A 226383-nucleotide genomic window follows, 5' to 3' on the forward strand; every position below is an offset into this window, starting at 1 on the left:
GCGCGAGAGTATCGAGAAAGGCTTCGTTGACGTCCATCACCACTTGATCGTCGGCGCTGCACACCAGGATCGGCACCGGGGTGAGGCGAAAGGCTTTGGCGAACCGTTCCTCGCTATGGCGCAGGGCGATTTCGGCCTTGTGCCGCAGCTCCATGTCGACGAAGGAAAACAGCATGCAATCTTCGTCGTTGAGCTCAAGCGGTTGCCCGGCAACGATCACCTGTTTGCTGCCACCGTCGGGCAATTGCAGTTCGGCCTGCATCTGCGGAATGGTTGCGCCGTCACGTAAACGCTGCTTGGCCAGGTCCTTGTTTTCCGCGTGCTCCAGCACATCCAGCTCATAGGTCGAAACGCCGATTACCTGATCACGGGCATAGCCGGTCATTTCCAGGAAGCCCTGATTGACTTTGATGTAGCGCAAATCACTGAGACGACAGATCACCGCCGGGGCCGGGTTGGCATTGAAGGTCTTTTCGAAACGCTGCTCGGCGCTGGCCCATTCGGTGACGTCGCTCATGATCAGCACCAACGACTCCGGCTCACCCGCGTGGTCGGCCAACACCATGCTGCGCACGCTGTGAACCCAGGTGCGCTCGTCGTTTTCGACTGGCGTCAATTCAACCAGAACATCACTGAACATCTCGCCACGGGCAACGCGGCTGATTGGATAATTATCCGTCGCTACCGGATGATTGTTGCGATAGCGCAAGGCAAACCGCTTCGCATATTCCTTGGCATTGGCCCCCAGCTCACCGATCCGGTTGACACCGTGCATGGTCAGCGCGGCGTCATTGGCCCACAGGATCGTCTGGTCGAGCTCAAGCAGAATCACCCCGTCGGACAGCCCGGCGATGATCTGCTGCAACTGGCGGCGATTGGTTTCGGTGGTCAGGACGTCCTGGCTCATTGGATCTCCACGGTTGCGGCGGCGCCGTTACGCGCTGCCCTGTGAAGATTACGACCGCGGGGGTTTGCGATAGTGCGTACATCCACGCGATCACGGGTGTACTTGGTCGGTGTAGGAGCTGCCGAAGGCTGCGATCTTTTGATCTTCAGTGGTCCCCAAGAGATCAAGATCAAAGATCGCAGGCTTCGCCAGCTCCTACGGGGGTAGCGTACATCCGTGTGGTCTCCGGTGTACGCCGTCTTCGGGTGCATTCGACATATCCCGAAAACGCTTTCATCCACGCCGCTCGTACTAACGACTAACGTTCATCTGACAACCCACATCAAGGAGGCAAAGGAATGCCTGTCGCTGCAAATGGATGTCGCCTGCGCAAGACTCGATTTTCCGAAGCGGGTCGTATTTATCTGTTGACCGTCGTCGCTCATCAACGAGAGCCGGTGTTCGCAGATTGGCGGATGGGACGGCTTCTGGTCGACCAACTGCGCAGTGCTGATCAAATCTCGACGGTCAACTCCATGGCTTGGGTAGTGATGCCTGATCACCTGCACTGGTTGTTGGAATTGAAACACGGCACGTTGGCCGAGCTGATGTGCCGCATCAAATCCAGGAGCAGCCGTTCGATTAATCTTGTGCGTCGCAGCCAAGGCCGATTATGGCAACGAGGATATTACGATCGGGCTTTGCGGCGCGATGAAGACATCAAGGACGCAGCGCGTTACATCGTCATGAATCCGTTGCGTGCGGGATTGGTGAAACGGGTGGGTGATTATCCGTTGTGGGATGCTATTTGGATTTGAACAATCAAGATCAAAAGATCGCAGGCTTCGCCAGCTCCTACAGGGATTGCGTGCATCCGCATGATCACAGGTGTACTCGGTCAATGTAGGAGCTGCCGAAGGCTGCGATCTTTTCGCCTGACAAATCGGAAGATCAAAAGATCGCAGGCTTCGCCAGCTCCTACGGGGGTAGCGTGTATCTGCCTGATCGCGGGTGTACTCGGTCAATGTAGGAGCTGCCGAAGGCTGCGATCTTTTCGCCTGACAAATCGGAAGATCAAAAGATCGCAGGCTTCGCCAGCTCCTACGGGGGTAGCGTGCATCCGCATGATCACAGGTGTACTCGGTCAATGTAGGAGCTGCCGAAGGCTGCGATCTTTTCGCCTGACAAATCGGAAGATCAAAAGATCGCAGGCTTCGCCAGCTCCTACGGGGGTAGCGTGTATCTGCCTGATCGCGGGTGTACTCGGTCAATGTAGGAGCTGCCGAAGGCTGCGATCTTTTCGGGTCGATGCATTACCGCACGTCCAACCCCGTCTCCAACCCCGCCAACTTGTCCGGATTACGCATGATGAAAATCCGGTTCACCCGCCCTGCCTTGTCAAAGTCGAAGGTCATCGATGCGGTGATGACGCCATCGGCCTTGATGATCACGCCTTGACCGCCGTTGATTTGCGTGGGTAACCATTCGTACGTCTGCCAGTAGGCATGAAGCGACTGACCGATGAAATCCAGCACGCTGTTGATGCCGAACAGGGTTTCGCGGATGGCCGAGGCCTTGCCGCCGCCGTCGGCGCAGAGCTCGACGTCTTCGGCCAGCAGCGCAGTCAGGGACGCGGTTGAGCCGCTGGCGATGGCGCTGTGGAACGCGTTCAGCAACTGGTCCTGACGCGCGGGTTCCGGCTGATAGCGGATTTGCCCGCTACCCAGGCCGGCCTTGGCCCGGGATACCAATTTGCGGCAAGCCGCTTCCTGGACTCCGATCGCCTCGGCCACTTGCGCGTAATCCATGTCGAAGATTTCGTAGAGCAGGTACGCGGCGCGTTCCTTGGGGGTCAGCCGTTCCAGCAAGAGCAGGAACGCGGTGGACAATGACGAGGCCAGTTCATGCATGTGTTCGGGTGAATGCTGATGGGTGGTGTGAATCGGCTCCGGCAGCCAGGTGCCGATATAGTCGACCCGTGACGTGTGCGCCGAACGCAACAGGTCGATGCAGTGCCGGGTGCAGGCCGTGGTGAGCCAGGCGGCTGGCGTGGTGATGGAGGCCCGGTCGGCCTCCAGCCATTTGATGAACAGCTCTTGCACCACATCCTCGGCTTCGGTGCGCGAGCTGAGAATGCGATACGCCAGACCGAGCAAAAAGGGCCGGCGCTGTTCGAACACAGCGGCGGCGTTTTCAGCGGAGTTCATCGATCAGTGCCTCGACACCTGCAAACGGTTCCACAGGTTGATCATGCCGATCTCGGCCGTCAAGGCACCGATCTGAGCATCGTTGAAATGCTCGCGCAAGTCGCCGCGCAGGCTGGCGTAATCGGTCTTTTCGTCGAGGATGGTCAGGGCTTCGGTCCAGGCCAGGGCGGCGCGTTCCGAGGCACTGAAATCGCTGACATGGCGCCAGACGATCAGGCGGTCCAGGCGCTCGTTGGTTTCATTGGCTTCGCGCGCCTCGCGGGTGTGCATCTTCACGCAGAAACCGCATTGGTTGATCTGCGAGGCACGCAGGTGCAGCAGGTGTTTGAGGGTCGGGTCCAGGTCATGACTGTCGAGGGTGACATGGACTTGGGTCAAGCTCTCGAAAACCTGAGGGATGGATTGCAGCAGGTTGACCGGTTGGGTGTTGGACGACATCGTGTTGCTCCGCTAATTGAGGGGTTCAACAGGATGACGATTGAGGATTCCGGTTTGTGACGTGGGGACGTTTTTAATAGGTAAAAAGCGAAAGATCGCAGCCTTCGGCGGCGCCCACAGGCGCGTAGGAGCTGCCGAAGGCTGCGATCTTTTGATCTTCAGGCCGCAAGTTCTCCGCTGGCAATCGAATCCGAAGCCGCCAGCATCGCCCGCAACAACACCGCACACCCTGCGGCCAGGTCATCCGGCGCGGCGTTTTCGATTTCGTTGTGGCTGATGCCGCCTTCGCAAGGCACGAAGATCATCCCGGCCGGGCCGAGTTCGGCGAGGAAGATCGCGTCGTGCCCTGCCCCGCTGACGATGTCCATGTGCGACAAACCCAACCCTTGGGCGGCGCCGCGTACCGCTTCGACGCAGCCCTTGTCGAAGTACAGCGGCGGGAAGTCGGCGGTGGGTGTCAGTTCGAACGTCAGGCCGTGTTCCTCGCAGGTGGTTTCGATGACTTCGCGAACTTCGGCGATCATCGAGTCCAGACGAGCCGGCTCCAGATGACGGAAATCCAGGGTCATGCGCACTTCGCCGGGAATCACGTTGCGCGAGCCGGGGTAGGCTTGCAGGCAGCCGACGGTGCCGCAGGCGTGGGGTTGATGGCCGAGGGCGGCGCGATTGACCGCGCCGACGATTACCGAAGCGCCGACCAGAGCATCCTTGCGCAGGTGCATCGGTGTCGGGCCGGCGTGGGCTTCGACGCCACGCAGTTTCAGGTCGAACCATTTCTGCCCGAGGGCGCCCATCACCACGCCGATGGTTTTGCGCTCGTCCTCAAGAATCGGGCCCTGCTCGATGTGGGCTTCGAAATAGGCGCCAACGGCATGGCCACTGACCTTGCGCGGGCCAGCGTAGCCAATGGCGTTCAAAGCTTCGCCGACGGTCACGCCTTCGGCATCGACTTTGGCCAAGGTTTCTTCGAGGGTGAATTTTTCCGCGAACACGCCGGAACCCATCATGCAGGGGGCAAAGCGCGAGCCTTCTTCGTTGGTCCAGACCACCACTTCCAGCGGCGCTTCGGTTTCCACGCCCAAGTCATTGAGGGTGCGCAAGACTTCGACCCCGGCCAGCACGCCGAAGCAGCCGTCGAACTTGCCGCCGGTGGGTTGAGTATCGATGTGGCTGCCGGTCATCACCGGGGGCAGGTTCGGGTTGCGCCCCGGACGGCGAGCGAAGATGTTGCCGACAGCGTCGATGCTGACGGTGCAGCCGGCTTCCTCGCACCAGTTCACGAAGATGTCCCGGGCCTGGCGGTCGAGGTCGGTCAGGGCCAGCCGGCAGACGCCGCCCTTGACCGTGGCACCGAGTTTGGCCAGGTCCATGAGCGACTGCCACAGACGGTCGCGATTGATGTGCTGATGGGTGGACTGCAGAACGTCTATGGCAGCGTTCATGGTGATCTCCTCAGTTTTTCTTCTGATAGTTCCCACGCTCCGCGTGGGAATTCATCCATGGACGCTCTGCGTCCGCTTCTGGGACGCGGAGCGTCCCGGACTACATTCCCACGCAGTGCGTGGGAACGATCAATTGCTCACACCGCAGTTTTCACGGCAGTAGGACTCGGCCGCATCGCACTCAACCCGTAATAAATCAGCCCACCAAGGACTGAGCCGGTGAACCAGCCGTAGCTGTAGAACCAGCTGAACGCATCGCTGCCCAGCGACAGCAGCGTCAACGCCACCGGCACGCCGAACGCGATAAAGCCAAACCAGTTCCACGCCGGGTAAACGTCATCGCGGTAAAGTCCGGCCAGATCCAGTTGCTGTTTCTTGATCAGGAAATAGTCCACGACCATGATCCCGGCAATCGGCCCCAACAGGCTCGAATAGCCCAGCAACCAGTTGGAATACACCGTCTCCAGGCTCAGATCCGAAACGATCAGCCCCAGCTTCTTCAACAGTTCATGGGCCATCAGCGCCAACCCGACCAGCCCCGTGAGGATTACCGCTTTGGTGCGGTTGATGATCTTGGGCGCGACGTTCTGGAAGTCGTTGGTCGGCGAAACAATGTTGGCCGCGGTGTTGGTCGACAATGTGGCGATGATGATCAGTGCCATGGCCAGGGCGACCCAGACCGGGCTCTGGATATGACCAATCAACGTGACCGGATCGGAAACAGTGACGCCCACCAGTTTTACCGAAGCGGCCGTCATCACCACACCGAGGGAGGCGAACAGGAACATGGTCAGAGGCAAGCCGATAATCTGCCCGATGATCTGGTCCTTCTGGCTTTTCGCGTAGCGGCTGAAGTCCGGAATGTTCAGCGACAACGTGGCCCAAAAGCCGACCATGGCGGTCAGTCCGGCGGCAAAGTAACTGACCACACTGGCCCCTTCCGGACGCTTGGCCGGGATCGCCATCAATTCGCTCATCGATACGTTCGGCATCGCCCATACCAGCAGCCCCACGCCCACCAGTACCAGCAACGGTGCCGAGAGGGTTTCCAGCCATTTGATCGAGTCCGCGCCGCGAATCACCACCCACAGGTTCAAGGCCCAGAACACCATGAAGCCGATCACTTCACCGGTGCCGCCGAGGGCTTTCCAGTCATCGAACACCGACCCGAGAAACAGGTGAATCGCCAACCCGCCGAACATGGTCTGGATGCCGAACCAGCCACACGCCACCAGGGCACGGATCAGGCACGGAATGTTCGAACCGAGGATGCCAAAGGATGAGCGCAGTAACACCGGAAATGGAATGCCGTACTTGGTGCCGGGAAAGGCGTTCAGGGTCAGCGGGATCAGTACGATGATGTTGGCGAACAGAATCGCCAGCAGCGCTTCGCCGACGCTCAGGCCGAAATAAGCGGTGAGCACGCCGCCGAGGGTGTAGGTCGGTACGCAGATCGCCATGCCGACCCACAGCGCGGTGATGTGCCATTTGTTCCAGGTTCGTTCGTGCACCTTGGTCGGTGCCATGTCGTGGTTGTAACGGGGGCTGTCGAGGACGTCGCTGCCGGCTTCTAGCTCAAACAAGCCGTCGCGCTCGGTCACTTGCGATCTGATCTGTTGCATGGCCGCTCCACTGTTCTTTTGATTATTTTTGCTCATCGGGGGCTGGCGCGAGTGCGCTAGCCGGACGATGGCCGGAGAAACTGACAACTTTTACGGACCGGCCAAGGTGTCAGCGGCGGCATCAATAAACGTGCCGGGTGCCCCGCTTACGCATCGGGCAGTGCCATAAAGTTTCGCTAACCAACTGATGTTAATCAGCTTTATTTATCCAACTATTGAATCCGCGGTGAGTTGCCATGCCACTCAGGCCGAATGTCAGGCAAGTTGTCCGAACAGTCAGGACTCAATCTGGTGCGTCGATCTTTTTTGAAAGATTGCGCATCAACCATAGACCATCCACAAGCGGCTGATTTCACATAGAAAATCTCGTCTATTTTTGGAACCTGTCAAGTGCGTCAAAATGGTGAGAGGCCTCACCATTTTGGTGATTTTCGTATTTAATCGTTATTTATCAATCAGTTAAATCAGTAATAAGCTTATAGAAAATATTCTTGCTCAATCGACAAACTGCAGCTAGCGTCTATTCTTGACAGCGCTGACAGGAATACACCGATTGGCGTCTGCTTCATATAAAACATTTAGAACCGGCATCAGTCGGTCAATGCCTGCGAGGAACTCGGAATGTCTCTGTTGATCCGTGGCGCCACCGTTATTACCCATGATGAAAGTTATCGCGCCGACGTCTATTGCGCCGACGGCGTGATCAAAGCCATCGGTGAAAACCTCGATGTTCCCGCCGACGCCGAAGTGCTCGACGGCAGCGGCCAATACCTGATGCCCGGCGGCATCGATCCCCACACTCACATGCAACTGCCCTTTATGGGCACGGTGGCCAGCGAAGACTTCTTCAGCGGCACCGCAGCGGGGCTTGCCGGCGGCACCACCTCGATCATCGACTTCGTGATTCCCAACCCCCAGCAATCGTTGATGGAGGCATTTCATCAATGGCGCGGCTGGGCCGAGAAGTCGGCGTCGGACTACGGTTTCCACGTCGCCATCACTTGGTGGAGCGAGCAGGTCCGCGAAGAAATGGCCGAGCTGGTCAGCCATCACGGCGTCAACAGCTTCAAGCATTTCATGGCCTACAAGAACGCGATCATGGCCGCCGACGATACGCTGGTGGCAAGTTTCGAACGTTGCCTGGAATTGGGCGCAGTGCCAACCGTGCATGCGGAAAACGGCGAGCTGGTCTATCACCTGCAACGCAAGTTAATGGCCCAGGGCATGACCGGGCCGGAAGCGCACCCGCTGTCACGGCCTTCGCAGGTGGAAGGTGAGGCCGCGAGCCGGGCGATCCGCATTGCTGAAACCTTGGGCACGCCGCTGTACCTGGTCCACGTCTCGACCAAGGAAGCCCTCGACGAAATCACCTATGCCCGCAGCAAGGGCCAACAGGTCTACGGCGAAGTGCTGGCCGGGCATCTGCTGCTGGACGACAGCGTTTACCAACACCCGGACTGGCAAACCGCCGCCGGTTACGTGATGAGCCCGCCCTTCCGTCCTCGCGGCCATCAGGAAGCCCTTTGGCACGGCCTGCAATCAGGCAACCTGCACACCACCGCCACCGACCACTGCTGCTTCTGCGCCGAACAAAAAGCTGCCGGTCGTGACGACTTCAGCAAGATCCCCAACGGCACCGCCGGTATCGAAGACCGCATGGCAGTGCTTTGGGATGAAGGGGTGAACACCGGACGCTTGTCGATGCAGCACTTCGTTGCCCTCACCTCCACCAACACCGCGAAGATTTTCAACCTCTACCCGCGCAAGGGTGCGATCCGTGTGGGTGCCGATGCCGATCTGGTGCTGTGGGACCCGGAAGGCACGCGGACGATTTCAGCCAAGACCCATCACCAGCAAGTCGACTTCAACATCTTTGAAGGCAAGACCGTGCGCGGCGTGCCGAGCCATACCGTCAGCCAGGGCCGAGTGGTGTGGGCCGATGGTGATTTGCGGGCCGAGCGTGGTGCCGGTCGGTATGTCGAACGGCCGGCGTATCCGGCGGTGTTTGATTTGCTGAGCAAGCGGGCTGAGCTGCATAGGCCGGTTGCTGTGAAACGCTGAAATCGAGGCCTTCGGCCTTCGCGAGCAAGCCCGCTCCCACAAGGGAACGCATTCCAAATGTGGGAGCGGGCTTGCTCGCGAAGGCGGCAGTCCTGACAACACAAAAACCAATGCCCACCAGAGGCAATACCTCAAATAACCGTGAGGCCAACACCGTGATCAAGACCCTGAACCACCTCCCGCATCCCCATGAGGACGCGGCCGCCCTCGCCGGCCATTTCACCGATCTGGCGCCACCACTCAACGATCGTCAGGCGCATCTGGAAGCCTCGCGCTGCCTGTATTGCTACGACGCGCCGTGCGTGAATGCCTGTCCGAGCGACATCGATATTCCGTCGTTCATCCGCAATATCCATCAGGAAAACGTTCAGGGAGCGGCACAGAAAATCCTTTCGGCGAACATCCTCGGCGGCAGTTGCGCCCGGGTCTGCCCGACGGAGATTCTTTGCCAGCAAGCCTGCGTGCGCAACAACGCCCAGGAATGCGCGCCGGTGCTGATCGGCCTGTTGCAACGCTACGCCGTGGACAACGCACACTTCAGCGAACACCCGTTCCAACGCGCCGCCGCAACCGGCAAGCGCATCGCCGTGGTGGGTGCCGGCCCGGCCGGTTTGTCCTGCGCGCACCGTAGCGCCATGCACGGCCATGACGTGGTGATTTTCGAGGCGCGGGAAAAGGCTGGCGGCCTCAACGAATACGGGATCGCCAAGTACAAACTGGTGGACGATTACGCGCAGAAGGAGCTTGAATTCCTGATGGGGATTGGCGGGATCGAGATTCGCCACGGGCAGAAGCTCGGCGACAACCTGACCCTCAGCGAACTGCATCAGCAATTCGACGCGGTGTTCCTCGGTCTTGGCCTGGCCGCCAGCAAACAGTTGGGACTGGCCCACGAGGATGCCCCCGGCCTGCTCGCCGCCACCGACTACATCCGCGAACTGCGCCAGGCCGATGACCTGACGCAACTACCACTGGCCGAGCACTGCATTGTGCTCGGTGCCGGCAACACTGCCATCGACATGGCCGTGCAAATGGCCCGCCTCGGTGCCCGCGACGTGAATCTGGTGTACCGCCGCGGCGTCGAGGACATGGGCGCCACCGGTCACGAACAGGATATCGCCAAGGCCAATCAGGTGCGCCTGCTGACCTGGGCTCAACCGCAAAAAGTGCTGCTCGACGATCAGGGCAAGGTGCGCGGCATGCGCTTCGCCCGCACCCGGTTGGCGGAAGGTCGCCTGCAAACCACTGGCGAAACCTTTGAATTGGCCGCCGACGCGATCTTCAAAGCCATCGGCCAGGCTTTCGACGGCAGCGCCCTCGCCGATCCGCTGGCCCGTGAACTCAAGCGTCAGGGCGACCGCATCCTCGTCGATGAACAGCTGCGCACCAGCATTCCGGGCGTGTATGCCGGCGGCGACTGCACCAGCCTCGATCAGGACCTCACCGTGCAGGCCGTGCAGCACGGCAAGCTGGCCGCCGAGGCCATCAACGCTCAACTCATGCTCAACGTGGAGGCTGCGTAAATGGCCGATCTCTCGATTGTTTTCGCCGGCATCAAGGCCCCCAATCCGTTCTGGCTGGCTTCCGCGCCGCCGACCGACAAAGCCTACAACGTGGTTCGCGCATTCGAGGCTGGCTGGGGCGGCGTGGTCTGGAAAACCCTGGGTGAGGACCCGGCGGCGGTCAACGTATCGTCGCGTTACTCGGCGCACTTCGGGGCTAATCGGGAGGTGCTTGGTTTTAACAACATTGAACTGATCACCGACCGTTCGCTGGAAATCAACCTGCGGGAAATCACTCAGGTCAAAAAGGACTGGCCAGACCGCGCGCTGATCGTGTCGCTGATGGTGCCCTGCGTCGAAGAGTCGTGGAAAAACATCCTGCCGCTGGTGGAAGCCACCGGGGCCGATGGCATCGAACTGAATTTCGGCTGCCCCCACGGCATGCCGGAACGGGGCATGGGCGCGGCGGTCGGCCAGGTGCCGGAATACGTCGAGCAGGTCACCCGCTGGTGCAAGACTTATTGCTCGCTGCCGGTGATCGTCAAACTCACGCCAAACATCACCGACATCCGCGTCGCCGCCCGTGCCGCTTACCGGGGCGGGGCTGATGCGGTGTCGCTGATCAACACCATCAACTCGATCACCAGCGTCAATCTGGAGCGCATGGTCGCCAATCCCGCCGTCGGCAGCCAAAGCACCCATGGTGGTTATTGCGGTTCGGCGGTGAAGCCGATTGCGCTGAACATGGTCGCCGAAATCGCCCGCGATCCGCAGACCCAAGGCTTGCCGATCTGTGGCATTGGCGGCATCGGCAGCTGGCGCGATGCGGCGGAATTCATTGCCTTGGGCAGCGGCTCGGTGCAGGTGTGCACGGCGGCGATGCTGCATGGTTTCCGGATTGTCGAGGAGATGAAGGACGGTTTGTCACGCTGGATGGACAGTCAGGGCTACGCCAGTGTCTCGGAGTTTTCCGGACGTGCGGTGGGCAATACCACGGACTGGAAGTACCTGGACATCAACTATCAGGTGATTGCGAAGATTGATCAGGAGGCGTGCATCGGTTGCGGTCGTTGTCACATCGCTTGCGAAGATACCTCGCACCAGGCGATTGCGAGCCTCAAGCAGGCGGACGGGACGCATAAATATGAAGTGATCGATGATGAGTGCGTGGGGTGCAATCTGTGTCAGATCACGTGTCCGGTGCAGGATTGCATCGAGATGGTGCCGATGGATACGGGCAAGCCGTTTCTGGATTGGAACCATGATCCGAGGAATCCGTACCATGTCGCGGTCTGAACACAGCGGCGCCTGAACTGACGCCTTCGCGAGCAAGCCCGCTCCCACAGTGGATCACCTTCGCACACAAATCCTGTGTTCGCTAAAGATCTAATGTGGGAGCGGGCTTGCTCGCGAAGAGGCCAGCTGCAGCGCCGCAAACCTCAAGGCTCCAACCCGATCCCACGCAATATCACACTCGTCACCGTCTGCACCGCCCGCTCGAACTGCATGTCCGACAGCGGCTGGTGATCATTAAGAATATTCACCTGGTGATCAAAGTCGGCGTAATGCTGGGTCGAGGCCCAGATCATGTACAGCAGGCTGGAAGGCTCCACCGGCAGGATGCGTTTGTCCTCCACCCACTGGCGAATTTTCGCTTCTTTCATCTTGGCCCAGTCGTACAGGCTCGCATCCAGTTTCTCACCCAGTGTCGGCGCACCGTGGATGATTTCGTTGGCCCAGACTTTCGAACCGTACGGCCGGCTGCGGGAATGGTTCATCTTGGCGCGAATGTAGCTGCTGAGCACCACTCGCGGGTCGTCGAACATCTCGAAGCACAGGGCGTCCTGCTTCCAGACCTCCAGCAAACCCAGCAGCACCGCGCTGTACAGTTCACTTTTGGTGCTGAAGTAATAATGCAGGTTGGAACGCGGCAGTTGCACTTCGGCGGCGATGTCGGCCATGGCGGTGCTGCCGAAACCTTTTTCGGCGAAGACTTTTTCGGCCCCCAGCAGAATTTTTTCGACGTTACTGCGACGAATCTCGATCTTGTGATTGCCCATGAGGGCTCCCTGACAACAGCGTTGGTCAAGACTAGCATCCGCTCTGGATCGGGGCGACAAGGGAAAATACCGCCAACAATTTTCGCCCGAACACAAACCCCCTGTAGGAGCGAGGCTTGCCCGCGAAAGCGGTCTGTCATTCAACATTGATGTCGGCTGACAGTCCCTCTTCGCGGGCAAGCCTCGCTCCTACAGGGGATGAGGTGCTCGACAAGTCATCGTATAACTTGTGATTGACATTCCTGCAAAGCCTCGCAAATAATCGCCGCCAATGTTGTACGACGACGTATAACAAAAATAACAATAACAAAAACCAGGGAGCGTTACTGTGAGCAGACTCGCCCGCAATTCCTTCGCCAGCACCCCTCGCCCCACCTTCACCCGTCGCCATACCCTCAGCCTGATCGGTTGCAGCAGCCTGGCCCTCGCCCTGCCCATGACCAGCCAGGCCGAAGGTTTCGTCGATGACGCCAAGGCCACGCTGAACCTGCGTAACGCCTACATCAATCGCAACTTCACCAACCCGAACAACGCCCAGGGCAAGGCTGAAGAGTGGACGCAAAACTTCATCCTCGACGCTAAATCCGGCTTCACCCAAGGCCCCGTCGGTTTCGGCGTGGATGTGCTTGGTATGTACTCGCAGAAGCTCGACGGCGGTAAGGGCACGGGCGGCACGCAGTTGCTGCCGATCCATGATGACGGTCGCCCCGCGGACAATTTCGGTCGTCTGGGTGTGGCGCTGAAAGCCAAAGTGTCGAAAACCGAATTGAAGGTCGGGGAATGGATGCCGGTGCTGCCGATCCTGCGCTCCGATGATGGTCGCTCGCTGCCGCAAACCTTCCGCGGCGGCCAGGTCACCTCCACCGAACTCAGCGGCCTGACGCTCTACGGCGGGCAGTTCCGCGGCAACAGCCCGCGCAATGACGCGAGCATGGAAGACATGTCGATGAACGGCAGAGGCGCGTTCACCTCCGACCGCTTCAACTTCGGCGGCGGCGAGTATGCGTTCAATGAAAAGCGCACGCAGGTCGGCGTCTGGTACGCGGAACTCAGCGACATTTATCAGCAGCAGTATTTCAACCTGAGCCACAGCCAGCCCATGGGTGACTGGACCCTGGGTGCCAACCTCGGCTACTTCATCGGCAAGGAAGACGGCAGCGCGCTGGCCGGCGACCTCGACAACAAAACCGCGTTCGCCTTGCTCTCGGCGAAATACGGCGGCAACACCTTCTATGTCGGCCTGCAAAAACTCACAGGCGACAGCGCCTGGATGCGCGTCAACGGCACCAGCGGCGGCACGCTGGCCAACGACAGTTACAACGCCAGTTATGACAACGCCAAGGAACGCTCCTGGCAGGTGCGTCACGACTACAACTTCGTCGCCCTCGGCATCCCCGGCCTGACGCTGATGAACCGCTACATCAGCGGCGATAACGTGCACACCGGAGCGATCACCGACGGCAAGGAATGGGGCCGCGAATCGGAACTGGCCTACACCGTGCAAAGCGGCGCGCTGAAGAGCCTCAACGTCAAATGGCGCAATGCGACCATCCGCCGCGATTTCAGCACCAACGAATTTGATGAGAACAGGATCTTTATCAGTTACCCGATTTCGTTGTTGTAAGGCAGGACACCTTTTCAGGTTGGCATAAATCCCATGTGGGAGCGGGCTTGCTCGCGAAGACGGCGGCACAGTCATTATTGATATCGCCTGGCACACCGCCTTCGCGAGCAAGCCCGCTCCCACAGGTTCAGCGCACTCACGGGGGATGAACATGACCCTCCGTCAATTTCAACCAAAGTCGCGTTGACAAGCACCAGAAAGCCTAACAATACTTCGACCAAGTCATACGACAACCTACAACAAACCCAATAACTACAATTTTCTGTTCAGGGATTTACATGACGACCACATCCCCATTCAATCGCCTGCTCCTGACCGGCGCCGCCGGTGGCCTCGGTAAAGTCCTGCGCGAACGCCTGCGACCTTACGCCAACGTACTCCGTCTGTCGGACATCGCCGACATGGCACCGCCCATTGATGATCGCGAAGAAGTCGTGCCGTGCGACCTCTCCGACAAGCAAGCAGTACATCAACTGGTCGAAGGCGTGGATGCAATCCTGCATTTCGGCGGCGTGTCGGTGGAGCGTCCGTTCGAAGAGATTCTCGGCGCCAACATCTGCGGCGTATTTCATATCTACGAAGCGGCCCGTCGCCATGGCGTGAAACGGGTAATTTTCGCCAGTTCCAACCACGTCATCGGCTTTTACAAGCAGGACGAAACCCTCGACGCCCACTCCCCTCGCCGCCCGGACAGCTATTACGGCTTGTCCAAGTCCTACGGCGAAGACATGGCCAGTTTCTACTTCGATCGCTATGGCATCGAAACCGTCAGCATCCGCATTGGCTCCTCGTTCCCGGAACCACAGAACCGCCGAATGATGAGCACCTGGCTAAGCTTCGACGACATGACCCAACTGCTCGAACGAGCGTTGTACACCCCGAATGTCGGCCACACCGTGGTGTACGGCATGTCCGACAACAAGAGCATCTGGTGGGACAACCGATTCGCGGCGCACTTGGGTTATGCGCCACAGGACACGTCCGAGGTCTTCCGCGAAAAAGTCGAAGCCCAACCAATGCCCGCCGAAGATGATCCGGCCCGGATTTATCAGGGTGGTGCCTTTGTCGCGGCCGGGCCGTTCGGCGACTGAACCCTCGCCAATCCCCACATAACAAAGCCAAGGGAATGCGTTGCCATGCAAGTCGAATTGATTGTCGATGCCCGCAATGCGGTCGGTGAAAGCCCGGTGTGGGTCCCCGAGGAAAACGCCCTGTACTGGGTCGATATTCCGACCGGTGGATTACAGCGTTGGAATGCCGACAGCGGGCACGTTCACGCCTGGAAAGCCCCGCAAATGCTCGCCTGCATCGCTCGTCACAGCGCGGGTGGCTGGGTCGCCGGCATGGAAAGCGGATTCTTTCACCTGCACGCGCACAACGATGGCAGCCTCGACAGCGAACTGCTGGCCCACGTCGATCACGCCCGTCCCGACATGCGCCTGAACGATGGCCGCTGTGATCGTCAGGGCCGTTTCTGGGCCGGCAGCATGGTGCTGAACATGGGCGCCAACGCCGCCGACGGCACGCTCTATCGCTACAGCGCCGGACAACCCGGGCCGCTCGACGCCCGGCTCAGCGGTTTCATCGTGCCCAACGGCCTGGGCTTCAGCCCGGACGGCAAGACGATGTACCTCTCGGATTCGCACCCGAACGTGCAGCAGATCTGGGCCTTCGATTACGACATCGACAGCGGCACGCCATCCAACCGTCGACTGTTCGTCGACATGCATCACTTCCTTGGCCGCCCCGATGGCGCGGCAGTGGATGCCGAAGGTTGTTATTGGATCTGCGCCAACGACGCCGGGTTGATTCACCGTTTCACCCCCGATGGCCGACTGGATCGTTCGCTCCCCGTGCCGGTGAAGAAACCGACCATGTGCGCCTTCGGTGGCAGCCAGCTCGACACGTTGTTTGTGACCTCGATCCGCCCCGCTGATGACCATGACGAACAGTCGCTGGCCGGCGGCGTGTTCGCCCTCAACCCCGGCGTCAAAGGCTTGCCGGAACCGGTGTTCAACGAATTGCTTTAACCCCTCTGCTGCATCGCTGTGCCTTGAATAAAAAAAACAACAAGACTGGAGACACAACCCATGGACTTCAAACGCACCTTGCTCGCCGCCGCACTTCCCATCACTGCAGCACTCACCTTCACCCTCAGCAGCGCCGCCCAGGCGCTGGAAATCAAATTCGCCGACATCCACCCCGCCGGTTACCCGACCGTGGTCGCCGAGGAACAACTGGGTAAAACCCTGGTGACCGACAGCAACGGCAAGCTGACTTTCAAGATGTTTGCCGGCGGTGTGCTCGGTTCGGAAAAAGAAGTCATCGAACAGGCCCAGGTCGGCGCTATTCAGATGGCTCGGGTCAGCCTCGGCATCGTCGGGCCGGTGGTACCGGACGTGAACGTGTTCAACATGCCATTCGTGTTCCGCGACCAGGCGCACATGCGCAAAGTCATCGACGGTGAAGTCGGCGATGAGATCCTCGACAAGATCACCAACTCCGAATTCAATCTGGTCGCCCTGGCCTGGATGGACGGCGGCACGCGCAATATCTACACCAAAAAACCGGTACGCAGCCTCGCCGACCTCAAAGGCATGAAGATCCGCGTGCAAGGCAACCCGATGTTCATCGACACCATCAACGCCATGGGCGGCAACGGCATTGCCATGGACACTGGCGAGATCTTCAGTGCGTTGCAGACCGGGGTGATCGACGGCGCGGAAAACAACCCGCCAACCCTGCTCGAACACAACCACTACCAGAACGCCAAGTTCTACAGCCTGACCGGGCACCTGATCCTGCCCGAGCCGATCGTGATGTCGAAAATCACCTGGGAAAAACTCAGCCCCGACCAGCAAGCGCTGGTGAAAAAAGCCGCCAAAGCCGCACAGGCCCAGGAGCGCACGCTGTGGGATGCGAAGTCGGCCAGCAGTGAAGAAAAACTCAAGGCTGCCGGCGTCGAGTTCATCACCGTCGACAAAAAACCTTTCTATGAAGCCACGGCGTCGGTCCGGGAAAAATACGGCGCGCCTTACGCCGACCTGATCAAGCGCATCGAAGCCGTTCAGTAACCCTCCCTGCATTCATGAAAGGCCCGGCACCGTTGACGAGTGGATCGTCAGCGGCGCCCGGTTACGGTGAAACCCGATGAAGAATCTGCTGCTGCGCATCAACGACAGGATTTACATGACCTGCATCTGGGTCGCCGGCCTGTCGGTCCTGACTATTTCCCTGATCATTCCCTGGGGCGTCTTCGCCCGATACGTCCTCGGTACCGGTTCCAGTTGGCCGGAGCCCACTGCGATTTTGCTGATGATGGTCTTCACCTTCATCGGCGCCGCCGCCAGTTATCGCGCCGGTGCGCACATGGCCGTGGCCATGCTCACCGACCGCATGCCCCCCGAACTGCGCAAGACCATGAGCATCGTTTCGCAGCTGCTGATGGCGACCATTTGCCTGTTCATGGCCATCTGGGGCACCAAGCTCTGTATGTCCACCTGGAACCAGTTCATGAGCGCCCTGCCCACCCTGCGTGTGGGCATCACTTACATGCCGATCCCTGTGGGCGGTGTGCTTACGCTGATTTTCGTGCTGGAAAAACTCTTGCTCGGTGACCAGAGCAACCGTCGGGTCGTGCGTTTCGATCTGGTTGAAGAAAGCGAAGGGGCGGCATGAATGGACGCATTGATCCTGTTGGGCAGTTTTATCGCGTTGATCCTGATCGGCATGCCGGTCGCCTACGCCCTGGGGCTTTCTGCCCTGATCGGTGCGTGGTGGATCGACATCCCGTTCCAGGCGCTGATGATTCAGGTCGCGGGCGGCGTGAACAAATTCTCGTTGCTGGCGATTCCGTTCTTCGTACTCGCTGGCGCGATCATGGCCGAGGGCGGCATGTCCCGGCGCCTGGTGGCTTTTGCCGGGGTGCTGGTGGGGTTCGTGCGCGGCGGGTTGTCGCTGGTGAACATCATGGCCTCGACTTTCTTCGGCGCGATTTCCGGCTCTTCGGTGGCGGACACGGCGTCGGTCGGTTCGGTGTTGATTCCGGAAATGGAGCGTCGCGGCTACCCGCGGGATTTCTCCACCGCAGTCACGGTCAGCGGTTCGGTGCAAGCCCTGCTGACGCCACCCAGCCATAACTCCGTGCTCTATTCGCTGGCCGCTGGCGGTACCGTTTCGATCGCTTCGCTGTTCATGGCCGGCGTGGTGCCGGGCCTGCTGATGAGCGCGTGCCTGATGGTGCTGTGCCTGATCTTCGCCAGAAAGCGCAACTACCCCAAGGGCGAAGTCATCCCCATGCGGCAAGCGCTGAAAATCTGCGGTGAAGCGATGTGGGGCCTGATGGCGATGGTCATCATTCTCGGCGGCATTCTCTCGGGCATCTTCACTGCCACGGAATCGGCGGCGATCGCGGTGCTGTGGTCGTTCTTCGTCACCATGTTCATCTACCGCGACTACAAGTGGCGTGAGCTGCCCAAGTTGATGCACCGCACGGTGCGCACCATCTCGATCGTGATGATCCTGATCGGCTTCGCCGCCAGCTTCGGCTACATCATGACGCTGATGCAGATCCCGGCCAAAATCACCACGATGTTCCTGACCCTGTCAGACAACCGTTACGTGATCCTGATGTGCATCAACGTGATGCTGCTGTTGCTCGGCACGGTGATGGACATGGCGCCGCTGATCCTGATCCTCACGCCGATTCTGATGCCGGTGATTCTGGGCATTGGGGTGGACCCGGTGCAGTTCGGCATGATCATGCTGGTGAACCTGGGGATCGGCTTGATCACACCGCCGGTGGGCGCGGTGCTGTTTGTCGGCTCCGCGGTGGGCAAGGTCAGCATCGAAAGCACCGTGAAAGCGCTGCTGCCGTTCTATGGCGTGCTGTTTCTGGTGCTGATGGCTGTGACTTACATTCCGGCACTGTCGCTGTGGTTGCCGCATTTGGTGTTGTGACCTCAAAAGATCGCAGCCTTCGGCAGCTCCTACAGGATTTGTGTTCGTCCGATATTTCACGGGTGTGCGCGATTCCAATGTAGGAGCTGCCGCAGGCTGCGATCTTTTCAACCATTCAACGCAGGGCGAAAATCATGACCCTCAACACCCTCGAACTCGAAGACGAACTCACCCGCCTCACCCTCGCCCCGGAACTCGGGGCGAGCATCGTCAACTGGACGGTACGCAGCACCGGCCAACCGCTGTTGCGCCACAGCGACCAACACACCTTGAACACCGGCCTGCCCGGCAAACTCGCCTGCTATCCCTTGGCGCCGTGGTCGAACCGCATCTCGGAGGGTGGTTTCGATTGCCCGGTTGGCTGGCTCGCGCTGGCGCCCAACAGTCTCACCGACCCGCTGCCGATTCATGGCAGTGCCTGGCAACAGCCGTGGCAGATCGTCTCGCACACCCGCGATGAAATCGTCCTGCAACTCGACAGCTCCACGCCCTTCGCTTATCGCGCAAGGCAACGTTTCCGTCTGAGCGAGGGCAAGCTGAGCATCGATTTGCAGGTCACCCATCTGGCCGAACACGCCGCCTGGCATGGGGTCGGTTTACACCCTTATTTCCCGCGCACTGCAGGCACTCGGTTGCAGGCGCAGGCGCGACAGGTCTGGTTGTGCGACAGCACAAAACTGCCAACACAACTCACTTCGATACCCAAGGATTGGGACTTCAGCCAGCCCCGGGCATTACCCGAAACGCTGGTGGACAACGGCTTTTGCGAATGGGATGGCCACTGCCTGATCCAGCAACCCGAGCTGGGTTATGAACTGGAATGCCAAGCCACCGGCAGCGACTACTACCTGCTCTACTGCCCCGTAGGCCTGGAATTTTTCTGCATCGAACCGGTGAGCCACCCGGTCAATGCCCATCACTTGCCGGGTCGGCCAGGCTTGCGTTTGCTGGAGCAAGGTCAATCCGCCGAGCTCGGTTTCAGTCTGCGCTATCGCTACGCCAACAGCTGAGTCAGCACCGCGCGCAACTTGCCGGGCTTCACGGGCTTGTTCAGCAGCGGCGCGTCGAGGCGCTGCAATGAGCGACGACACTGGTCGGTGCGGTCGGCGGTGATGATCACCGCCGGAATCGCCCGGCTGAAATGCTCGCGCAAATGCCGAACCACCTCACAACCCACCACCCCGTGATCCAAGTGATAGTCCGCCAGAATCAGTTCCGGCGCCTGTCCCTGCAAAGCCACCAGCGCGGTGGCCTCGTCGGTGGCGGTGACCACCTCACAACCCCACTGCCCGAGCAGCGCGCTCATGCTTTCAAGAATGCTGACTTCGTTGTCCAGCACCAACAGACGCCGGCCCGGCAATGGATTGCCGGTACTCGGTTGCGGCGCGACCTGACTGATCGGCAGTGGAATCTCATGGGAAATCGGTACTTCGATGCTGAACATCGAACCGCACCCCGGCTGCGAATGAACCTGAATCCTGTAGTCGAGGATCTTGGCGATGCGTTCGACAATCGCCAGTCCCAGGCCCACGCCCTTGCGATCGGCGGCGCGCCCGACGTCCAGTTGGTTGAATTCAAGGAAGATCGAGTCAAGACGATCCGTAGGAATCCCGCGCCCGGTGTCCCAGACTTCGATACGCAGCGCATCGCCCCGGCGTCTTGCCCCCAGCAGAATGCAGCCCTCGTCGGTGTAGCGGCAGGCATTGCTGAGGAAGTTGCGCAGGATTCGGGTCATCAGGCGCAAGTCGGTGTGAATGGCGTAATCACCCATGTGCACCCGCAGGTTCAACCCGGCTGCCGCAGCCACCGACTGAAATTCCGAAACCAGTGGCGCGAACAATTCGTCGAGGCGGTACAGGGCAATGTCCGGCTTCACCGCGGCCTGATCGAGCCGGGAAATATCCAGCAGATCGGTGAGCAAGTCTTCGGCCCCCTCCAGCGCCTGATGCGTGCGCTCCACCAGCACCTGCTCGACGTCGGGCAGTTTGCGTTCGCGCAAGGTCGAGATCAGCAAACGCGCGGCGTTGAGCGGTTGCAGCAAGTCGTGACTGGCGGCGGCAAGGTATTTGTCCTTGCTGCGATTGGCGGCTTCGGCAGCATCACGGGCATCGCGCAAGGCTTCTGCGATCTGTTTGCGCTGGGTGATCTGCTGTTGCAGATTGCGGTTGGCGTCCAGTAACTCGTTGGTGCGCGTGGTGACCCGCTGCTCCAGTTCGTCATTGAGTTGTTGCAGGCGCTGCTGAGCGAGTTTTCGTTCGGTGATATCGGCGACAAAGCCCTCCACCAAACCTGCCTGATCCGGTTTGAGCAGCAGGTTCATCAACACGTCGAGGACGCTGCCGTCCTTGCGCCGCAGCTGAGTTTCATAGCCCAGCAGGCTGCGCTCGCGCTGGAGGATTTCACCGATGCTTTCCAGCTCTTGCGCCCCGCCGACGAACAACGTGCCCGCCAGGTCCGTCAGGGAAAACAGCACCTCCTGCGGGCTTTGATAACCGAGCATCCGCGCCAGCGCCGGGTTGGCGGCGCGCATGCCTTCCAGCAGGCTGGCTTGGAAGATCCCGTGTACCGCGTTTTCGAACAGCCATTTGTAGCGGTTGCGTTCGGTTTCCAGTTCATCCAGGCGCGCGGCCAGTTCCGGGTAATGACTCTTGCGCGCCGAGTGGTTGCCTAAGCCGAGTAACCCGGCCAGCGCCCGTTGTTGCTCGTCAGAGGGCTTCGCCATAGACGACCTCGACGTCGCGCTGACTGGATTCGCGCGGGTTGGTAAGGATGCACGGGTCGTGCATGGCGTGTTGCGACAGGAACGGAATGTCCGCCGTACTCACCCCGTGCAGCCCCAGGGTTTCGTGGAAGCCGATGGCGTGTTTGAGGGCGATCAGGTGTTCGACCAGCCGCCCGCAAATCTGCCGGTGATTAAGACCACGGCAATCAATACCGAACGTCTCGGCAATCACCTTGAAGCGCTCCGGCGCCGAGCTGTAGTTGAACGCCACCACGTGTTCCACTAGCACCGCATTACAGAGGCCATGGGGCAGATCGAGGAAGCCGCCGAGGCTGTGGGACATGGCATGCACCGCGCCAAGGATCGCGTTGGAGAACGCCAGCCCGGCCTGCATGCTGCCGAGCATGATTTTTTCCCGCAGGGCGATGTCGCTGGGGTTGGCGATCATTTGCACCAGATTGCCGTTGATCAGCCGCATCGCTTCCAACGCATGGGGGTCGGTGAGCGGCCCGTGACCGGTGGAGACAAAGGCTTCGATGGCATGCACCAACGCGTCGATGCCGGTACAGGCCGACAGGAACGGGTCCATGCTCAGGGTGGTTTCCGGGTCGATCAGCGACACGTCCGGCACTGCGGCCTTGCTGACGATGGAGAATTTCATGCGTTCTTGCTGATTGGAGATGATCACGAACTGCGACACGTCGGCCGACGTGCCGGCGGTGGTCGGGATCAGGATCAGCGGCGGGCTGGGCATGCGCAACATGTCCACACCCTCGAATTCGAGGATGTTGCGCCCGTGGGCGACGACAATGCCGATGCCCTTGCCACAATCCATCGGGCTGCCGCCGCCGATCGCCACGATCACATCGCAGTGATTCTCCCGGTACAGCTCGGCGCCGAGCATGACCTCTTCGATCCGCGGGTTGGGCGAAACGTCGCTATATAGAAAGTAATCGATGCCCTGGGCTTGCAGGCTGACCTCGACATCGGCGACCCAACCGGCGGCAATCACACCGGGGTCGCTGACCACCAGCACCTTGCGGGCGCCGAAGGTCTTGGCGTAATTACCGACGTTGTGCCGACAGCCGGCACCGAAGATGATTTCAGGCGAAACGAATTTACGCAGCTGGCTGAGATTCTGGCTCATTGGAAAGCCTGTTTTTATTGTTTTGGAAGGTAAAGTCCACACTAAAGCATCCGGCTGCGAATGCAATCAGACCAATGGATAGCGAGCTGGGGTGTACTCAGATTTTGTATCCACTGAAGATCAACTGTGGGAGCGGGCTTGCTCGCGAAAGCGGCATTACATTCAACACATCTATTGACTGACACACCGCTTTCGCGAGCAAGCCCGCTCCCACAGGGTTCTGTGTTCACAACTCATCCGCGATAAATCAGTCGCGAAGCCTTTTCATTGCGCAAGGTCAGGTGTTCCATGCCCTGCCCCGGCACATCGGCTTCGTCCCGGGCCTTGAGAATAACGTCGTGGTGCGGCGACTTGCTGCACACCGGGTCGGCGTTGCTGGCATCACCGGTGAGCATGAACGCCTGGCAGCGGCAGCCGCCGAGGTCCTTGTGCTTTTCATCGCAGGAACGGCACGGCTCTTTCATCCAGTCATCGCCACGAAAACGGTTGAAGCCGAACGAGTCGTTCCAGATGTGGTCGATGCTGTGCTCACGCACATTGGGAAACTGCACCGGCAACTGGCGAGCGCTATGACAAGGCAACGCCGTGCCGTCCGGAGTGATGTCGAGAAACAGGTTGGCCCAGCCATTCATGCAGGTCTTGGGGCGTTCTTCGTAGTAATCCGGGGTCACGAAAATCAGCTTGCACGGATGGCCCTCGGCCTCAAGCCTCTGGCGGTATTCATGGGTAATGCGCTCAGCGCGCTGCAACTGTTCGCGGGTCGGCAACAGGCCGACGCGGTTGAGTTCGGCCCAACCGTAGAACTGGCACGTCGCCAACTCGACGAAATCCGCCTCCAGCTCCAGGCACAGTTCGATGATCTGCGCGATCTGGTCGATGTTGTGCCGATGGGTGACGAAGTTCAGCACCATCGGGTAGCCCTGGGCTTTCACCGCCCGGGCCATGGCCAGTTTCTGGGCGAAGGCCTTGCGCGAGCCGGCGAGCAGATTGTTCACCTGTTCATCGGCGGCCTGAAAACTGATCTGGATATGGTCCAGCCCGGCGATCTTAAAATCGCGGACCTTCTGTTCGGTCAGGCCGATACCCGAGGTGATCAGGTTGGTGTAGTAACCCATGTCCCGCGCCGCCTTGATCAGCTCGGCCAGGTCCTGGCGCACCAACGGCTCGCCACCGGAAAAACCCAGTTGCGCAGCGCCCATCTCCCGGGCCTCGCGGAACACCCGAATCCACTCTTCTGTGCTCAATTCCTCGCCCTGTTGGGCGAAGTCCAGCGGGTTGGAGCAATACGGGCATTGCAGCGGGCAGCGATAGGTCAGTTCCGCCAGCAACCACAGCGGTGGGCCGGGTTGCTGTTCGATCAGGCTCACAAGATGATCCCCCGGTGCCAGACCTGCTCGGTGGTGACGGTGTGATACGGCGGGCGATCCAGCTCGTAGGCCATGCTCATCGCGTCGAGCATGCTCCACAGCACATCGAGCTTGAACTGCAGAATCTCCAGCATGCGTTGCTGGCCTTCGACCGTGACGTAGTGCGCCAGGGTGATGCGCAAACCATGCTCGACATCGCGCCGGGCCTGGCTCAGACGCGTACGGAAATAGTCGTAACCGGCCGGGTCTATCCATGGGTAATGGGTGGGCCAGGCGTCGAGCCGAGACTGGTGGATTTGTGGCGCGAACAATTCGGTCAGGGAACTGCTGGCCGCTTCTTGCCAGCAAGCGCGATGGGCGAAATTGACGTAGGCGTCCACGGCAAAACGTACGCCCGGCAGCACTAGCTCTTGCGAGAGGATTTGTTCGCGATCCAGCCCCACTGCTTCGCCCAATCGTAGCCACGCTTCGATGCCGCCTTCACTGCCGGGGACGCCGTCATGGTCGAGGATCCGTTGCAGCCATTCCCGGCGCACGTCGCGGTCCGGGCAATTGGCGAGGATGGCGGCATCCTTGAGCGGGATGTTCACCTGGTAATAGAAGCGATTGGCGACCCAGCCCTGGATCTGCTCGCGGGTGGCGCGCCCGGCGTACATGGCTTGGTGGAACGGGTGGTGGATGTGGTAATAGGCGCCTTTGGCGCGCAGGGCTGCTTCGAATTGGGCGGGGGTCATGGGGGTGTCAGTCATTGCGGTTCTCCGGATTTCGCGGTGTTTGGTCTGACGCCTTCGCGGGCAAGCCCGCTCCCACAGTTGATCGGTGTGAACATAGATTTTGTGTACACCAACAATCCAATGTGGGAGCGGCGGTGCGGCGATCCGACTTGCCCGCGAGGAGGCCATCCGCTACAGCTCAATACTCATGCCGTCATAAGCCACTTCAATCCCGCGCCGCTCCAGCAAGGCGCGCTCGGCCGAGTCTTCATCGAGGATCGGGTTGGTGTTGTTGATGTGGATCAGCACCTTGCGCTGGCGATTGAAGCCCTCAAGCACATCGAGCATGCCGCCGGGGCCGCTTTGCGGCAGGTGGCCCATTTCGCTGCCCAGGTGCTGGCCGACTTCGCACACGCGCATTTCATCGTCGCGCCACAGCGTGCCGTCCAGCAGCAGGCAGTCGGCGCGCAGCATCCAGCTCAATACCTCGGCGTCGACTTGCCCCAGCCCCGGTGCATAGAAAACCGATGCACCGCTGCGCAGGTCTTCGATGAACAGGCCGATGGTGTCGCCTGGCTGCGGATTGCCGCGATTGGGCGAGTACGGCGGTGCATTGCTGACCAACGGAATCGCGCGAAATTGCAGGTGTGGGCAGGCAGCGATACTGAACGGCTCGCGATCCAGTTCGATGGGTTGCCACTGCAAGCCACCATTCCAGTGTTTGAGCATGGTGAACAAGGGAAAGCCGCGGCTCAGGTCTTCGTGAACCCGCTCAGTGCACCAGACCGAATGCGGACAGCCTTCGCGCAGGCTCAACAGCCCGGTGCAATGGTCGATCTGACTGTCCAGCAGGACGACACCGGCAATCGCCGTGTCACGCAAACGTCGGGCCGGTTGCATCGCCGGGAAGCTTTCGAGTTGCGCGCGAATATCCGGTGAAGCATTGCAAAGCACCCACTCCACACCGTCGTCGCTCAGGGCAATGGACGACTGCGTGCGGCGTTGTGCACGCAGGTTGCCGTTGCGCATAGCGGCGCATTGACGGCAGTTGCAGTTCCATTGCGGAAAACCGCCGCCAGCGGCGGAACCGAGAACACGGATGTGCATGGGATGGCTCCAAAAGGCAGGCCCGGCCAACGCGACGGCTGACCGGGCGATCAATCAACGGTTGGCGAAATACATCGTCACTTCGAAGCCAATGCGCAGATCGGTAAACGCGGGTTTATTCCACATGGGTCAATCCTCTTCTTGTTCCGGGCAATTCCGGTAAAGCCATTAATGCACGGGGGATGAGATGACCGAATGCTACTTTCGAAGGAGGTTGTGGGGTGCGTTGGTAGGGGGTGTGGCGTAGATCTTCAAATACACACAAGACCAATGTGGGAGCGGGCTTGCTCGCGAAAGCGGACTATCAGTCAACATATTTGTTGAATATCAAGCCGCCTTCGCGAGCAAGCCCGCTCCCACATTTTGTGGTTGTGGTGTTCTTGCGGGTTAGAAGAACCCCAGCGGATTGATGTCGTAGCTCACCAGCAAATTTTTGGTCTGCTGATAATGGTCGAGCATCATCTTGTGGTTCTCACGGCCGACACCGGACTTCTTGTAGCCACCAAACGCGGCATGGGCCGGGTACAGGTGGTAGCAGTTAGTCCAGACGCGCCCGGCCTTGATCGCCCGGCCCATGCGGTAGGCGCGGTTGATGTCGCGGGTCCACAGGCCGGCGCCGAGGCCGAACTCGCTGTCGTTGGCAATCGCCAGGGCTTCGGCTTCGTCCTTGAAGGTGGTGATACCCACCACCGGGCCGAAGATTTCTTCCTGGAACACACGCATTTTGTTGTGGCCTTTGAGCAGGGTCGGCTGGATGTAATAGCCGGTCGACAAATCGCCTTCAAGGCGCTCGGCCGCGCCGCCGGTGAGCAGTTCGGCGCCCTCCTCCTGAGCGATTTTCAGGTACGAGAGGATCTTGTCGTATTGCTGCTCGGACGCTTGGGCACCGACCATGGTTTCGGTGTCCAGCGGGTTGCCGCGCTTGATCTTGACGATCTTCTTCATCACCACTTTCATGAAGTCGTCATAGATCGACTCCTGCACCAGCGCCCGGGACGGACAAGTGCAGACTTCGCCCTGGTTGAAGAACGCCAGCACCAAACCTTCGGCGGCCTTCTCGATGAACTGCGGCTCGGCGTTCATGATGTCTTCGAAGAAAATGTTCGGCGACTTGCCGCCCAGTTCAACGGTGCTTGGAATGATGTTCTCGGCGGCGCAATGCATGATGTGTGCGCCAACCGGCGTGGAACCGGTGAAGGCGATTTTGGCGATACGCTTGCTGGTGGCCAGCGCCTCACCGGCTTCGCGACCGAAGCCCTGGACGATGTTCAGCACGCCGGCCGGCAGCAAGTCGGCGATCAGCTCGGCGAACACCATGATCGACAGCGGCGTTTGTTCGGCGGGTTTGAGCACGATGCAGTTGCCGGCAGCCAGGGCCGGGGCGAGTTTCCAGGCGGCCATCAGCAGCGGGAAGTTCCACGGGATGATCTGCCCGACCACGCCCAGCGGTTCGTGGAAGTGATAGGCGGTGGTCAGTTCGTTGATCTCGGCGGCGCCGCCTTCCTGAGCGCGGATGCAACCGGCGAAATAACGGAAGTGGTCGGCAGCCAAAGGCACGTCGGCGTTGAGGGTTTCGCGCACGGCCTTGCCGTTGTCCCAGGTTTCGGTGACGGCGAGGATTTCCAGGTTCTGCTCAATGCGGTCGGCGATTTTCAGCAGCACCAGCGAGCGATCCTGCGCCGAGGTTTTGCCCCAGGCATCGGCGGCGGCATGGGCGGCGTCGAGGGCTTTTTCGATGTCGGCGGCGCTGGAGCGCGGGAACTCGGCGATCACTTCACCGGTAACCGGTGAGGTGTTGGTGAAGTACTCGCCGTTGATTGGGGCAACGAACTCGCCGCCGATGAAATTGCCGTAGCGCGGTTTGAAGGAAACGACGGCGCCGGGTGTTCCGGGTTGTGCGTAGATCATGGTGGGCCTCTGTCTGGGTCGATGCCTGTCGAGCCAACAGGCGATGAACCGATAGTAGAGAGCCCCGCCTGCCAGACGAATGCGCCGTTGGCAGGGGGATTCTCGTTATTTGGTAGTAGGTTTGCCCATACGGAACAGGTGATCCTTGTGGCGAGGGGGCTTGCCCCCGTTCGGCTGCGCAGCAGTCGTAAATCCGACCAACGCAGTGAGACAGGAGAAATATCGGGGCCGCTTCGCGACCCAACGGGGGCAAGCCCCCTCGCCACAAAAGCCCGCTCCCACAGGGTTATGCGGTGGAATCAGGTTGATCAGTGTTTGGCAACGAGATCTTTAGGCAGCTTGAACGTCCAGAGCATGCCGCCCTGGTTGAAGTCCTTGACGCGCTTGGCCACTTCGCCGCCCCACAGCGGTACCGCGCCGCCCCAGCCGGAGAGCACGGAGACGTATTGTTCGCCGTCCATTTCCCAGGTGATGGGCGAGCCGAGCACACCGGAACCGGTCTGGAACTCCCAGACTTTCTCGCCAGTCTTGGCATTGAACGCTTGCAGGAAACCTTCCGGCGTACCGGTGAACACCAGGTTGCCCTTGGTGGTCAGCACCCCGCCCCACAGCGGCGCGAAGTTCTTGTGGCGCCAGACTTCCTTGCCGGTTTTCGGGTCGATGGCGCGCAGCACGCCGATGTAGTCTTCGTTCAACGGTTTGATGGTGAAACCGGCGCCGAGGAACGCCGCGCCTTTCTTGTAGGCGATGCCTTCGTTCCAGATGTCCATGCCCCACTCGTTGGACGGCACATAGAACAGGCCGGTGTCACGGTTGTAGGCCATCGGCATCCAGTTTTTCGCCCCGAGGAACGCTGGCGCGACGAACACCGAACTGCCTTTGGCCTCGGAGCCCGGCGCACCCGGACGGCTGGTTTCGTTGTAGATCGGCCGGCCGTTCTTATCCAGGCCGCTGGCCCAGGTGATCTTGTCCACGAACGGGAAGCCACGGATGAATTTGCCGTTGGTGCGATCGAGCACGTAGAAGAAACCGTTACGGTCAGCCGTGGCTGCGGCTTTGATTTCTTTGCCGCCTTCGTTGTAGTTGAACGACACCAGTTCGTTCACGCCGTCATAGTCCCAACCGTCGTGGGGCGTGCTCTGGAAGTGCCATTTGATGGTGCCGTCATCCGGGTTCAGCGCCAGGCGCGACGACGAGTAAAGGTTGTCGCCAGGACGCAGGTGCGAGTTCCACGGCGCCGGGTTGCCGGTGCCGAACAGCAGCAGATTGGTTTCCGGGTCGTAGTAGCCGCCCAGCCAAGGCGCAGCGCCGCCGGTTTTCCACAGATCGCCCGGCCAGGTCTTGCCCGCTTCGCCGCCGGAGATGCCGTTCTCCACAGCCTTGCCGTCCTTGTAGACATAACCCATGTGGCCTTCAACGGTCGGCCGGCTCCACAGCAGGCTGCCGTTTTTCGGGTCGTAGGCTTCGATCTTGCCCACCACCCCGAACTCGCCACCGGCCACACCGGTGATCAGTTTGCCGTTGATGACCAACGGCGCGGCGCTGATGGAATAGCCTTCCTTGTGGTCGGCGACTTTCTTGCTCCAGACGACTTTACCGGTGTCCTTGTTCAGGGCCACGAGTTTGGCGTCGAGGGTGCCGAAAATCACCAGATCGCCGTACAGCGCTACACCACGGTTGATCACGTCGCAGCACGGACGGATGTCATCGGGCAGGCGCGCGTCGTATTGCCAGAGCTTGCGACCGGTGCGCGCATCCACCGCGAACACCCGCGAGTAGGAGCCGGTCATGTACATCACGCCGTCCTTGATCATCGGCTGTGCCTGCTGACCGCGCTGCTTTTCCCCGCCGAACGAAAAGGCCCAGACCGGGCGCAGATCCTTCACGTTGTCGACATTGAGGGTGTCCAGCGGGCTGTAGCGCTGACCCTGGACGCCCAAGCCGTTGGTGACGACCTGCTCCGGGTTCTTCGGGTCCTGGAGAATATCTTGATCGGAGACTGCGGCCAATGCCTGGCCAGACAACAGCATGGCACTGAGCAGCACGCTCAAGGCGAAGGGTTGGCGACGTGCGGGTTGGGTCATGACGGCTACCTCTGCGGTTTTTGTTATACCCGGGAAATTTTCCCGGTCTGGTGCAGATTCTTGGGCGCCGCCGCCCTTGCAACAATTGCCCGCAGTGCGGAGATTGCTAGTTCCTTAGTACCGGGTCGGAGGAGATGGACACCTGTTTTGTGATCGACACCGGTCCCTGTGGGAGCGGGCTTGCTCGCGAAGGCAGTGTGTCAGGCAACATCAATACTGAATGTGAATGCCTCTTCGCGAGCAAGCCCGCTCCCACAGGGGATCTTCGGTGTACACAACATCTGCGTTCACACCGCTCAAATGTGGGAGCGGGCTTGCTCGCGAAGGCGGTGTGTCAGGCAATATCAGTGCTGGCCGGAATCCACCCGCCTCATCTGCCCCCGTTCGTAACGCGGGTACAAATGGCTGACGCTGCGAATCAGTTCATAGCGGCTCAAGCTGATCCCGGTGAAACGCTCGGGGATGGGGCTGCGGATCATCTCGGCCATGTCGCTGCCATGGGCCGCGCCATCGCGCATCAGCTGGTCCAGCCAAGTGAGGTAATCGCGCATCTGCTCGAACGGTTTTGTATCCGTGGCCACCGGCCCATGGCCGGGGACGATCAGCGTCCATGGCAAACCCTGCAGGGTCGCGATGTCCGCCAGCCACACCGGCAGCCCCGGGCTGTTGGGCGTGGACAGGGCGCGTTGATAAAACACCAGGTCCCCGGCAAACAACACGCCGGTTTTCTGGTCGAGAATAGCCAGATCCGCGCCGGTGTGCCCACCCAGACTCAGTAGACGCAAATCGTGATTCCCAAAACTTTTCACGCCTGGCATCAGCGTCTGCGTCGGCAACACCACCTCGGTGCCGCGCATCCAGTCGCCCACCAGCCGATACATGTTCTCGGCCATGGCATCACCCTGTTGATGCAACAACTCGGTGGTACCGGCCAAAGCGCCGATCGGCACGTCGGTGAAAGCCTGGTTACCCAACACATGGTCGGGATGGTGATGGGTCAGCAACACCTGAATCACCGGTTTATCGGTGGTCGCCGCAATCGCTTTGCGCAGGGCTTCGCCATAGCGTTTCGACGGCCCGGTGTCGATGACCACCACGCCCTGCTCGGTGACGATGAAGGCGGTGTTGACGATGTTGCCGCCGTTGCTCTTGGCGAAGTTGTCGGTGCTGCCTTCCAGCAACCAGGTGTTTTCGGCAATCTGCCGGGGCTTGAGTGCGTAATCGGGATCGGCCAGGGCCGGCAGGCTCAGACTGATGAACAACAGCAGCATCCAGCGCATCACTCGCTCCTTGGGTCAGGGAATGGCCGCATCGAATTGATTGCCGCTGTTGTCGCGCAGCACCAGACGCGTCTGCCCTGCTCCTTCGATATCGAAGGCCAAATTGGGGTTTTCGCTGACCGCCGGGAACAACTCCAGACGCGCCAGCAGTTGATCGTTTTGATCGCGCAGCTCTGCGTGATTGATGAAGAATTCCGGGATACCGCTGACCATGCCGTTGTCCATCGGATGCGCCACCTGCAAACGCACGCGACTGAACTCACCACGGGGATAGCGACCACCGAACACCTCGCCGATGCGTTCCTCCCAACCCGGCTGGGTGCGCACCACACTCGGCGCCGTGCAACCGCCGCCCGCCGCATCGATCAGGGTCGAGCCGACATGCCACAGCCCATCGCGGGTCAATACCGCCGCACGTAATGGCGTGGCCTGTTCAACGCGGATGCGGATCGACAGCCACGGCAGCACTCCGGTCAAGGGTTCGAAGTCGACGATTTTCGGCAGAGGATTGAGTTCGGCCCAGGCGAGGATTCGCACCACTTCACCCTTGAACGCCCGGGCGTCAATTTCCAGCGGTACTTGTCGGGCGTCTTCGGCAAATGGCGGCGCGAGTAACTTGACCCGCTCGTCGAACACGAACGGTGCATCGCCCAACATCTGCTTGTGATAGAACGCCCACATCACCGACGGCACCGGATCGACATCCGCCGCGTTCGCGACCAGGGGCAACCAGCAGGCCAACAGACAACTCGCTCGCCAGTTCACTATTGATACATCTCGGGTACGTCATACCGCAGGCCGTAATGGGCATAAATGGCTTTCACCGAGCCCTCGCGAATCAAGGTCTCCAACGCCTCTTCCACGGCGTAAGCCAGTTGCCGGTTGCTTTCATGCACCGCCATGCCGATCTCCCAGAGCTGCTTGCCCATGTTCGGGTAGGCGTTTTCCGCCAGGGCCACTTGCGGGTCGGCGGCCTGGTGGACTTGCCAGTCGATCTCGCCGCGCATGGCCATCACCGCGTCGACTTCACCGGCCTTCATTGCGGCAAACGCCTGGGGTACGCCCGGGTAATGGTGGGTCTTGGCGGCGAGCATGCCGTTGAACACCGAGGTCAGGTAAAACGACGGCACGCTGTCGACTTCGACGCCGATCGGGTGTTGCTGGAACACTGCGACGCTGGCCACCGAGTCCAGCCGACGACGGTCGTAAGCGACTTGCCATTGTTCGGTCTGGTACGGCCCGAACATCACCACATGGCCGTTTTCCAGCTCACCCAGTTCATTGCGTTTCTGTGAGTAATCGCGATCGTACGGCACGCGCATCATCAGGTCGGCCAGTTGCTGATTGTGCAGCTGACTGGCCCGCCAGATGTAATCGCGCAGGTCGTCGTCGAGCTTTTCCCCGGCGGGTGCCCAAATCAGTTTCAGGCGTACTCCCATGGCCTTGGCCAAGGCCTGGGCGAGTTCGACATCGACCCCGCGAGCCTCGCCAGCGTCTTCAAAGCTGTAGGGCGCGAAGTCCTTGTACACCGCGACTTTCAGCTCGGCGGCGGCGATCATTTCGTCATAGGTACGGACCTGCGCCTGCGCTGTCTGGCAACACAGCCACACAGCGCCGATCAACACCGCGAGCAAACGCATGGGTCACTCCTCGACGTGCACGCTGTCCAGGTAGGTGCGCACCGCCCACAAGGCTTCCTGGCTCAGGTAGTCGGCCATTTTCGGCATGTACACCCGGCCGTCACGCACGGCGCCATGGCGCACGCGTTCGACGAACCACTCATCACCGGCCTCGCCGACGTCGAGCATGCGCAAGTCGGGCGCGATGCCGCCGGACTTGGCTTCCAGGCCATGACAGGCCGCGCAGTTCTGGTTGTAGGCCGAAGAGCCGATTTGCACGGCTTTATCGCGTTCCGGAGAGGAACGGTATGGGTTCGCCGCCGCCCAACCATCGGCATCGACCTGCACACCGGCATCCTTGATCGGGGTCAGTCCCTGGGTTTCGACGGCTTGGGGTACCACGTTGCCATGGGCCCAGACGGAACCTGCGTTGATGAAACCGGCCAGCAGTCCGGCAACGAGCAAGGCGTTGCGTTTTGTTGTCATTGTTCTGCCCTCAAGATTGCACGCAAAACCTCTTTGAAGAGGCTATGGCACCCATCTTAGGAACGGCTTTGCGCCAACCCCATGCTGCTTTGGTGGCCGCGGCCTACTCCCTTGGTAGTAGGGCTTGTGGCGCAGGCCCGACCAATACGGGTCGGGCGCCGTGAAGCTTGTCGACGCCGATCAGGGTCAGGATCAGCAAAAACGGCAGGAGCAGTGCTTTGAGAATTCGCATGGTCAATCTCCCCCCTTGAGTGATGGCCGTTGTAACCCATGCTAAAACCGCGCCGTCCGGGGTGAGTTACTACCTTGGTACTGGCCCATCGGTACTTTCTGCATATTTCCCCGCCCGCCCAGGGTTCCTATGCTGACGCTACCTGTGATGGAGTGCCTTTATGCGCCAGCTCGCCCCTTATGCCTTGGTCTACTTGCTGGCGATTGCCTGCGCCGCCGGGGTGGCGACCCAGGTTCAGGCGGCCGATGCGCCGCTGCAGGTGCAGATCGGCTACCTCGGTTATCGCCCCGATCCTGGGCCATTGCTGTCGAATGTTATTCCCGAACCGACCGATGCCGGCCTGCGCGGCGCCGAACTGGCGATCACCGACAGCAACAGTACCGGGCGCTTTCTCAATCACAGCTACAGCCTGGTCAGCGCCAGCGTCGACAATCCGGATGCGCTGATTGAAGCGGCCAAAACCCAACATGAACAGGGCCTGCGCCTGTTTGTGGTGAATGCACCGGTGGAAACCCTGCGCCGACTCAGCGCCGTGCTACCCGACAGCCTGCTGTTCAATGCCGGCAGCCCCGATGACAGCCTGCGCAGCACCGATTGCTTGCCGAACGTGCTGCACAGCCTGCCAAGCCGCGCGATGCTGGCCGATGCGTTGGCGCAATTTCTGGTGCTGCGTAAATGGCAACGGGCACTGCTGATCGTCGGCCCGACCGCCGACGATCAAGCCTATGCCGCCGCCCTGCGTCGCGCGGCCAAGCGCTTCGGCCTGCAACTGGTGGCGGAGAAAGCCTGGAGTTTTGATAACGACCAGCGCCGCAGCGCCCAGGCCGACATGCCGCTGTTCACCCAGACCGCCGAGTACGACGTGGTGCTGGTGGGCGATGAACGCGGTGACTTCGGCGAGTACGTGCCCTACCAGACCTGGTATCCACGGCCGGTCGCCGGCACCCAGGGCCTGACGCCGGTGGGTTGGCACAAGACCGTGGAAACCTACGGCGCCGCGCAGTTGCAGAAACGCTTTGAAGCCCTGGCCGGGCGCTGGATGAACGACCGGGATTTTGCCGCCTGGATGGCCGTACGCAGCATCGCCAGTGCGGTGGGCAAACTGCGTCAGGCCGATGCCATGGCGATTCGTACGCTTGCAATCAGCGATCAATTGCCGCTGGACGGCTTCAAGGGTCGCAAGCTCAGTTATCGGCCGTGGAACGGTCAGTTGCGCCAGCCGATCCCCATCGTGCAACCCCGGGCGCTGGTCAGCACCTCGCCGCAAGACGGCTTCCTGCACCCCGTCACCGAAATGGACAGCCTGGGTTACGACAAAGCCGAGGTCAGCTGCCGCTTTCTCTGATCCTTTTTTTCACGACAACAACAACAATAAGGAATCTGCCATGCGCCGCACCCTGCTTTCCTGCGCCCTGCTGCTCGCCGCCGGGCACGCCGCTGCCAGCACCGCCTGGGTCTCCAACGAAAAGGACAACAGCCTGAGCCTGATCGACATGCAGACCCTGAAAGTCACCGACACCCTGCCCGTCGGCCAGCGCCCGCGCGGCCTGTTGCTGTCCCACGACAATAAGCTGCTGTACATCTGCGCCAGTGATTCGGACCGGGTCCAGGTGATGGACGTCGCCACGCGCAAGATCATCAAGGAACTGCCGTCGGGCAAAGACCCTGAGCAATTCGCCCTGCACCCGAATAATCGCTGGCTGTACGTCTCCAACGAGGACGATGCACTGGTGACGGTGATCGACACCGAAACCTCCAAGGTGCTGGGGCAAATCAGCGTCGGCGTCGAACCCGAAGGCATGGCCGTCAGCCCCGACGGCAAGTGGGCGGTGAACACCAGTGAAACCACCAACATGCTGCACTGGATCGATACCAGCACCCAGACCCTGGCCGACAACACCCTGGTCGATCAGCGGCCGCGTTTCGTCGAATTCAATCCCGATGGCTCGCAGCTCTGGGCCTCGGCGGAAATCGGCGGCACGGTGACGATTCTCGACGTCGCCAGCCGCAAGACCCTCAAGACCCTGACCTTCCAGATCAAAGGCGTGCACCCGGACAAAGTCCAGCCGGTGGGGATCAAACTCAGCGCCGACGGCAAGTACGGTTTCGTCGCGCTCGGCCCGGCCAATCATGTGGCGGTGATCGACGCCAAGACCTTCGAGATTGTTGATTACCTGCTGGTGGGCCGGCGCGTCTGGCAGATGTCGTTCACCCCGGATCAACGGCAATTACTGGCCACTAATGGCGTCAGTGGCGATGTGTCGGTAATCGATGTCGACAGCCTCAAGGTCACTAAATCGGTGAAGGTCGGGCGCTATCCGTGGGGCGTGGTGGTAACGCCATGAACGCCCTTGAAGTCAGCGACCTGAGTTTCGCTTACGGCCAGCGGGAGGCCTTGCGTCAGGTGAGTTTCAGCCTGGCACCGGGACGTTTTGCGGCGCTGCTGGGACCGAACGGCGCGGGCAAGTCGACGCTGATCGCCCTGCTCACCCGCCTTTATGATGTGCAGCGCGGTGATATTCGGGTCGGTGGCTGTTCGTTGCGCAACGCGGCACGCCCGGCGTTGAAGCAGTTGGGTGTGGTGTTTCAGCAAAGCACTTTGGATCTGGACCTTAGCGTCGAGCAAAACCTGCGTTATCACGCCGCGCTGCATGGCTTGTCTCGACGCCAGACCGGGCTGCGGGTCGACGCCGAACTGGCGCGTCAGGCGCTGACCGAACGCCGTCGCGAACGGGTGCGCGAACTCAATGGCGGGCATCGTCGGCGGGTGGAAATCGCCCGTGCGTTGTTGCACGAGCCAAGCTTGCTGCTGCTTGACGAGGCGAGTGTCGGCCTTGATCCGGCCAGTCGCCTGGCGCTCAACCAACACATCCGCAGCCTGTGCCGCGAGCACACCATCAGCGTGCTCTGGACCACTCATTTGCTGGATGAAGTGCAACCCAGCGACGACTTGCTGATCCTGCATCAAGGCCGTTTGGTGGCCAGTGGACAGGCAGACGCGTTGAGCCTGGAACATGGCGGTGACCTCGGTTCGGCCTTCGCTCGCCTGACCACTTCGGTCTCTTCAGGGGCAGTCGTCCAATGAACGCTTACTGGCAATGTTTTAGCGGTATCGTGCTGCGCGAATGGCTGCGCTTTGTGTTGCAGCGCACGCGGTTTCTCAGCGCGCTGGTGCGGCCGTTGTTGTGGCTGCTGGTGTTCGCCGCCGGTTTTCGCGCGGCACTCGGCATCGCCATCATCGAACCCTACGACACCTACATTCCCTATGAGGTTTACATCATCCCGGGCCTGGCCTGCATGATCCTGTTGTTCAACGGCATGCAAGGTTCGCTGTCGATGGTCTACGACCGGGAGATGGGCAGCATGCGCGTGCTACTGACCAGCCCCCTGCCCCGGACCTTTCTGCTGTGCAGCAAATTGCTGGCGACGTCGCTGATTTCGCTGTTGCAGGTGTATGCCTTTTTGGCGATTGCCTGGCTGTACGGCGTGCAACCGCCGGCCATGGGTTTGTTGCTGGCACTACCGGCGTTGCTGCTGGTGGCGTTGATGCTCAGCGCGCTGGGGCTGTTGCTGTCCAACGCCATCCGCCAGTTGGAGAACTTTGCCGGGGTGATGAACTTCGTGATCTTCCCGCTGTTTTTCCTGTCGTCAGCGCTGTATCCGCTGTGGAAAATGCGCGACTCCAGCGAGTGGTTGTATTGGCTGTGCGCCTTGAACCCGTTCACCCATGCGGTGGAACTGGTGCGGTTTGCGCTGTATGAACGTTTCAACCCGGTCGCGCTGGTGGTGTGTGTGGGGCTGACGCTGGTATTCGCCCTGCTGGCGGTACTCACCTTCAACCCGCAGCATGCGGCCCTGCGCAAAACCAACTGACAACACATTCCCCCTGTGGGAGCGGGCTTGCTCGCGAAGAGGCCAGTACATTCAACAACTTTGTCGACTGACACACCGCTTTCGCGAGCAAGCCCGCTCCCACATTGGATCTTCATTGAGCACAGCATTGGCGTACGACGCAGGTCCCATAAAACAGCACAAATTACTACTTTAGTACTGGTTTACCTGTCTATCGTCGCATTCACAACGCACCGCTACTGGCATGTAATGGGTTCATAACTATAAGGACTGAACCCCCATGCCGCGTGCACGACGTGTTCTGCTGTGCCCTTCTCTCGCCGCGCTGTTGCTGAGCCTGTTGCTGGGCGCCGCGCAGGCTGAAACGGCGCTGTTCTCCGCCGAAGGTTATCGCATCGGCCAGTACCGCAGTCCGACCCCGACTCAGCTCCAGGGGGCGAGTATCATCGACACGCCCGCCCTGCAAAACCTGCTCAAGCACACACCGCAGCCGCTGCTGATCGATGTCTACCGCCGGCAATGGCTGCAAGGCCGTTTCATCGAAGACGAGGCCCACGAAAACCTGCCCGGCAGCCATTGGCTGGCCAATACCGGTGACGGCGACCTGCCGCCCCCGTGGCAGGATTATTTCGCGCGCCACCTGCAGCAATTGACGGCGGGCGACCTGACGCGACCGCTGGTCTTTTACTGCCGCTCCGATTGCTGGTTGAGCTGGAACGCGGTAAAACGCGCCGCTTCCATGGGCTATAAGACACTGTATTGGTACCGCGACGGACTGGATGCGTGGCAAGCGGCAAATCTGCCCCTGACGCCGGCACGGCCCGAGCCCTTTCCCTGACTTGAGCGCTTGCGAGTTGTTGCCACACCCTGATCAAAAAAATAATGAGGTGAAAGGCCATGTACAAAATTCTGATTGCCGACGATCACCCGCTGTTTCGCGAAGCCATTCATAACGTCATCAGCGACGGTTTCCCCGGCAGTGAGGTCATGGAAACCGCCGACCTCGACAGCGCCCTGGCCCTGACCCAGGAACACGACGACCTGGACCTGATCCTGCTCGACCTGAACATGCCCGGCATGCACGGCCTGAATGGCCTGATCAACCTGCGCAACGAGGCGCCGACCATTCCGGTGGTGATCGTCTCGGCCGAGCAGGACAAGCAAATCGTGCTGCAAGCCATCACCTATGGCGCGGTGGGGTTCATCACCAAGTCCTCGCCTCGGGTGCAGATGACCGAGGCGATCCAGCAGATTCTCAATGGCAATGTGTACCTGCCGCCGGACATCATCCGCACGCAAAAAAGCGGCACTCACCGCCGGATGAATGACACCCCAAGCTTCCCGCCCGAATTGCTCCAGGCATTGACCCGCAAGCAGTTGCTGGTGCTTGAGCGTATGACCAAAGGCGAGTCGAACAAACAGATCGCCTACACCCTGGAAATCGCCGAAACCACGGTCAAGGCTCACGTCTCGGCGATATTGCGCAAACTCAATGTGCACAATCGGGTGCAGGCGATTTTGAGTGCCGGGGATATTGATTTCGGGTCGTATTTGCGGCGCTGAATTCGCAGGCAACCAGAAGACCGAGTCGCCCCCTTCGCGAGCAAGCCCGCTCCCACATTGACCGAGTCGACTCAGATCTAATGTGGGAGCGGGCTTGCTCGCGAAGGGGCCCTAAAAATCACCCAACTCTCTCAGGCCCACCTCAAGGCCGACCAAGCAAATGACTCATCGCCGTCTTGAGCTTCATCGGCCGCACCGGTTTGTGCATCAGGGTGTGGCCCAGTTCGCGGATTTGCTGTTTGAGTTCGTTGCTGTAGTTGGCGGTGATCATCATCGCCGGGATCGCTGAAGCGCGACGGGCGTTGATGCGGGCCACGGCGTCGACCCCATTCTTCTCATCATCCAGGTGATAGTCGGCGATCAGCAGATCGGCCTCGTCGTGATAATTATCCACTTGCCGCGCCAGGTCCTCCTCCGACAGCGCCGTGACCACCCGGCAGCCCCACCCCTCGAGCAAGGTGCGCATCCCCGCGCAAATGGCCGCGTCGTTGTCCAGCACCCACACCCGTGCACCGCGCAGGCGTTCGAGCATCGGTTCGCTCATCAGCAGGTTCGGCAATGCCTTGGGCGCCGTGGCACTCAAAGGCACTTCGACGGAAAACATCGAGCCTTTGCCCGGCCATGAACGCACGTGAATCCGATGGCCGAGAATGCGGGCGATTTTCTCGACGATCGCCAGGCCCAGCCCCAAGCCGCGATCCTGATCGGGACGCTGTACGTCACCGCGTTTGAACTCCTGAAAAATCTCCTCCAGACGGTTTTCAGCAATGCCCATACCGCTGTCCCAGACTTCGATGGTCAGCCGCTGATGATGACGCCGGCAGCCGAGCACCACACGCCCGCTGTAGGTGTAGCGAATGGCATTGCTCAGCAGATTACGCAGGATCCGCGCGAGCAACTGGATGTCGCTGCGCACCAGCGCCGAACACGGGATGAAATGCAGTTCAAGCCCTTCACTGCGGGCCACTTGGGTGTATTCGGCGGCGAGGTTTTCCAGCAATTCGCTCAGGGCAAATGGCGCAATGTCGGCCTTGATCACCCCGGCATCGAGTTTGGAAATGTCCACCAGGGTGCCCAGCAGGTTCTCCACGTCTTCCAGAGAATTGCTGACGTTGCGCACCAGAATTTCGTTAGCCACCGGCTCCCGGCGTTCCAGCAAGGCGCTGGTAAACAACCGCGCGGCATTCAGCGGTTGCAGCAGGTCGTGACTGACCGCCGCGAGAAATTTGGTCTTCGACAGGTTGGCCTGCTCGGCCTCGAGCTTGGCCTCGCGCAAGCGTGACTCCACCCGGCGGCGCTCGTCGATTTCGCGCAGCAATTGGTCATTGAGGGTGGTCAGTTCGGTGGTGCGTTCACGCACTCGCAACTCAAGGTTCTGATAGGCCTGATGCAGTGCCTCGGCGGTGCGGCGGCGCTCGGTGATGTCGCGGATCAACACGAAAATCCCCACCACTTCCCCGGTGGCCAAGCGATTGGGCACGTAGGAGCGCAGCATGTAGCGCTCCTGATTGTTGATGTTGGTTTCGGCAAACTCGAACGTCACGCTCTCGCCGGCAAGGGCCCGGGCCACGTAGGCTTCCAGGCGTTGATAATGCTGTTCACTGTGAACTTCGCGCAGGCTCTGCCCGAGCATCACGCCCCGGGGCCAGCAGTACCATTCTTCGTAGACTTTGTTGGTGAATTCATAGACCAGATCGGCATTCAGGTAGGCGATCAGCGCCGGCACATGGTCCGTGATCAGACGAATCCAGCGCTCACTCTCGCTGAGCGCTTCGGCGTGCTGGTAGCGTTCGGTGATGTCGGTGAAGGTGTTGACGAAACCGCCGGTGGGCAACGGATGGGTGCGGATTTCCAGCACCCGGCCATCGTAGAGGCGCTGCTCGCATTCTTGCACGTGCCGCCCGTTCGGGTCGCGACTGGCCGGGGTCAGCAGGTTCAGTTCGCTGTCGGCAATCACTTCGGCGAATGGCCGATGGGCCGCCACCGGGGCCAGGCCGCTGAGTTCCAGGAAGCGTCGGTTCCACAGTTCCAGAATGCCCTCGGCGTTGACCATCGCCACCCCTTGGGACAGGTTGTCGACCGCCCGTTGCAACAAGTGCGACTTCTGCGCCACGGCCTGCTCGCGGCGCAGGGTTTCGCTGAGTTTGACGTCGGTAATATCAGTGAACAGGATCACCCGCCCACCTTCCTGAGTCGGCCGTTCGCTGACTTGCAGCCAGCGCCCGTTGTGCAGGCGATAGAGCAGGTTTTCGTCGGCATGCCCGCGGGGTTCTTCACTGAACAGTCCGGTCGAGGTCATCAACCGTTTGACCTCGCGCAGGCGCATGCCGGCGGTAATCCGCACTCGACTGTTACCCCAAAACGCCTTGAAGCGGCTGTTGAACAGCACGATCCGCTGCTCGGCATCGAACAATACAAAGGCGTCGGAAATGCTTTCGATGGCGTCGATCAAGTGTTGATGGGCGGTTTCGGCCCGCAGCCGTGCCTCGCTGAGCAAATGATTGCCGGCCTTGAGTTCGGCCATGGCCTGGTTCAGGGCATCGGTGCGTTCACGCACCTGCTCGGCCAGCACCACCGAATGCTGGAACGCCGCATACGGGTCATTGCCGCGGGTGATGCCGGATTCGATGCGCTCGATCAACGCGCCATTGATGCGCTGCAGTTTGTGGTTTTCGTGGCGCAGGCTGGCGATCTGCGCCTGAAGGTCAGCGCTGTCCAGGGGAGCGGCCTCGGGCAATGGCAACCCCGGTGAAGGTCTGGTTGATGTGCATGCCATTGAACTGTTCTCCGTAGGTGTTGAAACCCATCACCCGCTGGTACCGCAGAAACGCGCCGATCTGCTCGAGATTGCCGCCGTCTTCCAGTTCCAGACGCCTGAGAAAACAGTCGCAGCCGATGGTCAGCAACAGGTCCCCAAGACGCTCCTGCAAACCGTCGAACAGGTTTTGCAGATTCGGCAGCATGGGGCCCGGGGTCATGACGGTGAGGACGATGCCGTTTTCCACCGCACAGTAGAAACTCAGGCTCAGGTCCGGATGAACCTGCTGGATCGCCCGCACGTAGTACTGGTCGTTGATCCGCACCGCCAACGGGTGCGCGGCAAAGATCCGATAATCGAGGTCAGCCACCGCCACGCCGATGTGCCGGGCGTACTCCTCGGCGGCTGGTTCGGCGTTGAGCTCGAATACCCGGCGCGAGGCGCTGTCGGCAGCGGTGACCACCAGTTTCTCGGCCCTGGGCAGGATGTGGTGGGTGGTGAAGACTTCGAAGTCCAGCCAGGTATTGACCAGCACCACCACCGCCGCGCCGCTGTGAAACTCGCCGCCGAAATACACATGGGTGTGGGTCAGGTAGTTGTCGTCTCCGGCCGAACCGCCAAAATGCGGAATGTCGCCCAAGGCCGCGCTCAGGGCCGCGAGAACCATCTCTTCACGGCTGGACAAGCCGTCGAGCAGGGTCAGGGCAAAGCTGTTGCCCTTGATCGGCGCCAAGGTGTTGCTGCGACAGCCACTGACCAGTCGCTCGACCATTTGCTGGGCATCGATCAGGCTGAAATGTTCCATTTCATCGATCAGTTCGGTGGAGATGGAAAAGTGCCGATGATCGAAGCCCACCGCGGTCACGCAACTGCGGCCATAACCTTGGGAGGTGATTTCCCCGGCGCTGGTGCAACCCACCAGACGAATGCCGCCGAAGCTCTGTTGTAACGCCTGCCCCAGCGCCTGCAAGTCGTACTCGGCGGAGCAGAAGAACAGCACAAAGCCCAAATGCGGGTGCAAGAGTTGTCGCGCCAGATCCTGGGCCGCTTGCTGGGCATCGGTGGCTTGGGACATGGCGCTGACCACACCGTCGTTCTGAACCTGCTGCATCCTCGCCCCTCGCCGGTGCGCCTGTATGAGGCACGAGTGTACGAAGCCTGCGGGCGGCGGCGAATGCTACTTGGGTAGTGGGTGGGTGGTTCGATGGGATGAGAGCCGGACGGCATCCTCAAACCACCGAATGTCCCTGTAGGAGCGAGGCTTGCCCGCGAAGAGGCCGTCACATTCAACATTAATGTCGACTGACACACCGCTTTCGCGGGCAAGCCTCGCTCCTACAGGGGATCTGCGTTACCAGGTCAACACCGCCCCCACCGCAAACGTATCGGTGTCTTCATTCTGGGCGCTGGTGTCGTGGCCGTTGATTTCGAACTGGTTGTACTCGGCCACCAACTTCAGGTTGTCGTTGACGTCATGGAACAGTGCAATGCCGCGGGTCTCGTAATCGGCGCCGCTGCCGACCACGCCGTTACCGTCATCCTCGGTCTTGCCGTAAGACAGGGCCAGGCGGTTCTTGCCGAGTTTGTAGGAGCCCTGCAACAGGTAACCGTCGCTGTCGACATTGCGCAGGGTCGGTTCGCCGGCGTTGTTGGTGAAGAACGGATTGATGCCCTTGGCCTGGAAACCGGAGCCGGTCAGCGACAGCCCGCCCATCTTCGCCTGCACGCCGTAGCCGACGCCTTTGGAGGTGACGGACTCGACGCTGGAGTCGGTGTTGTCCGAAGTCTGGTAGCTGCCGTTGAGCCAGCTGTAAATCTTCGCTCCGCCGACGTCGAACTGATAGGTGATCTCGCTCTCGGTGCGCGGGTTCTCCTGATACGCCTTGCCCGTCGCGCTGCTGTCGTTGGTGTCGACCGGGTCCATGATCCCGACCGCCACCCGCAAACCGTCCATCACCGGGGTGCGATAGGTAATCTGTGACGTCGGGAACGGGTATGGGTAGCCGCTGCCGATGTTGCCGAACGACACCCCGCCGCCGTCCACCAGGCCCAACGTATCGCTGACCTGACCATAACCGGCGAGCAATTCGTCGAGCAGGATGTTGGAGCGGGCAAACAGGCCGAAGTCCTTGCCGATCAACACCTCACCCCACTCTGGATTGGCCACCGTGCCGTAGAACTGCCGCACGTCGATGGCGGTATCGGTGCCGTTGGTTTCGCTGTCGTTGATGGTCACCCAGAACGAGGCGCGGGCGCCGAGCTTGAGGTCATCGACCTGCTTGCCCATGTTGAAGCCCAGATAGTTGGGCAGAAACCCCATCTTCACCCGCGCCTGGCGCCGGTCGTACTGCTCGCCGGCCCGGTCCACGTCGCTGTTCACGTAGAAGGCGTTGATGTAGCCATCCGTGGAGAACGTGGTCTGGTCCTTGTCGTACAGCATGATCTCGGCCTCGGCCATTGAGCTCAGGCCAAGGGACGACAGGCTGGCGATGAAGGCCGGCAAGAAACGATGCTTGAAGTTCTTATTGTTGTGCATGACGCGCTCCGCAACGGGGGACTTGATGTCGGAGGCGATTATCGAAAGTGGACCGGCGGCGTCATACGCTGCCTTGGGTGCGGTTGTCAGCTGCTTTGGATTGGCGGGTAGCGCGCGGCAAATTCGGTGTAAGACCGCCCGCAGGACAGGCCCGGAACTTAGGGTGTAAGCCTGTGGACCGGACTGGCGTCCACAGGAACTGGTATCCGCTAGACGAGCGCTCTAAACAGCATGTAAACGGCGATCACCACGCAGACGCTGGCGAAGCCGATCTGCAGCCCTCGGGCCGGCACCCGCGCGCAGAGTTTTCGGCCGAGGATCATCCCGACGATGCTGGCGACAATGAACGACACGCCCAAAGCATCGATCCGCACCCCGGCATGAAACGCGCCGATTACGCCGATTACCGAGATCAGACTGATCACCATCAACGAAGTAGCGACGATGCCGCGCATCTGCACATCGGTCAGCTGCTTGAACGCCGGCACAATCAGAAAGCCGCCGCCAACACCGAGCAGCCCCGAAACCACACCAGTCACCGCGCCGAGTGCCGCCAGAGTTGCGGTGCATTTGGCGGTCCAGGAAAAACGCCCGGTCTGCTGATCGAGCATGCAATTCTTCTGGCCCCAGTTGGCATGCCCGTGATCGCTCGGACCATCGTCGTGCTTTTCCCGGCGCAACATCCGCCAGGCCACCATGACCATCAGCAGACTGAACAGGACCATCAGGATCTTTTCCGGCAACTGATGGGCGAAATAGATACCTACCGGCGAAAACACCGCGCCGAGCAGTGCAATCAACAACGCCGCGCGATAGCGCACCAGGCCATGGCGCAAACCGTCAATTGCACCGATCGCCGCCGCACTGCCCACCGCGAACAAGGCGACGGGCGCCGCTTGGGTCATGGTCAAACCCAGCCCCAGCACCAGGGCCGGCACCGCAAGAATACCGCCACCGGCACCGGTCAAACCGAGCACCAGGCCCATGACCACACCGAAAAAACTGGCCAGCAACATAGGGTTCTCTCAGTCAACCTTGGACAGATGGGTCAGCCATTCACGGCCCTTGAGCAGGCCATTCCAGTAGAACCACGGCAGCAAGGTCGCCTTGAGAAACCAGGCCGAACGGCGCGGCACCGTCGGGTCGAGGGGAAAGGTCGGCAGCAACTTACCGGCGTAACCGAACTCGGCGAGAATCACCTTGCCCTTCTCCACCGTCAGCGGGCAGGAACCGTAGCCGTCGTACTTGAGTGGCAACGGTAGTTGCTTGCGCAGGGCCAGCAGGTTTTGCGCCACCACCACGATTTGCTTGCGCGCGGCGGCGGCAGTTTTCGCGTTGCTGGTGGAGCAGACATCGCCCAAGGCAAAGACGTTGGTATAGCGCACGTGTTGCAGGCTGTGCGGGTTCACTTCGCACCAGCCAGCAGCGTCGGACAACGGGCTTTGGCGGATGAAATCCGGCGAGACCTGAGGCGGTACGACGTGCAGCAGATCGAAGGTTTTTTCTTCTACGGTCACGACACCTGCTGCGTCCTTGACCTCGAACCACGCAGTTTTCGACGGTCCGTCAACCTTGACCAGATTGGAATTGAAGACCAGCCGGGCGTTGTACTTTTCGATGTACTTCATGAGCGGCGGCACGAATGTCGCCACGCCGAATAACGCAGCGCCGGCCAGATTGAACTCGACGTCGAATTTGGTCAGAACGCCAGTTTTACGCCAGTGATCGCAGGACAAGTACAAGGCTTTCTGCGGCGCACCAGCGCATTTGATCGGTATCGCTGGCTGGGTGAAGATCGCTTTGCCGCCGCGCAATCCCTGGACCAGTTCCCAGGTGTAGGCCGCGTGCCGATAGCTGTAATTGGAGGTCACGCCATTCTGGCCGAGGGTGTCCTGCAAGCCTTCGATTTTCTCCCAGGCCAGGCGCAAACCGGGGCAGACAACGAGGTTCTGGTAACTGACGGTGCGGCCATCGTCGAGGGTCAGTTGTTTGCTGTCGGGGGCGATGTCAGTCACGGACGCCTGCAACCAGGTGGCCTGACGCGGCATCACCGAAGACATCGGGCGCGCGGTGTTTTTCACCGCGTAAGCACCGCCGCCCACCAGTGTCCACGCCGGTTGGTAGTAATGCTGGCTGTCGGGTTCGATGACGGTAATTTTTAAACCCGGATCGCGTTTCAGCAGGCTGGCAACCAAACCAATGCCGGCGGTCCCGCCGCCTATTACCACGATGTCGGCACTGATGGATGGGCCCCAGTGTTGATCGTTCATCATTCATTCCTTGTTATTGCACGCATGGCTCAGGGTTCAGTCTTTAGCCAGACAGTTAAGCGCAATCCATGTGGGAGCGGGCTTGCTCGCGAAGAGGGCGGCACAGTCAACATTGATGTCGCCTGACACACCGCTTTCGCGAGCAAGCCCGCTCCCACATGAGGTTGCACTTGGCATTAAGTTCAGCCCCAGCTTTTCAGCACCGCTCCGCAATACAGGCCGGACAGCGTCTTCATCACCTGAATCACTTCGTGACTGGCTAAACCATAGAATATGTACTTGCCTTCACGACGGGTGACTACCAATCCCTCGTCGCGCAGAATGCCCAGCTGTTGGGACAGGGTGGGCTGGCGCACGCCGGTCATTTTTTCCAGTTCGCCGACGTTGCGCTCGCCCTGAGTCAATTGACAGAGGATCAGCAAGCGGTCCTCGTTGGCCAAAGCCTTGAGCAGCGCGCAAGCTTTTGAGGCCGAGGCCCGGAGCTGGGCGACTTCACATTCGGTCAGACTGGATTGCATTTGCAGGATGCCTTCGACGTCACTTAAGCTGCGGACATTATGTTTAAACATAAAGTGTTGCAACCGGTTATTGCCCTCCCGCCCCTTTCCACAGGTTCGTACTCATGTCTGCGTTGATTGAAGCCTTCCTCGACCCCGCCTCGTCGACCTACAGCTACGTGATATACGAACACGATGGCGGGCACTGCGCGATTGTCGACCCCGTGCTGGATTACGACCCCGCCGCCGGGCGCACCGCGACCGTCCAGGCAGACAAAATCATCGCCTTCGTGCGCGAACATCAGTTGCAGGTGCAATGGCTGCTGGAAACCCACGCCCATGCCGATCACCTGTCGGCCGCGCCTTATCTGCGTCGGGAACTGGGCGGCAAGATTGCGATTGGTCAGTCGATCAGCAAGGTTCAGGGGGTATTCAAGACGCTGTTCAATCTCGAACCGGGATTTAGCGTCGATGGTTCACAGTTCGATCACCTGTTCGCGCCGGACGAGTCATTCCGGATCGGTAACCTCAAGGCCACGGCCCTGCATGTGCCCGGGCATACCCCGGCGGACATGGCGTATTTGATCGACGGCGATGTGATTCTGGTGGGCGATACGTTGTTTATGCCGGACGTCGGCACCGCGCGTTGCGATTTCCCCGGCGGCAACGCCAATCAGATGTTTGCCTCGATCCAGAAACTGTTGGCCTTCCCCGCCAGCGTGCGGCTTTACGTCTGCCACGATTACCCGCCCACCGGCCGCGCTCCGCAATGCCAGAGCACGGTTGGCGAGCAGCGCAAAAGCAACATTCATATTCACGACGGCGTTGATGAGGCCGCTTTCGTCGCCATGCGCACCCAGCGCGATGCCGGATTGTGCATGCCGACGTTGTTGTTGCCAGCGATTCAAGTGAATGTGCGGGCGGGGAATTTGCCGCCGGCGGAAGAGAATGGCGTCACCTATTTAAAGATCCCCCTGAATCAACTCTAGTCCTGTCGATCGTTCCCACGCTCCGCGTGGGAATGCATCCCGTGACGCTCTGCGTCACATCCGGAAGCGGAACGCGGAGCGTCCCCGGCGGCATTCCCACGCGGAGCGTGGGAACGATCATCTTCAGTTGGCCAGGGTCAACCCATTCGCCGGCAACGGCAGCGCCGTCTTATACCTCACCTGTTTGAGCGCAAAGCTGGAACGGATGTTCGCCACCCCCGGCACTTTGGTCAGAAAATCCATCATGAAGCGCTCCAGCGACTGAATGGTCGGCACCAGCACGCGGATCAGATAGTCAGGGTCGCCGGCCATCAAATAGCACTCCATCACTTCCGGGCGATCCGAGATCGCCTCTTCGAAATGCTGCAACGCCTCCTCCACCTGTTTCTCCAGGCTGACGTGAATGAACACATTCACATGCAGCCCCAACAGGTCGGCATCCAGCAGGGTCACTTGCTCACGAATCAGCCCTAATTCCTCCATCGCCTTGACCCGGTTGAAGCACGGCGTCGGTGACAGGTTCACCGAGCGCGCGAGGTCGGCGTTGGTGATGCGCGCGTTCTCCTGAAGGCTGTTGAGAATGCCGATATCGGTACGGTCCAGTTTGCGCATGAGACAAAACCACCTGTTTTTTATGTTTATGCAGATTTTTTATCCTCAAATGACCTCAAGCGCAACGAAACAGAGAGAAATATTCTTCTTGGGCCGGCCTATGATTGTTGTAGGACAAGAATTCTTTTACCGAAGAATGACTGCCAGCTCACTACAAGAAATTCACAAGATCGAGCGTAGAAGCCATGAACCAAGCGTACGAACCGCTGCGCCTGCACGTTCCCGAACCTTCGGGCCGCCCCGGCTGCAAAACCGACTTCTCCTACCTGCATCTGACTGACGCAGGCTTGGTGCGCAAACCCCCAATCGACGTTGAACCGGCCGACACGGCTGATCTGGCCAAAGGCCTGATTCGCGTGCTCGACGACCAGGGCAATGCCCTCGGTCCATGGGCCGAAGGCGTGCCAGTCGAGATCCTGCGTAAAGGCATGCGCGCCATGCTCAAGACGCGGATTTTCGACAACCGCATGGTGGTCGCCCAGCGTCAGAAAAAAATGTCGTTCTACATGCAAAGCCTTGGCGAAGAAGCCATCGGCAGCGCCCAGGCCCTGGCCTTGAACATCGACGACATGTGCTTCCCCACCTACCGTCAACAAAGCATCCTCATGGCCCGTGAAGTGCCATTGGTGGGCCTGATCTGCCAACTGTTGTCCAACGAGCGCGATCCGCTCAAAGGCCGTCAGCTGCCGATCATGTACTCGGTCAAAGACGCCGGCTTCTTCACCATTTCCGGCAACCTCGCCACTCAATTCGTTCAGGGCGTGGGCTGGGGCATGGCCTCGGCGATCAAGGGCGACACCAAAATCGCCTCGGCCTGGATCGGCGACGGCGCCACCGCTGAATCGGACTTCCACACCGCCCTCACCTTCGCCCACGTCTACCGTGCGCCGGTGATCCTCAACGTGGTCAACAACCAGTGGGCGATCTCGACGTTCCAGGCGATTGCCGGTGGTGAAGCCACCACCTTCGCCGGTCGTGGTGTCGGTTGCGGCATCGCCTCCCTGCGGGTCGATGGCAACGATTTTGTCGCGGTCTACGCCGCCTCTGCCTGGGCCGCCGAACGCGCGCGCCGTAATCTCGGCCCGACCATGATCGAATGGGTCACCTACCGTGCCGGCCCACACTCGACGTCCGATGACCCTTCCAAATACCGTCCTGCCGACGACTGGAGCCACTTCCCGTTGGGCGACCCGATTGCCCGCCTGAAGCAGCACCTGATCAAAATCGGTCAGTGGTCCGAAGAGGAACACGTCGCCGTCAGCGCCGAACTGGAAGCCGAAGTGATCGCCGCGCAGAAAGAAGCCGAGCAATACGGCACCCTCGCCGGCGGCCAGATTCCGAGCGCCGCGACCATGTTCGAAGACGTCTACAAAGAGATGCCGGAGCACTTGAAGCGCCAGCGTCAAGAGTTGGGGATCTGACATGAACGATCACAACAATAAAATCGAGTTGGAAACCGCCATGACCACGACCACCATGACCATGATCCAGGCCCTGCGCTCGGCCATGGATGTGATGCTTGAGCGTGACGACAACGTCGTGGTGTTCGGCCAGGACGTCGGCTACTTCGGCGGCGTGTTCCGTTGCACCGAAGGCCTGCAGAACAAGTACGGCACCTCCCGCGTATTCGACGCACCGATCTCCGAAAGCGGCATCGTCGGCGTCGCTGTGGGCATGGGCGCTTACGGTTTGCGGCCGGTGGCCGAGATCCAGTTCGCCGATTATGTTTACCCGGCGTCGGACCAGATCATTTCCGAAGCCGCCCGCCTGCGTTATCGCTCGGCCGGCGAGTTCACCGCACCGATGACCCTGCGCATGCCATGCGGCGGCGGCATCTACGGTGGCCAGACCCACAGCCAGAGCATCGAGGCGATGTTCACCCAGGTTTGCGGTTTACGCACGGTCATGCCGTCCAACCCTTACGACGCCAAAGGCCTGCTGATCGCCTCCATCGAAAACGATGACCCGGTGATCTTCCTCGAGCCAAAGCGCCTGTACAACGGCCCGTTCGATGGTCACCACGACCGTCCGGTAACCCCGTGGTCGAAACACCCTGCCGCGCAAGTGCCGGACGGTTACTACACCGTGCCGCTCGATGTCGCCGCCATCGCTCGTCCGGGCAAAGACGTGACCATCCTGACCTACGGCACCACGGTTTATGTGTCGCAAGTGGCGGCTGAAGAAACCGGCATCGACGCCGAGGTCATCGACCTGCGCAGCCTGTGGCCGCTAGACCTGGAAACCATCGTCAAGTCGGTGAAGAAAACCGGCCGTTGCGTGATCGTTCACGAAGCGACCCGCACCTGCGGTTTCGGCGCCGAACTGGTCGCCCTGGTGCAAGAGCACTGCTTCCACTACCTGGAAGCGCCGATCGAGCGCGTCACCGGTTGGGACACCCCCTACCCGCACGCGCAAGAGTGGGCGTATTTCCCTGGTCCGTCCCGTGTGGGCGCGGCTTTGCATCGGGTTATGGAGGTCTGAATGGGCACGCACGTTATTAAAATGCCGGACATTGGCGAAGGCATTGCAGAAGTTGAATTGTCGGTGTGGCACGTCAAGGTCGGCGACATGGTCGTCGAAGATCAGGTGCTGGCCGATGTCATGACCGACAAGGCGATGGTCGATATTCCATCCCCGGTGCATGGCAAGGTGATTGCGCTGGGCGGACAGCCTGGCGAAGTCATGGCGGTTGGCAGTGTGCTGATCAGCATTGAAGTTGAAGGCGCGGGCAACGTTAAAGAGTCGGCTCAGCCAGTAGCGGTTAAAGAAGCACCCGTTGCAGCGCCTAAAGTTGAAGCTGTTGTTGAAAGCAAACCGGTTGCGGTGCCTCGCCCGGCCGCTGTCTGCCAAGGCCCGATGGTTGCCCGCGAGGCCGATGAGCGTCCGCTGGCCTCCCCGGCCGTGCGCAAGCATGCGCTGGACCTCGGCATTCAATTGCGTCTGGTGCGTGGCAGCGGCCCTGCCGGTCGGGTGCTGCACGAAGACCTCGAAGCCTGGCTGGCTCAGGGTCAGTCGAATGCATCGACCGCCACCGCCGCTTACGCCCAGCGCAACGACGAAGAGCAGATCCCGGTGATCGGCATGCGCCGCAAGATCGCCCAGCGCATGCAAGACGCCACCCAGCGTGCTGCCCACTTCAGTTACGTCGAAGAAATCGACGTCACTGCCGTGGAAGAACTGCGCGCACACCTGAACGAAAAACACGGCGCGACTCGCGGCAAGCTGACCTTGCTGCCGTTCCTGGTCCGCGCGTTGGTCGTGGCTCTGCGAGACTTCCCGCAGATCAACGCCCGCTACGACGACGAAGCACAAGTCATCACCCGCCTCGGCGCGGTGCATGTCGGCGTCGCCACCCAAGCCGACATCGGCTTGATGGTGCCGGTTGTGCGTCATGCCGAAACCCGCAGCCTGTGGGACAGCGCCGCGGAAATCTCCCGTTTGGCCAACGCCGCGCGCACTGGCAAGGTCGGCCGTGACGAGCTATCCGGCTCGACCATCACCCTGACCAGCCTCGGCGCTTTGGGCGGCATCGTCAGCACCCCGGTGTTGAACCTGCCGGAAGTGGCGATCGTCGGCGTGAACAAAATCGTCGAACGGCCGATGGTCGTCAAAGGCCAGATCGTGATTCGCAAGATGATGAACCTCTCCAGCTCCTTCGATCACCGCGTGGTCGATGGCATGGACGCGGCGCAATTCATCCAGGCCGTTCGTGGTCTGCTCGAACAACCCGCAACCTTGTTTGTGGACTGATTATTAATGGAGCAGACATGCAGATTTTGAACACCACGCTGCTGATCATCGGCGGCGGCCCCGGCGGTTATGTGACGGCGATCCGTGCTGGTCAGCTGGGCATTTCAACCATTCTGGTGGAAGGCGAATCGTTGGGCGGCACCTGCCTGAACATCGGCTGCATTCCGTCGAAGGCGTTGATTCACGTCGCCGAACAGTTCCATCAGACGCAACACCACAGCCAACACTCGGCGCTGGGCATCAGCGTGTCGGCGCCCACCCTGGACATCGGCAAGAGTGTCGAGTGGAAGGACGGTATCGTTGATCGCCTGACCACCGGCGTCTCGGCGCTGTTGAAGAAACACAAGGTCCAGGTCATTCAAGGCTGGGCCAAAGTGATTGACGGCAAAACCGTCGAAGTCGGCGACACGCGCATTCAATGCGAGCACCTGGTGCTGGCCACCGGTTCGAAAAGCGTGAACCTGCCGATGCTGCCGATTGGCGGGCCGATCATCTCCTCCACCGAAGCGCTGGCGCCGAAAAGCGTGCCTGAACGGCTGGTCGTGGTCGGTGGCGGTTACATCGGTCTGGAGCTGGGGATTGCCTATCGCAAGCTCGGCGCCGAGGTCAGTGTGGTCGAGGCGCAGGATCGCATCCTGCCGGCCTACGACGCCGAACTGACCCACCCGGTGCATGAGGCACTCAAGCAACTCGGCGTGAAGCTTTACTTGAAGCACAGCGTCGAAGGCTTTGATTCACAAGGCAATACGCTGCAAGTTCGTGACCCGAATGGCGACACCTTGAACCTGGAAACCGATCAGGTACTGGTGGCCGTCGGTCGCAAACCCAACACTCAAGGCTGGAACCTCGAAGCCTTGAACCTGGACATGAACGGTTCGGCGATCAAGATCGACAACCGTTGCCAGACCAGCATGCGCAACGTCTACGCCATCGGCGACTTGAGCGGCGAACCGATGCTCGCTCACCGGGCCATGGCTCAAGGCGAGATGGTTGCCGAGCTGATCAGCGGTAAACACCGCGAATTCAACCCGACCGCCATCGCCGCCGTGTGCTTCACCGACCCGGAACTGGTGGTGGTCGGCAAGACCCCGGACGAGGCCAAGGCTGCGGGACTGGATTGCATCGTTTCCAGCTTCCCGTTCGCCGCCAATGGCCGGGCGATGACGCTGGAGTCGAAAAGCGGCTTCGTGCGGGTTGTGGCGCGCCGTGACAACCATGTGATTGTGGGTTGGCAGGCGGTGGGTGTGGGCGTGTCGGAGTTGTCGACGGCGTTCGGGCAAAGCCTGGAAATGGGCGCTCGTCTGGAAGACATCGCCGGCACCATCCACGCGCATCCGACGCTCGGTGAGGCGGTACAGGAAGCGGCGTTGCGTGCCCTTGGTCACGCGCTGCATCTGTAACCCAGGGAGATTGATGGCGTAGGTGATGGCCTCTTCGCGAGCAAGCCCGCTCCCACATTGGAATTTGTGGTGTTTGTAGGTGCTGTGGCAACCACAGATCGAATGTGGGAGCGGGCTTGCTCGCGAATTCTCGAGGTCGACATCATTTATATGCCAATCACCCGATAGTCCGGGCTGCGAAATGGGCCCGGAATGAAGTATTGTTGTCCCCATCCAGAAAAATGTCAGAAGCCTTGAACCGTTTCGGCGGTTGTTAAGTGATAGAGGGTGTCATGGGTAACGAAAGCATCAATTGGGACAAGCTGGGTTTTGACTACATCAAGACAGACAAGCGCTATCTGTCGCACTGGCGTAATGGCGAGTGGGACAAAGGCACCCTGACCGAAGACAACGTGCTGCACATCAGCGAAGGCTCCACTGCCCTTCACTATGGCCAGCAGTGCTTCGAAGGCCTGAAGGCCTACCGCTGCAAGGACGGTTCGATCAACCTGTTCCGCCCGGACCAGAACGCCGCACGCATGCAACGCAGCTGCGGTCGCCTGCTGATGCCGCAGGTGTCCACCGAGCAGTTCGTCGAAGCGTGCAAGGAAGTGGTCCGCGCCAACGAGCGTTTCATTCCGCCTTACGGCACTGGCGGCGCGCTGTACCTGCGCCCGTTCGTGATCGGCGTGGGTGACAACATCGGCGTGCGTACCGCGCCCGAGTTCATCTTCTCGATCTTCTGCATCCCGGTCGGCGCCTACTTCAAAGGCGGTTTGACCCCGCACAACTTCCTGATCTCCAGCTACGACCGTGCAGCCCCACAAGGCACCGGCGCGGCCAAGGTCGGTGGTAACTACGCCGCCAGCCTGATGCCGGGCTCCCAGGCCAAGAAGGCGCATTTCGCAGACTGCATCTACCTGGATCCGCTGACCCACACCAAAATCGAAGAAGTCGGCTCGGCCAACTTCTTCGGGATCACCCACGACAACAAGTTCGTCACCCCGAATTCCCCTTCGGTGTTGCCGGGTATCACTCGTCTGTCGTTGATCGAGCTGGCCAAAACCCGTCTGGGCCTGGAAGTGGTCGAAGGTGACGTGTTCATCGACAAGCTGTCCGATTTCAAGGAAGCCGGTGCCTGCGGTACCGCTGCGGTGATCACGCCGATCGGCGGCATCAGCTACAACGACAAACTGCACGTGTTCCACAGCGAAACCGAAGTCGGCCCGGTCACCCAGAAGCTCTACAAAGAGCTGACCGGTGTACAGACCGGCGACGTCGAAGCTCCAGCCGGCTGGATCGTCAAGGTTTGATCTGACGGGGCCTGACCCCAAGCGGCACATAACCCATCCATCGCTTTGGCGTTGGGTGGGTTTTTTATTGCGTTAATTGCAGCTGCTGGAACCTTGCAGTTCTCGTATGCGTTTAAGCATGGTCTCTGGGCAATGTTTTTTCAGGGCTTCCACGTCAATCGGCTTTGAGGGTGAAGCTAAAAATCGAGAAATAGCCTCCTTGTCAAACTCTTCAAAAATATAGAAGCGACTAGGATCATAAAAATACACATCCTTGACGGCTTTGTTAGTAGTAATTAGTTTTTTGTCAAAAAATGCAGCTTCCAAGGTTCGAAGAGTCAGGCCTGATTGCCCTGGCTGGTTGATCTCTATTAGCACGTCAGCATCAATGACTTGCTGGAGGTTTTCCTCATACGACAATACTGAATCAGTATGATATTTCGTTAGAGGAATGGATGACTCATCCTTCACGATTTGAAATTTAATATTACAACCCAAGCTTTCAAGATCATTAGCCATATTTTCTATCAGGTGAGCGCGACCTTTATCCCTGCCAAGAAAAAAACAAGTGATACGGCGGGTAGGCTCCAGCCTTTTTGTATTCAGCTTGCTTGCTGCTTCTGCACTGAAAGGAAAGAACTGCTCGAGGTAGTCGATACCAAATAAACGGCATTGCTCCGGGTCGAAACTGTAGATTCTGTCGAAAATCTTTCTCATTTCATCTACAAAGGGCGCATCAACCAGATCTCTGATCAGAAGGACCTTGACACCTCTGAAGGTGCTAATAACACTAGGGTTCAATCCGCGTTTAACTTGCCCCTCATTACAAACCAATATGTCTTTAGCACTTATAGATTTCCCCGCATTGACCAACTTCCCAAGCCAGGACGTAGAAATATTTAGCGGGATTCTCTTTTGAAGTGTTCTTATAGTACGGTTGATTCTTTTGGCGTAAGCCGGGATGTGGAGTTTATGAACATCATGCTTTTCAGCAAGACCATCGATCATAATTTGCTCGTACCGAGCTTTCCAGCCTAAAAAAAACACTCTCATATCATATTTCCCAGGTGTTAAATTGCTGGTCATCTAACGAAGTCAGGATGTTTAAAAAATCAAACACGTAATGACCTACATAGAAAACCACAACCAAAAATAATCGCACCCAGAACAAAATAGTTAATTCCCGTTCGTTTTCACGAACGCGAAAATAGCATCATTCTACTGGCCGTCGCTATAAGAAAGCTGATCCCTGAGCTCCTGAAATTGGCTCACCGAGCCTGCATGGCACATGGCCACGCAGCAAGGAGTTTGACACAGCACCCTCCAATTGTTGAAGTCAGCCTTGCGAATTTGACAGTATATTCTGACACTGCACGCCAGTATTTCCCAAACCTTCAGCCTTCAAGGTAAGCGTTGGGGGCAAATAGTTGCATCGGATCAAATCAGCGTCCTGCTCGATTCGTCACTAAACTTGCCGCGTGCAACAGCCTCAACAGGTGCCTCAAAAGCATGAACAGACTCTGGCGAAAGTATCTGGCCTTACTCGACACCGACTTCACCACGCAAGTGTTCGACAACATCAAAAACCTGCTGGTGTGCGCCCTGCTGTTCGCGGCGGGCACCAACGTACTGGATCGCGAGCATCACCTGTTCATGGGGTTACTTGCTTCGAATCTGGCGGGTTGGGGGCTGATTCTGGTGTCAGCGGTGCTGATGTTGCTGAGTGTCAGTGACGGCCTGCGCCGGCTGTCCAAGTTGCCGTATCACACGGCGTTTCAGATTATTTTGTTTCTGATTTACCTGGTTTTGGCAGTGCGCGTGGTGGAGATTGTCTGGGTTTTCAGGGCGTAGCAGTCACAGCACGAGGTGTTTGCCAAAGTAGCTCATCCTGAGCAATGCGGGCAAACAACCACTCCACAAACACCCGTGTTTGCACCGTCGCGTCCGGCGCAATCCCGTAGTAATAACGCGGCAATGGCACGCGCAACTCGGGCAACGGGCAGATCAGCTGCCCACTCAAAAGATGAGTGCCCAGCAAAGAGGTCGGGCACAAGGCAATGCCCTGCCCCTCCACGGCGGCCTGAAGCACCAGGTGCATGTGATCGAACTGCCGGGTGACCTGAGTGGCTGACAAACTTTGACCAAAGTGCATGGCCCAATGGTGCCAGTCTTCGCGACGTGCCTTGGCGGTCAGTAGCGCGTGGTTGCTCAGCGAAGTGAGGTCTTCAAGTGGCAAGCGTTCGATCAGCGATGGCGCCGCGACCAGCAAGAGTTCGTCTTCGAACAGCGCTCGCGCCTCAATCGCCGGCGCCCAGTCGTCACGACCACGACGAATGACGATGTCGAACCCGTCGCGTGCCTGATCGGGTGCCTGGGTTTGCGTGATCACCTGCGGCTTGATGTCCGGGTGCAGCGCGATGAAATCCCCCAGCCTGGGCGTCAGCCAAAGCACGGCAAAGGACGGACGTACATTGATCTTCACGGTAGGCAGCGCGGCATGTTGCTTGAGCGCAGCGGCAGCGTTGGCGATCTGCGACAGCCCCACACTGACCTGCTCATAAAAGCGCTGACCTGCCGGCGTCAACACCGATTGACGGATGCGCCGCTCGAATAGCAGTACGCCCAGGTACTCCTCCAGCAATTTGATGTGCCGGCTGACGGCACTGTGGCTGACATGCAGCTCTTCGGCCGCCAGCCTGAAGCTCTGATGACGAGCAGCAACGGCGAAGGCGCGAACAGCATTAAGAGGCGGTAGTTGATTTTTCATGCGTCTAATTTAGTCACCTATGCGCTTTAATTAAAGCGTTTGTCACGCCCCCGTCGTCACGCCAATCTGCCAGCACGCAGCCAGCGGCACTTGACGGAGCAAGACATGAACAACTACGGACTCTTTATACTTTTCGCCACCCTGACCATTTTGAGCCCGGGGCCTGGCGTGGTCCTGACCCTGTCCAACGCGGTGCGTCACGGCTGGACGGGAGCGGTGCCGGGCATTCTGGGGATTGCGTCGGGGGCGTTCGTCGTCGCCGCCATCAGCGCCACCAGTGTGGGCCTGATACTCAGCACCTCCGCGAACGCCTTTACCGCGCTGAAATACGCCGGGGCCGCCTATTTGTTGTACCTGGGCTACAAAAGCTGGCGCTCGGATCGTTTCAGTACGCTGCTTGAAACGCGCCCTTCAAGCCCTGGTTATCGCTTCCTCGAAGCGGCTTCGCTGCAGCTTTTGAACCCCAAGGCAGTGTTTTTCTTTCTGGCGGTGTTCCCGCAATTCATCGACACCTCGGCGCACTTCTACGCCCAGTTCTTCAAACTGGTCGCCTCCTATGCCGTACTGGTGATTCTGGTGCATGGCAGCTATGCCTTGCTCGCCAATGCCGCCAAAGGCTGGTTGTCGAGCCCGAAGGGTTCCTGGGTGGCGGCGAAAGTCTCGGGCGTGACCTTCGCCGGCTTTGGCGTGCTCATGGCCTCGGCCAGTCGCTAAGCCACAGGCCTTGCGATCGCGCGGCGCCTGTTCTCGGTGGACGCGGGTTGTGCTGTCGTCACCTGAACCGGCAGCTCAACGGCGAACCGGCTACTGAGTTCCCTGCGCCCCACCGCCTTCAACGCCAATGCCCGGCTGTCCAGGTCCTGCGTCACCCATTTGCGTTTGATCGCCGTTTGCAGCAACGCCGCGCCCAAGGCACCGCCCAAGTGTGGCCGACGCATGCTCCAGTCCAGGCATGGGCAGGCGAAGCGGCGGCGCAAGGTGCTCAAGTCTTTGACGTCGACGCCCAACCCTTCGAACAACGCTTCACCGCTGTCGCTCAGTCGATAAGCCTGTTCATCGGTTTCCAGCAACCACCCCGCTTCGATCATCCGGTCATGCAGCAACACCGCCAACGTGCCGGCCATATGGTCGTAGCAGGTGCGGGCGAATTGCAGGCGATCCGGAGTGCGCGGATTGAACATTGGCGCGGCGTTCTGGCCGATCACCATCAATGCTTCCAGGGCCTGGGCCACGCGCTTGTCCGCGAGGCTGTAATAGCGGTGGCGGCCTTGAACGTGCAAACGCACCAGCGCCAGTTCCTTGAGCTTGGCCAGGTGAGCACTGGCGGTGGAGGCGCTGACTTCGGCAATCGCCGCCAGTTCGGTGCTGGTGCGGGCGTGGCCGTCCATCAACGAACAGAGAATTTTCGTCCGGGCAGGTTCCGCGATTGCGGCAGCTACTTGAGAGACGCCGATGTCGTGTTGTTCTGCGTTCATATTTCGCTCCCGGACGAATCGTCGTCTTTTCGAGTTGGAGATAGTAGCAACACTTTCCAACCACCGATAAGGCTGCGACCCATGGACCCGATCATCGCTGCGACTCATGCCGATCCCTACCCCTACTACGCACAACTGCGCGCCGAGGGCGGACTGGTTTTTCATCAAGGACTGAAACTGTGGATGGCCAGTAGCGCCCGAGCCGTTGCCGCCGTGCTGGCGCATCCGGATTGCCATGTCCGGCCGTCCCATGAGCCGGTGCCCAAAGCGATTGCTCAAGGCACGGCCGGCAAGGTGTTTGGTCAGCTGATGCGGATGAACGAGGGCGAACGGCAGCGTTGCCCGAGGGCGGCGATTGAGCCGGGGCTGGCGTTGATTGACGTGAACGAGGTCAATGCGTTGGTCGGCGCCCGGTTGATTACCCCGGGCGCCGATGGGTTGTACGCGGCGATGTTTCGCGGGCCGGTCTGCGTGGTGGCGGCATTGCTGGGGTTTTCCCCGGCTCAGGGCCGGGCCATCAGCGAACTGACCGCCGACTTCGTTGCCTGTTTGTCGCCGCTCAGCGATCAGGCGCAGCTGGAGGGCGCCCATGCCGCGGCGGAACAGCTGAAGGGTTATGTCATCGAGCTTCTGGACGATCCGAGCAATCGAAGCGCCCTGCTCGCCGGTATCCGGCAGCGTTTCGCGGCGACATCGACCGATTCTGAAATCTTGATCGCCAACCTGATTGGATTGTTCTCCCAGACCCATGAAGCCACTGCCGGGCTGATCGGCAATGCGCTATTGGCGTTGATCCGAAACCCACAGTTGGATTCGACTCATATTGATGACCTGATCGCTGAAGTCCAGCGTTTCGACCCGTCGGTGCAGAACACCCGCCGCTTCGTCGCCGCGCCGTGTGAAATCGACGGCGTGAGCCTGAACCCCGGCGACGTTATCCTGGTGCTGCTGGCCTCGGCCAATCGCGATCCGCAGCTTAATGATGATCCCGACACATTTCAGCTCGACCGCCCGAACCGTCGCAGCTTCACTTTCGGCGGCGGCCGTCATCAATGTCCGGGGCAGGTTCTGGCCATGAGCATTGCCAGTGCCACGCTGACTGAGATCCTGGCGATGAAACCTGCTTTGGACTGTTTGACCTGGCACTACCGCCCTTCCCTGAATGGGCGCATTCCGCTCTTTGCTTAAGGCACCTCAAGCGTTGCGATATTCGACCGTCAGGTGAGACAACTCATGAACCAGCGCCAGACGCTCGCGAATGGCATCGGCACTGACACCCGCCGCGGCCACGACGCTGACAATCGCTGCCCGCGCCTGAGGGCCAACCTGCCAGACGTGAAGGTCACTGATGCGAATATCGTCCGTTGATTCGAGCAGCTCACGAATTTCGGCGGCGACGTGTTCGTCGGTGGTATCCAGCAACACCGCGGCGCTGTCGCGCATCAAGCCATAAGCCCATCTCGCGATCACGATGGCGCCGACGATCCCCATCACCGGGTCCAGCCAGACCCAGCCCAGGTAGCGCCCGGCCAACAATGCCACGATAGCCAGCACCGAGGTCAACGCATCGGCCAGTACATGCAAATATGCCGAACGCAGGTTGTTGTCGTGATGATGAGCGTGGGCATGACTGTGATCGTGATGATCATGGCCGTGATGCCCGTGGTTGCCCGCCAGTAGAAACGCACTGACGATGTTCACCCCCAGCCCCACCACCGCAATCACCGTCGCTTCGGTGAAGGCCACGGTGGTCGGTTGAAACAGCCGCACGATGGATTCGCCAGCGATGCCGATCGACACCAGGCCCAGCACTATGGCTGAAGCAAAACCCGCCAGGTCCCCGACTTTGCCGGTACCGAAACTGAAGCGTGAATTGTTGGCATGCCGCCGGGCAAAACCATAGGCCGCCGCAGCAATGCCCAAGGCCCCGGCGTGGGTCGCCATATGAAAACCGTCCGCCAGCAGTGCCATGGAACCGGTGATGTAACCGGCGGCAATTTCGCCAATCATCATAACGAAGGTCAGCGCCACCACCCACAACGTGCGGCGGGCATTGGCATCGTGGGCAGCGCCCAAAAACAGGTGGTCGTGGGTAAAACGCGAAGCTTGAGGTTGTAGTGTCATGAGTCTGACCTCTATTTCGAATAACGGCGGATGGCTTGCAGCAAGTCTTCAACGCCTTCGGCGCGTGCTTCATCGCTGAGTCCGGGACGCGCCACATGTTCACGGGCGTGGGCGTCGATGAACTGGTCCATCAGACCATTGACCGCACCGCGGATCGCCGCGACCAGGTGTAGGGTTTTGGCGCATTCGGCGTCAGACTCCAGTGCCCGTTCTACCGCCTGAACCTGTCCGGCAATGCGCCGGACACGGTTGAGCAAGTCTTCTTTGTGTTCGTGGATGTGTGACATACGTATACCCCCTACCCCTATATAGTGCATGGTTACCGATATAGCCGGGGTTAGCAAGTCAGGTTGACCCGCGTCATCGTTCTTCGCGAGCAAGCCCGCTCCCACACTTGATCATCGATGTTCACAAAATTTGTGACCGGCACAATCCCCTGTGGGAGCGGGCTTGCTCGCGAAGGCGGCATGACAAACGATGCATCATTTGCGGCATGCGCAACAGGCTACATCGCCTTGCGTCATTGCCTACAACTACGCCAGAATCCGCCGGCTTGTGCGCCTTGGGGCCCGTCGGTAACTTGAATCCCGTCACTGATCGTCAGTGATCGGGTTTAGTCGCTCGGTAGTTCTCAAAGCAGCACGCACTCCGTTCAGTCAGGTATTCACATGCCTGCGCTCAATGGCAGCTGTGCGCAGGGCACCTTCGGGTGCGCCGGTAAAGCTTTGGTACCCGGTCGACTAACCTGCCTACAGCTGCCACCCCCTTCGTTTAGTCGCGAGGAGGTTGCAGCATCAATTAAGGTACCTAAGCGATGTTCAAACACACTCCAAATCCCCCTGATTCAGAAGCCGAATCGGTTTCACCCAAGACCCCACGCAAACCCAGCACAATGTTCGTCGTCGCCCCCGACATGGATACCGAAAGCTTGCTGGCCAATGCCTGCGAATCACTGGCATCAGCCAGTGTCATGGTCAGTGACTTTGCAAACCTCCTGGAAGGCCCGAATCGGAACACAATGCTGGGGATTCAGCAGGTCATCATGCTGGGCGAACTGGCCGTGAACCGGGCGCTGGACAATATCGATCCGCGGGAATAGCCAATCTAGCCTTCAGCAAAAAAATGGTGTTGGAATGGGCATTTGTGGCAAGGGGGCTTGCCCCCTTTCGGCTGCGCAGCAGTCGAAAAAAATCGGCATGCGGTCAGTCTGAGAACCGCGATGATTGGATTTGGGGTCGCTGCGCAACCCAACGGGGGCAAGCCCCCTCGCCACGGATAACCAAAACCCCGCCATCTCTGCGTACATAGATGGCGGGTTTTTCCGTTTCAGTTCAGCACATAGCGACAAGCGCCATTTGTAACAACGGCCAGAGTTTCAGACCAGTCCTACATCTATCAAATGCCCTTTGATATAGCGTCCGCATCGTTTTCAAAAGATGAAACAAGGACGCTCATGGCTCGCAAAACAGACATACCTCGGGTTCAAAACCCACCATCGGGCGACGGGCACCACATCACCAGCCGCTACATGACCGCCACCGAACTGACAGAGCGCGACGCCAGACAAAAATCCTATGACGACATATTGGCCCGACAGCAGGCATATGAAGATCGTTTTGTCAGGCAGCCTCAACAGCTGGGTCAATCCAGCTCCGTGGGTTGCGTGTTCGCCAAAAGCTGCAACCTCTCCGAAGGCGTAATCAACCACGGCAGCCCAGCCGGGTTCGTCCCTGTCGAGAAACTGACCGACTACGGAAAATTCTCCCTGCTGGGTGGCCGCGAAAGGGATGTGGCGGGAAACATCCCACTCAAAAAAATCAGTGGCAGCGCGTTACCTGCTGCACTGGGAACGCTTCTTCTGGGCGGGGTTGGTGCTGCTGGTACTGGGACGGGTGCTGCTGGCGCAGGCATAGTGACGGCTGGTATTGCAGCTGGAGCCTTGGCCGGAATGGTTGCATTGCTGTGGCCGTCGAGCTTGGGCGACAGCGCCCTGTACACAGAAGAACAGCTCAAATCGCTCAAGGAAGGCCGTACACGGGTTCGACTGCATGTCGAGCAACAAGCTGATGGCACCTTGAAGGGTTATGGGTACAACACCCAGAAGCGCCGTGACTGGGAAATAATTCCTGTAGTCCGGTTCAAGAGTCAGGGTTCTCAGCAGGTGGCTGACTTTGGTAATGGGATAACCCTGATATGGACGCCAGCGGTTGACCCATCCAGCACCTCAGGGACTCCCCCGCTAGAGGCCGCCCCACAAGCACCTCAGATCTGGATTTATCCGCCCACCGAACAGGCAGATAACATCATCGTCAACCCGATCTACCCGCCTGAGTACAAGGATTTCATTCTTGTATTTCCGGCTGATTCCGGTGTGCAGCCGCTGTATGTTGTGGTTTCAAGATCTGCTGGCGGCGGTGATATAAAGTACCACCGGCCGCCGTTGACATTGTCTGCATTTCCAGATGCCCTTCCTGTTAAATCAAAAAGCAGTGTTCAAGGCGGGGGGAGTAAGCGCAGCCGATGGAAAGACCGAAAGGGGCGAATATATGAATGGGACAGTAAGACAGGCGCAATAGAGAAGTATGACAGTCAAGGTAAGCATCTTGGCGAGTTCAACCACGAAACAGGTGAACAGATAGATCCCGCCAAACCAGGCAGAACCACCCCGAAATAAATTAAGAGGCTATTTATGTTTTTATGGATTAGTGGGTTTTTAAAAGGTGATGACGAAGATGATTCCTTAAAATACGACCTCACAGTTCGACCTGAGTTTGAAGTCGCGGTAATGGGTGTTCTTGGGTGGAAAAATCTTGATGAAAGCGCGGATGGAGAATGGTTACTAACCGGCGAGCAAATCCAACAAATCGCCATAGCTCTCAATGAGCAGTTACCGACTGAACTGGACCTCTTCATAGGGGTGCGGGAGTAGGTGCAACTGAGATGGGAGTTAAAAAGTGAGCTTTCTCTACCAAGATCCATCAATGAGCCAGGAGGAAGCGACGAGGCTTCTAGCATGCGGCCAGTCTGGAAAACCGCAATGGCTGGATTTGGGTCGCTGAGCAACCCAACGGGGGCAAGCCCCCTCGCCACAGCAAGCTCCCTCGCCACAGATAGCAAAAAACCCGCTGTCTCCTCACAGAGACAGCGGGTTTCGTCATTTCAGCCCACACGCCAATCAATCATCCCGCGTCAGCACTTCCAGCAATTCGATCTCGAAAATCAAATTCGAATTCGGCGTGATCGCGCCCATCGTCCGCTCGCCATAAGCCAGATGCGCCGGCACCAGCAGCTTGCGTTTGCCACCAACCTGCATGCCCATGATTCCCTGATCCCAGCCCTTGATCACCCGCCCCGTGCCAATCACGCACTGAAAAGGTTTACCCCGACTGTAGGAAGAATCGAATTCAGTGCCGTCTTCCAGCCACCCGCGATATTGGGTAGTGATCAGCGCGCCTTTGACAGCGGCTTTGCCGTCACCCACTTCAAGGTCGATGACCTGCAACTCATCATTCATCACATTCACTCTTTTGCGCGCTTGCCCGAACAGGGCTTCATGGGCGTCGTTTTCCCAGAAATACGGGCGATTGGCAACTTATTCAGTTAGACCCCGCTCGGCGCCCTTACCAGAGGGCAATATCGTAGGTGAAATAGATCCGGTTGCTGTCACGTCCGCGGGCGAAGTCCGAACGGTAGACGTAGTTGCGCAGCTTCACGCCAACGCCCTTGAACGTGCCACTCTGGACCACGTAGGCCAGTTCCATGTCGCGTTCGGATTCTTTGATGCTGGTGTCGGACTTGCCATCGTTGCCTTTGAGATAGCGGGTCATGAATGTCAGCCCGGGCACGCCCATCGGCGCAAAGTCGTAAGCGTAACTGAGCATCCAGGTCTTCTCGTCCTCCTCGATGAACTTGCCGATGCCTGCGTTGCTGAACGAGTACACCGTCGCACCGCTGATGTACGGCAGCCCGGCGTCACCGCTGAGTTGTTGGTAACCGCCACCCAAGGTGTGCCCCGCCACCGCGTAGGACAACTGGCCGCTGAGCATGTCGTTATCGATTTTCGAGGCGTAGGCACGGCCCGCATCCTTGCTGTTGAAGTAGCGCAGGTCGCCGGTCAACACCCCGGGACCCAACGGCAGATCGTACTGGATGCCGGCAAGATTCTGCCGATAGAAGTTTTCCAGCTCGCCGTAGAAGTAACTCAGACGCGTGTGCTTGCCGAGTTTGTAGTCACCACCGGCGTAGGTGAAATCGCCACCTTTGTCGCCTGAATAACCGTCAGGAACGATCGACACGCTGTCGGTGGAATCGCGCAGTTTGAATCGGTCCAGATGGCCGCCGGTCAGGGTCAGGTTCTCGATGTCGGTACTGGTGACTTGCCCCCCCTCGTAGGTTTGCGGCAGCAAGCGCGCATCGTTGTAGATCAGTACCGGATTTTTGGGCAGCAAAGTGCCGTACTTGAGGGTGGTCTTGGCCAGTTTGACCTTGGCCGCCGCCCCGGCACTGGCAAACTCATCGGCGGCACGGCCGTCATCGTGCACCGGCAGCAGACCGGTGCCACTGCGGCCACGACCGGAATCCAGTTTGACCCCCAGCAAGCCCAGTGCATCGACCCCGAAACCCACTGTGCCAGGGGTGAAGCCTGACTGAAAATCCAGCAGGAAACCCTGGGCCCACTCGGTGCGCTCACTTTTGGCGGTTCTGGCCGCACGCGCACTCAAGCCATGCTCATCGCGAAAGTTTTCGTTGATATAGACGTTACGCAGTTGCAACTTCAACTTGCTGTCGTCGATGAAATCACTCGCACCGGCAGTGGCCATCGGCAACACACCCAGAAGAGGAAGAAGAGCCCCGCGAGTCAGAAAGTGGGTCATGTCGAACTACTCATATTATTGTTTTATGGATGCACGTGACCGCGCGTCCGTCATCGGGCGCGTGGAGTTCTATCAAGGCGAGTCGGGGGTGAATCAGGCGAACAGCGTCAAGGCCCCGGTCAGCAGGGCTAAAGCTGTGACCACCAGGGAAGTGAGCACCGCCCATTTGAAGGTGGCGCGCTGGAAGTCGCCAAGGTCGCGATCGACCATCCCCACCAGCAACAGGGTCGAGGCCACCAGCGGGCTCATCAAGTGCACCGGCTGGCCAAGAATCGACGCCCGGGCGATTTCCACCGGATCGATCCCGTAGGCCGCCGCCGCGTTGGCGAGGATCGGTACCACACCGAAGTAATAGGCATCGTTGGACAGTACGAAGGTCAACGGCATGCTGGTGATCGCCACCACCAGCGGGAACAGGTGCCCCCAGGACGGTGGAATCCAGTCCACCAGAGTTTGCGCCAGGGCGTCGACCATTTTGGTTCCGGAGAAAATCCCGGCGAAGATACCCGCCGCAAACACCAGCAGGACTACCGTCATGGCGTTGCCGGAGTGCGCGAGGATGCGCTCTTTTTGAATGTTCAGTTGCGGGTAGTTGATCATCAGCGCCAGCACGAAGCCAATCAGAAACAGGATTGCCGAGTGCATGAGTCCCATCACCAGCGCGACCATCACCGCCGTCACCAGCAACAGGTTGACGTAGGCCAGTTTCGGGCGTTTGTGCGGCGTGTCCTCAAGAATCGCCTTGATATAGCAATCACTCCCGCCGCTTTGCAGCTGGACGTTGCCAATGCGTTTACGCTCGGCGCGGCCCAGCAGGAACGCAGTGAATACCACCCACGCAGCGCCGCCGATCATGGTCGGCAACAACGGCACAAAGTACGCCCCGGCATCCAGCCCCAACGCGGCAATCGCCCGGGTCGCCGGGCCGCCCCAAGGGGTCATGCCGCTCATGATGCTCAACGACAGCATGGAAACGGTCGCCAAAATCATCGGGTTCATCCCAATGCGCTTGTACAACGGCAACATTGCCGCGCAGGTGATCATGTAAGTGGTAGTGCCGTCACCGTCCAGGGCGACAGTCAACGACAGCAGCGCGGTGCCGACCGCGATTTTCATCGGGTCGCCGTTGACCCGTTTGAGAATCTTGCGGATCAGTGGATCGAACAACCCCGAGTCGATCATCAAACCGAAAAACAGAATCGCGAACAGCAGCAGTGCCGCCGACGGTGCGACCATCTTCAGGCCGTCGAGCATCATTTTTCCGGTGGTCCCACCAAAGCCACCGATCACCGCAAAGACAATCGGAACAACGGTCAACGCAACGATGGGTGACAGACGCTTGGTCATGATCAGGAACGTGAACACAACCACCATGGCCAAGCCGAGTAAGGCGAGCATAGGGCAACTCTCTTGTTGTTATGGAATGCGTGGCCGACGCGCAGGCGAACGACCCCGAGCTTTCTGATGCAAAACTGCGGTGACTACGCGAGAAAACTACCCGGCGAACCGTTGGGAAACCGGGGCATACACAAAGCCGGAAAACAGCCTTCGAGCGGTACGAACAACAGAGGCGCGGATAGTCTTACCGTTCTTACCGGTGTAGGACAATACGACATCGATGCCGCCGCTCGGATGCTCGATTCGCACCTGTTGCAGACGCGGCCCGCCGGTATTGCCGAGCATCTGCGCGACCACACTGCCTTCGCTGACACACGCCGTGGCAATACCGATGGAACCGGTGATGGCCAACGCACGGTGGCAGTTGTGTGGCATGAAATAGCGAACCTGCAACGTGCCACCGGCCACCGCCTTGGATACCAGCACAGGCTTGGGGATGACTTTGTCGCTGACGTCGCCCAGGCCCATGGCCATGCCGGCCTGCAGCCGCAGGGCTTCGAGGCGCTGCAGAAAGTCTTTGTCGGCGTCCAGCTCGGTTGGCGTTTCGTCGCCACGTTTGCCCAGGTGACGCGCCTCGATGATCATCATCGGCATGGCCATGTCGATGCAGGTCACTGGAATGTCATCGAACCAGTCCTGGACGCTGCCTGTTGGAAACAGCTTGCCGGTCTTGCTGCCAGCGGCGTCGAGGAATGTCAGTTGAACCGGTGCCGCGCTGCCAGGCACGCCATCGATGGCGGTGTCGCCTTCATAGCTGACCTTACCGTCTGGCGTCTGTACGTCAGAGGTGACGAAGGTGCCGGTGTTGAGGTTGCGAATCCGCACGCGGGTCAGCTCGCCGGCCGCCTTGACCAGGCCTTGCTCGATGGCAAACGGTCCGACCGCGCAAAGCATATTGCCGCAATTGGGGGCGGTATCCACCCGACGCTGGGACACCATGACCTGGACGAACAAGTAATCAACATCGGCATCGGGATGCAACGAAGGGCTGACGATGGCGACCTTGCTGGTTTGCGGGCTGCCACCGCCGATGCCGTCGATCTCCAGTTCGTGACCGGAGCCCATCACCGAGAGCAACAGCTCATCGCGTTCTTGAATCGATACCGGCAGATCCCAAGCAAGAAATACCGGCCCCTTTGAGGTACCACCGCGCATCAGCACACAAGGAATTCGTTGCATGACTACTAACTCTTGTTAATCAATCGAGGTAATTGATGTCTTGGAAACAAGAGTGACAGGGAAATAATTGTGTTTCCAATGCAAAGATCAGAGCAATTATTGCGTTTCACAAAAGAAAGTTTTACCGTGATTCAGCGCCCTCCTCGACGAGATAGAACATGGAATATGAACTTCAGGACATCCGATCTTTCGTGAAAATCGCCGAACTGGGGAGTTTTCATGAGGCTGCCGATGCCCTGCATCTGTCACAACCGGCGTTGAGTCGGCGGATAAAAAAACTTGAGGAGGGTTTGGGGACCATGTTGCTCGACCGAACCACGCGCAAGGTCAGCCTGACCAGTGTCGGCCGCGACTTCCTGCCCAAGGCTCGCCGATTGCTGGATGACTTCGACGATTCGATCCTGAACATCCGTGAATTGGCCGAGCGGCAAATCGGTCAGGTGACCCTGGCCTGCATTCCAACCGCTGCGTTTTACTTCCTGCCGTCGGTGATTCGTCTCTATAACGAACGCTACCCGAAAATCCGCATCCGTTTGCTCGACCTCAGCGCCAATGAAGGGCTCGAAGCGGTGTTGCGGGGGGAAGCCGATTTCGGCATCAACATGATGAGCGGCCAGCACCCGGACATCGAATTCGTTTCACTGGTCAACGAGCCCTTTGTCCTTGCCTGCCGCCGTGACCATGAACTGGCCGGGCGGACGTCTGTGACCTGGTCAGAATTGAGCGATTACCGGTTGATCGGGGTCGGGCGCCTGAGCGGCAACCGCATGATCCTGGACCACGCCTTGTCGGGCCTGAGTTGGCGTCCGCAGTGGTTCTATGAGGTGCAGCATTTGTCCACCTCGCTGGGCATGGTCGAAGCCGGTCTGGGAGTTTCCGCGATGCCGAGCCTCGCCATGCCAACGGCGGATCACCCGACGCTGGTGAGCATTCCGCTCACCGATCCTGTAGTGAACCGGACACTCGGCCTGGTGTACCGTCGGGGCGCATCGTTATCGCCGGCGGCGGAGAAGTTCGTTTCGATCCTGCTCGAACAATGGCCCCACTAAACGGTAAATTCTCAGCAACCTCCTTGCTGACTGAAAGGGCGCCAGCCTTTATCCTGACGCCCCGCTGAAAATCGGGCGAGCGCCGCTCTCGCCTGCCACACCCTGGAGTTTCGCCATGCCCCACGAAGGCAACCTGTTGCAAGCCGCTGTCGTCTTTTTATTCGCGGCGGTGCTCACCGTCCCCTTGGCCAAGCGCCTGCAACTGGGGGCTGTATTGGGTTATCTGTTTGCCGGGGTGATCATCGGGCCGTCGGTGTTGGGCTTGATCGGTAATCCGCAAAGCGTCAGCCACATATCCGAGCTCGGGGTGGTGTTGTTGCTGTTCATCATCGGCCTTGAGCTGTCGCCGCGACGTTTGTGGGTGATGCGCAAATCGGTGTTTGGCGTTGGCCTGGCGCAAGTGCTGTTGACCGGTTCGGTGATTGGTGTGCTGGCGTTGTTCGTGTTCGGCCAATCCCTGAATAGCGCCATCGTGTTGGGCCTGGGCCTGGCGTTGTCGTCCACTGCATTTGGTTTGCAAAGCCTGGCCGAGCGCAAAGAACTGACCAGCCCTCACGGACGGTTGGCGTTCGCGATTTTGCTGTTCCAGGACATCGCCGCGATCCCGCTGATCGCGATGGTGCCGCTGCTGGCCGGCGGCGACCACACCAGCAGTGCCGCCGAAGATCTGAACCATGGCTTGCGGGTGCTAGGCAGTATTGCGGTGGTGGTGATTGGCGGGCGGTATTTGCTGCGACCGGTTTTTCGCGTGGTGGCCAAGACCGGCTTGCCGGAGGTGTCCACCGCCACTGCGTTGCTGGTGGTGATTGGTACGGCGTGGTTGATGGACCTGGTCGGCGTGTCCATGGCACTCGGCGCATTTCTCGCTGGTTTGCTGCTGGCGGATTCCGAATACCGTCACGAACTGGAAGCGCAGATCGAGCCGTTCAAGGGGCTGCTGCTGGGGCTGTTTTTCATCAGCGTCGGCATGGGCGCCAACTTGAGTTTGCTGCTCAGCGCGCCGATTGCGGTGCTGGGGCTGACCGTGCTGTTGATCGCGATCAAGCTGCCGCTGCTGTTTGTGGTCGGTCGACTGGCCGGGGGCTTGGGCAAGGTCAATGCGATTCGTTTGGGGATTGTGCTGGCGGCCGGTGGTGAGTTTGCCTTTGTGGTGTTCAAGATCGGCCGGGATCAGGGCTTGTTCGACCCGCGCCTCTACGACTTGCTAGTGCTGACCATCACCCTCTCGATGGCGCTGACACCGCTGTTGTTGCTGGCCTGCGCACGACTGGTCAAACCCAAGGTTCAACCGGTAGAGGTGCCGCAGAAGTTTCGCGAAATCGACACCGACACACCACGCGTGGTCATTGCCGGCATGGGCCGGATGGGGCAGATCGTGGCGCGGATTCTACGGGCCCAGAACATCAAGTTCGTCGCCCTCGACACGTCGGTGGAAACCATCGAACTGTCCCGCAGCTTCGGCGGTGTGCCGGTGTTCTACGGCGACCCGATGCGCCCGGAAATCCTCAGCGCCGCCAAGGTCGAGCAAGCGGAGTTCTTTGTGATTGCCACCGATGATCCGGAGACCAATATCAAGACGGCCGAGGTGGTACACAAGCTCTATCCGCACATCAAAATCATCGCCCGCGCCCGAAACCGTCAGCATGTGCACCGGTTGGTGGATGTCGGGGCTCAGGCGGTGCGGGAAACCTATTACTCCAGCCTGGAAATGACCCGGCGGACCCTGGTTGGACTGGGTCTGACGCAGACCCAGGCGGATGCGCGGATCAAGCGCTTTACCCATCACGATGAACAGGTGCTGGAAGCTCAACATGCGGTGTATGACGATGCGGCCAAGGTGATGCAGACCGCGCAGGAATCGCGGGCGGAATTGGCAAAATTGTTTGAGTCGGATCAGTTGGAAGAGCAAGCGGGTAAGGTTTGAACCGGTTCGTTCCCACGCTCTGCGTGGGAATGCCGCCATGGACGCTCTGCGTCCGCTCTTGAAATGTGACGCAGAGCGTCACGGGATGCATTCCCACGCAGAGCGTGGGAACGATCATTTGGCAAGGAACCCACAATGGCAGACCAAACCTCCCCCGCCCTGAAGGAAATCTTCAACGCCGAACGCCTCGCGCACATCGCCACCGAGATGACGGCGGTCTATCCCGGGTTCGACGCGAAGGCCTTCCTGAAGCTGGCCAAAACCGGCCTGGCGAAGTTGTCAGTCATGCAACGCATGGCCCGCGTCAGCGAATGCCTGCACGCGGTATTGCCACTTGGTTATGAAGAATCCCTCGACGTCTTGCGCGCCCTCGCCCCGCGCCTCAACAGCGCCTTCGTCAGTATGTTTTTACCGCATTACGTCGCGACCTACGGCGCTCATACGTTCGACCTGTCGATGAATGCGCTCAAATATTTCACAGCCTTCGGCTCATCTGAATTCGCGATTCGGCACTTCCTGCGCAGCGATATCGAACGCTCGTTGGCGCTGATGCACGATTGGTCGCTGGATGAAAACGAACACGTCCGGCGCCTGGCCAGCGAAGGCAGCCGACCGCGCCTGCCCTGGTCGTTCCGCCTGGAACCGGTCCAGGCCAACCCGACACTGGCGGCTGCGATCCTCGACAACCTCAAGGCCGACGACAGCCTCTACGTGCGCAAATCCGTGGCCAACCACCTCAATGACATCACCAAGGATCATCCCGAGTGGGTGCTGGCGCTGATCGAGGGCTGGTCGCTGGAAAACAAGCACACAGCGTGGATCGCCAGACACGCTCTGCGCAGTTTGATCAAACAAGGTAACCAGCGGGCGCTGGCAATCATTGGCGCGGGCGGCAAGCCCGAGGTTGAAATCATTGATGTGAAGATCGAACCAGCGGTGATTCGTCTGGGGGAGAAAATCACCCTGTCCTTCACGGTGAAATCCACGGTCCCGGAGAGTCAGCGACTGGTGATCGATTACGCCATTGATTACGTCAAAGCCAATGGCAGCACGTCGGCGAAGGTGTTCAAGCTCAAGGCGACGACGCTGCCCGGCAAAGCCACCGAATCCATTGCACGTAGCCAGCACATCAAAGAACTCACCACCCGAAAGCATTACCTGGGCTTGCACGCCGTGCACGTTCTGGTCAACGGCGAACGGCTGGCCAGCACGGCATTCGAAATCCTCGCCTGAGCGCCACAGCCTTCGCTTGAAATACGGTCCCTGTAGGAGCGAGGCTTGCCCGCGAAGGCGTCAGGTCTGGCATACCGCGTTATCGTTCTTCGCGGGCAAGCCTCGCTCCTACAATGGGAATGCAGCCCACACCTACTCAGGCGTATCAATGTTATCCAACACCCGGTTCGCAGTGATCTCCGCCATCATGATGCTGTTTGAAATGCCCAGCAGCGCGTGCCGCGACTCACCTTCCAGATGATCCACCAACTGATGGACCATCACATCAACCGAGGCCAGCGTCTCGACCAAAAAAACCGCCAGGGTTTCGGTAGTCGCCTCTGGGTCCACGGCAAATAGCTTGCTGGGTTTACGCGCGGCGGCTTTGATGTCGGCATTCGACGGGAAGTGGAAGTCGAGGGCGCGTTTGGCGGCCTCATTGGGTTCTTTTGAATCGGGTTCATACGGGGATATCGGATCGGTGTCCGGCGGATTTGGCGTAGGTTTGATCATGAAGAAACTCCTGATTGTTCATTAGGAGCTACCCGCATCACTTGCAGATGATGGGTGGCAGCTATGTGCGGGTCTGCAAGACCGGGAAACCAGGAACCCGGCAGATCCGAAGATCTCCCGCACAAAGCCGCCATTTCGCGGACATAAACGAGCGTCCTTTGGCAGGGCTATGCGACTGGTATTCCGGCGGGCTTGCAGACCCGATCACTGATGAGCAGTGACAGGAATCAAGTTACCGAGCGACCCCTAGACGCACAAGCCGGCGGATTCTGTCTTACGTGTAGGGGGTGGCGCAAGGCGTTGTAGCCCTTAGGTGGTAACTGCAAGCTTCATTTAAACGATCGCGATTTTTCTTGTTTAAATGGGCTGTAGGCTAGGTTGGTCAACTCGCCAAATAATACGCAACCAAAGCACTGGCATGGCCATGTCCCATACCGTGTTCAGCCTTCAGCCAGGCCACCATTTCCATATGTTTCTTTCCGCTCACTGTTCCAAGCAGATCCAGCCAGTGGCTGATGGGCTGGCCATATTTTTTCTCGATTGACGGGAAGTACGACGCCGGGCCTTTCACTTTTGTGTCGTCGGTCATGCGGCAAGCTCCCTTGTTCGCGGCGGAGTATCGGTGGACGCTCCTTGTCTTCATCCCACGAATTGAAGGCCAGGACGGCTGCGCTGTCCAGCGGGAACCATTTTGGAAATGAATCCGACACTCTCCCAAGATCAAAAGATCGCAGCCTTCGGCAGCTCCTACACCTATCCCTGTAGGAGCTGCCGAAGGCTGCGATCTTTTGATCTTTGTTATCCCAGCAACAAGCCCTGCTCGCGCTCACACAACTCCACCACGTAATCCCACAACACCCGCAGCCGCACGGACTTGTGCAGCTCGCGCCGCGTACTGATCCAGTAACTGCGCTGGATGCTTTCATCCGGCAGCAACGGCACCAAGTCCGGATCGGCGCTGGCCATGTAGCACGGCAGCACGGCGATCCCCAGGCCCGAGCGCGCGGCCTGTTGCTGGGCGATGACGCTGGTGCTGCGGAAGACCACCTGAGGGTTGCGGCAGAAGCTGTTGAGGAACATCAGTTCCTGGCTGAACAGCAAGTCGTCGACGTAGCCGATCCACGCATGACGGCCGAGGTCTTCGCGGCTGCGCAGTGGTGGCGAGCGGTCCAGATAAGCCTGGTTGGCATAGAGCGCCAGTCGGTAATCGGTGAGTTTGCGGGTGACCAGCATGTCGGCGGCCGGGCGTTCCAGGTGAATGCTGATCTCGGCTTCACGGTTGAGGATGCTGACGAAACGCGGCACCGCCACCAGTTCCACTTCCAGCCCCGGATAGCGTTCGAACAACCCGTTAATGCGACTGGCGAGGAACATGATGCCTAGCCCTTCCGTCACCCCGACGCGGATCTTGCCCAGCGGCGCGGATGATTGGGTGATTTCTTCCTGAGCCAGCAGCGCGACGTTTTCCATGGCTTCGGCGTGTTTGAGCAGCGCTTCGCCGGCCGGGGTCAATTCGTAGCCTTGGGCATGCTGGACGAACAGCGCGGTGCCGAGGCTTTTTTCGATGGCTTCGATATGCCGGGCCACGGTGGCGTGGGTGGTGTTCAAACGGCGAGCGGCGGTCAGCAAGCGGCCGCTGCGCTGCAATTCGAGAAAAAACCGCAGGTCATTCCAGTCGAACATGAACCCTCCTTGCCGTTATGCCGTGTGAATGACGCTGTTTGAAAACGCACAGCAGCTGCGTAAAAACTAACATTCTTTTAACGAAAGCTAACAACTAGGATGACCGACAACAAGAACAACAATACGAGGTCAGGGATGCAGACTTCCCTTGATGAATACGACTACATCGTGGTCGGTGCCGGGCCGGCCGGTTGTTTGCTGGCCAATCGATTGTCGGCCAACCCGCAACACCGGGTGTTGCTGCTCGAAGCCGGCGGCCGCGATAACTACCCGTGGATTCACATCCCGGTGGGTTACCTGTTCTGCATCGGCAATCCGCGCACCGACTGGTGCTTCAAGACCGAAACGCAACCGGGCCTGCAAGGCCGCGCCCTGAGCTATCCGCGCGGCAAGGTGCTCGGCGGCTGTTCCTCGATCAACGGCATGATCTACATGCGCGGCCAGGCTGGCGATTACGACGGTTGGGCGGCCGAGGGCAATACCGGTTGGGGCTGGCAAGACGTGCTGCCCCTGTTCAAACAAAGCGAAAACCATTTTGCCGGCGACTCGGAGTTTCATGGCGCTGCCGGCGAATGGCGGATCGAACGGCAGCGGCTGTCATGGCCGATCCTCGACGCCTTCCGCACGGCGGCCGAGCAAAGCGGCATCGCCAGCATCGATGACTTCAATCAGGGCGACAACGAAGGCTGCGGCTATTTCCAGGTCAACCAGAAAGCCGGGATCCGCTGGAACGCGGCCAAGGCGTTTCTCAAACCAATCCGCCACCGTGCCAATCTGACGGTGCTGACCGACGTCGAAGTCGACCGCGTGCTGCTGGAAAACGGCCGTGCCTCAGCGGTCAGCGCACGTTGGCAAGACCAGGCGAAAACCTTCAAGGCGCGTAAGGAAATCGTCCTGTGTGCCGGCTCCGTCGGCTCACCGGGCATTCTCCAGCGTTCCGGCATCGGCCCTCGCCCGCTCCTGCAAAAGCTGGGCATCGGCGTTGCCCATGAACTGCCTGGCGTGGGCGGCAACCTGCAGGACCATCTGCAACTGCGGCTGATCTACAAACTGGAAAAAGCCCGCACCCTGAACCAGATTGCCGGCACGCTGTGGGGCAAGATGGGCATGGGCCTGCGTTATCTGTATGACCGCAGCGGCCCGCTGTCCATGGCGCCGAGCCAACTCGGCGCCTTCGCTCGTTCGGGACCGGAACAAACCTCGGCGAACCTCGAATACCACGTGCAACCGTTGTCGCTGGAGCGTTTCGGCGAGCCGCTGCACGCCTTCCCCGCGTTCACTGCATCGGTCTGCGATCTGCGCCCGCAAAGCCGTGGCCGGATAGACATTCGCTCCGCCGATCCGCGGGAAGCGCCGCTGATTCAGCCCAACTACCTGAGCCATCCCGAAGACTTGCGAGTGGCAGCCGATGCCATCCGACTCACCCGCCGCATCGTCTCCGCGCCCGCCTTGCAAGCGTTCAAACCGGTCGAGTACCTGCCCGGCGACAGTTTGCAGAGTGAAGAGCAATTGCACGAAGCCGCCGCCCGGATCGGCACGACGATTTTCCACCCGGTGGGCACCTGCCGGATGGGCAATGATGCGGACGCGGTGGTCGACGCCGAGCTGCGTGTCCACGGCATTCCCGGCCTGCGCATCGCCGACGCCTCGATCATGCCGCGCATCACCTCGGGCAATACCTGTTCGCCGACGTTGATGATCGCCGAGAAAGCCGCGCAGCTGATCCTCAGCCCCAACACAAGGAGCGTGCCCCCCGAAAAACAACAGACCACACCGGCCTGAAGCAACGCGCAATCCATGTAGGAGCTGGCGAAGCCTGCGATCTCTTGGCGTCCTTGAAGGCGCTGAAAGATCAAGATCAAAAGATCGCAGCCTTCGGCAGCTCCTACAGGGAAGGAGTACACCCGATACATCGACAGTAGCGGCACCTGCCCACAAGGTTGGCGCCGACAGTGGAACAACAAAAACAATCACTGTGAGGGATACCGATATGTCAGAACATGTTCAGCCCCTGGAAGCCGTCCGCAGCGCCGGCACCAGTCAGGAAACCCAAAAAGTCATCTTCGCTTCGTCACTCGGGACGGTGTTCGAGTGGTACGACTTTTTCCTCTACGGCGCCCTCGCGGCGGTCATCAGCAAACAGTTTTTCGCCGGGGTCAACGACACCACGGCGTTCATCTTCGCGCTGATGGCCTTCGCCGCCGGCTTCATCGTGCGGCCGTTCGGTGCGTTGGTGTTCGGCCGCTTGGGGGACATGATCGGGCGCAAATACACGTTCCTCGCCACTATTGTCCTCATGGGCGTGGCGACCTTCTGCGTCGGCTTGCTGCCGACTTACGCCAGTATCGGCATCGCCGCGCCGATCATCCTCGTGGTGCTGCGCATGCTCCAGGGTCTGGCGCTGGGCGGTGAGTATGGCGGCGCTGCCACTTACGTCGCCGAACACGCACCGATGGGCAAACGCGGTTTCCACACCAGCTGGATTCAGTCCACCGCCACCCTCGGTTTGCTGCTGTCGCTGCTGGTGGTGCTCGGCTGCCGCTACTTCACCGGTGACCAGTTCGAAGTCTGGGGCTGGCGCATTCCGTTTCTGTTTTCAATCGTGCTGCTGGGCATCTCGACCTGGATTCGCTTGAGCCTGCATGAGTCGCCTGCGTTCGTGAAAATGAAAGAAGAAGGCAAACTCTGCAAGTCGCCGCTGCGCGACTCCTTCGGCAAATGGGACAACCTCAAAGTGGTGCTGATTGCGCTGTTCAGCATCAACGCCGGGCAAGCGGTGACCTTCTACGCGGCGCAGTTCTATGTGCTGTTCTTCCTCACCCAGTTCCTGAAAATGGACCCGGCCCTGGCCAACAGTCTGCTGATCGTCAGCGTGATCATCGGCGCACCGTTCTTCATCTTTTTTGGCTGGCTGTCGGACAAGGTCGGGCGCAAACCGGTGCTGATGATCGGCCTGTTGCTGGCCACCGCCCTGTACTTCCCGATCTTCAAGACCCTGGCCCATTACGCCAACCCGGCCATCGACCAAGCCAGCCGCCAGGCACCGATCACCGTGCTGGCCGACCCGGCCACCTGCACCTTCCAGTTCGACCCGGTGGGCAAGGCTAAATTTGATAGCCCGTGCGACAAGGTCAAAACCTTCCTGGTCAAACAAGGCCTGCCCTACAACAGCGAAGCGGCCCCGGCGGGCAGCGCCGTGCAGATCAGCATCGGCGAGGTGAAAATCGATGGTTACGATGAAGCAGCCCTGCGCGGCGCGGTGACTCTGGCCGGGTATCCGTCACAAGCCGACACCCAGCAGATCAACAAACCAATGATCGTGGCGCTGATCGTCGCGCTGATCATCATCTCCGCCATGTGCTACGGCCCGCTGGCGGCGCTGATGGTCGAACTGTTCCCGACCCGTATCCGCTACACGTCCATGTCCCTGCCCTACCACATTGGTAACGGTTGGTTCGGTGGTTTTCTGCCGACGGTGTCGTTTGCCCTGGTGGTGTATACCGGGGATATTTTCTACGGGCTGTGGTACCCGGTGGTGATTACCGGGGTGAGTCTGGTGGTGGGGATGATCTGTTTGCGTGAGACCAAGAATGTGGATCTGGACAAGAACTGACGGCACGAACCTCTAGCCCAGGCTTACCTGTGGGAGCGGGCTTGCTCGCGAAAAGGGAGTGTCAGTCGACATTAATGTTGCCTGGCACACCGCCTTCGCGAGCAAGCCCGCTCCCACATGGATTGCGTTCAGGCAACAAGCCTTCTGGCCACAATGCTTTCTGCACCTCAGGTATCAAGTACCTCAAACGTCACTTCTTCAGGATAAAACGCCACATACCCGCCAATCTGCGCGACTGACACCTTCGGGTGCTCATAACTCCATACCGCATTGGCACCTTCATGCCCGGGGATTTGCAGGCTGAAATAACTGGCATCGCCCTTGTACGGGCAATAGCTGGTGTGGTCGGTGCGGGCGAAATATTGTTCGGCGATGTCCTCGCGGGGGATGTAGTACACCGGAGGATAATTGGCCTCATGCATGACCAGCGCCCGAGTGGATGACGCCACTTGAATGCCATGGAACTTCACCACCACGCAGCCGGGTTGAGGGCTGATGGCGATGGGATTACCGGGTCCGGGGGCTTTCATAGAACAGGATCCTCTGTCGCTGCTGCGCTGTATCGCGATCCGACAGGTATACCTCATGTTTCGGCATCGCGACTGCTTCACAGCCGAACGGAGCTTGCTTGGGCTACAGTGAGGTCCCCAAAACAGCATGCCCCAACCTGCTGTCATCAACCGCAACAGCTTAAGCTGTACATCCATACAGATAAAGATTGCTCCATCGCTCATCAAACGCCATTCTGTCAGCCTCTGAACACTGATCGACGATGGTGGTTATGCAGCTGTACCTCTGTGAAAAACCTTCCCAGGCCAAAGACATCGCAGCCGTGCTCGGCGCCAAGCGTCGGGGCGACGGCTGCTGGCTGGGAACGAACGTCACGGTGACCTGGTGCATCGGCCATCTGCTGGAAACCGCACCGCCTGATGCCTATGACGCGCGTTACAAGCGTTGGGTGCTGGCGGATCTGCCGATCATTCCCGAAAAATGGAAGATGACCGTCAAACCGCGCACGGCCAGCCAGTACAAGGCGGTCAAACGCTTGCTCGGCGAGGCCAGTGAACTGGTGATTGCCACCGACGCCGACCGTGAGGGCGAGATGATCGCCCAAGAACTGGTGGAGCATTGCCGTTATCGCGGGCCGATCCGGCGGCTGTGGCTGTCGGCGCTGGACGATGCATCGATCCGCAAGGCCCTGGCGGCGCTCAAGCCCGGTGCCGAGACGTTCAGCCTTTATCATTCGGCGTTGGGGCGCTCCCGGGCCGACTGGTTGATCGGGATGAACATGAGTCGGCTGTTCACCCTGCTGGGGCGTCAGTCCGGCTATCAGGGTGTATTGCCGGTCGGTCGGGTGCAGACGCCGACCTTGCGCCTGGTGGTGGATCGCGACCGCAGCATTGCCGATTTCGTCCCGGTGGCTTACTGGGCCATCGATGTGCAACTGCTGCATGACGGCACCGCGTTCACCGCCCAGTGGCGTGCGGCCTCCGACGCTTGCGACGATCAGGACCGCTGCCTGAATCAGGGGCTGGCTCAGAAAGCCGCTACGGCCATTAACGGTGCGGCGAGCGCTCGGGTGATCAAACTGCGCACCGAGCGCATGCGCGAAGTCGCGCCTTTGCCGTTCGATCTGGGCACGCTGCAGGAAGTCTGCTCGAAGAAGCTCGGGCTCGGCGCTCAGGAAACCCTCGATATCGCCCAGGCGCTGTACGAAACCCACAAAGTCATTACCTACCCGCGTAGCGATTGCGGTTACCTGCCGCTGAGTCAGCACAGCGAAGCCCCAAGTATTCTTGCTGCGCTGAAGCAGGCCGATCCGGCATTGAACGCCTTGCACGATCACCTGGAGCCCCAGCGCCGCTCACGGGCCTGGAACGATGCCAAGGTCAGCGCTCACCACGGCATCATTCCCACTGCTGCGGCGAAAAACCTCGACCGACTGGTAGGCAAACAACGGGCGGTCTACACCCTGATTCGTGCGCGTTACCTGGCGCAGTTTCTGCCCAACCATGAGTACGACCGGACCCAGGCCGACTTCGACTGTGCCGGTGAAGCCTTGCGCGCCGTGGGCAAGCAGATTGTCGAGCCCGGCTGGAAACGCGCCTTGCCCGAGGCTCTCGCGCCAGCCAAGGGCCGCGAAGCACCGGCGCCGCAAACACTCCCGGCATTGGCCGAAGGGCGTGACTGCGCGGTGGCCGACGTGAAGCTCAAGGACCTCTGGACCCAGCCGCCCAAGCCGTTTACCGAAGGCGATCTGATCAAGGCGATGAAGAACGTCGCCAAACTGGTGGAAGATCCACTGCTCAAGCAGAAGCTCAAGGACACCACCGGCATCGGCACCGAAGCCACCCGCGCCTCGATCATCCAGGGCCTGCTGGACCGCGGCTACCTGATCAAGAACGGCAAGGCCCTGGCCGCGACGCCGGCAGCGTTCAGCCTGATCGACGCCGTGCCGCGCGCCATTGCGGATCCCGGCACCACGGCAATCTGGGAACAGGCCCTGGACATGGTGCAGAGCGGTGAAATGAGCCTGGAAGAATTCGTCACCAAACAGGCTGCGTGGATGAGCAAGCAGGTGGCACGTTGCGCCGGCCTGAACCTGACCATCAGCGGGCCGGCAAGCCCGGCCGGGGGTGGTGCCACACCGTGGAAAAACAAACGCAAACCCGCCAAACGCAAACCCTCGACCGGCACCAAGCGCACGGCGAAACCGGTAAGCAAGGCTTGAGAGCACTTGCAACGAATCGAAATGGTCTAGTGTTCTTCAACGTCAGGTGCAGAACCTGTGGGAGCGTGGCTTGCCCGCGAAGAACGATGACGCGTAATACCTGAAAACCGCGGTGCATTCTTCGCGGGCAAGCCACGCTCCCACAGGTTCTGCGTCTTGACTTACCGGCATTAGGGTAAGCCCGCTCTCACATGGATCGCGCATCAGGCAACAGCCCTGCTTTCTGAAAGGTACAACCATGACGACAATCAGAAGCCAGCCCTCAATAGAACTGCACGCCGCTCAGCGCGACGAACTGGAAACCATCGAAAACCTGATGCAGTTCTACGTGTATGACTTCAGCGAATGGCTGCCGCTGAAACTCGGGGAGCATGGCCTCTTCAACATCCAGCCCAAGCTGGATTACTGGCGCAACCCGGCAACCAGGCCGTTTCTGATCAAGGTCGACGACGAGCTTGCCGGTTTCGTGACCGTGGATAACGAAACCCATATCGTCGGCGCGGAGCACAACATCGGCTACTTTTTTGTTAGTCGACGCTTTCGTGGCCAAGGTGTCGCGAAGTTTGTCGCCTCTGCCCTCTTGAGTCGGTTCCCCGGTCAATGGCAGATTTTCCACATCGATGCCAACCAGCCTGCGCGGCTGTTCTGGGCCAAGGTGATGCCTGATCTCACGGGTGGCGAATTCACCCTGCATCACCTGCCGATCGACGGTTATCCATGCACCGTTTACCGCTTTAAAAGATCGCAGCCCTCGGCAACTCCTACCCCGCCCCCGTAGGAGCGAGGCTTGCCCGCGAAAAACGATGACGCGGTCCAGCAGTTTGTCCGCGTGATGGCCTTCGCGGGCAAGCCTCGCTCCTACGAAAAGCTGCGATCTTGACGATGCCACAGCCAGCCACGCCTGACTTTCTAATTCCAAAACCACTTTGTCCGACAATATGTAGTGAACAAAAATAATCACTACAAAACCGTTGACGCCTCCGATTTGCCCTTGCATGATGCAGACATCTCCCCGATCGGGAGTACAGGCAACACGTTTGAGCAAGCTCGTCTGACCGCCGAGCTGTTTTCCCCGGATACACGCTGCCCACAAGGCAGATTGAAGAAACTGACCTGGCCTGAACGTCCAGTACAAAGGACGAGAAGCGCTGGCGATCAATCCTCATGAAGCTTGTGGCCGACCCTGAAAATGTCGGCAGTGGCCTCCAGGTTTTCGCTGCTTCTCTTCGTTGTGACGCTATTGCGTAGCAGTTATTCAACACGACTACATGCAGCAGACGCGGGCCCCCGTCATATTGACGGCCGACCGCTGACGTCCTGGTTTCGGTGCCAGGGATCAACTAACCGATGGGCTACTTGTATTAGCGAATCAACTTTGAAAGATCACCAAATGGTCAAGGGGCTTACAATGAATCTGAACAATCAACCTACTATCGATGAACTGGCTCGCTTGTTCGCTGCGCAAAAAGACAGCCAGGACAGCCATATTCTGTGGATCAGCAAATCGGGCCAGGTTCATATCGACTGCCTGTCGCCCCATGCCCACGAAGAAGCGTTCGACCAGAACAACCAGAACCTGCTCGCCCGACTGAAAATGTACCGTCGCGGCCAGGGTTATGTCGGCAAGAAAGCCGCGGCCGACAAGGACTTCATCGGTAATGTGCTGCAAACGCTGAAACAGGCGTGGGCATCGATGCAGAACCAGAACGAAGTTCGGGTGATTGATCGGTTGTATTGATATCCCCCCTCAGTAATGAAAGAAGGCCCCGCTCGGAATATCGAGCGGGGCCTTTTCGTTTGTCTCGTGCGCACCAAACAAAGCTATGGTTAACCGTATGCCCTGCTGGATCTCTGGAGGCTTGCGATGAACAAAATCCTGATATTCATAGTGTTGGCGATGGCGAATGTTGCCCATGCGAACACCCTCCCTGGCATTCCCTCATTCGATGTGGACTGCCCCGGTAAAGTTGTCGTCCATGCGGATCAGGACGGCCCGGTATTGATCAATAGTAAAGAAGCGGTAACCAAAGCCATCAACGATCGTCGCTTCGAAGCCAGGGGTTCGGGCATTACGATTACGATCATCCTCGCCGATGACGATTCGGTGACCGTGTCCTCCACCGGCAAGGCTCCCAATGGGCTGTGTCAATCAGTGGATGACTGACTTCGCCGACTCGACCGCAGTCGCGTCCAATACCAGCTCCATAAAGGCCTCCGACGCCGCACTGTGATAGTTATTTTTGCGCCGAAGCAGCGCGGCCCCTCGGTTGGGCGCCTCCCCCAGCAGCGGAATTTTGCGCAATGCCCGTTCCGCAGTGGCGATGGGTTCCGGAAGGATGGTGGCCATCGGCGCGTGGCGAATGACCTCCAGCAGCGTACTCACCGAGTTCACCTCGATCGCCACTTTGGGCGTGATGTTCTGTTGCCGAAAATACCCGTCGATGGAGGATCGGGTGATGAAGTCCGGCGTCAGCAACGCGAAATCCAGTTGCGCCACCTCCTTTGGCGATAGCGGGTTCTGGCGCTCGTACAACGGATGACTACGCCCGACCATCACGCCCAAGGTCTCGACAAATGCCGGCACGCACTCGATGTCGGGGCTCCTCACCGGGGTAAAGGCAATGGCAATGTCCAGCGAGTCATCGAGCAACCCGGCCTCGATGTGATCCATCGATAACTCGAAAATCTGCAGATGGATGTTCGGAAACTTCGTCACGTAGTCGCGCACCAATGGCCCCACCAGATACGCCATGAACGTTGGCGTCATGGCCAATCGCAAAGTGCCGCGAGACAAGTCCTTCACGTCATGCAGCGCGCGTTTTCCTGCTTCAAGTTCCACCAGTACCCGACGGGCACTTTCGATATAGGCCAGTCCCGCATCGGTCGGTTTGACTGTGCGCGAGGTGCGGTCGAACAAGCTCACGCCCAACGTTTCCTCCAGTTGCCGGATCTGCTGGGACAGCGTCGGCTGGGAGACATGCAACGCCTCGGCGGCGCGGGTGAAACCGCCGTGGTCGGCGACTGCCAGCAAGTAGCGCAAATGTCGGAGCAGCATGGGGCACACCATCTATAGGCAGGACTTATGCGACGCATTGTATATCGATCTTGGACGCTATGGATCAATCAACCGAAGATGGCTCCACTTTCCAGCCACAACCGATAGGAGTCACACCATGCAACAGTCCCACGCTTACCAGGACCCAAGTCTGGCCCTGACCACTTCGATCCTCGATGCCAAGGCGCGCAAGAATCTGTCCTGGCAGGATTTGACCGACGGCACCGGCCTGGGCCTGGCCTATGTCACCGCCGCCCTGCTCGGCCAGCATCCGTTGCCGGAAGCCGCCGCCAAGGTGATTGGCGAGAAACTCGAACTGGACGCCGAGGCCGTGGCTCGCCTGCAGATCATTCCGCTGCGCGGCAGCCTTTCGGGTGTCCCTACCGACCCGACCATCTACCGCTTCTACGAAATGATCCAGATCTACGGCACCACGCTTAAAGCCCTGGTTCACGAGCAATTCGGCGACGGCATCATCAGCGCGATCAACTTCAAGCTGGACATGAAGAAAGTTGAAGACCCGGAAGGCGGTTCTCGCGCAGTGATTACTCTGGACGGCAAGTTCCTGCCATTGCGTCCTTTCTAAAACAACCCAGTCAATTAAGACGCGGAACCTGTGGGAGCGTGGCTTGCCCGCGAAGAATGCGCCGCGGTTTTTCAGGTATTACGCGTCATCGTTCTTCGCGGGCAAGCCACGCTCCTACAGGTTATGCAGGCATTCCCCCCTCATTCATTGCAAGGAAATCAGCCATGAAAGCGCTCATCGAAGGTTTATTGAAGTTCCAGAACGAAGCCTTCATCCAACGTACCGACCTGTTCAAACACCTGGCCACCACCCAGCATCCCGGCACCTTGTTCATCACCTGTTCAGACAGCCGCGTAGTGCCGGAATTGCTGACCCAGCAAGAGCCCGGCGAACTGTTTGTGGTGCGCAATGCCGGCAATATCGTGCCCTCCTACAGTCCGCATCCCGGCGGTGTGTCGGCCACGGTCGAATATGCAGTCGCGGTATTGGGCGTGACGGACATCGTGATCTGCGGGCATTCGGACTGCGGCGCCATGACCGCCATCGCCCAGTGCAAATGCATGGATCACCTGCCCGCCGTCAGTGGCTGGTTGCAGCACGCCGAGTCGGCCAAGGTAATCAATGACTCCCGCCCTCACGCCAGCGACGCCGCCAAGGTGAGTTCGATGGTCCGGGAAAATGTCATCGCCCAACTGGCGAATATCCAGACTCACCCGAGCGTGCGCCTGGCCCAGGAAAAAGGCCTGCTGAATCTGCATGGTTGGGTTTATGACATCGAGACCGGCTCAGTCGATGCTCTGGATGCCAGCCGTCGCAACTTCGTGTCGCTGGCCGAGCACCCGGACACCTGTGCGGTGTATGGTCAAGTGGTCGAAGCCGCCTGAAAGCTTCACCCGCTCGAGCTGCGTCGGGCTTGGCGCAGCGTTACAACGTGGACACACGCACTACTTCCCAACCGGGAATGTGACACTCACAAGATCGCCCCTGTCATTTATCGTCAATCTTTGTAGACGATTTTGACCGACGCTCAGAGGACTCTTCGGCATTGGGCGCATCTGGAAAACTGCCCGGCGTGAACACATGAGTGAGCAACTCGCTGGCATCGATGTCGACGACACCCTGAACCGAACGGGCCAGAGCAACAGCCTGCTCACACTGCCTGTGAGTGTTGACGCGGCCGCTCAATGCCACCCTGCCCGCATGGGTTTTGACATGGACATGCAGGCCAAGGGTTGAGTCGGCCAATGCCAGGGCCGACTTCACTCTGGTGGTAATCCACGCGTCGTGAACGACCGTTTCCAGATCATGAGAGTAATGTTGAAAGGAATGAAGTTTCATGGCGCAAACCTCCCTCACGTAATCAGATGCGCCGCCCGCCCCACCGCAGACACGGACACACATTAAGTATAGTGCGTGCCGTTGCCTGCGGGCGGGGGGCTGTCCCTGATGCCGATAAGGTATAAGAACGACGAATATCCTGTGGGAGCGGGCTTGCTCGCGAAGACGGCGGCACAGTCAACATTGATGTCGCCTGACACACCGCTTTCGCGAGCAAGCCCGCTCCCACAGGTTTGCGTGGCTGTTCTGGAGCGCCGCCTCAGCGTTTGACCGACAGATCCGTCTGGGTCATGCGGCTACGGATGGTAAACACGCCATCCCCCGAGAGAATCGCGCTGCGCGCAAACAGGCGCCCACTCTCCCAGTTCGAAAGCCCCAGTTCCGGCTTGTTCAGCGCGTACTGCCCGTCGACCCAGCGGGTAATCCCGTTGCCGACAAAAGGTGCGTTGACCGCGTTGTAGAAACGCTCCTGCGCCGGGGCATCTTCACTGATCAGCGACACGGTGAATTGCGGGCTGTAGCGGTTGAACAAGGCGATGGCCTGGTCCAGGTCGTCAACGATCTTCAAGCTGACTTCCGGGGTCTCTTCCCATTCCCACTCGCGACCCAGTTGATCCTCGGGCAGCGGTTCGGCCAACGCTTCGGTCTGATAGCCTCCGGCGCGGTACACCTCGACGCTCGCGGTCTGCCAATCGGTTGGCAAATGCTGCTCGCTACCTTCGACGATATGTAACTTGCAGCCCTGGCCCCGAGCGGTGCCGGCCTGTTGCAGTGCGTCGAGAAACAACGGCACCAGTTCGGCGGCGCGGTCGCGGTGGATCAGGCAAACGTTGAGGGTGTTGCAGACTTTGCGGTCCAGCGAGTTGCGCACCACGGCGGCAAAGCGCCGGGCATCGGCGTCCTTGTCGGCGATCAGCCACGCGCCACCGGTGCCGTGCAAGCTGACCGCGGTACCGGCCTGTTGCGCGATGCTGCCCAACTGGCTGACCGCACGTCCCGACCCACGGGCCACAGCCAGCGACAAGCGCCGGTCGGCGAACATCGCCCAACCGGCGGCGTGATTGACGCTTTCCACCAGCGAAACTGCTCCGGTCGGCAATCCGGCGTCAGCCAATGCTGGATTCAATGCATGGGTGACAATGGCCTGGGCGGTGCCCAATGCATCGCTGCCAATGCGCAACACCGCGGTGTTACCGGTGCGCAAGACACCGGCGGCATCGGCGAAAACATTCGGCCGGCCTTCGAACACGAACGCGACGATGCCCAGCGGCGACACTACTTGCTCGACTTTCCAGCCATCATGCTCGACGCAGCTCACGACCTTGCCGCGCGTAGCCGGTGCATCGCGCCAAGCCCTGAGGCCGGCGATCATGTCGCGGCGCATGCGCTCATCGGCGAGCAACCGCGTGGTGGAACGCCCGCGCGCCTTGGCCCGCTCGATGTCGGCCAGGTTGGCAGCCGCAATCAAGGCCCAGCATTCAGGCGTTTCCAGGCGTTGGGCAAAGTGATCGAAGAACTCGCTGATGGCGTGATCCGAGACGCTGGACATCGCGGTGAACGCCGCTTCGGCGCGCTCGATGGCGACTGCCGCCGCTTGCTGGTCCGCTACCGGGATCAGCAGCAATTCGCCGCTGACCTGCTCCACCAGCAGATGGTCGCCGGGCTGAAAGCGCGCCGCCAGTTCGGAGCTGACGACAGTGACACGATTACCAGCAAAAGGGATCGGCGTGCCAGCGACTAGACGTTCGAGCGCAAGAGACATGAAACGGTTTCACCATGCAGGGGGGCGGTCGGAAAATGTATAGGAAAATCCGTGGAGCGTCATTCACCGGGGCGCGGTGGCGGTTACTTTTTCATAAGTCGAAATACATCCTGCTCCAGGCGATTGCCCCCCTGTTTGCGCCACCCGGCGTTCGCGTCATAGACCACCAGCAGCAACGGTTCCTCTACGCCCGCAGTGCTGACAAAGGTCATTCCTTCGGCATGATCGCGGCCTTTATCCTCTCCTTGCCCGTAAGGAACCTCCAGGACCGGCGTCAATTGTTCCCTGAAGATAAAACTTTCGTCTGTGGGCCTGGCGCCGTCGTGCCATCGAAATAAGCTGACAGGCCCATCAAGGTTCATCGTCGGCCCGGCCAGGATCAACATGTCGTCACCATCGATGCATAAGTCCCTGACGCCGAGTCCATCCAGCTGGAGAAAATGCTTACGATATTTGCGCCCCTTGGGCCCGATCTTTTTCAGTATCAGTGTGTGAGCGGCCTTGGGATGGTCCTCGGGTTCAATCTCCAGAACAATCGTCCAGCCCCGCAACACAGGCCCTCGCAACCCGATAAAAACACGTTTGCCGTTGATCTCAAGACCTTCGGTATCGAACCCGTTGTCCTTGCCGGGAATGTGCAGGAATGCCCCTACATGCTCGTCGTCCTTGAGCTCATCGAGCAATTCGTTACCCAGTTGATTACCGGCCAATTGGGCGGCGACTCGATCATCGCTGGCGGTGCTCTTCACCAAAGTGAACGTCCCGTTTTCTTCGACCACCGGAATCCGGGCCAGGAGAAAACGATTGCCATCGCTGCTGACAGTTGCCAGACGCTCGGCGTTTTTCTTCAGGGATTTGGTGCTATCAGGTTTTTTCCGTTTCAGGCTGTGAGACCCCACAATCCAGAGATACCCCGTGTCGCGGTCGTAGCTCATGCCTTCCAGGTCTGCTTCAACGAATTCTTCGCCAATCGTCGGGATGACCGGCAGCGTCAACAGGGACGCCAACGGGAATTGTTGGTGCTGATCAAACAGAAACTCGCCCGCACCGACGCGCTCACGCAAGGTGAAGCGCTCCAGGCTCAAGGATTCATCATTGGCGACCCACAGGGTGTCGCCTATCTGGACCACGGCAGACAACCCTTTGCGCATATGAGTGTCCGGGTCATTGAAGACTAGAAGCGCGGAACCGAAATTCACCATGAAGTCACCCGCCCCGTCACCCGTTCGGGTGAGTCAAAGAATGCCTGCTTCACGGTAGCGGTCATCGAGCGCTAGTCAAGAAATGCCATCAGAACACCGACCAGCCGATCCGCTGACTCAACAATTCCAGCGCGGCCATGCCAGCGAGGGAGTTGCCGGCAGTGTTCAATTCCGGGGACCACACGCACACCGTGAATTGCCCCGGCACCACCGCGACGATGCCCCCGCCCACGCCGCTCTTGCCCGGCAAACCGACGCGATAGGCAAAGTTGCCGGCTTCGTCGTACAACCCGCTGGTGGCCATGATCGAGTTGACTTGTTGGGTCTGACGGGCGCTGAGGATCTGGGCGCCGCTGTGTTTGCAGAAACCGTCGTTGGCCAGAAAGCAGAACGTGCGGGCCAGATCCACGCAACTCATGCGCAACGCGCAGTGGCTGAAGTAGCTGCGCAGCACGGCTTCGACGTCGTTATGAAAGTTGCCGAACGACTGCATCAGATAAGCCATGGCTGCGTTGCGCGCGCGGTGCTGGTATTCCGACTCGGCGACTTTGCCATCCACCATGACATTCGGGTTGCCGGACAAACGCCGGACAAAATCGCGCATCGATAACGCCGGCGCGGCAAAACGTGACTGGTTGATGTCGCAGATCACCAGCGCACCGGCGTTGATGAAAGGATTGCGCGGGCGCCCGCGCTCGAACTCCAGCTGCACCAGCGAGTTGAACGGCTGGCCGGACGGCTCGTGACCCAGGCGCTCCCAAATCGCTTCGCCGGAATGGTCGATGGCCTGCACCAGGCTGAATACCTTGGAGATACTCTGCACCGAGAACGGCGTGTCGGCGTCTCCCGCGCAAAACAACTCGCCGTCATTGCCATACACGGCAATGCCCAACTGATTGGACGGCACGGTGCCGAGGGCGGGAATGTAGTCAGCCACTTTGCCCTGACCGATCAACGGTCGGACTGCGTCAAGGATCTCGTTCAACAGCGCTTGCATGCCGGGTTCCGAAGTCTCGCCCCATGGGATTGCGGGGACACTGTCGCTAGACGCTGCTGGTCGGTGCTGAATCACAGTTTTGTATGGGAATGTATCTGTCGCGGCCCGGGATACATGAACTTGCACCGGGCGACCTTTCGGACATACCGCCCACACACCGGGTTGAAAAACTCCTGCTGTCCGCTGACCACCGGCAAAACCGGGTCGGCCCTTGCTCAGGAGTGTTGCCATGCTGACCCAAGTTCCCCGTTACCACGGCTGGTCGCTGTTTGGCCTGCTGTCCCTGCTGGTGTTGTTGATGACCGGCCTGATTCTGTTGCTGAACCCGGATCTGGTGGAAGCCACGCGCAGCGCCATTCGCGCCACTGCACGCACTTCGTTTGCACTGTTTCTCGCTGCGTTCACTGCGTCCGCTTTGGCTGTGCTGGTGCCCTCGCCATTCACCCGATCGCTGGTGCGCGAGCGACGCTTCATCGGCCTGGCCTTTGCGTTTTCCCACCTGGTACACGCCATCCTGATCTACAGCTATGGCCAACTGAACCCTGAGTTCTGGCCCGGCCGCACTACGGTCGGCAATATCCCGGGCTCGGTTGGTTACCTGTTCATTCTGTTGATGGCGCTGACCTCGTTCAAAACCACGGCGCGGCTGATCGGCCCCAAACCCTGGAAAGCCCTGCACGTCAGCGGCATGTGGGTGCTCGCAGCGGTGTTTACCTATTCCAACTTCAAACGCATCCCCATGAGCGCCTGGTACGTCCTGCCGTTCGGCCTGATGTTTTCGGCAATCGTCATTCGGCTGCTGGGCAAGATTGCGTTGAAGTACAAACGGTCGGTCAGGAATGCGCTGCTGACTGAATGACATCCCTGGAACACCACAATCCCCTGTGGGAGCGGGCTTGCTCGCGAAAGCGGTGTGTCAGGCGACATCAATGTTGAATGTGCCGCCGTCTTCGCGAGCAAGCCCGCTCCCACAATGAATCCCCGGAGCTCAAGCCCATGAACACCTCTCTCTCATCAGCCATCAAAGGCCTGCACCTGAACCTCGACCGTGCCGGCAACTGGATCGCGCCCCTGACCTTGCGGGTGTTTCTGGCCTGGGAGTTTTTCGAATCAGGCCTGGAAAAATGGAACGGTCAGAACTGGTTCGCTGACATCCAGAACAGCTTCCCATTCCCCTTCAACCACGTGCCGGCCACGCTGAACTGGGAACTGGCGATGTGGGCCGAATTGATCTGTGCCCTCGCCCTGCTGGTGGGCCTGGGGACGCGGGTCTCGGCGATTATCCTGATCGTGGTCACGATCGTTGCGACCGCTGCCGTTCACTGGCCGGCCGATTGGTCTACATTGAGTGAACTTGCCCAGGGTTATGCCATCAGCAATAAAGGCCACGGCAACTTCAAACTGCCGCTGATCTACCTCGCAGCCCTCATGCCGTTATTGCTCTCGGGGGCCGGCAAACTCAGCATGGACGCGTTGTTGGCTCGACTCTTCTGGCGGCGCAGTCACCGCTGATACGCCAGCGTCTCGATAACCCACCCAACTTATGTAAAGGAGCCATCATGAGCGTAACCACCCAATGGATCGAGATCACCAGCGCCGACGGCACATTCGGCGCTTACCTGGCCATCCCCCACACCCGTAAAGGTCCGGGGATTGTGCTGATTCAGGAAATCTTCGGCGTCAACGAACACATCCGCTCGGTCGCCGAGCAGTACGCAGCCGACGGCTACCTGGTCATAACGCCGGATCTGTTCTGGCGCAACGGCCACCGTATCGAACTGGGCTACGACGAAGCTGGCTGGAAACGCGCCGTCGAATTGATGAATGCCACCGACACCACCAAGGCCCAGGCCGACATCAAACTGGCCATCGACGCCCTGAAGGCTCATCCGGGGCTGGACGGCAGAATCGCTTCCATCGGTTTCTGCTTCGGCGGCATGCTGTCGTACAACACCGCGGCCAACGGTTTCGTCGACGTGGCGATTGCCTACTACGGCGGCGGCATTCAGAACCAACTGGATCGGGCCGGTGAACTCAAGGTGCCGATGCTGATGCATTTCGGCGAACAGGACAGCCACATCCCCATCGACGCCGTGAAGCAAATCGCCGAGCGTTTCGAGTTCAACGACGACGTCGATATCGAGGTGTATCCGGGGGCCGAACATGGCTTCAACTGCTCACACCGTGACAGCTACAACCAGCGGGCGGCGGTGGAGGCGCACGGCAATACGTTGCTCTTTTTGAGTCAGAATCTTTAAGGCCTGATCGCCGGGGTTGGCGACATAAACAATCGGTGAGCATTCAATCCCGGAAACCCGCATGGACAACCTCTCAAAACCCAGACCGGCTTCAGTGCGTATCCCCTCCACGGTCTGGGCCTTGGGTTTTGTCAGCTTGTTCATGGACCTGTCTTCAGAACTGGTGCACAGCCTGTTGCCAATATTTCTGGTCACGACCCTGGGCGCGAGCGCGTTGACCGTCGGGGTGATCGAGGGCATCGCCGAAGCGACCGCGATGCTGACCAAAATCTTCTCCGGCGCCATCAGCGACTTTATCGGCCGGCGCAAAGGCCTGCTGTTGATGGGCTACGGTCTGGCCGCCTTGTCAAAACCGCTCTTTCCTCTCGCGCAATCGGTGGAGGTGGTGTTCACCGCGCGTTTTCTGGATCGCATCGGCAAAGGTATTCGTGGCGCGCCGCGAGATGCATTGGTCGCCGATGTCGCACCCGCCGAAATCCGTGGTGCTTGTTTTGGCATGCGCCAGTCGATGGACACCGTGGGCGCCATTCTGGGTCCGATCCTGGCTATCGTGCTGATGCTCTGGCTCGGGCAGATCCATCTGGTGTTGTGGTTTGCGGTGATCCCGGCGGTGATATCGGTGGCGCTGATTGTCGGCGGGGTAAAAGAACCGACCGCTGCCGCTGGCGAACGCACCTTTCGCTCACCTATCCACTGGAAGGTCCTGCGGGATTTTTCCCGTGGTTACTGGTGGGTGGTGATCGTCGGCGGGCTCTTCACGCTGGCCCGCTTCAGTGAAGCCTTTCTGGTGTTGAAGGCGCAACAAACAGGCCTGACAGCAACCTGGGTGCCGATGGTGATGGTGGTCATGTCGTTGCTTTATGCAGTGTCTGCCTACCCGGCCGGCTGGTTGTCCGACCGGATCAGCCGCACCAAAGTGCTGTGTGTCGGCATAGTCCTGCTGATCCTGGCGGACCTGTTATTGGCGCAAGCGGATTCGATCATGACCATGCTGGCGGGCGTAGCCCTGTGGGGCCTGCACATGGGTTTCAGCCAAGGGATTCTCGCAGCGCTGATCGCCGACACCGCGCCCGAACATCTCAGGGGCACGGCATTCGGCCTGTTCAATCTGATCAGCGGCGTGTGCCTGTTGATCGCCAGTGTGCTCGCCGGCGCGCTGTGGGAGACCTCGGGCTCGGCCAGCACCTTCATCGTCGGGGCGCTGCTGGCGGCTGCGGCGCTGCTGTTGCTTCTGCTGCGCAAGCCCTAAATTCCGGTCAGTTAAGCCGCGACGCACGCTTTATAGCAGACCCGCTCAGCTGCCCTCGCTACCGTGTGCTTCTTCAAAGAAGTAATCCTTCCAGCTGGCAGCCTTGTTTTTCAGCACACCGAGCTCCTGGAGTTTCTCGGCGTAGATGAAGGTGCGCTGGGGCACGACGGTGAAGTCGATTTCAGGGTCGGCGACGATTTTCTCAACCAGTGGCAGCGCCAGCTTCGATTGTTCCACCCGGAGATAGGTCTGGGCGGCTGCGGGCTTATCGGCCTTGATTATTTTCTCGGCCTCGGCGAGTGCCGCGTAAAACGCCTTGTAGGTTTTCGGGTTTTCGTCGTGGAATTTCTCGGTGGTGTACAGCACGTTAAACGTGGCCTGGCCACCCAATACGTCGTAGGAACTCAGCACCTTGTGCACGTTGGGACTCTGCAGTTCCTGGTACTGGAACGGCGGACTGGAGAAATGTGAGTTGATCTCCGAACCGTCGGCAATCAGCGCCGACGTCGCATCCGGGTGGGCCAGGCTGATCGAGATGTCGTCAAATTTCTTGAAGTTTTGCGCGCCAAACTGTTTCGCCGTTTCGATTTGTAAAGTGCGTGACTGGAAACCTACCCCTGCCGCCGGCACCGCGATGCGGTCCTTTTCGGTGAAATCCTTGAGGCTTTTTACGTTCGGGTTATTGGTCAGCAGGTAATTGGGCATAGACCCCAGCGAGGCGATGGCCTTGACGTTTTGTTTGCCCTTGGTCCGGTCCCAGATCGTCAGCATTGGCGGCACGCCTGCCGACACCACATCCAGCGCACCGGCCAAGAGCGCCTCGTTCATCGCCGTGGCACCCGAGATGCTGCTCCAGTCGACCTTGATGTCGAGGCCCTGCTCCTTGCCATGTTTCTCGATGAGCTGCTGATCGCGCACCACATCCAGGATCAGGTAACCGATACCAAATTGCTGGGCAATGCTGATTTTGCCTTCGGCCTGAGCGCCGGGGCTGAGTAATGCACTCACCGCCGCCACGGAGGCTGCCAACAGCGTCAATGCGGAGCGCTTGAAAGGAATCGCCATGAAAACCTCAACGTTATGGAAAGTGAGCACAATGCCGGCAAGTCAAGACGTAGAACCTGTGGGAGCGTGGCTTGCCCGCGAAGAACGATGACGCGTAATACCTGAAAAACCGCGGTGCATTCTTCGCGGGCAAGCCACGCTCCCACAGGATTTTCGTCGCTCAAATTTCAATTTCAGAGCTTGGCGATCGACACCTCGGTGGATTTGACGAAGGCAATCACCTCGCTCCCCACTTTCAATTCAAGGTCGCGCACCGAACGGGTGGTAATCACCGAGGTGACGATTCCGGAAGCCGTTTGCACGTCGATTTCGGACACCACTTCGCCCTCTACTATTTCCTTGATGACACCCTTGAACTGATTTCGGACGTTGATCGCTTTGATGGTCATGATGAGGCTTCCTGTCTGGTGTCGGGCGCATCCGCATGGATGTGCAGGCCCTCAAAGTGCATCACCCGAACCAGCAACAAAAGGAATATATAATTATCTACTTATTCCTTTATAGAATATTAATTAAATAACCAAAACGAATTAACAAATACAAAATAAGTATTTATCGTTATAAAAATATCCACGTACTCTCAGCTCATCCCGTCATTCATCACCACAGTGAAGTGCCCCATGAATCCGACTGACAACCTCATCGACTTCGCCAGTTACCGCAAACGCAAACAGGCTCAGCAACGGGCACGGGCCATGTGGGAGATGTATGCACGTAACGCCGGTTTACAGGCTTATCAATGGGGCCAGGCCGCCCACTCGACCGAGACCCGTCACGCATGAACGCGCAGCAACCCTCGCGATTTCTGGCGAGCGCAGACGAGCCCGTGACGGACTTGAATAATCTGGAGCCACTGGAAGAAGAGCCGATCTGCGAGCGGGTCGCACAGAACCTGCAACGGCTGCGGGGCAAGCGTCACTTGTCCCTCGATGCGCTGGCCCGGCAATGCGGTGTGAGCCGGGCGATGCTGGCGCAGATCGAGTCCGGACGCAGCGTGCCGTCCATCAAAGTGCTGTGCAAAATTGCCAAAGGCCTGAAGGTCTCGGTGGCCGCCTTTCTTGAGCATCGGGCCTTCGAAGGTGTGGCCGTGCTGTCGGCACGTGAGAGCAAACGGCTGGTCAGCGCCAGCGGAGCCTTCGTCAGCCGCGCCCTGTTCCCGTTTGATGTGGCACGCCAATCGGAATTTTACGAACTGCGCCTGAGCCCTTTGGGCGAAGATCACAGCGAGGGGCATGGCCCCGGTGTTCAGGAGAACCTGGTGGTGTCGCAGGGCGTGCTGGAAATCAGCGTCAACGATGAACGTTACCTGCTGTCTACCGGCGACTCGATCCTGTTCTACGCCGACCAGCCCCACCGCTACCGCAACCCCGCCGACAGTGAGGCAGTGGCGTATCTGGTGGTGACTTACCCGGAACGCCTGGATTAAACACCTGAAAGAACAATGAACATCCAATGTGGGAGCGGGCTTGCTCGCGAAGAGGCCAGCACATTCAATATCAATGTCGCCTGACACACCGCCTTCGCGAGCAAGCCCGCTCCCACAGTTTTATTACCGCTACCCACGAATACCGCGCTCAACCCAAATCCCTGTGGGAGCGGGCTTGCCCGCGATGAGGCCAGCACATTCAACATTGATATTGGCTGACACTCCGCCTTCGCGGGCAAGCCTCGCTCCTACGGGGGGATGTGGTGTCTGCCGGAATGAAAAAGCCCCCGTAACCGTAAGGTCGCGGGGGCTTTTTTGTGCTGCCAGGGGATCAGCAGGTGCAGCACATCAGCGGCATGCCATTGCAGCTCATCATCATCGGCATGCTGCAATCGTTCATCATTTTCATCATCAAGTCGCAGCAGCTTTTCATCATGTCCATGTTCATGCCGGCCATCGGCATGATTTTGCACATCATGCCGTCGGCCATCATGGTGCATTCCATCACGCACTTCATCGACGGCATCGGCATGCCCATCATCGGCATTGGCATCATCATGTTCATCATCGGCATGGCCATGCTCGCCTGGGACATGCACATCATGCTCATGTTGCCGCAGTGCATCATCATCGGCATGCCGCAGTTCATCATCATCTGCATCATTTCGGCGCTGTTCTTGAACATGGTCATGTCCATGCCAGCAGCCGGCATCATTTTGCACATCATGCCGTCGTCCATCATTTCGCAGCTCATGGTCGCCATCATCATCGGCATGCCCATCATTGGCATCATCGGCATGTTGGCGTTCATCATCGGCATTGGCATCTGCATGGCGTTCATCATGGTGTAACTCCCTAAGCGATTCGATAGTTGGACGAAGCTGATGGAGGCGGATTCTAAGGACTGGCGAAGGGACGACAAGATGATGGCCGAGCAGCAGGATTTGATGTAGAAACCGATTTAGTGGCGCGGTCGGGACGTCGCCGTCTGTTATAGCGGCGACAGCGTCTTCATCACAGACAGAATCAAAACGAAGACGTGGTTTTAGAAGTTACGGATATTCGACCCAGCGCTATATAAAGAACCGAAAGAAATAATCGATCTAAACAGTGCCGAATTTTTCATCCGGTAGCTCTGGAATCAATCAGTTAGCCGTATAGAACCATTTACGTCGACGTATTGAGCACCACCGCCGCACGAATCAGCGTCTTCAACGCCTCTTCATCAATCCTGTCGCCCTCATGCAAATCAATCGCACGTCGGGTGTTGCCGTCGAGGCTGGCGTTGAACAGACCGGAAGGGTCCTCCAGCGAGGCCCCCTTGGCGAAGGTCATCTTCACGGCATTCTTGTACGTCTCGCCGGTGCAGATGATGCCGGCGTGCGACCACACCGGCACCCCTCTCCACTTCAACTCCTCGACCACGTCGGGGTCAGCCTGCTTGATAAGAGCCCGAACCCGAGCGAGCGTCTCACCCCGCCAGTCACTCAGCGCCTGGATTTTTGCCTCTATCAGTTCAGAGGCAGAACCTCCCTCCTCGTCTGCCTTTGCGTCGATCTTCTTCATGATGGTTGTCACTCCTCAGGGCGGTCATCAAGTTGCGTCGCTGGATAAAATCCAGCGACATAAACCATAGCAGGCACCCGCGATGATCAATGCAATCGAAACTGTGCTTTAGATCCATGGGCGCTTTTATACACGCTGGGCCATAAGCAATCCTTCGGCTTACAGTTACTGCTGAGCATTCACGGCTTTGCTCGAACGAAAAACCAGGCAGCTCGCCGCCACTAGCACCCATGCCGCAACACCGCCATACAGCATCACCCAGCCAAACCCATGGGCCAAAGCTGCGTTGGCGACATCGAGCGGAATCGTAGAGCCCTGGCCAGTCTGTGCCAGCACGGCGTTGTTGCCGGCTGAAATATTCTCCGCCAGCAACCTCAGTTGAACATCATCGGAGGAGCCAGATAACTGCTCGCGCAGGGAAGACAGGATGCCTTCCACCAAGATGAATCCCATCAGCGCGATATTGATTGCAAGGCTGATCATACGAGCGCTGATATCGATGCCCGATGCCATGCCTGCACGCTCACTGGGCACCGATCCGGTGGTGGTATTGGTGACAGGCGTATTGGTCAACCCCAGTCCAATCCCGGCGATCAGGCAGCCAGGAAGCATCGTCAGCCAGCTGGCATGCGTAACACTGCTGCCCCATTTCATCAGCAGGAACCCCAGACCTATGGTGAACAAGCCTGCGGGAATCACAGCCTCAGGTCGATAGCGCAGCGCCAGCCGTTCGCCCAATGGAGGGATAACCAGCGTCGGCAGTGTATAGGCCAGCAGTGCCAAACCGGTGCCGACACTGGCATAGCCCAGGCCATTTTGAAAGTACAGAGGCAGATAGATCATGAAGGGCCAGAAGCTGAAGTTCATGCCTGCCGACCCTAGCAAGGCACCCGAGAAGCGGCGGATGCGAAATACAGAGAAGTCGAACATGGGATCGACATAGCGTCGCTGCGCGACGACAAAGACGATGAAACTGACCATTGCCACAACCAGGCTGGCGATGGCCGAACCACTGGAGAAACCCACCCCCGCTCCCTGAGTGATGAACCAGGAAAGACCCAACACTGCCAGCGACAGCGAAATAATACCCAACACATCCAGCCTGCGACGCTGCGGGTCGCGTGACTCATCGACACCGGCGATCACCAGCACCAGCGCGAGCACTGCAATTGGCGCATGCACCAGAAACACCCATTCCCAACTCGACAACGCCACGATAACTGCGCCGATAATCGGACCGAACCCCAGACCGATGCCGAACACGATCCCCCAGGCACTGAACGCTTTGCCGCGCGCAGCTCCCGACTGGAATCGGTGAGACAACACTGCCACCTGACAAATCAGCATGGCACCACCGGACATACCTTGCAGGAATCGGTTTGCAATCAACACGCTGGCACTTTGCGCCCATCCACAGCCCAGAGAGGTAATGCCGAAAAGTACCAGGCTAATGACAAACACTCGCTTGCGCCCATACCGATCCGCCAGTGTGCCGGTGGCCATCAGTACCGTGGTGCAGGCGATGGTGTAGGCATTCATGATCCACTGCATATCGTTGAAATCGCTGTGCAGAACCGATTCAAGCGTGGGCAGGATTGCCGGCACGCTCGAGATTTCCAGGCCGAACATCAGCGAGGCCAAGCAAACGGCGGCTATTGTGAAAACATCTTTTTGCGAAGAAGAGAACGGCATCGTGATCTTCCAGATCAAGTTGATGGGCACTGGCAAGGCCGCCCCAAGGGGAGTTGGTGCGATCGCCTGACCAGCGTCACCAGACATAACTCCAAGTGACCGGCCGCATTCTGGAAGTAATTAAAAAATGACAGAAATGATTAAATTTCGTAAGTTTTATTAATATTCATCATGAGTGGACTAAATGGACTTCGACCCAGCTCTGTTACGTGCTTTTGTCGCGATCAAGGAGACCGATAGTTTCACTCGTGCCGCAGAACGGCTGCACTTAAGCCAGTCAGCGATCAGTCATCAGATCCGGCGCCTGGAAGAACAGGCCGGCACCACCCTACTGGTGCGTACCACCCGACGTTTGACGCTGACAGAAGATGGCGAAGATTTTCTGCGTCATGCCGAACATGTCCTCAGAGCGCAAGACGCCCTCTCCCGGCGTTTCGAAACGTCATCGGTATCCGGGACCGTGCGCTTCGGTGTGCCAGAAAACTTTATCGGCGACGGCTTGCCGCCGTTACTGACTCGGTTCGCCAGACAATTTCCCGCAGTACGTCTGGATGTAACCGTTGGCACCTACCTCGATCTGCGCGCGCAGGTCGATGCCGATGGGCTCGATCTGGCCGTGGTCATGACATTGCCGGGCAGTCAGGCCGGCGGTACCGTGCTGCGCGAAACCCGGTTTGTCTGGGCTGCGGCGCAGAGTTTCGACTTTACCGGCGAGGCCCCTTTACCGCTGGCGTTTGCACCAGCGCCCTGCATGCACCGGCAAGTGGCCGTAGAGGCATTAGCGAGTTCCACCGTGGATTGGCGGGTCGCCTTTACCTCTCCAAGTCAACAAGGACTGCGGGCGGCGGTATTGGCAGGGCTTGCCGTCACCGCGCTACCGTTGGGAGATCTAGAGCCCGGCATGGTGGTGATTGACGGGCAATATGGCCTGCCACCGCTGCTGGATGCTGATTTCAGACTGATATGGAGCATCACAGGAAAGACGCCTGCGGCCAATACATTTGGGCAACTGCTGGTGGAGATGTCTGAGTCGTCATCGATCTAGAACAAGCTGACTGCCATTGGCATTCCAGGGTAAGCGTCCTGTTGATTGCGAATGGCTGTTTGGGTTGTGGACGTTGGACACGGGATGGGCCCGCGCTCTTCGTTAGTAATTGGCTAAACGGCACGCGAGGCGGGTTGAAGTCATTAGCTCTCAATCACCCAATCACGCTCGCATACACCGACCGGTCAACATTCCCGCCGGACAGAATCACAGCCACCTTTTTACCCAGCATCATTTCACGCTCCTGAATCAGCGCTGCCAGCGCAGCCGCACCTGCCCCTTCAGCAAGGTTGTGGGTATCGGTGTAATACACGCGCATGGCCTCGGCAATCTCGCCCTCGCTGACAGAGACGATTCGCGCCGAAGCGGCCCCGTAAATGGCGAACGCATCGGGAACTGGCTTACGCACGGCCAAGCCATCCGCAAAGGTATTTGCCGAGGCGGTCTCGCAGATTGCCCCAGCTTCAAACGATAACTTCGCCGCCGCAGCCTCTTTGGAAACCACGCCCACCACTTGGGTCTTCATGCCGAGCGCATCGCGGGCGGCGATCACCCCGCAGATCCCCGATCCACAGCCAATCGGCACGTAGACGGTATCCAGATCCGGCGCAGCGATGAACAGCTCCAGCGCATACGTGGCCACACCTTTGACCAACTCGGTGTGGAACGGCGGCACCAGGTAGAGGTCATGCACCTGCGCCAGACGTGCGGCCTCTTCACGGGCCTCGTCGAAATCGCGACCACACTCAACCACTTCGCCGCCAAAGCCGCGCATGGCATTGTTCTTCTCTAGCGAATTACCTTCCGGCACGACAATCAAAGCCCTCAAACCCAGCGTGCTGGCCGCCAGCGCCAGGCTCTGACCATGGTTGCCGCGCGTAGCGGAGACAATGCCCTTCACGCCCGGATGTTCGCGCCGCAGCCAGTGCAAGAAGGTAATGCCACCCCGCACTTTGAAAGCGCCTGTAGGTGTGTGGTTTTCGTGTTTGACCCAGACAGTGCAACCTAACCGCTCAGCCAGCAATGGCCAAGGGTATTGGGCGGTGGCAGGCATGACTTGGTATACGTGGCGGGCAGCTTGTTCGAGATCGTCGCGAGTCAGTTTGTGCATGAGTTGTCTTCCTGAGGCTTTTCCCAGTCTAGGCATGGGAACGTCACGCCGGCTTTCAAAAAACTGACCTGACTTTTACGCCCCCTCTTCACTACTATGGTGTTCATGAGCCTTCGAAACCGTCTGCAGCCCTCGCTCGCACCTGAACCGATTCGTCGTGTCGAGGCAGGGCCGTGGGCGATCGAATTGCTACCCGGCGCCGGCTACGCGACCCGATATGTTGCGACCCAGGCAGCGATCGGCTTTGCCTTCGACAGCCAACGAGGTTTGCACGCCATCGGCAGCGACCGAGTGCGCCCCTTCGATGCCATGCCCAATGGGTTGGCGTTCGTCCCCGCAGGCTGTGATGTGTTGTCCGAGTCACCCAACGGCGGTGAATACCTGCGGGTCATGCGCACCGACGGTATTTCATTGCTGAGTGACCGGGCATTCAACAATCGCATTGATCAGCCAGCCGTTAACCTCGCCCTGCGAATGCGCCGCGCGCTGTTGCAGAACTCCGTGGAGGACGACTGTGAAGCCTGGGCACTCGCATTGGCTGAACGGGCGGAGGGCATCGACGCGTCGCCGACGCCGCCCCAAGACTCTATAACCGGCAGCCGGATGCGCCTGCTTGATGAATTCATAGATGCTGGCCTCGACGGCCCACTGGGTATACAGGCAATGGCGGGGTTGCTTGAATTGTCCGAAGGTTATTTCATGCGCGCATTCAAGAACGCGACGGGCAAGAGCCCCCATAGCTATCTAATCGACCGACGCCTGGCCAAAGCCCGAGCATCGATGCGCGATTCGACCGCCAGCCTGTCGGAGATCGCACTCACCTGCGGCTTTAACTCCCAAGCGCACATGACAACCGCTTTCAAGCAACGCCTTGGAGTCAGTCCAGCGCAATTGCGAAGGCGTTCGACGTAAGGGATTGCGTCTCGCTGCGCGTCGGCGTTCATCGCCAAGAAGGTAAGTCCCGCAATTGCCTCGCACACTGCAAGAACTCGCTTGTACTCATCCGGCCCATACCACACCCAAAGCGTAGTGGAAAATTCCACCAATTTCTGGATAATGGCCATATGCCGCCACTCTGCACAGCCCACTGATAAGGACATCACGTTCGATGAAGTTGCCGTCCCCTGCTCTGATCCTCGCTTGCGCTCTGCTCCTGCCCACCGTCGCCCAAGCCAGCGATGCCGCGTTGACCGAAACGCTCAAGGCTTTTACCCGCTGCGATGCCAGTTTCTTCGCCAGCCTGAACACCCACCGCGATGCCTGGGGGGCGTTTGCGCCGCTTAAGCAGGAAAAAGATGCGGCGTGGATAACCGTCAAAAACCGCGGCAACAGCCCGGAAAATTCGGTGCCTCTGCGCGGTACGCCGATCGTTGCCGGTATGAAACTGTTGTCCTATGTCGACGAGAGCAGCGACCTCGGCCAACTGGGTCACTACTATTTCTGGGGCTTCATTGTTGAAGGCGGCATAGACGAAGTGGCTAAGCGCCTCGCGCCGCTGATGGAGCAACCCGGGCAACTGCAGAATGTAGGCTCGTCCTATGTGCGCAGTGAACTCAAGATCGGTGACCAATGGCGAGTCATCCGGCCGCAGCCAGGCACGGCGCCGGGTAGCAAACGTGCGGAACGCATCTTGATCGTCGAGGCGGAAGGCAAACAGGGCACTCAGTCGCGGGTCAGTTGTTCCGTGCAAGGCGCCGTTGACGGTGCGATGCTCGCCCAACTGCGCCCGGACATCGCGCCGGCTGATTATCCTCAGCCACAACCAGAGACGAGCTTTGCTGATATCGCCGTACCGCAAGACGTGCTCAAGCGCCTCGACTCGCCTCTGCTCAAACCGAAATTCAAAACGTTGAGCTACACCTACGCCACCAGGACCGGCAATGCCATCAAGGATCGTCCGGTAACGGTTGAGTACACCGCAGACGGCGGTTTGCTGAAGAAGAATGAGATCTACAGCAAAGCCTTCCACGTCGAGCGTCTCACCCAGGCGGGCCTGATTCAGTTGAAGTCGAAAATGAACGGCGTAGGCGATGGACGCGTGTTGCTCACCCGCGAACTTGAGGTTAAGGCCCCGACGAGCTGGGGCCCCGGCCAGACGTTGAGCGCTCGCCTGGTCATGGAAGAAGTACCTGCCCGGCCAACCGACAAACCCATGAAGCTGTCGACGACTTGCACCGTGGGTCAGCGCTTCCCTGCCCGGCAAGTATTCGCCTCGCTGACCGGTGATGCCATCGCGCTTGAGTGCGAACAGGGCACCAGTAAAACCTCCAATGCCTTTATCGAGGACTTGGGGGTTTCCCTGACGCTGGAGTCGACGTGGGACAAATCGAATAGCGTGTACACGTTCACTGCAGTGGATGTTGTGCGTTAAGCAGTCATCGAGACTGAGGCCAAGACACGCTTCTAGATGCAGCGACTACATGGGTGGCCACCAGCACCAAGAGTGCGGTATCGAGCGCTTCTGAATCAAATGTATGGCAGCGCTGTGCGGCTATTTTGCAGATGCGCGTCGTCCCGGGTTTAGCCGGGTGGGCAATCACGTCTGAACGGTCTGCCAAACCCGAACACGACAAATGCCGTTAACTTTTTTGGATGATAATAGGTTCTATTAATGAGAAAGATCTTCCTGCCGTTTGTCATCGCACTGTTGTGCCTGCACGGTTGTGCGGAAATGCCCGCGTACTCCAACATCGACCCCGTCACGGTGGGTGACGAGTCGCGTTATACCGTGGTCGAAACCGATACTTATGCGGGCAGGGTCCAGCGTCACTATGCCGATCTCCAGCCGGACTTGAACATCATAAAGATCAACGACAAAAAAGTCGGCAACATCCCGTTCTCCACGTACTACTACAAGAACGACTCCCCGCAGCGAGCGGTGCTGAAGCCGGGCACCTACACCATCCAACTGGAATACCGTCTACCCCGTCACTTCCTGTTCGTGGACCTGAAGTTCGACGGCAAACCCGGCCAGAAAATAATGGCACGCTCAAGGTACGTGGGCCTCAATCGGCTGGAAGTATGGCTGGAGGATGCAGCCACCGGTAAGGTAGTGAGCACCCGGGCGTACTAACACAACGTTAAATCAGCCCCCATCATTTGACCGTGCCCGGCAGTCATCCCAAACCTCACGCATCACATCCTTAAGCATCAGCGCCTCGGCCCAACGATCGGTGATATCGCGTCCGTCGGCACCCGTAATGGCATAAGGCGGTGGGCCGAGTTCACAAGTGAATGACAAGCTGTCAGGTGTGTTCGGCCGGGCCAGCCAATCCTCGATCCCATAGCGCCACCAGCCCAGGAAACGTTCTAGCCAGGGTCGATGCTGGGCAAAGCTCAGGGGCACCTGGACCTGTTCGCCGTTAGCGACACGACCATGAAAACCCCAACTGTGGCGCAGGATGGTGTGGATCTGTTCGTCGTCCTCGGCAGTGGCCAACTCTGGCAGTTCGCGGCCCACGACATAGTGGGACAAGTCGGCCAACAGTTTGAGATCGGGCATTTCAGCGAGAATATCGAGGGTGAACAACAGGTCATTGGTGAGGCGATAACGGTGGGTTTCCAGCAGAACGGGAAAGTCCACCTGTTCGGCCAGACGCTGCCAGCCTTCGATCAGTTCGATAGCTTGCTTCAGCGTGCGCGGCCTCACGTCTGCTTGCAGCGTGAGGTGGTGGCAGCCGTAGCGGGACGCGACATCGATCGCTGCCGCCAGATCATCCACGGTGCGGGGAAACACCTGCCCTTCGATTCGCAGGCCCTGCGCCTTGGCGGCGGCATGCAGGCGAGCGGCATGTGGCGCGACCCAGAAATGGTCGGTGATCCCGTCGAAGCCGGCGGCGGCGATTTTCTCCACTTGCGCTTCCAGGGGAAGGTCGCATTGGCCGCGGTGATCTTGCATGGCCCACTGGGACTGAAAGACCAGGAATTCACGCATGTCAGTTCCTCAGCAGTTGTTTGAGCGGTACATCGGCGTCGGCCAGAGCGTCAACCGAGAGAGGGTTATGGTGAGCGATCAGCCGTTCGCAAAGCTTGATGTCCTTGGCGATGCTATTCCCCTGCCCCCAGCCGCAAGCGCCTTGCAAACGTTGCTCGGAATCAAGGTAGAACAGCAGGAAACCGCCACCGGGGGTTGGCCGGCTCGCGGTGGGTTGCGTGTTTGCGATCACGCCCACGGTCTGCAATCCCCAGTCGTATTGATCGGACCAAAAACCGGGAATGACCTCGAAGGGCAGCTCGCCGCCCAACAGATTCAGAGCGGCGTGACGGCCCTGAGTCTCGGCGTTGCGCCAGGTTTCCTGACGCTGGAAAACGCCTTGCGGGTGCAGCCGAAACTCACAGACATCGCCCGCGGCAAAGATGTCTGGCGCACTGGTGCGCAGTTGGGCATCGACGCGGATGCCCTGGCCGACCTCGAGTCCTGCGGCCGCGGCCAGTTCAGTGTTGGGTTGCATGCCGATGCCCACCACCACCAAGTCGCAGGGCAGCAACTCGCCGTCGACCAGTTGCACGGACTGAACATGAGTAGCGCCCTGCACCGCCTCAATGGCCACATTCAGCCGGACATCCACGCCCTGACTGCGATGCAGGTCCAGCAGGACACTGGACAGTTGCTCCGGCAATACTCGCCCCGCGAGACGCGGTCCGGCCTCGAGCAAGGTCACCGTGCAACCCAAGGCACGGGCGGTGGCGGCGACTTCGAGCCCGATAAAGCCGCCGCCGATGATCACCACCCGGGCCTCAGGCTGCAACGACGCGCGCAGTGCCAGGGCTTCGTCATGAGTACGCAAATAAAGCACATTGAGCAAATGCTCGGGCACCGAGGCGAGTCTGCGCGACCGCCCTCCCGTCGCCAATAACAGCCGGGCGTAATGTAGCCAGCTGCCGTCGGCCAACTGCAGACGATGCTGCTGCGGATCCAGGCATTTCACCGGGTTGCCGGCCAGGTGTTCGATGTCCAGATCGGCTAGCTGAGCGGTGTCGCACAGGCTGTAACCCGCCAGATCGACCGTGCCCTGCAACAGCCCCTTGGACAGCGGCGGACGTTCATAGGGCGGGTGGGACTCGTCGCCTATCAGAATCAGGCGACCGCTATAACCTTCGCCGCGCAAGGTCAGGGCTGCGCGGCCACCCGCATGCCCGGCGCCGACGATAACCAGTGGAGCATTGGCAGGATTCATGGCAAAGACTCCGCGCAGTTAAACCGTGATGGCGAGCAGCACACGCCCCGCCTCGACCCGGACTTCATAGGTCTTGAGGTTGACGCACACCGGGGCGCCAAGGGCTTTGCCGGAGCGGTAATCGAAACGCCCGTTGTGTTTGGGGCACTCGATGACATGCTCCATCACCAGGCCATCGGCCAAGTGGATGGACTCATGGGTGCACAGGCCCGCGGTGGCGAAAAACTCGCTGTCGGCGGAGCGGTAGACGGCATAGGTGTGCTGGCCATGGTCGAAACGAATGACATCTTCATCGTCGATATCGTCCACGGCACATACATCGATCCATTGATCGGTCATGGCGTTTTCTCTTGTAGTGGTACACACAGGAAGGTGTCATGTGGGAGCGGGCTTGCTCGCGAAAGCGGTGTATCAGGCGACATCGATGTTGACTGTGACGCCGTCTTCGCGAGCAAGCCCGCTCCCACAGGGGTTGTGCCTATTGGATGTCAGGCCGGCGTTACTTCAGGTTCTGCCTGGACGTTGGCGGCCGGCGCTGCGCGTTGTGGCAAAGGACGAGAGACGAAATAAGTCGGGTCTTTGCGCTGCTTCCAGATGGTCGGGAGGATCTCCTTGAAGGCCTCGAACAGACTGGTGTAAGGCGGCGGGCAGTCGTTGCGAATCTCCTCGTGAAGCTGCGCCAGCGCGTGAAAAGGCACCATTGGATACATGTGGTGCTCAAGGTGATAGTTCATGTTGAGGTACATGAAGCGCAGCACCGGGCCCATGTAAATCGTGCGGCAGTTGCTGCGGTGATCGAGTACGTCCTCAGCCAGGCCAACATGCTGCGACAGGCCGAACAGGTAGGACAGCCAACCGCCATAGAGCGTCGGCAGACCAATAAACATCAGCGGCAACCAGCTCTGCATGTACAGCGCAGCGCCTACGGTAAGCCCATAAATCACCAGCCAGACGCGTGCGTCCCTCACCACCTTGGGCCACTCGGACTCAGGGATGAACGTCTGTTCTTCTTCACCCATCCGCCCTACCGCATGCTTGCAGACTGACCCCATCGTCTTCAACGCGTAAGGCATTCTGAACAGGCTCAGCACCATATTTATCAGGCTTGGCGGACGCGGTTCGACGATCTCCGGATCGCGGCCGACGATAACGGTGTCGGTGTGGTGTCGTGCATGGCTCCAGCGCCAGACTTGGGGTTCGAACATGAACATGAAGCTCGACAGCTGATAGACCGCATCATTCATCCAGCGGGTTTTGAACGCTGTACCGTGACCCGCTTCGTGCCAACGGGCATTGGATGCCGTGCCGTAGAGCATCCCGTAGACGAAGAAGAACGGAACGCAGGCCCAGGAGCCCCAAAACCAGTAACCGCCGAACCCGGTGACGACCATCGCCGACAGCCAGATCGCGGTATCAAGCAAGGCCGGGCCATCGCGGCGCTGCATCAGTTCCTTCATGCGTTTACGAGAAATGGGGGATTGGTACCAGCTTGCCGATACCAGGCCTTTTTGCGCCGCTCGGGCGGCTTCGGGGCCGGTCAATCGATAATCCCGAGGCACGGGTTTACCGGTGTTTTCAAAGGCTGCGTTTTGTTCAGGCATTTTATTGTTCTCCGCAAGCTTGATTGTTTCAGGCACTTTTCGACGCGGGATCACATCGCTGGAGAAAATATAGAGAGCGCAGAAATCACCCTCAAGCCCTTGAATACATTCCCTATCAAGCTATCATCCAGGCCCATTGAAGCTTGATAGTTTTCTATCAAAGCGTTTGCGGGACCTGCCATGAACAACACTAAACGCCCCACCATCGCCACGGTCGCCGAGCACGCTGGCTTGAGTGTCGCTACCGTGGACCGGGTGCTCAACGCCCGGGCTCCGGTCAACCCGGACACCGCCGAGCAGGTATTCCAGGCCGCCGAAGCGGTCGGTTATTTCGCCGCCAGGCTGATCGGTCAGCGGATCCGCGAACGTCGTCCCACCTATCGTTTCGGCATCCTCTTGCTCGGCACCGCCCAGGCGTTTTATGGCAACGTTGCCGCCGCCATCACCGAGGCGGCGCAGCGTCAGGCTGGCGCCAACCTGAGCATTCAATTCGAGTACGTTTTCGATCGCACGCCCAGCTCGATCATTGCCCAGATCGAGCAACTGGCGGTGCAGTGCGATGGTCTGGCGGTGGTCAGTTTCGCGCATCCGCTGATCAATGCCGCCATCGCGCAGATCAGAGAGGCCGGCGTGCCGGTGATCGCAATGCTGTCGGACATTCATGAGGCGGCGGATGAGCCTTACGTCGGCCAGGATAATCACGAGGTCGGACGTACCATGGGCTGGCTGATGGCTCACACCTGTGGCGCCCGCAAAGGCAGTGTCGGGGTGTTGCTCGGTGGTCACCGTTTTCTTGGCCATCAGGCGCGGGTCGAGGGGCTGCGCAGCTACCTGGCGGAGCGCGCTCCGGGGTTGCGGCTGCTGGAAGCGGTGATCAATCTGGACAATTGCGACATCACTGAAGAGGCGACGCTGGACCTGCTGGCACGGCATGACGACTTGCGCGGTTTGTGCGTGGTCGGCGGTGGCGGCGACGGGGTCATCAATGCCCTGTCGCAACTGCCGAAGCAGCCGTCGCTGTGCTGCATTCTGCAGGAGTCGACCGAGCTGTCGCGACAAGCGCTGGATCAGGGATTGATCAGCCTGGTGATCGACTCCCAGCCACGATTATTGGCAACCGCGCTGGTCGATTTGCTGGTCGAGCTGCAGACCACGCCGGACTTCGATCCGATACGGCATCGAATCCATATTCCGTTGCAGATCATCACCTCAGAAAACGCCCGAGCGTGATCGTCCTCAGAGGTTGGGTTCCGAACGAAAAGCATCGGCACTCAGCCCGAACCGATTCATCTTGTTGTACAACCCACCACGAGAAACATTCAGCTGCCTCGCGGCCAGGCGGATGTTGCCGCGGGTATCCCTGAGGGCCGCGATGATCGCATTCATTTCATGGGTGCCAAGGTCCAGGGCAGCCAGGGGTTCGGGCACACTTCCCGGCACCGGCGGACGCAGCTTTTGCTTGATTTCAAGCGGTAGATCAGCTGGCTGGATCAGTTCGGTCATCGCCAGATTGGTCGCGCGTTCGATGGTGTTTTCCAACTCGCGAACATTACCCGGCCAGCTGTAGGCCGAAAGAATATCCAGCGCCTCTGGCGAGATGCCCTGCACCGATTTGCGCAGCGACCGGGTGCAACGATTGAGAAAATGTCGCGCCAGCAATGGAACATCTTCCCGACGCATCCGCAGCGGCGGAACCGTCAGGTTCAGCACGTTGAGCCGGTAGTAAAGATCCTCGCGGAAGGCGCCATCGGCAACCGCCTGGCTCAGGTTGCGGTGGGTGGCGGCGATGATGCGTACATCCACTTGCTGCGATTTTTTCGCGCCCACGCGAGTCACCTCACCTTCTTGCAAAACGCGCAGCAGGCTGACCTGGGCATCAAAAGACATGTCACCGATTTCGTCGAGGAAGATCGTTCCGCCATCGGCCAATTCGAACTTCCCGGCAGAGCCTCCACGGGCCGACCCGGTGAAGGCGCCCTCGACATGACCAAACAGTTCGCTCTGCACCAGATCTCGCGGAATGGCCCCGCAATTGACCGCCACAAAAGGACCGCTGCAACGGTCGCTGGCGTTATGGATTGCCTGGGCAAACAGCTCCTTGCCGGTACCGCTTTCACCCAGGATCAGCGTGGTCGAGTCACTGCGACTGGCAATCCGTCCCAGGTGCAACGCGTCTTGTATGGCTCGCGAATTGCCTTGAATGGTCTCGAAGGTGTAGCTGGCTTGAGTGCCGATAATCCGCCGGGTAATTTCCCGGATGCGCCTGTTCTCGCGCAACGAAACAATGCGCCCACCCTGCTCCAGGGGGCACACCGACACCAGACACGCCAAGAGGCTGCGATCATGCAACTCAAACGTGCAATCCAGATCTCTTATCCCTTCTAACTGCTGCCCTTCCCCGCCGCGCAGCAGAATCTCATCGGTCAGTTCGCTCTGACCCAGACGCTGGAACGGGCTGCCCAACAGGTCCCGGCCGACGCGGAACAATTGCCGGGCATAGCGGTTGAGCGCCTTGATGCAGCCCCGCTCATCCAGCACCACAAGGCCCTCGTTCAGCACTTCGAGGACGGTTTGTTGTTCTTCCAGCAGCGCTTGCAGCGCCATCTGCCGCGAGACCGCTTCGGCCGCCGCCTGGACGGTGCCCAGCGTATGGAAATGAAACCACCCCGGCTCGGCGGTCAAGGTCAGCATGGCCAGCGTCCTGCCCTGCGCATCCCTGATCGGCGCGGCAGCACAATGCATGCGCCGCCGACGCAGGCCGATCCCGAAGTTTTCCTCGGCCAGCACATACACCAAGCGATCTTCGGCAATCGCCAGCCCGGTGCAGTTGGTGCCCTGCACTGACTCCAGCAGCCGACTGCCCACAGGCGTGAGGTCCAGACCGCAGAAATACAGGGTCGTGCCTGCGGCATCAGTCAGATTGATATGGCCCCTGGGGTTGTAAGCCAGCAATCCCTTCATGACCTCCGCCGCCGCCGAGATCAAGGCACGATTGGCCGCCAGCGTTGCAGCCAGAACGGTGGGGGCGACAAACCGGTATTCGCCATCCTCAGGATCGAGGCCAGTACTGACGCTGCGCAGCCAGGAATCCCAAATAACCTGCCGGACCCCGACAGGTCGATCGATGCGCCCTTTCAGGCAAGACAGCCATGCCTGGTCGAGCTCGGCGATCGGTCCTTCGTTCAACGATGCAGGCCCGAGCGCGGTGATGTAATCGAGGTCTTGCGCGCTGAAGGCTGTTAGCTGTGGGCTCATCATCATCGATCCGCTTATATGTTCACGTTTTAGACATGTCAGTGTAGACATGTCATGCGAATGAACACATTTTTCAATGATTATTAATTAATCCCTTAAATATCAATGACTTAAATATTGGCACAGCCCTTGCTCCTTTGATTAACGCCAGCGAGAACATTCCTGCTGCGAGTCATTGAACAACAATAAAAGGGAGTCATTTCATGAGTACGTCCAAGATCATCCGCCTGGGTCTCATCGGTGCTGGCCGCATGGGCAGCTTTCACGGCCTGACTGCCGCCAGACACATTCCTGACGCCTGCCTGGCCGCCATCGCCGACCCTACACCCGGTCAAGCCGCGCGCCTGGCCGCAGAGTTGGGTGTACAACGGGTCTATACCGATCCACAGCAACTGCTCGATGACCCGGAAATCGACGCTGTCTTGATCGCCGCCCCCGCCCGCAGCCATGCAGAACTGGTGATCAGTGCAGCCCGCGCCGGCAAAGGCGTGTTTTGTGAAAAACCCATGGCCATCACCCTCGACGAGGCCGACCGCGCCATCGCCGCAGCCGCCGACGCACGCGTGCCGCTGCAGGTCGGCTTCAACCGCCGCTTTGCCAAAAGCTTCCGGGCTGCCCATCTGGACGTGGTCGCCGGTCGCATCGGTACCCCGCAACTGCTGCGCTCGCTGACCCGCGACCCAGCGTTGAATAATCCGGCTGCCTCGCCGCAGTGGGTGATTTTCCTCGAAACCCTGATCCATGACTTCGATACCCTGCGCTACCTCAATCCCGGTGCCGAAGCGGTTGAGGTTTTTGTCATGGCCGATGCCCTGATTGCACCGGACTACAAGGCCAAGGGCTTCCTCGACACCGCCGTGGTCACTATCCGTTTCGACAACGGCGCCATCGCGACGGCCGAGGCCAATTTCCAGGCCGTGTATGGCTACGATGTTCGAGGGGAAGTCTTCGGCAGCGCTGGCATGCTGACCATGGGCGGCCTCAATGATTCTGACCTTGTGCGCTATCTGGCCAATGGCATCCAGGCCGACACCCAGCGCATGGACACCGACCTGCTGCGTGATGCCTACGTGGCCGAGCTCAATCACTTTGTCGATTGCCTGCGCACCGGCGAAAAACCACTCGCCAGCGGTGAAGATGCCCGGGCTGCACTGGCCATTGCCCGCGCGTGTATCGAGTCCTTCCAACAGGGCAAACCTGTGCGCGTGCAAGGAGCCCATTCATGAGTTTCATACCGTTCAAACTGGCGATCAGTGCCGAGATGGTCTTCCTCGATCTGCCATTCACAGAGCGCGTCAAACGCATTCACGCGCTGGGTTTCAGCGCCGAACTCTGGGACTGGACGAAGAAAGACATTGCGGCCCTTGTCGCCACGGGCGCTGACTTCACCTCCATGACCGGCTACATCTCGGGCAACCTGACCGACCCCGAAGACATCCAGCACCTGCTCGACAGCGCACGAGAATCGCTCGCCGTCGCCGCACAACTGAATTGCCCGAGTCTCAATCTGCATGGTACCGGTTTGGGCGACAAAGGCATGCCGGTCAAACCCGTGGCCCACACCACCGGACGCATGTGGCTGAGCGCCTGCAAGACCCTGGAAAAAATCGCTCGCCTGGGCGAAGACGCTGGTCGGGTATTCTTGCTGGAAAACCTCAATACCGAGGTTGACCACCCCGGCACTCCCTTCGCTCGCGCCGACGATACTCTGGCGCTGATCGAGGCCGTGGGCAGCCCTCATTTGAAGATGAACCTGGACCTTTACCATGCCCAGATCGGCGAAGGAAACCTGATCGAACTGATCCAGCGCGCCGGCAGCGCCATCGGGGAAATTCAGGTCGCCGATGTCCCCGGCCGCATGGAACCCGGCACCGGTGAAATCCATTATCCGGCCATTGCCAAAGCCTTGTTCCGCATGGGATACACCGGTGTCGTCGGGCTTGAGGGCTGGGCCAGCGGCGACAGCGAAGCGGCACTTGAACGCTTTCGGCAAGCCTTCACGCTAGATTGAGGACGCTGGCGCTCTCGGCGGGTTTGATTCAGAGAGCGCCAGAAACCCTCACGTTTGATCTTGATGAATTTCAACTCATAACAAAAAAGGAAAAACCATCATGCGTCGCTGCACTCTTCTATTTGCCACGCTGCTATTCCTCTTCAGCCAATGGGCCGCCGCCAACTATCGCATCGGCGTCAGCATTGCCAGGGTTGACGACAACTTCATGACCTATGTGCGCAGCGGCCTGGAAGATGCCGCCAGGAAGGAGAACGTCCAGATCCAGTTCGAGGATGCCCAGGGCGATGTGGTTCGCCAGCTCAATCAGATTCAGGGCTTTCTCGGCCAGAAGGTGGATGCGGTCATCGTCCTGCCCGTGGACACTGCCGCCACCGCCAACATGACGCGCGCCGCCGTCGAAGCAAAAATACCGCTGGTCTACGTCAACCGCCATCCAGACGAACGCGTCCTGCCCAAAGGCGTGGTGACGGTGGCGTCCAACGACGTTGAGGCCGGGCAACTGCAAATGCGCTACCTGGCTGACAAGATGGCGGGCAAAGGCAACATCGCGATCATCATGGGCGACCTCGCGCAAAACTCCACGCATGACCGTACCGAAGGCGTCAAACAGGTGCTCAAGGACTATCCCGGGATCAAGATCGTCGAACAACAAAGTGCCGAATGGCAGCGCAACAAAGGGATGGACCTGACCAGCAACTGGCTGCTGGCCGGCACCGGCTTCGATGCCATCGTGGCCAACAACGACGAGATGGCCATCGGTGCCGCCATGGCCCTGCAGCAAGCCGGCAAAGCCAAGGGCGAGATTGCAATTGTCGGCATCGATGGCCTGCCTGACGGCTTGGCGGCCATCAAGCGCGGGATGCTCGTAGCCTCCGTGTTTCAAGACCCCAAAGCGCAAGCGACCAGCGCGCTGCAAGCGGCCATCAAAATGATCAAAGGAGAGCCGGTCGAGACGGATGTCTGGGTGCCCTTTCAGCTGATCACGCCGGAGCAGGTAGCGGTGTTTGAGCAGCATTATAAATAGCGTCAAACAACAGCGTGGTTAGTCGAGCTTGTTCATTGAGTCATGTCGCGACACAGACGTTCAAGCAGTTGATGGCTGCCCTTGGTGACTGTGAGCCCACCGCTGTGCCAAGTATGAATATGGAGCGCTCACCGTTATCCTTTGACTAGATCAGGTCAGGTTCTCCAGTAGCTCCAGGGCCTGGTCGAAATCGAAGCGTTCTGCATGCTGGACGACCCGACGCAGCTGCTCGGCCACCCGAGGGTCTGACGCCAGCCCCTGCAATTCGTGCAGGGCAGTGAGCACCTCGGTGTCACTCTCGGCCAGCAGGTCCCTGACTTGGGCCAACCGCGTCTGTAACTCAGCGCCGGAATGTGGCGCAGGCACCGGCTCGGTGGCTGACTCCGACTCGGCTAGCCCCGCCAGCCCTTCCAGCACCGGATCCAGGCAGCGCTCGACCGCCACCAGGCGATCAGCCAAGACCTCTTCCGTCGCACCGGTCAGGCAAGCCTGCTCCAGGGCGGTGGCAGCATTCGCGACGACCTTGGCACCGATGTTGCCCGCAGTTCCGCGCAGGGTATGGGCCAGGCGTGTCGCCGCCGAAGGATCTCCATCACCACGGGCGACCAGGAACTCGGCTCGGAAAGCACTCTGGCTGGAGCGGAACTTGCGCAGTAAGCGCAGGTAGAGCTCGACCTTGCCCATGCAAGTGGCCAGGCCAGCCGCCAGATCAATACCGGGAAGGTCAGAGGGCAGGCCCACGGGGGCAACCGTGGCGAGCGGCGAGACTTCGGTCACATGGACGGTACGACCGGGTCTGGGATGTATCCATTTGGCCAGGGTGACGAACATACCCTCGACATTTAGCGGTTTGGAGATGTGGTCGTTCATGCCGCAGGCCAGGGCCCGCTCGCGATCCCCCGCCATGGCGTCGGCAGTCATGGCGATCACCGGCAGTTCAGCCCAACGCGGCTGCTCGCGAATTCTGCGGGTGGCGGTATAGCCGTCCATCACCGGCATCTGGCAGTCCATCAACACACCGTCGATATCTGCGTCGCGCTCCAGCTGGTCGAGCGCCTCTTCGCCGTGGGTGGCTATGCGCAGCTCGATGCCGGCGCTCTCCAGCAGCTCGCAGGCCAGCTCGCGGTTCAGCTCATTATCTTCCACGAGCAGCAGGCGCGCTCCGCGCAAGCTAGTCATGGCGCTGACGCTCTGTCCAGATCGCTCGCTGGCCCGGGTGTCGGCCTGGGGGATCTTTCCGAGCACCGTGCCAATAGCCTCCAGCAGAGTGGACGGAGTCACCGGCTTGGTCAGCACCACCGGCAGCTGGACGCCGTGCCGGCTGGCCTCCTCCCGCACCTCCTCGCGACCGAAAGCGGTGACCATGATCACCGACGGCGTTTGCGCCAGATTGACGGCGTGCATCTGCCGCACCGTCTCCACGCCGTCCATGCCGGGCATGCGCCAGTCCATCAGCACCAGGTCATAGGGCAGCGCCTTGCGTTCGGCCTCCACTAGCATGCCCAGCGCGGCGCGACCACTCTGCGCCACGTCCACCTCCACACCAAAACTGCGAGCCATGCTGGAGAGAATCTCGCGCGCGCTGGCGTTGTCGTCGACCACCAGCACACGGATGCCCAACAGCTCGTCGGCGGTAAACATACGCCGCGGCTGGGCGTCACGCTGCACACCGAGGCTCACCTCGAAATGGAAGGTGGAACTGCGGCCGAGTTCACTCTCCACCCAGATGCGTCCGCCCATCAGCTCGACCAGGTGCTTGGAGATGGCCAGGCCCAAGCCAGTGCCACCATACTTGCGAGTGGTGGAGCTGTCGGCCTGACTGAAGGGTTGAAAGAGCCGCCTGCACTGCTCGGCGCTCATGCCGATGCCGCTGTCGCGCACCTGGAAATGCAACAGCGCCTGCTCCTCGCCACCGCCCAGTTGCTCCACGCCGACCACTATCTCGCCCTGCTCGGTGAACTTCGCCGCATTGTTGCCGAGGTTGATCAGCACCTGACCCAGGCGCAGCGGATCGCCGATCAACGCGGTCGGTAGCTCGGCTGGGGTGCTGAACAGCAGCTCCAGGCCTTTGTCCTCGGCCTTCAGGCCAATCATGCTGACGAAGCCGTCGAGTACGTCCTCCAGGTGGAAAGGAATGTATTCGAGGTGCATCTTGCCGGCCTCGATCTTGGAGAAGTCGAGGATGTCGTTGATGATCCCCAGCAGATTTTCCGCCGAGCGGTGCACCTTCTCGATGTAGTTGCGCTGCCGGTGGTCCAGCGCGGTCCGTAAGGCCAGGTGGCTCATTCCGATGATGGCGTTCATCGGCGTGCGGATCTCGTGGCTCATGTTGGCCAGGAAATCGCTCTTGGCCCGAGTCGCCTCCTCGGCAATCTCCCGCGCGAGCTGCACCTCGGCCTCGGCGGCTTTGCGATCGGTGATATCGAAGTACCAGTTGGCGCAGATGATCCGTTCACCCAGCTCCAGCGTCACCGCCGAAACAAGCACCTCGAAGCGCTCACCCTCGGTACGCTGCAAGGTCGCCTCGAAGTTCAGCACTTCGCCTTCCGCCGCCGCCGCGACGAAGCATCGGTGTGCCTGCTGATCGACCCAGAAACGCCCCGAATCCACCCCATCGAGTTGAGCGAGACGGGTGCCGAACAGGCTTTCGAACTGCGGGTTACAGTAGGTCGGGCTGCCGTCGACATCCCTGATCAGCATGGCCACCGGGCTGCTGTCGAGTACCGCGCGCAGCTGCGCCTCGCTGACCTTGAGCGCCGCCTGCAACTGGCGACGTTCACTGACGTCGCGCACCGAAGCGCACACGCATATCCCGCGCCCCTCCAGACTCGGCAGGCGCGACAGGCCGATCTCTACCGAGAACATGCTGCCGTCTTTGCGCACACCCTGCAGGTCGTCCAGATTGGCGCCCATCTGTCGAGTGTTGCCATGCGCCATGAAGCCGTTGCGCAGCTCCACATGACGCCCCCGACTCGCCACTGGAACCAAACGCTCGATGGCCTCGCCGACCAGTTCGCCGGCGGTATAGCCGAACAACTGGTCCAACTGCCGGTTGGTCCGCAGGATGTGCCCGTCAGCGTCTATCACCAGCATGCCGTCCGGTGCCGCCTCGATGATCCCACGGTACCAGGTCTCGGTAGAGCGCAGTGCGGATTGCTGGGCTTCGAGCTCCTGCGCCTGTCGCTCCAGCAACTGTGCCTGCCCCGCCATTTCATCGGCCTGACGACGGGTTTCCGCTAGTAGGGCCTGGACCGCCTGACTGCGCTCCAGGATGGCCATGGCCGCAGCCAAGCGAGGAGTGGCTTCCTGTAACAGCAGCGACTCGCGCTCCCCCAACGGCTGCAAACTGGCAAGCTCGAGCACGCCCAGCAGCCGCTCGCCACGCAGAATAGGCTGCAACAGCAGACAAGTGGCCGCAACCTCGCCGAGCTGCGAGCGCAGATGCCAGAACCGTTCCGGCAGTTCCTGCAGCTGGCGCGCATGACGATCGACGGCGCACTGCCCCAACAGGCCATCGCCGAACATGACCTGCTCCTCCGGTGGTCGCTCGGAATCGGTGGCATAGCTGCCCATCAGCAGCAGTCTGGTGGAGCCCTCCTGTACGCTATAAAGAACCCCTTGGCAGATGCCGAGCTGGTTCGCCATGTGATGCAGAAACACCCGCGCCAGTTCGGTGGGTGTCTCCGCCTGCTGCAGATCGACTTGCAACTGGGCTGTCTGTGCCTTGATCCAGCGCTGGCGCTCCAACTGCTGAGACTCGATCTGCAGTTTGGCAATCGCCCGCGCCAGGTCACCGGTCTCGTTGTGCAGGTCGGTATGCGGAATCGGTTGGTCGAGCCTTCCTGCGGCCAGTTGGTCCACGGCGACTCGCACCCGGTTGAGCGGGTTGCGGATCGATTGGCTGACCAGCCAGGACAGCAGCAGCGTCAGCGACAATCCACCGAGGAGCAGGATGTATGTGAGCGTGGTGCTGCGATCGGCAAAGTCGGCAATCTCCTTGGCTGTGTCGCGAATCGAGCCCTCCTTGATCTGGGCGACTGCGTACAACAGAGCATCTGCCTGCTGATCGAGGCGCTGGAACTCGCTGCTGTTGAGCAGCAGCAACGCCTGGCCCTGGCGGCCCTGGTCGATCAGTTGAAAGGCTCGCTCGCTATCGCTCTGCAGTTGTTGCAAAAGCACGTCGAACTCGGCGAGGCGCTCCAGATTCTCCTGGAGCCTGAGGGTTGGTTTGGCTTGGGCGAGAGCCTGCTGCAGACGGTGCTGAGTGTCACGCAGTTGCTGCAGTGATTCGATACGGATGTCGGCGCTGTTCGTACCCACGGCACGTTGCAGCGCCTGCACCAGATGTGGTAGCTGCACCCGCGCCTCGTGCAGGTGCTCCATGCCGACCAACTCCTGGAGATAGAGATTCTGCATGTCCTGCTTCAGTGATTGCTGGGTGCGCAAGCTCTGCACGCCGAGTACCAGCACCAGCACCAGTAAAGCGGCAAAGCCGAGGATCAGCTTGTGGCGAAGTGCAAGACGCTCAAGCAGGGTACGCAATCTGACCATGGCATATCCCCAGTGACCACAATGAAGAAGTTAGCGAAGACCGCCTGCAGCACTTTGCTCAAGGGTCTTGGGCGATACGCTCCAAGGCAGCCAATTGCCTGGCCATGTCCTGATCGCTGTCGGCGAAGCGTTCGGCAATGGCCTGGAACTGTCCGACATTGGCCAGGAAGGCATCGCAGACGTCCGGATCGAAGTGCGAGCCTCGCCCCTGGCGGATGATCTCGACGGCCTCCTCGTGGGGCATGCCCTGCTTGTACACCCGTCGACTGATCAGCGCGTCGTAGACATCCGCCACCGCCATCAGCCGGGCGCTGATGGGAATGTCGTCAGCGGCCAGCCCCTGCGGATACCCGCTGCCGTCCCATTTTTCCTGGTGGCTGTAGGCGATCTCCTTGGCCAGGCAGAGGAAGTCCACTCGAATGCCCAGTTGATCCTCGGCATGCTGGATGGCATCACGCCCTAGCGTGGTGTGGGTCTTCATGATCTCGAACTCCTCCTCGGTAAAGCGTCCCGGCTTGAGGAGGATGTGGTCAGGAATGCCGATCTTGCCGATGTCATGCAACGGTGCCGACTTGAACAACAGGCGAATCGTCTCGTCGTTGAGAAAGTGCCTGAAACGAGGATGGTCACGCAGCTGTTCGGCCAGCACCTTCACGTAATGCTGAGTGCGCCGGATATGGTTGCCAGTCTCGTTGTCGCGCGTTTCCGCCAGTGAGGCCATGGCCTGGATGGTTACGTCCTGGATGGCCATCACCTCGCGGGTACGGCGCTCCACCTCCTGTTCCAGGTAGTCGTTCTGATCGCGCAGGAAGTCCGCCGCGGCTTTGATCTTGATCTGAGTATCCACCCGTGCCAGAACCAACGGCGGGCTGATCGGCTTGGTGATGTAGTCGACGGCGCCCAATTCCAGGCCATGGATCTCGTCCTCGATCGCCGCCAGGGCGGTGAGGAAGATGATTGGAATGTCGCAGGTGCGCGGATCATGCTTGAGCAGGCTCGCCACCTCGTGACCGGACAGCCCCGGCATCATGACATCAAGCAGGATCAGGTCTGGTAGCGAGTCGCCCTGCAGCACTCGCAGGGCCTTCTCACCACTGTTGGCGGCTTTGATCCGGTAGCGATCCTTGAGCAGGTCAGTCATCAGCATCAAATTATCAGGCGTGTCGTCGACCACCAGGATGGTGGCCCGGTGGTAGTGACTCTGTTCGGCACTCATGGCGAGCGGCTCCCTTGCCAGATGTTGGCATCCCTAGGGTGACGTTTTCTCTGTCACCACATTGCAGGAGAGCTTAGCTGTACTTCTCTGGGGCTGCCGCACCGGTCTCAGCTGCCTCTACGACTTGAAGCGCCCCACCAGCCCGTTCAGTTTGGTGAGACCGAGCGCCGTGCATGCGACCTACTCCTCAAAGCGACCCGTGGCGTCACGATCGCGCTCGTATCGTCGCGTGAGCGGAAACGGCGGCAACCAGGATTCGCGGCGGATGATCCAGCTTTCGTAGGTTGGCTTCAGTTGGTCAGGGGCATCCAGGGATCCCAGGTTCACTTCGATTTCGTCGCCGGTGCGGGCGAAAACGGACGAGCCGCAGCGGGGACAGAAAAACCGCCCGGCGTAGTCGCGTGTTTCGCCATCGATCGTCACCGCATCCTGAGGGAACACCGCGGAGGCATGAAAAAGGGCCCCATGATGCTTGCGGCAGTCAAGACAATGACAAAGGCCGACCCGGTATGGGAGTCCCGACGCCTCAATTCGAACGTTGCCGCACAGGCAACCACCGGTGAATCGGTCCATGCTGCACCTCCTCTAAAATCAAGCGGCACGAAGGCGCCATTGCGCGACGCTTGAGCATTTCGTTGATGACACCCGTTTTGTTTACGGTTGCCTGCTGCGGCTTTTGGTTGTTTGACCGAGTTCCTCAGTAAAACAGTGGTCTTCCCCATTACTTGCGACATTCCACAGAACTAACAGTATCTGTTCTCTGCCATCGCAGTTTCTGACGACGAACCCGGCTGATACACAGAGGTCAAAGCAGGTGATGACGTCGCCAATGATCAAAGGCCTCTGGCCTGCTTCACTCAAGGGCGAAGCCAGGAGTTCACACACTTTAGGGTGCGCGGGATAATTTCAGCAGGCTCGGATTTCTGCCGAGGGCAGGTGCTGGCTGCTGCTCACATCCAATGCTCCCGTATCGGAGTACTAAAATGACTCAGTCAATGCGGTTCTTCCTATCGATCGTCCTTGCGACAGCTTCACTGGCATCGGCGAGCTTCTTGAACACTGCTGGTGCGGCAACCGCCGAGGATCTGGATGTCGACTCTCGGCAAGCGTTGCAAACGCTCTACAAGTCCACGCCATTTGCTGAAAGCATTTCGCACAACGCCAAAGCGATTCTTGTCTTCCCGAAAATCATCAAGGCGGGCCTTGTGTTTGGCGGCAGCTATGGCGAAGGCGTGTTGTTGGAGGGCAAGAAAGTAGAGAATTATTACAACTCCGTAACCGGGTCCTGGGGGCTGCAGGCAGGTGCCCAGTCGTATGGCTATGCGGTTTTCCTGATGACCGACAAAGCCGTGGACTACATACGTAAATCCAAGGGTTGGGAAATCGGCGTAGGCCCCACTGTTGTAATGGTTGATGAAGGGGTGGCGAAAAATCTGTCCAGCACGACTGTGAAGGACGATGCCTACGCGTTCATTTTCGACCAGCAGGGGTTAATGGCCGGGATCAGCATCGAAGGAACCAAGATTTCCTTGATCAAGCGCTAAGACTTGTCGTTTGGCGCATGGATGCGCCCTCTTGCCAACCAGGTACCGGGCAGATACTGTCAGCTCTATGAATCAGCCACGCATTGCCTCGACCACCACTACCACGACCGCCCGAGGCGGGTCGTGAGAGGTGTCGTGAGCCAATAACGCACGAACTTCAAAAGGCCCGCCAGTGATGGATAGGGCCTTTTCTTTTGCCCTTGTGTCGCTGGTCCAAACGCAAGGAAAAGCACGATGTATGCACTGTTGATTCTCGATATGCAGGTTGGATTGTTTCATGGCCCGGATAAACCCTGGGCGGGCGAAGCGTTGCTAAACACTTTGAATAGCCTGCTGAGCAAAGCCCGGAAAGCAGGCGCGCCAGTTTTTCTTGCTCGCCACGTAGGTCCGCCGGGCTCGCCTATCGAACCTGGAAGCCCGTTCACGCAACTGGTGCAGGAACTCCTGCTACAAGGCGACGATGTGGTCTTCGAAAAAAGCCGCCCCAACGCTTTCGCCATGACTGACCTGGCCGATCGGCTAAAAGCTTGTGGATCTCAAGGCGTGGTTATTGCTGGAATGAAGACCCAGTACTGTGTCGACAGCACCTGCCGCGCCGCACGAGATCTTGGGTTCGATGCAGTGCTGATCGCCGATGGTCATACCTGCACCGACACCCCTGCGTTGAAAGCCGAAAATATCGTCGCTCATCACAATGCAACCCTGGCGGGCCCATTCTGTCGTGTCGTTCACGCTGAGAACTGGCACTTCTAACCGGCATTGATAGATCGGCTCAAGACTGGGTCGATCTGTCCTTCTGTCGGCGTCGTTTCCGGGTGAGCCGCGTGTCAGGCCCGACCGTGCGTCACGTGTATCACAGTGTGTCTGGCTAGCAGCTTGATACACATTCGATAACGCCACTTTCGACCGCAGCGCCAAGGCTCTGGAAAACCCGTTTTCTAATTTTTGCACTCCGCCAACACCACTTCGCAGGTATCCGGCGTGCCACCGGATCGGCCGGCATAGCGTATGCAGTTAGCCAGGGATTTTGCGCGAGCCATGTTCAAGGTGGAGCCCCAAGCCAGGCCACCCTCGCCAGCAGTGGGTAGCGCTTTTGCATAGCAGTTTGAGCCTATGTTTGAGGCCGAATAGCGGGCCGTGGCAGCTTTGCCTGAACATCCACTCAGCACCAGGTTGATGGCTAGCAGGGAGAGTAGGACCCATGACGAGCATTGGCACGCTGTTGTTCCGGTCATCCCGTTTCCCCTGTAGCAAGAGGCGTGAGGCATGTTTGTGCTCGCGTACTACTCAGATTAGACGGTGCTGCGCCTGCCCTTGGCTCCGTTTAGCGGACTGATTCGGGCTGACCGGATGCCCGTTAGTTTTCGGCCATTAGCGGGCCCCCGGGAACGTCCGCTTCGTGTTGCAACCGAACTCAAGAGAACCAGCATTGATTTCATTCAATGCGTGCAGTCAGGGAATAAATCAGATTGGTCGCTGGGCTGGCGCATGTACTCACCCATGCGCCTGCGTGATGGTGGGAATGTCAGGTAGATAGGTCACTTCTTCCTTGGGTCATCCGCGGGATTGAGAAAATTGATACCCCACGGGCCGGTCCCATGGATCTGCACGACAGTTTCTTCTTGGGTGAATACATACATCGGCATACCAACAGGCATGATCGTGATGCCGCCCGGCGTGTAGGCCCTGGCTTTGGCGGGGTCAAATTTGTCGCCGACTCCCAGGTGAAAAGTGCCGGAAATTACGGTGACACGTTCCACTACCGGGTGAGTGTGGACACCTATTTTAGAGTTTGCAGGTAGCTTGAGCCGAAAGGTAAACGGATCTGCAGTTTTCAGGTCGCCTTCAATGACTACGATTTGGGCGCCAGGCGCGACCGATGGCGCATCAGACCATTTGAGATCGGAGGGTAGAACTGATATGTGGCCCGCCATCGGTTGCTCAGCGCCCGACACAGGTAACGTCATGAATGCAGCGAGTGTGAACGCGCTTGACGCCACAAAGACTCTTAATTTGTACATTTTCTGCTCCTTTCGAACGGAACAAATGTTGCTAAGGGCGATCACCATTTATTAAAGCTACCCTGGGGCCATAAGCAAGGTGGCCTGTTGTTAAAGCCGCTGCCGTTAGTGACGTCGGCGTACGCATCCGGTCATCTAAGTGCGCGCCCTCCTCAAGGTACGCAAGTTGCCAAAATTGTCCGGTTACCTACGCTACTAGAACGCACGCATCAGTCCCCATTTTGGAGAACCAAGATGATCAGCAAAAACACGATTTGTCTCTGGTACGACGGCACCGCGCTGGACGCTGCGAAGTTCTATGCCGAGACGTTTCCGGACAGCACTGTGGGCGCTGTCCTTCGCGCGCCTGGCGACTATCCGGCGGGCAAACAGGGCGATGTCTTGACGGTCGAGTTCACGGTGATGGGCATCCCTTGTCTCGGGCTGAACGGGGGTTCGGCGTTCAAGCACAACGAGGCTTTCTCGTTCCAGGTTGCGACCGACGACCAAGCCGAAACGGACCGCTTGTGGAACGCGATTGTCGGAAATGGCGGCCAGGAAAGTGCCTGCGGCTGGTGCAAGGACAAGTGGGGACTGTCGTGGCAGATCACACCACGCGTTCTGACAGCTGCGATAACCGATCCTGATCGAGCGGCGGCCAAGCGCGCGTTCGACGCCATGATGGGGATGAGAAAGATCGACATCGCGGCGATCGAAGCGGCTCTGAAGCGTTAACCAGCGCTGAGACCCGTCGAATGTGGCCAGTGCTGAAGCCAGGCGCTGGACTAGAAAACTCATGAGCGGCCGTTTTTGCCGGGAACGGATGACTAGTCAGTTGCTTTCATTCGCGGCTTCAAAGGACGAAGTGCCTGGAGGACTAATCCAAATCCTGTTTCGCTCGACATTTGGGGTAGGCGCTGCAGCCCCAGAATCGCTCGCCTGCTCTATCGCCTGTCTTACGGATACGAATTTCGAAAGCGCTTCCACAACGCGGGCAACTGCGTTTCGCGAAAGGGTCGTTTCGCTGTTTCAGGCGTTGTACATGCTCGTAGTGGGTAGTGAACGTACTGTCCCTCTTCCCGCTCTCCAGCGCCTTCACCATTACACTCACCTGCGCGTCGTTAAATACAGGCTGCTGAAAGGACTTGATATAGCGGATGCAGCTGACGCCTTGGGTGACATTGTCCGGCATGACGGTCTTGAAGCTGCTGCCGCCGACGAAGGCGATTACAGAATGGATGTGCTCGGGCGGAACGCTGAGCAGCGCTTCTAGTGCCTTCAAGTGTTTGTAATTCTGCCGCAGCGGGTTCTGGAACCTGAAGCGATGCCGGAAGATCTGCTGTGTCCACTGGGCCTGGCGCTCACCTCCAAAGATCCAGCCGCCCATGTTTTTGGTCTCCAGCACGAAAATGCCAAAAGGCGACAAAAACACATGATCGATCTGGGTAGTGCCATCGGGCGTATCCAGTGTGACGTTGTGCAACCGGCGGTAGACCTGGCCATCCAGCCCATAGTGGGCAAATGCCCGCACCAGCAACTCACCGAACCAGCCCTTGAACCAGGGCGTCTTGATGATGATGGCCAGGACCAACAATGGCAGCAGCCACATCAGCATGTCGAACAGCGGCTGGAGCATCACAAAAATATTCATCGCTTCCTTTGCGTGGCGAACGTGTGTCAGTAAGCCGGATGTGGCTACGCCTTCACCCTTTTGTTCCTTCCTAGCGTAGGCGAGGTAACGGGCGTCTGCTTTCGGCCCTGGCTGTGTAAAAACGCTTTAAAGCAGGTTTGACAGGCAAAACCGGAACGAAAATCGCACTTCTACACAATTTTGCGTCTGCTGAATTAACCAAGCGCTGTCAGATTTTTGGAAATAATCGCATTGGCCAACCCAAAACGTGCCTTGAGCAAACGCGGCTAGGCGCGTTCACGCCGCTATAGTCGACTCTATTGACGACCGTACTTCCAGGAGCCTTTTCCCAGTGTCTGACATGCCGACCCACTTCGCTTACACAAAACGCTTCAACGCCGTACTCGCCTACATTGATGCCCATCTCGAAGGTGATCTGTCGGTGAAGACGTTGAGCCATGTGGCGAACTTTTCGGCGTTTCACTTCCATCGACAATTCACCGCGTTCGTAGGAGTGCCTGTCTCACGTTATGTGCAACTGATGCGGCTACGACGCGCGGCACATCGCCTGACCGCCCTCGCTGATCACTCGGTACTGAACGCCGCACTCGGTGCCGGCTTTGAAAGTCCCGAGGCATTTTGCAGGGCGTTCAGGCGGGCGTTCGGTATGACGCCGAGTGCATTCAGGAAGGAACCGAACTGGCAGGTCTGGAATGCGGTATTCGCAATCCCTCATTTTTCCAGGACTATCATCATGCAAGTACGAATCGTGGAATTCCCTGAAGTCAGGGTAGCAACGCTTGAGCACTGCGGACCCGCCGGGCTCGTCAATGAGAGCGTGCGCAAGTTCATCGAGTGGCGTATGCAGAGCGGACAGTCGCCGGTGGGATCGAGTCGCACCTTTGGCATTCCCTATGGCAACCCCGATACGACACCTCCACACGCATTGCGCTTCGCCATTTGCGGCGAGATTCACGAGGCCGTGGCGCCGAATGAGTTCGGCGTGCACGAGATCGTCATTCCTGGCGGTCGCTGCGTCGTGGTGCGACACGCAGGGTCACCGGATCACATCGGCGAATCGATCTATCCGATTTACCGCGATTGGCTTCCTGCCAGTGGAGAGGAACTTCGTGACCAGCCACTGTTCTTTCATTACCTGAGCGTCTATCCCGAAACACCGCAGGATCAATGGCAAACTGATGTGTATGTTCCGCTGCGATAGTGGAGCAAGCAGCTTTTGACCCTGAGCGGACACTCATGCATGTCGTCCAACGACGAAATGAAAGCGCGTCAGCACGCTTTGTGCGACATCCATCTATCCCCTCTACGACTGAATCTACGATTGAATAGATAAAGATGCGGTCATTTGCGCGTGACACACCGCCAGTATTTCATCGGCCAGCGCCGAGTCGTCAGGACAGGCGCGCGATAACATGATCGCGCCGACCGCTCGCGCCAGCAGGTCGATCATTTTCACCCTCGCCTCACCCGGCGCCGCATCCGGTCCGGTCGGGTATTTTTCGCCGAGCGTTTGCAACGTGCGCTCGATGCCTTCAGCGAATGCCGACTTCAAATCGCCCGACTGACGCGCCGCGTCACCGCACAACGCCGCCATGGTGCAACCCGTGGCGCGCCCGTCGCGATGATCCCTGGACACATACACATCGATGAAATCCTTCACGCTCAATGCTTCGGCGCTGGCCAGTGACTGCGCAAGACTATTGGCCGAGGCTTCGGCCATCAGGTCAGCCTTCGAACCGAAATGTTTGTAGAAACCGCCATGGGTGAAACCGGCGGCGGCCATCAGGTCGGCCACGCCGACACCGTCAAAACCGCGCTCGCGAAACACGACTGAGGCCGTTTCGACGATGTGCTCCCGATTTGCCTGGGCCTGGGCCTTGGACACTCGCATGTTCGATACCTCGCTACCGCTGAAATTCATCGGTTGATGATACATAGATGTTGAACATAATCAAAACCGTTGACAGTTTAGATTTCGATCATCATCCTAATCGCAAGCAATATGACCTTTTACCAACGGGCACGGAACAAACACCCATGAGCGACCTGAATCTGTTTACCCCTTACACGTTTGGCGCCCTGACGCTGTCGAACCGCGTGGTTCTCGCCCCACTGACGCGCAATCGCGCCGGCAAAGGCTTTGTGCCGAGTGAGTTTGCTGCTGCCTATTACAGCCAGCGAGCCAGCGCGGGCTTGCTGATTTCCGAAGCCTCGCAGATCTCGCAGCAGGGACAGGGCTATCAGGATACCCCGGGCATTTACACGCAGCCGCAGATAGAGGGATGGCGCAAGGTGACCGATGCCGTGCACGCCAAGGGCGGGAGAATTTTCCTGCAGCTGTGGCATGTGGGCCGTGTTTCCCACGTCGATCTGCAACAGCAAGGCGCGGCACCGGTAGCCCCTTCCGCGCTTCGTCCCGCGACCAAGGTGTTCGTCAACAATCGCTTCGAGGACGTTTCCGAGCCGCGAGCGCTGGAGACTGACGAACTGCCGGGCATCGTCAACGATTTCCGCCAAGCGGCGGCAAACGCCATTGCGGCAGGCTTCGACGGCGTGGAAATCCACGGTGCAAACGGCTATTTGCTGGATCAGTTCATCAAAGACGGCGCCAACCTGCGTACTGATGCCTACGGCGGCTCGATCGCAAACCGTGCGCGCCTGCTGCTGGAAGTGACGGCCGCGGTGGCCGCCGAGATTGGTGCTGATCGCACGGGCATTCGCCTTTCGCCTGTCTCGCCGGCCAATGGTGTATCGAGCAGTGATCCACAGGCTCAGTTCGATTACATCGTCGACCAACTCAATGCTCTGGACATCGTTTATCTGCACGTCGTCGAAGGCGCGACCGGTGGACCTCGCGACGTGGCGCCCTTTGATTTCGACGCCTTGCGCCAGCGCTTCAAGAACACCTACATCGCCAACAACGGCTATGACCTGGACCTGGCCACGGCACGCCTTGCGCATGACAAGGCCGACCTGATCGCCTTTGGCCGCCCTTTTATTGGCAACCCTGATCTGGTGGAGCGGCTCAAGACCGGTGCGCCACTGTCCGCCTTCGACCCCTCCACACTCTACGGCGGCGGTGCGGCGGGATACATCGACTACCCGACGCTTGCCGAATCAAGCGTTGCCGCGAACCAGGTGCTGGCTGATCGAGCCTGATTTTGATCGTGCATCCATCCCCATTATGTTCCCGAAAAAAGAGCTGACATCATGACTACTCGCCCTACCGTTCTCATCACTGGCGCTTCCACTGGCATCGGCGCGGTTTACGCCGAGCGTTTCGCCCAACGTGGGCATGATCTGGTGTTGGTCGCCCGCGACCACTCGCGCCTGGAAACGCTCGCCGCAAAGTTGCGCGGCGAACACAACGTCACCATTGAAGTGCTTCAGGCCGACCTGACTCAACTCAGCGACCTGCACACTGTCGAAGCGCGCCTGCGGGATGACGCGCGCATCGGCATCCTCCTCAACAATGCCGGCGCCGCACAGTCCGGCAACTTTATCGAGCAAAGCACCGACAGCGTTGCGCAACTGGTGGCCCTCAACACCACCGCGCTGGTGCGGCTCGCCAGCGCCATCGCGCCACGCCTGGCCAAAGCAGGTGAAGGCGCGATCATCAACATCGGTTCGGTGGTGGGTCTGGCACCTGAGTTCGGCATGTCGGTCTATGGGGCGACCAAGGCGTTTGTGCTATTCCTTTCCCAAGGCCTGAGCCTGGAACTTTCGCCTCAGGGTGTTTATGTGCAAGCCGTACTGCCCGCCGCCACCCGCACGGAAATTTGGGATCGCGCCGGTATCGACATCAACACCTTGAGCGACATCATGGAAGTGGGTGACCTGGTTGATGCCGCACTGGTTGGTTTCGACCGTCGCGAACCGGTGACCATTCCTCCGCTGCATGAAGGCGAGCGCTGGGATGCCTTGCAAACCGCGCGTCAGGGTCTTTTGTCGCAGATCAGGCAGTCCGCCGTGGCGCAACGCTATTTGACTCAAGTCTGAACCCTGTCGAGCAGCTCGGCCTCGCCCCGCAATCGGACGGAGTAAACATGACCCTTATGGCTACAAGCAATCACCCGGGTTCGCAGTCGTCATTTATCAACGCGACGAACCAGTCGGTTCTGATTGGCGGGATACCCTTCGCCTATCGTGACCTGGGACCCAGGACGGAGGTCCCGCTGGTCATGTTCAACCATTGGGGGGCAGTGTTGGATAACTTTGACCCCAGGATCATCGACGGTCTGGCAAAAACCCGGCGTGTCATCACGACTGATTACCGCGGTATTGGTGGCTCGGGCGGCGCCGCGCCATTGACCGTCGGTGAGATGGCTGACGATGCAATCGGCCTGATCCGTGCGCTGGGTTTTGACAAGGTTGACTTGCTCGGCTTTTCACTCGGCGGCTTCGTCGCTCAAGACATCGCCCTGAAAGCTCCCGAACGCGTGCGCAGGCTGATCCTCACCGGAACCGGACCGGCCGGCGGCACAGGCATCGACAACGTCGGCTCGGTGACCTGGCCGTTAATGATCAAGGGTCTGCTGACGCTACGAGATCCCAAGTTCTACCTGTTCTTTACCACCACGGCCAACGGACAACGCGCCGCGTCCGAGTATTTGCAACGATTGAAAGAGCGCAGGCAAGACCGGGACAAAGGCCCGACACCCCGCGCGTTTTTACGGCAATTGAAAGCCATTACTGCGTGGGGCAAGCAGGCGCCGCAAGAACTCGGTCGCCTGCGTATGCCGACGCTGATAGCCAACGGGGACAACGACATCATGGTGCCCACGGTCAACTCGCGTGAGCTGGCGAAGCGAATCCCCAACGCGCAACTGATCATTTACCAGGACGCCGGGCACGGCAGCATTTTCCAGCACCCTACCGATTTCGTGGCCAAGGCTTTGGCGTTCCTCGACGCCTGACAGCCTGAACGTCTCATCGCATCAACGTTGCCGGGGCCGCGCCCCATTCTCATTCCACCGACAAGAGCAGCTGCAACATGAAGGCATTTTTTATCGACCGCTACGGCAAGCAGAACGGAATGATTGGCGAAGTGCCCGACCCTGCGGTCGGTGTGCATGACGTTCTGATCCAGGTGCATGCAACGAGCGTGAACCCGTTGGACCCGAAGATCAGAACCGGGGAATTCAAACTGATCCTGCCCTATACATTTCCATTGATATTGGGCAATGACCTGGCGGGTGTGGTCGTTCGCACGGGCTCGGCGGTGAAGCGATTCAATCCAGGAGACGAAGTCTATGCACGCCCTCCCGAGGATCGGATCGGGACGTTTGCCGAACTGATCGCCGTGAACGAAAACGCGCTCGCGCTGAAACCCTCGAACCTTGACATGGCCGAAGCGGCGTCCGTCCCCTTGGCCGTCTTGACGGCCTGGCAGGCGCTGGTTGAGACCGCCCAGGTGAAAAAAGGTCAGAAGGTGTTGATTCATGCCGGATCCGGCGGTGTCGGCACGTTTGCCATCCAGCTCGCCAAACACCTCGGCGCCTTCGTTGCGACGACCACCAGTACGGCGAATGTCGAATGGGTGAAGGCGCTCGGGGCGGATGTGGTCATCGATTATAAACAACAGGATTTTGCAAACGAGTTGCGCGATTTCGACGTGGTGTTGAACAGCCTCGGCGCCGATGTACTGGAGAAATCGGTCAAGGTTCTCAAGCCTGGCGGACAGCTCATTTCCCTTTCGGGGCCGCCGACCGCGCAATTTGCCCAAGAGCAAGGCTTGCCTTGGGTGCTGGGGCAAGTCATGCGCCTGCTGAGCAGCGGTATTCGCAGAAAAGCCCGCAAACATGGGGTGAGCTATGCATTTTTGTTTATGCGTGCCGACGGGATACAACTGCAAAAAATCACCTCGCTTATCGAGGCTGGCGTCATCAAACCGGTCATCGATCGTTCCTTCCCTTTTGAATCGACTGCAGAAGCGTTGCGGTACGTCGAGCAGGGCAGATCAAAAGGCAAAGTCACCATAACAATCAAATAAGCGCACTAAAAAAATGTCAGTAGATGACGAGCATGCCGCCAAGTATCAGACTCCAGCGCCTGAACCAGAGGAGCCGCCACCGCACAACAGGCACACACAGGAGCAGTTTCAACCGGAAGTCGCACCTGTAGAAAAGCCGATGATAATTTAGCGTAGCTTGATGCTTGAGCAGTAACGAGAAATGGTTCCTTCAATTGAAACAATGCTTACTTCGCCACAAGCTCGTAGCGAATGGCAAGTTTGCATAGAAAGCGGATGTAGGCCGAACGTCCGCTAATGGCCGTTTTCTGTCCGTCACGAAGGGCTGCAGTCCAAAGCAGCCGCTCGCCAAGGTGTACTTTCGGCACCTCCTGAACAGGGAGCCAACGTCCTCATCAGCCTATTCAATCCCCCTAACGACCACTTCATTAATCATTCGACCTGCGTCGTACCTTACTGTGATTCTCTTGCTGAAGTTCCATACCGCAATTCTAGAGGCCATATCCTTTTCCGGGTCTATTTTGTAAACGAATTCATTAGTTGAGCCGTCATTGCCTCTGACTTCCATTGGTACAGCGCCTAACTTTTCCATGTATTCAGCTGTTTGGGCAGCATTGAGAATGCCAACAGTTTCATTGGATATTAATTTTGAGTATTCCTTGTTGCTCCCGCGAAAGTGTTCAAATGAAAATTTCCGTCGCCCATTGAAAATATCGTCAAATGCATAAATCAAGAATAGCTGGTGAAGTATTGCGCGCCCCCTCATGTCAACCGCTGCAGCTATTTTCCATTCAAACTTAACGCCGTCTGGCGCAGTGCACTTTTTCGACAGGCCAATGAGTCTCACCTTCTTATCTTTAGAGTAAAAAATATCCGTAATAGTATCGTCTCTAATCACAGAAAACTCATGGCGCAACTTTTCTATGGAGGAGAGCGATAGACCACTCCAAATATGGCTGGACAAATATTGTTCCAATCTTGAAATATCTTCAGGGAGTGCGCATGAATCATTATCTTTTTTGGCTTTGTCATTGACTTCTACAGCGCTTGAGTAGCCAGGACAAAAAGCTCCGCAGAGAAATATGGAAATCACAAAAAATAGGTTTACTAAAATTTCATAATGTATATTCGAATTGCCCTTTCTAATAAAGGAATAAACTCGACGCGACCGACCCAGCCCCCTTTCAGCAACAATTTGACTGTTATGTATTGAATTAATTTTCATATGTTTCCATTTCTACTTCTGTGCGGCTTTATCGTTGCGCGTTCCCTGCACCACCGGGTTAGGGCTCACGTTAATCAGCTCAGCATTGGCGCGCTGTTTTTCCGGTCATCCCATTTCCTGTATCAAGAGACTAGAAGCGTGGTTGTGGTCGTGCTCTCCTCAGATTAGACGGTGTTGCGCCTGCCCTTGGGGCGGTTTAGCGGACTTGGCGCATTTGGGTGCGTTTTACTGGGGCGCTCCAGCTAGTAGCGGTCACGCATAGCTTGCGGTTCTCCCGTCCAATGTCCGTATTGGCCGATTTCTGCCTATCACCACTGTCAGCCTTGAGTTGTGATTCAACCGGTGGACGCAACAGGTTGGCTAAATCGTTCAGCAGGCTGGCCCCTCGCTTTAGGTCTAGCCGAGTGATACACAACAGGTCTGGTCGTTAACGCTTCCGTTGCAAAGCTACCTACGGGGGAGATGCTTGCCTTACCAAGACCATCCAAGGAATGTCATTTCAGTAGCGAAACCAGGCGCGGCTCAATCGATAACGTAAGCACCTCAAGTAGAGCCAGCGTCACCGGTAGTTTGAAGCGCCGCCGGCCAGCGCTGCCCGGGTTGAGGTATAGCCGTTCGCCGCGCCATTCTATGCGTGGCTTATGCGAATGGCCGGTGATCACCAGCCTTATGTCTGCATCAAGCACGGCAGGGACATCGGCAAGGTCATGTCGAAACATAGTCGGTCGGCGATATTTTCTCGGCCTGGGCCAAAAGCGACCTCCCAAAGCCAAGGGTTACATTCAGCCTCCTCGACCCCTATTGATCGCGTTCTGTCATCGGCTAGTTATATTGGCGCCAAAAAAAAGAAGTCGCGCGATTACAGCTGAGGAGTTGGGCGTGCAATATAGGTCTATGATTTATATGAACTTTTAAAAAAAAGTCGGAATGGGTAGCGCAGGGTTATCTAGAGACCTCTATTATTTCGTTATCGCCGAACTCGGTCTAATCACTGTTATGCGTCAGCGAAAAAGCAAGCCCTTAATCAACAATCATAGGAGAGTAACATGTCGATAAAAAAAAGGACGGCCTTACTCGTGCTGGCTTTTAGCTTTTTCGTAATGACGAGTTGTGCCGACATAAGAAATTACTCAGAAATCTCAAGCGAAAGAAACAAGAGCATTGTTCCTGACATTGACTATTATGACCTTGCATACAATGTAGATACTATTGTGCTTCCTGCAGAAATAAAAACCAAAGGAAATGTAGATATAGACAATACCTTTTCAGGCGAATTGCAAGTTTCGAACTGGGGAAGCGCCATCAAGAATGCGACCCAGAAAGAAATCCATGACAGCGATCGCTTTATCGAATTTGGAAATTACAGTGGCCGCATTGAAATAAGCACAGAAGTATCTTCAGTGTCGATAAGCAACGCTTGGAGTGGAACTCGATCGAAGTGCAATGTTGTTTACACCTATAAAGATTTAGTGGCAGGAAAAATACTCTCCATGCATGAGAGCGCCATTGAAATAATGGCACTGTCCCCTACCATACCAAAATCCAGTAATAGTTCTTTTTACAGCTTTGATCAACTCACCTATGCTATTGCTCGCGAGGCGATTGTTGGCCTCATTCGATTGCCGGCCATTGCTAATATTCAGCTAACACAGAGACAAGTGAAGTTTTATAATTCAAATATTAGAAAAAGACCCAACCAACTTATTAGCTACGTTCCGATTGACAATCTTATTCACAAGAATAAAAAAGAACTAAACTCTGCTTTTTCAACGACTAAGAAAATGCAAAAAAACAGTAATAAATCGGGAAAGAAAAATAAATCCAAAGTTAGAGTAGACACCGTCTCTGCTCCCGCCACCCCTCCCCTGAAATCTAACACGGCCAGTGATACACCCATCGCAAACACCGTTAATTCTAGTGAAAACTCTGTCAGTCAGAACTCAAGCCAGGCTGCGACTGAAACTAAAAAAGACGATAGAAATTCAAGAGAAATTGCTAGTTCAACGGAGCATTTGAAGGATGGCACCGTTAAAAACTACGAGCCCAGTTATGACGGCAGTGGACCTATAGCCACCCAAGGACCCTATCAACCTCAAAACAAGGTATCAGCAGAGCAAGAAAGAGCAATGGACGAACGGTTAAAAGCGGAAAAGGCAAAATTACAGGGATCGACTGACAATACCGCTTCACGTACCGGGTATACAGCCGCGCCAGGACTCTATCAAATTCAAAATAAGGTATCAGAGCAAGAAAGAGCAATGGACGAATGGTTAAAAGCCGAAAATGCAAAGTTACAGGGAGCGACTGGCAATGCCGCGTCACGTACCGGATATACAGGCGCGCCAGGACTCTATCAACCTAAAAACAAGGTAGAGGCAGAGCAAGAAGGAGCAATGGATGAATGAAGGTCTCCGATATCCATAGAAGAACTGAATCCGCATGCCTTACCAAGACCATCCAAGGAATGTCATTCCAGTAGCGAAACCAGGCGCGGCTCAATCGAGCACGTAAGCACCTCAAGTAGAGCCAGCGTCACCGGTAGTTTGAAGCGCCGCCGGCCAGCGCTGCCCGGGTTGAGGTATAGCCGTTCGCCGCGCCATTCCATGCGTGGCTTATGCGAATGGCCGGTGATCACCAGCCTTATGTCTGCATCAAGCACGGCAGGGACATCGGCAATGTCATGAACCAGTAAGGTCTGCCATCCATTCAGGTCGAAACATAGTCGGTCGGCGATATTTTCTGCCCAAGGGGCGTCCAGATCATTGTTCCCGCGTACTACGTGCAGCGGGGCAATGGACGCCAGTTGATCAAGGATTTCGAGCTTGCCGATGTCGCCGGCGTGAATGATCCGTTCACAACCCTCCAGGGCAGCAAGGGCTTCGGCGCGCAGTAAGCCATGGGTATCGGAGATCACGCCAACTTTCATGCAAAGCTCCAGACCGGGCTCAAGTATGGGAACTCAGGTTATTTTTGTGGGCTGCAGTGTTGAGTACGGCCAGATCACTCTGGCCCGCCCTTCTTATTTTTGGCCACCCGACAAGGGTGGGGTTCGAGGCGGAATCAATCGCTTCGTCTCCGTCGACTCAAACGCCGAAGCCAAGCGAAGCAGCGTCGAATCGTCATAGGCACGACCGGCGAAGGTCAACCCGACGGGCATGCCGATGTCCGGCATGACGCCCATCGGCACCGTGACCGTAGGGACACCCAAGTGGCGGATGGCGAGATTGCCGTTGGCGACCCAGACACCGTTACTCCACGCGATGTCCGCAGACTTCGGATCGACATCGGCATTCGCCGGCCCGACGTCGGCCACCGTCGGGAAGATCACCGCGTCGAGCCCCAACCGATCCATCCAGTCCTCAAGATCGAGTCGGCGCGTCTGCTCAAGGCCGCGTAGTCCGGCCGGCACTGTGGTGATCTGATCCCAAGGGGTGATGCCGCGCTCGGCCATCCGCACGTACTCGTCCATGCCCGCGGCAAGGTCGTCCTCACGGTTGGGCAGCGTTCCTGGGTCGTGCGGAAAAATCAGCGGCCCATTCACGTCGACCAGGCGATTGAGTGTTGGATCGCCATTGGCCTGCAGAAAATCGTCGAGCGCCCAAGCCGTCAGGTCCCACAACTCATGGTGAAGGAACTCTTTGGAAACCAGGCCGCGGTTGAACACCGTCGGTGCACCAGGACGATCGCCCTCGCAATTGGAGACCAGCGGGAAATCGACTTCGATCACTTCGGCACCAAAGGCTTCAAGTGCTTTGCGAGCCTCCTCCCAAAGGCCGATCACGGAGGCACGGGTGTTGATTCGCTGGCCTGTCGGACCGCCGATGCCAGGCGCGTCACTCGTGCCCGCCTCGGGATCCGCGTTGATGTACATACGAGGAACGCCGAAGCGCTTTCCGGCGAGGGCATCGGTATTCGCGGCAAGCGACCGATACGAAGCGGGACGCACCGAGGCGACACTCGGAATGGGCACCCAAGGTTGCATCCGCCACAGATCGCCCCGTGTGTCGGGATCATCCGCCACCACCACGTCGAGCACTTCGAGCAGGTCTGCCATTGTCCTGGCAAACGGCACGACTACGTCCATGGTCGGCGTCAACGGCCAGTTCCCGCGCACCGAGATCACCCCGCGCGAAGGCGTGTAGGCACACAAACCATTGTTCGAGGCAGGCCCCCGGCCGCTCGACCAGGTTTCTTCGGCGAGGCCGAATGCCGCGAAACTGGCGGCGGTTGCGGTACCGGCGCCGTTCGATGAGCCCGATGCGAAGGGTGCGGTGAGATAGTCAGCGTTGTACGGGCTCTCGGCACGGCCATAGACCCCACGCTGCATACCGCCGTTGGCCATGGGCGGCATGTTGGTTTTGCCCAGGCAAATCGCGCCAGCGGCACGAAGCCGTTCGATGGTGAACGCATCGCGATAAGCAATCAGGTTGGCGAAGGCGGGACTTCCAGAGGCTGCGGTGAGCCCCTTCACCAGATAACTGTCCTTGGCCGTATAGGGAATGCCATCGAGCGGACCCAGCGTCTCACCCTTGGCCCGACGGGCATCGGACGCCTGCGCTTCCTTGAGCGCATCGGGGTTGCGAACCACCACCGCGTTGAGCGCGGTGGGCGTGTCGGGGCCGTCGTAGGCATCGATCCTGGCGAGATAGGCCTGGACAAGCTCAACCGCCGTCGTCTGGCCCGACTCAAGCGCAGCACGCAGTTGGGCTATGGAAACCTCGGTGACCTCGATCATGCTATTACCGCCGGCGGCTGATGGGTGACTTGATGTTGGGCTCAAAGACATCACTTATCTCAAAATGGTTTTTAATAGCGGTTGCTCGTTGACTGCATAGAGTAGAGAAAGAGCCCACTCCATGAACACCCCTGGAAGACTAGGCATCCTCAAGCCGTTCACGCAGAAACTCGATAAACCGCTGGGTTTTAGCCGGCAACAGCCGTGTCTCGGTGAGGGCGTAAACCGAAACGGGTGAAGCCTGCCACTGCGGCAAGACTCTGCGCAGTGTGCCATCGGCGACGTCTTGCGCAACGATACCCTCCCCCAATAATGCAATCCCCACATCCAGCGTCGCCAGTCGTCGAATCATTCCCACGCTGTTGAGTTCGAATCGACCGCCAACCTCAACCTCCACCTCCGCTTCACTGCCGGAGAGTATCCAGCGGTCGGCGCGCGTGCCGCGCATACGCAGGCATTCGTGGTTGGTCAGGTCCGAGGGATGAATCGGATCACCGTGCAGTTCAAGATAACGGGGTGAGGCATACAGGCAGCGGCGCAAACTGGCGAGCTTGCGGGCAATCAGGTTCGAACTCGCGGGCTCGCCCATGCGAATGACCACATCAACCGGCTCACTCACCAGATCGACCTGACGTGGGGTCAGATCCAACTCGAAGCTGATACCGGGATACAGCTGGGCAAACTCCGCAATCAGTGGTGCCAGGTAGATATTGGCGAAATCCACCGGGAGTGAAGCCCGCAGTACACCGCTGGGCCGGGCCAGCATTTCGCCGAGCTGCTCGTGCGCGAGCCGGGCTTCGTCGACGATGCGTTTGCAGCGATCGAAGTACAACTGCCCCGCCTCGGTCAGCTCGATTTTTCGCGTGGTGCGATGCAAAAGCCTTAGCCCGATTTCCTTCTCGAGGCCACTTATCCGGCGCGACAGCGTCGAATTCGGCATCCCCATCGCCTCCGCCGCCCGGCGAAAACTGCGCGCCTTCACGACTTCGACGAACAACGCCATGTCGTTGAGAAACTCCAATGTCATTGCTCCATCAGTGGATCAGTCAATTCAGTTTTACCCGGTTTATCCCGGATTCGGATTGATCAATGATAGCCACATCGTTTACTGAGGAGTACCGCAATGCATTCGCTTTTTTCTCAAGTCCAGATCGGTCGCCATACATTGTCCAACCGCATGGTCATGGCACCGATGACCCGTTCGCGCTCCGATGATTTCGGGGTGCCAAGCGAGCTGGTGCCGACCTACTACGCGCAGCGCGCCGGTGCCGGGTTGATCATCTCTGAAGGGGTGTTCCCTGCGGCTCTGGGCAAGGGTTATGTGCGCACTCCCGGTATCGAAACCGCCGAGCAAGTGACCGCCTGGAAGCAAGTGACCGAAGCCGTACATGCTCGCGGTGGGCGGATCTTCATGCAGCTGATGCACTGCGGACGCATATCGCACCCTTCGCTGTTGCCTGACGGCGCCCTGCCACAGGCCCCCTCCGCGATCAAACCCGCCGGTCAGACCTGGACAGCCACAGGCCTTCAGGACTTTGTCACCCCACAGGCGCTGAGCGTGGTCGAGATTGCCGCGGTCATCGAAGGCTACCGTCAGGCCGCACGCCTGGCCATCGAGGCCGGTTTCGACGGTGTCGAGCTGCATGCCGCTTCGGGGTATCTGCCTGAACAGTTTCTCTCGACGGGCAGCAATCAGCGCACGGATGAGTACGGTGGATCGGCTGAAAACCGTGCTCGCTTTGTACTGGAGGTGTTGAACGCCATAGCGACGGAAATTGGCAGCGATCGCGTTGGCATCAAGCTCTCCCCTGAAATGAACTTCAACGACATCGTCGATGCCAATCCGCAAGAAACCTACACGTATCTGGTCGAGCAATTGCGTGGGCTGAATCTCGCCTATTTGCACGTTGCCCTCTTCGGCGCCAGCGTCGACTACCACGCCTTGTTGCGTCCCCTGTTCGATGGCAGCTACCTGATCGGTGGCGGGCTCGACCAAAACGCCGCCCAATCCCTGCTCGCTAAGGGCCAGGCCGACGCGGTGGTGTTTGGCAACGCATTCCTCGCCAACCCAGACCTGCCCGAGCGTTTTCGCACAGGCGCCGAGCTTAATGTGCCGGACAAAGACACGTTCTACGCACCGGGCGCTCAGGGGTATATCGATTACCCGGCCATGAGCCCGGCTCAAAGCGCCTGAGTGGCGCTGCAAAGCTAAAAATCTGGTGCAAAACCTGTGGGAGCGGGCTTGCTCGCGAAGAGGGAGTGTCAGCCAACATTAATGTTGCCTGATACACCGTAATCGCGGGCAAGCCCGCTCCCACAGGGATTGTGTTTGACTGACTGTTGCCGTCTACATCTCAACCTGCGTGCCCAGCTCTATCACACGATTGAGCGGCAACTTGAAGTATTTGAGGTTGCTGTTGGCGTTCTTCAGCAAAAACGCGAACAGGCTTTCGCGCCAACGAGCCATGCCGATTCGTTTGGTCGGGATGACAGTCTCCCGGCTGAGGAAATACGTGGTGCGCATTGGGCTGAAATCCAACTCTTTCAAATGGCAAAGGCTCAACGCCAGAGGTACGTCAGGCTCCTCTATAAAACCAAAGTGCAGACTCACTCGAAAGAACCCTTCACCATAAGCCTCGACCTCGAACCGCCGATCCGCAGCCACACGCGGGCTGTCTTCAGACACCACAGTGAGCAACACCACCTGCTCGTGCAGAACCTGGTTGTGCAACAGGTTATGCAAGAGGGCATGCGGAACCGCATCAGCCCTGGCCGTCAGAAATACCGCGGTACCCTGCACACGATGGGGTGGCTGCGAGCCGATGCTGCTGATGAACAACGGCAGAGGCAGCGAGGTTTCGTCCAGTCGCTCGACAATGATCTTTCGGCCCCGTTTCCAGGTGGTCATCAAAATGAACAGGGCAATACCGGCGATCACCGGGAACGCACCGCCCTGGAAGATCTTCGGAGCGTTGGCGGCGAAGTACAGGCTGTCCACTACGAGAAAACCCAATAACATCGGAATCGCCAACCAACGAGGCGTTTTCCACAGCAGCAATACAACGGCCGAGGACAGTATGGTGGTAATCAGCATGGTTCCCGTCACCGCCACACCATAAGCCGCCGCCAGTGCACTGGACGATTCAAAGCCGATGACCAGCAACACGACGCCGACCATCAGCGCCCAGTTCACCATGCCGATGTAAATCTGCCCCTGCTCCTGACTGGAGGTGTGCTGGATAAACATACGAGGCACGTAACCCAGCTGAATGGCCTGGCGAGTCAGTGAGAACGCACCAGAAATCACGGCTTGGGAGGCGATGATGGTGGCCAGTGTCGAGAGCGCGACCATCGGCAGCAGCGCCCAGTCAGGTGCCAATAGATAGAACGGATTACGTACCGCTTCAGGGTTCCCGAGGATCAGCGCGCCCTGGCCAAAGTAGTTGAGTACCAGGCCGGGGAGCACCAGGATGAACCAGGCACGAGCAATGGGTTTGCGACCAAAATGGCCCATATCGGCATACAGTGCTTCAGCGCCGGTCAATGCCAACACGACGGCGCCCAGGATGGCGACGCCGATGCCCGGATGAACCACGAAAAACTGCACCGCCCACGCAGGATTCAGCGCTTGCAGAACTTCCGGCCGTTGCAAGATGCCGTAAATGCCGAGTGCGCCCAACACCACAAACCACAGCACCATGACCGGGCCGAACAGAATCCCTATACGCGCCGTGCCATGTTTCTGGATCAGGAACAGTGCCACCAGGACGACAACGGACAACGGCACCACCCAATGCTCGATGTCATCGAACGCAAGTTGTAGCCCTTCAACCGCGGAGAGCACCGAGATGGCCGGGGTGATCATGCTGTCGCCGTAAAAAAGCGCCGCGCCAAACAAGCCAAGCAATACCAGGACCCTGCTCATTTTGGGAAAGGGCGCGGCGGCCCGACGCGCCAGCGCCGTCAAGGCCATGACCCCACCCTCACCCTGGTTGTCGGCGCGCAGGATAAACAACACGTACTTGATCGAGACGACCCAGATCAGTGACCAGAAGATCAACGACAGAACGCCCAGTACACCGTCGTGATTGGCCTGGACGCCGTAGTGACCGGCGAACACTTCTTTGAGGGTGTAAAGCGGGCTGGTGCCGATATCCCCATAAACCACGCCTACCGCGGCGACGAGCAAACCCACTCCCGAGGTTCTGGAATGGGATTCTTCATGGGCAGGGATCGCTGTTTCGCTCACGGGTAGCTTCTCTGAAACGGAGGGAAAAGGAATTGACCTCAAGTCAGCCGGGGGACGAAGGATCGCAGGCTTTATTGATGATCAAGAAACGCGGCAAGTATCGTTGCGGGGAAGAACATCCACCGTAAAAAAACCGTAAAATTCTACCGGCAGCGCCCTCCTCCAATGCTCATCGAGCGATTCGTACCTACTGCGCCTTCCCGCCACCAGGCTTATAGAAAAGAAACTTCCGGGTCTCGGCCGTCCTGGTGTATTTCTTTGCCCAGGCGGGCTTTACCGTTCTGTCGTGGAAATACAAAGCACCATGAGTGCGGTCCTTGAGTTGCTTGTTGAGCGCCTTGCGCGCGATTTCCTTGGAGAGGGCATATTCGTCGTCTTCCTTTACCTGATCCGCACGTCCGTCGCACCACCACGAAAACTGGCAGGAGCCCGTTTCAGAACCTTGCTTGACCACGGCGCACACCGTATCGGGAAACCCACCATGGCCGAGCCGGTTCATGACCACGCTGGCGACGGCTTCCATGTTGGCAGGTGCCACACCTTTGGCTTCCCAATAGATGCTGCGTGCAAGGCAGGTGATTGCATCGTCCAGAGGGGCTGCGCCTGCCGGATCGACCGCCTGCGCTTCGGACGGGGTGATGACCGCGGACTTGGGCACCGGAAGTTCGCCGTCCTTCTCGGCGGCTTTCTCCTCCAGGACGTGCGCCTTGTCTTCGGCCACTTCCTGTTTTTTCTCTTGGTCAGCGCCCAACACCTGGCCGCACAGAAGGATGATTGCGAAGCAGGTGAGTACCCATTTTAATCGCATGAACGATCCTTCCGATGACACTGGCTTGAGCAATGAAACGGCGATGTTGTAGCGCTGACTTGCTGTGATTGTAGTCGTCGCAAGTCATTCCAGCCGCCTGACAATAATCTGCATATCGAGGCGAAAGGCATTGCATTCACAGGGGTGAAATCGCGCATCATGGACGCAGTCCGTTCAAGGGAGATTTTCATGCGCAGCCTGTCATCCGTTTTGCATCTTGCCGTGTTGTCATTCGGGCTGGTGTTCAGCGTCGCCGCCTCGGCAGCCGATGAAACGCAGCTGGTTGAGTCGATCAACGTTTACCGTAGTCAGGCGCAGCGCTGCGGCGGCCAGGCGTCTTCGGAATTGCCGCCGCTGGCGAGCGATCCGCGCCTGGTCCTGTCCGCCAACAGCATCGGCGACTTGCAGCAGGCACTGGCCCGCGCGGCTTATCCGATGGTCAATGTGCAGGCGATCAGTTTGTCCGGCCCGCGTGATGCGCCGGCCGCCATGAAGGCGATTCAAGAGAGCTTCTGCCAAGTGGTGCTGGACCCGCAATTCGTCGACATCGGCGTCAGCCGCGATGGCCGTGAATGGCGCATCGTGCTGGCGCGTCCGCTATTGACCGGGCGTCTGGGCGACTGGCAGGCGGAGGGACAGAAACTGCTCGAAGCGATGAACAGCGCCCGCGCTCAGACGCGCCAGTGCGGCACCCAAGCCTTTGCCGCCACGACGCCGCTGGCCTGGAACGCCACACTGGGTTCCGCGGCCGAGACCCACAGCCGGGCCATGGCCAACAATAATTATTTCGATCACAAGGACCGCGACGGGCGCACGCCGGGCGATCGGGCTGAACTGGCGGGTTACGCCGGTCAGCAGGTCGGAGAGAACATCTCCGCCGGACAGGACACCGCACGCAAGGTGGTCGATGGCTGGCTGGCAAGCCCGGGCCATTGCGCCAACCTGATGAACCCGCAATTTCGCGAGCTGGGGGCGGCCTATGCGGTGGACCCGAAGAGCGATGCGGGCATTTACTGGACGGCGATGTTTGGTGCGCCGTGAAGGCTTGACTCGACAGTTGAAAAAGGAATCGTGATTTGAATAAAGCCCCCTCTTCGACCGTCGAGCAGGACCTGTCGAAGCCTGCGGCCATCAGCCTGCGGGAAGCGTTTCTGTTCTGGCTGAAGCTCGGCTTCATCAGTTTCGGCGGGCCGGCCGGACAGATCTCGATCATGCACCAAGAGTTGGTGGAGCGCCGACGCTGGATCTCGGAACGGCGTTTTCTGCACGCCCTCAACTACTGCATGTTGCTGCCTGGGCCGGAGGCTCAGCAGCTGGCGACCTACATCGGCTGGCTGATGCACCGGACGTGGGGCGGCGTGATTGCCGGCGCGCTGTTTGTGCTGCCTTCGCTGTTCATCCTGATCGTGTTGTCCTGGGTGTACATCGCTTTTGGCGAAGTGCCGGTGGTGGCCGGGATTTTTTATGGGATCAAGCCTGCCGTGACCGCGATTGTGGTGCAGGCAGCCCACCGAATCGGCTCGCGAGCGTTGAAGAACAACTGGCTGTGGGGAATCGCCGCAGCGTCATTCACAGCGATCTTCGCGTTCAATGTGCCCTTCCCGTTGATTGTGTTGGGCGCTGCGATCATCGGTTATGTCGGCGGACGTCTGGCGCCTGAAAGGTTCCGCACCGGGGGCCACAGTGCGACGAAAAAATCCTTCGGCCCGGCCTTGATCGACGACGACACCCCGCCTCCCGAACACGCCCGTTTCAGAAGTTTTAAATTGCTGCGTTTATTGCTGGTGGGCGCGGCGTTGTGGGTGTTGCCTATGGGGATTCTCACCGCCCTGTTCGGCTGGGAAGGCACCCTGACCCAGATGGCCTGGTTCTTTACCAAAGCAGCGTTGCTGACATTCGGCGGCGCGTATGCCGTGCTGCCTTATGTGTATCAGGGCGCTGTCGGCCACTATGGCTGGCTGACACCCACGCAGATGATCGATGGCCTGGCGCTCGGCGAAACGACTCCCGGGCCGCTGATCATGGTGGTGGCTTTCGTTGGTTTTGTCGGCGCCTATGTTCAGCAGGTGTTCGGCCCCGAACACATGTTCCTGGCCGGCGCCCTCGCCGCTACGCTGGTGACCTGGTTCACCTTCCTGCCTTCGTTCCTGTTCATTCTCGCCGGCGGCCCGTTGGTGGAATCGACGCACAACGAACTCAGGCTCACCGCGCCGCTGACCGCGATAACTGCGGCGGTGGTCGGCGTGATCCTTAATCTGGCGTGTTTCTTCGGCTACCACGTGCTGTGGCCCAACGGCTTCGGCGGTCAACTCGACTGGCCATCAGCGCTGATCGCCATTGCCGCGGCCATTGCCTTGTTCCGCTTCAAGCGGGGTGTGATCGAAGTACTGATGGGGTGCGGGCTGATCGGGCTGGCGGTGCATCTGCTGCGCTAGCCCATCAAAAGGGATTAATGACTTTGCCGTTGCCGCTGTAGTTCAGTCTTCAGCCAGAGGCTGGCGGGTTGTACGCCTGCCGGACAGCGCACTTCATAGGCACGGCCACTCATACTGCTTTGGGTGGCCGCCAGCTCGATGAAGTCTTCGGCGCTGTTTACCTTGTTCCGGTCTTCGAGGTACGTCAGCTTCTTCTGCAGATGTACCCGGGCCTCAGGGCCAGGGTATTCGCTTCCATTACGCACAAACCGGCACTCACTGTGCTCGACAAAGTCCAGCAAGCTGTTTATTTCCTGAGTGGCTTGAGGTGGGGTTTGCGCCAGTGCATCGAGCGTTATGGCGGTCAGGCCGATACCCGCCGCGATCAGCCATTGACTGAGGGGTCGAGCGAAACGTCCAGTCAGAATTTCCATGGTGACACCTCGCATGACTAACGGCAGATCAGAGCGGCAGTGCCCTGCGCTCTGAAGGCTGAGGGGCAAATATCAATCGTCGTCCCGGTCGTCGCGGTCTCGATCGCGGTAACGACGGCGGTCATCACGACGGTCGTAATCGCGGTCATACCCTCGACCATCACGTTGGTCATAGCCTCGGTCATGGTCGCGACGGTATTCACGACGGTGATCCCGATCGTACCTGTCGTCATCTTCCCAGTGAGGAAAGCAGCCTCCCAACAGGAGGGTACTTGCAATGGCCAGGGTCATTATCGCGGTGCGCTTCATTTGAACATCCTAAAAGCAAAGGTCAGAGCTGCGGGGATGAGTTGACGCTATCCACGAATTCATTCGAAGTGCGTGCAAACCGCAGATACGACCTTCCAGATGCTTAATGATTCAGTTATCGCCAAGCCTTACAGCGTTCTTTGGCTGTTACCGATGGTCTTGGCTTTTTCGATGGCCCAGTCCAGCGCGGCTTCCATGTCCAGCAGATGCGGCGACGGGTGGTTGTCCTCAACGATGGCCGAGCCGTCCGGCCAGTAAACTCCGATGAACATCCCCAGCGAACCGTCTCTCAATATCTCGGCCTTAACCTTGATCGTGCATCCGTTCGATAGCGTTTCCGAGTGGATCATATGGCGCTCAGTCATGACTGCATTCCTCCCGTCGTAGCTATCAGCGTAACTCATACACCGCTGACGGCGATGACGCTCAAGCGTCTATCTGCACCACCTCGATCCCCAGTTTTTGATAATCCTCGACATTGCCCGAGGCCACGTGACGTTCGGTGATCAGGGTATGCACACGGTTGCAAGGCGCAACAACGAAGGGCTCCACCGCCCCCAGTTTGTCCGCGGTGGTGACGGCGATCACGTGGGAAGCGCTGGAGAGCATCGCCTGCTTCACCGGCACCTCATCGAAATGCAGCGAGCTGATGCCGACTTCCGGATGAATGGCGCAGACCCCGGTGAACACCAGGTCGGCTTTGATGCCCTCGATCAGCCGCAGGGTTTCATGTCCGCTGGAAGACATAGTCACGGGGTTGAGCTGACCACCGGCGACGATCACCGTGATGCCTTTGTATTCGGCGAGGGTGATCGCGATCATCGGCGACGCGGTGATGGCCGTAATGGAGATGTCAGCAGGCAGCGAACGCGCGATCTGCAGCGTGGTGCTGCCGGAATCGAAAATCACGATCTGGCCGTTTTTGACCCGGCGTGCGGCGAGTTGGGCCAGTCGGGTTTTCACTTCATCGGTTTCGCCGACCCGGGTGAAGTAATCCTTGCCCGTGTCCTTGGGCCGCGGCAGCGCCCCGCCATGTACCCGCTGCACCAGCCCGGCGCTGGCCAGCTCCGACAGATCCCGGCGAATGGTGTCTTCAGACACGGCGAAATGCTGGCTCAGTTCGGAGGCCATGACCTTGCCGTCGCGTTCGAGAATCAAGAGGATTTTCTGACGGCGCAGCTGCGGGAGTTCGGCGGTGGAATGCTCGGCTTGCATGGTTATGCCTGTTTTTGCGTGTTTGTGCGAGATTAGCCAAACAGCTGAATGAACACAACCGGCATGGCAGCGCAGAACCTGTGGGAGCGGGCTTGCCCGCGAAGGCGGTGTGTCAGGAGACATCAATGCTGGATGTGCAACCGCCATCGCGGGCAAGCCCGCTCCCACAGGATTGTGGTCAATTGATGCCCCTCACAAGGCACTCACAATGAACTCACGCAACCATTGATGCGCAGGATCGCGATGAACACGCTCGGGCCAGAGCATCGACATCTCGTAACCCGGGACATCAAGCGGTGGCTCGACCACCTCCAACGCCCCCGCATCGCCAACCAGCCGCGACGGCAGCATCGCCACCATGTCAGTGCTCTCCACTACCGACCGCACAAACAGGAAATGCGGAACTGAAAGCACCACTCGGCGCGTCATGCCCACCGCCGAAAGCACCTGGTCGGTGGCACCCTGAAACGCCCCACCATCCCGTGACACGATCACGTGGTCGAGCTCGCAGAACTGCTCAAGTGTCGGTCGCTTTTTCAACTGCGGATGGCCGGCACGACCCACCAAAACATACTGCTCGGTAAACAACGCGCGACGCCGCAAGCCGAGGGGAGCGTCCTCGCTGGTATGAAATGCCAGATCGATTGCCCCCTGCTCCGCTTGTCTGGCTATCTGTGACGGAACCAGGTCAAACACCGCCAGGCGCGTATCAGGGGCTGACGAACGCAGCCCGGCTAACGCAGGCAAAACGATAGTCGTCTCACCATAGTCGGACGCCATGACATTCCACGTCTGCCGTGCCTCGGCCGGGTTGAAAGGGCTGGCGGGCGACACGGCGCGTTCCAGAGCTTCCAGTGCCTGGCGCAACGGCTCGCGCAACTCATCGGCCCTGGCCGTGGGCCGCATGCCTCGTGGCCCTGGCAATAACAACGGATCACCGAAAATGTCCCTCAATTTGGCGAGATGAACACTCACCGACGGTTGAGACAAATTCAGGCGTTGCGCCGCACGGGTCACGTTGTGTTCCGAGAGCAAGACATCAAGGGTCAGCAACAGGTTGATGTCCAGGCGTCGCAGATTATTCATGGTAATACCTGGCATATTGGTTATTCATTTCCAATATACCGGGCAAAGCCCGACTCTGCAGCCTCCTGACACTGGAGACTCAGCCATGAAAGTTCTGCTCGTTTATGCCCATCCCGAACCCAAATCATTGAATGGTTCGCTCAAAGACTTTGCCGTCAAACGCCTGGAGGCTGCCGGCCATCAGGTGCGGGTATCCGATCTATACGCGATGAACTGGAAAGCTTCGCTGGATGCCGATGACAGTCCCGGCCGGCCAGCCGACTCACGGTTCAATCCTTCGCTGGACTCCAAGCGTGCGTTTGAAGAAGGCCGGCAAAGCCAGGACATCGCCCTCGAACAGGAAAAACTGCTCTGGGCCGATGCCGTCATTCTGCAGTTTCCGCTGTGGTGGTTCTCGATGCCGGCGATCCTCAAAGGCTGGGTGGAACGCGTCTATGCCTATGGTTTTGCCTATGGCGTGGGGGAACACTCCGATGCGCGCTGGGGCAATCGTTATGGAGAAGGCACGCTTGCGGGAAAACGGGCGATGCTGATCGTCACCGCGGGCGGATGGGAGTCGCATTACAGTCCGCGGGGCATCAATGGGCCCATCGATGATGTGTTATTCCCGATTCAGCATGGCGTACTGTTTTACCCCGGCTTCGACGTGCTGCCACCGTTCGTGATCTATCGGACCAGCCGCATGGATGAGGATAGATTTTCAACGACCTGTGATGCGCTTGGTCAACGGCTTGATGATCTCTGGAAGACCGCGCCGATTCCTTTCCGACCGCAAAATGCCGGGGCGTACGACATCCCGCAACTCACGTTGCGCGCCGAGATTACTTCGGATCAGTCTGGATTTGCGGCTCACGTCAGATGGTCGGAACGCGATGCCCCATCCGAGGCGTCAAAGTCGTACGCCAATCCGTAGGAGCTGCCGCAGGCTGCGATCTTTTGATCTTTAGCGATTCAACTGACGCCGAACGTCAAAAGATCGCAGGCTTCGCCAGCTCCTACACCGCCCGTGTACATCCGTGACTCTGTGGCGTACCCACGAAAAAGCCCGCACAAGGCGGGCTTATGGAATCGATGTAGGTGGCCAGTGCTGGTCTCTGGCTTACAAGGTTTATCGGGCCTCTCACAGAACAGTAATTGTTGCTATGGGCTGTTCTGCCTCACACGGCATAAGGGCTGGATCTCAGCGCGGAGATCTTTCTAACCGTGTACCCTTGGGAGCGCGCCCCACGCTTCCTCGCTATCCCTTTGCGCATCAGTCTGCGTCTTCACCTACAACCTCAGAATAGCAAACCGATCGCAGTCCGGGTCGGGCTTTTTAGACCGATTCTTTTCTAAGAGGATGACCGCAGAATGGAAAAATACTAACGCGACCAGGTGACGAGCTAACTCACGGACAGGCTGCCAGTGAGGTTCTGCTGCATGTAAGCCCGGAAACGACGCTGAAACAGCATGGTGTGTTCATGCGCGACCTGCTCGGACTCATCGGGATAACGCCGCCAGCCTTGTGACGGCACGCTGAATCAGGTCCAGTGCGGAGATGTAATCAGGGAATTCTTCGATCTCGAACGGTGTCATCAACGTGGTGCTATTGGGCATAATCGAGACCAGCCCTTCGCTGATTAGTCGCGCAATTTGCATTGAACAAATCCGGTGACTGGAACATTACCTCTGCACCGTTAATTCAGTAAGCATCAGGTTCAGCAAGTCTGTGCCGGGCCAACTCTGCGAAAGCAAACCATGTTACCTACGATGTAAGTTGACACCACTTCCAACATTACAACTGTTCTGCGGAAAAATTACTACACTGTGCGAATATCCGAAAAAACCAAGACCACGGAGTATTATGTTTTAGCAGGTTGTAGTTATGCATGCAGAGTGGCATATTTGCCATATTTCGCGGGTGATTGCTCACAAAATAAAAATAGGATATTATGTAACTTATATTTTCCGTTTGGTTTTCGATCTAACTAATGAATGTAAAGGGTCCAGTCGGTGGATATAGAATTTGTTAATCACGCCTCATTGCTCCTGGAAGAGAAAGGTAGTTTTTTTCTTACTGATCCCTGGTACATTTCACCTGCGTTTGGTGGCTGGATTCAAAACCCCTCACCCAAGACAAAAGTAATTGAAAAATTACTCGCTCTTCCAGCAAGCAAGCTTAATGTCATTATTTCGCATGGTCACGACGACCACCTGGATGAGTTCTTTATTCAGAAGCATTTGGCTGACGCCACGTTCTTCGTTCCGAAATTCAAGACAAATGGATTGGCCAAGCGCATTGAGCGTCTCACAGGTCGTTATCCAGTTGAACTGACGGATGAGGCTTACTTCGTCGAAGGGGTGGAGTTGAGATGCTTCATCAATCCGGAATTTACAGAATATGATTCGATTGTCACGATCATTTCTGAAACGGACGCTGTTATTCATGCCAATGATAATTGGCACGAATATCCGACGGCCCTGACTGAAGCACTCAATCAGTGCTTAAGCGCGGTCCCTGTTGAAAATCGTTACTTCTTTATCCAGTTTGGCATCGCCGATAGCTTTCCGGTTAATTACCCATCCTTTGACAATCAAAGCACGAACGAGATGATTGAATCTCGTTTCAAGTCTTATCAAGATGCAACCACTGCAAACCTTAAGCACCTAGGACTTGATAAAGGATATTACTACGCGAATCAATCGCTGTATCAATACCCTACCTCTTGGGATAAAGCATCGCTCTATGAGCTTGCGCAAGACTTTTTGTGCAGAAACCCGGGCCCGTTTATTCAGTGCGCCTCAGGGATCGACATAAAAACAAGCCAGTTTCACGATACGCCAAGTGATGAGCTCTTTGATTTTCTGCTTAGGAGACTTGAGACCTTTATAAACAATAAAATAGACAGCCCCACGCTAGTCAAGTTGATGACTTCTTCAAATGAGTATGAAACAGGTACCGTTGGCTATGAAGCTTCGCGACAGGTATGGTCAAGGATATTGAATGCCGAGCTGACACTAGAAGCCATTATCATCGGAGGCATGGGGCTCATACACAGGCCAGATCAGAATATATCCAACATTCACAGCAAGGTCTCTAAGCTGGCCTATCTGATTCAAAGCAAAATAATTTCGAGCGGCCTTAACTTTTTAATGGAAAGCAAATGAGAACTCAAGACGGTCAGCTGTTTTTCACCCCTCCCAATCAGGCAGATGCATACAAAGAGTTGCGGGATATTCACGGCCAGATTCATACCATCGCAGGTGAATATTGGAATTGGCCTTCGGTCGCTACACTGACAAGACCGACACTGGCGCGAATTTTAAATCTTAATTTTCTATACGATGAAATGCTCCCCGTCGCAGGATCGATCTGCGAGTTTGGCGTTCATTATGGCAGCAGTTTGGCAACGCTACTGAATCTTAGAGCGATCAAGGAACCCTACAACTACTCCAGGCATATTTTTGGGTTTGATACCTTTAGCGGGTTCGCCGCGGTTGACGAAAAAGATGGCGCGCTAGTAAAGTCGGGGGACTTTCATATCGACGACGGGTATGAAAATCTATTAGACCGGCTTCTTCAGGCTCAAGAATCGCTAAGCCCTAATAATCACTTGAAGAAATACTCCCTTATCAAGGGAGATGCTTCAGTGACCTCGAAAAAATGGCTTGAAGAGAATCCTCACTCACTCATATCGATGGCCATTTTTGATATGGATGTTTACAAGCCGACCAAGGATGTTCTGGAAGCGATCAAACCAAGATTGTCTAAAGGTTCGATTATAGTATTTGATGAATTAAATTGCCCTCACTTCCCTGGCGAAACACAAGCCTTGCTTGAGGTGTTTGATATGAACAGCATTGAAGTCAAGAGGTCGCCTTTCCTGCCTTATACTTCATATTTTCGTTTGTAATCCACAACGATGTACCGTATGAATTCTAAAATAGACTTCTAGTTGGTGAAATACCCTCCTACACGTTTATAACGGTTAGCCTCGGTGCCGATGAAGCAGATGCCCTTCACCGACACCGAGTCTGCCGACAAACATAAAGCAGTCCCGCAGCGAGCAAACAGATTCTCAAGTGGCAAACAGCGCACGGATTGACGAGCTCCTCACCCACTCGCTACGAACGCAACACCCCCATCGCCCGCCGATACTTCTCAACGCGCTCCAGATCCTCCCAGGACGGCTGGGCAATCCGCGACAAGTCGCTGTTCTCTTCCAGATCCGCCAGTTTCACCACCCGCCCGATCGGGTTCTGCGCGGCGCGCTCGACAAACTCCTCGTAGGACTCGTCCGGCACCTTGGTCACCGACGCAATTGCCATCAGCACCGTTTCGCTGAAGCCTTCGTTACGCAGATCGTCGAAGCTGATGCCACAGTCCTCGACCACGTCATGCAGCACCGCGACGATGCGCTCTTCCAGCGTGTTCACCCGCAGCATGACTTTCAGCGGATGCAGGATGTAAGGCGCACCGCCCTTATCCACCTGCCCTTCATGCGCCGCCGCGGCGATGGCAATGGCGCGTTCCAGTGTCTGACTCATGGGATTCTCCTCGGGTTAAACGCCGTAACGGCCGGTGAAATGAATGTTGCGCTTGAACCAACCTGCAATCGCTTTCCACCGCCCCACAGGCTTGGCGCCCTCGGCGTGGCGTTCGAGAATCATCGACGCCACCGTCGCCTGATCGACGCTCGGATGGCCATCCATCAGTTCAGCGACCCAGCCACAACCGGACTTCTGCAAATGCAGACGCCACTCACCCGGCCAAGCCTCAAGCTCCGACACCGCCAACCACACCGCCCCACCCTGCTCGCAATGACCGCCACCGATGGACTGCTCGAAACAAAACGGCGTGTCAGGCCGGGAAAGGTCGATGTGGAAGAGGTAAACGTCCCGGGTTTTGTGCTGCGGCGTGGGGGCGTTGTTGCGACTGCCGATTTCGATCATGGGTGCGTTCCATCCTTGGTTTTCCGTTGGCTGTCAGTCTACGACGGTGGCGGCGCTGAACGGAAGCAAGCGTCCTCTCCACCGAAACCCGCGCCTGATCGTTCGATGAACGCGCGGCCAGGATTTTGAAGTCTGAGAATCTCGTAGGAAATAACCTATTGTGGCGAGGGGGCTTGCCCCCGTTGGGCTGCGAAGCAGCCCCAAACCCTGCTAGCCCGTTTCCTCAGACACATCGCAACGCCCGGTTTTGCGGCGGCTGCGCCACCGAACGGGGGCAAGCCCCCTCGCCACAGTGACCGCGTGTGGTCCTACAGCCCGGTTGCGGCTACCAAAATTGCTGCCTAGAGTGGGTCTGTCGCTGACATCAGTTGGCGAAGGGTTTCGCAGCCCTTAAGATTGACACCTTGTTCCGTCAGGCACGGCCGACTCCCGGCTGCGTATCGTTTTATGGCGGTTGTGCGTGGGAGACCTTCGGGTCTGCCGGGTCTTGGTGTTAATCCTCCGGTCTGCGAACCCGCGCATAGCTGCCACCCATTTTGTTTCGCAGCAGAACGGTGGCAATTCTACTTTTATTAGGATTAACACCATGACTAATCAACACCCGCTCCGCCACTACACCCCCATGTCCCACTTCGCCACCGACCACCCCGTCCTCCTCATCGACGCCGACGCCCCATTGCGCGAACTCCACAACTGCCTCAGCGAACGCCTCAGCGCCGTCCTCAAATACCTCAACCTCATGGCCTGCACCAGCCTGCCGGACTACGCCGAGCACGACATCAACACCGTCACCAATATTGCTAGGATCATGGTCCAGGATGTGAGTGATGTGTTTCGGGTGATTGAGCAGCGTGGGTTTGATACGCCTAAGGGGTAATCCTTTTTTAACCACAGCCGTGCTCATTACTCAACATTCTATCTAGCGGCTTTATTTTTTATCGCGACTTCATCTAAATGATTGTTATTTATGACAGTTGATTTGCGAGCGAAAATCATTAAGTATCTGTTGGGCAGCAACTCTTCATGCTGCACATGGATTCGATAGCTCAGGAGAGCATGAAATGGCAAATCTTAATGGATCATATGACGGCGGCCCAAAGAATGAATACCGCCTGAACGTTATAGAAAACAGCGAACCAGCGGGTACCTTTAGTGGAAAATTCCATAACGCTTTAACTAACAATTGGGAAAGCATAACCGGGTATTTTAATTTCTTTACTGACCGTAACGAGACAGTACTCACCTTCTCAACCTCAGGATTTAATTGGAAATGGGAGGCTGACTATGTGAACGGCTCTCGTTCCTTTAACGAATGGGTCGCCAGGCGCACCTCAGATACGAACACTAACGATATTGCAACAATGAAATTTTATAAAGAAACCTGAGCACACGCCAACTCGGACACTTGCCGAAGCCAAAATAACAATGATTATATTACACGCACACAAACAATTACTCAAACAAACCAAATAGGCTAATTAGAATTAAGCGTCTCAAGCAGATACATTCTGCTTCTCCACAAAAAAACCGCCATTTTTATTTGGGGCGGTTTTTTTGTGGATACAGCATATATAAAAAATCGCCGGATGGGGATTTCTCGCAAGGCCCTGTCTCCAGGGCCCGCAAGACAACACCAATCAGTAAACCTGCACCCGCCACAACTCCCGCGACGAAGAACCCGCCGACATCGGCAGCCTTCCATGCAACGTCCGATAGTTATCAATCAGCACCAAATCCCCCTCACTCCATTGATGGGCAATCATGCACTCCGGGTCATAAACCAGCGCGTTGACCTGTTCCAACAACGCCTGCTGAGCCTCCTCATCATGATCCTGCACAGCCTGACTCAGGGTCTGCAGTGTCGAATCAGTGCCCTCTTGATAACGCAGGATGAGTTCGCCGCTGCGGGGGTGATGATCCACCAGGCTGTACATGCGCGGCGAGCCGCCGAAGTAGGTCATTTTGGTGTAGTAAGTGATGTTCACGTCCTGCCATTGTCGGGCGACTTGCTGCCCGACTTTACGCAGTACGTTTCGGCTATCGACGACGGTGGTCTGGCCCTCGCCCGGCTGCGGCGCGGTCTTGCAATACAGCATGAATTTGCTGGCGCAGAATTTCGGATTGCGCTGAACCTGTGCGTCGCTGTCGGGCAGCATGTTCAGGTCCCAGTGCAAAGGGGTTTTCTCCAGCGAGTGCACCACGCCTTGGGGTTTGTCCGCGGGTTTGACCACGTGCACGGCGCCGAAGGCCCATTCGTACAGCGTGCCGAAGCGTTCGCAGCTGCGAGCAAAACTGTCCTGGTCGTCGAAGCGACAGTCCTTGAGGCAGACGAAACCGAAGGTTTCCACCAGTGCCTCCAGCAGGCCCGTGGACAGTCGTTCGAAACCCAGCCCCAACGGGTCTCGCACCACCAGGCCAAACAGCGGAAGTTTTTGCAGTTCGTATTCGAAGCCTTTGGCCTGCGGGTTTTCTGTTTGGTGGTAGAGCCACGGCCGCCCTTCATAAGTGACCAGCACATGGTGGTCGAGGTCGACCTGGGCGCGGGTGCGAAGGATTTGGCTACCATCGAGGTTGCACACCGGCACGGCATGCCAAGGGCTGTAAACACGGGTCAGCCCCTCGGCCAATCCGAAGGTGAATTTGGGTCCGGCATTGCTGTACTGGTGAACCGACAATCGAATGTCGTCACCGAAGAAACGATCCACTGCCGCATTCAATGCCTGCCCGCGATACATCATTTGGTAGGCTTTGAAGTTGATTTGCTGCAGGTACTCGTCCTCGCTCTGCCCGTCTTCACGGCACAGACGCAGGTCGTTGTAGAGGTGACTGCAGAGATGGTCATGCGCCTGGCTGAGGGATTCATCTTCGCGGCTCTGCTCGATCAGATCCCCAAGGTTTTTCCAGGGCAGACGGGCCTGCTTGATCAGGCTGGCGCGAACCGAATCGGCACTTTGGGCCTGTGGGAACAGGTCTTCCATGCTGACCCATTGAATCGTGTGGGTGGTGCACAGTTCACGCAAAGCCCGGTTGTAGGTCTCACGAACGTCGTCTGCGACTCCAACAATGTCATTGAACGTCGTGCCGTCACTGAGGATCGACACCACACAACCCGGTGCGTGCAGCGCGGCGATGGCCTGGCCGAGCTGGTCGAGGCGCTCGATGGCGATGACCTCGCCGTAGTCCGGCAGCACGCCGAGTGTCTGGTCAATGGCGTTTGGTGACTTGCAGGGAAAACCTGGCAGTACCAGACGCACCGGCAGGCTCTGATCGAAGCAATGCCCCAGGCGTAGCGCGAGATGCGCTCTGCCTTGTGTGTCGAAACAATCATCGGTGCCTTTGAGCAGATAACCCGCGAGCAAATCGCTGACGGCAGCGATCCATGCGTCTCTATGTTCCATAGAACAACTTCCTTGAGAGTGTGTGTATCAATAGGATTTAACGGTGTCGCCATGCTCGGTGAATGCATGCGCTGTAGCGCAGACTTGCTGCAGAATGCGCAGCAATCCGGCCGGCTGTTCGCAGCAAAAGTTCGGGGCCTGGGCCTGCAATGCAGGGGGTAGGCCATATCCCCAGGTGACCGCCGCCGAGTACATGCCTGCAACACGGGCGGTCTTCAGATCGATCTCGGTGTCACCGACGAACAAACAGCGTTGCGGATCAACCGACAATCGCCGGGCGGCTTCCCATGCCACATCCGGCTGAGGCTTGAGCGCCCTGCCCGCGCGATGCCCCAGAATCGTCCCGAAGGTATTTTGTGGAAGCAGCGCATCGGCTACTTGCCGGGCCATTTCCTCAGTCTTGTTGGTCACGATTGCCAGCGGCACGTGCAACTGGCGACAGCCTTCGAGCAAGGCAAGCACACCGCTGAATGGCCGGGAAAATTGAACAAGGTTGTTTTGATACAGCGCCACATAGCGCTGGTGCAGCGCGACCGCATCTGCAATGCCAAACCGCGTGGCAATCTGCTTGATCATCGCCGTGACCCCGCCGCCGATATAACCCCGCACTATTTGCGCTGTCTGCGCCGGGCAACCGTGTTCGAGCAACACCTGGTTCAGGCACCAGGTGATGTCAGGCAAGGTGTCGACCAAGGTCCCATCCAAATCGAAGAGTACGGCTTCAACCCGCAACCGAGACGCCATCATTGAGCACTGGCGTAGTGACAAGGACGCCCCTTGCGGAACACCAAGCGGTGGTAGCGCTCATCGACATTGCTGCGTTTTTCGAGGGTAACCACACCCCGCCGCTTGATGGCCACCGAATGCCAGGGCGTACGCCACAGGTCACTGGTTGGCACCAGTCGAATACCGATCTTCGTCGACACCGCCAGTTGCGGGTGAATCGACAGCCGCAGGCAATGCGGGTAGCGTGCCTGTAACAGAGCACTCCAGGCTTCACTGCGCTGGATCACCCGCTGCGAGGCTGGTTTGGCGACTTTCTTCACCGCATTAAGGCTCATGCCGGCGAATACTTTGAGTCCCGAGTAATCCTCGGAAAGGAAGCGATGGATGCCGCAGTACATCAACATCATGTGCGGATCATCCTTGAAGCGCTGCTGCAACAAGACCAATGACTGACCGTGCTCGATCATCATCTCCTCACGCATGGCGTCCAGACAATCAAGCGGAGGATAGGCATCCCTGAGATCGAAATGGGCGAACGTGCCGGAATAGTGCTGTTCGGCATAGTCCTGAATAGCGTCGGTGTAGGCTTTGACGTCCGCATCGGGAACATGCACCAGGTCAGAGAACACATAGCCATCGGAACAGATATGAATCAGCGCCCCCGGTGCGTAGATCTCCTGGATCTCCTTGCACAGGCGGTGTAACTCGTCGATTGCATGATGTTCAGCAAGATCGGGTAAATGGCTGAGGGTTTTCTTGCGACTCGGCGACTTGCCGGGAAAGGCTGGCAAGACCATTTCGATCTGGCGACCGCTCTCGATCGCCTGCACTACTTTCGCCAGATGGGGTTGCAGCACCTGCAACGAAAGTTCGTGATCCTGCCCCGGGGCAAGGCTACGACGTCGAAACAGGCATTCGAGGATTTGCCGGGCAATGTTCATGTGCGCGATGTTCTGATGCTCGTGCACCAGCTGACCGCACACCTGTTGAGCAACGGTGTTTGAACCCTGCATAGACAATCCCTTGTGTGGTGAATAACGGCCATTTTTTGGCCGTCAGCAGATATTCCTTACCTGAGGGCGGCTAAATTCCTACAAGTCGTTAGGGCTGTCAATCGTGGCAATCAGGAATATTGCGGTCTGGTTTGTGGTCGAGTGGCTCGATACGAATGCCACAGAACAAAAATTAAAGAACTGTGTTTTTTCGTGACTACACTCATGACTGGTAGCTTTTGGCTACCAACGTGATGGGTCCCAACAGGAAATTACAAATAGAAGGGAATCTGATGAGCACATTAAAAGCCCCCCCGTTTGCCTGCGCTGCATTGTTGTTTTTCGGCTGCAATTCAATGACTCAGGCTGCCGACATTCTGGATCAGGGATGGAATGACACCACCCTCTCCAATTGGCATGACCTTTCACAAGGATCGAGAATTCTCCCTCTCTCCTGGGCGCTTGCATTGGAAGAGCCCGCTTCAGAGGAGAAGTTCATGAGTGACAAAACGATCTCAGCCTACGGCTACACGCCTTATAATCCGTCTTATAAAGGTAAGCGTCTTACGTTGCCGATGGGTTTCGTTTTGGATGATAGCCACGACAGCAAGCTGTCTTTCACGAAACTCCGTTGGTTTTTTGGACAAGGAACGCAAGAGCCGTGGGTGGGGATGAACTGCTCTGCTTGTCACACGGCTCAAATCAATTTTGAAGGACAGAATCTTGTCATCAATGGCGGGCCAACAAACGCCGACTTTCAAAATTTCTTTAAAGAGTTGAGAGCGGCTTTAAGCACAACGGCTTCCGATCCTGAAAAATTTGAACGCTTTGCGAAGAGTGTCCTGGAGGATGACCTGTCGAAAGGGAATCGCCACCGGCTGAAAAAATCGCTGGAAAGCTTGAATGCGTTTTATGCACAAAACGAAACACTGAATGCCACCGATCTGCAATATGGACCAGGTCGCCTTGATGCAGTGGGCCACATTCTCAACAAAATCAGTCAAGTTACCCACGCCACCCCCCCTACCCCTAACCCCTCTGATGCTCCGGTAAGTTATCCATTTCTCTGGAATACGCCTCAACACAACGTCCTCCAATGGAACGGAATGGTCAGTAAAGCAAAACTCCCCTCGTTAATACCAGACGGCGGCCTGGATGTTGGAGGTCTGGGGCGTAATGCTGGAGAGGCCATCGGCGTGTACGCAGATATTCGACCGGTTAAAGAAGATCGGGCCAAGGCAGGATTTGTCTCCAGTGTGAACGTGAAAAATCTGGTGGTTCTGGAACATTCTCTTTATAGCCTGAAGCCTCCGCGATGGCCTGGGCCGCTGCCAAAAGACCTCACGTCAGGCGCCAGATTATTTACAGATAATTGTGCCGGATGCCATGCACCCCTTGATAGAAACGATCTCACCACACCAATCAAAGCGGTCATGGTTCCAATCGCTGCCAATGAAAATCTAAACCCTCGGGGCCCAAATGACAGGACCATTAGCACGGACCCCTGGATGGCGTGCAATGCCTATCAATTTACAGCAGATGCTGGAGTGTTAGCGGGTTATCCCAAAGCTGGTAAGCCAAAAGGGACCATTCAGCCAAACGATCTTCTCTACAACATGCTGGGTGTGACCGTCCTGGAAACATTACATGGCAAAGGACGCGATGTCGCCAAGCTGGCTTTCGATGGATTGCTTGGCATAGAGCCTAAACCTGTGAAAGTCCCCGGGTTCAAGGACCGTGCCTTGTTCAGTAGTGTTGATGAGAGAGCGTTACGGCTAATCAACTGCTACCGTGCCAGTCCGCAGGTTGCCCTTCTCGCCTATAAAGCAAGACCCCTCACCGGCATCTGGGCCACCGCTCCCTATTTGCATAACGGCTCTGTACCGACCCTGAATGACCTTCTCCTGCCACCCCGTCAGCGTCCCTCGACTTTTTATACAGGGACAAATGAATTCGATAACCAAAGGGTGGGATTCAAGACCGATAAATCGGACAAGAACTGGTTTCTTTTCGACACCAAGCTTGAGGGCAACAGCAACTCCGGTCATGACTATGGCGTGGGTCGCCTCAGCGATATTCAAAGGTCACAGCTTCTCGACTACTTGAAGTCACTTTGAGCTGCGGCGCAGACGCTATCACCTGAGTCATGGAGTAGTAATGGCTAGGAGGGGCGACCAAAAGTAGTGGTCGCCCCTGCCGAGGCCGTTAGAGGTTTAATGCTTGTTCTAGATATCAGAAGTTAGCCGGGGTGTTGGCGCTGATGATCTCAGCCTCATCCGCCCCAATATTCCTAAACCGATGCGGTAACGTCGTCGGAAAGTAATACCCATCCCCGGCATTCAGCACACTAATCTGCCCATCAACACCAAGCCTACAAAAGCCCTTTCACCATCGGCACACAAGCCAGCTGAAGCCCGGAGGGCGAATGGTAAATAGAAGGTTCGTCACCAACGAAACCGCAGCGCCGGTAAAAGTCAGCGGCGTTCAACGTGGCGTCCAGATTGACCTCCTTCAGCCCCAGATCTCGTGCCAGGCATTCAAGGTGCTCCAGGATTTTCAAGCCAAAGCCTCGTTGCATAAAGCTCGGGAGCACAAAGATCGCGCCGATTTCGCTCCTCTCTAGGTCAAGCATTCCTGTCGCCACCGGCTCACCCTGAATACAGCCCAGATAAAAGTGCTTATCCATCAGGTCGCTATACCCGTCCTTGGCTGCTCCTGCCGTCCAGGCCAGCATTTGCTCCGTGGTATAGGCACCGATGCATTGATGCCGTATCGCTTGAAGGCGAATGTCGAACGCCGTTTGGGCATCGCTGTGCGTGGCGCGTCTAATCTCGAACATTTCATTCTCCGTTAGCCATCGGTAGACGGAGAACTAAAAAGCCCCGTCCATTTCTGGCGGGGCCTTGGGTTTTTACGTCAAATCCTATGAACGCATAACCTCATGGCCCGCCAGAAGCGGTCATGTAGGAGCACATTATGTTCATGCGGCGTGTGTAGGTCATGGGTCGACAGTGTTTTGGATGATCCGGGTTGTCAACATTCGAGGTCGCAAAATAAATCCGCCTCTTTCCTTCAAATTTAAGAAATCGCAAAACTAGTTATCGAGTAAAAAAAGGGGCAGATCTATTTATTCTACTTTCAACAAATAGTATTAGAGTGCCACCTCACACCGCTACGGACAGAAACGCCCATGAAACCGTTGTATTTAGGCTCACTCCTGCTTCTGATTACGGGTTGCTCGCCGATCCCGCAATACGAAACCCCTGCCAATGCCCCCCAAGCGCAGATTCGCAGTGAAATGGACGCAATGACCAACCGTCGCAACTACCTGACCCTTAGCGCAGCGCCGACCACGGCCTGCAAATACGGCAGGTCGGTACCCGTGACACCCGCTCGGGAACTATTCTCGGTCAGCGGTGGGCACCCATCGAAACCCGAAGGTTTTCGAGCCATTGAAGCGGGCAAACCGATCCACCTGGTGCTGGAGGGCGGGGCCAGCGGCAACCGCAGATGCACGGTCGATTTTGTCAGTGAGTTCATGCCGGGCGCCCGCTATGTGATCAAGGGCGGCATCACTGAAGGCCCCAATGTCATGAGCGGCTGCCAGATCAACATCGTTGATCTGGATTCCGGAGCTCGACTCTTTCAGGCTAAGCAGTCACCGGCCAACGGCTGTGCTCTGGATCGGTTATCACTGCCGACGCCTTGAGCGCGCTGACCGATTGAGCGATGTCATCTCTGTTACTGTTGTTCATTGGCGCTGGAAATATACAAATATGGCGAGAAAACCTGAAACAACCTGGGAGATGCTGAATGAGGCCATGTCCCATTTCCAGGAGCACATTCGCAACAAGAAGTTAGCCTGGGAGCTTTCGCTGGTCGACCTCCTGCACGTAAGCAACTTCAAAGGTGGAAATGCTTCTATAACAGAGCCGATGGCAACGCTGCCCGCGAAGCTGAAATACTACGAAATTGCTCTCAGGGACATCGAAACAACCTTTAAGAAAAAGCCCCTGAATAATCTGACAGAAGAGGAGCTGACTCAACTGACTGGTCGCTGCACAGACTTCCTCGCTTTAACAACAAAACCGAAAAGTAAAATCCGAGGGCTGGGCCGTCTTACGCTTCAGCGCTAATGGCAGCGCACTTCATAGATCTCATCCCCGTTCTGGATCGTCGGGCCCTCAACGGCGCCGGCATCAGCGTTAAAACGGATAGCAACCGCCAGGTCAAGGACATCGCTAACCACTACGCCGAACTAATCAAAGCGTTTAGGACGGCGCTGCGACTGACGCCAGAAATGACGTTGAGAGAGTTGGATAAACAATGGTTCAGTAAAAGCCTCTGAGATCGTATTAACGGGAGAAGCGGCCATCCGCCGCTTCTATCATCAGGTATCAGAAGTTAGCCGGCGTATTCGCACTAATAATCTCCGCCTCATCCGCTCCAATATTGCGAAATCGATGCGGCAACGTCGTCGGAAAGTAGTACCCATCCCCGGCATTCAGCACACTAATCTGACCATCAACGGTGAGCTCAACCGTCCCACGAGTAACCAGCCCACACTCCTCCCCTTCCGAGTGCACAATCGGCTCTTCCCCCGAACTCGCCCCAGGCGCGTATTGCTCGCGCAAAAGTCGCATCTGCCGACTCGGTACCGAAGCGCCAATCAGCAGCAACCGCAGCCCATGACGGCCCAGGTCCGGCTGTTCGTTGGCACGGAACACGTATTGATGCTCACGCGGCGGCTGGTCGAAGGTGAAGAAGTCCGCCAAGGACATGGGGATGCCTTCGAGCAGTTTTTTCAGGGAGCTGACGGAGGGACTGACGCGATTCTGTTCGATCAGGGAGATGGTGGCATTGGTGACGCCGCTACGCCGGGCCAGCTCGCGCTGGGACAGTTTGTAGCTTTCGCGTACTAATTTGAGTCGTGAGCCCGTGTCCATGACAGCCTTATGCGAAGAATACTTAAGGGGTAATGGGGGTGGGTGGCGGGCGACTGGTGGCCGCGGATTACGCCGTTTCCCGTCCCGGAACCGTGGAAGGCGGGTATTAAATCACGTTTGTTGGTGTTGCTCAGCAGGTTCGATAAACGGCTATGCAAAAAGCTGCCGGCCTCTGATGCCAGTCAGTTTTTGAGCGGGAACTGTGGCGAGGGGGCTTGCCCCCGTTGGGTCGCGAAGCGGCCCCAAAACCTGCAACCGTGGTGCATCAGGTACACCGAATGTGCTGGTTTTACGACTGCTTCGCAGCCGAACGGGGGCAAGCCCCCTCGCCACGAAAGCCCGCGCCCGCAGAGATTGGGTCTGGGTTAGATACCGAACCGGTCGCGCAGTGCGTAATACGCGGCGCCCATGGCGGTGAGCGGGGCCTGGAAGGTGCGGCCGCCGAGCATGGGCATGTGTGGCAGGGAGGCGAAGGCGTCGAAGCGTTCGGCGTCGCCGCGGATCATTTCCGAGATGAGTTTGCCGGCCAGGTGCGAGCAGGTGACGCCGTGGCCGCTGTAGCCTTGCATGTAGTAGGCGTTCTTTTCGATGCGGCCGAATTGCGGCATGCGGGACATGGTCAGCAGGAAGTTGCCGGTCCAGCGGTAGTCGATTTTTACGTCCTTCAATTGCGGGAAGGTTTTTAGGATTTTTGGTTTAATCAGTTGTTCGATGTCGTCGGGCTCACGGGCGCCGTAGACCACGCCGCCGCCGTACAGCAGGCGGTTGTCAGCGGTGAGGCGGTAGTAGTCGAGCAGGTAGTTGCAGTCTTCGACGCAGTAGTTGTTTTTGATCAGGCTCCGCGCAACCTTCTCGGACAACGGCTCGGTGACGACGATTTGTGAGCCGCAGGGCATGCTTTTGCGCGTGACGCGGTTGTCGAGGTCTTGAGGCAGGTAGGCGTTGCCGGCGATCAGCAGGTACTTGGCCCGCACCACGCCTTTGGCGGTGCGCACGGTGATCGGTTCGCCGTAGGTGATTTCCACGGCGGCGGATTGTTCGTAGATTTTGCCACCCAGGCTGAGGATCGCGGCGGCTTCGCCGAGGGCCAGGTTCAGCGGGTGGATGTGGCCGCCCTGCATGTCGAGCAGGCCGCCGACGTAGTTGTCGCAACCGACTTCGCGCTTGATGTCAGCCGCGTCGAGCATTCTCAGGTTTTTGTTGCCGTAGCGCTCCCAACTGCTCTTCTGCTCGGCCAGGCCGTTGAGTTGCTTTTTGTTCAGCGCAGCGAAGATGCCGCCGGGGCGGTAGTCGCATTTGATGTCGTACTCTTTGATGCGCGAACGGATGATGTCGGCGCCTTCGAAGATCATGCTGCCGAGGACTTCGGCGGTTTTGTCGCCGTAGCGTTCTTCGATCACATCGACGTCGCGGCTGTAGGAGTTGACCAGTTGGCCGCCATTGCGACCGCTGGCACCGAAGCCGACTTTGGCGGCTTCCAGTACGGTGACGCTGTAGCCCGCTTCGCTGAGGAACAGCGCCGAGGACAAGCCAGTGTAGCCGGCGCCGATCACGCAGACGTCGCAGTCCACCGCTTGTTCCAGCACCGGGAAGTCCCCGGTGAAGTTACGGGTGGCGGCGTAGTAGCTGTTTACATGGGTTTGTTTCATACGTTTCTCCGAGGGCCGCCAACATGTGCCGGCGACCGCCGCTGTAAAAGTGTTAGAGCTTGATCCAGGTCGCTTTGAGTTCGGTGTATTTGTCGAACGCGTGCAGCGATTTGTCCCGACCGTTACCCGACTGCTTGAACCCACCGAACGGCGCGGTCATGTCGCCGCCGTCGTACTGGTTGACCCAGACGCTGCCGGCGCGCAAACCGCGAGCGAAGGTGTGGGCCTTGCTGAGGTTGCTGGTCCACACGCCGGCCGCCAGACCGAAGATGCTGTCGTTGGCGATCTGCAGGGCTTCTTCAGCGGTGTCGAAGGTGATCAGCGACAGCACCGGGCCGAAGATTTCTTCCCTGGCGATGGTCATGGCGTTGGTCACGCCATCGAAAATCGCCGGTTCCACGTATAGGCCACCGGTGTCTGCGAGGGTACGATTGCCGCCAGCGATCAGTTGCGCGCCCTGGTCTTTGCCGATCTGGATGTAGCGCAGCACGTTCTCCAGTTGGCGCTGATCGACGACGGCGCCAACGGTGGTTTCCGGATCCAGGGCGTGGCCCGGTTTCCAGGCTTGCAGCGCTTCCAGCAGCAGTGGAATGAATGGCTCGCGAATCGAGCGCTCCACCAGCAGGCGTGAGCCAGCGGTGCAGACTTCGCCCTGATTGAAGGCAATCGCGCTGACCGCGGCCTGAGCTGCTGCGCGCAAGTCTGGTGCATCAGCGAACACCACGTTCGGGCTCTTGCCGCCCGCCTCCAGCCAGACGCGTTTCATGTTGCTTTGCCCGGCGTAGATCAGCAGTTGCTTGGCAATCGCGGTGGAGCCGGTGAAGGCCAGCACGTCGACGTCCATGTGCAACGCCAGCGCCTTGCCGACGGTGTGACCGAAGCCAGGCAGGACGTTGAACACGCCTTTGGGGATGCCGGCGTCGAGGGCCAATTGCGCGATGCGAATGGCCGTCAGTGGTGACTTTTCCGAAGGCTTGAGGATGAACGAGTTGCCTGCCGCCAAGGCCGGAGCGAATTTCCAGCTGGCCATGATCAGCGGGAAATTCCACGGCACGATGGCAGCGACCACGCCTGTCGGTTCACGGGTGATGAGGCCGAGTTGGTCGTGCGGTGTGGCGGCGACTTCGTCGTAGATTTTGTCGATGGCCTCGGCGCTCCAACGAATCGCGTTGGCGGTCGCCGGGATGTCGATGCTCATGGAGTCGCTGATCGGTTTGCCCATGTCCAGGGTTTCGAGCAGCGCCAGTTCTTCCTGGTTTTGCAGAATCAGATCAGCGAAACGAATCAGGATGCGCTTGCGCTCGGCCGGGGGCAGTTTGGCCCAGATGCCGGATTCGAATGTGCGGCGTGCAACCTGTACGGCGGCATTGGCGTCGGCTTCGTCGGTGCTGGCGATGTTCGCCAGGAATCGGCCGTCGATCGGGCTGATGCATTCGAAGGTATCGCCGCTGAGTGCCGGACGGTATTGGCCATCGATGAATGCGCGGCCTTCTAGTGTGAGGGACTGGAAGCGTTGCTCCCAGTCGCTGCGAGTGTTTGTCATGGTTGTGACTCTACGCAGAGGAATAGTTGATCGTTGGATTGATGCCAACCAGTTAAGTATCAGAACACCGCAATCCACTGTGGGAGCGGGCTTGCTCGCGAAGAGGCCATCACATTCAACATTGATGGCGACTGACCCACCGCTTTCGCGAGCAAGCCCGCTCCCACATTTGATTGGCGGCGCATGCAGAGAATGCATACACCGCTAGGCCAATCAAACCGTATGCAAGTACCAGTTGTACTCAAGGTCGGAGATGGAGTTTTCGAACTCGGCCAGCTCGCTTTCCTTGCACGCCACGAACACGTCGATGTACAGCGGGTCGATGTAGCGCGCCATGACTTCGCTGTCGTCCAGCTCGCGCAGTGCATCGCGCAGGTTGTTCGGCAGGCTCTGTTCGTTCTGCTCGTAGCTGTTGCCTTCGACCGGGGCGCCCGGTTCGATCTGGTTGGTCAAGCCGTGGTGAATACCGGCCAGCACCGACGCCATCAGCAGGTACGGGTTGGCGTCGGCGCCGGCTACACGATGTTCGATGCGCACGGCATCTGCCGAACCGGTTGGCACACGTACCGCAACGGTGCGGTTGTCGATGCCCCAGCTTGGCGAGTTCGGCACGTAGAACTGCGCGCCGAAGCGGCGGTACGAGTTAACGTTCGGACAGAGGAACGCCATCTGCGCCGGCAGGGTCTCGAGCACACCGCCGATCGCGTGACGCAGTGCGGCGTTCTGCTCGGGATCCTCGCTGGCAAAGATGTTGTTGCCTTCTTTGTCGAGAATCGAAATGTGTACGTGCAAACCATTGCCCGCCTGGCCCGGATACGGCTTGGCCATGAAGGTGGTGTCCATCTCGTGGTCGTAGGCGATGTTCTTCACCAGACGCTTGAGCAACACCGCGTAGTCGCAGGCCTTTATAGGGTCGGAGACGTGATGCAGATTCACTTCGAATTGCGCCGGGGCGCTCTCCTTGACGATGGCGTCGGCAGGGATGCCCTGCTCTTTCGCGCCTTCGAGGATGTCTTGCAGGCAATCGACGTACTCGTCCAGATCGTCGATCAGATACACCTGAGTCGAGTGCGGACGTTTGCCCGAAACTGGCGAGCGTGGCGATTGCGGACGACCGTTCACGTTGTCCTGGTCGATCAGATAGAACTCGAGTTCGAACGCTGCGCAAATGGTCAGGCCCATGTCATCGAACTTGCTCACCACCTGACGCAACACTTCACGCGGGTCAGCGAAGAACGGCTGGCCTTCGAGTTCGTGCATGGTCATTAACAGCTGCGCGGTCGGGCGCTTCTGCCAGGGTTCGATGCTCAAGGTATTGGGGATGGGGAAGCAGATTCGATCCGAGTCGCCGATGTCCAGACCCAGGCCGGTGCTTTCCACCGTAGAGCCGTTGATGTCCAGAGCAAACAGTGACGCCGGGAGGTTAATGCCTTTTTCGTAAACCTTATGAAGACTGGTGCGTTCGATGCGCTTGCCGCGCACCACACCGTTCATATCCGCAATCAGAAGGTCGACGTACAAAACCTCAGGATATTTCTTAAGGAATGCGTTTGCTTCGTTGAGTTGAACGGCACGCAGAGGGACCGACATGATGCACCTATTAGCTGTTAATTATTATGTTCACTTCACGTTCACGAGCCCAGTCAACCCGAACGGCAAAGTGAAGTCAATAGCGAACACCCGGCCTCTCACCCTTTATTTTCTGGGCTTTTTTGGGCACAAGAGTGCCAAACAAGTCTTGCACACCGCGTAAATCCTGAAGATCGGACGCCCGGCGTTTAGAATTTTTTACATGAGAGTTGTTAATTAAAATCAACAAGGCTAAGCTCCGGAAAAGCTCGTTCAAGTGTGAAACTTCGAGGTGATAAAAATGGCATTCAAGCCATTGATCGGCGTTACTGCGTGCGTCAAACAGATTGGCCTGCACCCCTACCACGTCAGCGGCGACAAGTATTTGCGTGCTGTCAGCGTCGCGGCTTTGGGGTTGCCAGTGGTCATTCCTTCCTTAGGCGATCTGACCGAAATCGATGACCTGCTCGCGCAGCTCGACGGTCTGTTGCTGACCGGCTCGCCATCAAATGTGGAACCCTTCCACTATCAAGGCCCGGCCAGTGCCCCCGGTACGGATCACGATCCGCAACGGGACGCCACCACCCTGCCCTTATTGCGCGCAGCCATTGCCGCCGGTGTTCCGGTGCTCGGCATCTGCCGGGGCTTTCAGGAAATGAACGTGGCGTTCGGCGGCAGCCTGCATCAGAAGGTGCATGAGCTGCCCGGCTATCTCGATCACCGCGAAGCGGATCACCCGGACCTGGCTGTGCAATACGCGCCTGCTCATCCTGTAAATGTGCAACCGGGCGGTGTGTTCGAAGCGCTGGATTTGCCGCAGGTGTTCCAGGTGAATTCGATTCACAGCCAGGGCATCGACCGACTCGCTCCCGGCCTGCGCGCCGAGGCAATCGCGCCGGATGGTTTGATCGAGGCGATTTCCGTCGAGCACAGCAAGGCCTTCGCTGTCGGCGTGCAATGGCACCCGGAATGGCAGGTGCTTTCGAATCCTCCCTACTTGAGTATTTTCCAGGCGTTTGGCGAAGCGTGCCGGCAACGGACGGCGCTGCGTAATACGCGCTGACTTCAAAAAAGCATTCAACGATTTAACTGCCTCCGTGAGTCTGGCGGGCGTGCCTTTGCGCGCCGGTCGCTCACGTAATAGATGAACCGCAATAACAACAAGTACGACCAGGCAGCCAGGACGGCGGTGCCGAATAAGCCCTCCGGTACGGGTAAGCGCAAATCCCTGTAGGAGCGAGGCTTGCCCGCGAAGGCGGTGTGTCAGGCAACGATGATGTCGACTGATACACCGTCTTCGCGGGCAAGCCTCGCTCCTACAGGGGTCGCGTTGGCACCGTACGGCTTGGGCTTGCAATCAACAACTAAGTCAGGCCGCGTTGGCCCGACGACTGAAACCTGTTGGGAGTTTCATATGGCAAACGCCTCCAGCATCTACAGGAAGGCTCTTGAAGGTCACCAGGCACCGAAAAAGGTGTTGGTGAAAGTCGACCGCGTCACCAAGAAATTCGACGAAACCACCGCCGTGGACGATGTGTCCCTGGAGATTCATCAAGGGGAAATCTTCGCCCTGCTCGGCGGTTCCGGCTCGGGCAAATCGACGCTACTGCGCATGCTCGCCGGCTTCGAGCGCCCGACCGAAGGGCGGATTCTGCTCGACGGTGTCGACATCACCGACATGCCGCCGTACGAACGGCCGATCAACATGATGTTCCAGTCCTATGCGCTGTTCCCGCACATGACGGTGGCGCAGAACATCGCCTTCGGCCTCAAGCAGGACCGTTTGCCCGCCAGCGAAATCGATGCCCGTGTCGAAGAAATGCTGCGGCTGGTGCACATGACCCAATACGCAAAACGCAAACCCCATCAGTTGTCCGGCGGCCAGCGTCAGCGTGTGGCACTGGCGCGTTCGCTGGCCAAGCGGCCGAAGCTGTTGTTGCTCGACGAACCGATGGGGGCATTGGATAAAAAGCTGCGCTCGCAGATGCAACTGGAGCTGGTGGAAATCATCGAGCGCGTCGGCGTGACCTGCGTGATGGTGACCCACGATCAGGAAGAAGCCATGACCATGGCCGAGCGCATCGCGATCATGCACCTGGGCTGGATCGCCCAGATCGGTAGCCCGGTCGATATCTATGAAGCCCCGGTCAGCCGCATGGTCTGTGAGTTCATCGGCAACGTGAACGCTTTCGACGGCACCGTGGTCGAGGATCTGGAAGGTCACGCGATCATTCACAGCCCGGATCTGCAACAGAAGATCTACGTCGGTCACGGCGTAAGTACCTCGGTGCAGGACAAGTCGATCACCTACGCCATCCGCCCGGAAAAAATGCTGGTCAGCACCCTCAAGCCCGAGACTCGCTACAACTGGTCCGAGGGCAAGGTGCATGACATCGCCTACCTCGGCGGCCACTCGGTGTTTTACGTGGAATTGCCTGGCGGCAAGATCGTCCAGTCGTTCATGGCCAACGCCGAACGCCGTGGCGCGCGCCCGACCTGGGACGATCAGGTTTACGTGTGGTGGGAAGACGACAGCGGCGTGGTACTGCGCTCATGAGAACCTTCAATCAGCAGTTCCTGCGCCTGGTGCCCAGCGGCCGCAAACTGGTCATCGGCATTCCGTTCCTGTGGCTGTGCCTGTTTTTCCTGTTGCCGTTCTTCCTGGTGATGAAGATCAGCTTCTCGGAAGCAGCCCTGGCCATTCCTCCCTACTCCGAGATTTACACCTTCGCCGAACAGAAATTTCAGCTGCTGCTGAACATCGGCAATTACTCGCTGCTGACCGAAGATGAGTTGTACATCTCAGCCTACTTCGGCTCGTTGAAGGTTGCGTTTTTAAGCACGCTGATGTGCCTGGTGATCGGTTTCCCGATGGCCTACGCGATCACCAAGGCCAACAAGGAAACGCAGAACGTTTTGCTGCTGTTGATCATGATGCCGACCTGGACCGCGATCCTGATCCGCGTCTATGCGTGGATGGGCATTCTCAGCAACAACGGTTTGCTCAATGCATTCCTGATGTGGACCGGGCTCACGTCGCAGCCGATCGAGATCCTCAATACCAACACCGCGGTCTATATCGGGGTGGTTTACGCGTACCTGCCGTTCATGGTGTTGCCGCTGTACGCCAACCTGGTCAAGCACGATCAGAGCTTGCTGGAAGCCGCGTCGGACCTGGGCTCGAGCAACTTCAACAACTTCTGGAAAATCACTGTGCCGCTGGCCAAAAACGGGATCATCGCCGGTTGCATGCTGGTGTTCATTCCGGTGGTGGGTGAGTTCGTGATTCCGGAACTGTTGGGCGGCCCGGAAACCCTGATGATCGGTAAAGTGCTCTGGCAAGAGTTCTTCAACAACCGCGACTGGCCGGTGGCTTCTGCCTTGGCGGTGGTGATGTTGGCGATCCTGATTGTGCCGATTCTGCTGTTCAACCGCAGCCAGGCTAAAGAGATGGAGGGACGGGGATGAGGCGCTTCGGATTTTCAAAGTTCATGCTGATTTTCGGCCTGTCGTTTATCTACCTGCCGATGCTGATTCTGGTGATCTACTCGTTCAACGCCTCGAAACTGGTGACGGTGTGGGGCGGTTGGTCGGTGAAGTGGTACGTCGGCCTGCTCGACAACTCGCAACTGATGGGCTCGGTGGTGCGCTCCCTGGAAATCGCCTGCTACACAGCGATTGCCGCCGTGGCGTTGGGTACCCTCGCCGCTTTCGTGCTCACCCGTGTGACGCGCTTCAAGGGTCGCACGCTGTTTGGTGGTCTGGTGACGGCGCCGTTGGTGATGCCGGAAGTGATCACTGGTCTGTCGCTGTTGCTGCTGTTCGTGGCCATGGCGCAGTTGATTGGCTGGCCGCAGGAACGTGGTTTGGTGACGATCTGGATTGCGCACACCACGTTCTGCGCAGCGTATGTGGCGGTTGTTGTTTCAGCGCGTTTGCGTGAGCTGGACCTGTCGATTGAAGAAGCGGCCATGGACTTGGGTGCGCGTCCGTTCAAGGTGTTCTTTTTGATCACCATCCCGATGATCGCGCCTTCGCTGGCGGCGGGCGGCATGATGTCGTTTGCCCTGTCGCTGGATGATCTGGTGTTGGCGAGTTTCGTCTCTGGCCCAGGCTCGACGACCTTGCCGATGGAAGTGTTCTCGGCGGTGCGTCTGGGTGTGAAGCCTGAGATCAATGCCGTGGCGAGTCTGATTCTGTTGGCGGTGTCGCTGGTGACTTTCCTCGTCTGGTACTTCAGCCGCAAGGCCGAAGCCACGCGCAAACGGGCGATCCAGGAAGCGATGGACCAGACTGCTAGCGAGTCTTGGCAGCAACCGAAAAACCAGCGAGTTGAAGCGACGGTCTAGACGAAGAACCTGTAGGAGCGAGGCTTGCCCGCGAAGAACGATGACGCGTAATACCTGAAAAACCGCGGTGCATTCTTCGCGGGCAAGCCTCGCTCCTACAATTGGTTTTGTGTTCTACAAAAAGAAAATGGAGTTGTACCGATGAAAATGTTTGGCAGGACTCTGCTGACACTGTCCTTATTGGGCGCAATGGCTACCGGTGCCCAGGCCAATGACAAGGTATTGCGCGTCTACAACTGGTCGGATTACATCGCCCCGGACACCATCAAGAAGTTCGAAGACGAGACTGGCATCCGCGTGACCTACGACGTGTTCGACAGTAACGAAACCCTTGAGGCACGCTTGCTGGCCGGTAAATCCGGCTACGACATCGTGGTGCCCTCCAACAGTTTCCTGGCCAAGCAGATCAAGGCTGGCGTCTATCAGCCGCTGGATAAATCGAAGCTGCCGAACTGGAAAAACCTCAACCCGGTACTGCTGAAAAACGCCTCTGCCAGCGATCCTGACAATGGCCATGCGTTCCCGTACATGTGGGGTTCGATCGGTATCGGTTACAACCCGGCCAAGGTCAAGGAAGTGCTGGGCACTGATGCGCCGGTGAACTCCTGGGACCTATTGTTCAAACCGGAAAACGCCGCGAAGCTCAAAGCCTGTGGCATCAGCTTTCTTGATTCGCCGACGGAGATGCTCCCGGCCGCCCTGCACTATCTGGGCTACCCGGTGAACTCCCAGGACAAGGCGCAGATCGCCGAAGCCGAAGCGCTGTTCATGAAAATTCGGCCGTCGGTGGCTTACTTCCATTCGTCGAAGTACATCTCCGACCTGGCCAACGGCAACATCTGCGTCGCCGTCGGTTACTCCGGCGACGTGCTGCAAGCCAAGGCCCGTGCCAAGGAAGCCGGCGACAAAGTGAAGATCGAATACAGCATCCCGAAAGAAGGCGCCGGCAGCTTTTACGACATGGTCGCCATCCCACGGGACGCGGCCAACGTCGACAACGCCTACCTGTTCATGAACTTCCTGATGCGCCCGGACATCATTGCCGAAGTCACCAACAGCGTCGGCTACAGCAACGCCAACGCAGCGGCCACGCCACTGGTGGATGAAGCGATTCGCGACGACCCGGGTTCGTATCCGCCGCTAGCGGTGATGGCGACGCTGTATGCGATTCCAGATATGCCGATCGGTATTCAGCGGGTGATGACCCGGGGCTGGACGCGGGTGAAGCTCGGTAAGTGATGCAAATCGAACACAAAATATCTGACTACCACGGAGCAAAATGTGGGAGCGGGCTTGCTCGCGAAGGGACCATCACATTCAACATCATTAGTGACTGACCCACCGCTTTCGCGAGCAAGCCCGCTCCCACAGGAGTCCGTGGTGGAGCGCAGATGATCGTTCCCACGCGCAGCAAAGGAATGCCTCCACGGACGCTCCGCGTTCGGCTCTGGAAGGGACGCGGAGCGTCCCGGGCTGCATTCCCCCGCAGAGCGTGGGAACGATCAGTGGCAAGGTTTCAACCATTTTCCGTTCACGCAGCGCCTTACCACCGCTGCACTCCTCTCAGAAGAACGGCTTCACCTGGCTTCCTCGGTTAAGGTGAATTTCAGGCGCTCTCGGGCGCCTTTTTTTATGAAGAAACCAACGGCCATTCGGCCAGCGCCCGATACCGGCCTTTATGGGATTCGAACAAGGTGAAGCGGTCAGCACGCAGGAAAAACTCTGGCGGCGTAGCGGATTCAGGGACTGGCGCGCGGTAGTCGCGCATCAGAGTCAAATGCGGGCGAAATTCCCGACGGGTGTCTTCAAAGCCAAACGGCAACATGGCCTGTTCCAGCGCATACACCAACCGCAGCAACTGCGGTTCTGCCTGCTCGGGCGCCAGCAACAAAACCCCGGAACGACGCCAGACTTCCAGACGATCAAGCACAACCACCAACGGCACGCCAGGCATCCGGACATTGGCAGCGGCCTCGCAGACGCCCGCTATCTGCGCCATCCCCACCGTGCCGAGAAACAGCAGCGTCAGATGAAAGTTTTCCGCCGGCACCGGGCGCCCGATGTTGAGCCCCAGCGCGTTGCGCCATTGGGCGATGGCCCGGCGTTGTTCGGGGGCGCAGTTCAGGGCGAAGAACAGCCGCTTGAACGGCTCACGGGATTCATCGCTCATGTCTGCCACCTCAAGGCTTCGGGGACCCTTTGATTTTACAAAGGGATACCACGCCAGCAAGTGCATTTCTGGCACCTGCCGACATGCGCGTTATAGTTGAAGCAACCGAATCGACGGGAGGACGCCATGCGTCAGATCATCAGCAAAGAGCCATGGTGGGCCGTGCCACCGAAACCCGGCCAGGATGAGTCCGAGCTGGAATGGGGCTGGCTGGTTCACTACAACGAAGGCGAGCCGCGCTTCGAGTTCATCAAGGAGCGACCCTCGGATAGCGAGATTCGTAACCGCAAGAGTTGCAGGACCGCCCCGAAGCCGGAGTGATCCTGCGGCTCCCGTCAGGCTTTCACAATCATATCGAAACCGCCAAAAATCATGCGTTGACCGTCAAACGGCATTGGATTGACGTCGGGTTGCATCCGCGGATCGCTCATGAGTTTCGCCATCCCGGCGTCACGAGTGGCCTTGTCGGGCCAGACGATCCAGGAAAACACCACGGTTTCGTCTTCCTTGAGTTTTACCGCCATGGGAAACGAGGTCACTTTGCCATCGGGCACGTCGTCCCCCCAGCATTCGGCGAGACTTAGTGCCCCGCTTTCCTTGAAGATTTCGGCAGCGGATAGCGCATGTTGCTTGAATTTTTCGCGGTTGGCGGTGGGTACTGCAGCGACGAAGCCATCGACATAAGCCATGATCGTTCTCCTCGGGTTATGGGGTGATCCGCTGGGTAGTCGAATCAGCGTGGCTCCAATCGACAGTTCCCGCGCTCTGATCGACCGACGGCTCGACTCGCTGTTCAACTGACTGCTCGACTGACTGCTCGACTGGCTGCTCGATGGTGGCGGCCAGGCTGCCTTCGATCTGCCTCGCCATGTACAGCGTTCCGGCCATGACGCCGGTGGCGGGGTTATTCACCAGCTTCACCCATGCCTTGTCGAACGAATTGCCCAGACTACTGCGAATCAGTGCCTCGCTATCAGGCCGGTCGTTGGCCTGAATAATCGCGCGCACCCCCGCCACCCCCACGGAAATCAACGCCCCGGCCGCCTTCCCCGCCACGGCCGCCACCGCACTGGCCGCCCCTCGGGGGGCCATTTCGGCTTGTATTCGCTTGCTGGCACGCTTGGCCACCGGCGCCATGCCGGCGTCCGTCGAAGCAATGCCCTTCTCGCCGCCCGCCTTGTGGATCGTGTCGATCAGCGCCAGGTAGGCCGGCAATTTGCTCAGTTCGGCATGCACCACCTGATACAGCGAAGCGTCACGGGCGGACGGCGGGCCCAGGGAAATAGCGGGGATTTTCTGGATGCGACCGTTGAGCTGCGCCATGGGCACGCCATGACGTTTGGAAATAACTTCGAGCTGCTGCCCCATCAGTTGCACATAAAACTCTGTCGCCTGGCCGAGGATCGCGTCGGGATCGATCTCCACCGCCACCGGTTCCAGCACCCGCCGGTGATATTGCTCCAGCAGGTAGGCCGCCAGACGTTTGGCCGTCGCATCCTGCTCGTCTCCGGCATTGATGGCGTACCAGCTGACTTTCATCGACAGCCATTCCTGGGTCCAGTAGCTGCTGAACCAAGGGATGAAGACTTCTTCGGTTTGCTGATAAACCCGCGTGCGCCAGTGCTCCATGGACCCGCGGGCGTAGACCCTGGCCTGTTCGGTGGCCTGTTGCGAAGCGGCGACAATCTCCCGATCCACCTGCTGCCAGGTGCTCTGGGACACCACCACTGGCACCACGATTACCGGGGCAGGCGTAGGCGTGGCGCATCCCGCCAATATCACCAACACAGCGACGATCAGCGAACGCAGGTTCAAGATCGCGGTGTCCTACAGACTTCGCCGAACGGAGTGTCCGGACGCTAAAGAGCGTGCTGATTTGAGTATAGGTCGGGGACATGGGCCGTCCGTCAGTTGAATGGGTGGCGCGCTCAAGGACGCCTTCGCGAGCAAGCCCGCTCCCACAAGAGAATGCATTTCAAATGTAGGAGCTGGCGCAGCCTGCGATCTTTTCGGGGCCATTGGAGAGCAAGATCAAAAGATCGCAGCCTTCGGCAGCTCCTACAGATCACTACCATCATTCACATCAATATTCACCATCGCCACGAACGCCTTCCGCAAAAAAACCGTCAGGTGCAGGATTGATTTCATCCCCAATCAAAACCCCGCACCGGAGGGGCAAACCATGTTGATCCATCTCCTGACCTGCCTGGCCCTGACGGCCGTCACCCTGACCTTGTTTTCCCGCTTGGTGCTGGACATCGGTCAAACCGAGGAGCCGAAATCATGATTCATTCCGTCAGCCTTGCCGTGAGCTTTCCGGTGTTCGGCAGCAACTACTATTCGCAAAAAGTCGTGTCTCGCAAAGCAGTCGCCCTGGTGTTCGACGAGCACTTCGAGGCCTTGCTGATGCCGGCAGCGGCCAACCACTTCAGTAACGAAGTGGTCGGGCTCAACGATCAGTTCCGCTTTTTGAATGATGTGCTGGTCGAGCATCTGCTGGAGACCGAAATGACTCAGCATCCTTCGGCACAAGCGTTCACCTTCTGACACGCTCGCGCCCCTCTTGCTAACTGGTACTCAGGATCCGCACCGGGCCTTGGCGATTGATAACTTCGATCATGACGTTTTCTCCCGAGCGCCGGAGCATCAAATCCACACATTCAGCCCCCACTGCCAAACGCCGCAAGGCGATGGTGTCCAGAAACGCCGGGAGCACCGGTTCGTCGAACAGGATGTTGAGCTTCCTCGGTCTGAAGCTCAGCCCCAGGCACGACTGAATCATCGACAACGGCGCAGCGGCGGCCCAGGCCTGGGGCATGCAGGCGACTGGATAGAACGTCGGCCCTTGGGTGCGTTGCCGGGCAAAGCCGCAGAACAGTTCGGGCAAACGCCGCAGATCGATGTAGGTCGACGCGGCGAACAGTCCTTCGAAAATCCGCGCCGCGTCCCGACGGTAACCGTAGCGGGCGAAACCAGCGGCGATCAGCGCATTGTCGTGGGGCCAGACGGAACCGTTGTGATAGCTCATCGGGTTATAGCGAGCCTGGGAAGATGCGACGGTGCGCACGCCCCAGCCGGAAAAGGATGAACGGTCCATCAGCGTGCTGACGACCGATGCCGCGCGTTCCGGGTAAGCGATGCCGGCGAACAGGGCATGGCCGGCATTGGAGGTACGGATTCGACAGGGTTTCTTGTTGCCGTCCAAGGCCAATACATAAGTGCCCAGCTCTTCGTCGAAGAAGCGTGAATCGAATTCTTCACGCAAGCGTTGAGCCTTGTATTTAAGGCGTTGAGCCCGGTCCGGATCACCCAGCCGACGGGCAATTTTGGCGGCACCGGTCCAGGCGCCGTATACATAGGCCTGAACTTCGACAATCGCAATCGGGCCCACGGCCAGTTGCCCATCAGCATGGAAAACCGAATCGTGGCTGTCCTTCCAGCCCTGGTTAATCAGCCCCTCGGCGGACTGCCGGCCATACTCGACAAAACCATCGCCATCGCGGTCGCCGTACTCCTCGATCCAGGTCAGCGCCGCTTCGATATTGGGCCAGAGCTGCCGCAGTGTGCCCAAGTCATTGGTGCGTTCCAGGTACGCGGCGGCCAGCATGACGAACAACGGTGTGGAATCGATACTGCCGTAGTAGCGGCGGAACGGCACCTCGCCCAACTCGGCCATTTCCCCCAGCCTTATCTCGTGCAGGATTTTACCGGGCTCGGAATCGGCGTGGGGGTCAACGATGGTTGCCTGGTTGGCGGCCAGATGCCCGAGCACGCCTTTGGCAATACCGGGATCGAACCACAGCATCTCCCATGCCGTGATCAGCGCATCTCGTCCGAAAACGGTGCTGAACCATGGAATGCCGGCATAGGGATAGAGCCCCTCGCGGGTTTTGGTCATGAGCATGTAAAGGTCGGAAACGCTGCGGCTGACCGCCTCGTTGAACACATCGTGGGAGCTCACCACAGAGGCCGCCCGCGAAGAGAATGTGCGTAACTCGCGCCGGGAATCGCGCAATGAAATAAAGAACCCATGGCGCACCGTAAACGGCGGATTTTGCACGCCGCAATTGATGTCCATGAACAGCGACTGGCTTTCCCCCGGGGCCAGCCGAACCTCGAACAACGCCGAATCGCAGGTCAGGCTGGCCGGCACCGGGGCGAAACGCAGGCGGGTCATGCGCCGTTTGTGGTCCAGGCCGGTATAGGAAAGCACCACCTCTTCATCGGTAATCTCTGCCCGGTGCCCTTCGCCGCGTTGCGGACGCCGGGCGCCGCGAACTTCGAACAGGTCTTTGAAGTCGGCCGCGAACTGGATTCTCAATTGCAGATGCTGCGGGGCATCGTCAAAATTGCGCAAGGTCAGGCGTTCGTAGCAGGAGCCCTTCCACAAGAACCGTGAGCGGCGCAGATGGATCAAATCGTGGTGCAGGATTTTATCGCCATGAACATCGAACAGATCCGGGTTGGTCAGGTCGCACGTGAGCATCGCGTTATCGTCACGCAGCGTGGAACTGAGCAACAGCGGCCGCGCGCCGTTAAGCGTCAGGTAGAGCCCGGAAAGGTGTCGGGTATCGGTATGGAAAATTCCTTGCGGGCTGTCGTCCGCGAACAGCACATCGCCATTGGGATCGAACACCGCGAAGGTGTCGTTGTTTTTCAGGTTGCGCAAGCGCAGCTCTTGCAGCGACGCGGTGGCTGGAATGTCGAAGGGTGTCGAGGGATGGCCATAGGTGTTGCCCGCCGTCAGATGGCGATACAACTCCAGATAGTGATGGGTCATGCGCTCGACCGTGAACCGTTCGTCGAACCTGGCCCGCACCTTACGCCGATCCAGCTCTGCCAACCGCTGCACCGCCGCGACCGCCCCTGCGACACCGTCGACGATGTAACCGGACACGCCCTCGTCGATCACTTCCGGCACCGAGCCCTGACCAAACGCAATCACCGGCGTGCCGCAGGCCATGGCTTCGATCATGACCAGGCCGAACGGCTCGGGCCAGTCGATAGGAAAGATCATGGCGCGGGCATTGCCCAGCAAGTCTGCCTTTTGCGATTCATCGATCTCGCCGAGAAATTCGACATTCGGATGGGTCGCGATCATCGGTGCGATGACTTCTTCCCAATACACCTGATCAGCCTTGTCGACCTTGGCCGCGATCTTCAATGACAGCCCGGCCTTCGAGGCAATCTCGATGGCCCGGTCCGGGCGTTTTTCGGGAGAGATGCGCCCCAGAAACACCAGATAGTCGCCGCTCGGTTCCGGGTTGAAAGTCAGCAGATCGCTCGGAATGCCGTGATAGACATTACCCACCCAATTGACGTCGCCCTTCACCGGGGTGCGTTGCGCCTTGGACACCGAAACCAGCGGCACCTCGGGAAAGTGAGGGTAAAAGGATTGGTAGTCGGCAATGTCCAGACGCCCGTGAAGCGTGGTCACGCTGCGCCCGGCCAAATGTCGAATCAACGGAAAATGAAAGATATCGACATGAAAATGCATCACGTCGAATTGATCCGCCTGCCGCAGGACTTGATCGAGCATCAAAATGTGATGAGGCGCCCCGTCCTTGATCCGTGGATCGAACCGCAGAGCCTGGTGCGCGCCTGACTCCAGGCGGGCCGAGGTTTGCGAATCACCGCTGGCGAAGAGCGTGACATCGTGTCCCTGTCGCACCAGTTCTTCGGTCAGATAAGACACAATCCGCTCAGTGCCACCGTACAAACGGGGCGGACAACGTTCGGTAAGCGGCGCGATCTGAGCGATCCTCATGGAGAGGCCCTCCGTCATGGGGTCGAAGGATAAAGGCCTCCTGCGCCTCGGCGTTTCTGTTCGCTGAGGTCTGGCGGTCTTATCCTCGATTGACGGTGCGCCTGTGACAACAGTTCCATCCGGTTATACGCCCCGGAGCTCACCGGTCACCGCTCTCCAGACTTCTGAGTAACTGGCCCAAACCATCGGCGAAACAGATCGGCTCGGCGCACCGAAAACGTTCAAGCAAACGCTGGTTATCGGCCCGGGAATGGCGGATATCCCCGGAACGCGGGGCAGCGTAATTCAACGCCAGAGGCCGGCCCAGCAGAGTGCTCAACGTGGCCGCCAGCTCGTTGATGCTGGTTGAGCGGTTGAAACCGACGTTGACCGGTTCGCCGCTCGGCGCCGACTCTTTCACTGCCTGTACCAGGACCTTTACAAGGTCCTCTACGTAGACGAAATCCCGGGTCTGTTCACCGTCCCCGTACACCGTGACGGGCAGGTGTTTCTGCGCTCTTTCGCTGAAGATACTGATGACCCCGGAGTAAGGCGATGATGGGTCTTGGCGCGGTCCGTAAATGTTGAAGAAGCGCAGAATCACTGGCTCCAGACCATGCTGGCGGCGGTAAAAATCGAAGAAATGCTCACTGGCCAGTTTGTCTGCGGCATAGGGCGTCAACGGGGCTTTGGGCGTGTCTTCGGTGATGGCCGTGCCCTCGCCGTTGTTGCCATAAATGGCGGCGCTGGAAGCGAACACCACCCGTCTCAGGCCGGCCTGGCGCATGGCTTCGCAGATGTTCAGCGTGCCGATGAAGTTGCTTTGATGGGTGGCGACCGGATCTTCGACCGACGCCTGAACCGAGGCGACCGCGGCCAGATGCACCACCGCGCTGCAATCTTTCAGGGCGCGCTCCACTGTCGGCGCGTCCGCGACATCCCCGACTATCAGGCTCAAATGCGCCCTATCCACCGGCAGATTCGCCAGTTTGCCGGTTGAAAGATCATCCAGTACCCGCACGCCATAGCCGTTTTCAAGCAAGGCTTCGACCAGGTGCGAACCAATGAAGCCCGCGCCACCCGTCACAAGAATTCGATCAGCAGACATGGCAAATTCACTCTGGAGTAGTGGTTGTAGGTCGATCCATCGCGACGAACTCCTCGACTCTTTCCATGAGCGCCCGGCCGGCACTGAACATCTCTTGCCAGTCCGTGGGGAAGCGAACATTCAAGGGCAGTTGATCGATTCGCCAGCGCGACGGCAGAGGGTCATCGAACCGGGCGGCGACCTGCAAGCCCATTTCACTGGCGGCAAACGGCCCGCGCAGCACCGTCGGCGTGCGCCCGGCGCTGTCCACCGCCTGCACGACATGCGCCGCCAGCCATTGGCCATCCGGCATGCGCACGCGCAGCGGCTGCCCGATAGCGGCGTAACTGATGTTGAGCGGTTCCAGATAAATCCATAGCAACGGGTCCTCCAGCCGTTCCAGGCGCATCAACAGCGTACCGGCACCGACGTTTTCGCCCGGAGTCACCAGCACTTCCGCTATGCGACCGCTCTGTCCCGCCTTGATCGACAACGCGGCGAGACGCGTCTTTAACCACTGCTGCTCGGCGTTCTGCTGAATGATCTCGCGCTCAAGCCCTTGCGGGGGTTGTCGCGCCAGTTGCTCGCGGCGCTCGAAGGCCAACAGATCTGCCCGAAACCCGTCGAGTTCCGACTGCGCCATCAGCACTTCGCCGCGAGCGGCCGCGCCGCGGTCAGCCAGATACTCCAATTCTTTGATCTTTTCTTCTGCCCTGCCGATTCGGGTCTTGAGCAACTGACGCTCGCGGCCGCCCAATTGGGCAGTGCCTTTGCCGGTGCCCGTCGCCTTGGTCGGCATGGCAGCCAGTTGCGCCAGCCGGGCCCGCCATTCCGGGTTGTCCAGACTGACCAGCATTTGATCGGCCTGGACTTGCTCACCGGCCTTTGCAAACAACTGATCGACCCGACCGGCATCGCGCGCGCGCACCTCGTAAATCGGCAGGCGCAATTGGGCCGGTGCGTCGATCATCAGCATGCTGTACGCCAGCTTTCCTCCCAGCCAGATCAAGGGGCTAGCGACCAGCAACAGAATCAAATACCAGCGTGCGCGAAAGGCCATGCGCTTGCTCGGTGCGTACAGCACGCTCAAGCCCTGTTCCTGGGTGGGGTTCAATTCTTTGCGACTATCGAAACGAATTTTCATGACGGCTCACCGTTTGGGGAAGTCTCGCCAGGCCTGCCAGTCGATACCGGCAACCCCCCGCGGTTGCAATTGTTCGCGCCAGGCGCTGGCCTGATGTTTCAACTGTTCAGTCGATGCGCCAGCCCAACTTTCCGTGGCGGGCAATTCGGGTTCTGTGCTTTGGGCCAAACGAAACTGCAGCGCCGGCCAGCGCTTGGCGATCTGCTCCGTCATGCGTGCGCTGTTTTTCGGGTTGCGGGTGTAAATCATCAGGCTGACCTGACGCACACCGGCGTCGGGAAGCGCACATGGCACACAGGTTTGCCCAGGCTTCGGTTCAGCGAACCAGCGATGATGGCTGGATATTTCCACGGGCCATGGGCTCTCGTTTGACGCCATGCGCAGGGTATCGAGCCAGTTTTTCAGGCGCTGATCGGGGACGGGCATGCCCAGTTGTTCGACCTCGAGGTCCAGATGCAAGCTGCTGAATGCAAGCCCCTTTAACTTCTTCAATAAATCGCTGAGCTGGTGACGGTCCGTCGGCTCGATCCAGCTCGAATCGCCGAGCAACAGACTCACTTGTAGATCCTCGCGGGCCGCGTCCTGAAGCAGTTGCTCCAGCCGTTGGCGGGTGGTGGCCAGATCATTGACCTGTGCGCCTTTGAGGCCGAGGTAAATCTTGTTCATCCCGGCCTTGCGCAACGCCTGAAGCTCCGCCTCGCGCCGATCAGGATCAAGCAATGCTTCGCTGTCCCAGACATAACTGGCCTGGGACCATTGGCCCGCGCCTGTCCCCGGCCCCGACTTCGGCGCCGCCGTGGACGCCAACAAGAAACGCGGCTGCACGAATTCAGTTGATGCAAAGGCAGGCGCGGCCAGGGGCAGCGACAGCGTCAAGGCTAAAAGTACCGATCGCATATCAAAACCTCGTGGCTCGTTTAAGAACCCACCACGGCGCCATCGAGGTTTCTTCATGGCCACGACGAAACACTTCGTTGAGCATGGCCACTGCGCTCCAGCACCGAATGAGTAGCATGAACAGAGGGAAGACAGGCACCAACAAACCCAGGGTCACGTCCTGTCGAGGTCGGTCGGACACCATCGACAACATGGCGCCGAACAGCAGCAGGGTGATCAACAGGTACAGCAGGTAGATCAGCGCAAACAGAAACAACAGCGTCTTGCCCGGCAGAATGAACAGCGCCAGCAAGGTGTAGATGAAGATGATGAACGGCAGCACCAACTGAAAAAAGAAGCCACTGACCAGGATCATCAGGAAGGTTGGCCAACCCAGTAAATCCGGGTTGATGTTGTGGTTGTGCTTTCTGACATACAGAAAAAACAGGTCGCCGTCCCAGCGCAGACGCTGCATCAGAAACTGCCTGAGCGTCGCGGGTGCATCGGTGTGCCCGATCGCTTCCGGCTCGAAGGGAATCCTCAAGTCATGTCGCTTGAAGTAACTTTTGATGCGCAGTGTCAGGTCCAGGTCTTCCGCGGTATGGGTGTTCCAGCCCCCGATTTTCACCAGGAAACTGCGGCGGAAAGCGCCGAAGGCACCCGAAACGTTATTCACCAGGTTCCATTCGGCCAGGCCGATTTTCGACATGTGAATCGACAACACGTATTCCAGCGCCTGCATCGCTGTGACCCAGGAGCCCCAGACATTGCGCACCCGCAGGCTGCCAGCGACCGCAGGCACCGAGGGGTCTTCGAAATTGCGCACGATGGCGCTGACCATGTTGTTGTCGAAGGACGTATCACCATCGAGCGCCATGACGATGTCGCCGCTGGCGTGGGACAGGCCGGCGTTCAATGACGACACCCGTCCGCCCCTCTGCCATTTGGCGATCGGGCGCAAATGGCGCCGGGGGTACAACAGCGGGTCCACGTAAAAATTGCGAACGGCACTAAGCGTCGGTTGATTGATCGTGGCGCCGTCCACCACCGGAATCATCTCGATGTGGCCGGGGTACGTCTGCTCGCACAGGCTCAACAACGTGGCCTGGACATCCATCCCTTCGCTGTAGCAGGTGATGATGCAAGAGACTTTGGGCCGATAGAGACTGGTCTTCGGCACGCTGCTGCGCCGGCGGGCAAACCAGCGCAATACGCCGAGCAGCACCAGGATCGTCAGCGGCAGTTCAAACACCAGAAACAACGGAAAGAGCATGTAGAACAATCGGCTCAAACCGTCCGTCCCCATGATTGCACTGAGCATGCTGTAGAGTTGCTCCATCAGCGGGCTCATGACTTAAATCAACTCACTGGCAAGACGGGCCAGCAGCAGCTCACCGTCTTCTTTCTCGAGCAAATCCCCGGGGGCCGTGAAACTGACGACGCGCAGGGAAATGTCACTGACCTCCGGCGCGGAAAACAATTCGGCGACCCGGCCCAGACGCTGGGTGACAAACTCCAGCCCTTTGTCATCCGTGTGCGGCAGCATGATCCAGAAAAACTCTTCGGTGCTTCGCGAGCAGCGATCGGTTTCCCTGACGGATTCTTTCAGCCGATCCGTCAGGCTATCGATGAAGGCATGCCCGCGGTGCTCGCCAAGACGAGCCAGCGTACCGGCCAGATTGACGAAGCGCAGGCCGATCAATGAGAACGCCGGCTGCTGGTAACGACGCACCACCTGCAGCTGCCAGGTCAAAAGCTCGTAAAAATCCTTGCCGCCCAACAAATTGAGGCGGCCGAAATGGTTGATCGATCGATCGTTGAAGTCCTGGCGACAACGGAAACGCCCCGCTTCCGCCAGACGAAAGTCCCGAACTTCGCGTATGCGCAACTTGTCGGGCGCGTGGGACAAGCCGCAATCCAGACAGCGCGCCTGCACATCAGCGTCGACAAAAAATGCCTGGCATGAGCGGCAGCGATAGTTTTCCAAAGGGCGATCGTAGTCACTGCCAATGTGCCGCAAACGGTTCAAACAATTGGGGCAGAGCAACAGGCCATCCTTGAGAAACGACTCCTGATGACCCACGTGACCACAGGTGAAGCAGTGCAATGAAGGTTGCCGTGAAATGTCCATCGCCTGGCATTCGGCGCACACATCAATGTAATTGAGGCGCCCCGAGCCACAGTCCGAACACAGACGTACCCGATCGACCAGCACGCCCTCTTCCAGCCAGTCGTGCTGCACCATCAAACTGAGCCAGACAAACGGGTTGACCTGCTCGGCATCCGCCAGTGCTTCGAGCAGCGGATAGCGATAATGCTGGGGGACTTCGGGGTCGCGCAGGGCATAGACATGGGCGTCGGCACGCAACCACAGCCACGACAGCACCCGACTTTCAAACCGCTCGGGCGCAGAACCCTGCCGGAACAGGTTGAAGCGCTCTCGCCAGATCTCCCAGAGCATTTTTATTTCACTTGTTTCGGCGGGGCATGCGCCATCGCCCAACGCTTCACACCAGCTGTCCTGGTCTCGACAGCAATAGACGAGCTGGTAGCGATACGCCGGAGTCGAGCGCAATTTGCGCAGCACTCGACCGGCATAAGCCGCTGGCATATCAAGCAATAGAACATCGAATATGGGTGCAGCCAACAAACTGCTTAGATCCGAAAAGTGTTCAATCTCTGGAATATTAGAACTGGAAACCTTATGACCGAAAACTGCAATACGAGGATTTGGAGTCGACATGATGCACTCCCCCTGAGAAGCAACCAAGTGTGATCCAACACAAGACTACCAACACTAGCACTCCGTCAGAAAAATGCCCGACTAATTGCAGAGTTATTTTTTGACACTACCATCGCCAAAATATCGCCACCAAACATCATGAGCCCGCTATTATTAATAACATTAAACATTAAGCCAACAACCAAAATAAAACCCTTGTAATTCAATATATTATTATTGTAGCAAGCTAAACAACAAGGTAATTTGTATGAATATACAGCACCATTCAATCTTGCCTTAATGCGTCATGTTTCCAGATAAAAACACCTGCCAAATTGCAGGCACCCTGCAATGACAGTGATACTATCCAGGATCAAATAAGTTCAATGCTATTCGTCGGCAAAACAGCTACTTTGAGCCTATTCCAAGTGTTACATCAACTTTACATTAGCGGCTTATCGACATCATTCAATTAGAACACTCTATAAATTTTATGAATTCTTTTCGAGGGCATTTAATTGAGCGTTTCGATGAAACAACCAGCGTCGGCACCAGACAACCCATAACGTGAAGAACGCACCGGCCACTGCCAGCGCCATATCGGCCTGAGAGTCCCATGGGTCATTTTGTGCAGCGACAAAAGCCTTCGCCGTGTCTTTCCCCAGGAACTGCCCACCTATCCATTCCACGATTTCATAGACAGCCGAGGTCGACAGCACGATATTCAGCGCGACAAACCCGACCCAGAAACCCCGTAACGGCGTGATTCGCACCAGCACTTCCCGAATCGGATACACCATCAAGAGTCCATATGTCAGATGGACCAGACGATCGTAATGATTGCGTTCAAACCCAAAGGTTTTGTTGAGGCTGACCCCGGTCAAGGCTGAGCACCAGCGGTCGTAGGGCACCAGCGCGTAGGTGTAGTGTGAACCCAGTTCATGGATACACAGAAAAACGAATACCAGACTGATGGAAACGGCAGACAGACGGAACCGTCGGGAGACGCCCGCCAAGACCATCACCAGCAGCAGGGCCAGCAGATTTTCCAGGACCCAATCCACTCGGCTATGGGGGGAAATTCCCAGCGCTGCGACGATAAGAAGAAATGCAATCAACAGCGCCAGGTCGTATCGCGGATGTTTCTTGGGCGTCAGGACCGGCAGCGGTCTGCTGTGAGTACTCAGGTCTTTTGCGCCTATCGACTTGCTCATTGGGCGCCTTCTTCTCAAGTCTTTTAAATTCGAGACGCGGCCGTTTCGCAAGTTCGTTTTTTCTGGGCGGGTATTGCGGCCAGATACCCGCCCCCAACGCTTATTAAGGCCGACGCACCGCCCTCACCTTCCCGCTGTTGCCGCCGCCACAGAAAAACCGGTCGTGGCCATCGAACTCAAGTCCCGAGACCCCGACGCCAGCCGGCATCTGGACGCTTTCCAACACCTCGCCCGTTGCCGGATCGACTCGCCGCAACTCGCTCTCTTCCCCTTCCCAGGTGCCGTGCCACAGATCGCCCTCGACCCAGGTCACCCCGGTGACGAAGCGGTTGGATTCGAGGGTGCGCAGCACTGCCCCGGTCTGGGGATCGACCTGATGAATCTTGCGCTCGCGATATTCACCGACCCAGAGCGTCCCTTCGGCCCACGCAAGCCCCGAGTCGCCACCGCCGCCGGGCGCGGGGATGGTGGAGAGCACGCGGCCGGTCTGCGGGTCGATTTTCTGGATGCGATCCTCTGCGATCTGAAACAGGTGCTGGCCATCGAAGGCTGTACCGGCATGGGCGGCGACATCGATCGAGCGCAGCGTCTTGCCGCTTGCAGGATCCAGGGCGTTGAGTTTGTCGCCGGAGGCAAACCAGACCTGCTGGCCGTCATGGGTGACGCCGTGCACGCTGTCGACGCCTGGAAAAGGCCCATATTCGCGGATGATTTCGGCTGTTGAATGTTTCATGTCTTGCTCCTCTTTCACTGGGTGGGTGAAGTGGATGCTAGTCATTGGGCAGCAACCCTGTGAGTAACAATACCGTCGCGAATCCCGGAACCTGCGGGGTCATCCAGCGACGGGCGCGGCCGTGACCGAACGCCTGCACCTTGCCGGCAGCCGCCAGCGTGTCGAGGGCCCGTTGCACGGTGCGCTGACTGGCGCCAAGCGCCAGCGACAGGGCCGAACTCGACCACGATTCGCCGTCAGCGAGGAAGGCGAGCAGTGTCGCATGCTGCTCTTCGACAGGCCGCGCCAGCACCACGACGTCAGGCGCAACGTGCGGCACCAGCGCAAACCCGCGCGGGGTCGCGACGACATCGGCGATCAGGTGCAGCGCCGCGCGCAGCCGCCCGAGTTCGACGCGCAACCGCGCGCGATGGGAGTCATCCGCGACTTTCATGCGAAAGGCTCGCGCAATCAGTGTTTCCCTTGGCACGTCGGCGGGCCACGCTTCGCCCAGCGCCCGGGCGAGCGCGAACAGCACCGGCCGCCGGGCGAGTGAAACCGACGAGCCTGAATCGCGCACGACATACCGGCACGCGTCGACGACCAGCGTGGGGGATACCAATAACGCTTCAATTTCATCGAGCAGCAGCGGCCGTTCCTGGCCACCGACAATCAGCCGCGCCGCCGGCGTGTCGAGGATGCAGGCGGCGCTTTCGACCTCTGCCGTCAACGCGGGGATAGCGGCGTGTTGTGCGGCACGCTCGGCCCGTTCGAGTGCGGCGCGCGCCGCTTTTGTTTGCAGGCGGCGCATCGCGATGCCCGCCACGACCAGCTCGTAGGCCGCCCTCGATGCGGGTGGTAACGGCGTTGGATCGAGTTCGGCGAGACGGTGTTCGGCCTCGTCGAGGTGCCCGATCAACAGTAAGCGGCGGATTTCGAGGTACCGCGCATGGGCGGCGTTGACCCAATCGCCGTGCGCCTGAAGCGTTGTCCGCGCGGCGTCGAGTGCCTTGGTTGGCCAGTTCAGGTCCCGCGAGGCGAGCGCGATCTCGGCCTCGGCGACAACACACCGCGCCCGGGCCAACGCCTCTTTCGGCCCAAAAGCTCGTGTGGCGCTGCGCACCAGCGCCTTCGCGCGCACAAGATCGCCCAACTGCGCCATCGCGATGCCGCGAAGCGCGAGCGCAGGTGCATCGTCGCGCAAGGCGATGCGGTTCAGCGCACCAAGGGGATCACCCGCCGCGAGCGCACGGGCCGCCGCCGTGATCAGCGAATCCATCTGAAGCGCGCCACCTGTCACCCCCACCGTCCGATGCCCGCTGATCAGTCTATCTCACGACCGCCCGGCCGCACGCCGATCCGCTAGGGGGAGGAGCTTGTGTTCGGCCTGTAGGAGCTGTCGAGCCTGCGAGGCTGCGATCGGCTGCGCAGCAGTCGTAAAACCAGAACTCGCGGTGAGTCAGACATACCGCGTCAGCCGGATTCACGACTGCTTCGCAGCCGATCGCAGCCTCGCAAGCTCGACAGCTCCTACAGGTCGACGTAGCTTCGAAATGACGCTCAAACCCTTCGCGTGGAGCAATGTTCCACAATGAGCTGAGTGAGCGCTGCCACAATCGCCCGATCCGCTTCAGCAGAGGTAAACAGCCGAAACTGCGCATCCGGCAAATCCGGCAACCCTTGTTCCGCCCCCAGAGCCGCCAGTCCCTGCCCCAATTGACTGACCGTCATGGGCGCCACCGCGAAACCAGCCAGCGCCGCCGCCCGCAACCCGGCGGTGCTGGTGCATGACATCGCCGTACGTTGGGCGATCCCTGCCTGAGCCAGCCGCCTCAGCGCTATCTCACGATAAGGACAGGGCTCAGGGAACAGCGCCAGCGGCAACGGTGTCGGTAACTGGGTGACGGGTTGCGCCGACCAGGCCCACACCAACGGTTCTTGCCACAGTAGCAACCCCGCTTCGCTGGTTTCGCATAGAGAACCGATGACCAGCTCAAGATCGCCTTGCTTCATCAGGTTCAGCAACGTGCCAGGAATGCCCACCTGCACGTCGATTTCCATGCCCGGATGCTGCGCCGAGAAATCCTGAAAAGCCCGCAGTAATCGCGGTTCGACAAAATCCTCCGACACCCCGATCCGCACCCGCCCGTGAAACGGCGTGCGCGTCAGTTGCGCCCAGGCATCACGGTTCAGCGCGAGGATCGTGCGCGCATAAGCGATCAGGCGCTCGCCATCGGGCGTCAATTGCTGGGAACGGGTCGTACGTTTCAACAGCGGTTTACCGACCTGTTCTTCCAGTCGTCGCAAGTGACCGCTGACCGCAGATTGGGTCAGGTGCAGCTTTTCGGCTGCGCGACTGAAACCCTCTTCATCGACGACGGTGACGAATGTTTTTAACAGCAGAACATCAAACATAGTTCTATTCGTGATTAATGACTTATTTATTCACGATTTATATTCCAAATAAAACTATGTTGCAATAATCCAACTTCCCCGCTCGAGACACGCCATGACCACCCTTCTGCATATCGAATGCTCCCCGCGCAAACAGCGCTCGGCCTCCCTTGAAGTCGCCCGCAGCTTCATTGCGCGCTATCAGGAAAACACCCCGGACACCGAAATCCTCACCCTCGATCTTTGGAACAGGGTGTTGCCGGAATTCGACGAGCTGGCAATGGACGCCAAATACGCCGGGCTCAATGGCACGCCCTTGACCCCGGCGCAGCAAGACGCCTGGAACACCTTGAAAGATCTCGCCGCGTTCCTGCACCGCGCAGACGTCCTGGTGATGTCCGTACCGCTGTGGAATTTCAGCATTCCGTACAAACTCAAACACTTCATCGACCTGGTGTCGCAGAAAGACATTCTGTTCAGCTTCGACCCGGAACGCGGTCTGGAAGGCATGCTGCACAACAAAACCGCCGTGGTGATGTACGCCCGCGGCCTGGATTTTTCGGCGCAGTCGATCACGCCAGCGGAGCGCTTCGACTTTCAGAAGCCCTACGTGGAAGCCTGGCTGCAATTTATCGGTGTGAGCGATGTGCACTCGGTGATTGTCGAGAAAACCATTCTGGGGGAAGACGTTGACCTTGGTGCGCGTGAGGCTGCGACTCAGCAGGCCATGAGGCTGGCAGATAGTCTCGTGCTGTAAACTGACCTACCCCCCTCAAACAAGAGATCCCCCATGGCAAACCACGACATCACCTTTCTCCCCGACCCAGACCCGGAATCCATCTCCTCCGACGTCGCCGGTTTCGGTGGCCTGTTGGTCTCCACTCAAATCCCCACCCGCGCCGACGGCAGTCTGGAGCTGGGTGGCATCGCCGAGCAGAGTGAATGCACCCTGCAAGCGCTCAAGGTGGCGTTGGAGCTTGCCGGCAGTTCGATGGACCGGGTGCTGCATCTGACCATCTACCTGACGGACATGGCCGACCGCGCCGCTTTCAACGAAGTCTACAAGCGCTTCTTCGCCAAGCCCTGGCCGGTTCGCGCCGCCGTTGGCGTGGCCTCATTGGCGGTCGAAGGTATGCGCGTGGAAGTCACCGCGATGGCGGCCAAGGGCTGAGTCTGCGAACTTGTCCGGTGGCGCTGCTCCAGTAAGTAGCTACCACCGGAACATTCCCGACGGCAGATTTCGCGCCGTTGGGAGATCTTCGCCGGGACTCAAAAAGCGGCTATTTGACCAGTCGTTTTTCCTTGGAAGGCCTGTAGCCGAAGTACGAGCTATAGCACTTGCTGAAATGACTGGGCGACACAAAGCCACAGGCAACCAACACGTCTACCTGTGACAGCTCTGTGTGCTGAAGCAGTCGACGCGCTTCGGTGATGCGCAGCTCCATGTAATATCGCTGCGGCGTTGTCCCGAGTTGCTCCTTGAACAAGCGTTCGAGTTGTCGCCGGGAACGGCCCGCGTAGACCGCCAGTTGCTCCAACTCCAGCGGCTCTTCGAGGTTGGCGTCCATCAGCTTGACCACCTCTCGCAACGGCGCGCTCACACAGATATTTTCAGCCGGTTTGATGCGCCGGTAGCGAGACTCCTCGAAAGCAAGAATGTCCTCGATACCCTCCACCAGGGCTTTATCGTGCAGTTCTTTGATCCAGTCCAACGCCATATGAAATGCGCCAGAAGGACTGGACGCGGTGAGCCGGTCTCGATCGATCACATAAGGTTCACTGGTGACATGCGTCGCCTTGGAGATTTCCGCGAGTGCGGGACGATGTTCGGGGTGAATGGCGCAACGGTATCCATCGAGCAAGCCTGCGCTGCCCAGGAACCATGCACCGTTCCACAACCCGGCCAGAATGACACCTTGGTCTGCCGCCGCTCGCATTAGGCTGATGAACTCATCAGTCGCCTTCAGTTCTGTCCTGTAGCCGCCGCAAATAACCAGCAGGTCCAGGTCGTGAATGGCTGAAGAATCGATGCGCGCATCCGGCCGAATGACCAGGCCCAGGTCGCTGATGACCTCCCCTTCATTCAAGCCGAACGTTCGGGAAGAGAACAACCCGGGGCGCAGAAGATTCGCGGTGACAATCGTGTCCAGCGCTTGCGTGAACGCGGGCAGCGAGAAATGCTCGAGCAGCAAAAAGCCTGTCCGAGTCATTCGAGCAGGCTCACCAGGGTTTTCATTCAGATAGCGGAGGTTTTTCCCCTTCATGCCTCCGCTGAATTGACGTCGTTCGATCAATGTTCGACCCACTCGGTACGTTAACCAACCTGTCATTTGGTGCGCTTATAAAGCGTCATGCTACCTGCAGAAGCTGAAAAAGCCCTAGCGCCATTATGCGACCGATCAGGCTAGTTGAAAGCAGTGACGAAGCGGGTCTTTATCATCGAACTCCCTCCATACCGCTGAATCCAATATGTAGGCCAATGGAGGTGAGCGAAATGAACAATGATCACCGTGTTAATGACGACGAATCAGAAACGACCTCGAACGTCCCGCCTACCGATACGTCTGGCAAACCCGTCGATGTGGTCGAAGGAGAACTTGAGGACAGCGACAGTGACGCCGAAAGCTTAGATGAAGCGCGAAACCAGGAGCGGGAGGCTGAAGAGCTCCGTCGAAAAATAGCGGAGATAGAACGCAAGGTGGCGGATGGTAATTAGCAAAATACCGGAGGGGCCTGGCCCAAGGGAGCGAGAAATCATGATGCAGATGCTGGCCGAGGATGATCCCACAAACGGCGTGGCGCGCTCCGACAAATTGCCTTGGGTCCAGGCTGTGTAAAAACGACTAAAGGTAAGTCAACGGTTGGTGACTGGTCACACAGTGGATACCGCCACCCCCAACTCTTTGGCCAAAGCGGCAAAGCGCTTGAGTACCGGGCTGTCTCGGTATTCTTCGGCCAGCGCCAGGTGTTTATGGCTTTGCTCGATGCAGAAATATGGCAAACAGCTCCTGCAACAGGATGACCTGGGCACCCTTGGCCGCTGCCTCACGCACCAGTTGCTCAGCCTGATCGAGGTTGTGTTGCAAGTCCCAGGTGCAGGGCATCTGGGTGGTGGCAATCGTTAACAAGGTCATGGCATCAATCCTCCAATGACCAGGCGGGTTGTTGCTGGGTGATGCAATGCACCCCGCCGCCGCCATGGGCCAGATGATTGATTCGAACCGGGACTACCTCGCGTCCGGGGAACGCCTGCCCCAGTACTTCAGCCGCCACGTTGTCGGCATCGATGCCGTAGGCCGGCATGATGATGGCGCCGTTGGCGATGTAGAAATTGGTGTACGAGGCGCAGAACACTTCAGCTTCGGTGTCCACTGCATCGCTCGCTTCATACAACTCGATCAGCTCGAATTTTCGGCCCTGGGCATCGGTGGCCAGTTCCAGCGCGCGACGGTTCTCTCTTACAACCTCGGCATACACCGAATGCTTGTCGTGGGTGGCATCCACCAGCAACACGCCAGGGCGCGCGAAGGCGCATACGCCATCGACATGGCCGTCAGTCATGTCGCCGGTGACGTAGTCCGGATCGCCCGGCAGCCAGATGGTTTTTTTCACACCCAGCAGGCGGGTGAAGATGTCTTCCATCGCGGTGGAGGCAGGTATAGATGTAGGCCAGCAAGATCAGGGGCTGAACTTCTCCGACCCCGGCCTGTTGCTGGACGCCGCTTGTGCAGGGCTCGGCATCGCCTTGGTCAGCCAATTACTGAGCCGGCAGGCGCGCGCCAACGGCTTGTTGCAACCCTTGGTGGAGCAAACCATTCGCGGCCCGAACTGGGCCTTGCTGACCCATCGGGACAGTGAGAGCGATGCACGAAGCTTCAGCGAGTGGTTGATGACTAATCTGGAAGCCGCATCTTCGTGCCCTGAGGGGTCGGACGATTAGTCGCACAGATGGCATAATCGCAAACTGTTTATAACAGGGGCGAATCAATGACCACTGAGCGTTATGACCAACTCGCGATCTTCTCGGCCGTGGCACAGGAGCGCAGCTTCACTCGCGCCGCTGCCAAACTCGGCATGTCACAACCTGCCTTGAGCCGGGCGATGCGTCAGTTGGAGGATCGCCTGGGCGTCAGGTTACTGTCTCGCACCACTCGCAGCGTATCTGCGACGCAAGCAGGTGAGCATTTGCTCAGGGTCATCGCCCCGAGATTTGAAGAGATCGATAACGAACTGGCATTGCTCAGCGAATTTCGCGACAAGCCAGCAGGTAAATTGCGCGTCACGGCTGGTGAGCACTGCGCAATCACGATCCTGCAACCCGTTCTCTCCAGGCTGCTGCCTGACAATCCCGATCTCAATATCGAAATCATCGTCGACTACGGTTTTACCGATATCGTGGCGCAGGGATTCGACGCCGGTGTACGACTGGGTCAGCAAGTGGCCAAGGACATGATCGCCATGCGTATCGGCTCTGACATGCGCATGGCGGTGGTTGGATCCCCGGCGTATTTCGCCCGATATCCGAAGCCGGTCATCCCCAGTGACCTCATGGCGCACAACTGCATCACCCTGCGCATGCCGACTTACGGCGGCCTCTACCTCTGGGAGTTCGAGAAAGACGGGCAAGAACTGAAAGTCCGGGTCGAAGGCCAACTGGTGTTCAACAACATCGCCATGCGCCTGGAGTCCGCCCTTCAAGGGTTGGGATTGGCCTATATGCCGGAGGACCTGGTGCAGGAACAGGTGGCGCAAGGTCGGTTGATTCGCGTGCTCGAAGATTGGTGCGAACCGTTCTCTGGCTACCACCTCTACTATCCGAGCCGGCGCCAGAGTTCACCGGCCTTCACGTTGCTGCGCGAAGCCTTGCGCTATTTGGGTTGATTGGCCTGGACGGTGTCGAACGCTTCGCTGGCACGCTTGGCCGCAGCGGCATCCCCTTGGTCGGCCAGCAACTGGATCAGTTGACGCAACTGCGAAGCGGTCAAACCGACCCGCAGGCTGGCAGCCATGTGCGAGCGCAGTTGTGACTCCACGCCGGGGGTGACAGCCAGCGCCGCAACTGTCGCCAGCTCACGACTTTGCCAGTCCAGGTTGTCACGCTCGAAGATGTCGCCGAACAGATGCGTCTGCAAGTACTGATTGATGACAGGGACGAAGTCGAACAACGGACCCTGGACGGGAGCACCGGCAATGCGCGTCTGATTGGCCTTGCCCACCGCCAGCAGTTCGTCGCCGGTGGGAACGATGCGACCGGGCTCGCGCCCCGGATTGTCCTGAATACCGCGTTGCTTGCGTGCCTCCACCACTTTCATCAGCTCGCCGAGCGCATTGAGACTGCGTGGAAAACCGCTGTAGGCGTAGAGCTGAACCAGAACTTCCTTCGCCTCGCTGACGGTCAGGCCCGCATCCAGTCCCCGGTTCAAGGCAGCATTGAGCTCGGGCATATTGCTCGTGGCCATGGCGGCTGCAATCAACGGGATGGCCTGCTGCTTGGCGGACAGCGTTTGCGAAACCGCTGGTGCGCCGGGTTTGGCGGGTGGCGTCACCGTTCCCTGGGCGCTGTATTGCTCTTCAGTCACTTTCTCCAGCCATTGCACACTCTTGCCATCCACTGCGCCGGTCACGGCCAGGTGGATCATGGCGCTCGCCGGAGCGGCACCATGCCAATGCTTGACACCTGGCGGACAGACGATCACGTCTCCCGGGCGGATTTCCTGTACAGGCTTGCCCCACTCCTGCGTCAGGCCCACACCGGAAACCACCACTAATCGCTGTCCTGCGGGATGGGTATGCCAGGCCGAGCGCGCACCCGGTTCGAAGCTGACGTAAGCGCCGGAGGCATTGATCTTGTCAGTGGCGGGAAACAAAGGATCGACGCGTACCCGCCCGGTGAAATAATCCGCCGGCCCCGCCACCGAAGCCTGGCTGCCCGCCCGGCTGATCTGCTGCGCGGTCCGGGACTCACTGGCATTTTCTGCACCCGCGGCGCCGGCAAAAGGAGCAGCGGCGCACACCGCGATGCCTATCAGGGTGTTTTTCATGATGACGGATTCCTTCAAGTCAGAGCGTTCTGGCGTAGAACGCGGTCAACTGATCCATGGCGATGTCCACATAAGCAGGCACCCAATAGGTGTCGATATGGGTCGCGCCATCGATGGTGAACAGTTTTTTGTCCTGGGTACCGGTGGCCTTGGCAAAGGCTTGCTGCGACATGTACAGGCTGTCGGCCTTGCTGCCCGCAATCATCAGCAACGGCTTGTCGATCAGTTCGATCTGATCCGTGGCATCGAAGCTCATCAGGTCCAGCAGGCTGCTCTGGGTGTAGCGGAATGTCGAGTTGGGGTGGGCGTGGGTCTTGCCGTAATACTCAAAACCCTGTCGATACAGATCAAACGGCAGTTTGGCGATCTGTTCATCCGTAAGCCTGGCATCTCCAATGTAGCGAATTTCCCCACCTGCCGCTTCCTGGGCACGGGCAGCCGATGCCTGCTGCAAGCGGTCCTGGATCGTGGCCACTTGCGAATCCTGATAGCCGTTGCGGCGAACCAGACCTGAGTTGAACATGCTCAACGTCGCAATCGACTGGAAGCGTTTGTCGGTTTGTGCCGCCGCCAGTGAATAACCGCCACCGCCGCAGATGCCGAGCAAACCCAGACGTGTGTTGTCGGCGCCTGGATAGCGAGCGATGAAGTCCGCCATGCCATGGATGTCCTCAATGCGGTGAGCCGGCTTGTCGACGTTGCGCGGCTCACCGCCACTGGCCCCTTGATACGCCGCATCCGCCGTGATCGTGATGTAGCCCTGATCCGCCAAACGCTGGGCATACAGACCCGCGACCTGCTCCTTCACCCCCCCATTGGGGTGTGCCACGACGACGGCCGGGTATTTCTTCGCGGCGTCATAGTTTGCCGGGGTGTAAACGTTGGCGGAAATGTCCAGGCCGTTGAGTTTGTAGCTCACCGGGTGGATGTTGACCTTGCCCGGCTCGTTCTTCGTCAGCGCGCCACCGTAGGTCAATGTGAATGGGTTCTGCTGGTAGTCCGCAGCCTCGGCTTCGGCGCCCGACATTCCTATCATGGCGGCCATGAAAGTGGCCTTCAACGTGGTTCGCATCCTATGAATACTCCTGACAATTCAAGCATGTGAGTGGCGTGGCTGATATTGCCGCGCACTGACTCAATCCAGATTTTTTTCAGCGAGAAACTTCGAAACCAGATCCGCGATCTCGACGTTGTTCATGTCCGAAAAAGGGAAATGGCTATTGCCCTTGATCCCGATCTCCGGCAAGTGAACGAGCCTGACATCACCACCGTGACGGTTCACGGTATCGCGCCACAGGCGTGCCATCTCAAGCCGCGCGCGCCAACTGTCCTGGGCAGGTAACCGAACTGGTTGGCCGGGGATGTTGTCGCCGTAGAAAATAACGATGGGGATGCGGGTCAGCGCTTTGAACTGTTCCTGCGATACGGCTTGGCCCGAGAGCGTGTCGAATGCACTGGGAATCGGCGCGGGCACCTCCCCCTCTGGAAACACGAAACTGCTGCCCGGTTCGAACGCCACGATGGCTCGCACATTGCGGCTCTTGATCGCCGTCAGCCAACCGGGGCCGCCGCCCTGGGAATGGGTGAACAAAATGGCCGGCCCCGTCTTTTCCAGCAGAGCGGAAACGCCGTTGGATACGACTTCAATGTCGTAAGGCCCGGTGTTGGGCGTTATCGAGCGGAAGAACTGCTCCTGCGCCGTATGACCACGTGGAAACTGACTGCCCTCGAAGGTCTCCGGCCACAGGCCAATGCGGAATTGGTTGAACCACAGTTGCTCATCCGGCACAGGCTTGATCGTCGTTTCAACGAGGCTGCGTCCCGCGTCGCCACGGCGCGGCTGATCAATCAAGTACGTAGAGAATCCGCGACGCAGGAAAATGTTCTGGAACCCTTCGCGGCCGTCGGCCGTTGTCTCCCAGGACTTCGCGGATTGCCCCGCGCCATGCAGCATGAGAATCGGGAGCGGACGAGGATCGACCGGAACCTGATAGAACGCATACACGTGATCGCCGTGATAGGTCTGGCCATCGGGCATCATCGGTTTGTAGGGATCAAAGACACCCGGCTGAGTGATCAGCCCACCGCCGGCAATCAGACTTCCCTGATCCCTTATGACCAGAGGCGGGCGATCAGTGCCATTGACGACCGTAGCGGCGCACAAAGCGAAACAAAGAGTGCCAGCTTTCACAGCAGCGGGCACACATTGGCGGATGAAGCACTGAGTCATGGCTTGCTCTCGATTTGATATCGCAGAGAAGCAAATTACCTTTCAACCATTAATCGATAAACCGTGCCAATCACATAGCACTGATACCAAAATCACATAAATTTGGCATACCGGAGAAAATCTCCGGACAGGACTCGCTCATCCTGTAGCCCTGCCATACTGTTCAGCCTGGCGCACGCGCCTGCCTCCAAGTACTTCTCGGGACCGCGCTCCGCGGCCTCTTAATCAAACGTTTGAGGCTGCACATCCACATGAATCGCCTACTTCTTTCTACTTCTCTTCTTGCCGCATTCACTGCAGTAATACATATCTTCGTCGGTACGCCGGAAATTGAAGGACCCTTGCTTCAATCTACGCTACCGCAAGAGGTGAGCCTTCTTCTCTATGCGTGCTGGCATCTAGTCTCTGTGACATTAACGCTGTCTGCCGTAGCCTTCTTTATCTCAGCCCGCACAATTGATACATCCTCCCATTACATGACAAAACTGCTTTCCTGTATGTGGCTTTGTTTTGGCTTGGTATTTATCGCAGTGGCGTTGCTGTACTCCGATTTTTCAATGCTTATCAAGTTACCTCAATGGACGTTACTGTTACCCGTCGGTGCTCTTGGTCTCTGGGGTTCCTCTAGCAAAGGGTTCAAATCGCTTCGCTCACCGACCACGGTCAGTTAGACATTGATGGTGCATTTGAGAGATTGCAGTGGCCATCATTCCACAGGTAGCATTGAGAACGATTCACACTAACATCTGGAAAACCGACCGGTGCACTCTCTCCCGACCAGCAAGCTGGGCTTCTTTTTCAGCGACCACCATCGTTGGCTGCTGCACCATATTCAGCAGCGTCTACGCAATCACGCGGATGCCGAGGACACCGTCGGCGATACGTTCTACCAGATGCTGGTGGCCCGCGTTGATCCCGACAGCATCGAACAACCCCGTGCGTACCTTTCAACGATCGCTCGACGGCTGATTTACGATCGTCATCGCCGGCGCAAGTTGGAGTCAGCTTACCTGGAACGCCTGTCCACGCTTCCCGAAGCGCTAGCGCCCTCCCCCGAAGAACAGTTGCAGTTGATCCAGGCGTTAGTCGCGATCGACCGGGCGCTCGACGGTTTGCCTGTTGTGGTCAAGGCTACCTTTCTCTATAGCCAACTGGATGGTCTGAGTTATGTGGCTATTTCGCACAAGCTGGGGCTGTCGGAACGCACGGTCAGCCGCTACATGAAACAGGCGTTGCGGCAGTGCTACCTGAGCGAATTATCGCCATGAGCAAGCTGCGCCTGGATCCTGTCAGCGAGCAGGCCATTGACTGGATGGTGAGGCTGCGCGCCGGTACGCCCGATGCCACCCTGCAAGAGCGTTTCAACGCGTGGCTGGCGATGGATCCTGCGCACGCTCAGGCCTGGGCAACATTGCAGGAGCGTCTCGCGGGTTCCTTCCAAACGGTTCGCGACCTGGATCGACGGGTGCCCGGTCAAGCCGGCGAAGCCCGCCAACTGTTGCTGCAGCCCCATGGTTCGCGACGCGACGCACTCCGGGTGATCGCCGGCTTGGGTTTGCTCGGTGGCGGTTTGTGGCTGGGTGCTCGCAGCCCACTGGGCGACTCGATACTGGCCGATCTGCACACCGGGCGCGGCCAGCGTCAGGACTTCAAGCTGGTTGACGGCAGTCGCCTGAGCCTGAACGCCGACAGTACGGTGGACCTGTACTTCGATGACAAGCAAAGGCTGGTGATTCTGCGCCACGGCGAACTGGTGATTCAGGTGGCCGCCGATCCCCAACGTCCGCTGCGCGTGCGTACTGCACAGGGTGAAATACGTGCACTGGGCACGCGTTTCCTGGTTGCCAAGGAGCAGGACGCCAGTCGAGTGGTGGTGCTGCAACATTCGGTCGAAGCTCGGCTGTTCGACGGCACAACGCTGAATCTGCAAGAAGGTCAGTCAGCCTTGTTGTATGACCGGCAGATAATCCCCGTTACCGGCGACCAGCGCCATCGCTCCGACTGGCTCAGCGGGCGGCTGAACGTGCTGGACGATCCACTGCATCAGGTCGTCAACGCTCTACGTCCTTACAGTCGAGGCTTTGTAAGGGTCGCACCCGAGGTTCGCAACTTGCGCGTCCAAGGTGTTTTCCCGCTCAACGACCCCGATCGGGCCTTCACCGCCCTGGCCGAAACCCTGCCAATACGCGTGGATCGCTACAGCCCCTGGGTGACGCTGATTCGTGCCAGATAATTTTTTTTGAAAATCACTCTCATTCGTGTCCGGTTTTCATTTCTCATCCCACCTATCTCCTGACACTTCCATACGATCAGGAGAATGCTGTGCTCAACCCGTGGTCCCACACCCTTTCCGTCGCCGTTGCCCTGGCAACCCTGACCAGCCCCACTCTGGCCCAGACGCAAAGCCTGACCTTCAATCTGCCGGCCGGCCCACTGGCCAGCACACTGAATGCCATCGCCAGCCAAAGCGGGCAAATCATTTCACTGGAGCCTTCGCTGGTGCAGGGCAAACAGGCGCCGGCGGTGATCGGCCAGATGCTTGCTGAACAGGCGATGCACATGGCACTGACGGGCAGCGACCTGCAGTTGCGGGTGACCGAGCAAGGCAACTTCAGCGTCGAGCCGGTCACCGACAGCAACGCAACGCTGCAACTGGATGTGACCAGTATCGTCGAGCACAGCGCCGATGCCACCACCGAAGGCTCGGGCTCCTATGCCGCGCGGTCGGTGACTATCGGCAAGGGTACGCACACGCTCAAGGAAATTCCGCAGTCGGTCACGGTGATGACCCGCAAACAAATGGATGACCAGGGCCTGACCGACCTCAAAGACGCAGCCAACCAGACCACCGGGCTGGTGGGCGTTCAGGGCGTGGGTAAAGGCATGATCCTGACTTCGCGCGGTTTCCAGATCGATGACTGGCAGTACGACGGCGTACCCATCCCACGCAACACCTACACGTTGGGCAACTGGGCCACGCAGGACCTGATTTTCTTCGATCGCATGGAAGTGCTGCGCGGCGCATCCGGATTGCTTCAGGGCACAGGCAGCCCTGGTGGTGCGATCAACCTGGTGCGCAAACGCGGCCAGAACGCACCGACCGTGACCCTCACCGGCAAGGCCGGCTCCTGGGATCACTACGGCCTGCAACTGGACGCGGGCGGGCCGCTGAACCAGACCGGCACCGTGCGTGGGCGCTTCGTTGCCGACGAGGACCAGAGCGGTTCATTCATCGACTATGAATGGAGCAAGACCCACTCCCTGTATGGCGCTCTGGACATTGATCTGCGCGACGACACCACCCTGGGCCTGGCCGTCAGCCGCTCCGACGCCGAATCGCGCCCGATGCTGCGTGGTCTGCCGCGCTACGCTAACGGCGACCCTGTCGACGTGTCACGTTCAACCTACTCCGGCGCTCGCTGGAACCATTCGGACATCGACGTCACCACCGTCTATGCCGATCTGGAGCATCGTTTCAACGATGACTGGGCCTTCAAGGTCGGCGCAGTGCGCATGAGTGAAGAGAACAAATCCACCCACCAGCGGGTGCAAACCTCCGGGGCCGGCCTCAACGCCGACGGCAGTGGCATGCAATACGCCGATTGGGTCACGGACTTCGACTCCACCAAGATCGGTCTGGACATGAACCTGACCGGGCACTTTGAAGCCTTGTCCATGCAGCAAGAAATCACGCTGGGCGGCAATTACGCCAAGATGACCACGGATGACCGTTACGCGCGAACCTTCAATAACACCAGCGACAGCATTTTCGAGATCGACCACGACCGCCCCGAAATCAGCTACGAAGGTTTGCTCAATACCGTTGGCGGCCGTTCGACCACCAGCAAGTACGACATCCGTCAAAAAGGCCTGTACGGCAGCTGGCGAATCAAGCCATTCGAGCCGTTGACCCTAGTGCTCGGCTCTCGGGTCAGCTGGTATGACTACAGCTACACGTCTGCGAACCAGGCGGCTTTTACCAATCTCTCTATCGCCAATGCTCCAAGCACCATGCACGAAACCGGGGAAGTCACGCCCTACGCCGGCATCGTCTACGACCTGAGCCGCGAATGGGCGGTCTATGCCAGCTACACCGACGTATTCGAACCACAGACCGCACGCACCGCGAGCGGCTCGGTGCTCAAACCGGTGATCGGCACCAACTACGAAGTCGGCCTCAAGGGCGAGCTGATGGATGGCCGGGTCAATACCTCCCTGGCTATGTTCCGCTACGACCAGGAAAACCGTGCGGTCACCGACGTCGCCTCGGGTTTCGCCTGCGACGGTTGGTATTGCTCGACGGCCGCGGGGAAAGTTCGCAGCCAGGGGATCGAGGCAGAAATCAGCGGTGAAGTGCTCAGCGGTTTGCAATTGTTCGCCGGGTACACCTACAACACCACTAAATACCTTGAAGATCCGGTCGACGAAGGCAAAGTCTTCAGCCAATGGACGCCAAAACACATGCTGCGGGTCTGGAGCGACTACCAGTTCAGTGGCGACTGGAACCGGGTCAGCACCGGTCTGGGCTTCACCACCCAAAGTCACACCCTGGGTTATGAACGCACTTACCAGGTGCCAGGTTACACCGTGTGGAACGCCCGCCTCGGGTACCAACTCACCCCCGAGATCGGTCTGGCACTCAACGCCAATAACCTGTTTGACAAGTCCTACTACATGGCGGGATACAACCAACTGAATGGCAACAACAACTTTGGTGAGCCGCGAAACGTCATGTTCAGCGTGAAATACACCCCCTCGTTCTAGCAACGAAGATGTGGCACTGACACTATGGAGCTTCGGGTTGATTGTCACCCTTCGCGATTGCAATTGAGCCAAAAGCGGTCAATATCGCCACTGCCAGTCAGTTAAAGCGCGAACCTGTGGGAGCGGGCTTGCTCGCGAAAGCGGTGTATCAGACGACATCAATGTTGACTGTGCCGCCGTCTTCGCGAGCAAGCCCGCTCCCACATGGATTGCGCTTAACTGACCGGCATTGGTCAATATCGCTCCATTTCGTCTACCCTCTCAAAGCGCCATGCACCAATCAGTTTGTGCTTGGCGCCTCGACATTCTTTCGTTAATACACCGGAGATTTTCCATGCTCAAGCGTACCCTGGCATTGGCCGTCGGCTTGACCCTGTCAATTTGCACCTTGTTGGCCCAGGCCGCCGATACCCTGAAAGTCAGCGCGATTCCCGATGAAGCCCCTACCGAACTGCTGCGCAAGTTCAAGCCGCTTGGCGCCTATCTGGAACAACAGTTGGGCATGAAAGTCGAGTTTGTGCCGGTGAGTGACTATCCAGCCGTGGTCGAAGCGCTGGCCACCGACCGCATCGACCTGGCCTGGCTGGGCGGCTTCACGTTCGTGCAGGCACGCCTGAAAACCGGCAATGCCATTCCGCTGGTACAGCGTGAACAGGACGCTCAATTCACCAGCAAATTCATCACCGCCGACCCTGCCGTCAAGTCCCTCGCCGATCTCAAGGGCAAGACCTTTGCATTCGGCTCGGTGTCCTCCACGTCGGGCAGTCTTATGCCTCGCTACTTTATGCTCAAGGACGGCATCAAGCCGGAAACCTACTTCAGTCGCGTCGGCTACTCCGGCGCCCATGACGCCACCGTCGCCTGGGTCCAGGCCGGTAAGGTAGACGCCGGCGTACTGAACGCCAGCGTGTGGGAAAAACTGGTCGCTGCCGGCAAGGTCGACACCACCAAAGTCAAAGTGTTTGCGACCACCCCGGCCTACTTCGACTACAACTGGACAGTGCGCGGGACCCTCGACCCAGCGCTGGCGGCCAAGATTAAGGCTGCCTTCCTGGCTCTCGATCCGGCGAAGCCTGCGGACAAGGAGATTCTGGATCTGCAGGCCGCCAGCCGATTCATCGAAACCAAGCCTGAAAACTACAAGGGCATCGAGGAAGCAGCACTCGCCGCCGAACTGCTCAAATGACATTGCGTCTGACCCAGGTCAGCCTTACCCACGCCAACGGCGTCCAGGCGCTGCGTGGCGTGGACCTGCATATCGGTGCCAGCGAACAAGTCGCCATCATCGGCCCGTCCGGCGCGGGCAAGTCGAGCCTGCTCAACTTGCTGGCCACCGCCCTGCGTCCGGGCAACGGCGAGCTGCAGGTGCTCGGCGAGCGAGCCTGGCAGCTTTCTGCCCGTCAGCGTCAGCGTCTGCGCGCGCGCATCGGCCTGATCCATCAGTCGCCTCCCCTGCCACCGCGCCAGCGCGTGGTCACCGCGGTTCTGGCCGGAAAGCTGGGTCAGTGGGGTTTGGGCAAGAGCCTGTTGAACCTGGTGCATCCACTGGATATTCCGGGCGCACGCGCGGCATTGGCCAGGCTGGACCTGAGTGACAAGTTGTTCGCGCAATGCCAGCAATTGTCCGGTGGACAGTTGCAGCGCGTGGGCATTGCCCGCGTGTTGTACCAAGCGCCCGAGGTGTTGCTGGCCGATGAGCCGGTATCGGCCATGGATCCCGTGTTGGCTCAGCACACGCTTTCGGTGCTCTGTCGCCATGCCCGGCAGCACAACGTCACCCTGGTCGCCAGCCTGCATGCGGTGGAGCTGGCCCTGGCGCACTTTTCGCGCATCATCGGCTTGCGTGATGGACAGATCCTGTTCGACCTTCAGGCCAGCGAAGTCGACCGAGAGTTGCTCGACAAGCTCTACGCCAACGAACAACTGCTATCCCCACCGATTGCTCCGGCGCCCTTGAGTGTGCAGATTCCCCGATGCTGACCCGTGATACCCGAGATCCCGCCACCCGCCCCCGCCTGCTGCTCACCTTGCTGGCCCTTGCCTTGCTGTGGCCGGGCATCCACTTCAGCGAGTTGGACCTCAGCGTGCTGGTGGCGAGTGACACTCAGAGCGAGATGGGCCGGTTTGTGTCCGCCTTCTGGCCACCGGCCCATGGCGAAGATTTCATTGAGCTGTTGCTGCAAGCCACCCTGCAGACCCTGGCCATCGCCACGGCGGGCATGGCCCTGGCGTTGCTATTGGCAGTCCCCGCCAGCCTGTTGGCCAGTCGTGCTCTGTCGCTGTCTGCTGCTTCCCGTGCCGGCCACCCGAGTTATTGGGGTCAACTGCTGCGTTGGCCCATACGCGGTTTACTGATTTTCCTGCGCAGCGTGCCGGAAATCGTCTGGGCCCTGCTGTTCGTGCGCGCTGTCGGCCTCGGCCCGACGGCCGGGGTGCTGGCGATTGCCATTACCTACAGCGGCATGTTGGGCAAGGTCTATGCGGAAATTTTCGAGTCGGTCGACCAGCGCCCGGCCCACGCACTACTGCAATCGGGCAGCGGTCGGCTCGCAGCCTTTTTCTACGGGATCCTGCCCAATGTCGCTGCGGAACTGCTCTCGTACACGGTGTACCGCTGGGAATGCGCCATCCGCGCCTCGGTGGTGATGGGCTTTGTCGGTGCCGGCGGTCTGGGCCAGCAAATGGATCTATCGTTGCGCATGTTCGCCGGTGGTGAAGTGGCCAGTTTGTTACTGACGTTCCTCGTGCTGGTGCTGCTCGCCGATCAACTCAGCCGCCTGTTGCGCTGGAGGCTGGCATGAATCGCCTGATCAACCTGGCACTGCTGCTCTGCATCGGCGCAGCGGTCGTCGCTTCGTTCATCTACCTGGGCATCGACCTCAGTGAGCTGGGCGGCACCGGCAACCTGAAGCAGATGGGCGCTTATGCGCAGCGTTTTCTCAGCCCGGACCTGAGCCCAGGCCATCTGCAAGCCATCGGCCACGGTGCTCTGGAAACCATTGCCATGTCTGCCCTGGGCACCCTGCTCGCGGCGGTATTCGGTCTGCTATTGGCATTGCCTGCGGCCGGGCGCTTCGGCTGGCCATTGCAGAGCGCGTCGCGCCTGGTGCTCAACGCCTTGCGCGCGGTTCCGGAACTGGTGTGGGCCGCGCTGATGGTCCTTGCCGCCGGTCTCGGCCCCAATGCCGGTACCCTGGCATTGGCCCTGCACACCACCGGCGTACTCGGCCGGCTGTTCGCCGAAGCGCTGGAAAACACCCCACCGGAACCCGCCGAAGCCATCCGCCTGCAAGGCGGCAACGCCGTATGGGCTTTCTGTTACGGCACACTGCCCAACCTGTTGCCACAGCTACTGGCCTACGTCCTGTACCGCTGGGAAAACAATATCCGCATGGCCAGTGTGCTCGGCTTCGTCGGCGCCGGTGGTTTGGGGCAAATGCTCTACGTCAGCCTCAGCCTGTTCCAGGAAGCTCAAGCCAGCACGGTTATTCTGGCCATGCTGTTACTGGTATTGGCCGTCGATACATTGAGCAGCTGGAGCCGTCAACGCTGGGTCAAAGCTTGACTGCTTTCGGTGCCGGGCAATCGTTCAGTGGGTCTTAGAAGCTATGCAAACCCGAGGAACGACAGGATAACCACGACGATCACAACGACCCCGACGATGTAGATGATGTTGTTCATGAAGGCCACCTCTCAACCAGGACAGGACTGCGACACGAGAGTGCTACAAATACAAGGTACTGCACCTTTGCGCGCAATTCCATTCGGAACACTCATGGGGTCTGCTCTCGCCGAAAACCTTGGTTTGACGCTGGGGTAAAGGGGGACGGATTCGTTTTCCCTGAACGTCCGCCTGGGGGGGATTCCGGCCAGTTGTGACAGGCAGAAATCGGTCAGAAGCGTTACTCAACGTCATAAACAGGGGAATCGATCTGTCAGCTCTCACTACGTAATTCCTCTGCAAGCCACTCAATCAGCGCGCGCACCTCAATCCGGTCTTCCCCACCCTGCCGTCTGAAAACTGATATCGCATCAGGTAAAGGGACACTTTCTGCGCAAGGTCTCACCAGCGCACCATTTTCAATAAGCCTCCCGGCGGTTCGGCGCCACCCCATTGCAATTCCATGCCCTTCAACGGCGGCCTGAAGCATCAAGGGGTAACTATCAAACAAAGAGCCCTTAGGACAACCCTCCAATGTCTGCCCAAATGCCTGCAGCCAGCTATCCCATTCCATCAAGTGCGGTGGCGTGGCGCGATGGTGTAAAAGCGTGTGGAGGTGAAGATCGTTAATCCCGAGTGACTGTCGGGCAGTCAGGTAATGAGGACTGCACACTGGAAACACTTCATCAGCGGCGGTAAACGCCAGAACATGCAAGCCGCTGGCGCGTCCGGTGCTTTGTAAGGCCACGTCAAAATGGTCATTGAATTCAGTCAACGGTCTGGTGGATGTCGCGACCTGGATCTCGATTTCCGGGTGTTTCTGGTGGAACGTCGAAAGGCGCGGCATCAACCAATAGAACGCTTCGCACAACTGACACAGTAAAACGACACGGTTTCTGCGAGGTGATTCACGAAGGGTGACGGCTCTGTCGCTGATACTTTGCAATGCGGTGCTCACCACGCGCCCTAGCTCACGCCCCTCCTGCGTCAGGAAGACTGCTCGGTTGCGGCGGCAAAAAAGCTTCAATCCAAGATTATCTTCAAGCCCACGAATCTGGCGGCTAATCGCCGCTTGCGTGATGTGCAATTCATCAGCAGCCTTTGAAAAGCTTTCCAGTCGAGCAGCCGCTTCAAAGGGCAGCAAACTGGCGAGCGGCGGCAATGACTTCCCAAGCGTATTCATAATCAGACGTTATGCATCCAAGACCGAGAACTCGTTTGTAGCATACCCCTGGCGCTGTGCAACATGAGCTGAATACCTCGCGGATATGCCTGATGACCATTGCTCACTCAAACATCATCGCCGGAGTGACCCTTGCCGTGGTCGCGACCCTGAGCTGGGCTCTGAATTTCGTGGCGCCCTACGTCACCGGCGCCTACAGCATCTATGACTTGATGGTTACCCGGTTTCTGATCGCTGGTGCGCTGGGTGTGGGTGTCGTGGTGCTCTGTCGCGCACAGTTACGGTTTCTGCGTCGCAATCAGCAGCTTCTCGCCGCAAGTCTGGGAGTTATCGGATACCTCGGATACAGCACCTGTATTGCCGCAGGTGTCATTTTTGGCGGGCCAGTGCTGACTCCAGCGTTTATTGGCATGGTGCCGGTCTTGCTGGCGCTGCTAAGCAACGCCACGAAAAAAACGCTTCCATGGCGCAGACTGACGATACCGCTGACGTTTTTGACAGGTGGGCTTTTGCTGTCGAGCATCAGCAGTATCAATCAACCTATAGTAGGCAACGGGTCGTGGCTGATGGGGTTGTTTTTTTCAATCAGCGCCGTTGTCTTGTGGCTCGTATTCAGCTTGCTGAATCAGAGTGCCCTAGGGAAACTCCCGGCCAATGCGACGGGTATCTGGACAGGTCTCATGATGGCGGGCGCCGGAATGGGCACAGTGTGCGTATTACCGGTTGTGCAGGCGCTCGACCTTCTCAAGCTGCCAACCCTTGGTTTCAGTGTTTCCCTGGCAGGACATCTGTACGTCTGGGGCCTCGTTATTGCGGCGATGTCGTCACTCGTCGGTGCCTGGGCTTGGAACGCAGCATCCCGTCGCCTTCCGATGGTGCTTTCTGGACAACTGATCTCCCTTGAATCGCTATTCGCTACATTACTCGGCTTGTTGTTTCATAGCCGGCTGCCAACACCTTTAGAAGCGTCAGGTCTTGCTGCTGTTCTAGTAGGTGTGATTATGGCTGTTCGTATCATCCTGACTTCAATCGACAACCCATCCTGCACGACAAGAAAAATCAACTCCGTTTACTCCTAACAGTCGCTATCCGGTACTGGAAGCGGTCTGAAGAAGATAACCATATTGGATTTAGCTGACCGTTTTGGGTCGATTTCGGTCGGTCGCGACAGACAGATATCGGCCAAATACGGACGATCGTGTTCAGCCGTTTATCTTAGTTGTCTGCGAGGCGGTACAGTGCTTGGGCATGAGATGTCGTCAACCCGGCACGTTGCAGATTTCGGCGACTTTGGGAGCTGGCCAGCGCGGTCGCGGCGATCAAGTGGCAGCCATGCTTCTTCGCTTGCTCAATTCGATGAGATATCAGTGCTCCATGGTAGCCAAGGCCCCGGGCATCCTTTCGGGTGGCAGCCGTTCCAAGGTAGGCAATGCCATTACTGGCCAAATACATTGAGGCTCCTGCCACGACTTTCCCATCAGCTTTCAGGACGCAGATTTTCAGACGTCCGCTCGACGTCTGCTCTGCGAAGGATGCTTGATTCAGCAATCGGTACTCTGGTTTGGTATGAAAACCGCCCGCATGCACATCTGCAAACTGAGCAAGAGTTTTTGACGTGACTTCCTCGATTTCGAATGAGTGGCGACTCAAGACCACCTTCTCGATGGCACACGCGAATTGCAAGTGAGTCCAGCCCCTCAAACGCTCGAGCTGCGCTTCGCCCACAAGTGAGTACTGCCCCAACGCGGAAGGTTTCCCGATAAGGGGAGTTACGGCCGAATGTTCCGCTGAATCTTTGAGCAACTTCAACACTGCCTGGGGATCACGGGCGCTGTCGCCGTAGATGCGGTTGAACATTGGGCTAGGTGATGCGTTCACCTGAAAACAGGGAAAGTCTCCGTTGGAAAAAACACGTGCGCCATAAGGATTTCCGCTTACCTCTGCCAAGTTCTGAACACGCGAACGCAAATACTCGCTTTCTGCGGCCTCAATCTGATGTGCCAGTTCAACATCCATGTAAGTCGTCCTTTTTTAAAGATTTCCAAGGGAAGCCAAGCGCATCGAACAATACGCTTGCGTCCAAGTACGTACCAGTAGGTGGCTCTGCTTCACTCAGGTCAGCTGATTAACAAAACGCCGACATATTTTACGTAGCAACGCAGACTACAAAACGGTGCATGCGTTTTCACACAGCCTGGGCCGATAGCAGTCGATCATGTAGTGCAACTAACGATCGTAGTTTGGGGCCTGCCGGAGAAGATGTCCGGACCAGACTCGCTCATCCTGCAGCCCTGCCATACTGTTCAACATGACCCGTGCAACCTTCCGCTTCTACGAGGAGCTCAACGATTTCCTGCCGGCCGAACGGCGGCGGCAGTCCTTCACCTGCGAGTGCGCACGAGGGGCGACGGTCAAGCACATGATCGAGGCGCTCGGGATACCGCACACCGAGGTCGAGCTGGTGCTGCTCAACGGCGAGTCGGTGGGCTTCGAGCGGGTGATCTTCGACGGTGACCGGCTGGCGGTGTATCCCAAGTTCGAAGCGCTGGACATCAGCCCGCTGCTCAAGATTCGTGCGCAACCATTACGGCTGCTGCGCTTCGTCGCTGATGCGCACCTTGGCGGGCTGGCCAATCTGCTGCGCATGAGCGGCTTCGACACCCTCTACGACAACGGCTTCGAGGATAGCGAGATCGCCGAGATCGCTGCGCACCAAGGACGCATCGTGCTAACCCGCGACCGCGAACTGCTCAAGCGGCGGATCATCAGCCACGGCTGTTATGTGCATGCCCTGAAACCGTCGCTGCAGCTGCGCGAGTTGTACGAGCGCCTCGACCTGGCGCGTAGCGCGCGGCCATTCAGCCTGTGCCTTCATTGCAACCTGCCGCTGCACGAAATCAGCCCGGAACTGGCCCGGTCGCAGGTGCCGCCACGCGTCGGCACCCTCTATTCGCACTTCCTGCGCTGCGACGCCTGCCAACGAGTTTACTGGGAGGGTTCGCATTGGCGCAGCATGTGTGCACTGCTGGCACCTCTGCTGGATCGATAGCCGAGCGCATCGGGCCGGCTGCGTTGCCAGGGATAACTGGCTTTGTATCAGGTAGATAATGGCGCCATCGGGAACTCAACAACCTAGCCACTGCCCCCGATTCACGCTTACCATACTCCCAACTCGTATTACCGCGGCTGCTGAACCCGGTACTCACGAGGAAATGACCATGGAAAGAACCCGCGCCTGGAGACGCACACAGGCCCGTAAACGCGGCAATGACAAAGCGGTTCGTCCGCTGAAATTCAAGCCGGAAAAGAACTGGAAGCTGATGTACACCCGTGCCGACAAGCTTGTCAGGGCACGCCAACTCGGCATGAGCTATCCCATCCACACCACCCGCCAACTGTTGGATCAAGAGTGACAAACCTCCTGTTCGTCTGCAGTCGTAACCAATGGCGTAGTCCCACGGCGGAAGCGATCTGGCACCGCCGCCCCGGCTTCAATGTCCGCTCGGCGGGCACAAGCCCGAACGCACGCAGGCCCATCAGCCCAGCGGATATTCGCTGGGCCGATGTCATCTTTGTCATGGAACGCAAACACCTGAATCGCCTGCAGGCCGAGTACGCCCGTCTGCTTGAACACAAGCGGATTCACTCTCTGGATATTCCTGACGACTTTCGCTACATGGATCCTGAGCTGGTGGACATGCTCGAAGACGCCGTGAAGCCCTATCTCACTACCTAGGCTTCGTGCGCAAACCTCTGCCATCATTCAAGAACTTACACGCCGAGTAGAAAACATGAATCGTCGTAAAAAAATAAAGCAGTTATTAAAGGCTCACGCCAAAAAGGCCAGTGCCAAACTGGCACCGCCAAGTAAGTCTAAATACATTAGTAAAGCTGACCGATTGAAACTGGCTGCCGAACCCACTCTAGACTCAATCATTCCCCCTGAGAGCTGATCCATGCAGCTTAAGCGCCAGCGGAATTGATCATCCCCTCCTCCATGAAAACCACCCGGTCTGCCACACGCCGTGCAAAGCCCACCTCATGGGTGACAAGCTCCCTACTCCGCGCGCGCATGCTCCAACAGCACTTCCAGTGGGTGGCGCAGTTGCCTGTTGGCACGACGCTTTACCTGACTGCGGCAGGAGTAACCGGTTGCCAGTGCTTCACCCGCCTTGTCCAGCTTGCCAGCCCATGACTGCTCGAAAATGATCCGCGAGGTGTCCTGGTTGCGCGCTTCATGGCCGTAAGTACCGGACATGCCACAACAGCCAGTCGCCTCCGTCACCAACTTGAGTCCAATCCGGGCAAACACGGCTTCCCATTGCGAAGTACTGGCCGGCACATTGGTTTTCTCGGTGCAGTGCGCCAACAAACGGAATGTCTGAGTTGCGGGATGCGGGTTTTCAGGCAACACATCGAAAAGCCACTCCTGGGGGAGCAAGACCTTCGGGCAATCATTGAGCCCCGGAACTTTCTGATACTCCTGGCGGTAGACCAGCGTCATCGCCGGATCCAGACCCACCAGCGGTACTTCGCAGTCGGCCAGAGCCTTGAGTTGACTGGCGTTACGGATCGCCGCTTTGGCGAATGCGCCGAGGAAGCCCTGTACATGCAAAGGCTTGCCGTTGGCACTATAGGGCGCCAGAAACACGCGATAGCCCAACTGATGCGCCAACTGGATAAAGCTCGCCAGCAACGGGGTTTCGAAGTAACGGGTGAACGCGTCCTGCACCAACACCACGCTGCGCTGACGTTGCGCGACGGTGAGCTCGCGCAGGGCTGGCACGCTGGCAACAACGACCTTGCAGCGGGTCAACGTGGCCTGCAAGTCGTAACGGTTGATCAGCGGGCTGTCGAGCATGCCGACGTGTCGCTCAAGCAAGCGGCTCATCCATTTCGAGCCCATTACCGCGTTGTACAGGCCCGGCGCGTGGGCCATATAAGGAATGGTGAACTCCAGCGAGCCGATCAGGTAATCGCGAAGCGGACGTTGATAGCGACCGTGATAGAGCTCCAGAAAGCGCGATCGAAATTCCGGAACATTGACCTTGACCGGGCATTGTCCGGCACAGGATTTACAGGCCAGACAGCCCGCCATCGCGTCGTAGACTTCGTGGGAGAAATCCGCCTCGCCGCGCGATCGCGCCAGGTTATTGCGCACCCTCGTTGGCAACCCGCTCAACCACGACAATTTGCCCCGCGCCGCTTCCAATACATCAATATTGGCCGCGCCTTGCAGACGCAACCACTCGCGAATCAATGACGCCCTGCCCTTCGGCGAATGCTGGCGTTCACGGGTGGCTTTCCACGACGGGCACATCGCATCGTCGGGGTCGTAGTTGTAGCAAGCGCCGTTACCGTTGCAGTGCACGGCGGTGCCGAAACTTTGCCAGACGCGCTCGTCGATTTGCCGATCCAGCTCACCGCGCATCGTCACTTCGTTAACCTTGAGCAAGCCTTGGGCGGCATCCGGCGGAGTGCAGATCTTGCCGGGGTTGAGCTGATTGTGTGGGTCGAACGCGCCCTTGAGCGATTGCAGCGCCGGGTACAGCTCGCCAAAAAACTCAGGAACATATTCCGAACGCAAACCCTTGCCGTGCTCCCCCCACAGCAAACCACCATAACGCCGGGTCAGCTCGGCCACGGCATCGGAAATCGGCTTGACCAGCGCGGCTTGAGCCGGGTCTTTCATGTCCAGCGCCGGGCGCACATGCAACACACCCGCGTCGACGTGACCGAACATGCCATAGGCCAGGCCATGGCTGTCGAGCAAGGCGCGGAACTCAGCAATGTAGTCGGCCAGTTTCTCCGGCGGCACGGCGGTATCTTCCACAAACGGTTGCGGACGAATCTCGCCTTCGACGTTGCCCAGCAGCCCGACCGAGCGTTTGCGCATGGCGTATACGCGGGTCACTGCTTCGGCACCTTCGGCCAAGGTATGGCCCAGCCGCTCGATCGTCGTGTCGGCCTGCAGATGCTCCACGAACGACGCCACGCGAGCGTTCACTTGCGTCAGGTCTTCGCCACTGAACTCCACCAGATTGATACCCAGCGTCGCACGCTCGGCGTCCGTCGGGAAATATTCGGCGACGCTGTGCCAGACAATGTCTTTCATCGCCAGCATCAACACTTTGGAGTCCACGGTTTCGATGGACAGCGGCTTGTGCGCCAACAACGCGTTGGCATCGCGCAGCGCATCCATGAAGCTGCCGTAGCGTACGTTCACCAACACCGAATACTTGGGAATCGGCAGCACGTTGAGCTTGGCTTCGACGATGTAGCCCAACGATCCTTCCGCACCGCACAGCACGCTATTGAGGTTGAAGCGTCCGTGCTCGTCACGCAGGTGCGCCAAGTCGTAACCCGTCAGGCAGCGGTTGAGTTTGGGGAACACCGACTCGATCAGGTCGGCCTGGGTTTCCTGAATGTGCCGCGCGGTGCGGTACACCTCGCCGATCCGGCCGGGCTGCGCGCACGCCACCTCCAGCTCCGCGTCGGACAGAGGCTGGCTATGCAGGCGCTCACCGCCGAGCAGTACGCTGTGCAGTTCCAGCACATGATCGCGGGTCTTGCCATAGGTGCAGCTGCCCTGGCCGCTGGCGTCCGTGTTAATCATGCCGCCAACGGTGGCGCGGTTGGAGGTCGACAGCTCCGGCGCGAAGAAAAGCCCATGAGGCTTGAGCGCGGCATTCAGCTGGTCCTTGACCACGCCCGCCTGCACCCGCACCCAACGCTCGGCGACGTTGATTTCGAGGACAGTGTTCATGTGCCGCGACAGGTCGACCACGATTCCATCGGTCAATGACTGGCCGTTGGTTCCGGTGCCGCCGCCTCGCGGGGTCAGCTTGATCTGGCGAAAACGTGGTTCGGCCATCAATGTCGCGATGCGCACGATGTCGTCCGCGTCGAGGGGGAACACCGCCGCTTGCGGCAGTCGTTGGTAAATCGAGTTGTCGGTCGCCAGCACGGTCCGAGTGGCATAGTCGGCGCTGAGCTGACCGCGGAAACCGCTGGCGTGCAGTGCTTGCAGAAATTCCGGGTACTGGGCCGCGGGTTCAACGGTCGTCAACTGGGCGATCATCGCAGGATGGTCTCTTGTAGGGCTAATCACGGAAAAATCAAAACACTTGTCGCCTGAGCATTAATAGGTCAGCCTCAGGTCGTCGGCTGCGCCAATGATCCTGCAGGTTCTGGTGCCGGACAAACGGATAATCCTGCAGCTATTGATGACTTTTACGAATGAATTACCGCCACCTCACCCCCTCGATGTCGTTGCTGCTGGCCTTTGAAGCCGCCGCCCGACATGAAAGCTACACCCGCGCCGCGATGGAACTCTCGCTGACCCAAAGTGCAGTCAGCCGCCAAGTCCAGGCGCTGGAGCAACAACTGGGCCTGACGCTGTTTCGCCGTGAAGGTCGGCAGGTGCAGTTGACCGATGTCGGTCGTCTTTATCAGCGGGAAATGAGCGAAGCACTCGGACGCATCCGCAGCGCCACGTTGCAGGCCATGGCTTATCAATCAGGCAGCGGCACGTTGCGCCTGGCCACATTGCCGACCTTCGGCTCGAAGTGGCTGCTGCCGCGCCTTCATGATTTCTACAAAACCCATCCCGGCATGCTGGTGCACATTAATTCGCGGATCGACGCCATCGACTTCGAAACCAGCGGCATTGATGCCGCGATTGTCGTCGGCAATGCTGATTTACCGGGCCTGATCAGCCATCGCCTGCACGCAGAAGAAATGATGGTGGTCATTTCGCCGCAGGCAGCCCAGGCCCATGACGCCTGGACACCGGAGCGCATTGGTGGACAGATACTGCTCAATGTCGCGAACAATCCCAACGTCTGGGGCGAGTGGTTCAGCCATCACCGCTTGCCCCACCGAATGATGCGCCTGGGGCCGAGTTTCGAACTCACCTCACACTTGATCCAGGCCGTCAGAGCTGGCATCGGAATAGGTCTGGTGCCGCGTATTCTTGTGGCCGACGAATTGGCCAGCTCAGAGCTGATCAGCCTGGACCTGCCCTTCGCCAGTCAGCGCAGTTACTACCTGACCTACCCGCCGCGCAACGAAATGCTGCCGTCACTCATGGCGTTCCGTACCTGGCTGCTGGAACAGATATGAACGCCCGGCAGAATGATTACCGCCCGAGGAAGGCATAGCCGAGGCCAGCAAGCCCAGGATGCAGACGTCGCGCTCAACGGTACAACAACCCCATGGGCAAACCCGATCATAGCGCTCTATGATTGAACCCCATGACGACCTCTCTTCCGATCCGCCAACCCTGCCCGCCCGGAGCCTGCATCTGCGAGCGTGAGCCGTTGCTGGAAACCCCCGGCGCGGACTTGCGCATCCTGAGCCTGACCCGGTCGGAGGAAAAGCGCCTGGTCGAGCGCCTGGAAAATCTCCAGAGCCTGAGCGACCTGGAGCGTCTGCAACGCCGGATGTACGAGCAGTTGGGTCTGCGCGTGGAGATCGTCCCGGGCTTCAATGAAGTGCGCACCATGCGCGGCATCAATATCACCCTCGGCGAGCTGCCGGGTCTGTGTCGCAAAACCCGTCAGTCGATTCCGGCTGCGATTCGCCGCGGGTTGGAGAAGCGCCCGGAGATTGCCTACGAGCTGCTCAATGCCAACGACTTGTTGCGTGATGCCTGATGGTTTGCACCGTTATCCCGATATGTTCATTTCAAATGCCTGAAAGAGGATCAGCGGTCGTACGCAAAACGCGGGCCGCTGCTATGCCTTCTCATGGGAGAAAGGGTTCAGGCCAGCCAGGATGGAGCTGGAAACACGCGTGACCGTGGCCCCGGCGCCAGCCAGGTGCGCGAAGATAAAGGTGCCAATCCGTAGCAGGAGGTGGCAGATGTTATTCATGGTCAGTTGGTCCATCAGTCCGCAGCATCGTAACAGCGCAATCGAACGTTTTCTCAAGACCGGTGGCGCGCCACCCGCAGGCGTCAACATGCTGGGGCGCTGGCATGCCGTCGGTGGCTCGAGTGGTTTTGGCATTGCAGAAGCCGATGATCCGGTGTCGATTCAGAAGTGGGTGCTGGAATGGAGCGACCTCATGAGCATGGAAGTCCACGCCGCATTGACCGATGAACAGGCGGCACCGCTGCTGGCTGCCGCGCTCGGCAAGCAATAGTCGTCGAGTGCCCCAATGTCAGTCAGTTAAGAGAATGAACCGCTTTTCGTAGGAGCCAGGCTTGCCGGCGAAGGCGCTCTTAAGTGCGCCTTCGCCGGCAAGCCTGGCTCCTACAGGTCCGATTTACCCGCCACTTTCCTGCTTGATTCACTACTTTTTCATCCCGACCCGCCGACGCATTTCGGCAGTAATCGTCTGTCGGGTTTTCTTCAGGTCGGCCCAGGGTTCGTCACCGATTTCGGCCAGACGCTCATGCACGTTGTGCACGTTCCATTGATTGCCGCCCTTGAGCTCGGCAACCTCCTCCCGAAAGATCGGCACCGACACCGGCAGCCCTTCGCGGGTGCGCACGGCGTAGGCGCAAATAGTGGTGGCGCCCAGACCGTTGCGCAGGTAGTCGATGAAGATACGCCCTACACGGTTTTTCGGTCCGGACACCGCAGAAAAGCGATCCGGCAGTAATTTGGCCATGTGGCTGACGATTGCATGGCTGAAGTCCTTGACCTCGTCCCAACCCTGTTTGCGGGTCAGTGGTACCACCAGGTGAATCCCCTTGCCGCCGCTGGTTTTGAGAAACGCCTTGAGCCCCAGCTCATCCAGCACTGTGAGCGTTAGCTGAGTCGCTTCGATCATGCTTTTCCAGGGCAGCGCCGGATCCGGGTCGAGATCGAGGACGAAGCGATCGGGCTTATCCAGATCGACTGACGTGGCGTTCCAGGTGTGCAGTTCCACCGTGCTCATCTGCACCGCGCCGATCAGCGCTTTGGCGTTGTTGATGATCATCACCGGTTGGCCCGTCAGTGCCTTGTCCAAGGTAACAATCCCCGGAATGGCCAGGCGCCCGGCGTTCTTCTGAAAGAACAATTCGCCGGCGATGCCGTCCGGCGCACGCACCAGCGCCACCGGCCGGTCCTTGAGTTGCGGCAAAATCCATTCGGCGACGCTGGCGTAGTACTCCGCCAGTTGCATCTTGGTGGTGCCGCTGCTGGCGTCGATCACCCGGTCCGGGTGCGTGATGCGCACCTTGCCGCTGACCAGGCCGATTTGCGACGGTGCGACAGTCGACTGGGTGGTTTTTGGCTCGGCGGCGTCAGGTTTCTCGGCGGCGGATTTCTTCTTCGCCGTGGATTTTGCAGCGGCGGTTTTCGAGGCTGATGTTTTCGAGGCTGAAGTGTTCACGGTTTTCGGCAACTCCTCGGTGATTTCTTTGGCAGGCTTGTCATCACGCAAACCATGGAACACGGCGTGGCGCACCGAGCCGTCCTTGGTCATTTCGGCGAAGGCCACTTCTGCCAGCAGTGTGGGTTTAAGCCAATGCACGCCCTTGGCTTCAAAACCGCTCGGCGGATTGACCACCGACGGCTTTTTCGTCTGCAGCGGTTTCAATTGTTCGTAAATGCGCTTGAGCGTCGCCTCGTTGAACCCGGTCCCAACCTTGCCGGCATAGCGCAATTCACCGCTGTCGCGGTCGTGCAATCCCAGTAGCAACGCACCGAAGGCACTGCGCGCACCTTTGGGGTCGGTGAAGCCAACCACGACGAATTCCTGCCGATGTTTGCACTTGAGTTTGATCCAGTCACTGGTGCGCCGAGACACGTAAGGCGAGCCCAGGCGCTTGCCGATCAGCCCTTCCATCTTCATTTCGCAGGCGCTGTTGAGCAACGCCTCCGGGGATTCGCCAAAGGCGTCGGAGAATCGCAACAACGGGTTGTCATTGGGCTTGAGCACAGTCGCCAGCGCCGCCCTGCGTTCCTCGACAGGCACTTCGCGCAGGTCCACGCCGTTGAGGTAGGGCAAGTCGAACAGGTAGTAAACGATACTGCCACTTCGGCCGGAATCGAACGCGTTTTGCAGCGCCTGAAAATCCGGAACGCCCTGCTCGTTGACCACCACCATTTCGCCGTCGAGCCAGGCCGATTCCAGGCCCAGCGCTACCAGCGCCTCGGCTTGCCCGGGCAATTTGTGGGTCCAGTCGTGACCATTGCGAGTGAAGAGTTTGACCTCGTCGTGGTCGAGGCGCGTCATCACCCGGTAGCCGTCGAACTTGATCTCATAGCTCCATTCGCCGCTCGGCGCGGATTCGACCAGCGTTGCCAGTTCGGGTTTGAGCAACTCCGGCAGGTTGGCTTTGCGCGCCCCCGTCAGTTGTGTCGACTTTTCCTTACGCGCCTTGGCCGGGGCTTTTTTGATCGGATTGGGCTTTTCCGCGCCGTGTTTTTTTTCCACGATGGTGCGGTCGCTGAGCACGCTGTCCGGCTCAGCGGCGACCACATCGTATTCGCTGTCGGGTCTGGCTGCGCTGTCCTGATGCTTGATCAGAAACCACTGCTCCTGCTTGCCCGGCATGTGCGTGCGCACGAGGTTCCACAGGCCGCCGAGCTTCTCTCCTTTCAGCTCGAATTTCAGCCGGCCCTTGGTGTACGCCTTGGCCGGATCGTCCAGGGGAATCCACACCCCACGGTCCCAGACGATCACATCGCCGGCGCCGTAGTGCCCTTCGGGAATGGTGCCCTCGAACGTGGCGTAATCCAGCGGATGGTCTTCGACGTGGATGGCCAGGCGCTTGACCTTGGGGTCCAGCGACGGGCCTTTGGGCACGGCCCAACTTTTCAGCGCGCCATCGAGTTCCAGGCGAAAGTCGTAGTGCAGATGCGAGGCGTCATGCTTCTGAATGCAGAATTGCAATGCATGATCCTTCGCCGTTTTTTTGCCCGAACGTTTGGCGGCGGCAGGTTCCGAGGTCGCCGAGAAATCGCGCATTCGGTTGTAATCGTCCAGGTTCTTGTTCATGGCTCACCTACCGCTCGTTGCGGGGCCGGGCTGGCGCAAGGTTGCTCGCCGGTTTCCATCAGCAGTTGATCGACAGCTAGCGCCAACGCCTCGTGCATCGAGCGTCCGTCGCGTAATGCCTGCTCCACCGCGTACCGTTGCCGATCCGCGCTGGTGCCTTCGATCAGCATGCGCCGGGCCTGTTTGAAGACGTCTTGCGCGCCCAGTTGCTGCGCGGTCTCGGCAAACGTCACTTGCGCCAGGGCCAGCCATTGCTCGACCGAGATCGTCGGTTCGTGGTCCTTGCAAATGAAGGTGCCGTGAATGCCGTAACGCTTGGCGCGCCAGCGATTTTCCTTGAGGATCCAGTAAGCCGTCCGGTTGAAGTTCGCCCCGGGCAGCGGCTGCGCGATAGCGTCAGCAACCATCAAGCGAAACAGTGAAGCGATGCACAGCGCGTCGTCCAGCCGTGGGCAGGCGTCGGTGATGCGCAGCTCCAGCGTGGGAAACCGCGCGGCCGGGCGCACGCTCCACCAACAGTCGCTGGGCTGCCGGATCGAGCCGGTCCGGGTCATCAGCGCGACATAGTCATCGAACGCATCCTGATCCTCGAAAAACTCCGGAATGCCCATGCGCGGCCACTCGTCGCAGGCGACTTGGCGATAGCTCATGAAACCGCTGTCCGCCCCCTCCCAAAACGGCGACGAGGTGCTCAGCGCCAACAACAGCGGCATCCACGGCAAGACTTCGTTCATGACCCGAATACGATCCAGATGACCGGGCACTTCGACGTGCACGTGCAGCCCGGACAACAGGCTGCGCCGGGCCACTCGCTGGTAGTCGTCGAACAGCTGATGGAAATGCGCCTGGTCGGTCGGCTGCTGAATCCGCCAATCCGCCAAGGGGTGACTGCCGGCGCTGAGCAGACCCAGGCCGAACGGCTCCAGCGCACGCCTCAGGGCACTGCGGGTGGTGGCCAGGTAATCGGCGGCCTCCGGTAAGCTGCTGAACACCGGTGAGGCGACTTCAATCTGCCCCTGGAACATCTCATAGGCGAACGACTGGCCCAGCGCCGCCCTGCACGCCTCGATCGCTTGGGCCGAGGGCGGCCCCGGCATGCGCCGGGTGACGAGGTCGGTGAGGAAGTATTCTTCTTCAATGCCGAAGTTCAGGCGCCTGCTCATCAACGTTTTCCCCAATGCCTGGGCCGAGACGCGTCACGGTCAGCGCGACGACGGCGATCCGTTCCACCCGTTGATAACCGGGTGACGACAACTCTTCACCGAACACATCGGGATCGAGTTCGCGATACGTCCAGCCGAACCCCGGGGCCTCCAGACGCGGAGCGAGAGCCTCCAGAAACGGGTCGCGACCATCGACCATCGCCGCGCCGGTGTACAGCAGCAATGAGCCGCCGGGTGCCAGCCGACCGAGTGCCTGCTCGACAATCCGCAGTGACAGCTCCGCACCCAACGCGCCACCGCCATGTCGGTAAGCACGCTCGGCGGGGTCAGCCATGTAGGGTGGATTGGCGACGATCAGGTCGAAATATCCGTCGACATCCTGCAGCAAATCGCTGGCCTCGACACTGACGTTAGCCACTTCGGCGAGCGCGGCGTTGATGGCCGTCATGCGCAGCGCCTCCGGGTTGATATCCAGCGCCAACACCTCGGCTTCGCGACGGGCGCGGGCAATCAGAATGGCACCGACACCGGCACCGCAGCCGATGTCCACGGCGCGCCTGATTGGGGCGAAGTTCTGCTGCAGATGGGCGTGAATCAGTTGGGCGAACCGATACGTGTCGGGACCGAAGAACACCGAATCGGCGGCCTCCGTCGGAAAGGCCGAATGCACGAACAGCAAGTCGTCGAGGCTGGACCAGCGCACCCGGCTTTTCAGCCGTCCGTTGCACTCCTCCAGCACCTGCGCCTGTTGCAATTGGCGTTGTTCATCCGCCGACAACAGCCCTGGTTCAAATGGCCGCGACCAGCCAAAAACATCGCGCAAGGTCTCGGCCCGCCGGGCTTCGGCGCGGGTATTGACGCGTTGATGGGTCAGCGGCGTCGGCGTGATGAATCGGTAACCGTCAGCCTGCAAGCGCCGTCCCAGTTGCACCAGCGCCAGGTCGACGGCAGACAGTTGCTCTTCCTGACTCATAAACCGCTCCCGTTGATAAAAGGCGTTCTAGAGAAGGCTGGATTTGAGTTCGATAAACCGGCGCGTCGCCAACAGACCGGCAGGATGGGCATGCCGATGGGGCGAGAGCCACGGCATCAACACCGGCATCTGCTCGTGCCCGCTCAGACCGTTCAGCGCGGTTTGCAGGTGCTGGATATCCGGATCGGTGTCCGGCACCGGCGTCTGCGCCGTAACGCTGCTGCCGCGCCTTACCGCTGCGACTGGACGCCCCGACTTCCAGTCGCCAGCAATCCAGTCATGCAGCAACTGTTTTTCGTAAGGGCTGAATACGCCGAACATTGCCGCGCCAGCGCCGTCGATCAATTGCCAGAAATGACTGGCCTTCGGGTTTTGGTGGCGCTTGATCCAGCCCTTGTTTTCCAGGGCCGTCAGTAATCCTGGCAACTGCTCAGGTGAAGACAGCCATTGATTGACGGTCTTGCCTTCAAAACGGCTGTAATCGGAATGCATGTGCTGGCCGAACGGGCGTTTGCGTTCAAGCATGCTCAGTACTTCGCTGTCGAGGTCGAACGACTCGATGATTGCCCGGCTGCCCAGCCCTAGGTCATTGAGCTGATAACCCAGCGCCACCCGCCGCAAAAAATCATCGCGGTCGCCTTCCACCGGGAGCAATTGCAGCACCGATTGCACCGCCTTGTGGGCATGCCCGGTGCTGGCATTGTCGATGGTCACGTGGAGCGTGAAGTAAAGCGGATCGATGCCCAGTTCGCTGAGTTCATAAGCACTGATCAACAAGTGCAGCGGCAGCTGTTCATAGCCGAGGTTGTAGCCGATCACTTCCGGCAAATACTCGTCGGCGCAATAGCCTAGCGCCAGTTGAATCGCGCCTTGCAGGTAGCGCTCATCGGCAAGCGCGGCAGTGTCTTGCAGGCCATGTTCGGCCAGCAGCTTGCGGTAGATCACCACATGATTCTGCGCCGGATTGCCCTCTCCCAACTCTTCCAGATAGGTGCACAACAGACCATCGAAACGCGGGTCGCGCCAGTGCCGCAACAGGCCATAAAGCCAGGCGCCATCCACCAGTTTGGTCGGGGTAACCGCCTGCAGGAAAAACAGCGCATGCGCCTTATTGCTGAAGAACTGTCGCGCCCCACCCGCCTTGCGTTGCTTAAGGTAGTCGGCGTATTGCCGGGCCACGTCGACGCTGTGCTGTTCGACCCAGTTTTGCAACGTCGAGAGATCCCGTGGCATCTGTTCAGGCAGGTGCGCCGCTTGCTGCAATTGCTCTTGCAGAAAGCATCCGGCTAGCGCGTGTTTTTGCGCGTCATTGTTATCGCTCAGCAACAACTGTTCATAGAGCGACTTTACGCCGCCAGCGACAGTTATCGCGTGTTCGTGGGCAGGCCGGGATTCAAGTCGTGTCAGGGCAGTCATGGAATAATTATCTCGCTCTGCGGCCAGTGGCAGGACGCTGGATCAGCACGTCTCTATCAGCAGAGCGGCGGTGCCTGAAAAAAATTCCATTTGCGTTGAAATTGGCCGGACAGACGGGCCAGCGCCATGGCACTTGCTCGCGGCGCAGTGAATATACTCAGCGCAGGGGGATTAATGCCTCGGAGAGCAAATCATGCGAACGGTTCACGTCATCGAAGCCGGGAAAACGCCCGCGCCGGTCAAAGTTGTTGGAGAGACAATCACTATTCTTGCCGGCGACGATCTGACCAAACCCTTTGAAATGCACATCCAGGAAGGTGTGCAGGGTGGCGGGCCACCGCTGCACTTTCACCCTTGGGACGAAGCGTTCTACGTCATCGACGGGCAGATCGAAGTGACCGTCGCGGGTCAATCCACCATCGTCTCGACCGGGGGTTACGTACACATCCCCGCTGGGTCGATCCATGCTTACAAGAACATCAGCCCCACCGCGAAAATCATTGGCGTGGTTTCCGATCCGCGTGGCGGTCAGTTTTTTGCGGCGTTGGATCAGCTCAAAGTGCCTGAAGACCTGCCTCGGATACTGGAGATATCTGAAGGCTTCGGCGTTACGTTTCTGCTACCGAAATCACCGGCCGCATCCCCTCTTGATTAACGGATGTACATAATTTCCGTAGGAGCTGCCGCAGGCTGCGATCTTTTGATCTTTGGCATTCTCAAAACCGCTGAAAATCAACAGATCGCAGGCTTCGCCAGCTCCTACGCCGACCGCATGCACCCCTGAGGTACGCCATCTCCGTAGGAACCAGGGAACGCTCAGGCAGCGCCGCCCTTGGCCTGCTGCTCCAGATGTACCTGCAACTCGGGCTCGATCTTCAACGCCGCAGCCAATTCATCCAGATAGTTGCGTTCGGCGTCCTGTTGATCGTCCACCAACATCACGCTGGCCAGGTACATTTCGGCGGCCATGCCCGGGTCTTGGGCGGACTGCGCCACATCGGCGGCATCCAGCGGCCGGGCGACTTCGTCATCGAGCCATTGCTGCAGTTGCGGATCGTCGGTGTGGCGGCCGATTTCGGTGCTGATCATGTGTTTCTCGGCATCATCGATGCGGCCATCGGCCTTGGCGGCGGCGATCAAGGCACGAAGGATAGCGTGGCTGTGGTCTTCGATTTCCGGGCCTGACAACAGGTCCACGGTGCGCGGCGCCTGCTGTGGTGCCGAAGCCTGGCTGCGTTGCCAGGCCTGATACGCCTGGAACGCCATCATCCCCAAAGAAGCCAATGCCGCGTAGTTGGTGCCACCTGAGCGCGTTTGCGTCGAACCGCCCATGGGTGATCCGCCGCCCAGCAAACCACCGAGCAAACCACCCAAGCCTCCGCCGCCCGCACCGGCACCCGCGCCACGCCCTAACAGACCACCAAGCAACCCGCCAAGATCGCCCAAACCTCCTTGAGCTGACGCCGCATCGCCCCTTTGTTGCGACTGCGAGCCTTGGCTAGCCCGCAGTAATTGCTCAAGCAAATCGCTGGTGTTCATGACGACGTCCTCATCAATGGGCAGAAACTCAGTCAGGCAACGATAGTCCTCGCCAGACATTCCGCCAACTCCGTCTGGCTGACGTCATGGGTGTTGCCCCTGCCCTTCACACTCCTGACAGAAACTGACACCGCCTCCTTTTATGCTGCGCCCACCTTGAATGGAGCAGCCCCTATGATCACTCCCCGTTATATTTTGCTTTTCGTGGAAAACCCCGCCGTCAGTGCGCGGTTCTATGAGTTTCTGCTGGAGCGCAAGCCCGTGGAAGAGTCGCCAACCTTCGCGCTGTTTGTCCTGGAGGGCGGCTACAAACTGGGGCTCTGGTCACGGCATACCGCCGAACCAACAGCGCAAGCGACGGGCGGCGGGACCGAGCTGGCGTTCCCGGTGGAATCCGCCGAGCAGGTCGATGCGCTGTTTGCCGATTGGAGCGCGCTCGGGCTGACCATGGTGCAAGCGCCGACAGAGCTGGACTTCGGTCGTACCTTCGTCGCGCTTGACCCGGATAACCATCGGCTGCGCGTGTTCCACCCCTCGCTGAGATGACGCCCGTCCCGGCATCGGTCGGGCGCAGGCGTACAGCACTTTAATTCTTGCCCCGGATATTTCCGGGGTATTTTTTTGTGCGGCGGCTAAGATTCATAGGTGGTGAACCTTATTCCCGAAAATCCGGTCGATACCTGCAACCCGACCCGGTTTGCCGACGCCCTCAACAGAGGGTGATAACTGGCTTGCTTCACTTTCTGGAGAACGCCCCCGTGATATCCACTGTACACATTGCCAGGCTCAAAGCATGGGGCGCCCATGGTTTTACCGCCACTGGCGTGGTCACAGCTTTCCTCGCGACCCTCGCCTTGTTGGAAAACCAACCCACCAATTGCCTGCTGTGGCTGGGCGTGGCGCTGATCGTCGACGGTCTGGACGGCGCGCTGGCGCGCAAGGTGAATGTGCAATCGGTGCTGCCAAGTTTCGACGGTTCGATCCTCGACCTGGTGATCGACTACCTGACCTACGTGTTTATCCCGGCACT

Annotated in this window: 212 protein-coding genes and 5 pseudogenes (2 of these 217 only partly in view); 104 read left to right on the forward strand and 113 right to left on the reverse strand. The window is 58.7% G+C overall.

The window, feature by feature from the left end; all coding sequences use genetic code 11:
- Positions 1 to 907 carry the 5' portion of a helix-turn-helix transcriptional regulator gene (locus tag TU81_RS09205; protein WP_048394622.1) on the reverse strand. Its footprint begins 593 nt before the window's first position, so the window shows 907 of its 1500 coding nt (coding positions 1-907); the start codon lies at positions 905 to 907; the stop codon falls past the left edge of the window.
- 338 nt (positions 908 to 1245) lie between these two features.
- Between TU81_RS09205 and TU81_RS09210 the strand changes: the two genes are divergently transcribed.
- Complete coding sequence (locus TU81_RS09210) at positions 1246 to 1704, forward strand: REP-associated tyrosine transposase (RefSeq protein ID WP_038984162.1); 459 nt, start codon at positions 1246 to 1248, stop codon at positions 1702 to 1704.
- 495 nt (positions 1705 to 2199) lie between these two features.
- On the opposite strand, the gene sigJ is transcribed toward TU81_RS09210, so the two are convergent.
- The 4 genes from sigJ to TU81_RS09230 form a co-directional block, all read right to left on the reverse strand.
- Complete coding sequence (gene sigJ / locus TU81_RS09215) at positions 2200 to 3093, reverse strand: RNA polymerase sigma factor SigJ (RefSeq protein WP_048394624.1); 894 nt, start codon at positions 3091 to 3093, stop codon at positions 2200 to 2202.
- A gap of 3 nt (positions 3094 to 3096) precedes the next feature.
- Entirely contained in the window at positions 3097 to 3531 is a 435-nt protein-coding gene (locus tag TU81_RS09220) for a carboxymuconolactone decarboxylase family protein (protein WP_038984164.1), read from the reverse strand.
- A 158-nt stretch (positions 3532 to 3689) separates the two neighbouring features.
- Positions 3690 to 4973 (reverse strand): Zn-dependent hydrolase, encoded by a 1284-nt coding sequence (locus tag TU81_RS09225; protein WP_038984165.1) that lies wholly within the window; start codon positions 4971 to 4973, stop codon positions 3690 to 3692.
- A gap of 137 nt (positions 4974 to 5110) precedes the next feature.
- Entirely contained in the window at positions 5111 to 6595 is a 1485-nt protein-coding gene (locus TU81_RS09230; protein ID WP_048394626.1) for an NCS1 family nucleobase:cation symporter-1, read from the reverse strand.
- Positions 6596 to 7216: 621 nt separating this feature from the next.
- Here TU81_RS09230 and hydA point away from each other — a divergent pair.
- The 3 genes from hydA to preA all read left to right on the forward strand — a co-directional run bounded on the left by hydA (position 7217) and on the right by preA (position 11454).
- On the forward strand, positions 7217 to 8656 hold the full coding sequence (hydA, locus tag TU81_RS09235) for a dihydropyrimidinase (RefSeq protein ID WP_048394628.1): 1440 nt from the start codon (positions 7217 to 7219) through the stop codon (positions 8654 to 8656).
- A gap of 155 nt (positions 8657 to 8811) precedes the next feature.
- Positions 8812 to 10179: an NAD(P)-dependent oxidoreductase gene (locus tag TU81_RS09240; RefSeq protein ID WP_048395304.1), complete on the forward strand. Its 1368-nt coding sequence runs from the start codon at positions 8812 to 8814 to the stop codon at positions 10177 to 10179.
- Entirely contained in the window at positions 10180 to 11454 is a 1275-nt protein-coding gene (gene preA / locus TU81_RS09245) for an NAD-dependent dihydropyrimidine dehydrogenase subunit PreA (protein ID WP_038984168.1), read from the forward strand.
- Between the two features lie 143 nt (positions 11455 to 11597).
- On the opposite strand, the gene TU81_RS09250 is transcribed toward preA, so the two are convergent.
- A complete protein-coding gene (locus TU81_RS09250; protein ID WP_007899508.1) occupies positions 11598 to 12218 on the reverse strand; it encodes a TetR/AcrR family transcriptional regulator in 621 nt (206 codons plus the stop codon).
- Positions 12219 to 12546: 328 nt separating this feature from the next.
- On the opposite strand from TU81_RS09250, the gene TU81_RS09255 reads away from it, so the two are divergent.
- The 7 genes from TU81_RS09255 to TU81_RS09285 all read left to right on the forward strand — a co-directional run bounded on the left by TU81_RS09255 (position 12547) and on the right by TU81_RS09285 (position 19811).
- The gene (locus TU81_RS09255; protein ID WP_048394629.1) at positions 12547 to 13842 is read left to right on the forward strand and encodes an OprD family porin; all 1296 of its coding nucleotides are present in this window, start codon (positions 12547 to 12549) and stop codon (positions 13840 to 13842) included.
- A gap of 278 nt (positions 13843 to 14120) precedes the next feature.
- Positions 14121 to 14933: an NAD-dependent epimerase/dehydratase family protein gene (locus TU81_RS09260; protein WP_048394631.1), complete on the forward strand. Its 813-nt coding sequence runs from the start codon at positions 14121 to 14123 to the stop codon at positions 14931 to 14933.
- A gap of 45 nt (positions 14934 to 14978) precedes the next feature.
- On the forward strand, positions 14979 to 15872 hold the full coding sequence (locus tag TU81_RS09265) for an SMP-30/gluconolactonase/LRE family protein (RefSeq protein WP_048394633.1): 894 nt from the start codon (positions 14979 to 14981) through the stop codon (positions 15870 to 15872).
- A gap of 60 nt (positions 15873 to 15932) precedes the next feature.
- On the forward strand, positions 15933 to 16916 hold the full coding sequence (locus TU81_RS09270) for a TRAP transporter substrate-binding protein (RefSeq protein ID WP_048394635.1): 984 nt from the start codon (positions 15933 to 15935) through the stop codon (positions 16914 to 16916).
- A gap of 76 nt (positions 16917 to 16992) precedes the next feature.
- Positions 16993 to 17520: a TRAP transporter small permease gene (locus tag TU81_RS09275; RefSeq protein WP_048394637.1), complete on the forward strand. Its 528-nt coding sequence runs from the start codon at positions 16993 to 16995 to the stop codon at positions 17518 to 17520.
- Entirely contained in the window at positions 17521 to 18801 is a 1281-nt protein-coding gene (locus TU81_RS09280; protein WP_048394639.1) for a TRAP transporter large permease, read from the forward strand.
- A 134-nt stretch (positions 18802 to 18935) separates the two neighbouring features.
- Positions 18936 to 19811 carry an aldose 1-epimerase gene (locus TU81_RS09285; RefSeq protein ID WP_048394641.1) on the forward strand — a complete coding sequence of 292 codons (876 nt, stop codon included), beginning with the start codon at positions 18936 to 18938 and terminating at the stop codon, positions 19809 to 19811.
- Here TU81_RS09285 and TU81_RS09290 read toward each other — a convergent pair.
- The 13 genes from TU81_RS09290 to TU81_RS30935 all read right to left on the reverse strand — a co-directional run bounded on the left by TU81_RS09290 (position 19796) and on the right by TU81_RS30935 (position 33466).
- Positions 19796 to 21523, reverse strand: a complete 1728-nt coding sequence (locus TU81_RS09290) for a hybrid sensor histidine kinase/response regulator (protein WP_048394643.1) — start codon at positions 21521 to 21523, stop codon at positions 19796 to 19798. The genes TU81_RS09285 and TU81_RS09290 overlap by 16 nt on opposite strands.
- The gene (gene ercA / locus TU81_RS09295; protein WP_048394645.1) at positions 21507 to 22670 is read right to left on the reverse strand and encodes an alcohol dehydrogenase-like regulatory protein ErcA; all 1164 of its coding nucleotides are present in this window, start codon (positions 22668 to 22670) and stop codon (positions 21507 to 21509) included. The genes TU81_RS09290 and ercA overlap by 17 nt, the downstream gene beginning before the upstream one ends.
- A 233-nt stretch (positions 22671 to 22903) precedes the next feature.
- Complete coding sequence (pqqE, locus tag TU81_RS09300) at positions 22904 to 24037, reverse strand: pyrroloquinoline quinone biosynthesis protein PqqE (RefSeq protein WP_048394647.1); 1134 nt, start codon at positions 24035 to 24037, stop codon at positions 22904 to 22906.
- Positions 24034 to 24786: a pyrroloquinoline-quinone synthase PqqC gene (gene pqqC, locus TU81_RS09305; RefSeq protein WP_048394648.1), complete on the reverse strand. Its 753-nt coding sequence runs from the start codon at positions 24784 to 24786 to the stop codon at positions 24034 to 24036. Before pqqC ends, pqqE begins: the two co-directional genes overlap by 4 nt.
- A 156-nt stretch (positions 24787 to 24942) precedes the next feature.
- On the reverse strand, positions 24943 to 25857 hold the full coding sequence (pqqB, locus tag TU81_RS09310) for a pyrroloquinoline quinone biosynthesis protein PqqB (protein ID WP_048394650.1): 915 nt from the start codon (positions 25855 to 25857) through the stop codon (positions 24943 to 24945).
- Positions 25858 to 25911: 54 nt separating this feature from the next.
- On the reverse strand, positions 25912 to 25983 hold the full coding sequence (gene pqqA / locus TU81_RS29430; RefSeq protein WP_010455123.1) for a pyrroloquinoline quinone precursor peptide PqqA: 72 nt from the start codon (positions 25981 to 25983) through the stop codon (positions 25912 to 25914).
- A 261-nt stretch (positions 25984 to 26244) separates the two neighbouring features.
- A complete protein-coding gene (exaC, locus tag TU81_RS09315; RefSeq protein WP_048394652.1) occupies positions 26245 to 27765 on the reverse strand; it encodes an acetaldehyde dehydrogenase ExaC in 1521 nt (506 codons plus the stop codon).
- 308 nt (positions 27766 to 28073) lie between these two features.
- Positions 28074 to 29849, reverse strand: coding sequence for a PQQ-dependent methanol/ethanol family dehydrogenase (locus TU81_RS09320; RefSeq protein ID WP_048394653.1), 1776 nt, complete (start codon positions 29847 to 29849; stop codon positions 28074 to 28076).
- 344 nt (positions 29850 to 30193) lie between these two features.
- Positions 30194 to 31129, reverse strand: a complete 936-nt coding sequence (locus TU81_RS09325) for a quinoprotein relay system zinc metallohydrolase 1 (protein ID WP_048394655.1) — start codon at positions 31127 to 31129, stop codon at positions 30194 to 30196.
- Between the two features lie 15 nt (positions 31130 to 31144).
- Entirely contained in the window at positions 31145 to 31894 is a 750-nt protein-coding gene (locus TU81_RS09330) for a quinoprotein dehydrogenase-associated SoxYZ-like carrier (RefSeq protein ID WP_048394657.1), read from the reverse strand.
- The gene (locus TU81_RS09335; RefSeq protein ID WP_048394658.1) at positions 31894 to 32769 is read right to left on the reverse strand and encodes a substrate-binding periplasmic protein; all 876 of its coding nucleotides are present in this window, start codon (positions 32767 to 32769) and stop codon (positions 31894 to 31896) included. The genes TU81_RS09330 and TU81_RS09335 overlap by 1 nt, the downstream gene beginning before the upstream one ends.
- A 3-nt stretch (positions 32770 to 32772) precedes the next feature.
- Positions 32773 to 33234, reverse strand: a complete 462-nt coding sequence (pedF, locus tag TU81_RS09340; RefSeq protein ID WP_048394661.1) for a cytochrome c-550 PedF — start codon at positions 33232 to 33234, stop codon at positions 32773 to 32775.
- 103 nt (positions 33235 to 33337) lie between these two features.
- Positions 33338 to 33466 (reverse strand): hypothetical protein, encoded by a 129-nt coding sequence (locus TU81_RS30935; protein WP_007907038.1) that lies wholly within the window; start codon positions 33464 to 33466, stop codon positions 33338 to 33340.
- A 160-nt stretch (positions 33467 to 33626) separates the two neighbouring features.
- Here TU81_RS30935 and TU81_RS09345 point away from each other — a divergent pair, with 160 nt between their 5' ends.
- From TU81_RS09345 to TU81_RS09370, 6 genes are all read left to right on the forward strand, one after another.
- Positions 33627 to 34811, forward strand: coding sequence for an ABC transporter substrate-binding protein (locus TU81_RS09345; protein WP_048394662.1), 1185 nt, complete (start codon positions 33627 to 33629; stop codon positions 34809 to 34811).
- Positions 34812 to 34851: 40 nt separating this feature from the next.
- On the forward strand, positions 34852 to 35811 hold the full coding sequence (locus TU81_RS09350; protein ID WP_048394664.1) for a YVTN family beta-propeller repeat protein: 960 nt from the start codon (positions 34852 to 34854) through the stop codon (positions 35809 to 35811).
- Entirely contained in the window at positions 35808 to 36551 is a 744-nt protein-coding gene (locus tag TU81_RS09355) for an ABC transporter ATP-binding protein (RefSeq protein WP_048394666.1), read from the forward strand. Before TU81_RS09350 ends, TU81_RS09355 begins: the two co-directional genes overlap by 4 nt.
- A complete protein-coding gene (locus TU81_RS09360) occupies positions 36548 to 37339 on the forward strand; it encodes an ABC transporter permease (protein WP_048394668.1) in 792 nt (263 codons plus the stop codon). The genes TU81_RS09355 and TU81_RS09360 overlap by 4 nt, the downstream gene beginning before the upstream one ends.
- A 259-nt stretch (positions 37340 to 37598) precedes the next feature.
- Positions 37599 to 38156 (forward strand): PQQ-dependent catabolism-associated CXXCW motif protein, encoded by a 558-nt coding sequence (locus TU81_RS09365; RefSeq protein WP_048394672.1) that lies wholly within the window; start codon positions 37599 to 37601, stop codon positions 38154 to 38156.
- 59 nt (positions 38157 to 38215) lie between these two features.
- On the forward strand, positions 38216 to 38881 hold the full coding sequence (locus TU81_RS09370) for a response regulator transcription factor (RefSeq protein WP_008005351.1): 666 nt from the start codon (positions 38216 to 38218) through the stop codon (positions 38879 to 38881).
- Positions 38882 to 39023: 142 nt separating this feature from the next.
- Here TU81_RS09370 and nahK read toward each other — a convergent pair whose 3' ends face one another.
- From nahK to TU81_RS09400, 6 genes are all read right to left on the reverse strand, one after another.
- Positions 39024 to 41657, reverse strand: coding sequence for a hybrid sensor histidine kinase/response regulator NahK/ErcS' (gene nahK, locus TU81_RS09375; RefSeq protein WP_390176082.1), 2634 nt, complete (start codon positions 41655 to 41657; stop codon positions 39024 to 39026).
- Positions 41587 to 42750: a nitric oxide-sensing protein NosP gene (gene nosP / locus TU81_RS09380; RefSeq protein ID WP_048394676.1), complete on the reverse strand. Its 1164-nt coding sequence runs from the start codon at positions 42748 to 42750 to the stop codon at positions 41587 to 41589. The genes nahK and nosP overlap by 71 nt, the downstream gene beginning before the upstream one ends.
- Before the next feature lie 240 nt (positions 42751 to 42990).
- Positions 42991 to 44175, reverse strand: a complete 1185-nt coding sequence (locus TU81_RS09385; protein ID WP_008005357.1) for a porin — start codon at positions 44173 to 44175, stop codon at positions 42991 to 42993.
- A gap of 209 nt (positions 44176 to 44384) precedes the next feature.
- The gene (locus TU81_RS09390; RefSeq protein WP_038984194.1) at positions 44385 to 45191 is read right to left on the reverse strand and encodes a sulfite exporter TauE/SafE family protein; all 807 of its coding nucleotides are present in this window, start codon (positions 45189 to 45191) and stop codon (positions 44385 to 44387) included.
- A 9-nt stretch (positions 45192 to 45200) separates the two neighbouring features.
- Positions 45201 to 46445, reverse strand: coding sequence for an NAD(P)/FAD-dependent oxidoreductase (locus tag TU81_RS09395; protein WP_048394683.1), 1245 nt, complete (start codon positions 46443 to 46445; stop codon positions 45201 to 45203).
- Positions 46446 to 46627: 182 nt separating this feature from the next.
- Positions 46628 to 46963, reverse strand: a complete 336-nt coding sequence (locus TU81_RS09400; RefSeq protein ID WP_032830345.1) for an ArsR/SmtB family transcription factor — start codon at positions 46961 to 46963, stop codon at positions 46628 to 46630.
- Between the two features lie 104 nt (positions 46964 to 47067).
- On the opposite strand from TU81_RS09400, the gene TU81_RS09405 reads away from it, so the two are divergent.
- Positions 47068 to 47931, forward strand: a complete 864-nt coding sequence (locus TU81_RS09405) for an MBL fold metallo-hydrolase (protein WP_048394684.1) — start codon at positions 47068 to 47070, stop codon at positions 47929 to 47931.
- 123 nt (positions 47932 to 48054) lie between these two features.
- On the opposite strand, the gene bkdR is transcribed toward TU81_RS09405, so the two are convergent.
- A complete protein-coding gene (bkdR, locus tag TU81_RS09410; protein WP_017339472.1) occupies positions 48055 to 48543 on the reverse strand; it encodes a Bkd operon transcriptional regulator BkdR in 489 nt (162 codons plus the stop codon).
- A 185-nt stretch (positions 48544 to 48728) separates the two neighbouring features.
- On the opposite strand from bkdR, the gene TU81_RS09415 reads away from it, so the two are divergent.
- From TU81_RS09415 to TU81_RS09435, 5 genes are all read left to right on the forward strand, one after another.
- A complete protein-coding gene (locus TU81_RS09415) occupies positions 48729 to 49964 on the forward strand; it encodes a 3-methyl-2-oxobutanoate dehydrogenase (2-methylpropanoyl-transferring) subunit alpha (RefSeq protein ID WP_048394687.1) in 1236 nt (411 codons plus the stop codon).
- Between the two features lies 1 nt (position 49965).
- Entirely contained in the window at positions 49966 to 51024 is a 1059-nt protein-coding gene (locus TU81_RS09420; RefSeq protein WP_048394689.1) for an alpha-ketoacid dehydrogenase subunit beta, read from the forward strand.
- Positions 51025 to 52293, forward strand: a complete 1269-nt coding sequence (locus TU81_RS09425; protein ID WP_048394691.1) for a dihydrolipoamide acetyltransferase family protein — start codon at positions 51025 to 51027, stop codon at positions 52291 to 52293.
- A 17-nt stretch (positions 52294 to 52310) separates the two neighbouring features.
- Positions 52311 to 53693, forward strand: a complete 1383-nt coding sequence (gene lpdA, locus TU81_RS09430; protein ID WP_048394692.1) for a dihydrolipoyl dehydrogenase — start codon at positions 52311 to 52313, stop codon at positions 53691 to 53693.
- A 272-nt stretch (positions 53694 to 53965) separates the two neighbouring features.
- Positions 53966 to 54985 carry a branched-chain amino acid aminotransferase gene (locus TU81_RS09435; RefSeq protein ID WP_038984199.1) on the forward strand — a complete coding sequence of 340 codons (1020 nt, stop codon included), beginning with the start codon at positions 53966 to 53968 and terminating at the stop codon, positions 54983 to 54985.
- Positions 54986 to 55057: 72 nt separating this feature from the next.
- Here TU81_RS09435 and TU81_RS09440 read toward each other — a convergent pair whose 3' ends face one another.
- The gene (locus tag TU81_RS09440; protein WP_151152230.1) at positions 55058 to 56050 is read right to left on the reverse strand and encodes a hypothetical protein; all 993 of its coding nucleotides are present in this window, start codon (positions 56048 to 56050) and stop codon (positions 55058 to 55060) included.
- Positions 56051 to 56473: 423 nt separating this feature from the next.
- Here TU81_RS09440 and TU81_RS09445 point away from each other — a divergent pair, with 423 nt between their 5' ends.
- Positions 56474 to 56815 carry a hypothetical protein gene (locus TU81_RS09445; RefSeq protein ID WP_038984201.1) on the forward strand — a complete coding sequence of 114 codons (342 nt, stop codon included), beginning with the start codon at positions 56474 to 56476 and terminating at the stop codon, positions 56813 to 56815.
- On the opposite strand, the gene TU81_RS09450 is transcribed toward TU81_RS09445, so the two are convergent.
- Entirely contained in the window at positions 56805 to 57731 is a 927-nt protein-coding gene (locus tag TU81_RS09450; protein ID WP_048394695.1) for a LysR substrate-binding domain-containing protein, read from the reverse strand. The two genes, TU81_RS09445 and TU81_RS09450, sit on opposite strands and share 11 nt — an antisense overlap.
- Before the next feature lie 105 nt (positions 57732 to 57836).
- Here TU81_RS09450 and TU81_RS09455 point away from each other — a divergent pair, with 105 nt between their 5' ends.
- The gene (locus TU81_RS09455; RefSeq protein WP_038984203.1) at positions 57837 to 58445 is read left to right on the forward strand and encodes a LysE family translocator; all 609 of its coding nucleotides are present in this window, start codon (positions 57837 to 57839) and stop codon (positions 58443 to 58445) included.
- Here the strand turns inward: TU81_RS09455 and TU81_RS09460 are convergent.
- On the reverse strand, positions 58442 to 59206 hold the full coding sequence (locus TU81_RS09460) for an ArsR/SmtB family transcription factor (protein ID WP_048394697.1): 765 nt from the start codon (positions 59204 to 59206) through the stop codon (positions 58442 to 58444). The two genes, TU81_RS09455 and TU81_RS09460, sit on opposite strands and share 4 nt — an antisense overlap.
- Positions 59207 to 59287: 81 nt before the next feature.
- On the opposite strand from TU81_RS09460, the gene TU81_RS09465 reads away from it, so the two are divergent.
- On the forward strand, positions 59288 to 60394 hold the full coding sequence (locus TU81_RS09465; RefSeq protein WP_048394699.1) for a cytochrome P450: 1107 nt from the start codon (positions 59288 to 59290) through the stop codon (positions 60392 to 60394).
- Between the two features lie 6 nt (positions 60395 to 60400).
- Here TU81_RS09465 and dmeF read toward each other — a convergent pair whose 3' ends face one another.
- Positions 60401 to 61330 (reverse strand): CDF family Co(II)/Ni(II) efflux transporter DmeF, encoded by a 930-nt coding sequence (gene dmeF / locus TU81_RS09470; protein ID WP_048394701.1) that lies wholly within the window; start codon positions 61328 to 61330, stop codon positions 60401 to 60403.
- Between the two features lie 11 nt (positions 61331 to 61341).
- Positions 61342 to 61617, reverse strand: a complete 276-nt coding sequence (locus tag TU81_RS09475) for a metal/formaldehyde-sensitive transcriptional repressor (protein WP_038984207.1) — start codon at positions 61615 to 61617, stop codon at positions 61342 to 61344.
- Between the two features lie 527 nt (positions 61618 to 62144).
- On the opposite strand from TU81_RS09475, the gene TU81_RS09480 reads away from it, so the two are divergent.
- From TU81_RS09480 to TU81_RS09490, 3 genes are all read left to right on the forward strand, one after another.
- Positions 62145 to 62429, forward strand: coding sequence for a DUF6124 family protein (locus tag TU81_RS09480; RefSeq protein ID WP_038984208.1), 285 nt, complete (start codon positions 62145 to 62147; stop codon positions 62427 to 62429).
- Between the two features lie 354 nt (positions 62430 to 62783).
- Positions 62784 to 64004 carry a colicin E3/pyocin S6 family cytotoxin gene (locus TU81_RS09485; protein WP_048394703.1) on the forward strand — a complete coding sequence of 407 codons (1221 nt, stop codon included), beginning with the start codon at positions 62784 to 62786 and terminating at the stop codon, positions 64002 to 64004.
- A 15-nt stretch (positions 64005 to 64019) separates the two neighbouring features.
- Positions 64020 to 64259 (forward strand): pyocin S6 family toxin immunity protein, encoded by a 240-nt coding sequence (locus TU81_RS09490; protein ID WP_038984209.1) that lies wholly within the window; start codon positions 64020 to 64022, stop codon positions 64257 to 64259.
- A 246-nt stretch (positions 64260 to 64505) separates the two neighbouring features.
- Here the strand turns inward: TU81_RS09490 and TU81_RS09495 are convergent, their stop codons facing one another.
- The 4 genes from TU81_RS09495 to TU81_RS09510 all read right to left on the reverse strand — a co-directional run bounded on the left by TU81_RS09495 (position 64506) and on the right by TU81_RS09510 (position 68781).
- Positions 64506 to 64844: an FKBP-type peptidyl-prolyl cis-trans isomerase gene (locus TU81_RS09495; protein ID WP_007895103.1), complete on the reverse strand. Its 339-nt coding sequence runs from the start codon at positions 64842 to 64844 to the stop codon at positions 64506 to 64508.
- A gap of 106 nt (positions 64845 to 64950) precedes the next feature.
- Positions 64951 to 66204: an OprD family porin gene (locus TU81_RS09500; RefSeq protein ID WP_048394704.1), complete on the reverse strand. Its 1254-nt coding sequence runs from the start codon at positions 66202 to 66204 to the stop codon at positions 64951 to 64953.
- 93 nt (positions 66205 to 66297) lie between these two features.
- Positions 66298 to 67602, reverse strand: a complete 1305-nt coding sequence (locus TU81_RS09505; RefSeq protein ID WP_038984211.1) for a CitMHS family transporter — start codon at positions 67600 to 67602, stop codon at positions 66298 to 66300.
- Positions 67603 to 67698: 96 nt separating this feature from the next.
- Positions 67699 to 68781 (reverse strand): 4-oxalomesaconate tautomerase, encoded by a 1083-nt coding sequence (locus tag TU81_RS09510; protein WP_048394706.1) that lies wholly within the window; start codon positions 68779 to 68781, stop codon positions 67699 to 67701.
- A gap of 158 nt (positions 68782 to 68939) precedes the next feature.
- Here TU81_RS09510 and TU81_RS09515 point away from each other — a divergent pair, with 158 nt between their 5' ends.
- The 3 genes from TU81_RS09515 to TU81_RS09525 all read left to right on the forward strand — a co-directional run bounded on the left by TU81_RS09515 (position 68940) and on the right by TU81_RS09525 (position 72987).
- Positions 68940 to 69830, forward strand: a complete 891-nt coding sequence (locus tag TU81_RS09515; protein ID WP_048394708.1) for a LysR family transcriptional regulator — start codon at positions 68940 to 68942, stop codon at positions 69828 to 69830.
- 115 nt (positions 69831 to 69945) lie between these two features.
- Positions 69946 to 71754, forward strand: coding sequence for a monovalent cation:proton antiporter-2 (CPA2) family protein (locus TU81_RS09520; protein ID WP_048394709.1), 1809 nt, complete (start codon positions 69946 to 69948; stop codon positions 71752 to 71754).
- 135 nt (positions 71755 to 71889) lie between these two features.
- A complete protein-coding gene (locus TU81_RS09525; protein ID WP_048394711.1) occupies positions 71890 to 72987 on the forward strand; it encodes a DNA alkylation repair protein in 1098 nt (365 codons plus the stop codon).
- Between the two features lie 132 nt (positions 72988 to 73119).
- On the opposite strand, the gene TU81_RS09530 is transcribed toward TU81_RS09525, so the two are convergent.
- The 3 genes from TU81_RS09530 to TU81_RS09540 all read right to left on the reverse strand — a co-directional run bounded on the left by TU81_RS09530 (position 73120) and on the right by TU81_RS09540 (position 75162).
- Positions 73120 to 73479 carry a DUF6124 family protein gene (locus TU81_RS09530; protein WP_048394714.1) on the reverse strand — a complete coding sequence of 120 codons (360 nt, stop codon included), beginning with the start codon at positions 73477 to 73479 and terminating at the stop codon, positions 73120 to 73122.
- Between the two features lie 382 nt (positions 73480 to 73861).
- The gene (locus tag TU81_RS09535; protein ID WP_038984217.1) at positions 73862 to 74068 is read right to left on the reverse strand and encodes a DUF4287 domain-containing protein; all 207 of its coding nucleotides are present in this window, start codon (positions 74066 to 74068) and stop codon (positions 73862 to 73864) included.
- A gap of 209 nt (positions 74069 to 74277) precedes the next feature.
- Positions 74278 to 75162 (reverse strand): LysR family transcriptional regulator, encoded by an 885-nt coding sequence (locus TU81_RS09540; protein ID WP_048394716.1) that lies wholly within the window; start codon positions 75160 to 75162, stop codon positions 74278 to 74280.
- Between the two features lie 135 nt (positions 75163 to 75297).
- Here TU81_RS09540 and TU81_RS09545 point away from each other — a divergent pair, with 135 nt between their 5' ends.
- Positions 75298 to 76944, forward strand: a complete 1647-nt coding sequence (locus tag TU81_RS09545) for a GMC family oxidoreductase (protein WP_038984219.1) — start codon at positions 75298 to 75300, stop codon at positions 76942 to 76944.
- A 208-nt stretch (positions 76945 to 77152) separates the two neighbouring features.
- Positions 77153 to 78775 (forward strand): MFS transporter, encoded by a 1623-nt coding sequence (locus tag TU81_RS09550; RefSeq protein WP_038984220.1) that lies wholly within the window; start codon positions 77153 to 77155, stop codon positions 78773 to 78775.
- Between the two features lie 167 nt (positions 78776 to 78942).
- Here the strand turns inward: TU81_RS09550 and TU81_RS09555 are convergent, their stop codons facing one another.
- A complete protein-coding gene (locus TU81_RS09555) occupies positions 78943 to 79305 on the reverse strand; it encodes a DUF427 domain-containing protein (RefSeq protein WP_007907061.1) in 363 nt (120 codons plus the stop codon).
- A gap of 251 nt (positions 79306 to 79556) precedes the next feature.
- On the opposite strand from TU81_RS09555, the gene TU81_RS09560 reads away from it, so the two are divergent.
- The 4 genes from TU81_RS09560 (at position 79557) to TU81_RS09575 (ending at position 83670) form a co-directional block, all read left to right on the forward strand.
- Entirely contained in the window at positions 79557 to 81506 is a 1950-nt protein-coding gene (locus tag TU81_RS09560; RefSeq protein WP_048394718.1) for a DNA topoisomerase III, read from the forward strand.
- Between the two features lie 238 nt (positions 81507 to 81744).
- Positions 81745 to 82284, forward strand: coding sequence for a GNAT family N-acetyltransferase (locus TU81_RS09565; protein ID WP_048394720.1), 540 nt, complete (start codon positions 81745 to 81747; stop codon positions 82282 to 82284).
- Positions 82285 to 82914: 630 nt separating this feature from the next.
- Positions 82915 to 83244, forward strand: coding sequence for a hypothetical protein (locus TU81_RS09570; protein WP_038984224.1), 330 nt, complete (start codon positions 82915 to 82917; stop codon positions 83242 to 83244).
- A 126-nt stretch (positions 83245 to 83370) separates the two neighbouring features.
- Positions 83371 to 83670, forward strand: coding sequence for a hypothetical protein (locus tag TU81_RS09575; RefSeq protein ID WP_038984225.1), 300 nt, complete (start codon positions 83371 to 83373; stop codon positions 83668 to 83670).
- Here the strand turns inward: TU81_RS09575 and cynR are convergent.
- Positions 83656 to 84561, reverse strand: a complete 906-nt coding sequence (cynR, locus tag TU81_RS09580; protein WP_038984226.1) for a transcriptional regulator CynR — start codon at positions 84559 to 84561, stop codon at positions 83656 to 83658. The genes TU81_RS09575 and cynR overlap by 15 nt on opposite strands.
- A gap of 118 nt (positions 84562 to 84679) precedes the next feature.
- On the opposite strand from cynR, the gene cynS reads away from it, so the two are divergent.
- Both cynS and TU81_RS09590 read left to right on the forward strand, forming a co-directional pair.
- The gene (gene cynS, locus TU81_RS09585) at positions 84680 to 85147 is read left to right on the forward strand and encodes a cyanase (protein WP_038984227.1); all 468 of its coding nucleotides are present in this window, start codon (positions 84680 to 84682) and stop codon (positions 85145 to 85147) included.
- Between the two features lie 164 nt (positions 85148 to 85311).
- Positions 85312 to 85971, forward strand: coding sequence for a carbonic anhydrase (locus tag TU81_RS09590; protein ID WP_048394722.1), 660 nt, complete (start codon positions 85312 to 85314; stop codon positions 85969 to 85971).
- A 103-nt stretch (positions 85972 to 86074) separates the two neighbouring features.
- On the opposite strand, the gene TU81_RS29440 is transcribed toward TU81_RS09590, so the two are convergent.
- The 4 genes from TU81_RS29440 to glsB all read right to left on the reverse strand — a co-directional run bounded on the left by TU81_RS29440 (position 86075) and on the right by glsB (position 90386).
- Entirely contained in the window at positions 86075 to 86425 is a 351-nt protein-coding gene (locus TU81_RS29440) for a BON domain-containing protein (protein ID WP_050683426.1), read from the reverse strand.
- Between the two features lie 259 nt (positions 86426 to 86684).
- Complete coding sequence (locus TU81_RS09600; RefSeq protein ID WP_048394724.1) at positions 86685 to 88187, reverse strand: aldehyde dehydrogenase family protein; 1503 nt, start codon at positions 88185 to 88187, stop codon at positions 86685 to 86687.
- An 83-nt stretch (positions 88188 to 88270) separates the two neighbouring features.
- Positions 88271 to 89389, reverse strand: coding sequence for a DUF3616 domain-containing protein (locus TU81_RS09605; protein WP_048394726.1), 1119 nt, complete (start codon positions 89387 to 89389; stop codon positions 88271 to 88273).
- 88 nt (positions 89390 to 89477) lie between these two features.
- A complete protein-coding gene (glsB, locus tag TU81_RS09610; RefSeq protein WP_007904438.1) occupies positions 89478 to 90386 on the reverse strand; it encodes a glutaminase B in 909 nt (302 codons plus the stop codon).
- 229 nt (positions 90387 to 90615) lie between these two features.
- On the opposite strand from glsB, the gene TU81_RS09615 reads away from it, so the two are divergent.
- The 4 genes from TU81_RS09615 (at position 90616) to TU81_RS09630 (ending at position 93893) form a co-directional block, all read left to right on the forward strand.
- Positions 90616 to 91245 carry a ferric reductase-like transmembrane domain-containing protein gene (locus TU81_RS09615; RefSeq protein WP_048394728.1) on the forward strand — a complete coding sequence of 210 codons (630 nt, stop codon included), beginning with the start codon at positions 90616 to 90618 and terminating at the stop codon, positions 91243 to 91245.
- Between the two features lie 137 nt (positions 91246 to 91382).
- On the forward strand, positions 91383 to 91898 hold the full coding sequence (locus tag TU81_RS09620) for an HvfX family Cu-binding RiPP maturation protein (protein ID WP_048394730.1): 516 nt from the start codon (positions 91383 to 91385) through the stop codon (positions 91896 to 91898).
- A 47-nt stretch (positions 91899 to 91945) separates the two neighbouring features.
- Positions 91946 to 92644: a dienelactone hydrolase family protein gene (locus TU81_RS09625; RefSeq protein ID WP_048394732.1), complete on the forward strand. Its 699-nt coding sequence runs from the start codon at positions 91946 to 91948 to the stop codon at positions 92642 to 92644.
- 61 nt (positions 92645 to 92705) lie between these two features.
- A complete protein-coding gene (locus tag TU81_RS09630) occupies positions 92706 to 93893 on the forward strand; it encodes an MFS transporter (protein WP_048394734.1) in 1188 nt (395 codons plus the stop codon).
- 45 nt (positions 93894 to 93938) lie between these two features.
- Here the strand turns inward: TU81_RS09630 and TU81_RS09635 are convergent, their stop codons facing one another.
- Both TU81_RS09635 and TU81_RS09640 read right to left on the reverse strand, forming a co-directional pair.
- Positions 93939 to 94958 (reverse strand): ABC transporter substrate-binding protein, encoded by a 1020-nt coding sequence (locus TU81_RS09635; protein WP_048394735.1) that lies wholly within the window; start codon positions 94956 to 94958, stop codon positions 93939 to 93941.
- Between the two features lie 173 nt (positions 94959 to 95131).
- Positions 95132 to 95347, reverse strand: a complete 216-nt coding sequence (locus TU81_RS09640) for a TOBE domain-containing protein (RefSeq protein WP_038983759.1) — start codon at positions 95345 to 95347, stop codon at positions 95132 to 95134.
- 231 nt (positions 95348 to 95578) lie between these two features.
- On the opposite strand from TU81_RS09640, the gene TU81_RS30490 reads away from it, so the two are divergent.
- Both TU81_RS30490 and TU81_RS09645 read left to right on the forward strand, forming a co-directional pair.
- Entirely contained in the window at positions 95579 to 95740 is a 162-nt protein-coding gene (locus TU81_RS30490) for a hypothetical protein (RefSeq protein WP_167344815.1), read from the forward strand.
- Positions 95737 to 96384: a helix-turn-helix domain-containing protein gene (locus tag TU81_RS09645; protein WP_048394736.1), complete on the forward strand. Its 648-nt coding sequence runs from the start codon at positions 95737 to 95739 to the stop codon at positions 96382 to 96384. Before TU81_RS30490 ends, TU81_RS09645 begins: the two co-directional genes overlap by 4 nt.
- Before the next feature lie 331 nt (positions 96385 to 96715).
- Here TU81_RS09645 and TU81_RS29450 read toward each other — a convergent pair whose 3' ends face one another.
- From TU81_RS29450 to TU81_RS09660, 3 genes are all read right to left on the reverse strand, one after another.
- Positions 96716 to 97228 (reverse strand): hypothetical protein, encoded by a 513-nt coding sequence (locus tag TU81_RS29450; protein WP_082157823.1) that lies wholly within the window; start codon positions 97226 to 97228, stop codon positions 96716 to 96718.
- Between the two features lie 323 nt (positions 97229 to 97551).
- Positions 97552 to 97950 (reverse strand): DUF1801 domain-containing protein, encoded by a 399-nt coding sequence (locus tag TU81_RS09655; RefSeq protein WP_048394738.1) that lies wholly within the window; start codon positions 97948 to 97950, stop codon positions 97552 to 97554.
- A 165-nt stretch (positions 97951 to 98115) separates the two neighbouring features.
- Positions 98116 to 99642, reverse strand: coding sequence for an MFS transporter (locus TU81_RS09660; protein ID WP_048394739.1), 1527 nt, complete (start codon positions 99640 to 99642; stop codon positions 98116 to 98118).
- 184 nt (positions 99643 to 99826) lie between these two features.
- Between TU81_RS09660 and TU81_RS09665 the strand changes: the two genes are divergently transcribed.
- Positions 99827 to 100687: a LysR family transcriptional regulator gene (locus TU81_RS09665; protein WP_048394741.1), complete on the forward strand. Its 861-nt coding sequence runs from the start codon at positions 99827 to 99829 to the stop codon at positions 100685 to 100687.
- 154 nt (positions 100688 to 100841) lie between these two features.
- Here the strand turns inward: TU81_RS09665 and TU81_RS09670 are convergent, their stop codons facing one another.
- On the reverse strand, positions 100842 to 101798 hold the full coding sequence (locus TU81_RS09670) for a threonine dehydratase (protein ID WP_048394743.1): 957 nt from the start codon (positions 101796 to 101798) through the stop codon (positions 100842 to 100844).
- A 96-nt stretch (positions 101799 to 101894) separates the two neighbouring features.
- Between TU81_RS09670 and TU81_RS09675 the strand changes: the two genes are divergently transcribed.
- The 3 genes from TU81_RS09675 to TU81_RS09685 all read left to right on the forward strand — a co-directional run bounded on the left by TU81_RS09675 (position 101895) and on the right by TU81_RS09685 (position 104871).
- A complete protein-coding gene (locus TU81_RS09675; protein WP_048394745.1) occupies positions 101895 to 102710 on the forward strand; it encodes a helix-turn-helix transcriptional regulator in 816 nt (271 codons plus the stop codon).
- Between the two features lie 196 nt (positions 102711 to 102906).
- A complete protein-coding gene (locus tag TU81_RS09680; RefSeq protein ID WP_038983766.1) occupies positions 102907 to 104169 on the forward strand; it encodes a hypothetical protein in 1263 nt (420 codons plus the stop codon).
- 240 nt (positions 104170 to 104409) lie between these two features.
- Positions 104410 to 104871: a hypothetical protein gene (locus tag TU81_RS09685; RefSeq protein ID WP_038983767.1), complete on the forward strand. Its 462-nt coding sequence runs from the start codon at positions 104410 to 104412 to the stop codon at positions 104869 to 104871.
- Between the two features lie 12 nt (positions 104872 to 104883).
- Here the strand turns inward: TU81_RS09685 and TU81_RS09690 are convergent, their stop codons facing one another.
- The 4 genes from TU81_RS09690 to TU81_RS09705 form a co-directional block, all read right to left on the reverse strand.
- Positions 104884 to 105732: a sugar phosphate isomerase/epimerase family protein gene (locus TU81_RS09690; protein ID WP_038983768.1), complete on the reverse strand. Its 849-nt coding sequence runs from the start codon at positions 105730 to 105732 to the stop codon at positions 104884 to 104886.
- A gap of 1 nt (position 105733) precedes the next feature.
- Positions 105734 to 106975 (reverse strand): NAD(P)/FAD-dependent oxidoreductase, encoded by a 1242-nt coding sequence (locus TU81_RS09695; RefSeq protein WP_048394746.1) that lies wholly within the window; start codon positions 106973 to 106975, stop codon positions 105734 to 105736.
- 18 nt (positions 106976 to 106993) lie between these two features.
- A complete protein-coding gene (locus tag TU81_RS09700; RefSeq protein ID WP_038983770.1) occupies positions 106994 to 107314 on the reverse strand; it encodes a MocE family 2Fe-2S type ferredoxin in 321 nt (106 codons plus the stop codon).
- Between the two features lie 149 nt (positions 107315 to 107463).
- Complete coding sequence (locus tag TU81_RS09705; protein ID WP_048394748.1) at positions 107464 to 108576, reverse strand: fatty acid desaturase family protein; 1113 nt, start codon at positions 108574 to 108576, stop codon at positions 107464 to 107466.
- A 180-nt stretch (positions 108577 to 108756) separates the two neighbouring features.
- Between TU81_RS09705 and TU81_RS09710 the strand changes: the two genes are divergently transcribed.
- A complete protein-coding gene (locus TU81_RS09710) occupies positions 108757 to 109806 on the forward strand; it encodes a LacI family DNA-binding transcriptional regulator (protein ID WP_038983772.1) in 1050 nt (349 codons plus the stop codon).
- A 6-nt stretch (positions 109807 to 109812) separates the two neighbouring features.
- Here the strand turns inward: TU81_RS09710 and TU81_RS09715 are convergent, their stop codons facing one another.
- Positions 109813 to 111831: a sigma-54 interaction domain-containing protein gene (locus TU81_RS09715; protein ID WP_048394750.1), complete on the reverse strand. Its 2019-nt coding sequence runs from the start codon at positions 111829 to 111831 to the stop codon at positions 109813 to 109815.
- Positions 111832 to 112034: 203 nt separating this feature from the next.
- Here TU81_RS09715 and TU81_RS09720 point away from each other — a divergent pair, with 203 nt between their 5' ends.
- From TU81_RS09720 to TU81_RS09730, 3 genes are all read left to right on the forward strand, one after another.
- Complete coding sequence (locus TU81_RS09720; RefSeq protein WP_048394752.1) at positions 112035 to 113057, forward strand: Gfo/Idh/MocA family oxidoreductase; 1023 nt, start codon at positions 112035 to 112037, stop codon at positions 113055 to 113057.
- Entirely contained in the window at positions 113054 to 113842 is a 789-nt protein-coding gene (locus TU81_RS09725) for a TIM barrel protein (RefSeq protein WP_048394754.1), read from the forward strand. The genes TU81_RS09720 and TU81_RS09725 overlap by 4 nt, the downstream gene beginning before the upstream one ends.
- A 100-nt stretch (positions 113843 to 113942) precedes the next feature.
- Positions 113943 to 114869, forward strand: a complete 927-nt coding sequence (locus TU81_RS09730; RefSeq protein ID WP_048394758.1) for a sugar ABC transporter substrate-binding protein — start codon at positions 113943 to 113945, stop codon at positions 114867 to 114869.
- 150 nt (positions 114870 to 115019) lie between these two features.
- Here the strand turns inward: TU81_RS09730 and TU81_RS09735 are convergent, their stop codons facing one another.
- From TU81_RS09735 to TU81_RS09745, 3 genes are all read right to left on the reverse strand, one after another.
- Positions 115020 to 119420 (reverse strand): response regulator, encoded by a 4401-nt coding sequence (locus TU81_RS09735; protein WP_048394759.1) that lies wholly within the window; start codon positions 119418 to 119420, stop codon positions 115020 to 115022.
- A gap of 58 nt (positions 119421 to 119478) precedes the next feature.
- Positions 119479 to 120636, reverse strand: a complete 1158-nt coding sequence (locus TU81_RS09740) for an HD-GYP domain-containing protein (protein ID WP_048394761.1) — start codon at positions 120634 to 120636, stop codon at positions 119479 to 119481.
- Positions 120637 to 120816: 180 nt separating this feature from the next.
- The gene (locus tag TU81_RS09745; protein WP_038983779.1) at positions 120817 to 121209 is read right to left on the reverse strand and encodes a GFA family protein; all 393 of its coding nucleotides are present in this window, start codon (positions 121207 to 121209) and stop codon (positions 120817 to 120819) included.
- Between the two features lie 410 nt (positions 121210 to 121619).
- Between TU81_RS09745 and TU81_RS09750 the strand changes: the two genes are divergently transcribed.
- Complete coding sequence (locus TU81_RS09750; RefSeq protein ID WP_038983780.1) at positions 121620 to 122180, forward strand: lipid-binding SYLF domain-containing protein; 561 nt, start codon at positions 121620 to 121622, stop codon at positions 122178 to 122180.
- Between the two features lie 234 nt (positions 122181 to 122414).
- Positions 122415 to 122933, forward strand: coding sequence for an isochorismatase family protein (locus TU81_RS09755; protein ID WP_048394763.1), 519 nt, complete (start codon positions 122415 to 122417; stop codon positions 122931 to 122933).
- 185 nt (positions 122934 to 123118) lie between these two features.
- Here the strand turns inward: TU81_RS09755 and TU81_RS30735 are convergent, their stop codons facing one another.
- Positions 123119 to 123415: a hypothetical protein gene (locus TU81_RS30735; RefSeq protein WP_080772174.1), complete on the reverse strand. Its 297-nt coding sequence runs from the start codon at positions 123413 to 123415 to the stop codon at positions 123119 to 123121.
- Positions 123416 to 123718: 303 nt separating this feature from the next.
- Positions 123719 to 124201, reverse strand: coding sequence for a cupin domain-containing protein (locus tag TU81_RS09760; protein WP_038983782.1), 483 nt, complete (start codon positions 124199 to 124201; stop codon positions 123719 to 123721).
- A gap of 234 nt (positions 124202 to 124435) precedes the next feature.
- Between TU81_RS09760 and TU81_RS09765 the strand changes: the two genes are divergently transcribed.
- Positions 124436 to 124915: a VOC family protein gene (locus TU81_RS09765; RefSeq protein WP_038983783.1), complete on the forward strand. Its 480-nt coding sequence runs from the start codon at positions 124436 to 124438 to the stop codon at positions 124913 to 124915.
- A 142-nt stretch (positions 124916 to 125057) separates the two neighbouring features.
- Here the strand turns inward: TU81_RS09765 and TU81_RS09770 are convergent, their stop codons facing one another.
- Positions 125058 to 125831 (reverse strand): nuclease-related domain-containing protein, encoded by a 774-nt coding sequence (locus TU81_RS09770; protein WP_038983784.1) that lies wholly within the window; start codon positions 125829 to 125831, stop codon positions 125058 to 125060.
- Positions 125832 to 126162: 331 nt separating this feature from the next.
- Between TU81_RS09770 and TU81_RS09775 the strand changes: the two genes are divergently transcribed.
- Entirely contained in the window at positions 126163 to 127032 is an 870-nt protein-coding gene (locus TU81_RS09775) for an AraC family transcriptional regulator (RefSeq protein WP_048394765.1), read from the forward strand.
- Between the two features lie 114 nt (positions 127033 to 127146).
- Here the strand turns inward: TU81_RS09775 and TU81_RS09780 are convergent, their stop codons facing one another.
- Positions 127147 to 127722 carry a TetR/AcrR family transcriptional regulator gene (locus TU81_RS09780; protein WP_038984235.1) on the reverse strand — a complete coding sequence of 192 codons (576 nt, stop codon included), beginning with the start codon at positions 127720 to 127722 and terminating at the stop codon, positions 127147 to 127149.
- Positions 127723 to 127868: 146 nt separating this feature from the next.
- Between TU81_RS09780 and TU81_RS09785 the strand changes: the two genes are divergently transcribed.
- The 4 genes from TU81_RS09785 to TU81_RS09800 all read left to right on the forward strand — a co-directional run bounded on the left by TU81_RS09785 (position 127869) and on the right by TU81_RS09800 (position 131823).
- Entirely contained in the window at positions 127869 to 128990 is a 1122-nt protein-coding gene (locus TU81_RS09785; RefSeq protein WP_048394766.1) for an alkene reductase, read from the forward strand.
- Between the two features lie 51 nt (positions 128991 to 129041).
- Positions 129042 to 129830 (forward strand): SDR family NAD(P)-dependent oxidoreductase, encoded by a 789-nt coding sequence (locus TU81_RS09790; protein WP_038983787.1) that lies wholly within the window; start codon positions 129042 to 129044, stop codon positions 129828 to 129830.
- A gap of 47 nt (positions 129831 to 129877) precedes the next feature.
- Complete coding sequence (locus tag TU81_RS09795; RefSeq protein ID WP_048394769.1) at positions 129878 to 130747, forward strand: alpha/beta fold hydrolase; 870 nt, start codon at positions 129878 to 129880, stop codon at positions 130745 to 130747.
- Between the two features lie 77 nt (positions 130748 to 130824).
- Positions 130825 to 131823, forward strand: a complete 999-nt coding sequence (locus tag TU81_RS09800) for an NADP-dependent oxidoreductase (protein WP_048394770.1) — start codon at positions 130825 to 130827, stop codon at positions 131821 to 131823.
- Between the two features lie 379 nt (positions 131824 to 132202).
- On the opposite strand, the gene TU81_RS30260 is transcribed toward TU81_RS09800, so the two are convergent.
- Positions 132203 to 133027 carry a hypothetical protein gene (locus TU81_RS30260; RefSeq protein WP_151152232.1) on the reverse strand — a complete coding sequence of 275 codons (825 nt, stop codon included), beginning with the start codon at positions 133025 to 133027 and terminating at the stop codon, positions 132203 to 132205.
- Between the two features lie 494 nt (positions 133028 to 133521).
- Positions 133522 to 133737: pseudogene (locus TU81_RS29460) on the reverse strand (metallophosphoesterase family protein); the annotation flags it as partial.
- A 336-nt stretch (positions 133738 to 134073) separates the two neighbouring features.
- Here TU81_RS29460 and TU81_RS09810 point away from each other — a divergent pair.
- The gene (locus tag TU81_RS09810) at positions 134074 to 135432 is read left to right on the forward strand and encodes a hypothetical protein (protein ID WP_048394774.1); all 1359 of its coding nucleotides are present in this window, start codon (positions 134074 to 134076) and stop codon (positions 135430 to 135432) included.
- Between the two features lie 62 nt (positions 135433 to 135494).
- On the opposite strand, the gene TU81_RS09815 is transcribed toward TU81_RS09810, so the two are convergent.
- From TU81_RS09815 to TU81_RS09825, 3 genes are all read right to left on the reverse strand, one after another.
- A complete protein-coding gene (locus TU81_RS09815) occupies positions 135495 to 135953 on the reverse strand; it encodes a metallophosphoesterase family protein (RefSeq protein ID WP_048394776.1) in 459 nt (152 codons plus the stop codon).
- A gap of 93 nt (positions 135954 to 136046) precedes the next feature.
- Positions 136047 to 137762, reverse strand: coding sequence for an amidase (locus tag TU81_RS09820; RefSeq protein ID WP_048394779.1), 1716 nt, complete (start codon positions 137760 to 137762; stop codon positions 136047 to 136049).
- 139 nt (positions 137763 to 137901) lie between these two features.
- Positions 137902 to 138783 (reverse strand): LysR family transcriptional regulator, encoded by an 882-nt coding sequence (locus tag TU81_RS09825; RefSeq protein WP_048395309.1) that lies wholly within the window; start codon positions 138781 to 138783, stop codon positions 137902 to 137904.
- A gap of 102 nt (positions 138784 to 138885) precedes the next feature.
- On the opposite strand from TU81_RS09825, the gene TU81_RS09830 reads away from it, so the two are divergent.
- Entirely contained in the window at positions 138886 to 139956 is a 1071-nt protein-coding gene (locus TU81_RS09830; RefSeq protein ID WP_048394781.1) for an alkene reductase, read from the forward strand.
- A 153-nt stretch (positions 139957 to 140109) separates the two neighbouring features.
- Here the strand turns inward: TU81_RS09830 and TU81_RS09835 are convergent, their stop codons facing one another.
- Entirely contained in the window at positions 140110 to 142011 is a 1902-nt protein-coding gene (locus TU81_RS09835; RefSeq protein WP_038983807.1) for a potassium transporter Kup, read from the reverse strand.
- Between the two features lie 187 nt (positions 142012 to 142198).
- Positions 142199 to 142819 carry a cell wall hydrolase gene (locus tag TU81_RS09840; protein ID WP_048394783.1) on the reverse strand — a complete coding sequence of 207 codons (621 nt, stop codon included), beginning with the start codon at positions 142817 to 142819 and terminating at the stop codon, positions 142199 to 142201.
- A 189-nt stretch (positions 142820 to 143008) separates the two neighbouring features.
- On the opposite strand from TU81_RS09840, the gene TU81_RS09845 reads away from it, so the two are divergent.
- A complete protein-coding gene (locus tag TU81_RS09845) occupies positions 143009 to 143860 on the forward strand; it encodes a CAP domain-containing protein (RefSeq protein WP_048394784.1) in 852 nt (283 codons plus the stop codon).
- 35 nt (positions 143861 to 143895) lie between these two features.
- Complete coding sequence (chrA, locus tag TU81_RS09850; RefSeq protein ID WP_048394786.1) at positions 143896 to 145254, forward strand: chromate efflux transporter; 1359 nt, start codon at positions 143896 to 143898, stop codon at positions 145252 to 145254.
- A gap of 14 nt (positions 145255 to 145268) precedes the next feature.
- Here the strand turns inward: chrA and TU81_RS09855 are convergent, their stop codons facing one another.
- From TU81_RS09855 to TU81_RS09875, 5 genes are all read right to left on the reverse strand, one after another.
- Positions 145269 to 145667 carry a YfeK family protein gene (locus TU81_RS09855; protein WP_048394788.1) on the reverse strand — a complete coding sequence of 133 codons (399 nt, stop codon included), beginning with the start codon at positions 145665 to 145667 and terminating at the stop codon, positions 145269 to 145271.
- 72 nt (positions 145668 to 145739) lie between these two features.
- The gene (locus tag TU81_RS30740) at positions 145740 to 145976 is read right to left on the reverse strand and encodes a hypothetical protein (protein WP_080772176.1); all 237 of its coding nucleotides are present in this window, start codon (positions 145974 to 145976) and stop codon (positions 145740 to 145742) included.
- Between the two features lie 128 nt (positions 145977 to 146104).
- Positions 146105 to 146341: a hypothetical protein gene (locus TU81_RS09865; protein ID WP_007904583.1), complete on the reverse strand. Its 237-nt coding sequence runs from the start codon at positions 146339 to 146341 to the stop codon at positions 146105 to 146107.
- A 61-nt stretch (positions 146342 to 146402) separates the two neighbouring features.
- Positions 146403 to 147191 (reverse strand): DeoR/GlpR family DNA-binding transcription regulator, encoded by a 789-nt coding sequence (locus TU81_RS09870; protein ID WP_048394792.1) that lies wholly within the window; start codon positions 147189 to 147191, stop codon positions 146403 to 146405.
- 192 nt (positions 147192 to 147383) lie between these two features.
- Positions 147384 to 148277 (reverse strand): LysR family transcriptional regulator, encoded by an 894-nt coding sequence (locus TU81_RS09875; RefSeq protein ID WP_048395311.1) that lies wholly within the window; start codon positions 148275 to 148277, stop codon positions 147384 to 147386.
- 85 nt (positions 148278 to 148362) lie between these two features.
- Between TU81_RS09875 and TU81_RS09880 the strand changes: the two genes are divergently transcribed.
- On the forward strand, positions 148363 to 149190 hold the full coding sequence (locus TU81_RS09880) for an NAD(P)H-dependent oxidoreductase (RefSeq protein WP_048394794.1): 828 nt from the start codon (positions 148363 to 148365) through the stop codon (positions 149188 to 149190).
- A gap of 566 nt (positions 149191 to 149756) precedes the next feature.
- On the opposite strand, the gene TU81_RS30745 is transcribed toward TU81_RS09880, so the two are convergent.
- A complete protein-coding gene (locus TU81_RS30745; protein ID WP_231983798.1) occupies positions 149757 to 149915 on the reverse strand; it encodes a hypothetical protein in 159 nt (52 codons plus the stop codon).
- Positions 149916 to 150269: 354 nt separating this feature from the next.
- On the opposite strand from TU81_RS30745, the gene TU81_RS09885 reads away from it, so the two are divergent.
- Together TU81_RS09885 and TU81_RS09890 are read left to right on the forward strand one after the other, a co-directional pair.
- On the forward strand, positions 150270 to 151424 hold the full coding sequence (locus TU81_RS09885) for an MBL fold metallo-hydrolase (protein WP_038983818.1): 1155 nt from the start codon (positions 150270 to 150272) through the stop codon (positions 151422 to 151424).
- Positions 151421 to 152170: a crotonobetainyl-CoA--carnitine CoA-transferase gene (locus TU81_RS09890; RefSeq protein WP_038983819.1), complete on the forward strand. Its 750-nt coding sequence runs from the start codon at positions 151421 to 151423 to the stop codon at positions 152168 to 152170. Before TU81_RS09885 ends, TU81_RS09890 begins: the two co-directional genes overlap by 4 nt.
- A gap of 211 nt (positions 152171 to 152381) precedes the next feature.
- Here the strand turns inward: TU81_RS09890 and TU81_RS09895 are convergent, their stop codons facing one another.
- Together TU81_RS09895 and TU81_RS09900 are read right to left on the reverse strand one after the other, a co-directional pair.
- Positions 152382 to 152804: an HD domain-containing protein gene (locus TU81_RS09895; protein WP_038983820.1), complete on the reverse strand. Its 423-nt coding sequence runs from the start codon at positions 152802 to 152804 to the stop codon at positions 152382 to 152384.
- A 15-nt stretch (positions 152805 to 152819) separates the two neighbouring features.
- Entirely contained in the window at positions 152820 to 153209 is a 390-nt protein-coding gene (locus tag TU81_RS09900; protein ID WP_048394795.1) for a hypothetical protein, read from the reverse strand.
- A gap of 586 nt (positions 153210 to 153795) precedes the next feature.
- Between TU81_RS09900 and TU81_RS09905 the strand changes: the two genes are divergently transcribed.
- Both TU81_RS09905 and TU81_RS09910 read left to right on the forward strand, forming a co-directional pair.
- Entirely contained in the window at positions 153796 to 154086 is a 291-nt protein-coding gene (locus tag TU81_RS09905; RefSeq protein WP_038983823.1) for a hypothetical protein, read from the forward strand.
- A 184-nt stretch (positions 154087 to 154270) separates the two neighbouring features.
- On the forward strand, positions 154271 to 154594 hold the full coding sequence (locus TU81_RS09910; RefSeq protein WP_038983825.1) for a hypothetical protein: 324 nt from the start codon (positions 154271 to 154273) through the stop codon (positions 154592 to 154594).
- 252 nt (positions 154595 to 154846) lie between these two features.
- Here TU81_RS09910 and TU81_RS09915 read toward each other — a convergent pair whose 3' ends face one another.
- The 3 genes from TU81_RS09915 to TU81_RS09925 are packed head-to-tail and all read right to left on the reverse strand — an operon-like array spanning position 154847 to position 158346.
- On the reverse strand, positions 154847 to 156607 hold the full coding sequence (locus tag TU81_RS09915) for an isocyanide synthase family protein (protein WP_048394797.1): 1761 nt from the start codon (positions 156605 to 156607) through the stop codon (positions 154847 to 154849).
- A 27-nt stretch (positions 156608 to 156634) separates the two neighbouring features.
- Complete coding sequence (locus TU81_RS09920) at positions 156635 to 157351, reverse strand: HAD family hydrolase (RefSeq protein WP_048394799.1); 717 nt, start codon at positions 157349 to 157351, stop codon at positions 156635 to 156637.
- Positions 157351 to 158346 (reverse strand): isocyanide synthase family protein, encoded by a 996-nt coding sequence (locus TU81_RS09925; RefSeq protein WP_048394802.1) that lies wholly within the window; start codon positions 158344 to 158346, stop codon positions 157351 to 157353. Before TU81_RS09925 ends, TU81_RS09920 begins: the two co-directional genes overlap by 1 nt.
- Before the next feature lie 272 nt (positions 158347 to 158618).
- On the opposite strand from TU81_RS09925, the gene TU81_RS09930 reads away from it, so the two are divergent.
- Positions 158619 to 160442 (forward strand): di-heme-cytochrome C peroxidase, encoded by a 1824-nt coding sequence (locus TU81_RS09930; RefSeq protein WP_053078283.1) that lies wholly within the window; start codon positions 158619 to 158621, stop codon positions 160440 to 160442.
- 115 nt (positions 160443 to 160557) lie between these two features.
- On the opposite strand, the pseudogene TU81_RS29470 reads toward TU81_RS09930, so the two are convergent.
- Positions 160558 to 160698 (reverse strand): annotated as a pseudogene (locus TU81_RS29470) (cupin domain-containing protein); the annotation flags it as partial.
- The gene (locus TU81_RS09935; RefSeq protein ID WP_048394804.1) at positions 160697 to 161164 is read right to left on the reverse strand and encodes a GNAT family N-acetyltransferase; all 468 of its coding nucleotides are present in this window, start codon (positions 161162 to 161164) and stop codon (positions 160697 to 160699) included. The pseudogene TU81_RS29470 and the gene TU81_RS09935, both read right to left, overlap by 2 nt.
- Before the next feature lie 351 nt (positions 161165 to 161515).
- On the opposite strand from TU81_RS09935, the gene TU81_RS09940 reads away from it, so the two are divergent.
- Entirely contained in the window at positions 161516 to 162034 is a 519-nt protein-coding gene (locus TU81_RS09940) for a hypothetical protein (protein ID WP_048394806.1), read from the forward strand.
- A 13-nt stretch (positions 162035 to 162047) separates the two neighbouring features.
- Positions 162048 to 162461 (forward strand): hypothetical protein, encoded by a 414-nt coding sequence (locus TU81_RS09945; protein ID WP_151152233.1) that lies wholly within the window; start codon positions 162048 to 162050, stop codon positions 162459 to 162461.
- A 261-nt stretch (positions 162462 to 162722) separates the two neighbouring features.
- Here TU81_RS09945 and TU81_RS09955 read toward each other — a convergent pair whose 3' ends face one another.
- The 4 genes from TU81_RS09955 to TU81_RS09970 form a co-directional block, all read right to left on the reverse strand.
- Positions 162723 to 163271 (reverse strand): cupin domain-containing protein, encoded by a 549-nt coding sequence (locus tag TU81_RS09955; RefSeq protein WP_007895886.1) that lies wholly within the window; start codon positions 163269 to 163271, stop codon positions 162723 to 162725.
- A gap of 365 nt (positions 163272 to 163636) precedes the next feature.
- Positions 163637 to 164920 (reverse strand): NAD(P)/FAD-dependent oxidoreductase, encoded by a 1284-nt coding sequence (locus tag TU81_RS09960; RefSeq protein ID WP_048394811.1) that lies wholly within the window; start codon positions 164918 to 164920, stop codon positions 163637 to 163639.
- Positions 164921 to 164972: 52 nt separating this feature from the next.
- Positions 164973 to 166463: an aldehyde dehydrogenase gene (locus TU81_RS09965; RefSeq protein WP_048394813.1), complete on the reverse strand. Its 1491-nt coding sequence runs from the start codon at positions 166461 to 166463 to the stop codon at positions 164973 to 164975.
- Positions 166464 to 166676: 213 nt separating this feature from the next.
- On the reverse strand, positions 166677 to 168053 hold the full coding sequence (locus tag TU81_RS09970) for a glutamine synthetase family protein (RefSeq protein WP_038983837.1): 1377 nt from the start codon (positions 168051 to 168053) through the stop codon (positions 166677 to 166679).
- 280 nt (positions 168054 to 168333) lie between these two features.
- Between TU81_RS09970 and TU81_RS09975 the strand changes: the two genes are divergently transcribed.
- From TU81_RS09975 to TU81_RS09995, 5 genes are all read left to right on the forward strand, one after another.
- Positions 168334 to 169095, forward strand: a complete 762-nt coding sequence (locus TU81_RS09975; protein ID WP_038983839.1) for a gamma-glutamyl-gamma-aminobutyrate hydrolase family protein — start codon at positions 168334 to 168336, stop codon at positions 169093 to 169095.
- Positions 169096 to 169446: 351 nt separating this feature from the next.
- Complete coding sequence (gene potA, locus TU81_RS09980) at positions 169447 to 170589, forward strand: polyamine ABC transporter ATP-binding protein (RefSeq protein ID WP_030128944.1); 1143 nt, start codon at positions 169447 to 169449, stop codon at positions 170587 to 170589.
- A 29-nt stretch (positions 170590 to 170618) separates the two neighbouring features.
- Positions 170619 to 171500 (forward strand): ABC transporter permease subunit, encoded by an 882-nt coding sequence (locus TU81_RS09985; RefSeq protein WP_167344817.1) that lies wholly within the window; start codon positions 170619 to 170621, stop codon positions 171498 to 171500.
- Positions 171497 to 172381 carry an ABC transporter permease subunit gene (locus TU81_RS09990; RefSeq protein WP_048394817.1) on the forward strand — a complete coding sequence of 295 codons (885 nt, stop codon included), beginning with the start codon at positions 171497 to 171499 and terminating at the stop codon, positions 172379 to 172381. Before TU81_RS09985 ends, TU81_RS09990 begins: the two co-directional genes overlap by 4 nt.
- Positions 172382 to 172522: 141 nt before the next feature.
- The gene (locus tag TU81_RS09995; protein WP_048394819.1) at positions 172523 to 173620 is read left to right on the forward strand and encodes a polyamine ABC transporter substrate-binding protein; all 1098 of its coding nucleotides are present in this window, start codon (positions 172523 to 172525) and stop codon (positions 173618 to 173620) included.
- 391 nt (positions 173621 to 174011) lie between these two features.
- Here TU81_RS09995 and thpR read toward each other — a convergent pair whose 3' ends face one another.
- Positions 174012 to 174551, reverse strand: coding sequence for an RNA 2',3'-cyclic phosphodiesterase (thpR, locus tag TU81_RS10000; protein ID WP_038983847.1), 540 nt, complete (start codon positions 174549 to 174551; stop codon positions 174012 to 174014).
- A gap of 126 nt (positions 174552 to 174677) precedes the next feature.
- Between thpR and TU81_RS10005 the strand changes: the two genes are divergently transcribed.
- Positions 174678 to 174872: a hypothetical protein gene (locus TU81_RS10005; protein WP_038983849.1), complete on the forward strand. Its 195-nt coding sequence runs from the start codon at positions 174678 to 174680 to the stop codon at positions 174870 to 174872.
- A gap of 14 nt (positions 174873 to 174886) precedes the next feature.
- Here TU81_RS10005 and TU81_RS10010 read toward each other — a convergent pair whose 3' ends face one another.
- Together TU81_RS10010 and TU81_RS10015 are read right to left on the reverse strand one after the other, a co-directional pair.
- Positions 174887 to 175240: a DUF1428 domain-containing protein gene (locus TU81_RS10010; protein ID WP_038983851.1), complete on the reverse strand. Its 354-nt coding sequence runs from the start codon at positions 175238 to 175240 to the stop codon at positions 174887 to 174889.
- A gap of 16 nt (positions 175241 to 175256) precedes the next feature.
- Complete coding sequence (locus TU81_RS10015; protein ID WP_048394828.1) at positions 175257 to 176366, reverse strand: hypothetical protein; 1110 nt, start codon at positions 176364 to 176366, stop codon at positions 175257 to 175259.
- A gap of 468 nt (positions 176367 to 176834) precedes the next feature.
- On the opposite strand from TU81_RS10015, the gene TU81_RS10020 reads away from it, so the two are divergent.
- Complete coding sequence (locus TU81_RS10020) at positions 176835 to 177098, forward strand: hypothetical protein (RefSeq protein WP_048394829.1); 264 nt, start codon at positions 176835 to 176837, stop codon at positions 177096 to 177098.
- Between the two features lie 19 nt (positions 177099 to 177117).
- Here TU81_RS10020 and TU81_RS30750 read toward each other — a convergent pair whose 3' ends face one another.
- From TU81_RS30750 to TU81_RS10070, 10 genes are all read right to left on the reverse strand, one after another.
- Entirely contained in the window at positions 177118 to 180318 is a 3201-nt protein-coding gene (locus TU81_RS30750; protein WP_162232623.1) for a glycogen debranching N-terminal domain-containing protein, read from the reverse strand.
- A gap of 139 nt (positions 180319 to 180457) precedes the next feature.
- Complete coding sequence (locus TU81_RS10030; protein WP_048394831.1) at positions 180458 to 181405, reverse strand: NAD-dependent epimerase/dehydratase family protein; 948 nt, start codon at positions 181403 to 181405, stop codon at positions 180458 to 180460.
- A gap of 7 nt (positions 181406 to 181412) precedes the next feature.
- Positions 181413 to 182528, reverse strand: coding sequence for an HlyD family secretion protein (locus TU81_RS10035; RefSeq protein ID WP_038983857.1), 1116 nt, complete (start codon positions 182526 to 182528; stop codon positions 181413 to 181415).
- 6 nt (positions 182529 to 182534) lie between these two features.
- Positions 182535 to 183425, reverse strand: a complete 891-nt coding sequence (locus TU81_RS10040) for a hypothetical protein (RefSeq protein WP_038983859.1) — start codon at positions 183423 to 183425, stop codon at positions 182535 to 182537.
- Between the two features lies 1 nt (position 183426).
- Positions 183427 to 184755, reverse strand: a complete 1329-nt coding sequence (locus TU81_RS10045; protein ID WP_048394833.1) for a glycosyltransferase family 2 protein — start codon at positions 184753 to 184755, stop codon at positions 183427 to 183429.
- Positions 184756 to 184758: 3 nt separating this feature from the next.
- Positions 184759 to 186051 (reverse strand): TackOD1 domain-containing metal-binding protein, encoded by a 1293-nt coding sequence (locus tag TU81_RS10050; protein WP_313847633.1) that lies wholly within the window; start codon positions 186049 to 186051, stop codon positions 184759 to 184761.
- Between the two features lie 566 nt (positions 186052 to 186617).
- Entirely contained in the window at positions 186618 to 187340 is a 723-nt protein-coding gene (locus tag TU81_RS10055) for a DUF2238 domain-containing protein (protein WP_048394837.1), read from the reverse strand.
- Between the two features lie 103 nt (positions 187341 to 187443).
- Entirely contained in the window at positions 187444 to 188073 is a 630-nt protein-coding gene (locus TU81_RS10060) for a Vgb family protein (RefSeq protein WP_038983865.1), read from the reverse strand.
- Between the two features lie 37 nt (positions 188074 to 188110).
- Positions 188111 to 189331, reverse strand: a complete 1221-nt coding sequence (locus TU81_RS10065; protein ID WP_048394839.1) for a hypothetical protein — start codon at positions 189329 to 189331, stop codon at positions 188111 to 188113.
- Positions 189332 to 189612: 281 nt separating this feature from the next.
- Positions 189613 to 190467, reverse strand: a complete 855-nt coding sequence (locus TU81_RS10070; protein WP_048394840.1) for a LysR substrate-binding domain-containing protein — start codon at positions 190465 to 190467, stop codon at positions 189613 to 189615.
- A 94-nt stretch (positions 190468 to 190561) separates the two neighbouring features.
- Here TU81_RS10070 and TU81_RS10075 point away from each other — a divergent pair, with 94 nt between their 5' ends.
- Positions 190562 to 191203 (forward strand): FMN-dependent NADH-azoreductase, encoded by a 642-nt coding sequence (locus TU81_RS10075; protein ID WP_048394842.1) that lies wholly within the window; start codon positions 190562 to 190564, stop codon positions 191201 to 191203.
- Positions 191204 to 191236: 33 nt separating this feature from the next.
- On the forward strand, positions 191237 to 191617 hold the full coding sequence (locus tag TU81_RS10080) for a RidA family protein (protein ID WP_038983873.1): 381 nt from the start codon (positions 191237 to 191239) through the stop codon (positions 191615 to 191617).
- A gap of 109 nt (positions 191618 to 191726) precedes the next feature.
- On the opposite strand, the gene TU81_RS10085 is transcribed toward TU81_RS10080, so the two are convergent.
- The gene (locus tag TU81_RS10085) at positions 191727 to 192740 is read right to left on the reverse strand and encodes a GlxA family transcriptional regulator (protein ID WP_173667526.1); all 1014 of its coding nucleotides are present in this window, start codon (positions 192738 to 192740) and stop codon (positions 191727 to 191729) included.
- A 200-nt stretch (positions 192741 to 192940) separates the two neighbouring features.
- On the opposite strand from TU81_RS10085, the gene TU81_RS10090 reads away from it, so the two are divergent.
- Positions 192941 to 193162 (forward strand): hypothetical protein, encoded by a 222-nt coding sequence (locus TU81_RS10090; protein WP_048394845.1) that lies wholly within the window; start codon positions 192941 to 192943, stop codon positions 193160 to 193162.
- A 168-nt stretch (positions 193163 to 193330) separates the two neighbouring features.
- On the opposite strand, the pseudogene TU81_RS29485 reads toward TU81_RS10090, so the two are convergent.
- Both TU81_RS29485 and TU81_RS10095 read right to left on the reverse strand, forming a co-directional pair.
- Positions 193331 to 193580 (reverse strand): annotated as a pseudogene (locus tag TU81_RS29485) (nitrilase-related carbon-nitrogen hydrolase); the annotation flags it as partial.
- Between the two features lie 4 nt (positions 193581 to 193584).
- Positions 193585 to 194088, reverse strand: a pseudogene (locus TU81_RS10095) (agmatine deiminase family protein); the annotation flags it as partial.
- On the opposite strand from TU81_RS10095, the pseudogene TU81_RS10100 reads away from it, so the two are divergent.
- A pseudogene (locus TU81_RS10100) lies at positions 194081 to 194386 on the forward strand (LysR substrate-binding domain-containing protein); the annotation flags it as partial. The pseudogenes TU81_RS10095 and TU81_RS10100 sit on opposite strands and share 8 nt — an antisense overlap.
- Positions 194387 to 194433: 47 nt before the next feature.
- Entirely contained in the window at positions 194434 to 195327 is an 894-nt protein-coding gene (locus TU81_RS10105) for a LysR family transcriptional regulator (RefSeq protein ID WP_048394849.1), read from the forward strand.
- On the opposite strand, the gene TU81_RS10110 is transcribed toward TU81_RS10105, so the two are convergent.
- From TU81_RS10110 to TU81_RS10120, 3 genes are all read right to left on the reverse strand, one after another.
- Positions 195315 to 196487: a (R)-mandelonitrile lyase gene (locus TU81_RS10110; protein WP_048394851.1), complete on the reverse strand. Its 1173-nt coding sequence runs from the start codon at positions 196485 to 196487 to the stop codon at positions 195315 to 195317. The two genes, TU81_RS10105 and TU81_RS10110, sit on opposite strands and share 13 nt — an antisense overlap.
- A gap of 19 nt (positions 196488 to 196506) precedes the next feature.
- A complete protein-coding gene (locus tag TU81_RS10115) occupies positions 196507 to 197559 on the reverse strand; it encodes an alpha/beta hydrolase (RefSeq protein ID WP_048394853.1) in 1053 nt (350 codons plus the stop codon).
- 63 nt (positions 197560 to 197622) lie between these two features.
- Positions 197623 to 198717: an alpha/beta hydrolase gene (locus tag TU81_RS10120; RefSeq protein WP_082157829.1), complete on the reverse strand. Its 1095-nt coding sequence runs from the start codon at positions 198715 to 198717 to the stop codon at positions 197623 to 197625.
- Positions 198718 to 199478: 761 nt separating this feature from the next.
- Between TU81_RS10120 and TU81_RS10125 the strand changes: the two genes are divergently transcribed.
- The 7 genes from TU81_RS10125 to phnE all read left to right on the forward strand — a co-directional run bounded on the left by TU81_RS10125 (position 199479) and on the right by phnE (position 207046).
- Positions 199479 to 199985: a sigma-70 family RNA polymerase sigma factor gene (locus TU81_RS10125; RefSeq protein WP_038983885.1), complete on the forward strand. Its 507-nt coding sequence runs from the start codon at positions 199479 to 199481 to the stop codon at positions 199983 to 199985.
- Positions 199982 to 200950, forward strand: a complete 969-nt coding sequence (locus TU81_RS10130; RefSeq protein ID WP_048394855.1) for a FecR domain-containing protein — start codon at positions 199982 to 199984, stop codon at positions 200948 to 200950. Before TU81_RS10125 ends, TU81_RS10130 begins: the two co-directional genes overlap by 4 nt.
- Positions 200951 to 201039: 89 nt before the next feature.
- Positions 201040 to 203481 (forward strand): TonB-dependent siderophore receptor, encoded by a 2442-nt coding sequence (locus TU81_RS10135; protein ID WP_048394856.1) that lies wholly within the window; start codon positions 201040 to 201042, stop codon positions 203479 to 203481.
- Positions 203482 to 203815: 334 nt separating this feature from the next.
- Positions 203816 to 204667, forward strand: coding sequence for a putative selenate ABC transporter substrate-binding protein (locus tag TU81_RS10140; RefSeq protein WP_038983890.1), 852 nt, complete (start codon positions 203816 to 203818; stop codon positions 204665 to 204667).
- Positions 204664 to 205461 carry a phosphonate ABC transporter ATP-binding protein gene (locus TU81_RS10145; RefSeq protein ID WP_048394858.1) on the forward strand — a complete coding sequence of 266 codons (798 nt, stop codon included), beginning with the start codon at positions 204664 to 204666 and terminating at the stop codon, positions 205459 to 205461. Before TU81_RS10140 ends, TU81_RS10145 begins: the two co-directional genes overlap by 4 nt.
- Positions 205455 to 206282, forward strand: coding sequence for a PhnE/PtxC family ABC transporter permease (locus TU81_RS10150; protein ID WP_048394863.1), 828 nt, complete (start codon positions 205455 to 205457; stop codon positions 206280 to 206282). Before TU81_RS10145 ends, TU81_RS10150 begins: the two co-directional genes overlap by 7 nt.
- The gene (gene phnE, locus TU81_RS10155; protein ID WP_038983894.1) at positions 206279 to 207046 is read left to right on the forward strand and encodes a phosphonate ABC transporter, permease protein PhnE; all 768 of its coding nucleotides are present in this window, start codon (positions 206279 to 206281) and stop codon (positions 207044 to 207046) included. The genes TU81_RS10150 and phnE overlap by 4 nt, the downstream gene beginning before the upstream one ends.
- Before the next feature lie 370 nt (positions 207047 to 207416).
- Here the strand turns inward: phnE and TU81_RS10160 are convergent, their stop codons facing one another.
- The gene (locus tag TU81_RS10160; RefSeq protein WP_048394865.1) at positions 207417 to 208325 is read right to left on the reverse strand and encodes a LysR substrate-binding domain-containing protein; all 909 of its coding nucleotides are present in this window, start codon (positions 208323 to 208325) and stop codon (positions 207417 to 207419) included.
- A gap of 92 nt (positions 208326 to 208417) precedes the next feature.
- Here TU81_RS10160 and TU81_RS10165 point away from each other — a divergent pair, with 92 nt between their 5' ends.
- The gene (locus TU81_RS10165) at positions 208418 to 209404 is read left to right on the forward strand and encodes a DMT family transporter (RefSeq protein WP_048394867.1); all 987 of its coding nucleotides are present in this window, start codon (positions 208418 to 208420) and stop codon (positions 209402 to 209404) included.
- Positions 209405 to 209540: 136 nt separating this feature from the next.
- On the opposite strand, the gene TU81_RS10170 is transcribed toward TU81_RS10165, so the two are convergent.
- Positions 209541 to 210341 carry a GNAT family N-acetyltransferase gene (locus TU81_RS10170; RefSeq protein ID WP_048394869.1) on the reverse strand — a complete coding sequence of 267 codons (801 nt, stop codon included), beginning with the start codon at positions 210339 to 210341 and terminating at the stop codon, positions 209541 to 209543.
- Positions 210342 to 210633: 292 nt separating this feature from the next.
- Here TU81_RS10170 and TU81_RS10175 point away from each other — a divergent pair, with 292 nt between their 5' ends.
- From TU81_RS10175 to TU81_RS29490, 4 genes are all read left to right on the forward strand, one after another.
- Entirely contained in the window at positions 210634 to 211374 is a 741-nt protein-coding gene (locus TU81_RS10175) for a Mut7-C RNAse domain-containing protein (protein ID WP_048394870.1), read from the forward strand.
- Between the two features lie 169 nt (positions 211375 to 211543).
- Entirely contained in the window at positions 211544 to 211738 is a 195-nt protein-coding gene (locus TU81_RS10180; RefSeq protein ID WP_080772181.1) for a hypothetical protein, read from the forward strand.
- Positions 211735 to 212061 carry a low molecular weight protein tyrosine phosphatase family protein gene (locus TU81_RS10185; RefSeq protein ID WP_048394873.1) on the forward strand — a complete coding sequence of 109 codons (327 nt, stop codon included), beginning with the start codon at positions 211735 to 211737 and terminating at the stop codon, positions 212059 to 212061. Before TU81_RS10180 ends, TU81_RS10185 begins: the two co-directional genes overlap by 4 nt.
- Positions 212062 to 212116: 55 nt before the next feature.
- Complete coding sequence (locus TU81_RS29490) at positions 212117 to 212278, forward strand: DUF2986 domain-containing protein (RefSeq protein ID WP_082157830.1); 162 nt, start codon at positions 212117 to 212119, stop codon at positions 212276 to 212278.
- A gap of 104 nt (positions 212279 to 212382) precedes the next feature.
- Here the strand turns inward: TU81_RS29490 and ydiJ are convergent, their stop codons facing one another.
- Positions 212383 to 215406 (reverse strand): D-2-hydroxyglutarate dehydrogenase YdiJ, encoded by a 3024-nt coding sequence (ydiJ, locus tag TU81_RS10190; protein WP_048394875.1) that lies wholly within the window; start codon positions 215404 to 215406, stop codon positions 212383 to 212385.
- Positions 215407 to 215564: 158 nt separating this feature from the next.
- Here ydiJ and TU81_RS10195 point away from each other — a divergent pair, with 158 nt between their 5' ends.
- The 3 genes from TU81_RS10195 (at position 215565) to TU81_RS10205 (ending at position 217472) form a co-directional block, all read left to right on the forward strand.
- A complete protein-coding gene (locus TU81_RS10195) occupies positions 215565 to 216449 on the forward strand; it encodes a LysR substrate-binding domain-containing protein (RefSeq protein WP_048394877.1) in 885 nt (294 codons plus the stop codon).
- 131 nt (positions 216450 to 216580) lie between these two features.
- Positions 216581 to 216982: a hypothetical protein gene (locus TU81_RS10200; protein ID WP_007895980.1), complete on the forward strand. Its 402-nt coding sequence runs from the start codon at positions 216581 to 216583 to the stop codon at positions 216980 to 216982.
- A 208-nt stretch (positions 216983 to 217190) separates the two neighbouring features.
- The gene (locus tag TU81_RS10205) at positions 217191 to 217472 is read left to right on the forward strand and encodes a DUF3303 domain-containing protein (protein ID WP_048394878.1); all 282 of its coding nucleotides are present in this window, start codon (positions 217191 to 217193) and stop codon (positions 217470 to 217472) included.
- 150 nt (positions 217473 to 217622) lie between these two features.
- Here the strand turns inward: TU81_RS10205 and ligD are convergent, their stop codons facing one another.
- The 4 genes from ligD to TU81_RS10225 are packed head-to-tail and all read right to left on the reverse strand — an operon-like array spanning position 217623 to position 223814.
- The gene (ligD, locus tag TU81_RS10210; protein WP_048394880.1) at positions 217623 to 220262 is read right to left on the reverse strand and encodes a DNA ligase D; all 2640 of its coding nucleotides are present in this window, start codon (positions 220260 to 220262) and stop codon (positions 217623 to 217625) included.
- The gene (locus TU81_RS10215; protein ID WP_048394882.1) at positions 220259 to 221425 is read right to left on the reverse strand and encodes a carboxylate-amine ligase; all 1167 of its coding nucleotides are present in this window, start codon (positions 221423 to 221425) and stop codon (positions 220259 to 220261) included. The genes ligD and TU81_RS10215 overlap by 4 nt, the downstream gene beginning before the upstream one ends.
- Positions 221397 to 222398, reverse strand: a complete 1002-nt coding sequence (locus tag TU81_RS10220) for a methyltransferase (RefSeq protein ID WP_048394884.1) — start codon at positions 222396 to 222398, stop codon at positions 221397 to 221399. Before TU81_RS10220 ends, TU81_RS10215 begins: the two co-directional genes overlap by 29 nt.
- A gap of 27 nt (positions 222399 to 222425) precedes the next feature.
- Complete coding sequence (locus TU81_RS10225; protein ID WP_048394886.1) at positions 222426 to 223814, reverse strand: iron-containing redox enzyme family protein; 1389 nt, start codon at positions 223812 to 223814, stop codon at positions 222426 to 222428.
- Between the two features lie 193 nt (positions 223815 to 224007).
- On the opposite strand from TU81_RS10225, the gene TU81_RS10230 reads away from it, so the two are divergent.
- Positions 224008 to 224469 carry a cupin domain-containing protein gene (locus TU81_RS10230; protein WP_048394888.1) on the forward strand — a complete coding sequence of 154 codons (462 nt, stop codon included), beginning with the start codon at positions 224008 to 224010 and terminating at the stop codon, positions 224467 to 224469.
- A gap of 161 nt (positions 224470 to 224630) precedes the next feature.
- Here the strand turns inward: TU81_RS10230 and TU81_RS10235 are convergent, their stop codons facing one another.
- Entirely contained in the window at positions 224631 to 225413 is a 783-nt protein-coding gene (locus TU81_RS10235) for a tellurite resistance TerB family protein (RefSeq protein WP_048394890.1), read from the reverse strand.
- Between the two features lie 114 nt (positions 225414 to 225527).
- On the opposite strand from TU81_RS10235, the gene TU81_RS10240 reads away from it, so the two are divergent.
- Positions 225528 to 225899 (forward strand): VOC family protein, encoded by a 372-nt coding sequence (locus TU81_RS10240; RefSeq protein WP_038983921.1) that lies wholly within the window; start codon positions 225528 to 225530, stop codon positions 225897 to 225899.
- A gap of 212 nt (positions 225900 to 226111) precedes the next feature.
- Positions 226112 to 226383, forward strand: partial view of a phosphatidylcholine synthase gene (pcsA, locus tag TU81_RS10245; protein ID WP_038983922.1) — the beginning only. Its footprint extends 451 nt past the window's final position; the window shows 272 of its 723 coding nt (coding positions 1-272); its start codon is at positions 226112 to 226114; its stop codon lies beyond the right edge, outside the window.

This window comes from Pseudomonas lini (assembly GCF_001042905.1).
GTDB lineage: Bacteria > Pseudomonadota > Gammaproteobacteria > Pseudomonadales > Pseudomonadaceae > Aquipseudomonas > Aquipseudomonas lini.

Excerpts from the sequence above, each read along its gene's own strand:
- TU81_RS10165 (WP_048394867.1), top strand. The coding sequence starts at position 208,418 with ATGACCATTGCTCACTCAAACATCATCGCCGGAGTGACCCTTGCCGTG.
- TU81_RS09325 (WP_048394655.1), bottom strand. The coding sequence starts at position 31,129 with ATGCGCTGGATGCTGCTGTTGTTCATCAGTCTGAGCCTGCCGGCCCTG.
- TU81_RS09360 (WP_048394668.1), top strand. The coding sequence starts at position 36,548 with ATGAACGCTTACTGGCAATGTTTTAGCGGTATCGTGCTGCGCGAATGG.
- TU81_RS09435 (WP_038984199.1), top strand. The coding sequence starts at position 53,966 with ATGGGTAACGAAAGCATCAATTGGGACAAGCTGGGTTTTGACTACATC.
- TU81_RS09730 (WP_048394758.1), top strand. The coding sequence starts at position 113,943 with ATGCGTCGCTGCACTCTTCTATTTGCCACGCTGCTATTCCTCTTCAGC.
- TU81_RS09540 (WP_048394716.1), bottom strand. The coding sequence starts at position 75,162 with ATGTTCGACTGGAATGACCTGCGGTTTTTTCTCGAATTGCAGCGCAGC.
- nahK (WP_390176082.1), bottom strand. The coding sequence starts at position 41,657 with ATGGCATGCACATCAACCAGACCTTCACCGGGGTTGCCATTGCCCGAG.
- TU81_RS10115 (WP_048394853.1), bottom strand. The coding sequence starts at position 197,559 with ATGCGAACCACGTTGAAGGCCACTTTCATGGCCGCCATGATAGGAATG.
- TU81_RS09285 (WP_048394641.1), top strand. The coding sequence starts at position 18,936 with ATGACCCTCAACACCCTCGAACTCGAAGACGAACTCACCCGCCTCACC.
- TU81_RS09480 (WP_038984208.1), top strand. The coding sequence starts at position 62,145 with ATGTTCAAACACACTCCAAATCCCCCTGATTCAGAAGCCGAATCGGTT.
- TU81_RS09930 (WP_053078283.1), top strand. The coding sequence starts at position 158,619 with ATGAGCACATTAAAAGCCCCCCCGTTTGCCTGCGCTGCATTGTTGTTT.
- TU81_RS09865 (WP_007904583.1), bottom strand. The coding sequence starts at position 146,341 with ATGACTGAGCGCCATATGATCCACTCGGAAACGCTATCGAACGGATGC.
- TU81_RS09355 (WP_048394666.1), top strand. The coding sequence starts at position 35,808 with ATGAACGCCCTTGAAGTCAGCGACCTGAGTTTCGCTTACGGCCAGCGG.
- TU81_RS09955 (WP_007895886.1), bottom strand. The coding sequence starts at position 163,271 with ATGGACACGGGCTCACGACTCAAATTAGTACGCGAAAGCTACAAACTG.
- TU81_RS09710 (WP_038983772.1), top strand. The coding sequence starts at position 108,757 with ATGAACAACACTAAACGCCCCACCATCGCCACGGTCGCCGAGCACGCT.
- TU81_RS10220 (WP_048394884.1), bottom strand. The coding sequence starts at position 222,398 with ATGAGTCAGGAAGAGCAACTGTCTGCCGTCGACCTGGCGCTGGTGCAA.
- TU81_RS09990 (WP_048394817.1), top strand. The coding sequence starts at position 171,497 with ATGAGGCGCTTCGGATTTTCAAAGTTCATGCTGATTTTCGGCCTGTCG.
- TU81_RS09400 (WP_032830345.1), bottom strand. The coding sequence starts at position 46,963 with ATGCAATCCAGTCTGACCGAATGTGAAGTCGCCCAGCTCCGGGCCTCG.
- TU81_RS10010 (WP_038983851.1), bottom strand. The coding sequence starts at position 175,240 with ATGGCTTATGTCGATGGCTTCGTCGCTGCAGTACCCACCGCCAACCGC.
- TU81_RS30260 (WP_151152232.1), bottom strand. The coding sequence starts at position 133,027 with ATGAAAATTAATTCAATACATAACAGTCAAATTGTTGCTGAAAGGGGG.
- TU81_RS09455 (WP_038984203.1), top strand. The coding sequence starts at position 57,837 with ATGAACAACTACGGACTCTTTATACTTTTCGCCACCCTGACCATTTTG.
- TU81_RS09530 (WP_048394714.1), bottom strand. The coding sequence starts at position 73,479 with ATGATCAAACCTACGCCAAATCCGCCGGACACCGATCCGATATCCCCG.
- TU81_RS09270 (WP_048394635.1), top strand. The coding sequence starts at position 15,933 with ATGGACTTCAAACGCACCTTGCTCGCCGCCGCACTTCCCATCACTGCA.
- TU81_RS09440 (WP_151152230.1), bottom strand. The coding sequence starts at position 56,050 with ATGACCAGCAATTTAACACCTGGGAAATATGATATGAGAGTGTTTTTT.
- TU81_RS09560 (WP_048394718.1), top strand. The coding sequence starts at position 79,557 with ATGCAGCTGTACCTCTGTGAAAAACCTTCCCAGGCCAAAGACATCGCA.
- TU81_RS09705 (WP_048394748.1), bottom strand. The coding sequence starts at position 108,576 with ATGCCTGAACAAAACGCAGCCTTTGAAAACACCGGTAAACCCGTGCCT.
- TU81_RS09600 (WP_048394724.1), bottom strand. The coding sequence starts at position 88,187 with ATGTCTCTTGCGCTCGAACGTCTAGTCGCTGGCACGCCGATCCCTTTT.
- TU81_RS09535 (WP_038984217.1), bottom strand. The coding sequence starts at position 74,068 with ATGACCGACGACACAAAAGTGAAAGGCCCGGCGTCGTACTTCCCGTCA.
- TU81_RS09700 (WP_038983770.1), bottom strand. The coding sequence starts at position 107,314 with ATGACCGATCAATGGATCGATGTATGTGCCGTGGACGATATCGACGAT.
- TU81_RS10070 (WP_048394840.1), bottom strand. The coding sequence starts at position 190,467 with ATGTTTGATGTTCTGCTGTTAAAAACATTCGTCACCGTCGTCGATGAA.
- TU81_RS09960 (WP_048394811.1), bottom strand. The coding sequence starts at position 164,920 with ATGAAACAAACCCATGTAAACAGCTACTACGCCGCCACCCGTAACTTC.
- TU81_RS09510 (WP_048394706.1), bottom strand. The coding sequence starts at position 68,781 with ATGCAACGAATTCCTTGTGTGCTGATGCGCGGTGGTACCTCAAAGGGG.
- TU81_RS09750 (WP_038983780.1), top strand. The coding sequence starts at position 121,620 with ATGACTCAGTCAATGCGGTTCTTCCTATCGATCGTCCTTGCGACAGCT.
- TU81_RS09415 (WP_048394687.1), top strand. The coding sequence starts at position 48,729 with ATGAACCAAGCGTACGAACCGCTGCGCCTGCACGTTCCCGAACCTTCG.
- TU81_RS09335 (WP_048394658.1), bottom strand. The coding sequence starts at position 32,769 with ATGCGTTTGCTCGCGGTGTTGATCGGCGCTGTGTGGCTGTGTTGCCAG.
- TU81_RS09220 (WP_038984164.1), bottom strand. The coding sequence starts at position 3,531 with ATGTCGTCCAACACCCAACCGGTCAACCTGCTGCAATCCATCCCTCAG.
- TU81_RS09615 (WP_048394728.1), top strand. The coding sequence starts at position 90,616 with ATGCTGACCCAAGTTCCCCGTTACCACGGCTGGTCGCTGTTTGGCCTG.
- ligD (WP_048394880.1), bottom strand. The coding sequence starts at position 220,262 with ATGAACAAGAACCTGGACGATTACAACCGAATGCGCGATTTCTCGGCG.
- TU81_RS09925 (WP_048394802.1), bottom strand. The coding sequence starts at position 158,346 with ATGCAGGGTTCAAACACCGTTGCTCAACAGGTGTGCGGTCAGCTGGTG.
- TU81_RS09725 (WP_048394754.1), top strand. The coding sequence starts at position 113,054 with ATGAGTTTCATACCGTTCAAACTGGCGATCAGTGCCGAGATGGTCTTC.
- TU81_RS09660 (WP_048394739.1), bottom strand. The coding sequence starts at position 99,642 with ATGCCGTTCTCTTCTTCGCAAAAAGATGTTTTCACAATAGCCGCCGTT.
- TU81_RS09450 (WP_048394695.1), bottom strand. The coding sequence starts at position 57,731 with ATGAAAAATCAACTACCGCCTCTTAATGCTGTTCGCGCCTTCGCCGTT.
- exaC (WP_048394652.1), bottom strand. The coding sequence starts at position 27,765 with ATGATCTACGCACAACCCGGAACACCCGGCGCCGTCGTTTCCTTCAAA.
- TU81_RS30490 (WP_167344815.1), top strand. The coding sequence starts at position 95,579 with ATGAATCCGACTGACAACCTCATCGACTTCGCCAGTTACCGCAAACGC.
- preA (WP_038984168.1), top strand. The coding sequence starts at position 10,180 with ATGGCCGATCTCTCGATTGTTTTCGCCGGCATCAAGGCCCCCAATCCG.
- TU81_RS10075 (WP_048394842.1), top strand. The coding sequence starts at position 190,562 with ATGACCACCCTTCTGCATATCGAATGCTCCCCGCGCAAACAGCGCTCG.
- TU81_RS09655 (WP_048394738.1), bottom strand. The coding sequence starts at position 97,950 with ATGAAGAAGATCGACGCAAAGGCAGACGAGGAGGGAGGTTCTGCCTCT.
- phnE (WP_038983894.1), top strand. The coding sequence starts at position 206,279 with ATGAATCGCCTGATCAACCTGGCACTGCTGCTCTGCATCGGCGCAGCG.
- TU81_RS09915 (WP_048394797.1), bottom strand. The coding sequence starts at position 156,607 with ATGGAACATAGAGACGCATGGATCGCTGCCGTCAGCGATTTGCTCGCG.
- TU81_RS09760 (WP_038983782.1), bottom strand. The coding sequence starts at position 124,201 with ATGTACAAATTAAGAGTCTTTGTGGCGTCAAGCGCGTTCACACTCGCT.
- TU81_RS09385 (WP_008005357.1), bottom strand. The coding sequence starts at position 44,175 with ATGCACAACAATAAGAACTTCAAGCATCGTTTCTTGCCGGCCTTCATC.
- TU81_RS09225 (WP_038984165.1), bottom strand. The coding sequence starts at position 4,973 with ATGAACGCTGCCATAGACGTTCTGCAGTCCACCCATCAGCACATCAAT.
- TU81_RS09940 (WP_048394806.1), top strand. The coding sequence starts at position 161,516 with ATGAAACCGTTGTATTTAGGCTCACTCCTGCTTCTGATTACGGGTTGC.
- TU81_RS29440 (WP_050683426.1), bottom strand. The coding sequence starts at position 86,425 with ATGAAACTTCATTCCTTTCAACATTACTCTCATGATCTGGAAACGGTC.
- TU81_RS09870 (WP_048394792.1), bottom strand. The coding sequence starts at position 147,191 with ATGCAAGCCGAGCATTCCACCGCCGAACTCCCGCAGCTGCGCCGTCAG.
- TU81_RS09475 (WP_038984207.1), bottom strand. The coding sequence starts at position 61,617 with ATGTCACACATCCACGAACACAAAGAAGACTTGCTCAACCGTGTCCGG.
- TU81_RS09570 (WP_038984224.1), top strand. The coding sequence starts at position 82,915 with ATGAATCTGAACAATCAACCTACTATCGATGAACTGGCTCGCTTGTTC.
- TU81_RS09265 (WP_048394633.1), top strand. The coding sequence starts at position 14,979 with ATGCAAGTCGAATTGATTGTCGATGCCCGCAATGCGGTCGGTGAAAGC.
- TU81_RS10235 (WP_048394890.1), bottom strand. The coding sequence starts at position 225,413 with ATGTCTGGCGAGGACTATCGTTGCCTGACTGAGTTTCTGCCCATTGAT.
- TU81_RS10105 (WP_048394849.1), top strand. The coding sequence starts at position 194,434 with ATGACCACTGAGCGTTATGACCAACTCGCGATCTTCTCGGCCGTGGCA.
- TU81_RS10240 (WP_038983921.1), top strand. The coding sequence starts at position 225,528 with ATGATCACTCCCCGTTATATTTTGCTTTTCGTGGAAAACCCCGCCGTC.
- TU81_RS10020 (WP_048394829.1), top strand. The coding sequence starts at position 176,835 with ATGATTCATTCCGTCAGCCTTGCCGTGAGCTTTCCGGTGTTCGGCAGC.
- TU81_RS10130 (WP_048394855.1), top strand. The coding sequence starts at position 199,982 with ATGAGCAAGCTGCGCCTGGATCCTGTCAGCGAGCAGGCCATTGACTGG.
- TU81_RS09935 (WP_048394804.1), bottom strand. The coding sequence starts at position 161,164 with ATGTTCGAGATTAGACGCGCCACGCACAGCGATGCCCAAACGGCGTTC.
- thpR (WP_038983847.1), bottom strand. The coding sequence starts at position 174,551 with ATGAGCGATGAATCCCGTGAGCCGTTCAAGCGGCTGTTCTTCGCCCTG.
- cynS (WP_038984227.1), top strand. The coding sequence starts at position 84,680 with ATGCAACAGTCCCACGCTTACCAGGACCCAAGTCTGGCCCTGACCACT.
- TU81_RS09525 (WP_048394711.1), top strand. The coding sequence starts at position 71,890 with ATGGCAGACCAAACCTCCCCCGCCCTGAAGGAAATCTTCAACGCCGAA.
- TU81_RS09545 (WP_038984219.1), top strand. The coding sequence starts at position 75,298 with ATGCAGACTTCCCTTGATGAATACGACTACATCGTGGTCGGTGCCGGG.
- TU81_RS09770 (WP_038983784.1), bottom strand. The coding sequence starts at position 125,831 with ATGAATATTTTTGTGATGCTCCAGCCGCTGTTCGACATGCTGATGTGG.
- TU81_RS10120 (WP_082157829.1), bottom strand. The coding sequence starts at position 198,717 with ATGACTCAGTGCTTCATCCGCCAATGTGTGCCCGCTGCTGTGAAAGCT.
- dmeF (WP_048394701.1), bottom strand. The coding sequence starts at position 61,330 with ATGACACTACAACCTCAAGCTTCGCGTTTTACCCACGACCACCTGTTT.
- TU81_RS10215 (WP_048394882.1), bottom strand. The coding sequence starts at position 221,425 with ATGAGCAGGCGCCTGAACTTCGGCATTGAAGAAGAATACTTCCTCACC.
- TU81_RS09445 (WP_038984201.1), top strand. The coding sequence starts at position 56,474 with ATGAACAGACTCTGGCGAAAGTATCTGGCCTTACTCGACACCGACTTC.
- TU81_RS09910 (WP_038983825.1), top strand. The coding sequence starts at position 154,271 with ATGGCAAATCTTAATGGATCATATGACGGCGGCCCAAAGAATGAATAC.
- TU81_RS10180 (WP_080772181.1), top strand. The coding sequence starts at position 211,544 with ATGGAAAGAACCCGCGCCTGGAGACGCACACAGGCCCGTAAACGCGGC.
- TU81_RS09605 (WP_048394726.1), bottom strand. The coding sequence starts at position 89,389 with ATGGTGAATTTCGGTTCCGCGCTTCTAGTCTTCAATGACCCGGACACT.
- TU81_RS09630 (WP_048394734.1), top strand. The coding sequence starts at position 92,706 with ATGGACAACCTCTCAAAACCCAGACCGGCTTCAGTGCGTATCCCCTCC.
- TU81_RS09920 (WP_048394799.1), bottom strand. The coding sequence starts at position 157,351 with ATGGCGTCTCGGTTGCGGGTTGAAGCCGTACTCTTCGATTTGGATGGG.
- TU81_RS10230 (WP_048394888.1), top strand. The coding sequence starts at position 224,008 with ATGCGAACGGTTCACGTCATCGAAGCCGGGAAAACGCCCGCGCCGGTC.
- TU81_RS09790 (WP_038983787.1), top strand. The coding sequence starts at position 129,042 with ATGACTACTCGCCCTACCGTTCTCATCACTGGCGCTTCCACTGGCATC.
- ydiJ (WP_048394875.1), bottom strand. The coding sequence starts at position 215,406 with ATGATCGCCCAGTTGACGACCGTTGAACCCGCGGCCCAGTACCCGGAA.
- TU81_RS10175 (WP_048394870.1), top strand. The coding sequence starts at position 210,634 with ATGACCCGTGCAACCTTCCGCTTCTACGAGGAGCTCAACGATTTCCTG.
- TU81_RS09880 (WP_048394794.1), top strand. The coding sequence starts at position 148,363 with ATGAAAGTTCTGCTCGTTTATGCCCATCCCGAACCCAAATCATTGAAT.
- TU81_RS10195 (WP_048394877.1), top strand. The coding sequence starts at position 215,565 with ATGAATTACCGCCACCTCACCCCCTCGATGTCGTTGCTGCTGGCCTTT.
- TU81_RS09765 (WP_038983783.1), top strand. The coding sequence starts at position 124,436 with ATGATCAGCAAAAACACGATTTGTCTCTGGTACGACGGCACCGCGCTG.
- nosP (WP_048394676.1), bottom strand. The coding sequence starts at position 42,750 with ATGCAGCAGGTTCAGAACGACGGTGTGGTCAGCGCCATGTCCCAAGCC.
- TU81_RS30750 (WP_162232623.1), bottom strand. The coding sequence starts at position 180,318 with ATGAGGATCGCTCAGATCGCGCCGCTTACCGAACGTTGTCCGCCCCGT.
- TU81_RS09830 (WP_048394781.1), top strand. The coding sequence starts at position 138,886 with ATGCATTCGCTTTTTTCTCAAGTCCAGATCGGTCGCCATACATTGTCC.
- TU81_RS09280 (WP_048394639.1), top strand. The coding sequence starts at position 17,521 with ATGGACGCATTGATCCTGTTGGGCAGTTTTATCGCGTTGATCCTGATC.
- TU81_RS09345 (WP_048394662.1), top strand. The coding sequence starts at position 33,627 with ATGCGCCAGCTCGCCCCTTATGCCTTGGTCTACTTGCTGGCGATTGCC.
- pedF (WP_048394661.1), bottom strand. The coding sequence starts at position 33,234 with ATGACAACAAAACGCAACGCCTTGCTCGTTGCCGGACTGCTGGCCGGT.
- TU81_RS10090 (WP_048394845.1), top strand. The coding sequence starts at position 192,941 with ATGAACAATGATCACCGTGTTAATGACGACGAATCAGAAACGACCTCG.
- potA (WP_030128944.1), top strand. The coding sequence starts at position 169,447 with ATGGCAAACGCCTCCAGCATCTACAGGAAGGCTCTTGAAGGTCACCAG.
- cynR (WP_038984226.1), bottom strand. The coding sequence starts at position 84,561 with ATGCTGCTCCGACATTTGCGCTACTTGCTGGCAGTCGCCGACCACGGC.
- TU81_RS09320 (WP_048394653.1), bottom strand. The coding sequence starts at position 29,849 with ATGACCCAACCCGCACGTCGCCAACCCTTCGCCTTGAGCGTGCTGCTC.
- TU81_RS09855 (WP_048394788.1), bottom strand. The coding sequence starts at position 145,667 with ATGGAAATTCTGACTGGACGTTTCGCTCGACCCCTCAGTCAATGGCTG.
- TU81_RS09420 (WP_048394689.1), top strand. The coding sequence starts at position 49,966 with ATGAACGATCACAACAATAAAATCGAGTTGGAAACCGCCATGACCACG.
- pqqB (WP_048394650.1), bottom strand. The coding sequence starts at position 25,857 with ATGCACATCCGTGTTCTCGGTTCCGCCGCTGGCGGCGGTTTTCCGCAA.
- TU81_RS10140 (WP_038983890.1), top strand. The coding sequence starts at position 203,816 with ATGCTCAAGCGTACCCTGGCATTGGCCGTCGGCTTGACCCTGTCAATT.
- TU81_RS09500 (WP_048394704.1), bottom strand. The coding sequence starts at position 66,204 with ATGACCCACTTTCTGACTCGCGGGGCTCTTCTTCCTCTTCTGGGTGTG.
- TU81_RS10055 (WP_048394837.1), bottom strand. The coding sequence starts at position 187,340 with ATGAGCAAGTCGATAGGCGCAAAAGACCTGAGTACTCACAGCAGACCG.
- hydA (WP_048394628.1), top strand. The coding sequence starts at position 7,217 with ATGTCTCTGTTGATCCGTGGCGCCACCGTTATTACCCATGATGAAAGT.
- pqqC (WP_048394648.1), bottom strand. The coding sequence starts at position 24,786 with ATGACTGACACCCCCATGACCCCCGCCCAATTCGAAGCAGCCCTGCGC.
- TU81_RS10045 (WP_048394833.1), bottom strand. The coding sequence starts at position 184,755 with ATGAGCCCGCTGATGGAGCAACTCTACAGCATGCTCAGTGCAATCATG.
- TU81_RS09520 (WP_048394709.1), top strand. The coding sequence starts at position 69,946 with ATGCCCCACGAAGGCAACCTGTTGCAAGCCGCTGTCGTCTTTTTATTC.
- TU81_RS09250 (WP_007899508.1), bottom strand. The coding sequence starts at position 12,218 with ATGGGCAATCACAAGATCGAGATTCGTCGCAGTAACGTCGAAAAAATT.
- TU81_RS09740 (WP_048394761.1), bottom strand. The coding sequence starts at position 120,636 with ATGAGTGCCGAACAGAGTCACTACCACCGGGCCACCATCCTGGTGGTC.
- TU81_RS09755 (WP_048394763.1), top strand. The coding sequence starts at position 122,415 with ATGTATGCACTGTTGATTCTCGATATGCAGGTTGGATTGTTTCATGGC.
- TU81_RS09715 (WP_048394750.1), bottom strand. The coding sequence starts at position 111,831 with ATGAGCCCACAGCTAACAGCCTTCAGCGCGCAAGACCTCGATTACATC.
- TU81_RS09490 (WP_038984209.1), top strand. The coding sequence starts at position 64,020 with ATGTTTTTATGGATTAGTGGGTTTTTAAAAGGTGATGACGAAGATGAT.
- TU81_RS09675 (WP_048394745.1), top strand. The coding sequence starts at position 101,895 with ATGGTGTTCATGAGCCTTCGAAACCGTCTGCAGCCCTCGCTCGCACCT.
- TU81_RS09590 (WP_048394722.1), top strand. The coding sequence starts at position 85,312 with ATGAAAGCGCTCATCGAAGGTTTATTGAAGTTCCAGAACGAAGCCTTC.
- TU81_RS09785 (WP_048394766.1), top strand. The coding sequence starts at position 127,869 with ATGAGCGACCTGAATCTGTTTACCCCTTACACGTTTGGCGCCCTGACG.
- TU81_RS10225 (WP_048394886.1), bottom strand. The coding sequence starts at position 223,814 with ATGACTGCCCTGACACGACTTGAATCCCGGCCTGCCCACGAACACGCG.
- TU81_RS29450 (WP_082157823.1), bottom strand. The coding sequence starts at position 97,228 with ATGATGAACGCCATGCAGATGCCAATGCCGATGATGAACGCCAACATG.
- TU81_RS30935 (WP_007907038.1), bottom strand. The coding sequence starts at position 33,466 with ATGCGAATTCTCAAAGCACTGCTCCTGCCGTTTTTGCTGATCCTGACC.
- TU81_RS09905 (WP_038983823.1), top strand. The coding sequence starts at position 153,796 with ATGACTAATCAACACCCGCTCCGCCACTACACCCCCATGTCCCACTTC.
- ercA (WP_048394645.1), bottom strand. The coding sequence starts at position 22,670 with ATGAGCCAGAATCTCAGCCAGCTGCGTAAATTCGTTTCGCCTGAAATC.
- TU81_RS09495 (WP_007895103.1), bottom strand. The coding sequence starts at position 64,844 with ATGAATGATGAGTTGCAGGTCATCGACCTTGAAGTGGGTGACGGCAAA.
- TU81_RS09635 (WP_048394735.1), bottom strand. The coding sequence starts at position 94,958 with ATGGCGATTCCTTTCAAGCGCTCCGCATTGACGCTGTTGGCAGCCTCC.
- bkdR (WP_017339472.1), bottom strand. The coding sequence starts at position 48,543 with ATGCGCAAACTGGACCGTACCGATATCGGCATTCTCAACAGCCTTCAG.
- TU81_RS09695 (WP_048394746.1), bottom strand. The coding sequence starts at position 106,975 with ATGAATCCTGCCAATGCTCCACTGGTTATCGTCGGCGCCGGGCATGCG.
- TU81_RS09995 (WP_048394819.1), top strand. The coding sequence starts at position 172,523 with ATGAAAATGTTTGGCAGGACTCTGCTGACACTGTCCTTATTGGGCGCA.
- TU81_RS09550 (WP_038984220.1), top strand. The coding sequence starts at position 77,153 with ATGTCAGAACATGTTCAGCCCCTGGAAGCCGTCCGCAGCGCCGGCACC.
- TU81_RS09900 (WP_048394795.1), bottom strand. The coding sequence starts at position 153,209 with ATGATCGAAATCGGCAGTCGCAACAACGCCCCCACGCCGCAGCACAAA.
- TU81_RS09275 (WP_048394637.1), top strand. The coding sequence starts at position 16,993 with ATGAAGAATCTGCTGCTGCGCATCAACGACAGGATTTACATGACCTGC.
- TU81_RS09350 (WP_048394664.1), top strand. The coding sequence starts at position 34,852 with ATGCGCCGCACCCTGCTTTCCTGCGCCCTGCTGCTCGCCGCCGGGCAC.
- TU81_RS10065 (WP_048394839.1), bottom strand. The coding sequence starts at position 189,331 with ATGGATTCGCTGATCACGGCGGCGGCCCGTGCGCTCGCGGCGGGTGAT.
- glsB (WP_007904438.1), bottom strand. The coding sequence starts at position 90,386 with ATGCAAGCGCTGTTGAACGAGATCCTTGACGCAGTCCGACCGTTGATC.
- TU81_RS10005 (WP_038983849.1), top strand. The coding sequence starts at position 174,678 with ATGCGTCAGATCATCAGCAAAGAGCCATGGTGGGCCGTGCCACCGAAA.
- TU81_RS09875 (WP_048395311.1), bottom strand. The coding sequence starts at position 148,277 with ATGAATAATCTGCGACGCCTGGACATCAACCTGTTGCTGACCCTTGAT.
- TU81_RS09685 (WP_038983767.1), top strand. The coding sequence starts at position 104,410 with ATGAGAAAGATCTTCCTGCCGTTTGTCATCGCACTGTTGTGCCTGCAC.
- TU81_RS10200 (WP_007895980.1), top strand. The coding sequence starts at position 216,581 with ATGACGACCTCTCTTCCGATCCGCCAACCCTGCCCGCCCGGAGCCTGC.
- TU81_RS09745 (WP_038983779.1), bottom strand. The coding sequence starts at position 121,209 with ATGGACCGATTCACCGGTGGTTGCCTGTGCGGCAACGTTCGAATTGAG.
- TU81_RS10030 (WP_048394831.1), bottom strand. The coding sequence starts at position 181,405 with ATGTCTGCTGATCGAATTCTTGTGACGGGTGGCGCGGGCTTCATTGGT.
- TU81_RS09620 (WP_048394730.1), top strand. The coding sequence starts at position 91,383 with ATGAACACCTCTCTCTCATCAGCCATCAAAGGCCTGCACCTGAACCTC.
- TU81_RS09505 (WP_038984211.1), bottom strand. The coding sequence starts at position 67,602 with ATGCTCGCCTTACTCGGCTTGGCCATGGTGGTTGTGTTCACGTTCCTG.
- TU81_RS09780 (WP_038984235.1), bottom strand. The coding sequence starts at position 127,722 with ATGCGAGTGTCCAAGGCCCAGGCCCAGGCAAATCGGGAGCACATCGTC.
- TU81_RS09365 (WP_048394672.1), top strand. The coding sequence starts at position 37,599 with ATGCCGCGTGCACGACGTGTTCTGCTGTGCCCTTCTCTCGCCGCGCTG.
- TU81_RS09800 (WP_048394770.1), top strand. The coding sequence starts at position 130,825 with ATGAAGGCATTTTTTATCGACCGCTACGGCAAGCAGAACGGAATGATT.
- TU81_RS30740 (WP_080772176.1), bottom strand. The coding sequence starts at position 145,976 with ATGAAGCGCACCGCGATAATGACCCTGGCCATTGCAAGTACCCTCCTG.
- TU81_RS09690 (WP_038983768.1), bottom strand. The coding sequence starts at position 105,732 with ATGCGTGAATTCCTGGTCTTTCAGTCCCAGTGGGCCATGCAAGATCAC.
- TU81_RS09405 (WP_048394684.1), top strand. The coding sequence starts at position 47,068 with ATGTCTGCGTTGATTGAAGCCTTCCTCGACCCCGCCTCGTCGACCTAC.
- TU81_RS09555 (WP_007907061.1), bottom strand. The coding sequence starts at position 79,305 with ATGAAAGCCCCCGGACCCGGTAATCCCATCGCCATCAGCCCTCAACCC.
- TU81_RS10035 (WP_038983857.1), bottom strand. The coding sequence starts at position 182,528 with ATGAAAATTCGTTTCGATAGTCGCAAAGAATTGAACCCCACCCAGGAA.
- TU81_RS09395 (WP_048394683.1), bottom strand. The coding sequence starts at position 46,445 with ATGAACGATCAACACTGGGGCCCATCCATCAGTGCCGACATCGTGGTA.
- TU81_RS09515 (WP_048394708.1), top strand. The coding sequence starts at position 68,940 with ATGGAATATGAACTTCAGGACATCCGATCTTTCGTGAAAATCGCCGAA.
- TU81_RS09465 (WP_048394699.1), top strand. The coding sequence starts at position 59,288 with ATGGACCCGATCATCGCTGCGACTCATGCCGATCCCTACCCCTACTAC.
- TU81_RS09485 (WP_048394703.1), top strand. The coding sequence starts at position 62,784 with ATGGCTCGCAAAACAGACATACCTCGGGTTCAAAACCCACCATCGGGC.
- TU81_RS09565 (WP_048394720.1), top strand. The coding sequence starts at position 81,745 with ATGACGACAATCAGAAGCCAGCCCTCAATAGAACTGCACGCCGCTCAG.
- TU81_RS09815 (WP_048394776.1), bottom strand. The coding sequence starts at position 135,953 with ATGAAAGTTGGCGTGATCTCCGATACCCATGGCTTACTGCGCGCCGAA.
- TU81_RS10080 (WP_038983873.1), top strand. The coding sequence starts at position 191,237 with ATGGCAAACCACGACATCACCTTTCTCCCCGACCCAGACCCGGAATCC.
- TU81_RS10060 (WP_038983865.1), bottom strand. The coding sequence starts at position 188,073 with ATGAAACATTCAACAGCCGAAATCATCCGCGAATATGGGCCTTTTCCA.
- TU81_RS09260 (WP_048394631.1), top strand. The coding sequence starts at position 14,121 with ATGACGACCACATCCCCATTCAATCGCCTGCTCCTGACCGGCGCCGCC.
- TU81_RS09845 (WP_048394784.1), top strand. The coding sequence starts at position 143,009 with ATGCGCAGCCTGTCATCCGTTTTGCATCTTGCCGTGTTGTCATTCGGG.
- TU81_RS09390 (WP_038984194.1), bottom strand. The coding sequence starts at position 45,191 with ATGTTGCTGGCCAGTTTTTTCGGTGTGGTCATGGGCCTGGTGCTCGGT.
- TU81_RS10170 (WP_048394869.1), bottom strand. The coding sequence starts at position 210,341 with ATGGATGTTGAACTGGCACATCAGATTGAGGCCGCAGAAAGCGAGTAT.
- TU81_RS30735 (WP_080772174.1), bottom strand. The coding sequence starts at position 123,415 with ATGACCGGAACAACAGCGTGCCAATGCTCGTCATGGGTCCTACTCTCC.
- TU81_RS09970 (WP_038983837.1), bottom strand. The coding sequence starts at position 168,053 with ATGTCGGTCCCTCTGCGTGCCGTTCAACTCAACGAAGCAAACGCATTC.
- TU81_RS09640 (WP_038983759.1), bottom strand. The coding sequence starts at position 95,347 with ATGACCATCAAAGCGATCAACGTCCGAAATCAGTTCAAGGGTGTCATC.
- TU81_RS09975 (WP_038983839.1), top strand. The coding sequence starts at position 168,334 with ATGGCATTCAAGCCATTGATCGGCGTTACTGCGTGCGTCAAACAGATT.
- TU81_RS09965 (WP_048394813.1), bottom strand. The coding sequence starts at position 166,463 with ATGACAAACACTCGCAGCGACTGGGAGCAACGCTTCCAGTCCCTCACA.
- TU81_RS10040 (WP_038983859.1), bottom strand. The coding sequence starts at position 183,425 with ATGCGATCGGTACTTTTAGCCTTGACGCTGTCGCTGCCCCTGGCCGCG.
- TU81_RS09895 (WP_038983820.1), bottom strand. The coding sequence starts at position 152,804 with ATGAGTCAGACACTGGAACGCGCCATTGCCATCGCCGCGGCGGCGCAT.
- TU81_RS09670 (WP_048394743.1), bottom strand. The coding sequence starts at position 101,798 with ATGCACAAACTGACTCGCGACGATCTCGAACAAGCTGCCCGCCACGTA.
- TU81_RS09210 (WP_038984162.1), top strand. The coding sequence starts at position 1,246 with ATGCCTGTCGCTGCAAATGGATGTCGCCTGCGCAAGACTCGATTTTCC.
- TU81_RS09645 (WP_048394736.1), top strand. The coding sequence starts at position 95,737 with ATGAACGCGCAGCAACCCTCGCGATTTCTGGCGAGCGCAGACGAGCCC.
- TU81_RS10150 (WP_048394863.1), top strand. The coding sequence starts at position 205,455 with ATGCTGACCCGTGATACCCGAGATCCCGCCACCCGCCCCCGCCTGCTG.
- TU81_RS09230 (WP_048394626.1), bottom strand. The coding sequence starts at position 6,595 with ATGCAACAGATCAGATCGCAAGTGACCGAGCGCGACGGCTTGTTTGAG.
- TU81_RS09575 (WP_038984225.1), top strand. The coding sequence starts at position 83,371 with ATGAACAAAATCCTGATATTCATAGTGTTGGCGATGGCGAATGTTGCC.
- TU81_RS09680 (WP_038983766.1), top strand. The coding sequence starts at position 102,907 with ATGAAGTTGCCGTCCCCTGCTCTGATCCTCGCTTGCGCTCTGCTCCTG.
- TU81_RS30745 (WP_231983798.1), bottom strand. The coding sequence starts at position 149,915 with ATGCAAATTGCGCGACTAATCAGCGAAGGGCTGGTCTCGATTATGCCC.
- TU81_RS10145 (WP_048394858.1), top strand. The coding sequence starts at position 204,664 with ATGACATTGCGTCTGACCCAGGTCAGCCTTACCCACGCCAACGGCGTC.
- TU81_RS09625 (WP_048394732.1), top strand. The coding sequence starts at position 91,946 with ATGAGCGTAACCACCCAATGGATCGAGATCACCAGCGCCGACGGCACA.
- lpdA (WP_048394692.1), top strand. The coding sequence starts at position 52,311 with ATGCAGATTTTGAACACCACGCTGCTGATCATCGGCGGCGGCCCCGGC.
- TU81_RS10205 (WP_048394878.1), top strand. The coding sequence starts at position 217,191 with ATGTTATTCATGGTCAGTTGGTCCATCAGTCCGCAGCATCGTAACAGC.
- TU81_RS09810 (WP_048394774.1), top strand. The coding sequence starts at position 134,074 with ATGTCGATAAAAAAAAGGACGGCCTTACTCGTGCTGGCTTTTAGCTTT.
- sigJ (WP_048394624.1), bottom strand. The coding sequence starts at position 3,093 with ATGAACTCCGCTGAAAACGCCGCCGCTGTGTTCGAACAGCGCCGGCCC.
- TU81_RS09890 (WP_038983819.1), top strand. The coding sequence starts at position 151,421 with ATGAGAACTCAAGACGGTCAGCTGTTTTTCACCCCTCCCAATCAGGCA.
- TU81_RS10160 (WP_048394865.1), bottom strand. The coding sequence starts at position 208,325 with ATGAATACGCTTGGGAAGTCATTGCCGCCGCTCGCCAGTTTGCTGCCC.
- TU81_RS09665 (WP_048394741.1), top strand. The coding sequence starts at position 99,827 with ATGGACTTCGACCCAGCTCTGTTACGTGCTTTTGTCGCGATCAAGGAG.
- TU81_RS09720 (WP_048394752.1), top strand. The coding sequence starts at position 112,035 with ATGAGTACGTCCAAGATCATCCGCCTGGGTCTCATCGGTGCTGGCCGC.
- TU81_RS09460 (WP_048394697.1), bottom strand. The coding sequence starts at position 59,206 with ATGAACGCAGAACAACACGACATCGGCGTCTCTCAAGTAGCTGCCGCA.
- TU81_RS09370 (WP_008005351.1), top strand. The coding sequence starts at position 38,216 with ATGTACAAAATTCTGATTGCCGACGATCACCCGCTGTTTCGCGAAGCC.
- TU81_RS09840 (WP_048394783.1), bottom strand. The coding sequence starts at position 142,819 with ATGCGATTAAAATGGGTACTCACCTGCTTCGCAATCATCCTTCTGTGC.
- TU81_RS09290 (WP_048394643.1), bottom strand. The coding sequence starts at position 21,523 with ATGGCGAAGCCCTCTGACGAGCAACAACGGGCGCTGGCCGGGTTACTC.
- TU81_RS29490 (WP_082157830.1), top strand. The coding sequence starts at position 212,117 with ATGAATCGTCGTAAAAAAATAAAGCAGTTATTAAAGGCTCACGCCAAA.
- TU81_RS09735 (WP_048394759.1), bottom strand. The coding sequence starts at position 119,420 with ATGGTCAGATTGCGTACCCTGCTTGAGCGTCTTGCACTTCGCCACAAG.
- TU81_RS09820 (WP_048394779.1), bottom strand. The coding sequence starts at position 137,762 with ATGATCGAGGTCACCGAGGTTTCCATAGCCCAACTGCGTGCTGCGCTT.
- TU81_RS09425 (WP_048394691.1), top strand. The coding sequence starts at position 51,025 with ATGGGCACGCACGTTATTAAAATGCCGGACATTGGCGAAGGCATTGCA.
- TU81_RS09795 (WP_048394769.1), top strand. The coding sequence starts at position 129,878 with ATGACCCTTATGGCTACAAGCAATCACCCGGGTTCGCAGTCGTCATTT.
- TU81_RS10110 (WP_048394851.1), bottom strand. The coding sequence starts at position 196,487 with ATGAAAAACACCCTGATAGGCATCGCGGTGTGCGCCGCTGCTCCTTTT.